The 229429-nt window shown below is 53.3% G+C and carries 224 protein-coding genes, 8 pseudogenes and 1 riboswitch (2 of these 233 only partly in view); of the genes and pseudogenes, 108 read left to right on the top strand and 124 right to left on the bottom strand.

The annotated features are described in order from the left end of the window. Positions 1–837: the 5' portion of a H(+)/Cl(-) exchange transporter ClcA gene (clcA, locus tag B3041_RS03135; RefSeq protein ID WP_065647495.1), read on the bottom strand. Its footprint begins 564 nt before the window's first position; 837 of the gene's 1401 nt are visible here — the first part of the coding sequence; it begins with the start codon at positions 835–837; the stop codon falls past the left edge of the window. Between the two features lie 266 nt (positions 838–1103). On the opposite strand from clcA, the gene glsB reads away from it, so the two are divergent. Next, entirely contained in the window at positions 1104–2027 is a 924-nt protein-coding gene (gene glsB, locus B3041_RS03130; protein WP_292969160.1) for a glutaminase B, read from the top strand. A gap of 3 nt (positions 2028–2030) precedes the next feature. Here glsB and B3041_RS03125 read toward each other — a convergent pair whose 3' ends face one another. After that, positions 2031–2972 (bottom strand): D-2-hydroxyacid dehydrogenase, encoded by a 942-nt coding sequence (locus tag B3041_RS03125; protein ID WP_065647497.1) that lies wholly within the window; start codon positions 2970–2972, stop codon positions 2031–2033. Between the two features lie 186 nt (positions 2973–3158). Between B3041_RS03125 and B3041_RS03120 the strand changes: the two genes are divergently transcribed. Together B3041_RS03120 and B3041_RS03115 are read left to right on the top strand one after the other, a co-directional pair. Further along, positions 3159–3557 carry a DUF2946 domain-containing protein gene (locus B3041_RS03120; RefSeq protein ID WP_065647498.1) on the top strand — a complete coding sequence of 133 codons (399 nt, stop codon included), beginning with the start codon at positions 3159–3161 and terminating at the stop codon, positions 3555–3557. A 74-nt stretch (positions 3558–3631) separates the two neighbouring features. Then, complete coding sequence (locus tag B3041_RS03115; RefSeq protein WP_065647499.1) at positions 3632–5362, top strand: DUF2534 family protein; 1731 nt, start codon at positions 3632–3634, stop codon at positions 5360–5362. Positions 5363–5401: 39 nt separating this feature from the next. On the opposite strand, the gene ahr is transcribed toward B3041_RS03115, so the two are convergent. From ahr to B3041_RS03100, 3 genes are all read right to left on the bottom strand, one after another. Then, positions 5402–6418: an NADPH-dependent aldehyde reductase Ahr gene (ahr, locus tag B3041_RS03110; protein ID WP_292969155.1), complete on the bottom strand. Its 1017-nt coding sequence runs from the start codon at positions 6416–6418 to the stop codon at positions 5402–5404. A gap of 186 nt (positions 6419–6604) precedes the next feature. Next, positions 6605–6991 (bottom strand): cupin domain-containing protein, encoded by a 387-nt coding sequence (locus tag B3041_RS03105; RefSeq protein ID WP_065647501.1) that lies wholly within the window; start codon positions 6989–6991, stop codon positions 6605–6607. A gap of 76 nt (positions 6992–7067) precedes the next feature. Further along, entirely contained in the window at positions 7068–7931 is an 864-nt protein-coding gene (locus B3041_RS03100; RefSeq protein ID WP_349678552.1) for a LysR family transcriptional regulator, read from the bottom strand. Between B3041_RS03100 and B3041_RS03095 the strand changes: the two are divergent. Next, a pseudogene (locus B3041_RS03095) lies at positions 7858–8577 on the top strand (MFS transporter); the annotation flags it as partial. The gene B3041_RS03100 and the pseudogene B3041_RS03095 sit on opposite strands and share 74 nt — an antisense overlap. A gap of 22 nt (positions 8578–8599) precedes the next feature. On the opposite strand, the gene B3041_RS03090 reads toward B3041_RS03095, so the two are convergent. Beyond that, positions 8600–9511, bottom strand: a complete 912-nt coding sequence (locus tag B3041_RS03090) for a LysR family transcriptional regulator (RefSeq protein ID WP_292969153.1) — start codon at positions 9509–9511, stop codon at positions 8600–8602. 123 nt (positions 9512–9634) lie between these two features. Between B3041_RS03090 and B3041_RS03085 the strand changes: the two genes are divergently transcribed. After that, positions 9635–9898, top strand: coding sequence for a DUF2798 domain-containing protein (locus B3041_RS03085; protein ID WP_292969151.1), 264 nt, complete (start codon positions 9635–9637; stop codon positions 9896–9898). Positions 9899–9922: 24 nt separating this feature from the next. Here B3041_RS03085 and B3041_RS03080 read toward each other — a convergent pair whose 3' ends face one another. The 5 genes from B3041_RS03080 to B3041_RS03060 form a co-directional block, all read right to left on the bottom strand. Continuing rightward, positions 9923–10882: a sensor domain-containing diguanylate cyclase gene (locus B3041_RS03080; protein ID WP_065647504.1), complete on the bottom strand. Its 960-nt coding sequence runs from the start codon at positions 10880–10882 to the stop codon at positions 9923–9925. 212 nt (positions 10883–11094) lie between these two features. Next, positions 11095–11856, bottom strand: a complete 762-nt coding sequence (locus tag B3041_RS03075; protein ID WP_292969148.1) for a class I SAM-dependent methyltransferase — start codon at positions 11854–11856, stop codon at positions 11095–11097. Continuing rightward, entirely contained in the window at positions 11846–12337 is a 492-nt protein-coding gene (locus B3041_RS03070; protein WP_206099877.1) for a MarR family winged helix-turn-helix transcriptional regulator, read from the bottom strand. Before B3041_RS03070 ends, B3041_RS03075 begins: the two co-directional genes overlap by 11 nt. A gap of 189 nt (positions 12338–12526) precedes the next feature. Then, the gene (locus tag B3041_RS03065) at positions 12527–13213 is read right to left on the bottom strand and encodes a hypothetical protein (RefSeq protein ID WP_292969145.1); all 687 of its coding nucleotides are present in this window, start codon (positions 13211–13213) and stop codon (positions 12527–12529) included. A gap of 153 nt (positions 13214–13366) precedes the next feature. Continuing rightward, positions 13367–14137 (bottom strand): DeoR/GlpR family DNA-binding transcription regulator, encoded by a 771-nt coding sequence (locus B3041_RS03060; RefSeq protein ID WP_292969143.1) that lies wholly within the window; start codon positions 14135–14137, stop codon positions 13367–13369. A gap of 130 nt (positions 14138–14267) precedes the next feature. Here B3041_RS03060 and B3041_RS03055 point away from each other — a divergent pair, with 130 nt between their 5' ends. Together B3041_RS03055 and B3041_RS03050 are read left to right on the top strand one after the other, a co-directional pair. Continuing rightward, positions 14268–15431, top strand: a complete 1164-nt coding sequence (locus B3041_RS03055) for an MFS transporter (protein WP_292969141.1) — start codon at positions 14268–14270, stop codon at positions 15429–15431. Next, positions 15428–15811 (top strand): VOC family protein, encoded by a 384-nt coding sequence (locus tag B3041_RS03050; protein ID WP_292969139.1) that lies wholly within the window; start codon positions 15428–15430, stop codon positions 15809–15811. Before B3041_RS03055 ends, B3041_RS03050 begins: the two co-directional genes overlap by 4 nt. A 135-nt stretch (positions 15812–15946) precedes the next feature. Here the strand turns inward: B3041_RS03050 and B3041_RS03045 are convergent, their stop codons facing one another. Continuing rightward, on the bottom strand, positions 15947–16582 hold the full coding sequence (locus B3041_RS03045) for a DUF2268 domain-containing protein (RefSeq protein ID WP_414692354.1): 636 nt from the start codon (positions 16580–16582) through the stop codon (positions 15947–15949). Between the two features lie 153 nt (positions 16583–16735). On the opposite strand from B3041_RS03045, the pseudogene B3041_RS03040 reads away from it, so the two are divergent. Beyond that, positions 16736–16969, top strand: a pseudogene (locus tag B3041_RS03040) (isochorismatase family protein); the annotation flags it as partial. A 111-nt stretch (positions 16970–17080) separates the two neighbouring features. Here B3041_RS03040 and B3041_RS03035 read toward each other — a convergent pair. Further along, complete coding sequence (locus B3041_RS03035) at positions 17081–17476, bottom strand: VOC family protein (RefSeq protein ID WP_292969134.1); 396 nt, start codon at positions 17474–17476, stop codon at positions 17081–17083. Between the two features lie 229 nt (positions 17477–17705). On the opposite strand from B3041_RS03035, the gene B3041_RS03030 reads away from it, so the two are divergent. Then, positions 17706–18182 (top strand): hypothetical protein, encoded by a 477-nt coding sequence (locus tag B3041_RS03030; protein WP_292969131.1) that lies wholly within the window; start codon positions 17706–17708, stop codon positions 18180–18182. Positions 18183–18483: 301 nt separating this feature from the next. On the opposite strand, the gene B3041_RS03025 is transcribed toward B3041_RS03030, so the two are convergent. The 3 genes from B3041_RS03025 to B3041_RS03015 are packed head-to-tail and all read right to left on the bottom strand — an operon-like array spanning position 18484 to position 19899. After that, entirely contained in the window at positions 18484–19194 is a 711-nt protein-coding gene (locus B3041_RS03025; RefSeq protein WP_292969129.1) for an ArsR/SmtB family transcription factor, read from the bottom strand. Further along, positions 19191–19583 carry an amino acid-binding protein gene (locus tag B3041_RS03020; protein ID WP_292969127.1) on the bottom strand — a complete coding sequence of 131 codons (393 nt, stop codon included), beginning with the start codon at positions 19581–19583 and terminating at the stop codon, positions 19191–19193. The genes B3041_RS03025 and B3041_RS03020 overlap by 4 nt, the downstream gene beginning before the upstream one ends. Continuing rightward, entirely contained in the window at positions 19576–19899 is a 324-nt protein-coding gene (locus B3041_RS03015; protein ID WP_292969125.1) for an antibiotic biosynthesis monooxygenase family protein, read from the bottom strand. Before B3041_RS03015 ends, B3041_RS03020 begins: the two co-directional genes overlap by 8 nt. A 341-nt stretch (positions 19900–20240) precedes the next feature. On the opposite strand from B3041_RS03015, the gene B3041_RS03010 reads away from it, so the two are divergent. Both B3041_RS03010 and B3041_RS03005 read left to right on the top strand, forming a co-directional pair. After that, entirely contained in the window at positions 20241–21167 is a 927-nt protein-coding gene (locus tag B3041_RS03010) for a hypothetical protein (RefSeq protein WP_292969123.1), read from the top strand. A gap of 158 nt (positions 21168–21325) precedes the next feature. Then, a complete protein-coding gene (locus B3041_RS03005; protein WP_292969121.1) occupies positions 21326–21922 on the top strand; it encodes a glutathione S-transferase family protein in 597 nt (198 codons plus the stop codon). A gap of 407 nt (positions 21923–22329) precedes the next feature. On the opposite strand, the gene B3041_RS03000 is transcribed toward B3041_RS03005, so the two are convergent. Genes B3041_RS03000 through B3041_RS02990 form a run of 3 tightly spaced genes read right to left on the bottom strand, consistent with a single transcriptional unit; the run spans position 22330 to position 25749 of the window. Beyond that, a complete protein-coding gene (locus B3041_RS03000) occupies positions 22330–24360 on the bottom strand; it encodes an AAA family ATPase (protein WP_292969119.1) in 2031 nt (676 codons plus the stop codon). 1 nt (position 24361) lies between these two features. Next, positions 24362–24829 carry a serine/threonine protein kinase gene (locus tag B3041_RS02995; RefSeq protein WP_292969117.1) on the bottom strand — a complete coding sequence of 156 codons (468 nt, stop codon included), beginning with the start codon at positions 24827–24829 and terminating at the stop codon, positions 24362–24364. An 11-nt stretch (positions 24830–24840) separates the two neighbouring features. Beyond that, positions 24841–25749 carry a hypothetical protein gene (locus tag B3041_RS02990; RefSeq protein ID WP_292969114.1) on the bottom strand — a complete coding sequence of 303 codons (909 nt, stop codon included), beginning with the start codon at positions 25747–25749 and terminating at the stop codon, positions 24841–24843. A gap of 901 nt (positions 25750–26650) precedes the next feature. Between B3041_RS02990 and B3041_RS02985 the strand changes: the two genes are divergently transcribed. Next, positions 26651–27217, top strand: a complete 567-nt coding sequence (locus tag B3041_RS02985; RefSeq protein WP_292969111.1) for a TetR/AcrR family transcriptional regulator — start codon at positions 26651–26653, stop codon at positions 27215–27217. Positions 27218–27275: 58 nt separating this feature from the next. After that, the gene (locus tag B3041_RS02980; RefSeq protein WP_292969108.1) at positions 27276–27752 is read left to right on the top strand and encodes a nuclear transport factor 2 family protein; all 477 of its coding nucleotides are present in this window, start codon (positions 27276–27278) and stop codon (positions 27750–27752) included. An 87-nt stretch (positions 27753–27839) separates the two neighbouring features. On the opposite strand, the gene B3041_RS02975 is transcribed toward B3041_RS02980, so the two are convergent. Beyond that, a complete protein-coding gene (locus B3041_RS02975; RefSeq protein WP_292969105.1) occupies positions 27840–29159 on the bottom strand; it encodes a D-serine ammonia-lyase in 1320 nt (439 codons plus the stop codon). A 180-nt stretch (positions 29160–29339) separates the two neighbouring features. On the opposite strand from B3041_RS02975, the gene dsdC reads away from it, so the two are divergent. Beyond that, positions 29340–30293, top strand: a complete 954-nt coding sequence (gene dsdC, locus B3041_RS02970) for a DNA-binding transcriptional regulator DsdC (protein WP_414692353.1) — start codon at positions 29340–29342, stop codon at positions 30291–30293. A gap of 38 nt (positions 30294–30331) precedes the next feature. Beyond that, a complete protein-coding gene (locus B3041_RS02965) occupies positions 30332–30619 on the top strand; it encodes a S24 family peptidase (protein ID WP_292969101.1) in 288 nt (95 codons plus the stop codon). A gap of 360 nt (positions 30620–30979) precedes the next feature. On the opposite strand, the gene B3041_RS02960 is transcribed toward B3041_RS02965, so the two are convergent. Together B3041_RS02960 and B3041_RS02955 are read right to left on the bottom strand one after the other, a co-directional pair. Next, positions 30980–31372, bottom strand: coding sequence for a helix-turn-helix domain-containing protein (locus tag B3041_RS02960; protein ID WP_065647529.1), 393 nt, complete (start codon positions 31370–31372; stop codon positions 30980–30982). After that, positions 31372–31671, bottom strand: a complete 300-nt coding sequence (locus tag B3041_RS02955) for a type II toxin-antitoxin system HigB family toxin (protein ID WP_065647530.1) — start codon at positions 31669–31671, stop codon at positions 31372–31374. The genes B3041_RS02960 and B3041_RS02955 overlap by 1 nt, the downstream gene beginning before the upstream one ends. A 134-nt stretch (positions 31672–31805) precedes the next feature. Between B3041_RS02955 and B3041_RS02950 the strand changes: the two are divergent. The 3 genes and pseudogenes from B3041_RS02950 to B3041_RS02940 form a co-directional block, all read left to right on the top strand. After that, positions 31806–32026: pseudogene (locus B3041_RS02950) on the top strand (DNA polymerase V subunit UmuC); the annotation flags it as partial. A 73-nt stretch (positions 32027–32099) separates the two neighbouring features. Next, positions 32100–33086, top strand: coding sequence for a tyrosine-type recombinase/integrase (locus tag B3041_RS02945; RefSeq protein ID WP_065648044.1), 987 nt, complete (start codon positions 32100–32102; stop codon positions 33084–33086). Beyond that, a complete protein-coding gene (locus tag B3041_RS02940) occupies positions 33086–35191 on the top strand; it encodes a tyrosine-type recombinase/integrase (RefSeq protein ID WP_065647977.1) in 2106 nt (701 codons plus the stop codon). Before B3041_RS02945 ends, B3041_RS02940 begins: the two co-directional genes overlap by 1 nt. A 159-nt stretch (positions 35192–35350) precedes the next feature. Here the strand turns inward: B3041_RS02940 and copM are convergent, their stop codons facing one another. The 7 genes from copM to B3041_RS02905 all read right to left on the bottom strand — a co-directional run bounded on the left by copM (position 35351) and on the right by B3041_RS02905 (position 42126). Then, positions 35351–35701, bottom strand: coding sequence for a CopM family metallochaperone (copM, locus tag B3041_RS02935; protein ID WP_065647976.1), 351 nt, complete (start codon positions 35699–35701; stop codon positions 35351–35353). 128 nt (positions 35702–35829) lie between these two features. Continuing rightward, positions 35830–37239, bottom strand: a complete 1410-nt coding sequence (locus tag B3041_RS02930) for a heavy metal sensor histidine kinase (protein WP_065647975.1) — start codon at positions 37237–37239, stop codon at positions 35830–35832. Further along, complete coding sequence (locus B3041_RS02925) at positions 37236–37916, bottom strand: heavy metal response regulator transcription factor (protein ID WP_065647974.1); 681 nt, start codon at positions 37914–37916, stop codon at positions 37236–37238. Before B3041_RS02925 ends, B3041_RS02930 begins: the two co-directional genes overlap by 4 nt. Before the next feature lie 31 nt (positions 37917–37947). Then, positions 37948–38880 carry a copper homeostasis membrane protein CopD gene (gene copD / locus B3041_RS02920; RefSeq protein ID WP_065647973.1) on the bottom strand — a complete coding sequence of 311 codons (933 nt, stop codon included), beginning with the start codon at positions 38878–38880 and terminating at the stop codon, positions 37948–37950. Positions 38881–38884: 4 nt separating this feature from the next. Next, positions 38885–39265, bottom strand: coding sequence for a copper homeostasis periplasmic binding protein CopC (gene copC, locus B3041_RS02915; protein ID WP_065647972.1), 381 nt, complete (start codon positions 39263–39265; stop codon positions 38885–38887). Between the two features lie 31 nt (positions 39266–39296). Next, a complete protein-coding gene (locus B3041_RS02910; RefSeq protein ID WP_283341426.1) occupies positions 39297–40181 on the bottom strand; it encodes a copper resistance protein B in 885 nt (294 codons plus the stop codon). A 103-nt stretch (positions 40182–40284) separates the two neighbouring features. Continuing rightward, the gene (locus B3041_RS02905; RefSeq protein ID WP_065647970.1) at positions 40285–42126 is read right to left on the bottom strand and encodes a copper resistance system multicopper oxidase; all 1842 of its coding nucleotides are present in this window, start codon (positions 42124–42126) and stop codon (positions 40285–40287) included. 309 nt (positions 42127–42435) lie between these two features. On the opposite strand from B3041_RS02905, the gene B3041_RS02900 reads away from it, so the two are divergent. After that, on the top strand, positions 42436–42654 hold the full coding sequence (locus tag B3041_RS02900) for a hypothetical protein (RefSeq protein WP_139074164.1): 219 nt from the start codon (positions 42436–42438) through the stop codon (positions 42652–42654). Positions 42655–43513: 859 nt separating this feature from the next. Here the strand turns inward: B3041_RS02900 and B3041_RS02895 are convergent. The 3 genes and pseudogenes from B3041_RS02895 to B3041_RS02885 all read right to left on the bottom strand — a co-directional run bounded on the left by B3041_RS02895 (position 43514) and on the right by B3041_RS02885 (position 46332). Then, positions 43514–43936, bottom strand: a pseudogene (locus B3041_RS02895) (copper-binding protein). A gap of 268 nt (positions 43937–44204) precedes the next feature. Further along, on the bottom strand, positions 44205–45659 hold the full coding sequence (locus B3041_RS02890; RefSeq protein ID WP_065647968.1) for a Cu(+)/Ag(+) sensor histidine kinase: 1455 nt from the start codon (positions 45657–45659) through the stop codon (positions 44205–44207). After that, positions 45649–46332 carry a copper/silver response regulator transcription factor gene (locus B3041_RS02885; RefSeq protein WP_065647967.1) on the bottom strand — a complete coding sequence of 228 codons (684 nt, stop codon included), beginning with the start codon at positions 46330–46332 and terminating at the stop codon, positions 45649–45651. Before B3041_RS02885 ends, B3041_RS02890 begins: the two co-directional genes overlap by 11 nt. Positions 46333–46526: 194 nt before the next feature. Here B3041_RS02885 and B3041_RS02880 point away from each other — a divergent pair, with 194 nt between their 5' ends. The 4 genes from B3041_RS02880 to silA all read left to right on the top strand — a co-directional run bounded on the left by B3041_RS02880 (position 46527) and on the right by silA (position 52857). Next, entirely contained in the window at positions 46527–47912 is a 1386-nt protein-coding gene (locus B3041_RS02880) for an efflux transporter outer membrane subunit (RefSeq protein WP_065647966.1), read from the top strand. Between the two features lie 28 nt (positions 47913–47940). Then, entirely contained in the window at positions 47941–48294 is a 354-nt protein-coding gene (cusF, locus tag B3041_RS02875) for a cation efflux system protein CusF (protein ID WP_065647965.1), read from the top strand. A gap of 113 nt (positions 48295–48407) precedes the next feature. Further along, positions 48408–49700 carry an efflux RND transporter periplasmic adaptor subunit gene (locus tag B3041_RS02870; RefSeq protein ID WP_065647964.1) on the top strand — a complete coding sequence of 431 codons (1293 nt, stop codon included), beginning with the start codon at positions 48408–48410 and terminating at the stop codon, positions 49698–49700. Between the two features lie 10 nt (positions 49701–49710). After that, entirely contained in the window at positions 49711–52857 is a 3147-nt protein-coding gene (gene silA, locus B3041_RS02865) for a Cu(+)/Ag(+) efflux RND transporter permease subunit SilA (RefSeq protein WP_065647963.1), read from the top strand. Between the two features lie 173 nt (positions 52858–53030). Here the strand turns inward: silA and B3041_RS02860 are convergent, their stop codons facing one another. Then, complete coding sequence (locus B3041_RS02860) at positions 53031–55448, bottom strand: heavy metal translocating P-type ATPase (protein WP_370512314.1); 2418 nt, start codon at positions 55446–55448, stop codon at positions 53031–53033. A 319-nt stretch (positions 55449–55767) separates the two neighbouring features. Here B3041_RS02860 and cadR point away from each other — a divergent pair, with 319 nt between their 5' ends. The 4 genes from cadR to arsC (B3041_RS02840) all read left to right on the top strand — a co-directional run bounded on the left by cadR (position 55768) and on the right by arsC (B3041_RS02840) (position 58699). Continuing rightward, positions 55768–56226 (top strand): Cd(II)/Pb(II)-responsive transcriptional regulator, encoded by a 459-nt coding sequence (gene cadR / locus B3041_RS02855; RefSeq protein WP_065647961.1) that lies wholly within the window; start codon positions 55768–55770, stop codon positions 56224–56226. A 261-nt stretch (positions 56227–56487) separates the two neighbouring features. Further along, positions 56488–56841, top strand: a complete 354-nt coding sequence (locus tag B3041_RS02850) for a metalloregulator ArsR/SmtB family transcription factor (protein ID WP_006785991.1) — start codon at positions 56488–56490, stop codon at positions 56839–56841. 96 nt (positions 56842–56937) lie between these two features. Continuing rightward, positions 56938–58221 carry an arsenic transporter gene (locus B3041_RS02845; protein WP_065647960.1) on the top strand — a complete coding sequence of 428 codons (1284 nt, stop codon included), beginning with the start codon at positions 56938–56940 and terminating at the stop codon, positions 58219–58221. A gap of 49 nt (positions 58222–58270) precedes the next feature. Continuing rightward, entirely contained in the window at positions 58271–58699 is a 429-nt protein-coding gene (arsC, locus tag B3041_RS02840; protein WP_065647959.1) for a glutaredoxin-dependent arsenate reductase, read from the top strand. 57 nt (positions 58700–58756) lie between these two features. Here the strand turns inward: arsC (B3041_RS02840) and arsH are convergent, their stop codons facing one another. Together arsH and B3041_RS02830 are read right to left on the bottom strand one after the other, a co-directional pair. Then, positions 58757–59449 (bottom strand): arsenical resistance protein ArsH, encoded by a 693-nt coding sequence (gene arsH, locus B3041_RS02835; protein ID WP_162287177.1) that lies wholly within the window; start codon positions 59447–59449, stop codon positions 58757–58759. A gap of 26 nt (positions 59450–59475) precedes the next feature. Next, positions 59476–59811 (bottom strand): ArsR/SmtB family transcription factor, encoded by a 336-nt coding sequence (locus B3041_RS02830; RefSeq protein WP_075050709.1) that lies wholly within the window; start codon positions 59809–59811, stop codon positions 59476–59478. Between the two features lie 348 nt (positions 59812–60159). Between B3041_RS02830 and umuD the strand changes: the two genes are divergently transcribed. The 5 genes and pseudogenes from umuD to B3041_RS02805 all read left to right on the top strand — a co-directional run bounded on the left by umuD (position 60160) and on the right by B3041_RS02805 (position 64549). After that, complete coding sequence (gene umuD / locus B3041_RS02825; protein WP_075050708.1) at positions 60160–60609, top strand: translesion error-prone DNA polymerase V autoproteolytic subunit; 450 nt, start codon at positions 60160–60162, stop codon at positions 60607–60609. 8 nt (positions 60610–60617) lie between these two features. Beyond that, positions 60618–60845 (top strand): annotated as a pseudogene (locus B3041_RS02820) (DNA polymerase V subunit UmuC); the annotation flags it as partial. Between the two features lie 73 nt (positions 60846–60918). Then, complete coding sequence (locus B3041_RS02815) at positions 60919–61902, top strand: tyrosine-type recombinase/integrase (RefSeq protein WP_065647957.1); 984 nt, start codon at positions 60919–60921, stop codon at positions 61900–61902. A gap of 2 nt (positions 61903–61904) precedes the next feature. Continuing rightward, on the top strand, positions 61905–64022 hold the full coding sequence (locus B3041_RS02810; RefSeq protein WP_047714191.1) for a tyrosine-type recombinase/integrase: 2118 nt from the start codon (positions 61905–61907) through the stop codon (positions 64020–64022). Between the two features lie 125 nt (positions 64023–64147). Further along, positions 64148–64549 carry a VOC family protein gene (locus B3041_RS02805; protein WP_014606795.1) on the top strand — a complete coding sequence of 134 codons (402 nt, stop codon included), beginning with the start codon at positions 64148–64150 and terminating at the stop codon, positions 64547–64549. 166 nt (positions 64550–64715) lie between these two features. Here the strand turns inward: B3041_RS02805 and crcB are convergent, their stop codons facing one another. The 8 genes from crcB to B3041_RS02765 all read right to left on the bottom strand — a co-directional run bounded on the left by crcB (position 64716) and on the right by B3041_RS02765 (position 71583). Continuing rightward, on the bottom strand, positions 64716–65090 hold the full coding sequence (gene crcB / locus B3041_RS02800; protein ID WP_010260804.1) for a fluoride efflux transporter CrcB: 375 nt from the start codon (positions 65088–65090) through the stop codon (positions 64716–64718). A 2-nt stretch (positions 65091–65092) separates the two neighbouring features. Continuing rightward, positions 65093–65800 carry a 2,3-bisphosphoglycerate-dependent phosphoglycerate mutase gene (locus tag B3041_RS02795; protein ID WP_028722238.1) on the bottom strand — a complete coding sequence of 236 codons (708 nt, stop codon included), beginning with the start codon at positions 65798–65800 and terminating at the stop codon, positions 65093–65095. A 43-nt stretch (positions 65801–65843) separates the two neighbouring features. Further along, the gene (eno, locus tag B3041_RS02790) at positions 65844–67133 is read right to left on the bottom strand and encodes a phosphopyruvate hydratase (RefSeq protein WP_014606792.1); all 1290 of its coding nucleotides are present in this window, start codon (positions 67131–67133) and stop codon (positions 65844–65846) included. A gap of 15 nt (positions 67134–67148) precedes the next feature. Further along, complete coding sequence (locus tag B3041_RS02785; RefSeq protein ID WP_014606791.1) at positions 67149–67574, bottom strand: universal stress protein; 426 nt, start codon at positions 67572–67574, stop codon at positions 67149–67151. Continuing rightward, positions 67571–68479, bottom strand: a complete 909-nt coding sequence (locus B3041_RS02780) for a DHHA2 domain-containing protein (protein ID WP_014606790.1) — start codon at positions 68477–68479, stop codon at positions 67571–67573. Before B3041_RS02780 ends, B3041_RS02785 begins: the two co-directional genes overlap by 4 nt. A 78-nt stretch (positions 68480–68557) precedes the next feature. Further along, a riboswitch (Fluoride riboswitch) is annotated at positions 68558–68627 on the bottom strand. Between the two features lie 49 nt (positions 68628–68676). Next, positions 68677–69276, bottom strand: a complete 600-nt coding sequence (locus B3041_RS02775; RefSeq protein WP_014606789.1) for a uracil-DNA glycosylase family protein — start codon at positions 69274–69276, stop codon at positions 68677–68679. After that, positions 69273–70433 carry a TDT family transporter gene (locus B3041_RS02770; protein ID WP_014606788.1) on the bottom strand — a complete coding sequence of 387 codons (1161 nt, stop codon included), beginning with the start codon at positions 70431–70433 and terminating at the stop codon, positions 69273–69275. Before B3041_RS02770 ends, B3041_RS02775 begins: the two co-directional genes overlap by 4 nt. A 151-nt stretch (positions 70434–70584) precedes the next feature. Then, the gene (locus B3041_RS02765) at positions 70585–71583 is read right to left on the bottom strand and encodes a YncE family protein (RefSeq protein ID WP_014606787.1); all 999 of its coding nucleotides are present in this window, start codon (positions 71581–71583) and stop codon (positions 70585–70587) included. Positions 71584–71850: 267 nt separating this feature from the next. Between B3041_RS02765 and B3041_RS02760 the strand changes: the two genes are divergently transcribed. From B3041_RS02760 to B3041_RS02745, 4 genes are all read left to right on the top strand, one after another. Further along, on the top strand, positions 71851–72120 hold the full coding sequence (locus B3041_RS02760; protein WP_292968968.1) for a hypothetical protein: 270 nt from the start codon (positions 71851–71853) through the stop codon (positions 72118–72120). Then, complete coding sequence (locus tag B3041_RS02755) at positions 72121–72246, top strand: hypothetical protein (RefSeq protein WP_349678553.1); 126 nt, start codon at positions 72121–72123, stop codon at positions 72244–72246. 79 nt (positions 72247–72325) lie between these two features. Further along, the gene (locus tag B3041_RS02750) at positions 72326–72475 is read left to right on the top strand and encodes a DUF4113 domain-containing protein (protein WP_292969277.1); all 150 of its coding nucleotides are present in this window, start codon (positions 72326–72328) and stop codon (positions 72473–72475) included. A 169-nt stretch (positions 72476–72644) separates the two neighbouring features. Beyond that, positions 72645–73418, top strand: a complete 774-nt coding sequence (locus tag B3041_RS02745) for a hypothetical protein (RefSeq protein WP_292968966.1) — start codon at positions 72645–72647, stop codon at positions 73416–73418. Positions 73419–73427: 9 nt separating this feature from the next. Here B3041_RS02745 and B3041_RS02740 read toward each other — a convergent pair whose 3' ends face one another. Continuing rightward, positions 73428–74084: a helix-turn-helix transcriptional regulator gene (locus tag B3041_RS02740; RefSeq protein ID WP_292968964.1), complete on the bottom strand. Its 657-nt coding sequence runs from the start codon at positions 74082–74084 to the stop codon at positions 73428–73430. A 125-nt stretch (positions 74085–74209) separates the two neighbouring features. Here B3041_RS02740 and B3041_RS02735 point away from each other — a divergent pair, with 125 nt between their 5' ends. Beyond that, positions 74210–75634 carry an MFS transporter gene (locus tag B3041_RS02735; RefSeq protein WP_292968962.1) on the top strand — a complete coding sequence of 475 codons (1425 nt, stop codon included), beginning with the start codon at positions 74210–74212 and terminating at the stop codon, positions 75632–75634. Between the two features lie 106 nt (positions 75635–75740). Here B3041_RS02735 and B3041_RS02730 read toward each other — a convergent pair whose 3' ends face one another. After that, complete coding sequence (locus tag B3041_RS02730; protein WP_292968959.1) at positions 75741–76139, bottom strand: response regulator transcription factor; 399 nt, start codon at positions 76137–76139, stop codon at positions 75741–75743. A gap of 47 nt (positions 76140–76186) precedes the next feature. Here B3041_RS02730 and B3041_RS02725 point away from each other — a divergent pair, with 47 nt between their 5' ends. Both B3041_RS02725 and B3041_RS02720 read left to right on the top strand, forming a co-directional pair. Next, positions 76187–76498, top strand: a complete 312-nt coding sequence (locus tag B3041_RS02725) for a hypothetical protein (RefSeq protein ID WP_292968956.1) — start codon at positions 76187–76189, stop codon at positions 76496–76498. 297 nt (positions 76499–76795) lie between these two features. Continuing rightward, positions 76796–77323 carry a chorismate mutase gene (locus B3041_RS02720; RefSeq protein ID WP_065647551.1) on the top strand — a complete coding sequence of 176 codons (528 nt, stop codon included), beginning with the start codon at positions 76796–76798 and terminating at the stop codon, positions 77321–77323. A gap of 62 nt (positions 77324–77385) precedes the next feature. Here B3041_RS02720 and B3041_RS02715 read toward each other — a convergent pair whose 3' ends face one another. Further along, positions 77386–78342: an AraC family transcriptional regulator gene (locus tag B3041_RS02715; RefSeq protein ID WP_292968954.1), complete on the bottom strand. Its 957-nt coding sequence runs from the start codon at positions 78340–78342 to the stop codon at positions 77386–77388. A gap of 119 nt (positions 78343–78461) precedes the next feature. Between B3041_RS02715 and B3041_RS02710 the strand changes: the two genes are divergently transcribed. Further along, positions 78462–79196: an SDR family oxidoreductase gene (locus tag B3041_RS02710; RefSeq protein ID WP_065647553.1), complete on the top strand. Its 735-nt coding sequence runs from the start codon at positions 78462–78464 to the stop codon at positions 79194–79196. Positions 79197–79254: 58 nt separating this feature from the next. Here B3041_RS02710 and corA read toward each other — a convergent pair whose 3' ends face one another. The 3 genes from corA to B3041_RS02695 form a co-directional block, all read right to left on the bottom strand. Further along, a complete protein-coding gene (gene corA / locus B3041_RS02705; RefSeq protein ID WP_065647554.1) occupies positions 79255–80259 on the bottom strand; it encodes a magnesium/cobalt transporter CorA in 1005 nt (334 codons plus the stop codon). A 121-nt stretch (positions 80260–80380) separates the two neighbouring features. Then, a complete protein-coding gene (locus tag B3041_RS02700) occupies positions 80381–80701 on the bottom strand; it encodes an AzlD domain-containing protein (RefSeq protein WP_065647555.1) in 321 nt (106 codons plus the stop codon). Then, positions 80691–81365, bottom strand: a complete 675-nt coding sequence (locus B3041_RS02695) for an AzlC family ABC transporter permease (protein WP_065647556.1) — start codon at positions 81363–81365, stop codon at positions 80691–80693. The genes B3041_RS02700 and B3041_RS02695 overlap by 11 nt, the downstream gene beginning before the upstream one ends. Before the next feature lie 101 nt (positions 81366–81466). Between B3041_RS02695 and B3041_RS02690 the strand changes: the two genes are divergently transcribed. Then, a complete protein-coding gene (locus B3041_RS02690) occupies positions 81467–82015 on the top strand; it encodes a helix-turn-helix domain-containing protein (protein ID WP_292968951.1) in 549 nt (182 codons plus the stop codon). 84 nt (positions 82016–82099) lie between these two features. Here B3041_RS02690 and B3041_RS02685 read toward each other — a convergent pair whose 3' ends face one another. The 3 genes from B3041_RS02685 to B3041_RS02675 form a co-directional block, all read right to left on the bottom strand. Then, the gene (locus tag B3041_RS02685) at positions 82100–83410 is read right to left on the bottom strand and encodes an MFS transporter (protein WP_065647558.1); all 1311 of its coding nucleotides are present in this window, start codon (positions 83408–83410) and stop codon (positions 82100–82102) included. Between the two features lie 110 nt (positions 83411–83520). Beyond that, a complete protein-coding gene (locus B3041_RS02680; protein ID WP_292968949.1) occupies positions 83521–84120 on the bottom strand; it encodes a nucleotidyltransferase family protein in 600 nt (199 codons plus the stop codon). Positions 84121–84174: 54 nt separating this feature from the next. After that, positions 84175–85551, bottom strand: a complete 1377-nt coding sequence (locus B3041_RS02675) for an aldehyde dehydrogenase family protein (RefSeq protein WP_292968947.1) — start codon at positions 85549–85551, stop codon at positions 84175–84177. Between the two features lie 398 nt (positions 85552–85949). Here B3041_RS02675 and B3041_RS02670 point away from each other — a divergent pair, with 398 nt between their 5' ends. From B3041_RS02670 to B3041_RS02650, 5 genes are all read left to right on the top strand, one after another. Then, positions 85950–86879: a RepB family plasmid replication initiator protein gene (locus B3041_RS02670; protein WP_065647561.1), complete on the top strand. Its 930-nt coding sequence runs from the start codon at positions 85950–85952 to the stop codon at positions 86877–86879. Between the two features lie 1070 nt (positions 86880–87949). Beyond that, positions 87950–89149, top strand: a complete 1200-nt coding sequence (locus B3041_RS02665) for an AAA family ATPase (protein WP_065647562.1) — start codon at positions 87950–87952, stop codon at positions 89147–89149. Between the two features lie 7 nt (positions 89150–89156). Beyond that, positions 89157–90128, top strand: a complete 972-nt coding sequence (locus B3041_RS02660; protein ID WP_065647563.1) for a ParB family protein — start codon at positions 89157–89159, stop codon at positions 90126–90128. Positions 90129–90480: 352 nt separating this feature from the next. Beyond that, complete coding sequence (locus B3041_RS02655) at positions 90481–91587, top strand: ABC transporter substrate-binding protein (RefSeq protein ID WP_292968943.1); 1107 nt, start codon at positions 90481–90483, stop codon at positions 91585–91587. A gap of 242 nt (positions 91588–91829) precedes the next feature. Then, a complete protein-coding gene (locus B3041_RS02650) occupies positions 91830–92651 on the top strand; it encodes a Cof-type HAD-IIB family hydrolase (protein WP_292968941.1) in 822 nt (273 codons plus the stop codon). Positions 92652–92684: 33 nt separating this feature from the next. Here the strand turns inward: B3041_RS02650 and B3041_RS02645 are convergent, their stop codons facing one another. Further along, positions 92685–93086 carry a winged helix-turn-helix transcriptional regulator gene (locus tag B3041_RS02645; RefSeq protein WP_065647566.1) on the bottom strand — a complete coding sequence of 134 codons (402 nt, stop codon included), beginning with the start codon at positions 93084–93086 and terminating at the stop codon, positions 92685–92687. Between the two features lie 109 nt (positions 93087–93195). On the opposite strand from B3041_RS02645, the gene B3041_RS02640 reads away from it, so the two are divergent. Together B3041_RS02640 and B3041_RS02635 are read left to right on the top strand one after the other, a co-directional pair. Next, positions 93196–94245 (top strand): NAD(P)-dependent alcohol dehydrogenase, encoded by a 1050-nt coding sequence (locus tag B3041_RS02640; RefSeq protein ID WP_065647567.1) that lies wholly within the window; start codon positions 93196–93198, stop codon positions 94243–94245. A 344-nt stretch (positions 94246–94589) separates the two neighbouring features. Next, positions 94590–95645, top strand: coding sequence for a diguanylate cyclase (locus tag B3041_RS02635; protein WP_065647568.1), 1056 nt, complete (start codon positions 94590–94592; stop codon positions 95643–95645). Between the two features lie 20 nt (positions 95646–95665). Here the strand turns inward: B3041_RS02635 and B3041_RS02630 are convergent, their stop codons facing one another. From B3041_RS02630 to hpxD, 4 genes are all read right to left on the bottom strand, one after another. Beyond that, positions 95666–95932, bottom strand: coding sequence for a DksA/TraR family C4-type zinc finger protein (locus B3041_RS02630; protein ID WP_065647569.1), 267 nt, complete (start codon positions 95930–95932; stop codon positions 95666–95668). A gap of 516 nt (positions 95933–96448) precedes the next feature. Beyond that, on the bottom strand, positions 96449–96652 hold the full coding sequence (locus B3041_RS02625) for a general stress protein (protein ID WP_040113773.1): 204 nt from the start codon (positions 96650–96652) through the stop codon (positions 96449–96451). Between the two features lie 422 nt (positions 96653–97074). Beyond that, entirely contained in the window at positions 97075–98043 is a 969-nt protein-coding gene (locus B3041_RS02620) for a PDR/VanB family oxidoreductase (protein WP_065647571.1), read from the bottom strand. Between the two features lie 9 nt (positions 98044–98052). Next, positions 98053–99090 carry a molybdenum cofactor-independent xanthine hydroxylase subunit HpxD gene (hpxD, locus tag B3041_RS02615; RefSeq protein ID WP_065647572.1) on the bottom strand — a complete coding sequence of 346 codons (1038 nt, stop codon included), beginning with the start codon at positions 99088–99090 and terminating at the stop codon, positions 98053–98055. Between the two features lie 127 nt (positions 99091–99217). On the opposite strand from hpxD, the gene B3041_RS02610 reads away from it, so the two are divergent. Continuing rightward, positions 99218–100132: a LysR family transcriptional regulator gene (locus B3041_RS02610; protein WP_065647573.1), complete on the top strand. Its 915-nt coding sequence runs from the start codon at positions 99218–99220 to the stop codon at positions 100130–100132. Here B3041_RS02610 and map read toward each other — a convergent pair. Then, positions 100123–100911 (bottom strand): type I methionyl aminopeptidase, encoded by a 789-nt coding sequence (gene map / locus B3041_RS02605; protein WP_292968936.1) that lies wholly within the window; start codon positions 100909–100911, stop codon positions 100123–100125. The genes B3041_RS02610 and map overlap by 10 nt on opposite strands. After that, a complete protein-coding gene (locus B3041_RS02600; RefSeq protein WP_065647575.1) occupies positions 100908–101153 on the bottom strand; it encodes a ParD-like family protein in 246 nt (81 codons plus the stop codon). Before B3041_RS02600 ends, map begins: the two co-directional genes overlap by 4 nt. A gap of 336 nt (positions 101154–101489) precedes the next feature. On the opposite strand from B3041_RS02600, the gene B3041_RS02595 reads away from it, so the two are divergent. Then, the gene (locus B3041_RS02595; RefSeq protein ID WP_065647576.1) at positions 101490–101726 is read left to right on the top strand and encodes a hypothetical protein; all 237 of its coding nucleotides are present in this window, start codon (positions 101490–101492) and stop codon (positions 101724–101726) included. 30 nt (positions 101727–101756) lie between these two features. On the opposite strand, the gene B3041_RS02590 is transcribed toward B3041_RS02595, so the two are convergent. Together B3041_RS02590 and B3041_RS02585 are read right to left on the bottom strand one after the other, a co-directional pair. After that, positions 101757–101957: a hypothetical protein gene (locus B3041_RS02590; RefSeq protein ID WP_075050690.1), complete on the bottom strand. Its 201-nt coding sequence runs from the start codon at positions 101955–101957 to the stop codon at positions 101757–101759. A 93-nt stretch (positions 101958–102050) separates the two neighbouring features. Then, positions 102051–102539 carry a MarR family winged helix-turn-helix transcriptional regulator gene (locus tag B3041_RS02585; RefSeq protein ID WP_065647577.1) on the bottom strand — a complete coding sequence of 163 codons (489 nt, stop codon included), beginning with the start codon at positions 102537–102539 and terminating at the stop codon, positions 102051–102053. A gap of 164 nt (positions 102540–102703) precedes the next feature. On the opposite strand from B3041_RS02585, the gene B3041_RS02580 reads away from it, so the two are divergent. From B3041_RS02580 to B3041_RS02550, 7 genes are all read left to right on the top strand, one after another. Then, entirely contained in the window at positions 102704–103381 is a 678-nt protein-coding gene (locus B3041_RS02580; protein ID WP_292968932.1) for an SOS response-associated peptidase family protein, read from the top strand. Between the two features lie 78 nt (positions 103382–103459). Beyond that, positions 103460–103720: a hypothetical protein gene (locus B3041_RS02575; protein ID WP_075050691.1), complete on the top strand. Its 261-nt coding sequence runs from the start codon at positions 103460–103462 to the stop codon at positions 103718–103720. A gap of 121 nt (positions 103721–103841) precedes the next feature. Next, positions 103842–104690, top strand: a complete 849-nt coding sequence (gene hchA, locus B3041_RS02570; RefSeq protein WP_292968927.1) for a glyoxalase III HchA — start codon at positions 103842–103844, stop codon at positions 104688–104690. Between the two features lie 459 nt (positions 104691–105149). After that, positions 105150–107078, top strand: a complete 1929-nt coding sequence (locus B3041_RS02565; RefSeq protein ID WP_292968925.1) for a methyl-accepting chemotaxis protein — start codon at positions 105150–105152, stop codon at positions 107076–107078. Between the two features lie 309 nt (positions 107079–107387). Beyond that, on the top strand, positions 107388–108548 hold the full coding sequence (locus B3041_RS02560) for a diguanylate phosphodiesterase (RefSeq protein ID WP_065647581.1): 1161 nt from the start codon (positions 107388–107390) through the stop codon (positions 108546–108548). Positions 108549–108791: 243 nt separating this feature from the next. Next, a complete protein-coding gene (locus tag B3041_RS02555; RefSeq protein WP_292968922.1) occupies positions 108792–109055 on the top strand; it encodes a hypothetical protein in 264 nt (87 codons plus the stop codon). Between the two features lie 102 nt (positions 109056–109157). After that, positions 109158–109355, top strand: coding sequence for a hypothetical protein (locus B3041_RS02550; RefSeq protein ID WP_292968920.1), 198 nt, complete (start codon positions 109158–109160; stop codon positions 109353–109355). A gap of 17 nt (positions 109356–109372) precedes the next feature. Here the strand turns inward: B3041_RS02550 and ycgZ are convergent, their stop codons facing one another. From ycgZ to B3041_RS02525, 5 genes are all read right to left on the bottom strand, one after another. After that, positions 109373–109615, bottom strand: coding sequence for a regulatory protein YcgZ (gene ycgZ / locus B3041_RS02545; RefSeq protein ID WP_065647584.1), 243 nt, complete (start codon positions 109613–109615; stop codon positions 109373–109375). A gap of 228 nt (positions 109616–109843) precedes the next feature. Beyond that, positions 109844–110152, bottom strand: a complete 309-nt coding sequence (locus B3041_RS02540) for a hypothetical protein (protein ID WP_292968917.1) — start codon at positions 110150–110152, stop codon at positions 109844–109846. A gap of 642 nt (positions 110153–110794) precedes the next feature. Further along, on the bottom strand, positions 110795–111445 hold the full coding sequence (locus B3041_RS02535; RefSeq protein ID WP_292968915.1) for a hypothetical protein: 651 nt from the start codon (positions 111443–111445) through the stop codon (positions 110795–110797). Between the two features lie 235 nt (positions 111446–111680). Beyond that, positions 111681–111941 carry a hypothetical protein gene (locus B3041_RS02530; protein WP_065647587.1) on the bottom strand — a complete coding sequence of 87 codons (261 nt, stop codon included), beginning with the start codon at positions 111939–111941 and terminating at the stop codon, positions 111681–111683. 719 nt (positions 111942–112660) lie between these two features. Further along, the gene (locus B3041_RS02525) at positions 112661–113179 is read right to left on the bottom strand and encodes a GNAT family N-acetyltransferase (protein ID WP_084798728.1); all 519 of its coding nucleotides are present in this window, start codon (positions 113177–113179) and stop codon (positions 112661–112663) included. 154 nt (positions 113180–113333) lie between these two features. On the opposite strand from B3041_RS02525, the gene B3041_RS02520 reads away from it, so the two are divergent. Continuing rightward, positions 113334–114098 carry an SDR family NAD(P)-dependent oxidoreductase gene (locus tag B3041_RS02520; RefSeq protein WP_292968911.1) on the top strand — a complete coding sequence of 255 codons (765 nt, stop codon included), beginning with the start codon at positions 113334–113336 and terminating at the stop codon, positions 114096–114098. A gap of 56 nt (positions 114099–114154) precedes the next feature. On the opposite strand, the gene B3041_RS02515 is transcribed toward B3041_RS02520, so the two are convergent. The 5 genes from B3041_RS02515 to B3041_RS02495 form a co-directional block, all read right to left on the bottom strand. Further along, positions 114155–114385 carry a YgdI/YgdR family lipoprotein gene (locus tag B3041_RS02515; RefSeq protein WP_065647590.1) on the bottom strand — a complete coding sequence of 77 codons (231 nt, stop codon included), beginning with the start codon at positions 114383–114385 and terminating at the stop codon, positions 114155–114157. A gap of 22 nt (positions 114386–114407) precedes the next feature. Next, positions 114408–114635, bottom strand: a complete 228-nt coding sequence (locus tag B3041_RS02510) for a YgdI/YgdR family lipoprotein (protein WP_175540442.1) — start codon at positions 114633–114635, stop codon at positions 114408–114410. A 311-nt stretch (positions 114636–114946) separates the two neighbouring features. Beyond that, positions 114947–115198 (bottom strand): hypothetical protein, encoded by a 252-nt coding sequence (locus B3041_RS02505; protein WP_065647591.1) that lies wholly within the window; start codon positions 115196–115198, stop codon positions 114947–114949. 50 nt (positions 115199–115248) lie between these two features. Continuing rightward, positions 115249–115467 (bottom strand): hypothetical protein, encoded by a 219-nt coding sequence (locus B3041_RS02500; protein WP_240484869.1) that lies wholly within the window; start codon positions 115465–115467, stop codon positions 115249–115251. A gap of 111 nt (positions 115468–115578) precedes the next feature. Further along, entirely contained in the window at positions 115579–116196 is a 618-nt protein-coding gene (locus B3041_RS02495) for a TetR/AcrR family transcriptional regulator (RefSeq protein WP_065647592.1), read from the bottom strand. Positions 116197–116338: 142 nt separating this feature from the next. On the opposite strand from B3041_RS02495, the gene B3041_RS02490 reads away from it, so the two are divergent. The 3 genes from B3041_RS02490 (at position 116339) to B3041_RS02480 (ending at position 118165) form a co-directional block, all read left to right on the top strand. Further along, the gene (locus B3041_RS02490) at positions 116339–116998 is read left to right on the top strand and encodes an NAD(P)H-binding protein (protein WP_292968908.1); all 660 of its coding nucleotides are present in this window, start codon (positions 116339–116341) and stop codon (positions 116996–116998) included. Between the two features lie 24 nt (positions 116999–117022). Continuing rightward, positions 117023–117598 carry a pyridoxamine 5'-phosphate oxidase family protein gene (locus tag B3041_RS02485; RefSeq protein ID WP_292968906.1) on the top strand — a complete coding sequence of 192 codons (576 nt, stop codon included), beginning with the start codon at positions 117023–117025 and terminating at the stop codon, positions 117596–117598. A 102-nt stretch (positions 117599–117700) separates the two neighbouring features. Beyond that, a complete protein-coding gene (locus B3041_RS02480) occupies positions 117701–118165 on the top strand; it encodes an anti-virulence regulator CigR family protein (protein WP_292968904.1) in 465 nt (154 codons plus the stop codon). 29 nt (positions 118166–118194) lie between these two features. On the opposite strand, the gene B3041_RS02475 is transcribed toward B3041_RS02480, so the two are convergent. Continuing rightward, positions 118195–119142, bottom strand: a complete 948-nt coding sequence (locus B3041_RS02475; RefSeq protein ID WP_292968902.1) for a hydroxyacid dehydrogenase — start codon at positions 119140–119142, stop codon at positions 118195–118197. Then, entirely contained in the window at positions 119139–119831 is a 693-nt protein-coding gene (locus B3041_RS02470; RefSeq protein WP_292968900.1) for an RraA family protein, read from the bottom strand. The genes B3041_RS02475 and B3041_RS02470 overlap by 4 nt, the downstream gene beginning before the upstream one ends. A 164-nt stretch (positions 119832–119995) precedes the next feature. On the opposite strand from B3041_RS02470, the gene B3041_RS02465 reads away from it, so the two are divergent. Continuing rightward, a complete protein-coding gene (locus B3041_RS02465) occupies positions 119996–120727 on the top strand; it encodes an IclR family transcriptional regulator (RefSeq protein ID WP_065647597.1) in 732 nt (243 codons plus the stop codon). Between the two features lie 45 nt (positions 120728–120772). Here B3041_RS02465 and B3041_RS02460 read toward each other — a convergent pair whose 3' ends face one another. Then, a complete protein-coding gene (locus tag B3041_RS02460) occupies positions 120773–122107 on the bottom strand; it encodes an MFS transporter (protein ID WP_065647598.1) in 1335 nt (444 codons plus the stop codon). Between the two features lie 597 nt (positions 122108–122704). Here B3041_RS02460 and B3041_RS02455 point away from each other — a divergent pair. From B3041_RS02455 to B3041_RS02445, 3 genes are all read left to right on the top strand, one after another. Then, complete coding sequence (locus B3041_RS02455) at positions 122705–123688, top strand: DUF1852 domain-containing protein (protein WP_065647599.1); 984 nt, start codon at positions 122705–122707, stop codon at positions 123686–123688. A 23-nt stretch (positions 123689–123711) separates the two neighbouring features. Further along, the gene (locus B3041_RS02450; protein WP_065647600.1) at positions 123712–124743 is read left to right on the top strand and encodes a methionine synthase; all 1032 of its coding nucleotides are present in this window, start codon (positions 123712–123714) and stop codon (positions 124741–124743) included. A gap of 239 nt (positions 124744–124982) precedes the next feature. Continuing rightward, positions 124983–125603, top strand: coding sequence for a pyridoxamine 5'-phosphate oxidase family protein (locus B3041_RS02445; RefSeq protein ID WP_292968895.1), 621 nt, complete (start codon positions 124983–124985; stop codon positions 125601–125603). Positions 125604–125672: 69 nt separating this feature from the next. Here B3041_RS02445 and B3041_RS02440 read toward each other — a convergent pair whose 3' ends face one another. Next, a complete protein-coding gene (locus B3041_RS02440; RefSeq protein WP_065647602.1) occupies positions 125673–126137 on the bottom strand; it encodes a YlaC family protein in 465 nt (154 codons plus the stop codon). Positions 126138–126210: 73 nt separating this feature from the next. Further along, the gene (locus B3041_RS02435; protein WP_240484871.1) at positions 126211–127617 is read right to left on the bottom strand and encodes a PLP-dependent aminotransferase family protein; all 1407 of its coding nucleotides are present in this window, start codon (positions 127615–127617) and stop codon (positions 126211–126213) included. Between the two features lie 421 nt (positions 127618–128038). On the opposite strand from B3041_RS02435, the gene B3041_RS02430 reads away from it, so the two are divergent. Continuing rightward, positions 128039–129289, top strand: coding sequence for a sensor domain-containing diguanylate cyclase (locus tag B3041_RS02430; protein WP_292968893.1), 1251 nt, complete (start codon positions 128039–128041; stop codon positions 129287–129289). 582 nt (positions 129290–129871) lie between these two features. Next, entirely contained in the window at positions 129872–135742 is a 5871-nt protein-coding gene (locus tag B3041_RS02425) for an autotransporter outer membrane beta-barrel domain-containing protein (RefSeq protein ID WP_292968892.1), read from the top strand. A 56-nt stretch (positions 135743–135798) separates the two neighbouring features. On the opposite strand, the gene B3041_RS02420 is transcribed toward B3041_RS02425, so the two are convergent. Continuing rightward, entirely contained in the window at positions 135799–136419 is a 621-nt protein-coding gene (locus B3041_RS02420) for a LysE family translocator (protein WP_292969260.1), read from the bottom strand. A 579-nt stretch (positions 136420–136998) separates the two neighbouring features. On the opposite strand from B3041_RS02420, the gene B3041_RS02415 reads away from it, so the two are divergent. From B3041_RS02415 to B3041_RS02405, 3 genes are all read left to right on the top strand, one after another. Then, positions 136999–137265 (top strand): YdgH/BhsA/McbA-like domain containing protein, encoded by a 267-nt coding sequence (locus B3041_RS02415; RefSeq protein WP_065647606.1) that lies wholly within the window; start codon positions 136999–137001, stop codon positions 137263–137265. Between the two features lie 347 nt (positions 137266–137612). Further along, the gene (gene fhuE, locus B3041_RS02410) at positions 137613–139775 is read left to right on the top strand and encodes a ferric-rhodotorulic acid/ferric-coprogen receptor FhuE (RefSeq protein WP_292968890.1); all 2163 of its coding nucleotides are present in this window, start codon (positions 137613–137615) and stop codon (positions 139773–139775) included. 293 nt (positions 139776–140068) lie between these two features. Continuing rightward, positions 140069–140542 carry a hypothetical protein gene (locus tag B3041_RS02405; protein WP_292968888.1) on the top strand — a complete coding sequence of 158 codons (474 nt, stop codon included), beginning with the start codon at positions 140069–140071 and terminating at the stop codon, positions 140540–140542. Positions 140543–140784: 242 nt separating this feature from the next. On the opposite strand, the gene B3041_RS02400 is transcribed toward B3041_RS02405, so the two are convergent. Both B3041_RS02400 and B3041_RS02395 read right to left on the bottom strand, forming a co-directional pair. Beyond that, positions 140785–141048, bottom strand: coding sequence for a hypothetical protein (locus B3041_RS02400; RefSeq protein WP_292968887.1), 264 nt, complete (start codon positions 141046–141048; stop codon positions 140785–140787). A 106-nt stretch (positions 141049–141154) separates the two neighbouring features. Then, on the bottom strand, positions 141155–141628 hold the full coding sequence (locus tag B3041_RS02395) for a winged helix-turn-helix transcriptional regulator (RefSeq protein WP_292968885.1): 474 nt from the start codon (positions 141626–141628) through the stop codon (positions 141155–141157). Positions 141629–141745: 117 nt separating this feature from the next. On the opposite strand from B3041_RS02395, the gene B3041_RS02390 reads away from it, so the two are divergent. Next, positions 141746–142957 carry an MFS transporter gene (locus tag B3041_RS02390; protein ID WP_292968883.1) on the top strand — a complete coding sequence of 404 codons (1212 nt, stop codon included), beginning with the start codon at positions 141746–141748 and terminating at the stop codon, positions 142955–142957. Positions 142958–143440: 483 nt separating this feature from the next. Here B3041_RS02390 and B3041_RS02385 read toward each other — a convergent pair whose 3' ends face one another. Continuing rightward, positions 143441–143947: a GNAT family N-acetyltransferase gene (locus tag B3041_RS02385; protein WP_065647611.1), complete on the bottom strand. Its 507-nt coding sequence runs from the start codon at positions 143945–143947 to the stop codon at positions 143441–143443. 146 nt (positions 143948–144093) lie between these two features. On the opposite strand from B3041_RS02385, the gene B3041_RS02380 reads away from it, so the two are divergent. The 3 genes from B3041_RS02380 (at position 144094) to B3041_RS02370 (ending at position 146860) form a co-directional block, all read left to right on the top strand. Further along, positions 144094–144333 carry a hypothetical protein gene (locus B3041_RS02380; RefSeq protein WP_292968880.1) on the top strand — a complete coding sequence of 80 codons (240 nt, stop codon included), beginning with the start codon at positions 144094–144096 and terminating at the stop codon, positions 144331–144333. Between the two features lie 178 nt (positions 144334–144511). After that, a complete protein-coding gene (locus B3041_RS02375) occupies positions 144512–145090 on the top strand; it encodes a DUF4142 domain-containing protein (protein ID WP_065647612.1) in 579 nt (192 codons plus the stop codon). A gap of 537 nt (positions 145091–145627) precedes the next feature. Further along, entirely contained in the window at positions 145628–146860 is a 1233-nt protein-coding gene (locus tag B3041_RS02370; protein ID WP_065647670.1) for an MFS transporter, read from the top strand. A gap of 99 nt (positions 146861–146959) precedes the next feature. Here the strand turns inward: B3041_RS02370 and B3041_RS02365 are convergent. The 7 genes and pseudogenes from B3041_RS02365 to B3041_RS02335 form a co-directional block, all read right to left on the bottom strand. Then, positions 146960–147361, bottom strand: a pseudogene (locus tag B3041_RS02365) (glutathione S-transferase); the annotation flags it as partial. A gap of 13 nt (positions 147362–147374) precedes the next feature. Next, the gene (locus tag B3041_RS02360; RefSeq protein WP_292968876.1) at positions 147375–147980 is read right to left on the bottom strand and encodes a KpsF/GutQ family sugar-phosphate isomerase; all 606 of its coding nucleotides are present in this window, start codon (positions 147978–147980) and stop codon (positions 147375–147377) included. After that, entirely contained in the window at positions 147977–149617 is a 1641-nt protein-coding gene (locus B3041_RS02355; RefSeq protein WP_065647614.1) for an FGGY-family carbohydrate kinase, read from the bottom strand. The genes B3041_RS02360 and B3041_RS02355 overlap by 4 nt, the downstream gene beginning before the upstream one ends. 28 nt (positions 149618–149645) lie before the next feature. Further along, complete coding sequence (locus tag B3041_RS02350) at positions 149646–150599, bottom strand: ABC transporter permease (protein WP_292968873.1); 954 nt, start codon at positions 150597–150599, stop codon at positions 149646–149648. 1 nt (position 150600) lies between these two features. Then, on the bottom strand, positions 150601–151590 hold the full coding sequence (locus B3041_RS02345) for an ABC transporter permease (RefSeq protein ID WP_065647616.1): 990 nt from the start codon (positions 151588–151590) through the stop codon (positions 150601–150603). Then, positions 151583–153103 (bottom strand): sugar ABC transporter ATP-binding protein, encoded by a 1521-nt coding sequence (locus B3041_RS02340; protein WP_292968871.1) that lies wholly within the window; start codon positions 153101–153103, stop codon positions 151583–151585. Before B3041_RS02340 ends, B3041_RS02345 begins: the two co-directional genes overlap by 8 nt. A 249-nt stretch (positions 153104–153352) precedes the next feature. Further along, positions 153353–154339 carry an autoinducer 2 ABC transporter substrate-binding protein gene (locus B3041_RS02335; protein WP_292968870.1) on the bottom strand — a complete coding sequence of 329 codons (987 nt, stop codon included), beginning with the start codon at positions 154337–154339 and terminating at the stop codon, positions 153353–153355. Positions 154340–154933: 594 nt separating this feature from the next. On the opposite strand from B3041_RS02335, the gene B3041_RS02330 reads away from it, so the two are divergent. Both B3041_RS02330 and B3041_RS02325 read left to right on the top strand, forming a co-directional pair. Further along, positions 154934–155491, top strand: a complete 558-nt coding sequence (locus B3041_RS02330; protein ID WP_240484873.1) for a histidine phosphatase family protein — start codon at positions 154934–154936, stop codon at positions 155489–155491. Positions 155492–156061: 570 nt separating this feature from the next. After that, positions 156062–156499 (top strand): VOC family protein, encoded by a 438-nt coding sequence (locus tag B3041_RS02325; RefSeq protein WP_292968868.1) that lies wholly within the window; start codon positions 156062–156064, stop codon positions 156497–156499. A 105-nt stretch (positions 156500–156604) separates the two neighbouring features. Here the strand turns inward: B3041_RS02325 and B3041_RS02320 are convergent, their stop codons facing one another. Beyond that, complete coding sequence (locus B3041_RS02320) at positions 156605–156895, bottom strand: hypothetical protein (RefSeq protein ID WP_292968845.1); 291 nt, start codon at positions 156893–156895, stop codon at positions 156605–156607. Between the two features lie 233 nt (positions 156896–157128). Beyond that, positions 157129–157845 carry a helix-turn-helix transcriptional regulator gene (locus B3041_RS02315; protein ID WP_292968866.1) on the bottom strand — a complete coding sequence of 239 codons (717 nt, stop codon included), beginning with the start codon at positions 157843–157845 and terminating at the stop codon, positions 157129–157131. Between the two features lie 255 nt (positions 157846–158100). Here B3041_RS02315 and B3041_RS02310 point away from each other — a divergent pair, with 255 nt between their 5' ends. Beyond that, complete coding sequence (locus B3041_RS02310; RefSeq protein ID WP_292968865.1) at positions 158101–158265, top strand: VOC family protein; 165 nt, start codon at positions 158101–158103, stop codon at positions 158263–158265. Between the two features lie 83 nt (positions 158266–158348). Here the strand turns inward: B3041_RS02310 and B3041_RS02305 are convergent. Further along, a pseudogene (locus B3041_RS02305) lies at positions 158349–158948 on the bottom strand (tyrosine-type recombinase/integrase); the annotation flags it as partial. A 211-nt stretch (positions 158949–159159) separates the two neighbouring features. Here B3041_RS02305 and B3041_RS02300 point away from each other — a divergent pair. Next, on the top strand, positions 159160–159657 hold the full coding sequence (locus B3041_RS02300) for a GNAT family N-acetyltransferase (protein WP_065647625.1): 498 nt from the start codon (positions 159160–159162) through the stop codon (positions 159655–159657). 254 nt (positions 159658–159911) lie between these two features. On the opposite strand, the gene B3041_RS02295 is transcribed toward B3041_RS02300, so the two are convergent. From B3041_RS02295 to B3041_RS02285, 3 genes are read right to left on the bottom strand one after another with little or no spacing between them, the layout of a single operon-like run. Continuing rightward, positions 159912–160457, bottom strand: coding sequence for a CpmK protein (locus B3041_RS02295; RefSeq protein WP_292968863.1), 546 nt, complete (start codon positions 160455–160457; stop codon positions 159912–159914). Then, positions 160454–160996 carry a carbapenem self-resistance protein CarG family protein gene (locus B3041_RS02290; RefSeq protein WP_292968862.1) on the bottom strand — a complete coding sequence of 181 codons (543 nt, stop codon included), beginning with the start codon at positions 160994–160996 and terminating at the stop codon, positions 160454–160456. Before B3041_RS02290 ends, B3041_RS02295 begins: the two co-directional genes overlap by 4 nt. Before the next feature lie 2 nt (positions 160997–160998). Then, positions 160999–161832: an SUMF1/EgtB/PvdO family nonheme iron enzyme gene (locus B3041_RS02285; protein WP_292968861.1), complete on the bottom strand. Its 834-nt coding sequence runs from the start codon at positions 161830–161832 to the stop codon at positions 160999–161001. 432 nt (positions 161833–162264) lie between these two features. Between B3041_RS02285 and B3041_RS02280 the strand changes: the two genes are divergently transcribed. Both B3041_RS02280 and B3041_RS02275 read left to right on the top strand, forming a co-directional pair. Further along, positions 162265–162741 carry a GNAT family N-acetyltransferase gene (locus B3041_RS02280; protein WP_292969257.1) on the top strand — a complete coding sequence of 159 codons (477 nt, stop codon included), beginning with the start codon at positions 162265–162267 and terminating at the stop codon, positions 162739–162741. Between the two features lie 419 nt (positions 162742–163160). Beyond that, on the top strand, positions 163161–163706 hold the full coding sequence (locus B3041_RS02275; protein WP_292968860.1) for a cysteine hydrolase family protein: 546 nt from the start codon (positions 163161–163163) through the stop codon (positions 163704–163706). A 251-nt stretch (positions 163707–163957) separates the two neighbouring features. Here the strand turns inward: B3041_RS02275 and B3041_RS02270 are convergent, their stop codons facing one another. Further along, positions 163958–164845: an NAD(P)/FAD-dependent oxidoreductase gene (locus B3041_RS02270; RefSeq protein ID WP_065647532.1), complete on the bottom strand. Its 888-nt coding sequence runs from the start codon at positions 164843–164845 to the stop codon at positions 163958–163960. 136 nt (positions 164846–164981) lie between these two features. On the opposite strand from B3041_RS02270, the gene B3041_RS02265 reads away from it, so the two are divergent. Next, entirely contained in the window at positions 164982–165410 is a 429-nt protein-coding gene (locus B3041_RS02265) for an Rrf2 family transcriptional regulator (RefSeq protein WP_065647533.1), read from the top strand. 248 nt (positions 165411–165658) lie between these two features. On the opposite strand, the gene B3041_RS02260 is transcribed toward B3041_RS02265, so the two are convergent. The 9 genes from B3041_RS02260 to B3041_RS02220 all read right to left on the bottom strand — a co-directional run bounded on the left by B3041_RS02260 (position 165659) and on the right by B3041_RS02220 (position 174234). Then, entirely contained in the window at positions 165659–166465 is an 807-nt protein-coding gene (locus B3041_RS02260; RefSeq protein ID WP_292969254.1) for a cytochrome c oxidase assembly protein, read from the bottom strand. A gap of 12 nt (positions 166466–166477) precedes the next feature. Continuing rightward, the gene (locus B3041_RS02255; RefSeq protein WP_292968859.1) at positions 166478–166954 is read right to left on the bottom strand and encodes a DUF2243 domain-containing protein; all 477 of its coding nucleotides are present in this window, start codon (positions 166952–166954) and stop codon (positions 166478–166480) included. Between the two features lie 216 nt (positions 166955–167170). After that, entirely contained in the window at positions 167171–167356 is a 186-nt protein-coding gene (locus B3041_RS02250; protein ID WP_292968857.1) for a DUF1289 domain-containing protein, read from the bottom strand. A 123-nt stretch (positions 167357–167479) separates the two neighbouring features. Then, positions 167480–168241 (bottom strand): ABC transporter ATP-binding protein, encoded by a 762-nt coding sequence (locus B3041_RS02245; protein WP_292968856.1) that lies wholly within the window; start codon positions 168239–168241, stop codon positions 167480–167482. After that, positions 168238–169266 carry a FecCD family ABC transporter permease gene (locus B3041_RS02240; protein WP_292968855.1) on the bottom strand — a complete coding sequence of 343 codons (1029 nt, stop codon included), beginning with the start codon at positions 169264–169266 and terminating at the stop codon, positions 168238–168240. The genes B3041_RS02245 and B3041_RS02240 overlap by 4 nt, the downstream gene beginning before the upstream one ends. Next, positions 169263–170279 (bottom strand): ABC transporter substrate-binding protein, encoded by a 1017-nt coding sequence (locus B3041_RS02235; RefSeq protein ID WP_065647537.1) that lies wholly within the window; start codon positions 170277–170279, stop codon positions 169263–169265. The genes B3041_RS02240 and B3041_RS02235 overlap by 4 nt, the downstream gene beginning before the upstream one ends. Before the next feature lie 303 nt (positions 170280–170582). After that, positions 170583–171800 carry an MFS transporter gene (locus tag B3041_RS02230; protein WP_292968853.1) on the bottom strand — a complete coding sequence of 406 codons (1218 nt, stop codon included), beginning with the start codon at positions 171798–171800 and terminating at the stop codon, positions 170583–170585. 109 nt (positions 171801–171909) lie between these two features. Then, positions 171910–172737 carry a universal stress protein gene (locus B3041_RS02225; RefSeq protein ID WP_065647627.1) on the bottom strand — a complete coding sequence of 276 codons (828 nt, stop codon included), beginning with the start codon at positions 172735–172737 and terminating at the stop codon, positions 171910–171912. A gap of 18 nt (positions 172738–172755) precedes the next feature. Further along, entirely contained in the window at positions 172756–174234 is a 1479-nt protein-coding gene (locus tag B3041_RS02220; RefSeq protein WP_084798731.1) for a SulP family inorganic anion transporter, read from the bottom strand. A gap of 482 nt (positions 174235–174716) precedes the next feature. Between B3041_RS02220 and B3041_RS02215 the strand changes: the two genes are divergently transcribed. The 3 genes from B3041_RS02215 to arsC (B3041_RS02205) all read left to right on the top strand — a co-directional run bounded on the left by B3041_RS02215 (position 174717) and on the right by arsC (B3041_RS02205) (position 176920). Then, positions 174717–175070: a metalloregulator ArsR/SmtB family transcription factor gene (locus tag B3041_RS02215; RefSeq protein ID WP_292968851.1), complete on the top strand. Its 354-nt coding sequence runs from the start codon at positions 174717–174719 to the stop codon at positions 175068–175070. Positions 175071–175160: 90 nt separating this feature from the next. Then, positions 175161–176444: an arsenic transporter gene (locus B3041_RS02210; protein WP_065647629.1), complete on the top strand. Its 1284-nt coding sequence runs from the start codon at positions 175161–175163 to the stop codon at positions 176442–176444. Between the two features lie 47 nt (positions 176445–176491). Then, entirely contained in the window at positions 176492–176920 is a 429-nt protein-coding gene (arsC, locus tag B3041_RS02205; RefSeq protein ID WP_065647630.1) for a glutaredoxin-dependent arsenate reductase, read from the top strand. A 173-nt stretch (positions 176921–177093) separates the two neighbouring features. On the opposite strand, the gene B3041_RS02200 is transcribed toward arsC (B3041_RS02205), so the two are convergent. Then, the gene (locus B3041_RS02200) at positions 177094–177870 is read right to left on the bottom strand and encodes an alpha/beta fold hydrolase (RefSeq protein WP_292968849.1); all 777 of its coding nucleotides are present in this window, start codon (positions 177868–177870) and stop codon (positions 177094–177096) included. 356 nt (positions 177871–178226) lie between these two features. On the opposite strand from B3041_RS02200, the gene B3041_RS02195 reads away from it, so the two are divergent. Both B3041_RS02195 and B3041_RS02190 read left to right on the top strand, forming a co-directional pair. Continuing rightward, positions 178227–179003, top strand: coding sequence for an MBL fold metallo-hydrolase (locus tag B3041_RS02195; protein WP_292968847.1), 777 nt, complete (start codon positions 178227–178229; stop codon positions 179001–179003). Positions 179004–179101: 98 nt separating this feature from the next. Then, positions 179102–180061 (top strand): GlxA family transcriptional regulator, encoded by a 960-nt coding sequence (locus B3041_RS02190; RefSeq protein WP_292969251.1) that lies wholly within the window; start codon positions 179102–179104, stop codon positions 180059–180061. A gap of 112 nt (positions 180062–180173) precedes the next feature. On the opposite strand, the gene B3041_RS02185 is transcribed toward B3041_RS02190, so the two are convergent. Further along, a complete protein-coding gene (locus tag B3041_RS02185; protein ID WP_292968845.1) occupies positions 180174–180464 on the bottom strand; it encodes a hypothetical protein in 291 nt (96 codons plus the stop codon). A gap of 362 nt (positions 180465–180826) precedes the next feature. Here B3041_RS02185 and B3041_RS02180 point away from each other — a divergent pair, with 362 nt between their 5' ends. Continuing rightward, positions 180827–181174, top strand: a complete 348-nt coding sequence (locus B3041_RS02180; RefSeq protein ID WP_065647637.1) for a cupin domain-containing protein — start codon at positions 180827–180829, stop codon at positions 181172–181174. Between the two features lie 133 nt (positions 181175–181307). On the opposite strand, the gene B3041_RS02175 is transcribed toward B3041_RS02180, so the two are convergent. Continuing rightward, complete coding sequence (locus B3041_RS02175; protein ID WP_292968844.1) at positions 181308–181685, bottom strand: hypothetical protein; 378 nt, start codon at positions 181683–181685, stop codon at positions 181308–181310. A gap of 161 nt (positions 181686–181846) precedes the next feature. On the opposite strand from B3041_RS02175, the gene B3041_RS02170 reads away from it, so the two are divergent. The 4 genes from B3041_RS02170 (at position 181847) to B3041_RS02155 (ending at position 186078) form a co-directional block, all read left to right on the top strand. After that, positions 181847–182683, top strand: coding sequence for a pyridoxal-phosphate dependent enzyme (locus B3041_RS02170; RefSeq protein ID WP_292968843.1), 837 nt, complete (start codon positions 181847–181849; stop codon positions 182681–182683). A 238-nt stretch (positions 182684–182921) separates the two neighbouring features. Further along, entirely contained in the window at positions 182922–183842 is a 921-nt protein-coding gene (iolE, locus tag B3041_RS02165) for a myo-inosose-2 dehydratase (RefSeq protein WP_292969248.1), read from the top strand. After that, positions 183839–185014: a Gfo/Idh/MocA family protein gene (locus tag B3041_RS02160; protein ID WP_292968842.1), complete on the top strand. Its 1176-nt coding sequence runs from the start codon at positions 183839–183841 to the stop codon at positions 185012–185014. The genes iolE and B3041_RS02160 overlap by 4 nt, the downstream gene beginning before the upstream one ends. A gap of 23 nt (positions 185015–185037) precedes the next feature. Further along, a complete protein-coding gene (locus B3041_RS02155; protein WP_292968840.1) occupies positions 185038–186078 on the top strand; it encodes a Gfo/Idh/MocA family protein in 1041 nt (346 codons plus the stop codon). A gap of 314 nt (positions 186079–186392) precedes the next feature. Here B3041_RS02155 and B3041_RS02150 read toward each other — a convergent pair whose 3' ends face one another. Then, a complete protein-coding gene (locus B3041_RS02150) occupies positions 186393–186788 on the bottom strand; it encodes a prolyl endopeptidase (protein ID WP_065647310.1) in 396 nt (131 codons plus the stop codon). Between the two features lie 98 nt (positions 186789–186886). Between B3041_RS02150 and B3041_RS02145 the strand changes: the two genes are divergently transcribed. The 3 genes and pseudogenes from B3041_RS02145 to B3041_RS02135 all read left to right on the top strand — a co-directional run. Next, a complete protein-coding gene (locus B3041_RS02145; RefSeq protein WP_292968838.1) occupies positions 186887–187267 on the top strand; it encodes a VOC family protein in 381 nt (126 codons plus the stop codon). Positions 187268–187413: 146 nt separating this feature from the next. Beyond that, complete coding sequence (locus B3041_RS02140; RefSeq protein WP_065647312.1) at positions 187414–188271, top strand: manganese catalase family protein; 858 nt, start codon at positions 187414–187416, stop codon at positions 188269–188271. Positions 188272–188747: 476 nt separating this feature from the next. Next, a pseudogene (locus tag B3041_RS02135) lies at positions 188748–188840 on the top strand (DUF4142 domain-containing protein); the annotation flags it as partial. Between the two features lie 7 nt (positions 188841–188847). On the opposite strand, the gene B3041_RS02130 reads toward B3041_RS02135, so the two are convergent. Then, positions 188848–189255, bottom strand: coding sequence for a MarR family winged helix-turn-helix transcriptional regulator (locus B3041_RS02130; protein WP_292968835.1), 408 nt, complete (start codon positions 189253–189255; stop codon positions 188848–188850). Between the two features lie 82 nt (positions 189256–189337). Here B3041_RS02130 and B3041_RS02125 point away from each other — a divergent pair, with 82 nt between their 5' ends. Next, positions 189338–191107, top strand: coding sequence for a chloride channel protein (locus B3041_RS02125; RefSeq protein ID WP_292968833.1), 1770 nt, complete (start codon positions 189338–189340; stop codon positions 191105–191107). Between the two features lie 35 nt (positions 191108–191142). On the opposite strand, the gene B3041_RS02120 is transcribed toward B3041_RS02125, so the two are convergent. Continuing rightward, positions 191143–191619, bottom strand: coding sequence for a glutathione peroxidase (locus tag B3041_RS02120; RefSeq protein ID WP_292968831.1), 477 nt, complete (start codon positions 191617–191619; stop codon positions 191143–191145). 138 nt (positions 191620–191757) lie between these two features. Here B3041_RS02120 and B3041_RS02115 point away from each other — a divergent pair, with 138 nt between their 5' ends. Further along, on the top strand, positions 191758–192639 hold the full coding sequence (locus tag B3041_RS02115) for a LysR family transcriptional regulator (RefSeq protein WP_292968829.1): 882 nt from the start codon (positions 191758–191760) through the stop codon (positions 192637–192639). Between the two features lie 25 nt (positions 192640–192664). On the opposite strand, the gene B3041_RS02110 is transcribed toward B3041_RS02115, so the two are convergent. After that, positions 192665–193273 carry an NAD(P)-dependent oxidoreductase gene (locus tag B3041_RS02110; RefSeq protein ID WP_065647316.1) on the bottom strand — a complete coding sequence of 203 codons (609 nt, stop codon included), beginning with the start codon at positions 193271–193273 and terminating at the stop codon, positions 192665–192667. A gap of 267 nt (positions 193274–193540) precedes the next feature. Here B3041_RS02110 and B3041_RS02105 point away from each other — a divergent pair, with 267 nt between their 5' ends. Both B3041_RS02105 and B3041_RS02100 read left to right on the top strand, forming a co-directional pair. Continuing rightward, the gene (locus tag B3041_RS02105) at positions 193541–193819 is read left to right on the top strand and encodes a putative quinol monooxygenase (protein ID WP_292968826.1); all 279 of its coding nucleotides are present in this window, start codon (positions 193541–193543) and stop codon (positions 193817–193819) included. A 119-nt stretch (positions 193820–193938) separates the two neighbouring features. Continuing rightward, the gene (locus B3041_RS02100) at positions 193939–194145 is read left to right on the top strand and encodes a type II toxin-antitoxin system MqsA family antitoxin (RefSeq protein ID WP_065647318.1); all 207 of its coding nucleotides are present in this window, start codon (positions 193939–193941) and stop codon (positions 194143–194145) included. A gap of 34 nt (positions 194146–194179) precedes the next feature. On the opposite strand, the gene B3041_RS02095 is transcribed toward B3041_RS02100, so the two are convergent. The 6 genes from B3041_RS02095 to treZ form a co-directional block, all read right to left on the bottom strand. Further along, positions 194180–194509, bottom strand: a complete 330-nt coding sequence (locus B3041_RS02095; protein WP_065647319.1) for a hypothetical protein — start codon at positions 194507–194509, stop codon at positions 194180–194182. 54 nt (positions 194510–194563) lie between these two features. After that, positions 194564–194920 (bottom strand): hypothetical protein, encoded by a 357-nt coding sequence (locus B3041_RS02090; RefSeq protein ID WP_292968823.1) that lies wholly within the window; start codon positions 194918–194920, stop codon positions 194564–194566. A gap of 343 nt (positions 194921–195263) precedes the next feature. Further along, entirely contained in the window at positions 195264–196859 is a 1596-nt protein-coding gene (locus B3041_RS02085; protein WP_292968821.1) for a methyl-accepting chemotaxis protein, read from the bottom strand. Between the two features lie 174 nt (positions 196860–197033). Then, positions 197034–199109 (bottom strand): glycogen debranching protein GlgX, encoded by a 2076-nt coding sequence (gene glgX / locus B3041_RS02080; protein ID WP_065647322.1) that lies wholly within the window; start codon positions 199107–199109, stop codon positions 197034–197036. 60 nt (positions 199110–199169) lie between these two features. Further along, on the bottom strand, positions 199170–201665 hold the full coding sequence (treY, locus tag B3041_RS02075) for a malto-oligosyltrehalose synthase (RefSeq protein ID WP_292968818.1): 2496 nt from the start codon (positions 201663–201665) through the stop codon (positions 199170–199172). Continuing rightward, on the bottom strand, positions 201662–203446 hold the full coding sequence (treZ, locus tag B3041_RS02070; protein WP_292968816.1) for a malto-oligosyltrehalose trehalohydrolase: 1785 nt from the start codon (positions 203444–203446) through the stop codon (positions 201662–201664). The genes treY and treZ overlap by 4 nt, the downstream gene beginning before the upstream one ends. Before the next feature lie 325 nt (positions 203447–203771). Here treZ and B3041_RS02065 point away from each other — a divergent pair, with 325 nt between their 5' ends. Next, entirely contained in the window at positions 203772–203981 is a 210-nt protein-coding gene (locus tag B3041_RS02065) for a CsbD family protein (RefSeq protein WP_065647325.1), read from the top strand. Positions 203982–204095: 114 nt separating this feature from the next. Here the strand turns inward: B3041_RS02065 and B3041_RS02060 are convergent, their stop codons facing one another. The 3 genes from B3041_RS02060 to B3041_RS02050 all read right to left on the bottom strand — a co-directional run bounded on the left by B3041_RS02060 (position 204096) and on the right by B3041_RS02050 (position 208210). Then, positions 204096–205379: an MFS transporter gene (locus B3041_RS02060; RefSeq protein ID WP_292968811.1), complete on the bottom strand. Its 1284-nt coding sequence runs from the start codon at positions 205377–205379 to the stop codon at positions 204096–204098. A gap of 128 nt (positions 205380–205507) precedes the next feature. Continuing rightward, positions 205508–206941, bottom strand: coding sequence for a glycine betaine/L-proline transporter ProP (gene proP / locus B3041_RS02055; protein ID WP_292968809.1), 1434 nt, complete (start codon positions 206939–206941; stop codon positions 205508–205510). Between the two features lie 378 nt (positions 206942–207319). Further along, positions 207320–208210, bottom strand: coding sequence for an oxidoreductase (locus B3041_RS02050; RefSeq protein WP_292968807.1), 891 nt, complete (start codon positions 208208–208210; stop codon positions 207320–207322). Positions 208211–208448: 238 nt separating this feature from the next. Between B3041_RS02050 and B3041_RS02045 the strand changes: the two genes are divergently transcribed. Together B3041_RS02045 and B3041_RS02040 are read left to right on the top strand one after the other, a co-directional pair. Beyond that, on the top strand, positions 208449–209156 hold the full coding sequence (locus tag B3041_RS02045) for an OBAP family protein (RefSeq protein WP_065647328.1): 708 nt from the start codon (positions 208449–208451) through the stop codon (positions 209154–209156). A gap of 113 nt (positions 209157–209269) precedes the next feature. After that, positions 209270–209902: an alanyl-tRNA editing protein gene (locus B3041_RS02040; RefSeq protein ID WP_292968805.1), complete on the top strand. Its 633-nt coding sequence runs from the start codon at positions 209270–209272 to the stop codon at positions 209900–209902. 54 nt (positions 209903–209956) lie between these two features. Here B3041_RS02040 and B3041_RS02035 read toward each other — a convergent pair whose 3' ends face one another. Continuing rightward, positions 209957–211771 (bottom strand): glycoside hydrolase family 15 protein, encoded by a 1815-nt coding sequence (locus B3041_RS02035; protein WP_065647330.1) that lies wholly within the window; start codon positions 211769–211771, stop codon positions 209957–209959. 76 nt (positions 211772–211847) lie between these two features. Next, positions 211848–212741 carry an SDR family oxidoreductase gene (locus B3041_RS02030; RefSeq protein WP_065647331.1) on the bottom strand — a complete coding sequence of 298 codons (894 nt, stop codon included), beginning with the start codon at positions 212739–212741 and terminating at the stop codon, positions 211848–211850. 301 nt (positions 212742–213042) lie between these two features. Here B3041_RS02030 and fdhF point away from each other — a divergent pair, with 301 nt between their 5' ends. From fdhF to B3041_RS02000, 6 genes are all read left to right on the top strand, one after another. Next, positions 213043–216015, top strand: coding sequence for a formate dehydrogenase subunit alpha (gene fdhF / locus B3041_RS02025; protein ID WP_292969244.1), 2973 nt, complete (start codon positions 213043–213045; stop codon positions 216013–216015). Further along, positions 216015–216500 (top strand): DUF1641 domain-containing protein, encoded by a 486-nt coding sequence (locus tag B3041_RS02020; protein WP_065647332.1) that lies wholly within the window; start codon positions 216015–216017, stop codon positions 216498–216500. The genes fdhF and B3041_RS02020 overlap by 1 nt, the downstream gene beginning before the upstream one ends. Further along, on the top strand, positions 216493–217860 hold the full coding sequence (locus B3041_RS02015; RefSeq protein WP_292968803.1) for a cytochrome ubiquinol oxidase subunit I: 1368 nt from the start codon (positions 216493–216495) through the stop codon (positions 217858–217860). The genes B3041_RS02020 and B3041_RS02015 overlap by 8 nt, the downstream gene beginning before the upstream one ends. A gap of 7 nt (positions 217861–217867) precedes the next feature. Next, positions 217868–218815, top strand: coding sequence for a cytochrome d ubiquinol oxidase subunit II (locus tag B3041_RS02010; protein WP_292968802.1), 948 nt, complete (start codon positions 217868–217870; stop codon positions 218813–218815). Positions 218816–219061: 246 nt separating this feature from the next. After that, entirely contained in the window at positions 219062–219976 is a 915-nt protein-coding gene (locus tag B3041_RS02005; protein WP_065647335.1) for an alpha/beta fold hydrolase, read from the top strand. Positions 219977–220232: 256 nt separating this feature from the next. Beyond that, positions 220233–221348 carry a glycoside hydrolase family 5 protein gene (locus tag B3041_RS02000; RefSeq protein WP_292968799.1) on the top strand — a complete coding sequence of 372 codons (1116 nt, stop codon included), beginning with the start codon at positions 220233–220235 and terminating at the stop codon, positions 221346–221348. A 33-nt stretch (positions 221349–221381) separates the two neighbouring features. On the opposite strand, the gene B3041_RS01995 is transcribed toward B3041_RS02000, so the two are convergent. The 3 genes from B3041_RS01995 to B3041_RS01985 all read right to left on the bottom strand — a co-directional run bounded on the left by B3041_RS01995 (position 221382) and on the right by B3041_RS01985 (position 227398). After that, positions 221382–225110, bottom strand: coding sequence for an FAD-dependent oxidoreductase (locus B3041_RS01995; RefSeq protein WP_292968797.1), 3729 nt, complete (start codon positions 225108–225110; stop codon positions 221382–221384). A 516-nt stretch (positions 225111–225626) separates the two neighbouring features. Further along, positions 225627–226775: an amidohydrolase gene (locus tag B3041_RS01990; protein WP_292968796.1), complete on the bottom strand. Its 1149-nt coding sequence runs from the start codon at positions 226773–226775 to the stop codon at positions 225627–225629. A 221-nt stretch (positions 226776–226996) separates the two neighbouring features. Then, on the bottom strand, positions 226997–227398 hold the full coding sequence (locus B3041_RS01985; protein ID WP_065647338.1) for an H-NS family nucleoid-associated regulatory protein: 402 nt from the start codon (positions 227396–227398) through the stop codon (positions 226997–226999). A 619-nt stretch (positions 227399–228017) separates the two neighbouring features. Between B3041_RS01985 and fhuE (B3041_RS01980) the strand changes: the two genes are divergently transcribed. Further along, a protein-coding gene (fhuE, locus tag B3041_RS01980; protein WP_292968794.1) for a ferric-rhodotorulic acid/ferric-coprogen receptor FhuE crosses the window boundary here: on the top strand, positions 228018–229429 show its 5' portion. 763 nt of this gene lie beyond the right edge of the window; 1412 of the gene's 2175 nt are visible here — the first part of the coding sequence; it begins with the start codon at positions 228018–228020; its stop codon lies beyond the right edge, outside the window.

Raw genomic sequence — 229429 nt, 5'->3', positions numbered from 1 at the left:
AAATCGATCCTGCGCTGCGAAGATCAGGCGGTTAAACGCGACGCCGACAGCGCCAAACAGAACCCCCAGCAGCAGATAGAGCCACAGCGTGTCAGTGGGCGCATCTCTGAGCTGGCCGATATCAATAATCGCGCCATTGTCCTCGCAGAGCCGGTAGACAATGCTCGCCATAATGACGCCAACAAATACCGCTTTGATTGAAACCAGACTGTAGCGAAACTGCGGACGCATCTCTTCAATAATAAACAGAATTCCCGCCAGCGGTGCGTTGAAGGCCGCTGAAAGACCGGCTGCTGCGCCGGTTGCCAGCAGCGTATGCCGCGATTCAGCACTGCGCAGGCGAAAAAGATCGCTGCACATACCGCCAATATTTCCGCCCAGCTGCACCGTGGGCCCTTCACGGCCCAGCACCATTCCTGAACCCAGCGCACCCATGCCGCCAAAAAATTTTACCGGCAGTACCCGCCACCAGCGCACCGGGCGCAGCTCTTCCAGCGCCCCTTCAATTTCCGGAATGCCCGATCCGCCCGCCTCAGGCGCAAAGCGGCGTACCAGAAAATAGCCCACGCCACCCATAATAGCGGAGGCGGCAAAAGCATAGATCAGCCCGGTCAGTAAACCGGTATGCTGCGCAGAGAGCGTGCTGATACGCAGCTGCAGCATCAGATTGACCGCCCGGTTAAATGCCACCCCTGCGAATCCGGTCAGCGTGCCAACCAGAGCCGCCAGCAGCAGCAGTCTCACCGGCGTGGTGTCCCGGCGCAGCAGCGCTTGCAGTCGCATAAACCGGCCAGGACGACGCGTATTCTCTTCAGCGTCAGAAGGTGTAACAGACATCAGTTTCCCCTTGTCAGAAATCCATGTGCATCGCCTCTGCGCGCTGCACCGATTCAGCATAGCCAAAAGCGGACAGCCCGTAACCTGGTCATTCGCAACAGAATTTTACGCTGGGGTTAAATGACCTCCGGCCTGAGACAGTGCTGCTATCACGCACAACAGAATGTGTCACAGAATTGCGGCTGACGGATTGACGCGGCGCCTGCAAATCACCATCATCCTGGCCATCGCCATTGTGGCCGGGTTTATTACTATCGGAGCGGGATGTGTCAGAACTCAGTAACGCATTGCTTGAAGAGATTATCAGCGAGGTTCGGCCGCTGACGCGTCAGGGAAAGGTAGCGGATTATATTCCGGCACTGGCAGATGTGGAGCCTGACCAGCTGGGGATCGCCATCTGTACGCCTGGCGGTGAGTGCTATCAGGCGGGTGATGCCACTACGCGCTTTTCAGTGCAATCCATCTCTAAAGTGCTGTCGCTGACGGTGGCGCTGACGCTGTATGAAGACGCTGAAATCTGGCAGCGCGTGGGCAAAGAACCGTCCGGGCAGGCGTTCAACTCGCTGGTACAGCTGGAGCTGGAACAGGGCAAACCGCGTAACCCCTTTATTAACGCCGGTGCGCTGGTGATGTGCGACTTACTGGAGAGCCGCCTGACGGCCCCGCGCCAGCGCATGCTGGAATTTGTCCGGCGCCTGGCGCAGCAGGACGATATTCTGTATGACCGTGCCGTCGCCCGCTCTGAGTATGAGCACTCCGCCCGTAACGCCGCCATTGCCTGGCTGATGAAGTCGTTTGGCAATTTCAATAACGATGTCAGCAAGGTGATGGAGACCTATTTTCACTACTGTTCGCTGGCCATGAGCTGTAACGAACTGGCGCGGACGTTTCTCTATCTGGCCAATCAGGGACGCACGCAGGATAATCGCCGGGCGGTGATCTCGCCGCGCCAGGCGCGCCAGGTCAATGCGCTGATGATGACCAGCGGCATGTATGATGGCGCCGGCGAATTTGCCTGGCGGGTGGGAATGCCGGCCAAATCAGGCGTGGGCGGCGGTATTGTTGCGGTGATCCCGGGTGAGATGAGCATTGCCGTCTGGTCCCCGGCACTGGATCGCTCAGGCAATTCACTGGCAGGCACCGCGCTGCTGGAAAAGCTGAGCGACCGTCTGGGGCGTTCAGTCTTCTGATGCTTAACTCACCTGATTACGCGGTTTGCCCTGCGCAAACGCCTCCAGATTGCTTTCAAGGCCGCGCAGCAGGTTTGCAACGCCCTGTCGGGTTGCCCAGGCGATATGCGGCGTCAGCAGCAAGCCTGGCAGGCCGGGTTGCAGCAGCGGATGCGTAGCGGGTGGCGGCTCGCTGCTCAGCACATCCAGCGCCGCGCCGCCGAGGGTTCCCTGACGCAGCGCGGCCGCCAGATCGTCCTCCTCAATCAGTCCGCCCCGTGCGGTGTTGATCAGTAACGCGCCCGGTTTCATCGCGGCCAGCGTCTGCCGGTTGATCAACCGCTGCGTCTGCGGCGTGAGCGGACAATGCAGCGTGAGCACGTCACTGCGCGCCAGCACCTCATCAAAAGCGGTATAGCCTGCACGGACGGCTGTCGCACCGGGCCGTTCGGCATAGAGCACCGTCATGCCCAGCGCCTGCGCCATCTCACCGGCAGCGCTGCCAATATCGCCTTTACCCACCACACCCAGTACGGCGCCCTGAATATCCAGTAATGGCTCGCGATGTATACAGAAATGTGGTGAAGCGGGCCACGCTTCGCGGCTGCTCATGGCGTAGTCCACCAGATGCCGCCGCAGCGCGAACAGCGCAGCGATCACGCCCTCCGCCACGCTGCGGGTGGAGTAACCTGGTACGTTGCTGACGACAATGCCCTGTGTCCGGCAGGCGTCAAGATCGATACAGTCATAACCGGTAGCCGTAACGCAGATGTAGCGCAGCGCGGGCAGCTGCCGCAGCGTTTCGGCGCGCAGCGGAACTTTGTTCGTCATCGCAATTGTGGCCCCCTGCAGGGCTGACACAATATCCGCAGGCGCGGTTTGCCCGCGCCAGATCCAGTCACTGCACCAGGCAGGCTGTGCCGGGCGTTCGGGCAGCGTATCACCATCCAGCATCACTATTTTCATTTGCGCTCCGCTTTGTTGTTTCTGCACTGTTCTCATCAGGTTGCGTTAAGGTTAACAAAAACAGCGCCCGGGGTGAGCTTTTTCAAAAAATGCGAATTTTTTCTCTGCAGGGTGGCGTTTGTTTAACGCGGCAGCGGCAATCGCGTTACAATTCCGCCTCTTCTCTGACGTGACCTGCTATCTGTTATGACGGTTTTACCTGCACTTCATCAGCGCCTTACTGCCTGCCTCGCCATTCTGGCGGTGCTGCTGCTGTTTGTTGCGCCGGTGGTGTCGAAAAGCCTGATTGAGCAGCAGCGCGTCTCGCAGCCTGCCCCGGCCATGATGGAGATGGATCATCATCAGATGATGGAGCACGCCATGCCGGGCATGATGCATCATGACGCGGACGACGGCGAGCTTGCCTGCGGCTACTGCGATCTGCTGGTGCATGTGCCGCTGATGATCTGGGTATTTATTCCCTTTATCTGGCTGATGTTGCTTCACTCCCGTGCGCCGCCGCTCCCGTGGCTTGCCGCGCCAGTAGTGCGCACGCTGGCGGCCATTCCCCGTCCGCGCGGACCGCCTTGCCTGCTTCTTAACTGAATCTGCTTTAACGTGGTGCGGACGCAGCCTGCTGCCCGTCGCCCCGGTTATTTATCTTCAGAAGGAAGACGCTTTTGTCTGCTATTAATTCTGCAGCACCGCGCGGCGCGGTGCTTAATCTGCTTCGCCGTCTGCATTTTTATATCGGCCTGTTCGTTGCGCCGTTTATCTTTATTGCGGCGCTGAGCGGCACGCTTTATGTGCTGACGCCCCAGCTGGAACAGCTGGTCTATCACGATGCGCTGACCGTAAAGCCCGAAGGTGAACCACAGCCGCTGTCGGCTCAGATTGGCGCAGCACGCGCCAGGGCTGGCGCGCAGGCGCCTGTTTATGCGGTGCGACCGGCACCGGGTGCAGAGGATACCACCCGCGTGCAGTTCAGCGATCCGACGCTGGGCGCCTCCACCTCGCGCGCGCTGTTTATCGATCCCTATACCCTGCAGATAAAGGGAGATATGCCGGTTTATGGCACCAGCGGCATACTGCCACTGCGCACCACGCTCGATCTGCTGCACAGCAGCCTGCTGCTGGGCGATGCAGGACGCAACTACAGCGAACTGGCGGCAAGCTGGCTCTGGGTAGCCGCGCTGGGCGGCGTGGTGCTGTGGCTGGCGACCCGGCCAAAGCGCCGGCTCAAACCGGCACGCAGCGGTTTCGCTTTCAGCCGCCACTGGCACGCCACTCTGGGATTGGTGTTGCTGCTCGGCCTGCTGTTCTTCTCTGCGACCGGCCTCACCTGGTCACAGTGGGCAGGTGCGAACATAGATAAAATGCGCAGCGAGCTGAACTGGCTGACGCCCCAGGTCAGAACGGTCCTCGATCCGGATGCGCCAGCGGCACCCGCCGATCCCCACGCCGATCATCACAGTATGTCAGTGACCGATATGGCCGCGATGCGCAAGCCTGGTATGACGGCGATGAAACCGGTGCCTGCCAATATGCCCGATGCTGACTGGGACCAGGTGCTGAAGGCCGCGCGTGAGAACGGAATTGATGCAGCGAAAGTGGAGCTGCGCCAGCCGAAAAACAGCGGCAGCGCCTGGACCGTCACGGAAATTGATCGCCACTGGCCAACGCAGGTGGATGCGGTATCGGTAGATCCGCACAGTTTTGCGATTGTGGACCGCGCAGAGTTTGCCCGCTTTCCGCTGGTGGCAAAACTGACCCGCTGGGGTGTGGATGCCCATATGGGCGTACTGTTCGGCCTGCCTAATCAGCTGCTGCTGGCTCTCTTTGGGCTCGGCCTCTGCACCATGATAGTGCTGGGCTACCGTATGTGGTGGCTGCGCCGCCCCGCTTCTGCTGCCGCCAGTCCGCTTGAAACGCTGACGGCAAGCTGGCTGGCGCTGCCGCTGACGGCGCGTCTGCTGTGCCTGCTGCTGGCGCTGGCGCTGGGGTATGCGCTGCCGGTAATGGGTGTCAGTCTGCTGCTGTTTTTAGCCATCGACTATCTGCGCTGGCGCAGGCAGCAGCGCACGCCAATGACTGAAGCGGAGATCCTCGCAGCTCAGCAGTCGCCGCTGGGTATTATCCGCGCCCGCTTTACGGTCAAACGCAAAGAGATGCGCTATTTTCTGCGCGGCCTGTTCATCCTGGCGCTGATTGTCGGTACGGTAATGAGTAATGCGATTATCGGTGGCGTGATCGACCAGTATGGTATTCCGTTCAGCCACTGGTCGCTGACCATGTATCTGACCCAGGGCTTTATGATTACGCTCTACACGCTGGTATTTACCGGGCTGATGTCAATTCCGCTCTGGTATTTCTTCCTCGGCGAGCAGGACGATTCAGCAAACAAAGGGTAAAAAAAAGAGGTGGCTGAGACACCTCTTTTCACCTCTGCATCAGAAGTCAGCTTTCAGCACAACGCGGTAATTTGCTTTGCCGGCACGCACATGTTCCAGCGCATCATTGATTTTTGACATCGGGAACTCTTCTACGTGCGGCGCGATATCGGCACGCGCGGCAAGACGCATCAGCGTACGCAGCTGGCCCGGTGAGCCGGTAGAGGAGCCGGTTACGGCGCGATCGCCCATGATCAGGGTAAATGCCGGTACCGGGAACGGTTTCATCACCGCACCCACGGTATGGAACTTACCGTGCGGGGCCAGCGCCTGGAAATAGGGCTGCCAGTCGAGATCGACCGCAACCGTACTGATAATCAAATCAAACTGGCCAGCCAGCGCCTTCAGCGCTTTTGGATCGCGGCTGTTGACCACGCGGTCAGCGCCCATCGCCTTAACAGATTCAGTTTTGCTGGCGTTGGAACTGAACGCGGTCACCTCTGCACCCATAGCACGCAGCAGTTTGATGGCCATATGACCCAGACCGCCAATACCGATCACGCCAACGCGGCTGTTAACGTTGATATTGTGCATCAGCAGCGGCTTGAATACGGTAATACCACCGCAGAGCAGCGGGCCGGCTGACGTGATATCAATTGATTCCGGTAGCGGGATCACCCACTGCCAGTCTGCACGCAGATGGCTGGCAAAGCCGCCCTTATTCATAATGGTAGGGACAGAGCCTTTTTCGCAGTTTACCTGCTCGCCGTTGATACAGGCGTCGCAGTGCTGACAGCTTTTCGCCGTCCAGCCGATGCCCACGCGCTGACCCACTTTCAGCCCTTTGTTTCGCGCTGCATCGCCCAGCTCGCTGATGCGGCCAATCACCTCATGTCCGGCAATAACCGGGAACGAGGAGATGCCCCACTCGTTATCAATCATGGAGAGATCGGAGTGGCAGACGCCACAGTAGTCAACTTCAACCATCACCTCTTCCGCGTTCAGCGGACCTGCTTCATATTCGTGCGGCACCAGCGCTTCGCCCGCTTTCATAGCGGCATAGCTTTTGATTTTCATTACAGTCCTCTGTTTTTTGGTTGCGACCCGGGAAGTTTAGCAGAGGCGCCGTGATGATTGAGGCGAGCAATCAGGCAACCAGGCAGATCGAAAACGCTGCGGGGCGCAAAAAGCATTAAGGGTTAAAGCGAACCGGGTGTGCAGCAGGAGTTTTACGCCTCTGTCCGCTTTCCACCCGGCTCAGGCTTAAAATTCCGGCTCTTCACCCGGCAGAGGTTCAGAGAGCGACTGCCCCTCCGCCCCGGCATAAAAAATGATCAGCTCAGTCGCCTGCTCAGCGGTATAGCCGCGATGCGCACTGTTAACTGTCTCATTCAGCGCTTCACCCGCATTAACATGCTGGCGCTGGCCGCTCTCTTTATCTTCAATAATCAGCTGGCCGGAGAGCACGTAAGCCGTGTTAGGCATGGGATGCGTATGCCACGGCAGTTCACTGTGGGCCGGCAGCGACATGCGCATCACTGTAATCTGTGGCTTGCCCGACGGATAACCGTCGTAAGCCTGACCGTTCCAGGCTGCGCCGCTCTGTGACACCAGTTCGTGGCTGATTTCGCTGTTTTTTGGGGTCGTCATCTTTTCTCCTCTTATTCTGTACTGTACCGGAGTGTAGAACATTGCTGCGCTTACAGACGTGTGCGCTGCACTTTGCTCAGTGTTCAAGCTGTTCCCGGCATGCGCTGAAGAGTTCGATAAGATGATCGGCCACCGCGCGTACGCGGCCTGACGTTGCCAGATCGGCGTGCATCACCAGCCACAGGGGCTGATCGGCACTGCTGTCACGCTGCAGGCAGTGTAAACCGCTGGCTCTGGCCATAAAATGCGGTAACACGCCCACGCCCAGCCCGGCCGCAACGGCTGCGACCTGTGCGGCAAGCGTATTGGCCTCCAGCCGGCAGGGCCTGCCGCGCAGTATCCGCTTCAGCCAGCGAGCGGCCGGCAGATGCTGATGCGATTCAGACCAGCCGATGCAGGGTGCGTCATTGAGCGTAAAAGGCGCTGAAGCCTGCAGTAAAGCCGGTGCCGTATACAAACCGAACCCCAGGGTGCCCAGCCGCCTGATAGTCAGGTTGCCCGCCTCAGGGCGAACCAGACGGATCGCCAGATCGGCCTCTCTGCGGTGCAGATTGACCGACTGTACTCCGCTCAGTACCTCCAGCCGGAGCGCCGGGTGCGTCTGCAGCAGAGACGGAAGTGAAGGCAGTATAAAATGGGTCGCCAGATTGTCCGACGTTGCCAGCCGTACCAGCCCGGCAACCGAACCCTGCAGCTGCGCTTTTTCCGTCACTGCCCGTCCTGCGTCTTCCAGCGCCTCCGCCCGTTCCAGCAGCGCTTCACCATCATCCGTCAGCCGGTATCCGCTCTGATGCCGGCTAAACAGCGGCAGCCCCAGCGACTGCTCCAGCCGATCCAGCTTTCTGGAGACAGTAGCGATGCCTGTGTCCAGCGTACTCGGCGTGCCGCTTGCCAGCTTTATGGCTGCTACTGCCAGCTGGCGCAGTGCGTTTAATGCCATTGCGCTGCTCGCACTGGCCGCCGCCGTGGTTCTCTGGCGCACGCTTCCGGTTCTGACGCCGCCTGTTCCATTGAAACTGAATGCCTATCTGGCGATTTTTCGTCATCGGACGCTGCTGACGCTGTTTGGCGCCACGGCCGCTGTCATTACCGCACACTTTGCCGCGTTTACCTATATCGACCCGCTGCTGACGTTAAAACAGGGCATTGCCCCTGCTGCGGTTTCCGCCCTGCTGCTGGTTGCCGGCATCGCTGGCGTAGCAGGCAATATCATTGCCGGAAAACTGATTGACCGCTATCTCAGGGGCCTTATTCTTTCAGCGCTGCTGCTGAGCGCGACGGCGCTGGGCGCGCTGAGTATTGCCGCTTTACCACACGGCCTGACCGCGCTGCTGCTGGCACTCTGGAGCGCCGGGATCGCCGTGATATTCGTCGGGCTGCAGACCTGGCTGCTGCGCAGTGCCGGTCCTGCTGCACAGCCTGCTTCCGCGCTCTATGTTGCGATATTCAACGCGGCAATCGGCAGCGGTGCGCTGGCCGGTGGTCATCTGGCAGACGTTATCGGCCTGCAGGAAATGGTGTTACTGGCAGCCACCATGATGATTATCAGCAGCCTGTTTATACTGCGGCTGCGAAGTCCGCGTTAACCCCCTGCCCGGCATGCGCAGGTCACCGCTTTTCTTCACTGGAGACCGCCGCCGCAATGTAATCAATAAACGCCCTGACTTTGGCGCTCAGGGCTGAACGTTCGCTGACGCAGGCATAGAGGGTCATCGGCAGCGACCGGATCGTCTGCTTATCATCAGCAAACAGCGGTATCAGCTGGCCGCTGGCGATCAGCGGCCGGGCAATAAAGCTTGCCAGTCGTGCAATTCCGCCGCCGCTGACGGCAATCCGGGCAATAATATCAATATCATCACTGATAAACCGCGGGTTAAGCCGGGCGGTGATGATCTCTCCGCCGGCGCTAAAGCTCCAGGGAAGAAAGCGGCCGTCCGTGGGATAGCGGAATACCAGACAGGCGTGCTGGCTCAGCTCCTCTATCCGTTGCGGAATGCCTGCGCGGGAGAGGTAAGCGGGTGCCGCACAGAAAATAAACGGCAGGGAGGCAATTTTGCGTGCCACCAGCTGATCGTTCAGCTGCGCCTCAATGCGCAGGCTGACGTCAATGTTTTCCAGCCGGTGATCGACATTGCGATCGGTGCTGATCAGTTCGATATCGATACCAGGGAACCTTTCATTGAAAGCCGGCATAAGAGGGGCAACCACGTAGCGGCCAAACGCAGCGGTGGTGGCGATGCGCAGCGGACCCTGCGGTTCAGTTTCCACTACAGCAGCCTGCGCAGCAAGGTCGATATCATACGGAATATGACGAACTTTTGCGTAATAGCGCTTGCCGCTTTCCGTCAGGACCATACTGCGGGTTGTCCGCGAAAGCAGGCGCACACCAAGGTGCGTTTCGAGCCGGGCCAGGCTCTGACTGACGGCTGCAGCACTCATTCCTCTGTTGCGGGCAGCGGCGGCAATGGTGCCGTTTTCCACTACGCGAACAAAATTGTCGATTAACCCCAGCATATCCATTAACGGCCCGCTCTTTTCGTAACTTTTGCTTAGCAATGATTAAAGCACAGCTGCTCTGTTTTTGTCCGGCACGGGCCCGTAAGGTAGCCGCTGTTTCTTAACTTATCGCTCAGGAGAGATTTTATGATTAAAGCTATTGCGTCGGCTGGCGTGCGCTTACGACTGCCCCATCGCGTGACTCCCTATATATTTTCTCTGTATATGGCAACGATTATGGCATTCCTCATGAGCCTGGTGATTACGCTGGCAGAGTCAGGTGCAGGCCCGCACTATATGACAAATGTGATGAATGCTTACCGGGTGGCAATGCCTGCTGCATTCATTTGTATTCTGCTTGTGCGTCCGGTGGTTATCCGGCTGGTGGCGTTAACCGTTCACGGCCATTAAGATCCTGCACAGCCGGCCGCGTGCTTATCGCGGCTTTTTCCGGCGCTTTTCGGCATACATGACGCTGTCGCTCTCGCTGATCATTTCCTCGAGCGAGGCATATCTGCCTGCCTCACTGCCGATCATGCCAAAGGAGTAATTGATGTTATAAGGTTTAGCCGCCTGCTGATTCCACACCGCTAACGTGTCGCGCAGCCGGCACAGGTAAGCTTTGGCATCGCTTTGATGAGCCAGCAATACAGCGAACTCATCCCCGCCAAGACGACCAGCAATGTCATCCGGACCGAGCTGCTGATAGAGCAGTGCCGCGAAGGTTTTCAGGACCTTATCGCCTTCCGCATGCCCCCATATATCGTTGATAGGTTTGAATTTGTCGAGGTCAAAATAGAGGATGGCAAAATCGTGATTCTGCTGCTGTAATAGCTGAAACCGCTTTTCTCCCATTGCATAAAATCCCCGACGGTTAGGAATATCCGTCAGGCTATCCACCATTGCAATGTGCGTGACCTGGAATTCATCTTCGACAATCGCCGCCACATCTTTCATCGCAGCAATGTCATCACCGGTAAAGCTGCGCGGCTCACTGTTAACCAGACACAGCGTACCGGCAACGGCGCCGTCGGGCAGCCGCACCGGGTAGCCGGCATAAAAACGGATAAAGGGCGTGCCGGTAACCAGCGGGTTGTCACAAAACCGCGCATCTTCGCGCGCGTCTGTGATAATCAGCGGTTCATCCAGCATAATGGCATGCGCACATAATGAGATATCGCGCTTCATCTCACGGCCGTTGATCCCCTGACAGGCCAGCGTCCATTGACGATCGCGATCGATAAGATTGATCAGCGCGATCGGTACCTGAAACAGCCGGCGGGAAATGCGGGTCAGCCGTTCAAAGCGCTCATCGTCCTGCGTATCCAGCAGGCCAAGCTTGTGGAGCGACTTCAGCCGCGCGGCTTCATTTTCCGGCATTCCCGGCAGTTTCATATCAACCTCTTATCGTTTCGCGTTATCGTCCAGTACCCCCTGGTCTGCCGTGGATCCGACATTAACCGGTACGGCGTCTGCACTCACCGTACCCGGGCACCCTCAGGGTTAAGCTTACAGCGGCTACCGCAACGGCATAGCCTGCTTACGCTTATCTGCAATCAGACACCCTATTCTGACAGAAGAGGGAAAGAGATGCCCGGCGATCAATTTTAGTTTTGTATTCTGCCGAGACGCATGGCGATCGGCCAGACTATTTTTCTGCGCCTGTCAGGGCTACCCCATAGTGAAGTCAGCTCATTTTCAAACTGCGTAATAAGGTGCGCCTCACCTTTTTGTCTGGCCTGCCGTACAGCAGACCAGGTGGATATGTATCCCAGCAACGCCTGCAATTCCCACTCTGCTTCGATACTGAAAGGTGCAGCATTCAGCTCTTCAAACGGAAAAGGCAGATCGCGGTAACCTGCATCAACCAGCTGCCGCTCAGGAGGCCAGAAGCGGCCAATCTCTTCATAGTAGAATTGCCTGAACCGCTCTCCGGCCTGGCCTTCTATGTTCAGCACGCCGTAACTTATCAGAGCAATGACTGCCTGCGGCCTGGCCACACGGCGAACTTCACGATAAAAATCGTCTAACCGGAACCAGTGGGCGGCCTGCGCAACCGTAATCAGACTATAACCGCTGAAGTCTGCCGGCAGGCTTTCAGCGGCAGAGTGAAGGTAAGTAATGCCGGGTGTGTGAGAAGCGTTGCACAACTGATCTTCGCTGGGATCAACGCCGGTCACCGAGCTGAAATATGCAGAAAGAAGCTGAGTTAGCTGCCCGGTACCGCAACCTACGTCCAGTGCTTTCTGGTTATCCGGCGCCAGTTCTGCAAGATAGCCTGCTAACTCAGGGGGATATTCCGGGCGATATTGTGCATAATTCCGCCCACCTTCTGAAAACCAGTTTGTGCCGGCAGTGTCATCGCGCATCGCCTTTTTCCTCACATTGTTGTAACTCAGCCGTCGCTTCGCGTATCCGTGCTTCAGCGCTACGGTCGCTAAGCGCACTTATCGTTTTTTTAAGCGTCTCCATGAGCGGTGTTCCTGTTTCCGCTTCAAGTTTTGAGACTGCTAAAAAAATAGCCTGCCAGTGACATTCAAGCCTGCTCAGTACGGTATGCCCGTGCGCCGTCAGCTGCAGCGCATTTTTTCTGCCGTCAGTCAGGGGCTTCCGTTCAATAATGCCATCCTGCTCCATCAGGGCCACTGTCTGGCTGACTGCGCCCTGGGTCAGAAACGTGATGGACTTTATATCGCTGACCGTCGTTGCCCCTGCAGCAATAGCCCGTATAACGGGTGTGTAGCGGGAGCGATAGTTAACGGGCAGCGCCGGATACGTTTTTTCAGAGCCGTTATCAATAAGCTCAGAGAGATGCCTCAGCATTTCGCCCAGACCATGGATATAAACCACATTCACCTCCTGAAATGCATTAGCACTAATGCATTTTTATCGCATCTGCCGGCCCCGCTCAATCCGGCACAAAGCATGGAGATAGCGGAATCGTGAATACTTGCTGACTTGTGGTGCAGTGTTGAAAGCGTTTACGCTTGCTCCTGCAGTACAGCAAACAATGTAGCGTTTAAGGTAACGTCGTTTCGCTTAAACGGGTTTTAAGGGATAGCACTCTGTCCAGTTGTAGTTGGTTTTTACCAGCGTCAGTTCCCCGGCCACATTCCCGAACGTGACGGCCTGATGCCTAAAGAAAAACGCACGCACATAATCCGGTAAGAAAGCCGCTCCATAGCGCAGAAGCGTGCTGTGCCAGAAGGGAGCCGGCAGCGCTCTGCCCGCATGCCGCATCAGTAGTTCATTTTTCCACTGAGAGCCCAGCACGTTTGCACAGAACTGCTCGCGCAGCGCCAGCGCAGGAGGTGCCGGGATCCCCGCCAGCAAAAGCTGATCGGGTAACGCAACCAGCCGGAGATGGGTAATCACTATTTTTTCCGCTGCAAATTCGCGCCAGATAGCCATCAATTGATCCACTTTCGCGGGTAATGGCTCATCTGCGTGATAGAGCGGCAGAGTCAGAGGTAAAAACGTAAAATGCAAACCACAGGCGGGCAGCGTGTCGGCAAGTCTGTCACCTTTGGTCAGTTGAGATAGTTGTTCAATAAGCCGCGAAATACCTGAGGTCACGGAGGGCCGTATGCCAGTTGCAAGAGCGAGTCTGGTCGGATCGTAGTAGTTTTCTTCTCTGATTTTTCCGATGCCTGCATTTTCCGCCCACTGTGCAGCAGTGTTATCGTTTACCGCGTGATACCTGTTTTGCAGACTTAATCCGTTCATGGCAACCCTTCAGGCACTGGTGTAAACATCGGCTTCAAATCATCTCTTTATCAAAGATGCAAACTCCTATCCCGGACCTGATGAATGACTTACCTCGGGGACGAATAAATACCCTTTGTCTCTTTACTGACACGAAGCGTAACCCGATTAAAATTACACAGATAAAATCGTTATGTGTTCAGACAGCAGGTTTATAGAGGTCTCTTCAGCACGTTTTCCCTCAATAACCAGAATGTCTATCTCCTCACAGCGGGCAACTGAAAATCTTGCCACGCCAGGAATCTTTTCTGATGTCAGTCCAACAATAACCTGATCGCTCTGTGCTATGGCTGCTTTTTTAAATTCACAATCGTCGAAGTCAAAGCCAGTCAGCCCGGCCTCTGTGCTCATTGCACATCCGCCTATAAAGGCCTGGTTGAACATGATATTTTTCAATTGCGTTATTGCCGTATTTCCTACACAACCGCCACTCCCATGCTGAATACGACCGCCCAGCATAATTACCTCTGCATTGGAGTGCTTCAAAAGCGCTGCTGCGACATCAGGTGCATTAGTTACCACTGTTATGGCTAATTCAGCAGATAAAAACTTAGTTATCGCCAGATTAGTACTGCCTGCATCGATAAAAATACAGCTTTCATTCTTAATCAGGCTTGCACATTTCTGCGCGATGATGTCCTTTTCTGACAGGTGTTGCTCTTTTCGTAAAGACAGGTTTCCTGCATCGGGAAGCAGCAGCACTGCACCACCATAGACTTTTCTGCAGATGCCTTCTCTGCTTAATTCATGAAGGTCTCTCCGGATGGTATGTTCTGACACACCGGTTTCCCGGGCAAGTTCAGTACAGACCACTCTTCCTTCATGGCGCAACTTTTGTCGGATAAAGTCTTGTCGCTGATCGGGTAAAGCTGCATAATCGAGCAATTAAAACCTCTTAAATTTAAAAAAGAGCTACAACGAGCATAATCATGCAGGAGCAATACGTTGTCAATTTATCTCCTGTCGGTATTACGCTGCACACATACCACAATCAGCTGTTATCACGAGGAGCGTAATGAACTTAAAGTCATACCGGATCTCTTCCAGCCGGGCAACCCGGTTAGCTTTTTTCATTGCCGGTTTTGTTACGGCGACCTGGGCTGTTCTTGTGCCATATGCACGTACCAATACGGGTGTAAATGAAGCGACACTTGGTTCGCTGCTGCTATGCCTTGGTTTAGGCGCTTTAATTGCAATGCCGGTAACAGGCTCACTGACCAGCCGCTTCGGCTGTCGCCGCGTTATTATGTCGGCTATTACATTAGTCGTTGTCAGCACACCTTTACTGGCTGTGATTAGTGACCCTTTACTTCTGGCATTAGCCCTGCTGGTTTTTGGGACAGGCATTGGAGTGACAGACTGTGCCATGAATATTCAGGCGATTCTTGTTGAAAAAGAAGCGTCTGCTCCGCTGATGTCCGGTTTTCATGGCATGTATAGTTTTGGCGGTATTGCTGGTGCAGGTCTGATGACCCTGCTTTTGGCTGCAGGTCTTGATGTTGTTACATCCACCCTTTTCATTACGCTCACTGTTATCGCTTTAGCTTTACTGAGTTATCCGGGGTTACTGACTTATGCCAATCCTAAAGAGGGGCCGGCCTTTGCCTTACCCCGCGGTATTGTTCTGATGTTGGGAATTATCTGTTTATCGGTGTTCCTGACCGAAGGTACTGTTCTTGACTGGAGTGCAATTTATCTGACGCAGGTAAGAAATATGCCTGAATCGTTAGGAGGACTTGGATATACCTGCTTTGCTGTTGCCATGACAGCAGCCAGGCTGACGGGAGATCGGGTTGTAAAATATTTCGGTCAATTAATAGTCGTCGTGGGTGGCGCACTGGCTGCGGCTATTGGCCTGGCATTAATGACTTTCATACCATCCTGGCATCTGTCGCTGTTTGGCTACATTTTGATCGGGTGCGGGTGCGCAAATATTGTACCGGTGATGTTTTCGGCTGTGGGTCAGCAGAACGTGATGCCTCAATCCGTAGCTGTTCCGGCAATGACGACTATGGGTTATCTGGGCGTATTAAGTGGCCCCGCTATTATCGGGTTTGTCGCTCATTTTAGTTCTCTTGCACTGGCTTTCTCGTTAATTACAGCCTTAATGCTCTTTGTCGGCGCGATATCATTCACACTTAATCTTAGCGGGAAATACTCTTCAGGAGCGAACAAATGAAAATTTCACATGTAGCTTTATGGACAGCCCATATTGAAGCGCAAAAAATGTTCTGGCGCGATTATTTTGGCGGAACGCCTAATGAATTATATATCAGTAAAAACAGGCCTGGTTTTGTATCTTATTTTATCAGCTTATACGAAGGGCCTGCTATTGAGTTAATGAGTCTGGATGGTCTGGCAAAAGGGCGGCACGGCGCAGAGCTTACCGGCTGGGCTCATATTGCTATCAATGTCGGCTCCCGTCATCGGGTTGATGAGATGGTGATCAAAGCATCAGGTGATGGAATTTTAGTCAGTCCGGCTCGCCTCACAGGCGATGGTTATTACGAGGCTGTCATTAAGGACCCTGACGGCAACCTTATCGAGATCACGGGTTGAATCAATTAGCCGGCTTTTTGTGTGTGATAAACGCTCTCTTTACCCCTGCAGTGTTGTAACAGCAATTAGCAAAAAAGAGCATTCAGTTTTCGCCTGTGAAACAGGGTAGTCCTGCAAACAGAGACATTGGTTTTTTTAAAGAAATGTCCTGAACTCCTCAGCGCTGATATACGGCAGCATTGACGCTTTCAGTTGCGGGGATGCTGCAAGATACCTGGAAATCAGCCTGAAACCTGCGGTATAGCCCAGCCACTTTGGCAACCCGCTGGTTCCGTAAAACCAGGCATTATGATCGTAATCAGTGCGATGCCAGCTATCGTGCAGTTGCAGAGCATAAGAACGGACAATATCTGATTCGAGGCGTTCCCAGGGTTCAGGTTGGCCGCCCAAAAGTTCGAGAGAAAAATGCCCGGCAAGTCCCTCAGAAACGACAGCCTCCCCTAACGTTGAGCCGTATCCGGGCCCTGCCCATCTTGCAGCATGGTGCAGTTCATGAGCAAACATTCGCTCAAGCGACTGCGCGTCATTTTGACAGAATGCCGGACTCTCAGGATCGACCGTTAAATAGACAACGCCCGGTTCAGGACAAAAACCCGTGTGCCCTTTTTCAGGGATAACAAACTTTCCGGCTTTAACCACCACATCCAGCGGAGGAACCGGCATCAGCTCCCGGGCTTTTTCATAAGTATCGGTCAGAGTGGCCTGAAGCCATTCACGGTGAGCGGTAAGTTTTTGCTGAGCATTCAGAATATGGAGAGTTATGTCAGGCATATCAGCATTATCCAAAAGCAATCGTCGATCTCTGCATAGTAGCAAACCTATCGCGAGTGTGATGGTGCACGGTTGCAGATCACTCTGCTTATGATGTAAAGCTGCCTCTTACACGTTAACGGTTGATCAGAGAGTGGCAGAGGGTTTCGTGTAAAACTGGTTATCGCCGGGATGAAAACAGAGTTTTTTGTGGACACGACCTGTCGTGCAGCATCAGAACGGGGACTCAGAACAGTGCTGATTGCGGATGCGCACACCCCAATGGATAACAGCGGCTTGTCAGCCGAAGACATTATCAGCCATCACAATGTTACGCTGGCTGGCCCGTTTGTAACGCTATCCGCAGCCGCCCGCAGAGCGGCTGAACGCAGTACTCTTCACTTATAAAGCAGCCTGATTTACCGGCTAACGTCCGCAAAGAGCGAAAAGCGGACGTCAAATATATGGGTAGGGATGTTATGCCGCATTAGACATAACATCCCGGCCACGAACTGTGGCTCACAGCTTGCCCCAGCGCATGTTTTGGATAACAACCCTGTATCCATCCATATCCTCGAAGGTAACGCCATCACGATCCCAGTAGGGATTGAATGATTCAACTCTGGCGAAGCCAGCATCATCCATATTTTTACAGGTGGTTCGCCAACTGTCTTTCTCAGGAATGTACAGAACCAGGAGATCTTCATTTGAGGGTGAAGGTAGCACCGGATGATCATGGCACTGGGTAAACTCAAGGTGCCAGGACAAGCCATCCAGTCCTAACATATATCCGCTGAATCCGGCGTGGTCTGTAAAATCACCGATTTTTTCTAACCCAAGCCCGTTACAGTACATTTCACAGCTTTTGCTGAGTGCGCTGACAGGCCTGGCTATTCTCATGTGCTGCAATACCATAAACACCTCCCTTTTTTATCCAGATTTACCATAACATCTCGATCACGAATCACATCACCTTCCACATCATGTTATGTTTAAATCCCCTACAGAACATGAGGATAGAAATGTGATCGTAAGAACATGGCACGGATGCGTACCGCTCAAGCATGCAGAAGGCTTTGCAAACCATCTGCAAAAAACCGGCGTTGAACATTCAGAGAGGACGCCAGGAAATGCAGGATAAGTTGTGAGATCAATCCTTACTTCGCTGAGTTTCCTAGCTATCTCGGCTGTGCAGGCATCGCCTGAAGTATGGTCTTATATAGAGCAGTTACCCGATGGCGACAGCTGCTATTATACCGTCAGCCAGGAGAACGGCAGGGCCTTTCTGGCTATGGGTAATGCGGCTCCCGAATCACTGATACAGGTTTGTGAGAGCAACGGCAGTAAGGAACGAGCTGAGAAGGACTTGCTGAAACACAGACAAAACAACATCGTGCCCGAACAGAATTCACTACAAGTAGATACCTACAAGTCATGTGAAGCAGGTGCAATGGGTCGGGCAACGCGCCAGTATTATAAATATGCCCAGGTTCACCTTTCTATTGTCTACAGATATACCGGTAATAGGGAAGCCATCACCCGGCTTGCCAGATCGTATGATTATGGCCGTCTCAGTGCGGCCTCTCCGCGCGATTGTGTAAGCTACATCACTGGGCGCTAATGCTGGCATCCTGCCAGCTGCAGCTGCGCGGCCAGCCTGAAATCTGCTGGCACACTCTGCGGCCGGTGCGCCGGTGCGGTCGCAGAACTGTCGGCAAATAACCCGGTGTCACGTAATTCCCTCCCCTACCTGGACGTTCAGGTTTTTATGTCCATTAGCGAGAGGTGGTGGACTATCATGCTGAAGGCGAGGTACTTGACCGGCAGCTATGAGCGAGGAACGGACCGTTTACGTAAAATGGAAGAGTCAGATGAAGGCATCTTGAGTCACCTCATCAAGTTAACCGGTATATGACTCAAGTTCAGGTTATCTTCAGCTTAAACAGCCGATATAATGCAACCCGGCCTGGATCGGTTACGTTCACTTCACGGTACCCCTGTGTACGCGTTACCCATTCTTTTTGCAGGAAAAGTGTAAACAGGGCTGAGCCAGCGTCACCGCCGAGATGGAAACGTCTTTCACTCCAGTCCAGACAGCCGCAACAGGGCTTGCGTCGTGTGCGAGAGTTAAGCAAAACGCCCATTTTCTCAAAATGTATTTTGCCGGCTGATGTCAGTTCCGAGCCATCTGCTTCAAGCCATTTTTCCTGCAGCATAAATTCATAAATATTGACAGCAAGCTCGCCTGCCAGATGGTCATAGCAGGTGCGCGCATAACGCAGATAGACCGGCGTACTGGAAACGGGAGCTTTGGAAGTACCCATGGAAACTCCCATCAGGTTTTCCAGCAGTCCGGCGATATGATGGCCCGCAAGGCTGTAATAGCGATGACGCCCCTGCGTCAGGCAAATGACCAGACCGTTGCTGAGAAGTCTGTTCAGATGTCCGCTGGTCGTAGAGGCTGCTATGCCAGCCACTACGCTAAGTTCTGTAGCTGTCCATGCGCGCCCGTCCATCAGGGCGCACAGAATGCTTACCCTTGACGGATCAGACAGCGCAGAAGCCACCATTGCCATTGATGTTTCAAGAACATCATCTGGCTCAATGTCGCGCTTTGTTTTAACGAGGTTCATTCAGAAGGTATTGCCCATCTTCGGGTTACTTCGGCTGCCCGGGCATCATCATCCGTAATGAGAATGAGCCGGTTACTGTGATCGCTGTACTGTACCAGAATATTGATGCCGTTCCGGGCAATTGTGTCAGCTATTTCTCCCAGCTCTCCGGGCCGTTCCTGAGGTAATTTTCTTACCAAGGGACGGCACACGTTGCACACGTCAAAACCGGCTTCAGTCAACACCTTGCGTGCTTTATAGCCGTCTTCAACCAGGAAGTGTGCGTGCCCGCCTTCAGTTCCTGCAAATACGCCACCGCCTTCAAGCCTCACTCCGTTTTCACCCAGTACACTACCCAGTGAACCAAGTGAGCCCGGGCTGTTTTTTAGAATAACGTGAATGTCATACATGCTGATTTGTTCCCTTATCAGAAGAGTAATCACGGAATACGCTGGCTACCCGTATTCTGTAGAATGAAAAAATCGACTGCTTACCTTCTTTCTGGGCGGCCTGATGCATTACATTCCGCTTCCATCCGGCTACAGACTCCTCATCCTCCCACCACGACAAAGAAAGAATCTTTCCGGGCGTAGTCAGGCTTTGGAAACGCTCAATTGAAATAAAGCCGGGCGTGTCGGATAAGAGAGGCTTCAGGTCCGAAGCGAGCTGAAGGTATCTTTCCTGAGCCTCTGGCAGGGCATCTGCCTCAAAAAGTACTGCAATCATGGTCCGCTCCGTTGTTAATTTACGGACAGTTTAATGATGATGAGGGCACGCTGCTTCGGTCGGCACCGAAGTATGCCTGTGCGTTAGCGAAGCCATCGACATGGATAAGCGATGAACAGCAAATTCATAAGTTGAAAGGCGGGACAACATAGAAGTATGGGTTCCTGGCCAATGTCCGCTGTGAGCGAGGAGCGGACGTTGGCACTTTTGCATCCATAAGAATATTTTTATAAACAGTCGCCATTTATTCATGTTCTCGACTACCTGCGCGCCACTTTGGCGCGCAGGGCTTGGAATGTAAATTACAAAAAATACCTAAAACGTGAAGCTAAAGGGCAGACATGACAGCATATTCAAACGCTGATGCGGCAAGAGACTTGCGCTCGGCCTTAGGCAAGGCACCCGTTGGCGCTGTGAACGGAGAATGGTTCTTTATAACCGAACAGGCTGGCGTCTCCTCACTAACTGGAGGCTACATGTATGCAGATGGGAGTCACATTGCAGAGGGGAACCACGCCCTTCAAACGGTCCGGGAGGTTGTCGAGAAAATTGAAGCATCACATTTACAGCCTTTTAATAAGGTCATCGTTCGCTGGACAGGATCCAAAATACCGTTAATACGCGGGCGCGTTACAGTTGATACACTGTTCGATAAGACAATCGTGCCGCGCGGTCCTCAAGACCCAGTTTATGAGGCCGCCGCTATAGCAAGAAGAGCCTTTTGGGAAAGGCATGGCAGTGTCTCAGATGACTTTATAGCTGAACGAGATGACGCAAACGTACACAACCAGACGAACTGGTTCGGGCCCCATCGTCGAGTACTCAACATTAAGAGCAAAACGACATTTACGCTGGCCACCGATGGCCTCTCGACGCCTTGGGCCGGCATTGCTGACCCGGAAAATGGCGTAGGCTGCGAACTTTTCATGGAATTAGACGCTTCAACTACCATCAGCCATCCGATGGATGACTGGGCATCTCTCTTAATTAGTTTGGGCGATCTCATTGCAGATGGGTATCAGGTTACTGACAATGTTGAAAAATATGGCGCAATCCTGTTTTGTACGCTTACAGACGAATATCACCCATTGACCCGAATCATTCTCAGTCTTGATGACCGCAGGATTGATAATTTACCTTTTGGCTCAGTTCCGCTGATCCGTGTCACGCCGATAGCAGAAACCGAGATTGAACACCTGGACCAATCTGATGAATGGGCATCACGCGCAGCAAAACATGCACTCGCGGAACGGCAGAGAGAAACGTAGAAATTAGGCGTTATTCACGCTCCTTGCGAGGCCGAGTGTGTTCAGTCACCTTCTTAACATAATGAAGTTTAAGGGCCGCTGTGAGCGAAGAGCGGAAATTTTGACATGAGCTGCCCACTTACCTTATAAAATTTTTTCCACAGCAAAAGGATATTCAATTGAAGATCTATACCTACCCCAAAAGCCGATCATTAAGAGTACTCTGGGCTCTTGAAGAAATGGGAGTGAATTACGAGTCCATCAGAGTCGATCTTTTGAACCCTACTTCTGAGGTGAGATCACCCCATCCATTGGGAAAAGTGCCTTTTTTGACCGATGGTGACGTGTCAATCAGTGAAACCTTAGCGATCTGTATTTACCTGTGTGAACAACATAAAAACATCTCTATTTATCCCGCAACCGATGAAGAAAAATCCTCTGTAAATTCGTGGTTAAGCTTCACGCTATCCGATCTGGAAGCCCCCGTATGGAGTCTGCTCAAACATATTGTCTTCACTCCCGAAAATCAGCGTTCCCCGGATTTAATGAATTATTTCAGTAAGGAAGCAGATAAAGTCATCTCTCAGATTCGCTTTAAGCCGACTCAAACATGGATTGCGAGCAACAACTTTACACTGGCCGATATTTTTCTTTCTCATACGTTGTTATGGGCAAAACTGTGCGGATTGGAAATCACCGAAGAGATTGATAGCTACATATTAAGATCAACGAGTCGCCCCGCTTTCTTAAAGGCTCAGGAAGTAAATAATCGCTAATCAGGTTTTGTCATCTTTTAAAGGTGCATTGATGTCCGTTTCTGGCATAAAGCGGACTGACGTAGTTCTAAGGTCCGCTATGAGCGAGAAGCGGACATTTTGTACAGAAATCATTCTACGCATGTTCAACCAAAACCGCGCAGCCGCTATAAGAGGGCTTTTAACTATCCCGCATCAGAAGCCCTTCAGCAACGCCACACGCCGACATCACTGCGCAAAAAGCAATACTAAAAAACCTCACAGCGAGGCGCTCAGACACGAATAAATAATAATTAGCACCCCATCACGCCTGCCCACTTCAGAGATGGGTTTTAATGCAGTGGCATTATGTGCTCTAACCAGCCTCAGAGCTGGCAGAGCATAATAGATCAGTCATTTCGGATTACATGCAAAGAAATGTAGCTTATTTATGCATCCAGTTTACGAATCAGCTTGCCGTCATTTTTATCGAAAGATACTATCTTGTAGTCATGACCTTTCAATGCATCAACAAGCACACTCTCTTCCTCTGATGTCGCAAAAATTATTTGTCCACCACTTGAAGCCGATCTCGCCGCATCTCTTAATAACTCTGCGAAACTCACCTTATTTGCTTCTTGCTGGCGTGGCTCATCAAATATAACCACCCCAGGATGATTTGTAGAATATGCTCTACTAACAGAGAACAAGCTTAACAAATACCCCCAGATAATTCTTATTCCGTCGCTAGCCGAAGTGTCAAAGCCAATGTCATAGCCCTCTCTAGTAGGGAGGTATGTATCTTCTGAGATGCTAATAAGACTTGCAGCAAAGCTGGTGAAATTATACTTATTAAGTCTATTTACCATTCCGGATTTTAATAGATTCAATTTTTCAACATCTTTAGCTGAGAGTATGCTCTGCGGTAGTGCTTTTCTTTTAGAAATAAGCTTGACGTATTTTGCATGCAAAGCATTTAATTCAAGTTTTATTTCAGCCAGTGCCGCATAGGCATTAGTTATATTATCAATTGAATTTTCTAAATTTATTTTCCTTCTCAAAATATCTTCTTGCAAGGCAAGTGATGAGTCATCTCTTTTCTTTAGTCTATTTATATCGACTTTTATGGCGGCGATTGTCTCTTGTGTTTTTATCTGCTCTGATGTTTTAAATTTAAGTTGGTTTTTGCTATCTTCCAAAACAAATTCAAAAGCTTTAATCTGCTCTTTAATGAAATTTAAACTACTTTCATAAGTCATGAGATTATCTTGCGGTGAAAGATCTAGCAAGTTATCACTGTAAGGTGCCCCGCAAGTCGGGCACTCATTACTGTTCAAATGAGTATTATCAAAAACAGTTGAGGAAGCTATTTTTTTAAGATCTTCGTATTTCCTTTTATCATCCAAAAGATTATTTAGCCTGCCTGTTGTAGAGGTGATTTGATGCGCTATGTAGCTCTTATGATCGCTTATTTTTTGCAAATCGAGCTCTAATGAATTAATTTCATCCAGTTTAGAACTAATAATACCGACAACCTCTTTCTGAAGTTCTTCATCATCCACAGGACGAACATACTCACTATTAAGAGTTTTTAGCTGGGCTTCGAGTTTAACCCGATAATCAATCGCTGCAATAATGGAATCTTTTTCCTTTAAAATCAGATCCATTTTATAAGTATCGAACTTTACTTCGGGTTGCTCAGGGATTCCTGAAACAATTGCAGAAACTTTAGCTGCAACAATCTCCGCATTATGCCTTATAAACTTCCATTGAAAGCCTATAGTATCTATTTCATTTTTGATGGTGCTTCGCTCTAATACATTATCATTGACATCTAAAGAAAGTAAGAACTCTAAAGCCCTTTTCTTTGATTCCTTTATGCCAAATTGAGTTGGTATTGTAGCAAGGATAGATGACCAACCTTTTTTCTGCTCAACGAACCATGCAGGAAAAAGAACCGACGGATATAAGGGGGTATCTTTACCATTATGGTTCGGAACTTGTGGAAGTTCCCAACCAAGGAATTTAGAAAACCAAAAGTAAAAGCCCCTTTCTCTTTTAGTATCGCCTTCAAGATGTAAAAAATATGAGCCATTATTTTGATCGCCCCCAGAACTAACCTCATCAATAGTTATAAGATTGTCATTTTCAAAACCTGCTATATTTCTCTTTAGTTTCGCAACAGTTTTTTTATTATTTCTTATTGTTAATTCAACATATGATTTAACCACACTGACTTCTTTACCATCCTTATTAGTCAGTGCTCTAGTTAAGGATGGGGGGAAGGGTATTTTAGCACCACCTAAGCCTAAAGCCTTTTCCATTCCAAGTGCATAAGCAATGGCATTCATGCACGTTGATTTACCATGTGAGTTTTCAACGCGTAAAAGAAATAGGCCGGTTGAGAAAGGGATATCAATGCCATATAGTCCATCGATAGTATTAACTGTTATTTTAAGAGAAATTATTTCAAAAGACATATCATCCCGCCTGAAATATTTTGGTTATATTAGCCTCTGTCAAACCTTTTTTATGTTTTCTTAAGGAAATACATTCCTTTTTAAAGACGTCTAATGCAAGCAAATTGACCGCACAAATATCGCCTTTGTCTGTCAACTTCATCTTGTCATTTTCGCGAGTGAGAAAACCATCGGCCAGTAAAAGCTCAATGGCCCTATCCAAAGTCGGATCCATTCTGACTTCAGGCTTAGCACTATCTTTATTCAAAACCCAAAAAGCAAAATCAGTGGTGTTTTTTTCTGACTTTAACAACCAATTGACAACATGAAGTTTTTTCAATGTGCATGAACCAGTTCTTGCAGCAACAAGTAAGAATATTATTAAAACAAGGCTAGATCGCCACATAGGTCTCATTTCACATGGGAGATGTTCCGGCCTCCGCGTAAATGTGAAAGGTCGTCCGATGATATCTTCTATTTTAATATTCATTTTTCACCATGTTAAAAATCTAACGGACACCTAATTAACCAATCCGATATTACACCCCAATTTATTTTTTCTAAATCTGATTCTTTGAGCGTGGGTATTTCCTTTTCGATATTTTCTTTGAGAACTTCCATTTGTTTCATCATCTTATCGCCAGGTTGCGCACTTGAAGATGTAAGCATAGAAAGTCCAACCAAGTTCGTTTCTCTTTGTTGAATGCATTTGTATACAACTTCGTAAATATCAACCCAATTATGCTTTAATTCATCGATAAGGTTCTGATAATCAAGATATTTTTGTATTAGGAAACGTCTGTAAGTTTCCTGTACTGATTCTGAAAGGTCAATTTTTGGAAGTTTCAAATTTAACTTATTCAAAAAATCAACATGCTCATTAATAAATGATACTGCATGATCAATAGTAGAGTTACTAAGATCTAAATTTAACTGATAGTTCGTTCTTCGAAGAAGTGCCCTCTCAGTTATATAGTCACTATCTGTTTGCACCAAAATCTGGAAGTCATCTGCAACATACGGTAATTTCAGTCCTCTTACTTTTAAGGATTTCTGAGTACAATATTGCGTAAGTTTTGCAGATTTACTATAAGGTGTAGCCAAAATCCATCTACTAACTTTAGTTTCCCCAAACAACAATTCAAGATCAGCTTTATACTTAGTTGTGAACTTTAAAATGTCAGTACTTATTTTTCTACGCTGTGCTTTAACTAATTTTTCAACATCGCTTGATTGCTCGGGCAAGTAGCATTGGAAAACATGGCCTGATAGAGTGTAACATTCAATGCCGAAATCACCATTTTGCGAATCAGGCAAATCGCAGCAATTAGCTGGCTTATAGTGTAAACGGATAATGCTCTTAAAATATTGCTCCCATACTTTCGGGTCGCTGTTCGGGTCAGTAAACATTCCTAGTCCATAGAGATTACTTTTTCAGATTATAACCCCTTGTTCTATAGCGAGTAAACCAAAGCGCTCACATTTACAGCATTGAATATAACTATGTTAACCACGCCAATAACTGTATATGCATACAGTTGTAATTACTAGCTATTTCTACGGTTTTTTTGATAGACATTACTAACCGCATGTTTTTCTTTACCTTAACCCAGAGCTCTACCCTTCATCATCTTTTATCATTAGACACAAGCCTTAGAACTCATTAAATTTCATATAGAAATTATTTAAAATGTATATATTTTTTATTGCAGATAATATTCTATTAAAAATTAGATAGGATGTATTTAAAGCTCGCATCAGATTGATTTAAACCACACTATCCCCTTTGATTTTGTTTGCCTCAGATGGTCGAGTTATCAAAACAGAATTCGTCATGTTCAACGTTTATGCTAAAAACTTTTCATAGCATACGTGCGTCAATCCATCTCTAAGTACCGTCACGACCTCGGGGTCATCTCATCCAGACCTGCTTCCAGTAAACTAATATAGCACGATGTAAGCAATATCCGCTTTTGGCACAAAGCGGACGATCGGCGTGGAAGGCATGCGTAAAGTAAAAGCGAACGTTAACGGATCTCCCCGCTCACAGTTGAGTAAGAAACTGATCTATCCGGGCGCGACTGGTCAGGTTTATCCGGCTTTCAGGGCTTAACCTGGTATAAACAGCGAGGTGAACTTCATAGCTGCCTGAACCGGTGCGTTTTTCATATAAAGCTGTCTATTCCAGCAGGGTTTTGACGATGAATAATATTGTCTGAAGACGTTAACAAAAAAATGCCGCAATGAATCTGACTCGTTTGTGCGTCAAAAAAACGTTGACGAGGTAGAACGATCGTTCTACCTTAGAGCCATGAACAAAACAACAGGCAATACCCGGGCAAAAATCCTCACGAGTGCTGAGCAGCTTATTTATCAGAACGGTATTCATGCTATGGGCATGGACCTTCTGGTGAAGACCTCAGGCGTCGCCAGAAAAAGTATTTATCGCCACTTCACCAGTAAAGAAGAGGTGGCATCAGCCGCGCTGAGCGCACGCGATGAGCAATGGATGGCGTGGTTCAGAACCGCTTCTGATCAAGGCAAAACGCCGCAGGATCGCATTCTGAATATGTTTACCGTGCTGAAAAGCTGGTTTGAGTCAGACGGTTTCCGCGGCTGCGCGTTTATTAACACCGCCGGTGAGACAGGCAATCCTGACGACGCAGTGCGCCAGATAGCGAAAATCCACAAACAGAAATTACTGGATTACGTACTTGAGCTCAGCAAACAGACGAATGTTGTGCATCCCGACGCGCTGGCGAGGCAGTTGCTGATTCTGATAGAGGGCGCCATTACCGCATCCTATGTCATGGGAAGCGGGAGCGCTGCCGACGACGCACGCGACGTGGCAAAAATTTTACTGGATCAGGTTTCTTAAAACTTTTTTCTCAGCACCCTGTTTTTACTCATCAACCGGAATTTACAGGAGTTTTACTATGTCTGATGCACACCTGCGCCCGCCGCTTCCCCCTTTTACCCGCGAAACGGCAACGGAAAAAGTGCGCCTGGCCGAAGATGGCTGGAACACCCGCGATGCCGCCAAAGTCGCACTGGCTTACTCAACGGACACGCAATGGCGCAACCGCACCGAATTTGCCCATAATCGTGAAGAAGCCGAAGCGTTTCTGGCCCGTAAATGGAAAAAAGAGCTTGAGTACCGTCTTATTAAGGAACTCTGGGCGTTTGATGGCAACCGCATTGCCGTTCGCTACGCGTATGAATGGCGCGATGATTCCGGTAACTGGTTCCGCTCTTACGGCAATGAAAACTGGGAGTTTGAGGGCGATGGCCTGATGAAGCGTCGTTTTGCCTGTATCAACGATATGCCTATCAAAGAGAGCGAACGCAAATTTTTATGGCCGCTGGGACGGCGTCCGGACGATCATCCGGGGCTGACTGCGCTGGGGTTGTAACGGCGGCCGGGCAGCTCGCGTGGCTGCCCTGCCCGTCAATCGTCACCGTCCCCTGCCAGGAGAGGATCCTGCTGCTGCATGCGTTTATCAGCGCCTGGCTTTAGCGAGGTAGTGCTGCATTTCAGCGGCGGGGACCATGCCGCCGCCGGTTGCCCAGACAAGATGCGTGGCCTGCTGCAGCTGCTGCGGGGTGATCCCCCGCTGCGCCAGATAATCCGGGCTTGCCGCGACGCGCTGGGGTCCGGACATGCCCGCCAGCGCGGAGGGTTCAAGCTGAATGCCTTCCGTTTCATCCAGCATGACAAGCAGGTCATACAGAGTCCGATCGCTGATCGTATAGCAGCCGTCGATCAGCTGCTCCATCGCCCGCCCTACGAAGCCGGAAGCGCGCCCTACCGCCAGCCCATCCGCAGCGGTTTGATTATCAATGCCGATATCCTGTACCGCAATGCGATCGTGCAGACCGGTACTCATTCCCAGCAGCATACAGGGTGAATGCGTAGGTTCCGCAAAGAAGCAGTGGACGTTATCGCCAAAAGCCAGCTTCAGGCCAAAAGCGACGCCTCCCGGTCCGCCCCCCACGCCGCAGGGCAGATACACGAAAAGCGGATGGGACGCATCGACAGTAATGCCTTTTTCTTCCAGCTGTGCTGGCAGGCGCAGCCCGGCCACGGCATAGCCCAGAAACAGCGTGCGTGAATTTTCATCATCAATGAAAAAGCAGGCGGGATCGCACTCAGCCGCTTTGCGGCCCTGCTCTACGGCAACGCCGTAATCCTGCTCATATTCAATCACGTCTGCCCCGTGCCCGCGCAGCATCTCTTTCTTCCACTGACGCGCATCCGCCGACATATGTACGGTAACGTGAAACCCGAGCCGGGCGCTCATTATGCCGATCGAAAGGCCCAGGTTGCCCGTTGAACCTGCGGCTATTTTATGCTGGCTGAAAAACTGACGATGCGCCGGCGAAAGCAGCAGGCTGTAGTCATCGTCTGGCGTGATGAGGCCCGCCTCCAGCGCCAGCTTCTCCGCACGGGCAAGAACTTCATAAATGCCGCCGCGCGCTTTGATTGACCCTGAAATGGGCAGATGGCTATCTTTTTTCAGCCAGAGTCTGCCCGGCAGCGGCGCACTCTGTTCCAGCCGCGCCTGCATCGCGGGTACAGGCACCATATCTGACTCAATAATCCCGCCGCTCCCGGCCGTTTCCGGAAAGGCAGCGGCGAGCAGCGGAGCGAAGCGACGCAGACGAGCTTCGGCATCTTCAGCATCTTTGCGCGTCAGTCCCGTGTGCAGAAGTCCCCTGTCTGCCGTCGTTACCTTGTCGTTAAACCAGAGGGTTTCACGTAGCGCGATCAGATCGCTTACCACCGGCACAGACCGGAGTTTTTCAGTTAAATCAGTCATGGTCACTCTCAATCAGCATTGCGCATAAAAAGGAAATAGAGTGCTATTTAAATGCACCCGTTTGCAGGGTGACAAACGATAGTTCTTCAACTTAACATGAGCTCAGCTAACCCAAAATATAATCGCGCATTACGTGCTTTATCTGTTATGCGCACACCAGCTTAACAAATTAGTCACTCTATCAACCTGTTAACTGACAAGGGTAAAAAATTGTCCTCTGCAATGCGTGAAATAAAGGGTGGCCAGCTGGGACGTCTTTTCACCTTTGAAGCGGCTGCCCGCCACGGCTCGTTTGCCGAAGCAGCGGCTGCACTGTCGCTGACGCCCAGTGCAGTCAGCCACCGTATCAGCCAGCTGGAAAAAGAACTCGGCATCGCCCTGTTCATCCGTTTACACCGCAGGGTACTGCTGACCGAAGAAGGTGAGCGCATTTTCAATGCAATGAGTACGTCACTCGACTATCTCAACCGGGAAATTCAGGGCATCAGGAATCAGGGTTCCAGCGGAAGGCTTACGGTATACAGTCGCCCGTCGTTTGCGCACGCCTGGCTTGCACCGGCGGTGGCGTCCTTTCTGGAACACCATCCTGCTATCGATCTTGTGATTAATACCGGAAACGAACCGGTTGATCTGCATAAGATGGGAGCTGACCTGGCCATCTGTTTTGATGCTGACGTGCCGGACAGGTTTCATCTCGATCCGCTGATGGATGAACATATTATTCCGGTATGCAGCCCGCGCTACGCTGAACAATTCAGGCTGGCAGACTGCCCGGAGAATCTGCGGGCCTGTCGCCTGCTGCACGATCGTCAGGCGTGGGGGGTGGATTCCGGAGCAAATGAATGGCTGTTGTGGGCAACGCACTTTAACGTGGATATCACGGCAGCACGCCGTGCCGAATTTGATCAGGCAGAGCTTGCGGTTGCGGCAGCGATAAACCATGCCGGCATCGCGATGGGACGTAAGACGCTGCTGAAACAGCGTATCGCCTCTGGCGAACTGATAACCCCTTTCCCCCGGCTGGCGCTGCTGTGCAGAGAACGGTATTACATCGCTACCCGCGCCGACAGACGCTGGCCAAAGACCGAAACCTTTATCCGCTGGCTGCAGGAAACCTTGGCGAAAGAGAGATAACTGCGCTCATAGCATTGTCACGCTGGTCAACCTACCTGATGCGCAGTGATACAGCCTGCCCGGAGGCGGGTATTATCAAAGGCTCAGTTCTGGCAGTTGATCGGGCACTGACGCCGCGGCACGGTCAGATTATTGTGGCGGAATATGAGGGTGAACTGGTGCTGCGCAGATTGCTGCTGAAACCCGTTCCGGCACTGCAGTCGCTGGAGATGTCCGGGGCTGTCGTTCTGCTCGATGAGAACCAGTTGCTGCCGGTGTGGGGCGTGGTGGCTTATGCGCTCAATGATATCGCGGGCCAGGGTTTCACCGGACCTGCAGGAGAATAGCGATGTTTGCGCTTGCTGATGCCAACAATTTTTACGCCTCCTGTGAAACCATTTTCAGGCCAGGTACGATAATCCGCACTAAGTAAGCTGCTTAAGCGCTCTGGCCTCTCGTGGTGCTCTCAGACCTGCTGCCATACTGCCATTCTCTATTACAGCTCATGACGAGCATGTCCTGCGCTGACTGCTGCTGATCCCGTCTCCAGCGCTGCAGTAGCAGTCTGGCAACGGCGAGCTTGTACTCTGATGGCAGATTTCGACCTTTCTTTCTGTGGCATAGTGACCTGTGCCTTACCGATTTGTCCAGGCTGGGTTGCAACCATATGCTGCAGGAATAAAAAGCCCGCATGCGGCGGGCTTTGGTTACTGCGTTTGTATCCGTTTGGGCTCCGCTGCGCCTACCAGCGATGCCAGCGGTATATTAAACATTTCATGCAGGTTACGGATCATCGGAAGCGTCAGCGCACGCTTATTGTTCAGTACTTCATAAACCCGGTTTGGGCGTCCAATCGCAGGCACCAGGTCTTTCGCCGTCAGCCCCATCTGCTCCATGCGGAACTTAATCGCCTCTACTGGATCGGGTGCTTCTATCGGATAGTGTTCCTGCTCGTACTTTTCAATAAGCAGGATCATTACTTCCAGAAAATCTCCGGCTGCGCTTCCTGGCTCCGGCTCATTGTCAAACAGCGGGGATACAGCGGCCAGAGCTGCCTCGTAATCTGCTTCGTTATGAATCGGTTTGATTTTGTAAGTCATCACATATCCACCGTATCTGCGTCTATTTTATCGTATTCAGCGTGCGTTCCAACAAACTTGATGTAGACCGCCTGAAACCTGTAAGCCACTGCAACAATCAGTCGATAATCATTGCCTTTGATATTAAATACCACCCGATTGGTACTCAGAAAATCTGCGGACCTGTATTTGTCCTTGATGTCCTGTGGCGTTTTCCACTGTGCCTGTTTGACTTCATCTACCCATGCTTTCAGGGGCTGCTCCGCCTGATTATGCGTCTCCCGGAATTGTTTGAGAGAGGCGATTGATATAATCCGCACTGGCTTTCCCTGTGGTCCCAAATTGGGACCAGCATAACAATCCCAAAATGGGACGTCAACGGTTAAGACATATTTCTCTTTTTAGATGTACTGTATGCATAAACAGTAATCACTAAGAGAGTTTTTCTCTATTCGTGCTGGCAGACCCTAACAACTTTACACATCCTGCGAAACCGTATTCCGGCCCGATTTGCGTGGGAAACCTATCGCTGTGGTCTCAAACAATAATGGCTGCGTGATTGCCCGTTCAGCTGAAGCAAAGCGCATGGGTATAAAAATGGCGGCTCCCTGGTTTAAGCATGAACGCTATTTTCGCGATAACGGCGTACACGTTTTTAGTTCTAACTATGAACTCTAGTAAGTTAATTGGAATGCAACATCGACTGGCTAATCTTTGAGCAGCAATGCTGCTATCAGAGGTAAACACCATGATGATTCCACCAAATGAGGACGTTCTGGTACTGGCGGAGCGCTGGCTAAAACTGCTGTCCGACCTGGGCCGGGCTCAGGCCACACTCTCCGCCTACCGCAGTGCCCTCAGCCATTATTTTGCGTTCTGCAGCCATAACAGCATTGAACCTGAAAAGGCCCGGTTTGAAGACCTGGCCGTCTACATCCGCCCTCAGTTACCCGGCATGCCTTTTCCCGCGGCCAGCGCCACGCTCCAGCTGCGCCTTTCTGCGATCCGTCTCTGGTATGACTTTCTGGTTTATCAGGATATATGCAGTCTCAATCCATTACCCCGTGCGGGTTTGCCGGGGAGTGCTTATACGGGACGTGGTCTGGTTCCCCGTATCACACGTCTGCCCGTTATTCCTGATGATGAGCAATGGCTGAGATTTCTTAAACATGTTTCAACTGCCTCCCTGCGTGATCGGCTGATGCTCGCGCTTGCCTATTTTGGTGCACTCCGCCGTGCAGAGGTGACAGCCCTGGCGCTTGAGGATATCGACCCTGCTCATCGTCTGATTCGTGTCCGCGCCGAAACGACGAAAAACAGGCGGGAAAGGATAGTCTGCTACAGTCCCGCCGTAACACAGGTGCTGGCAAATCATTTCCGGCAGTTACGGCTCGCGGGTTACCGTGGAGGTGCATTGTTTCGCTCGTCTTCTGATCGTAACCACGGTGCCCCCCTGTCTTTCTGGAACTGGAGTAAAACTGTCCGGAAATGGGCTCTTGATGCAGGCCTTCCACAAATCACCACACATACCTTCCGCCATCTTCGCCTGACGCACCTGGCACGCTCTGGATGGAAACTCCATGAACTAGCCACATACGCAGGACACCGCGATCCGCGTACTACCCAGATTTACATCCATCTTTCAGGTTCTGATTTAGCTGGCCGGATGGCCGCTGCAGTAGCTGAAATTGATCGAAAAGTTGTCGGCCTTATTTTTCAGACGGAGATTCGCTGATGAAAGAAGAAGTAATCATTTGTACTTACAGCCCCTTTGAACGTACAAATTATCAGCTGAATGATGTGCTCACTGATGAAGAACGGGCAGCGCTAAGTACAGGCTATCGCAGATCAGACGCTCTCAACCAGCCGGGTTCTTTGTCATTGTTACTGATGCCTTTGCAGGATATTGCCACTCGCAGTGGAACCAGTGACAGGCTGATTAGAATCATAATTCTTTCAGTTCTGGCAGAAACACACCGGACAGGGAAACCCTGCTGGCAGTGGCCGCAGGAAAAATGGATTTCTCTGTTACAGCAGAATGAATCAGGCAGGCCGCTGCTTGCCGCTTTTGCCTTTCATCTTGGCCCATTTTCTTCTCCGTTCAGTTTGCCGCATCAGGGCGCGCCATCGCTGTATGCCCGAGCCATTTTTGGACAGAACATTTTTAGTCAGGAGCTCAGCCGTCTGACTGAAGTTCTGGTTTCTCTTGGGTATAAAAGTCAGAACCAGAAAAATGCTCTGTCAGCCATACTCGGCGTACTGATGCTGATGAATAACAATCCTCAACTTGAAAGCTTTACGATCGATCTGCTGTGGCGGGCGCAGAATTATCACGACCGGGGAATAGCAAAAACAGCTGGCAGGGTTTCACACGCACTTGCCGCAATGGGCATCATAAAAAATTCTGTGCGTATGCGGAATTATAAAGAATGGCATGAAAAATCCACGCAAGGTATCGCGGCAGACTGGGTCAGGTGGTGCCGGAAATGGAGGGATACGTCAGTGCTTCGCCCCCGATCACGGGAGAACCAGTACAGTTTTATTCTCCGCTGTGGGCTGTGGCTTGCCCGGCAATATCCGGATATTCACGAACCGGCCGACTGGACAATGGAAACCTGTGCCAGCTTTATTGCGGCAGTTGGACGAATGAAGGTGGGCGAGCTGTCACTGGGCACCGGAGGAGGTGCCCGGCAATCTGCCCGGATAGGTGAGCCCTTGCTGCCGAATTCCCGTAGCGGATTTGTGTATGCGGTTCGCCGTTTCATGATCGATTATGAAAACTGGGGCTGGGGGCGACTGAAATTCAGTCCGGCACGACATCTCTCTACGCCTGGCACTCCACTGTTCCGTCAGAGTGTAAATCCCCGCGTCATTGATGATCCGGTCTGGCTGAAGCTGATCTGGGCAAGCCTCAATCTGCGCCATGAAGATCTCCTGAGTGACATTCACTATCCTCTGTCCATGCTGCAGGCGATGGCCGTTATCTGGACACATGCCGGGCTGCGCCAGAACGAGTTAATGCGTCTTACTGCTGGCTGCATCACTCTGCAGGCGGATGATATCAGGCAGGAGGATGGTAACATCATTTTGGCAGGAACGCTTTGCTACCTCAGCGTACCGGCAGGAAAAACGTCTAAAGCCTTTGTAAAACCTATCTCTGCCGTCGTGAAAAAGTACGTTGATATCTGGCTCAGCGAACGTCCACAGGAACAGGCAGCTCTTACGGATGAGCGTACCGGTGAAAAAGTCCGCTTCCTGTTTCAGTTTCGGGGCAAACCTGTCGGCAGGGATGTCATAAACCGGACTGTCATCCCGGTTCTCTGTGCCAGAGCGGGTGTGCCTGTGGAAGACAGCCGGGGCCCAATTACCAGCCATCGGGGGCGCGCTTCAGCAGTTACAGCCCTGGCCAGTGTTCCGCAGGGCATGTCTTTGTATGAGCTGATGCAGTGGTCAGGTCATTCTACGCCTCAGTCCACCATGCATTATATTCGTATACGTCCTACCCAGCTGGCTGTGTCTTTTGTGAAGGCGGACCGGGTGGCGCATATGATGAGCGTGCTAATCGATCATGATCTGGAAGCTGTCAGCCTGACCGGACCGGCAACCTATTACGATTTAGGGGATTCTTTCTGTACGAACCCATTCTGGAGCAGTTGCCCTCACCGTATGGCCTGTATCGGGTGCGATTTTAACCTTCCTAAAGAAAGCGCCAGAGGCCTGTTGCTGGAAAGTAAGGCTTCAGTGAAGCGTTATCTGGAGGAAGTTCCGCTGACAGCTGACGAGCAAGAAATTGTCGTTAACGATATGGAAAAACTGGATTATGCATTGAAAAAACAGTAAAGCACCCTGTTTCGCCCCGGAGAACCATTTCGCCTGAAAAATGAATGCTGGACCCGGGGCGAAGGTTCAGACAGGTTATATTACTTTCTCATGAAAGATTCCCAGAGGTCCTCCGCCAGAAACCTGCTTTACGTTAACAGACCCCAAAGCGGAAGAGGATTATTTTTTCAGCCACGTTTCCATATGCTCAATTTCACCTTTTTGCGCTTTGATAATGTCCTCTGCCATCTTCTTCATTTCCGGATCTTTCCCGTATTTCAGTTCCGTTTCGGCCATGGCAATAGCCCCTTTGTGGTGCTCAATCATGCCCGAGGCAAACGCTCTGTCAGCGTCCTGCTCCTTCATGGCATTCATCATGCCGCTGTGCATCTTTTGCATACCAGACATGTACTCTTTTGAAGCCGGAGACATATTCATATCCTGGGACATCTTTGAGTCCGGCTGCTGAGCTATAACGGCAGCCGGCAGAACAAAAATCAGTGAAGCAAAAACAAAATGCGTTTTTTTCATAACGTCACTCCTTCATGTATTGGATTCAGACTTCAGATTTTCCCGATATCCTTTAATGTGCCGGGAAACCTATTACTGATACTAAGGCAGTACAAGACCATGAAAATTGCCGACCTGCTGGTAAAACGTTAAGACACCTCCCGGGGAGCCGGTATCATGGCCGTGAACGTAATTACATTATTGTTCATGGAAACCTGCAGATCGCCCTCATGAGCCAGTAAAACAGAACGGGTGATGGACAACCCCAGCCCGGCACCGTCCGTATTATGCTGACGGGAAGCGTCGCCCCGGTAAAAGCGGTCAAAAAGCCGGTTCAGACTATCCCGGTTGATATTTTCTGTGGGGTTAGAGACATGTATAAAAACCCTGCCGGCGTGGTGTTCAGCCAGCACATTAATGGCTGATCCGGGTAATGAATATTTTATGGCGTTAGTTATCAGATTACTCATTGCACGACGCAGCATCAGGCGATCGCCTCTGACAACTGCCTCCCCCTGCAGAGAAAGCGTTTTGCCGCTGTCACCGGCAAGCGGTTCAAAAAAATCGAGGAGCTCTTCCAGCTCTGCGTTTAACGAAACGTCCTGTTTCTCCAGAGGCATCAGCCCGTTTTCAGATTTAGCCAGGAAAAGCATATCACTGCTCATTCTGGCGAGCCGGCTCAGCTCTTCCAGATTTGAAAAAAGCACCTCACGGTAACTTTCGGCATCACGTTCACGTGACAGCGCAACCTGAGTCTGCATCATTAGATTACTGACAGGGGTACGCAGTTCATGCGCGATATCCGAAGAGAACTCAGACAGACGACTAAATGAATCTTCCAGCCGTTCAAGCATGCTGTTAAATTCAGCTACTGTTACCTTCAGTTCGGCTGGCAGATTATGGCCAGGGAGACGTTTGCTCAGGCTGTTAATCGTAATCGCCGAGGCAAGCCGGTTTATTTCATTCAGAGGCCTGAGTCCCATCCGGGTGACGAGCCATCCCAGAAAAACGGAGATAAATATCAGAGCGACATTAAACCAGACCAGCCATCTTTTAAGCTGACCGATAAACTCATCATGAAGGCTGGTATCATAGGCTGCCGTAATCAGTACATCGTTTAGTTTACCTGCGCTCTTCGCATTAATTTTTCTGACCATAACGTTATAACGCCTGCTGTCTTCCTCCACCGTCTGCATAATACCCGGACGGGTAGCTTCGCCGCTAAACCGCTCATAAGGCACCAAAAAACCGGGAGATGAATAGTCGGCCAGCATCTGGTTATCAGTTGTTTTAACGGAAAGATAAAGTCCGCTGTGACCAACCATGGCATCCGAAAGCTTTCGTGCAAGCGATGCGCTGTCGAGCTTTCCGGCGTGCACCTCACCCTCAAGAAGCTCTGTGGCAAGCTCAAGCTTTCCGGTCAGCAATGTGGCATCCTGATGACGAAAATAACTGCTGAGGGCGGCTACAAGCAGCACACTCGAAAGAAGCCAGACGGACATCATCACGCCGGCAAAAATTATGCTCAGTCGTGATGTCAGAGACCAGTTACGCTTCACTCTTCCCGTATCTCCAGCACATATCCGATACCCCGTACCGTGTGAATAAGCTTTGGTGTAAAGTCATCATCCACCTTACTGCGAAGTCGTCTGACGGCCACATCAATCACATTGGTATCGCTTTCAAAATTGATATTCCAGACCAGAGATGAAAGCAGGCTCCTTGGCAGCACCTCTCCGGTCCGCTGTAACAGCAGCTCAAGCAGCACAAATTCTTTAGCAGACAAATGTATCTTTTTGCCGGAACGGCTCACACTCCGGCGGGTGACATCCATAACCAAATCAGCAATGCGGTGCGTACCGGACGTTTGCGTACGGTTGCGTCTGAGCAGGGTGCGGATACGCGCCAGTAGCTCGGCAAAATCAAAGGGTTTGAGCAGATAGTCATCCGCGCCAAGATCGAGACCTTTAATCTTTTCACTGACGTTATCCCGGGCAGTCAGAAACAGCACGGGCTCTTCGTGCCGGGCCATACGCATCTGCTGAAGAATATCCCAGCCGTCCATTGAGGGCAGCATTACATCCAGAATAATGAGATCATAATGCTGTCGCAGGATATGCTCCAGTCCCTGACGCCCGTCGTTTACAAGGGTTACATCATATCCCGCTTCCAGAAGCCCCTGTCTCAGGTAGGTACCGGTTTTCAGTTCATCCTCAACGATCAGCATAGTGGTCATGGGCAGCTTTCCTGCAGGCTACGGTTAGTCGTTATTCCATACCGGTACCCGGCGACAGCGTGCCCAGCCAGGCGACGGTTGCCAGTATCAGTACCGAAACAGTAAATTCCGTGATAATGCTTTTACGCATCAGGTAAATACCCATCTTATATTGGCCCTGACGCAGGGCCGTTTCCAGTCGCGGTGTAAGCCGGAAGCGATTGGCGGCGGCCAGCAGCAGCATCAGAAAAAACAGAGCAGTTTTTATCAGCAGCAGCAGACCATAGTCACTGCCCGGCAGGGTACTCAGAGGCTTTTCAACCATAAATACGAAGTTAACCACGGCGGTGATGACAATGCTCAGCACAATGATCGTGCCGGCCCGGGCAAAACCCGACAGCGCTGCGGCCAGCTGGCTGGCATAGACAGCCTTTTCAGCCTTTTTGATGCATAAGAGCAGAGTAAAAGCCGCCAGTGCACCGATCCAGGCCCCGGCCGCAGTCAGATGAATAATATCGCTCAGAAGATGAAGATAGTAGCTGATGCCGTCATTCATTGCTGCATGTCCGCCCCATGCCAGTGTAGCAAGTGCTATACCGCCGGACAGGGTAAGCACATAACGTGACAGCCCTACATGCCTGAGCCGGAGGCCAAGTCCGATAAACGCCATGACCAGCGCAGCGAAGCGGATAACCCAGCTCATGCCCACAGCAGTTTCCCCGACAACCATCTCCATAATATGCAGAGTCAGTTCGCCGGGATCACTGACGCCACTCATGGCCTGAGCGACAAGCAGCATATTTGCAAGGGACAAAACCATGCCAGCAGAGATAAGCGTAAAAAAGAACGACCAGACACTGAATAACGATACCGATTTCTTCAATACTCCCTTTACCCCATAAATTTCGAATAAAGGCAGGCCAAAAAGAAGCATAAGATCAAGGTAAAGAAAAAAACGGATGATAATAAAAGTCTGATCGTTCATGGTATTACTTCACGCTAAAACTGTAGTTGCCGGTGCGGGGATGAGTATCAGAAGATACCGCCCGCCACTCCACTTTATAGGTTCCTGCAGGCAGAGTTTTTGCCGGTGTGATAACCATCGTTTTCGGATCGCTGCCCGCTGAGACTTTCGCCGCAACGGGCATTGGCGCATGAGAAGACATGCCCGGCATGGCGGTCATTACAAGACGTGCGCCGGAAAATTTCGTTACCAGATTTTCGGTGAAATGCAGTTCCAGTTTAGACGGTGCCGTTATCTGAGACTTATCAGCAGGGACAGCAGACGCAAGTTCCGGATGCGCCTGTGCAGCGAAAGTCGCGACAGAAGCAACTAAAGCAAAGAAATATTTGGCAGATGAATGTTTCATAATAATACCTGTTTTGTTTGAATTAACTGCATCAGAACCACATGCGAGCCCCGAGGAGGAAGCGCACTTCATTATCTTTTTCACCTTCACGGGCAGCCATATCAGCAGTATTGCCATAGAACTGGCTCCACGAAATTCCCACGTAAGGTGCAAATTCTCTTTTCACTTCATAGCGAAGGCGAAGAGCAAGTTCGGTACTGGAAAGGCCTTTACCGGTTTCCCGTGCTTCATCATCTTTCCCGTAAATATTTGCCTCAAAGGAAGGCTGCAGGATCAGGCGATTGGTCAGCAACACATCGTATTCGGCTTCCAGCCTGAGCGCAGTCCGTCCCTGCTCGCCGGCAAACGCAGTCAGCTCGCTTTCAAAGTTGTACAACGCCATGCCCTGAAAACCAGCAGCCAGCCAGGTTTGCGGTTTTCCGGGCCTGAAATCCTGCCGGGCACCGGCAACCACGTCCCACCAGGGTGTCAGAGCATGTCCCCATAAAGCCTGAACTTCTGCGGATTCGGCTTTACCTCGGGTGGTTTCACCTTCGCTACGTAACCAGAGTCGATTGATATCCCCGCCAGCCCAGCCGCTTACATCCCAGCTGAAGCCACCCGGATTGTTGTTTTTTTGCCATTCCAGCTGATCGGCAAGCACAAAGTAATTTATGCTGTTGTCATGAACCTTATGCCCATGTACGTCCGGGAATGCTGCCTTACGGTCCGCCTCCGTAACCGGCGTAATGAGTGTACGGCTTTCTGCTGGCGCCGCGGGCTGCATGGATTCCATACCCTCCATACCGGATGCCCCATGCATCATTCCTTCCATTGACGCATGATCCATTCCCTGCATAGCAGAATGGTCCATGCCTGACATATCATGCTGTTGTATATTGTCAGATGATCCCGTAGGTGCTGCAAACGCGGGCATCACTATCGCTCCGGCAAACGCAGTGCAGGCCAGCAATCCTGCAGCGGAACGTGAAAAATACTTTGTCATATCATTCCATCCTGAAACTGACATTATCGCTACCTCACTCTGTAACCCGGACTTCACGAAACATGCCGGTTTCCATATGGAAAAGAAGATGACAGTGATAAGCCCACCGCCCGAGTGCATCGGCAGTCACCCGATAGCTTCGGCGGGTGCCCGGAGGCATATCGATAGTGTGTTTGCGTACCAGGAAATTACCGTCCTCATCCTCCAGATCGCTCCACATACCATGCAGGTGAATGGGGTGCGTCATCATCGTGTCGTTAACCAGCACCACACGCACGCGTTCTCCATATCGCAGCGTAACCGGTTCTGAATCGGAGAATTTAATACCGTTGAATGACCAGGCGAATTTTTCCATATGTCCGGTGAGATGTAGCTCGATGGTACGCGACGGCTCACGCCCGTCCGGATCTTCGAATGTGCTTTTCAGATCGGCATACGTAAGGACTTTTCTGCCGTTATTACGTAAACCAATGCCCGGGTCACTTAATTTAGGCGCCGGCATCATGGCCTGCATATCAACCAGTGGATTGTCTGTTTCAGATGCAGGATGTTTCTGCATGTCCCCCATGCCACTCATACTGCCGTGATCCATCCCGGCCATGGCGCTATGGTCCATTTCCGGCATACTTTCTGCTGCTCCGGATACAGCTGAGCCATCCATAGCCTGCATAGCATTACCATCCATGCCTGTCATGGTGTCGTTATTCATGCTCTGCATCTGGCTGTGATCCATATCGCCCATGCTGCCGTGATCCATCCCGCCCATCCCCATATCGTCCATAGTTAGCCAGGGGCGTGGATCCGGATCTGGTACCGGAGCATAAAGCCCTTTACGGACAGCCAGCGTGCCGCGAGCGTAGCCGCTTCTGTCCATAGACTGCGCGAAAATAGTGTAGGCATCTTCAGCCGGCTCCACGATTACATCGTAAGTTTCGGCCACAGCGATGCGAAACTCGTCAACAGCAACAGGCTTGACATACTGACCATCAGCCGCCACGACCGTCATTTTCAGCCCTGGAATGCGCACATCAAAGTAGGTCATGGCGGAACCGTTAATGAAACGCAGGCGTACCTTCTCGCCTTTACGGAACAGCCCTGTCCAGTTTTTTCCAGGCCCCTGTCCGTTCATGAGATAGGTATATGTGGCACCACTGACGTCTGCCAGATCCGTCGGATTCATCTTCATTTCTGCCCACATTTTCCGATCGGACAAGGTACTGCCGAGACCTTTTTCCCTGGCGTCACGGAAAAAGTCAGAAACGGTAGGTTTCGCAAAGTTGTAATAATCGGACTGCTTTTTCAGTTTAGCGAGAATGTCTGATGCTTTTTCATCAGACCAGTCGGTAAGCATGACTATGTGTTCGCTGTCCCAGACAAACGGTTCTGGTTCAGCAGCATCAATAATAATCGGGCCATAAACACCGTCCTGCTCCTGCAGGCCGGAATGGCTGTGATACCAGTATGTACCGTTCTGCTTTAGCTTAAAGGAGTAAACATAGGTATCGTCCGGCTCAATACCATGAAAACTCAGTCCCGGTACGCCATCCATATTCGCTGGCAGAAGAATGCCATGCCAGTGAATTGATGTCGGTTCAGAAAGGCGATTTTTAACTCTTAATGTAACGGTATCGCCTTCTTTCCAGCGCAACAGAGGGCCTGGCAGGCCGGCATTAATGGTTTTTGCATACCGGGTTTTACCGGTGATATTAAGCGGCGTCTCGCCAATAAACAGATCAAAGTCTGTGCCGGTAAGTGTGCGGGACTGCATCAGGCTTACCGCCGAGAATGCATCGAATGTTCGCAGGCCCAGTCCGCCCACAATGCCAGTGGCAGTGATCCCTTTAATGAAATTACGTCGTGAACTTTTAAGCTGCATGACTGAACTCCGGCAATTTCCTGTTATCCCGGGAGAATGGCTCTCTCCGCATCGGAAGCACAAGCCGTGCTTACCGTTCAGGATGAAAAATTTTTTGTTACCGGAAAGCTACCACAGCTACAGACTTTGTGTGATTACAATTGTGTAATGTTGGAACGCACTGTTTATAAATTACATTTCTGTCATTTTTCGCCGTAACTTTTTTTCTTCTGTACGATGAACATCACTAAGGCCACAGGTAAACCCGGCTGGTAATTGTTTATTCTTCTTTTACATTCAACGTTAAGGACTGCCACCATGAAAAAAGTAATGCTTATCCCTCTTATGATCCTGATTTCCGCTTCGTCCGCATGGGCACAGCAGCATCCTGAAACAGCACCAGATAACACTGATAACCGTGTTTCTGTCTCTTTGATGAATGAGCATGAACGTGCCATTCTTGCGCATGAGAGCATGGATAATGCAAACTCAGCTGCGCATCAGAGCATTATCGATATGCACCGTAAAATGATGCTGGAAGAGAAATAACGGATAGTATGTAGACAGAAAATTCGCCCGGAGTTTTCTATTCTTCTTTGCCACTGCATCCGGGATGTGTTGTGTATTACCCTCATCATTAATGTATTTCCGGTAAATCTTCTTTCAGGCTGATTTCAGCCGGCCCGCTGACTGTGGCGGGCTACATTTTTATATTTTAAACATTCTTTTTACCGCAGACCCCGGTTTACTCAACGAGCAGTAAGGTGTAACTGTATTTACCTTTTTTACCCGGTTCAAGTGTTGTCTGCCAGCTAACCGCCCTGAACCTGCACTGCAATCTGCGATTTATCTTCAGGTTATGCCTGAACGGCCTCATGCTGAAACGATTGAAAGCATCGAAATGAAAATACAGCCGCTTACAGAATGTCATCAGAACCAATAAATTTTGAAGGTCATTTTTTTACGTTTAATGTCGTATACGCCGCTGTCATGCATAATGAAAAACTCTAAACCGTTCAGGAAAGCGCATTATTGCTTCGCCCGTAAGTATTTAAAAAATTGACAAAGAAATTGATTAACGTGCTTTGGCAGCACTCGAAAAAACAAGCAGAATTAAGCAAGCCATTTATTTAGAAATAACACATTGCGTCATGTAAAAATACTAACATGGTTGAAATGGCTTCGACAGAATTCCTCAGCATTAGTTCGAATCGATAAAGTCTTCAATTGCATCAGGAAAATAAAAAATAAAATTAAATATCATAAAAAGATGCTGTTCGTTTATAAGTGTTGCAAAAAAGCCCCGAACAGGGGCTGATTTGAATAAATGGTTCGTATCTGTAAGGTACGAATTTCTGCATCTGAATAAAATATTAAGGACTGATATAGCAACCCGCTTCCGTCAGTTTTACTTCATGCCGCGATGTATTGCAGCCATTGACTGGTGTGCTTCTGACTGGCCGTTACTCATATTTTCGTGGACAACGGCGGCCCTTTCATGTTCATCCATTTCTGCAAAAGATGGCGCGGTACTTGATTTCATGCCGGCCATCTCATCAGACATCTTCTGATGGTTCTTCGCCATTTTCTGATGGGCATCAGAAGCACCATTTTTCATGGAATTATGAACAATAAGGGCCTGTTCTTGCTGATCCATACTCTTCATTTGTGATACTTCCCCCCTGACAGATTCAGGAACGAATGAAGACGGTTATTGGTGCGCTGCCGCCTGGGCATTATTAACATGCTCATGAATGTTAATGTTTCCATCCGCCCAGGCTGAAGGAATTAAGCTAAGACCGACAAAGGAAGCGAAGATTAAAATTTTCATAATAAGGTCCCCATTGACAATGAAATAAATAACGGACTGTCAATGATGTCATCAACTAAAGAACTCACAAGCCAGACTGATTTCATCTTAAAAAAGATAATATACGTAACTCAGTGCCTGTATTCCGCTGATATTGATCCATAAAGACTGTTCTGCCTGCTTATTGAGGACGATTCTACCTGCTTAATTCTGTTGAAGGCATGACAACTTAATGACATCTCTGTAATATATTTATTATTCATCGAAAAAACTGGAGAAATTCGGGACACTATGCAGCCATTCTGGGTAATAGCAATATGAATCGTGTCGAAACCGTATCTGATTCGACCCACAGTTTCCCGTGATGAGCGTTTACGATTGACTTTACAATCGCCAGACCAATCCCACTGCCTTCTCCCTTTCTTTGCCGCGATGGATCGACGCGATAAAACCGATCAAACAAACGTGGCAGGTGTTCTGCAGGTATCGGTTTCCCTGGATTTTCAACTATAAGCTGAACACTATTCTCATTCCCCGCAATGGTTACAGTCACTGTCTTCCCTAACTGCGTATAACGCAGAGCGTTAGACAGAAGATTATTTAATGCCCTTCGGTACATAAGTGGGTCTCCTTTAATAAGGCAGCACGACCCGTTTAACTGCAGAGAAACATTGAGTTCTTCTGCCCAGGCTTCGAAAAAATCAAACACCTTGACCACTTCTGTGCGGAGATCAAACATTATCCGTTCGGGGATCAACTGATTATTATCAGCCTGTGCCAGAAAAAGCATGTCGCTGACCATTTTTGTCATTCTGTTATACTCTTCCAGGCTGGAATACAACACATCTTCCAGCTCTTTCTGCGTTCTGTGCTGACTTAGCGCGATTTCAGTCTGTGTAACCAGATTGGTTATGGGCGTTCTGATTTCATGGGCGATATCAGCAGAGAAATTTGCCTGTCGCGTAAATACATCCTCAATCTTTTCAATCATATGGTTAAACGATATCACCAGTTGCTCCAGCTCGATGGGAACTTTGGACGGTTCCAGTCTCACATCCAGGTTCTCCGAGGTAATATTTTTAATGGCCTTGCTGACGTTGCGGAGAGGAAGATGTCCCTGGCGAACCGCTATGCGGATAATGCAAATAATCAACAGGCTGATTACGAAGGCAATGGCAATTAAATTCTTTTTTAGTGCTTCCAGGTAATGAAGATGAAAATCAATCGAGAGCCCAATTATCATCTGATACGTCTGTGGTTTTCCGTTAAGCGTTGCTTTGCCTGAAGATGCAACGATTCTGTAAGTCTGCATTTTCATGTCAGAGCCGTTGCGCATAAGTAAAGCTGGCTCTTTCACTGTCCAGAGGAATATTTCCCTGGCCCGACTATGCGCGGTAAAGTTTGATGCATTGACCGCAGAGCGTAACGTCGCCCCTTGTGGTGAGCTGAACAACACGTCGCCCCCATCAGTCAAAATAAGAACAGCGACGTTGCGGTAATCTGAGATGGATTCTTTGATTTTACTTATTTTTTTTTGGTCCGGAGCTACAGGTGTCTGCAGTATTCTGTTCATCGTGAGACTGATTTGTTTCAGATCCCGGACATCCTGCTCTGCAAAGTGTTTTTCAACGGAATGCAGCATAAACCAGGTAAAAGCAAAAAACGCAATTATGGTGGACAGGCTGATAAAGAAGGTCAGTCTCAGTGCGAGAGAGTAAGGGCGCCCTGAGAAATTAAAACGCATCCGGAACCTCCAGGATATATCCCACGCCGCGGACCGTCTGGATCAGCTTAGGCTCATAATCGTTGTCTACCTTTGCCCTGAGGCGTTTTACTGCCACATCTATAGCATTAGTATCGCTGTCAAAGTTCATATCCCAGACCTGCGATGCAATCAGCGAACGGGGCAGCACCTCTCCCTGATGACGAATGAAGAATTCCAGCAGGGAGAACTCCTTACTCGTCAGCAAAATACGTTTCCCTGCGCGGCTAACCTTCCTTGAAACGAGGTCTACCATCAGATCAGCCACCTTAAACTGGCTTTCCGTGATGACTGTGTTACCCCGTCGTAAAAGTGTCCTGACCCGGGCAAGAAGCTCAGCAAACGCAAATGGTTTGATCAGGTAATCGTCCGCGCCCAGCTCAAGTCCTTTAACCCGGTGCTCAATGGTGCCGAGAGCCGTAAGCAGCAAAACAGGCATACCTTTACCTGCGGCACGAAGCATACGAATAATATCCCAGCCGTTTACATCCGGGAGCATGATATCCAGAATCAGTAAATCATATTCGGCTGTTATGGCGAGATGATATCCGGTCAGACCATTATCAGCGAGATCAACTAAAAATCCCGCCTCAGTAAGCCCTTTACTGAGGTACTCTCCAGTTTTTACTTCATCTTCAACGATCAGTATTTTCATCTTGCTCCCCTAGCTGACTACTCATGCCATTCATTCTATTTAGCCTAAGCATGTAATCAACGACTTACGTTAAAAATGACAGCATTGTCATTATTCAGTCACCTGGCAAACAGAGAGCATTCTGTAAAATCCCCCTATCAATACTCTGGACTTCATTTGAACCATTTACCAGGCCTGCCTGGAAGAGAAGCGTTATGTTCAAATTAAAACTATTAAGCATCAGCATGATTTTTATACTGACAGGCTGCGTTTCACTGGCACCTGAGTATCAGCGGCCGGCAGCGCCAGTACCACAGCAGTTTTCTCTGTCACGCAACAGCCTGACGCCAGCGGTAAATGGCTATCAGGATACGGGCTGGCGTAATTTTTTTGTCGATCCCCATGTTACCCTGCTGATCGGTGAAGCCCTGACAAACAACCGTGATTTGAGAATGGCCGCCCTGAAGGTTGAAGAGGCCCGGGCCCAGTTCAACGTCACGGATGCAGATCGTAATCCCCAGTTGAATGCCTCATCCGGGATCACCTACCGCGGTAGTCTGAAAGGTGACAAGCCGACCGCACAGGAGTACGACGCGGGTCTGGAGCTCAGCTATGAGCTCGATTTTTTCGGCAAGCTTAAGAACATGAGTGAAGCTGACCGCCAGAACTATTTTGCCAGCGAAGAAGCCCGTCGTGCCGTACACATCCTGCTGGTATCGAACGTTTCACAGAGCTATTTCAGCCAGCAACTGGCGTCCGAACAACTCCGTATTGCGCGAGAAACGCTGAAAAATTATCAACAGTCTTATGCTTTCGTTGAACAACAGCTGGTGACCGGGAGTGCGAACGTTCTGGCGCTTGAACAGGCCAGGGGACAAATCGAAAGTACCCGCGCTGAGATAGCCAAACGAGAAGGCGATCTGGCGCAGGCAAACAATGCCCTGCAACTGCTGCTGGGAACCTACCACGCACTTCCGTCAGAAAAAACGATGAAAGGTGGTGAGATCGCACCAGTAAAACTGCCACCAAACCTGTCGTCACAAATTTTGCTGCAGCGCCCGGATATCATGGAAGCGGAATACCAGCTCAAAGCGGCTGATGCCAATATTGGCGCAGCGCGAGCGGCCTTTTTCCCATCCATTAGCCTGACCAGTAGTCTTTCCGCAAGCAGTACAGAGCTGTCCAGCCTCTTTACGTCAGGAAGCGGAATGTGGAATTTTATTCCCAAAATTGAAATTCCTGTTTTTAATGCCGGCAGGAACAAAGCCAATCTGAAACTGGCTGAAATTCGCCAGCAACAGTCGATGGTTAACTACGAACAAAAAATTCAGTCCGCCTTTAAGGATGTATCCGATACGCTTGCGCTGCGGGACAGCCTTAGCCAGCAACTTGAGGCACAGCAGCGTTATCTCAATTCACTGCAGATAACCCTCCAGCGTGCCAGAGGATTATATTCAAGTGGTGCTGTCAGCTACATTGAAGTGCTGGATGCAGAACGCTCCCTGTTCACGACACAGCAAACCATTCTCGATCTTACATATTCCCATCAGGTTAACGAAATCAATCTGTTCACCGCACTGGGTGGCGGTTGGGTAGAGTAAATTTAATTCATTAATCAGGAAATAAAAAATGCGTAATTCACTTAAAGCCGTTTTATTGGGCACCTTCTCTGTCATGATTTCTGCCGGTCTTCATGCTGAAACACATCACCATGGTGATATGAATGCTGCCAGTGATGCTTCGACACAGCAAATTATTTATGGCAACGGTGTCGTTAAAGTCATTGATATAAAAAGTAAAAAAATTACCATTTCGCACGGAGCTATCCCTGCGGTGGGCTGGCCTGCAATGACCATGCGCTTCACCTTTGTGAATGTAGACGACACCATTAATGCCCTGAAAACCGGTAACCACGTTGATTTCTCGTTTATTCAGCAGGGCAATATCGCCTTACTCAAAAGCATTAACGTTACCCAATCCTGACTGACAGCCCGGAGCGAATATATCCAGTGGGCCTGAACACTTATAAAGATATTTCTGTGAATTAATGATCAGGCGCATATGCCAGGTGTTTTGATTTTTCAGCGAGAAATTGTATGGCTTCTTTAAAGATAAAATATGCTGCAATAATTATCAGCAGCCTGATAGCAGGGGGGCTGATATCGGTTACTGCCTTGCAGTATGTAAACCCGGAACAAAAAACAGTACAAACGGAACTAAAGACACCGGAGCGAAAGATACTTTTCTGGTATGACCCGATGAAACCGGATACGAAATTTGATAAACCCGGAAAATCACCCTTTATGGACATGGACCTGGTGCCAAAATATGCAGATGAAAGCGGCGAGAAAATCAGCGATGGGATCCGTATTCATCCAACGCTGGTTCAGAACCTGGGATTAAAAACGCAAAAAGTCACACGCGGAATGCTGAATTATTCTCAGACAATACCGGCCAATGTTATTTACAACGAGTATCAGTTTGTCATTGTGCAGGCGCGCTCTGACGGTTTCGTCGAAAAAGTGTATCCCCTGACGATTGGCGATCATGTGAAGGAAGGTACACCGCTTATCGATATTACCATTCCGGAATGGGTGGAAGCACAAAGTGAGTTTCTACTGTTATCTGGCACCGGAGGGACACCAACGCAAATTAAAGGTGTGCTTGAACGACTTCGTCTGGCCGGAATGCCGGAAAAGGATATCCAGAAACTGCGGTCAACCCGGAGTATTCAGACCCGGTTTACCATTAAGGCACCGATAGATGGTGTCATTACGGCGTTTGACCTGCGCACTGGTATGAATATCTCAAAAGATAAAGTGGTGGCACAGATTCAGGGGATGGATCCGGTCTGGATCAGTGCGGCAGTACCCGAATCCATCGCCTATCTCCTGAAAGACACCTCTCAATTTGAAATTTCAGTACCGGCCTATCCGGATAAATTGTTCCATGTAGAAAAATGGAACATTCTTCCCAGCGTCGATCAAACCACCCGGACCCTGCAGGTACGTCTGCAGGTATCAAACAAGGACGAACGTCTTAAACCGGGCATGAATGCCTATCTGAAACTGAATACCCGGAGCCAGGAAATGTTGCTGATCCCGTCGCAGGCCGTTATTGACACCGGTAAAGAACAGCGCGTGATCACTGTCGATGCAGAAGGTCGGTTTGTGCCAAAAAGGGTCCACGTTCTCCACGAATCTCAGCAACAGTCCGGTATCGGCACCGGCCTCAATGAAGGCGATATGGTGGTAGTCAGCGGCATGTTCCTGATTGACTCCGAAGCCAACATTACGGGCGCACTGGAACGTATGCGTCATCCGGAAACAACGGACGGCACAATGTCGCCAATGTCCGCTCCGTCTGCAAATACACATTCCGGTCATTGAGGAGACGATGATGATTGAATGGATTATACGGCGATCGGTTGCCAACCGTTTCCTCGTTATGATGGCCGCTCTGTTTCTTAGTGTCTGGGGCACCTGGACTATCATCAACACCCCTGTGGATGCGCTACCCGATCTGTCCGATGTACAGGTAATTATCAAGACCAGCTATCCTGGTCAGGCTCCGCAGATTGTTGAAAACCAGGTTACATATCCGCTCACGACCACCATGCTGTCGGTACCCGGTGCCAAGACCGTGCGCGGTTTTTCCCAGTTCGGCGATTCCTACGTGTATGTCATTTTTGAGGACGGGACCGATCTGTACTGGGCCCGCTCGCGTGTGCTCGAATACCTTAATCAGGTTCAGGGAAAACTGCCTTCCGGTGTAAGCTCGGAAATCGGGCCTGATGCCACAGGTGTGGGCTGGATATTTGAATATGCTCTGGTTGATCACAGCGGAAAACACGACCTTTCCGAACTGCGCTCTCTGCAGGACTGGTTCCTGAAATTTGAACTGAAAACTATCCCTAACGTCGCGGAAGTTGCATCAGTAGGCGGCGTGGTCAAGCAGTACCAAATCCAGGTTAACCCGGAGAAACTGGCCCAGTACGGCATCAGCCTGCCAGAAGTAAAACAGGCCCTTGAGTCATCTAATCAGGAAGCCGGTGGCTCATCCGTTGAAATCGCCGAAGCGGAGTACATGGTCCGGGCCAGCGGTTACCTCCAGTCCATAGACGATTTCAATAACATCGTCCTGAAAACCGGAGAAAACGGTGTACCGATTTATCTGCGGGACGTGGCCCGCGTGCAGACCGGGCCTGAAATGCGGCGTGGTATAGCAGAACTTAACGGTCAGGGAGAAGTCGCCGGCGGCGTCGTGATCCTGCGGTCGGGTAAAAATGCGCGCGACGTTATCACGGCAGTGAAAGATAAACTGGAGACCCTGAAGGCAAGTTTGCCTGAAGGCGTTGAGATTGTGACTACCTACGATCGCAGCCAGTTAATTGACCGGGCCATTGACAACCTCAGCTACAAACTCCTGGAAGAGTTTATCGTGGTGGCCATCGTCTGCGCCCTGTTCCTGTGGCATGTTCGTTCGGCCCTGGTGGCGATTATTTCTCTGCCTCTTGGTCTGTGTATCGCCTTTATTGTCATGCATTTCCAGGGGCTGAACGCCAATATAATGTCGCTGGGAGGGATCGCCATTGCCGTAGGGGCGATGGTGGATGCCGCCATCGTGATGATTGAAAATGCGCATAAATGGCTGGAAGAGTGGGATCATCAGCATCCGGGTGAGCAGATTGATAACGCAACCCGCTGGAAGGTTATCACCGATGCCTCCGTTGAAGTGGGACCCGCGCTGTTTATCAGTCTGTTGATCATTACCCTGTCCTTTATTCCTATTTTTACCCTGGAAGGACAGGAAGGTCGTCTGTTTGGTCCGCTGGCCTTTACGAAAACCTACTCCATGGCGGGCGCGGCCGCGCTGGCCATCATCGTCATTCCGATTCTGATGGGATTCTGGATCCGCGGGAAAATTCCTGCCGAGACCAGCAATCCCCTGAACCGGCTGCTGATCAAAGCGTATCATCCTTTGTTGCTGCGGGTACTTCACTGGCCAAAAATAACCCTGCTGGTTGCGACCTTATCCATCTTCACGGTTATCTGGCCCCTGAGTCAGGTAGGCGGCGAGTTTCTGCCGAAGATAAATGAGGGCGACCTGTTGTATATGCCCTCAACATTGCCGGGCGTGTCGCCGGCAGCGGCCGCTGCGCTCTTACAGACCACGGATAAGCTCATTAAAACCGTACCTGAAGTAGCTTCTGTTTTTGGCAAGACCGGGAAGGCCGAGACCGCGACGGATTCCGCGCCGCTCGAAATGATGGAAACCACGATCCAGCTTAAACCAGAGGATCAGTGGCGGCCCGGCATGACGATTGACAAGATTATTGACGAACTCGATAAAACGGTCCGTTTACCCGGTCTGGCTAACCTCTGGGTGCCCCCCATCCGTAACCGTATTGATATGCTCTCAACCGGGATAAAAAGTCCGATAGGTATCAAGGTGTCAGGTACTGTTCTGTCCGATATCGATGCAACGGCGCAGAGCATTGAGGCGGTAGCCAAAACCGTGCCGGGCGTGATATCGGCTCTGGCCGAGCGACTGGAGGGCGGGCGCTACATTGACATCGATATTAACCGTGAAAAAGCCTCCCGCTACGGGATGACGGTGGGTGATGTCCAGCTGTTTGTCTCCTCAGCCATCGGCGGCGCGACGGTGGGGGAAACGGTTGAGGGCGTGGCCCGGTATCCGATTAATATCCGTTACCCGCAGGATTACCGGAGCAGTCCACAAGCTCTGAGGGAAATGCCCATCCTGACACCCATGAAACAGCAGATCACGCTGGGTGACGTTGCCGATATTAACGTTGTATCCGGACCTACCATGCTGAAAACGGAAAACGCGCGACCGGCCAGCTGGATTTATGTTGATGCCCGCGGCAGGGACATGGTGTCGGTGGTCAACGATATCAGGACGGCTATCAGCGAAAAAGTGAAACTGAGACCGGGGACCAGCGTGTCATTCTCCGGTCAGTTTGAATTACTGGAGCATGCCAACAAGAAACTGAAACTGATGGTTCCGATGACGGTGGTGATCATTTTCATCCTGTTGTATCTGGCATTCCGTCGTGTGGATGAGGCCTTGCTGATCCTGATGAGTCTGCCGTTCGCGCTGGTCGGGGGAATATGGTTCCTCTACTGGCAGGGCTTCCACATGTCTGTGGCGACCGGAACCGGGTTTATCGCCCTGGCCGGGGTGGCGGCAGAATTTGGTGTGGTCATGCTGATGTATCTGCGTCATGCCATTGAAGCACACCCGGAATTGTCCCACCGGGAGACGTTCACACCTGAAGGCCTTGATGAAGCTCTTTATCATGGAGCAGTATTACGTGTCCGGCCAAAAGCCATGACTGTAGCGGTGATCATTGCGGGCCTGCTACCCATTCTGTGGGGAACCGGAGCAGGCTCAGAAGTCATGAGTCGGATTGCGGCCCCCATGATTGGAGGGATGATAACAGCTCCGCTTCTTTCACTGTTCATTATTCCTGCTGCCTACAAATTAATCTGGCTGCGCAGGCATAAAACAGACGTATCATGACATTCTAAGGCCCTCTGTCGGAGAGAGCCTTTATATCAGGATGGGTATCGAAACTGCACTACGTCTATTATGAAAAGTGCTGTGTCAGTGATGCTGTCACTCAGTTTTCCAGAGCCGGCATTGGCAACAAAACGCAGAAGATATAAGCCAACGGCTTCTCCTGACACTGCCCATCATAATCTGATAGGCAGCAACCGCTGCTTATTACGTAACAGGCGCAGACCATTTGCCACGACAAGCAGGCTTGCACCCACATCCGCGAATACCGCCATCCACATGGTGCCCATACCTGCAATGGTCAGGGCCAGAAACACTGCCTTGATCCCAATAGCCATAACGATATTCTGAACCAGAACGTTATACGTCTGGCGGGAGAGTCGGACAAAAGCCGGGATTTTACGCAAATCGTCATCCATGAGGGCCACATCGGCAGTCTCGATGGCGGTATCCGTGCCCATTGCGCCCATGGCAAAGCCGATATCGGCGCGGGCCAGCGCCGGTGCATCATTGATGCCGTCGCCTACCATGCCGGTCGTGCCCTGCGCCGTAAACGTTTCTACAGCACGCAGTTTATCTTCCGGCAGCTGATCCCCCCGCGCCTCATCGATACCAACCTGACCGGCAATGGCCTGCGCAGTGTGCGCATTGTCTCCGGTCAGCATGAGCGTTTTGACACCCAGACTATGCAACTGACTTATCGCCTCGCGGCTGCTTTCCTTCACCGTATCAGCCACCGCAAACAGCCCAAGCACCTGATGAGTGTCACAGAGCATGATGACCGTTTTACCCCCGGTCTCCAGTTCCGTTAGTGCAGCCCTGACCGCTTCCGGGCAGCGCACCGTTTCTTCAGCCAGCCTCAGATTGCCCAGACTGTAGGTTTGACCGTTGATGACGCCACGCACGCCGCGGCCTGGCAGAGCCTCAAAGTTTTCCACTTCATAACGCTGAATGCTATCTGATGCCGCCGATACAGCCTGCGAAACCGGATGATCGGAGTAACCTGCCAGGCTCACAGCCAGCCTGCGCCCCTCGTCTTCTGCCACCCCGGTATAGATAATCGCATCCGTCTGTACCGGCTTACCGTGCGTCAGGGTGCCGGTCTTGTCGAGCGCCAGCCACTTCAGCTTTCGACCCTCTTCAAGATAAACGCCGCCCTTGATCAATATCCCCCGGCGGGCTGCTGCCGTCAGGCCGCTGACAAGGGTCACTGGCGTGGAAATGACCAGCGCACAGGGGCAGGCGATAACCAGCATCACCAGCGCCTTGTATATCCACGCCTGCCAGCTTTCACCTGCAATCAGCGGCGGGAGAACGGCAACTGCGACGGCAATAGCAAACACCACAGGGGTATAAATTTGCGCAAAGCGATCAACAAAGCGCTGCGTAGGGGCTTTTGCCCCCTGCGCTTCCTCCACGGCATGAATGATACGCGCAAGCGTGGTATTTCCGGCAGCCGCCGTTACCCGGTACTCAAAGCCACCGGATCCGTTGACCGTCCCGGCGAAGACCGGGTCGCCTTCCCCTTTATCCACCGGCAGGCTTTCGCCGGTAATAGGTGCCTGATTAATGGCGGTCCTTCCCCGAACCACCGTGCCGTCGAGGGCGATACGCTCGCCCGGTTTTACCCTGACCACGCTGTTAAGGGATACAGACACGGCCTCAGTTTCTTTCCAGGAGCCGTCCGGCTGCTGAATTGTGGCCGTTTCAGGCGTCAGTTTCATCAGAGAGCCGATGGCATTGCGGGCGCGATCAAGAGACTTTGCTTCAATCAGTTCCGCAATCGTGAACAGGACCATTACCATGGCGGCTTCAGGCCACTGTCCGAGCGCCAGCGCCCCGGTGACGGCAATACTCATCAGGGCGTTGATGTTCAGGTTGCCGTTGCGAAGAGCAATCCAGCCTTTTTTGTACGTGGACAGGCCACAGGCCGCAACGGCAGCAAGAGCAAGAGCCGCTTCCAGCCATTCCGGCATGCCCGCCCAATGCATGGCTTCGGCGGCGCTTGCCGCCACACCGGCAAGCGCGAGCGGCCACCAGGGTTTTTTCTTTTCCTCAGTGACCACGTGCCGGCCATTACTGTCAGGAAGTTCAGGTTCAAAGCCCAGCGAACGAATGGCGGCCAGAACTGGCTCCAGCGCATCCGGTGCGTGAACCACCGTCAGTACGCGCTGCATAAGATTGAAATCCAGTTCCTTGACGGCTGACATGCCATCCAGCTTTTTACGAATCATGCCCTCTTCAACAGGGCAGTCCATCTGCATGATCCTGATACTGGTACGCACCCCGTCAGCGGTCAACTGCTGCGTCTGCAGCTCACCGAATGTGACAGGGGCAGGTGCGCAGCAGGAACCGCCGGTACTTTCCGCCTCACGGCCTGTACAACAGTTGCCTTCAGGCTGCATTGCTTTATCAATCGGTTCCGGGTCAAAACCCAGCGAGCGCACCGCCTGCAGAACCGGTTCCAGCGCCTGCGGCGTATGGGTCACGGTAAGCACCCTCTGTATAAGATTGAATTCGAGATTGCTGACGGAAGATAATTTTGCCAGTTTTTTTCGGAGGAGCGCCTCCTCCGTCGGGCAGTCCATCTGCATGATGCGCAGACGCGTCTGAACGTCATCGTTGCGGGGATGCTCTGCAACCAGTTCGGACACCTGGCTCAGGCCGTCCGTTGAGCAGCAGCTCCCGGTGCTGCAACAAGCCGGTGTGGTCTCAGTCGTTTTTGGTGGCATCTTCTCGGAAGCCTCAGTCGGGGCAGTTGCGGTATTTTTAACAGACGCCTCCTCTACGGTTGCGGCTGATCCACATTTTTTATTACTGCAGCAGTCACTCATTTTTTTATCCCGTTCATAACGTATACTGGCATTAAAGACCCTGATGTAACTACAGGGTCAAGCTCAGAAGAGGTGTGATATGAAAATTGGTGAACTGGCCCGCCAGGCGGGATGTCCTGTAGAGACGGTACGTTATTATGAGCGAGAGGGGCTTTTGCAGGCCGCATTGCGGGACCAGACTAATAACTACCGCCATTACGACAGCGCACATCTCGAAAGGCTTATGTTTATCCGGCGCTGCCGGGCGCTCGATATGACCCATGAAGAAATCCGGGTGTTGCTGCAGGCGCGCAGCCAGCCTGACGCAGACTGCGGTACGGTTAATGCCCTGATAAATGAACATCTGAACCACGTTCAGGCCCGTATTCGTGAACTGAATATGCTGGAAAAACAACTTTTTGAGCTCCAAAGCCACTGCAATGCCAACCGGGCAACACGGGACTGCGGAATTCTGCGCGAACTGGAGCAGACAGAAGAGTCTGAGGATATCGTGCCGGTTATCACTGCAGGTCATCTGGCCGGAAGCCACTCTTACTGATGCTGCTTTCTGCTGTAAGTAGAACTGTTCACTAAAGAAACAGGCTTTTTTGTGATGTGACTTCGTCTTGCCCGTCTATTAAGGCAGCTGAAAGTGTGCTGCCGTTAAAATCTGTGTGACATCGTTTAACCGCTATTCCCTCATTAAGCTGTACAGAAAAGCCTGTAATCACGTCACAACATATATGAATTTATCAATATAAAATTGACCTTTCGTCTGCAGAAGACGAGACTTGTTGCTGTCCGCCACGAAGGAGAAATTATGCCGTCACTTTTGCCCCTGCAACTTTTTAAGAATCTTTCTGACGAAACCCGGCTCAGCCTAGTGCTGTTGTTGCGCGAAAAAGGGGAGCTCTGCGTCTGCGAGCTTGTATCTATCCTGAAAGAAACACAGCCAAAAATATCGCGGCACCTGGCCCTGCTCAGAGAGAGTGGACTGCTTATCGACAGGCGCGACGGCAAGTGGATCCATTACCGGTTATCGCCACACATGCCTGCGTGGGCAGCAGCGGTCATTGAGCAGGCATATCTGTGTCAGCGGGATGAAATTCTTCATCTCAGTCAGCAGGCTGAGCGTGATAACGCAACCACCAACGGCAAAGCTGTCTGCATGTAAAAATTTTATCTAAACACATTCGATTAAACGAATATATTTACAGGGTACACTTAGCAGCCCGCTTTAACGGGCAGGTATAATTAAGAAGGAGAGAGTATGTTTCTGGCGGGTGCGATTTTTATCCTGACCCTGATACTGGTGATCTGGCAGCCGAAAGGGCTCAGCATTGGCTGGAGTGCCGTTATCGGCGCCGCACTGGCGCTGCTGACCGGCGTGGTAAACATCGGGGACATTCCTGTGGTCTGGCAGATTGTCTGGAACGCCACGGCCACGTTTATTGCGGTCATCATTATCAGCCTGCTGCTTGATGAGTCCGGCTTTTTTGAGTGGGCCGCGCTGCACGTTTCACGCTGGGGCGGCGGCAGGGGCCGGTTGCTGTTCACGTATATCGTTCTGCTGGGTGCGGCGGTAGCCGCCCTGTTCGCCAATGACGGGGCAGCGCTTATTCTGACGCCGATCGTTATCGCCATGCTGCTGGCGCTGGGCTTCAGCCCGGGCGCCACGCTGGCGTTTGTGATGGCGGCAGGCTTCATCGCTGATACCTCCAGCCTGCCGCTCATCGTGTCGAACCTGGTGAACATTGTCACGGCAGACTTCTTTAAACTGGGTTTCAGCGAGTATGCCTCGGTGATGGTGCCGGTGAATATCGCGTCCGTGGCCGCCACGCTGGTGATGCTGCACCTGTTTTTCCGCAGGGACATCCCGGCCACTTACGACCTGGCGAAGCTGAAGGCGCCGCGTGAGGCCATTCGCGATGCGCGTACCTTTAAAACCGGCTGGATTGTTCTCATCCTGCTGCTGATCGGCTTCTTTGCCCTCGAACCACTCGGCGTACCGGTCAGCCTTGTGGCCGCGGTGGCGGCGTTTATTCTCTGGCTGGTAGCCCGGAAAGGCAATGTGATTGATACCGGAAAGGTACTGAAAGGTGCGCCCTGGCAGATCGTTATCTTCTCGCTGGGCATGTACCTGGTGGTATACGGACTACGCAATGCCGGGCTGACTGATTACCTTTCTGCCGCCCTAAACCGGTTTGCAGAGCATGGCGTCTGGGGCGCAACGCTCGGCACCGGCTTTCTGACGGCGGCGCTTTCATCAGTCATGAACAACATGCCTACCGTGCTGGTTGGCGCGCTCTCCATTGACGGCAGCACCGCGCAGGGCGTGGTGAAGGAGGCGATGATTTACGCCAACATCATCGGCTGCGACCTCGGTCCGAAAATCACCCCCATCGGCAGCCTTGCTACCCTGCTGTGGCTGCACGTCCTGGCACAGAAAAACATTACCGTCAGCTGGGGCTACTACTTCCGTGTGGGCATCGTGATGACCCTGCCGGTGCTGTTTGTGACGCTGGCCGCACTGGCCCTGCGCCTGTCTGTTTAACCTAAACCCCGGCGCTGCGCCTGTGCAGCGCCTTTACGGAGTACCGCTTATGACTGACATTACCATTTACCACAATCCGGCCTGCGGGACGTCCCGCAATACCCTGGCACTTATCCGCAACAGCGGCACCGAGCCCACGGTGATTCTGTATCTGGAAACTCCGCCGGCGCGTGATGAGCTGAAAAAGCTTATTGCGGATATGGAGATCAGCGTGCGCGCCCTGCTGCGTAAAAATACCGAACCTTACGAGCAGCTCGGCCTGGCAGAGGACCGGTTCAGCGATAACGAACTGCTCGATGCCATGCTGGCTCATCCGATCCTCATTAATCGACCGGTTGTGGTTACGCCGCTCGGAACGAAGCTGTGTCGCCCCTCAGAAATGGTTCTGGACATACTGCCGGACCCGCAGAAGGGAGCGTTTACCAAAGAGGACGGCGAAGCCGTCATTGATGAGCACGGAAACCGCGTCAGCCACTGATGTTTCACCAGGCTGCGGGCATAGCAAATTTGAAAAAGCCGGCAGATGCCGGCTTTTTTATATGCTGCGCTGGTTTACACGCTCAGAGAGCTGCGCGGCACTCTCTTTCCTTTCGCTGTAGCGGTCGGTGAGATAACCACTGCGACCGCGCGTCAGCAGAGTGAACTTCATCAGTTCCTCCATGACGTCCACTATGCGGTCATAATACGGAGAAGGCTTCATGCGGCCGGCCTCATCAAACTCGGCCCAAGCTTTTGCCACGGATGACTGGTTCGGGATAGTGATCATCCGCATCCAGCGCCCGAGAATACGCATCTGATTTACGGCGTTGAACGACTGTGAGCCGCCGCTGACCTGCATTACCGCAAGGGTTTTCCCCTGCGAGGGCCGGACCGCCCCGGACGTCAGCGGAATCCAGTCAATCTGCGTCTTCATGATGCCGGTCATGGCACCGTGACGCTCAGGGGAGCACCAGACCATCCCTTCTGACCAGAGTACCAGCTCGCGCAGCTCTGCGACCTTCGGATGCGTCTCAGGTGCATCATCCGGCAGCGGCAGGCCAGACGGATTGAATATCTTCACCTCCGCGCCCATGGCCGTCAGCAGCCGGGCGGCCTCTTCCGTGGTGAGTCGGCTGTAAGAGCGCTCCCGCAGCGAGCCGTAGAGCATCAGTATGCGGGGCGGATGCGCCACCTCTTCGACTTTTAATTTTTCTTCCGTCAGCGGTGCATCCAGGTGCGTCGGATCGATATTGTTCAGGGCATCATTGAAGTTATTCACAATAGAGTCTCTTTATGAGTAATCGTAGCCGACAGGCTGCAGCAGCAGCCAGCGGCGCAGCACTCTTCCGTCAGAAAGGCCATCAGCTGCTCAAGCTGCGCATAGCAGGGCCTGCAGAACAGGGTACGGCTCTGCCGTTCCTGGCTTATGAGGCCAGCTGACATCAGCGCAGAAAGGTGATGACTTAGCGTGGAGGCCGGAATAGCCAGTCTTTTCTGGATGTCACCCACAGGCAGTCCTTCAGGCCCGACTTTCACCAGTTCACGGTAAATTCCCAGTCGCGTCACGTGTCCCAGTTCCCTGAGAGCAGCCGCAGCATTTTGTATGTCCACATCATCACCAAATCTACATTTCCAGAATAATGGAAATATAATTTAAAGCGGACGGAATGGTCAAGCCTCTTCCCGCCATAAAAGTGCTGCGCTCAAAAAGAAAGCCTTTTATACCCTGTTGATCCGGCTGCAGTGGCAGAGCATATAAAAAGGCCATGGCTCAGCATTTCGGTAAAATTCCAGCACTCTGACAACAGCTTTAGCCATAACCGTTTCGCTTCCTCTTGCCAGAAATTCCAGGCTCAATAATACTGTTCATATAACCAGTATAATTTAAAGGAGGATTTTTATGCGCTTTACATTTTTTTCCCTAATCCGTACACAGCAGCACGTCCGGGACGCCGCGTTATGAAAGCGGTCAGTTACGCTCAGGGCCTGACGCTGTTATGGCCGCCGATTTTTACCCCAACGGTAAAGGTGCCGCTGTACGCAGATCCCTGCTCAGCTGGCTTTCCCTCCCCTGCTCAGGATTATGTAGAGAAAGAGCTGGACCTGAATGAGCTTTGTATTCGCAGACGGGCGTCCACATTCTTCGTACGGGCCAGTGGCAACAGCATGCAGGAGCTGGGGCTTTATGACGGTGATGTTATGGTGGTCGATCGCGCGGAGCCACCCACGCACGGCGACATCGTCATTGCCGAGGTTGGCGGTGAGTTCACAGTTAAGCGCCTGCAGCTGCTCCCGAGGGTGGCACTGCTGCCCATGAACCCTGCTTACGCCGCCATCTATCCGGAAGAGCTGCAGCTGCTCGGCGTTGTCACCTGGTTCTTTAACAGTACCCGGGCCCGTCGGAGATAATTATGCCCATGTTCGGACTGGCTGACGTCAACTCTTTCTATGCCAGCTGTGAGACGCTTTTCCGCCCGGACCTGCGTGGCAGGCCGGTAGTCGTGCTCAGTAACAACGATGGCTGCGTTATTGCGCGCTCTGCTGGCGCAAAAGCTCTGGGTATAAAAATGGGTGCACCGTGGTTCCAGATAAAAACGCAGGACTATCCGGAAAAGATACACGTGTTCAGCTCAAACTATGCGCTGTAGTAAGTTAAGTGGAATGCAACATTGATCGTATAGACTTTGAACAGCAACGCTGACCTCAGAGGTAAACGCAATGACGACTCCACTAAACAACAGTGCCATTTTACTGGCGGAACGCTGGCTGAAGCTGCTGTCCGACCTGGGGCGGGCACCCGCCACCCTGACCGCCTACCGCGCAGCCCTCTGTCATTATTTTGCGTTCTGCAGCCGGAACAGGATTGAACCTGAAAAGGTCAGGTTTGATGACATGGCTGCCTACATCCGTCCTCAGTTACCCGGTATGCCTTTCCCGGCCGCAAGCGCCACGCTCCAGCTGCGCCTGTCGGCTGTCCGTCTCTGGTACGACTTCCTGATGTATCTTGACCTGTGTAAGGTAAATCCGCTGCCCCGTTCCGGCACGCCGGGCATGCTGTGTTCCGCACGGGGGCTGGTTCCCCGTATCGTAAAGCTGCCGCGTATTCCTGACGATGCACAGTGGCAGCTTTTTCAGGCTCATGCCGCGGATTCTCCGCTTCGTGACCGGCTGATGCTGGCGTTAACCTACTGCGGTGCGCTGCGACGATCGGAAGTCACCGCGCTGAGTACTGATGACCTTGACTTTGCCCACCGCCTCATCCGCGTCCGGGCTGAAACCACCAAGAACCGTCATGAACGGATCGTCTGTTACAGTCCCGCCCTGACGCCGGTGCTGGCGGCTCATCTTTTACAGATGAAGCGGTCGGGGATGGTAAAAAGAGCCCTGTTCCGCTCTGAGTCCGATCGTAATCAGGGGGCACCGCTCTCTTACTGGAGCTGGAGCAAAACGGTACGGAAATGGGCGCTTGAGTCAGGGCTGCCCGACATTTCAACCCATACTTTCCGTCACCTGCGGTTGACGCATCTGGCCCGTGCGGGCTGGAAACTGCACGAACTTGCCACCTACGCAGGTCACCGTGATCCGCGCACCACTCAGATTTATATTCACCTTTCCGGCAGGGATCTTGCCGCCCGGATGGCAGGCGCGATTGAAACGGCAGATATCAGGATGGCGAACCTCATTTTCGGCTTGGAGGAATAAGAATGTTACCCTCGCAACTACCTGAGAATGTGTGGGCTCCCTTCGACCTCTCCGCTTACAGGCTTGATGCTTTACTGACTGAGCCTGAAAAGGCCGCACTGGCCACCTCTCACAGCCGGGGCAGGCTGCTGCGGATGAAACCTGCTCCTGAGTTTATCAGGCCGCTGAAAGACATCGCAGCAGAAAGCGGATGCAGCCGCGAGGTTGCTGACCTGATAATACTGGACCTCCTGCGTGAGATGCACCTTTCGGGTATACCGTACTGGCGATGGCCGCAGGAACGCTGGCAGACATTCAGCCGGACGGACGGAAAAGGACGGCCGCTGATGGCCGCCTTTGCATGGCATTTCGCCGGACGGTATGATCCCCTCAGCCTGCCAGACATCAGAAAACCTGCCCTGTATACCTGTGCCATTTTTGGTCAGGCTATTTACTTCCGGGAGCTTCACCGCCTGACTGAAACCCTGAAATCGCTGGGCTATGCTGCGGGTAGTCAGGTCACGCATCTGTCGGGCATACTGGCCACGCTGATGGTCATGAACAGAGATCCCCGTCTTGAAACCTTTACGCCTGAACTGCTGTGGGAAGCCCAGAACAACACAGATAGCGGGACATCCCGGTACATTGGCCGGATTTCACACGGCCTTGCTGCGCTGGGCATCTTCAGCGCCCCGATGAGGATGCGTAATTATACCCGATGGTATGAAAAACCCGTAGACGGGATCGATCCGGCCTGGGTCAGGTGGTGCCGGCGCTGGCGGGAAACGTCTGTGCTGAGGCCTCGCACCCGTGAAGGCCAGTACAGCTTTATACTGCGCTGCGGCCTCTGGCTGGCAAAGGCGCATCCGGAGGTGCGTGAACCGTCAGACTGGAGCATGGAAATCTGCGCCAGCTTTATCGCTGCGGTCGGCCGAATGAACGTGGATGAGCTACAGTTGGGCACGGAAAGGGGCACCCGAAAATCGGTGCGATCCGGTGAGCCTATGATGCCGCATTCAAGGGCGCATTTTATCTACTCACTGCGCCGTTTTATGGTCGACTACGAAAACTGGGGCTGGGGTCGCCTGCGCTTCAGCCCTGCCCGTCATCTTTCCACACCGGATACCACCCTGTTTCGGCGCGACGTCAATCCCCGTGTTATCGACGATCCGGTCTGGCTCAAGCTCATCTGGGCCAGCCTCAATCTGCGTCAGGAAGACCTGCTTACTGAAATACATTATCCGCTGGCCATGCTGCAGGCGATGGCCGTCATCTGGACCCATGCGGGGCTGAGGAAAAATGAGCTGCTCCGCCTGACTACCGGTTGCATCGCGCCGCAGGCAGATGAAATAACGAAAGATGACGGCAGCGTCATCCCGGCCGGAACCCTTTGTTACCTTCATGTCCCCGCCGGAAAAACATCAAAAGCCTTTGTTAAACCCGTGGCGACAGTGGTAAAAAAATATGTCGACATCTGGCTGGCCGAACGCCCGGCAGAACAGGCCATGCTGGCTGATGAGCGGACCGGTGAGAAGGTCCGGCTGCTGTTTCAGTACCGGGGGAAGCCTGCCGGCAGCGCTATCCTCAACCGCACGGTGATACCGATGCTCTGCGCAAGAGCGGGCGTTCCTTCTGAAGACAGCGGCGGAGTGATAACCAGCCATCGGGGACGCGCCTCAGCCGTGACCGCACTGGCCAGCGTACCGCAGGGCATGTCACTGTATGAACTGATGCAGTGGGCTGGTCACTCAACGCCCCAGTCCACCATGCATTATCTCCGTATCCGCCCGACACAGCTGGCCGCCTCGTTTGTAAAAGCAGACAGAGTCGCGCACATGATCAGCGTACTGATTGATCGCGACCCTGACGCCGCCAGCCTGACCGGACCTGCAACGTATTATGATTTAGGTGATTCATACTGCACAAATCCGTTCTGGAGCAGCTGCCCGCACCGGATGGCCTGCATCGGCTGCGATTTTAACCTGCTGAAGGACAGCGCGCGCGGGCTTATTCTGGAGAGTAAAGCATCCATCCGGCGTTACCTCGAAGAGGTCCCGCTCACTCCCGATGAGAAAGCCGTACTGGAGCAGGATGCTGAAAAGGTTGAGCAGGCTCTTACAAAATTGGGCCCAAAATCCTGAGTGCTCAAATGCTTTCAATGTCCGGTCTGAGGGTGTCAGTTCAGAGTCAGTACAGACGACCGAACGTCGTATTTGATATGAATCTGATTATAGCGGGCGTTATGACGTAACTGATGGAACAGCAGATGAGAAAACAGAAGCGGTGTATGGGGTATGTGGCTGTCGTGGTCGATGACTACGATCGTGCAATTGAGTATTACACCGATAAGCTGGGCTTTACCCTGATTGAGGACACGCCGCAGCCGGGTAAGCGCTGGGTCGTGGTGACGCCGGACCCTGACAGCGACTGTGCTATTCTTCTTGCCCGCGCGTCGAACGACCGGCAGGAAGGCTTTATCGGCAACCAGTGCGGCGGACGGGTTTTTCTGTTCCTGCAGACCGATGACTTCTGGCGCGACTACAATGCTATGAAGGCAAAAGGCGTCCACTTCTGTCAGGAGCCGCGCGAGGAAGAATACGGAATGGTTGTCGTGTTTGAGGACATCTATGGCAATCGCTGGGACCTTTACCAGAACAGGCAGACCTGAAACTCTGTCACGACAGTGTCCCGGATTTAGGGGAAGCCTTACAGGCGTAAACCCTGTCGGATCAGGCCCGCAGAGAGCGCTTCTGAACAATATACTGAACTGTCTGACCTCAGTGCAGCGGTCGCTGCACTGAGGTCTCCCCTGGATAGAGGCCGTACGGTCCGGGTTAACCACACAGCGTCATGATATAAAATCCGGCCGCCGTCATGGCCAGCGAACCCAGCACGTGTATCAGCACCGAGGCGGCTGCCCAGGCATAGCTGCCTGACTGCAGCAGGGCAAAAACCTCAGCTGAGAATGTGGAGAAGGTCGTCATTCCGCCACACAGCCCGGTGGTAATGAGCAGCCGCCAGGCCGGATCGAGGCCGGGATGGCGCAGAAAATACGCCAGCGCCGCCCCGATGATAAATCCACCCAGCAGGTTGACCAGCAGCGTCCCCGGCGGCAGGTCCGGAAAAAGCGCGTTCAGGCGCGCGCCCAGCTGCCAGCGGATAACACACCCTAAAGCACCGCCGGTGATGACGGCAAAAAGCTGATTCACGTTCACTCCTTTTTTTTAATATTCAGAACATAACGGCACACGACCTGTGCGGCCGTATCCATTTCATATACAACCGGCACGCCGGTCGGGATGTGCAGCTGTGCCACGCTGTCGTGGGGCATGCCGTTCAGAAAGGCGGTCAGGGCGCGCAGCGTGTTGCCGTGCGCCACAATCAGAACGGTACTTCCGCAGCGCAGCTGTGGCACCACAACGTGGTGCCAGTATGGCATGACGCGACGCAGCGTCATTTCCAGGCTTTCCGTTGCAGGCAGGTCGGCCAGCGCAACGCGGCGGTAGCGCAGATCCCGACGCAGCTGCGCCGGAGCCTCCGCGTCTGCGGGCGGAATGCCGCTGAAGCTTTTGCGCCATAGCCGGACGGTCTCTTCCCCCATCATCCGGGCAGCGTCGTCCTTGTTCAGCCCCTGCAGCGCACCGTAGTGGCGCTCGTTCAGTCGCCAGCTCTTTTCCACGGGCGTCCAGCTTCGGTCAAGACGGTCCAGCACCCGCCAGACCGTGTGAACGCAGCGTGTCATCACCGAGGTGAAGACACGGTCGGGCATAAGGCCCGCTGCCCGCAGCGCGTCACCGGCCCGGTCGGCCTCCTGCCGCCCCCTGACCGTCAGCGGCACGTCCGTCCAGCCGGTAAAACGGTTTTCCCGGTTCCACTGGCTTTCGCCGTGCCGCAGGAGGATCAGCGTTGCAGGGGCCACAGGCATTCCTTCTTTGCCGGACGGGGACCGTCCGGCGGATGTGTTACGTGCGGCGCACAAACGCATGAAGCCCCGCGTAGTGCGCGTCCTCACCCAGCGCCTGCTCAATGCGCATCAGCTGGTTGTACTTTTCCACGCGTTCGCCGCGGCACGGCGCGCCGGTTTTCAGGTGTCCCGCGCGCAGGGCCACCGTCAGATCGGCAAGGAACGTGTCCGTGGTTTCCCCGCTGCGGTGAGACATGAACGCACCCCAGCCGTGCCGCTGGCAGAGAGCCACGGCGTCCAGCGTTTCGCTGAGCGAGCCTATCTGATTGAGCTTGATCAGCGCGGCGCTGGCGAGGTTTTCGTCAATGCCGCGCTGGATGTACTTCACGTTGGTTACAAACAGGTCGTCACCAACCAGCTCGGCCCTGCCCGCAAGCTGCTGGTGCAGATGCTTCCAGCCCGCCCAGTCGTCCTCGGCCAGGCCGTCTTCCAGCAGGATGACCGGAAACTGGTCCATCAGCTCGCCGTAGTATGCCGTCATTTCCGCCGCGCTCAGCGCGCTGCCCTCGGTGCGCAGATGATACTGACCGTCAGCGAAAAACTCACTTGAGGCAGGGTCCATGCAGATGCTGATGTCCTCTCCGGGCCTGTATCCCGCCTTCTCAATCGCCTGTACGATAAACGCCAGCGGGTCACGGTTCGACGACACGGCGGGCGCAAAACCGCCTTCGTCGCCCACTGCCGCTGAGAGTTTTTTGTCCAGCAGGATCTGGCGCAGCGCCTGGTAGACCTCGCTGCCCTGACGCACGGCCTCGCGCAGCGTGGGTGCCCCGTGTGGCGCTATCATGAACTCCTGGAAGTCCGCGCCCTGACCGCGGGCGTGCACGCCGCCGTTGATGATGTTCATGCACGGCACGGGCAGCAGATTCGCCTGCAGGCCCCCCAGGTAGCGCCACAGCGGCTCGTGCGAGGCCTGTGCCGCCAGCCGGGCCACCGCCAGCGATACGCCCAGAATGGCATTGGCACCCAGGCGACTCTTGTTCTCCGTGCCGTCCAGCATCAGCATGATGTTGTCCAGCTGCCGCTGCTCGCGCACGTCCAGGCCGCGCACGGCTTCGCAGATTTCCGTATTAACCGCCCTGACGGCATCCAGCACGCCTTTGCCGCCAAAACGTTGTGCGTCACCGTCGCGGCGCTCTGCGGCCTCGCGCGACCCGGTGCTGGCCCCGGAAGGCACCGAGGCGCGTGCCATCATCCCGTCCGGGGTCCGGGCCTCAACTTCAACGGTGGGGTTGCCGCGAGAGTCAAGAATTTCCCGGGCGGTCACGTTATCCAGTGTAAAGTGCATAGCGTTTCTCCCGGTTTAGTCATTCAGGTGAGTAATAAGCACATCCACCGTGAGGTGGTTGATGTATTCCGCCGAGCGGGACGTCAGCATTCCCATAAAGCGGTTGCGGTGCCCGGCAAGCACGAGGTCCACGCCCAGCTCATTGATGCACTTCTCCACGTCCTCAAAGCGGCGCATGGTCACCAGCTCCCGCGTGTCTACCGCCTCAGGCACGGAGGCCGCCAGCTCGCTCATAAACGCTTTGGCTTTCAGCACCTCTTCCGACACGACGTCGTCCATCAGGCTGTCGGACACGTAGTTCATTTCCCGGTAGTCGTCGCTGATGTGGGCCAGGGTGATTTTCATGCCGAGCGGCTGCGCCAGCGCGACCGCCCGTTTCAGCAGGAGGGTGCCGTCGTCTTTGTCGTTCACAAGTATCAGTGCGTGGGTGTAGCAGGTCATAATGAACTCCCGTTCTGGTTAAGGCGGGACTCAAGCCACGGCAGAAGCTGTTTTTTGCGGCTGAGCATGCCCGGTACGGAGCAGGAGGCCGCGTTAACGCTCTCCCGCCCGGCGAAGTAAAGCGTTGAAAACCCGGCGCGAATGTCGGTCAACATCAGCACCGTCAGCCCGGCACCCGACTGGTCCGCCAGATACGCCAGGGCAGCGAGCAGGTCGTCCATCACGGGGGCAACCTGTGTCGGTGAGCTGACCTCAATCTGGGCAATGCGCACGTCGGTGCCGGCAATGACGAAGGCCTTGAGGTCCCTGCCCAGCAGCTGCTGGGCGCTGAGGCCGCTGACGTCCGTTTTGGCGGTGAGGAGGTCACGGGCGAAGGCTCTGCGGTTTACGCCGGACAGCACGCCCAGTTCGGTCGCCGAACGGATATCGTCTTCGGTGGTGGTCGGCGAGCGAAGATTCACGGTGTCACTCAGGAGTGCGCCCAGCAGAAGCACGGCGAGCGTCGGGGGCAGCGTGCGGCGCGCTTCAGCGTCCATCAGCAGCCAGAGCAGCGTGGCGCTGCTGCCAACCGGGCGGATATGCACCTCCGGCGGCAGTTGCGTTATCAGCCCGCCCAGCCGGTGGTGGTCAGTGATGCCCACGACGTTGCTCCGGAGCAGGTCGTCAGGCCCCTGCGCCGGCTCGGTGAAATCGACCAGCCACACCCGTTCATCCTGCAGCGGAATAGCGAGCAGCGGCGGCAGCGTAAGACCGGCGGTGTCAAAGATAAAGCGGGTTTCCCGGTTAGCCTCGCCGAGACGCCATGCGCGGGCGTCCATGCCGCGCCCGGTCAGCCAGTGAGCGGTGACGACCGCCGTGCAGATGGCGTCGCTGTCAGGATTGATGTGGCCAAAAACGTGTATCAAGGGTCTCTCCCCGTAAAGGGAAGTACGCAGGCCGGGAGGAAAGTAAGGACGGCCTGACGCACCTCCTGAAAATCAAGAGTCACATCAGGCGTCATCAGCTCCGGAACGGAGCGGTTGGGAAAGGTGGAACGCCATCACCCTGTACTCTGAGTATAGAGCCAGACGGAAAGCCTGTCAGTATTATTCTGCTGGCACCCTCAGCCCGCCAGCGCAGCGCGTGCTTCGCGGAGCACCCGGCGGATGTTTTCCGGCACCGCCGGGCTTGTGCAAAGTGAAAGCGGACTGGGGTGAGGCATCTTCAGCACCGTGACGCCGGGGCACTGATGACTGACCGTCCCGCGGGCCTGAGCCGCTACGGCACCGGCCAGCACCACCACGCGCAGCGCGGGCAGATACGCCAGCACGTCCTCAAGCCAGGCGCAGCCGCTGCGGATGTCCGCCGCTGAGGGCCGTTTCTGCGGCCCGTCGCTGACCCAGGGCACCGTATTCCACAGCACGCTGTCCCGGCGCGCAATACCGGCTTCCGCCAGAAACCGCCCCAGGTTCTGCTGGGCCGGCCCCGGGTTATCCCGCGACACAAACCGGGGTGACGGGCTGCTGCGCGCCGGCGACTGCAGCAGGACGAGCAGTCCGGCCCCGGTCCCGCCGTCGGCCGGATCAAACCACGGCAGCTCCACGCCGTGCTGACGCAGCCCGCTGACCCAGCGATTCAGCGCGGCCACGTGCGGCGCGGTGACTGCCGCGAGGCGTTCCTCGCGTAAAAACGGGTCCAGCAGCGACGTGCAGGTTTCACTCACGGCTTCCGGTCCAGGCCTGCCAGACAGGGGGAAACAAACAGTTTCCCGCTCCATGCCCCGCGCACCGTCTTCACCGCGACCAGCAGCCACATGGCGGCCAGCATGACGACAAGAAGCGCACCGAAGCCTTTAAAGAACGCCAGGTCAACGAGGGTGGACAGCTTCAGCGTGGCGACCGTGTACACGCCCAGCGGGAAGGTAAAGCCCCACCATCCCAGATTGAACGGAATGCCTTCACGGAAGTATCGCACGGTTATCAGCGTGGCCAGCAGCATCCACCACAGGCCGCAGCCCCAGAAGAGAATGCCGGCAACGAACCCCACGCCCTGCGCGATATGACCGATTTCCGGCATGCCCGCCGCGGCAAACACCCCGGGCGCATCTCCGCCGATGACCAGCATCCCCAGCGAGCCGGTACCAATCGGCCCCAGTGCCAGCCAGCTTGAGGCCGCCATGCTTTCGTGTGGTAGCTTGTGCAGCGCCATACGCAGCAGCAGGATGGCGAGGATGCTCAGCGCCACCGGCACCGAGTACGCCCACAGCACGTAGCTGGTAATAATGATGCCGAGCTGCGCGTGGGGGTCGGCAATGTGCGGTGCCAGCAGGCCGCCACTGACTGCCGCAACCTCGGCGGCCACGACCGGCAGTAACCAGACGGCGGTCATCTGGTCAATGCTGTGCTGCTGCCGGGTAAACATCATGTAGGGAATACACACGCCACACAGCAGCGACATCGCCACGTCCAGCCACCACAGGGCGTGCGCTACGGGAATGACGTCAGCCCCCCACCGGGGGAGGCCAAACGCCAGCAGCCCGTTGATGATGGTGGCCATGCCCATCGGGATGGTGCCGAAGAACATGGACACCGTTGAATGGCCAAAGATGCGCTTTGCCTCACCGAAGTACATCACCCAGCGGGCCAGATACATCACGGCAAAGACGCTGAACAGGAAGATGTTAAACATCCAGAGTCCCTCGGCGACGAGGCGTAATCCCGGAACCGGCCAGGGGAACTGCGCCAGAGACAGAGACAGGATACCGGTCCCCATGGTCGCGGCGAACCAGTTAGGCGTGAACTGACGTATGGCCTCTTTCGGGCTGCTCAGCGCGCTCAGCGGGCGCGCTCCGTTATGCAGGGTAAATATTTTATCGTTCATGCCGTAATCTCCTGAGTAGACAGAAAGAGTATAGGCACGTCGGGTTAAATCTTTAAAACAGGTTATTCAGTTAAAATAAACCAGTAAAAGTGGTTAGACTCTCCCACTCCGGGAAGGACCGTCACACCGCCGGAGTGAGGGAAGGACTGAATCAGGCCTGCGGCGGGCTTTTAATCGTGGCCGTGACGCGGTTCTGTTTCAGGTCAACGACCGCAATGCTGAGGTCTTTATTCAGCACCCACGCGCGGGCACCGTCTTTGCTGAAAACGATGGCCTGACGGGGCGCATCCAGTCCGGTAACGGTGGAGACCACCTTACCGGCGGCGGTATCAATAACGGAGAGGCTGTTGTCGCCCAGGTTGCCGCTGTAAACATAGCGGTTATCCGGCGTCAGGGCGGCACCGTAAGGATCCTGCCCCACGGGAATGGTTGCCGTAATGGCGAGCTTCTGCGTGTCAACCACGGCGATGGTGTTGCTGCCGCTGTTAGCCGCGTACAGTGTGCGGCCGTCGGCGCTGACTGAAATGGCGCGCAGCTTGCTGAAGCCTGTTATCTCGCCGCGAATCTCGCCCGTTACGGCGTCAACCAGGGTAATTTTATCGCCCTTAAAGTTAGTGACGTAGACGGTTTTGCCGTCCGGGCTGATTTTTATGCCCTGACGGGGCTGGGCAAAACCCGTCACGACCGCAACGGGCCGGTTGTGCGTCAGGTCATACACCGAGAGCGTGCTGGCGGCCTCGTTATTCACATACAGGCGCTGACCGTCACGGCTGATAGCTGTGCCGAATGCCCCGGGCCCCAGCGGCAGCGAGGTCTCCACATCAAGCGTCCCGGTGCTGATTTTTCTGACCACGCCGAGGCTGCTGTCTGAAAGATATACGGCCTTCCCGTCGGGGGAGAAAAGCGCATTGCGGGGCGTGACGTATCCCTTCAGCACCTTTCTGACTTTCCCGGCAGCCAGGTCGTAGACCACCACCTCAGAGCGCTCACTGTAGGACGCCACCGCCGTTTTCTCATCGGGACTGACAGCAAGGGAATTGTTGTGGATATCGCCGTCAAACGTCCAGCGTTCCTCTGCGGCACCGGCGAGGGTGCTGATAAGAAGAAACGCCACCGCGGTCAGTCCCGGGATCCTGTATTTTTTTATCATCATTTTTCCTGCATTGGGGTGGGTAAGGGATAAGACTCATTGCCCGATTGAGGGCTTCAGAGTAAGCGTGGCAGATTAAATCCTGGCGGGCAAATCGATTTTCCGACTATGTCTTACCACCCTCAACCTTCCCCCCTGTCAGTAAGCATACTGAGGTAGTTCAAGGCTGAATAATTCCTGTTCAGAAAATAAACTTCAGAGGAATGGTAACTGATTTTTTTTGTTTAAATTGCATTCCACATAAATGGCGATATGTCGGCGCGGATGATGGCAATACTTGACGAGATGGCTGCCGGGCAGGAGGTGTACTCTATCGATGAAAGCTTTCTCGATGTCACCGGCATCAGCAGTTATATGCCGCTGGAACGCTTCGGTCAGCAGATGCGCGAGCGCGTTCGCCGGGAAACCGGCCTGACCATTGGTGTAGGTTTTGGCCCGACCAAAACGCTGGCCAGGCTTGCGAATCAGGCGGCAAAGCAGTGGACGAAAACACACGGCGTGGTCGATCTCTCGGAGACCCGGCGCCAGCAAAAATAGCTGCAGCTGACGCCCATTGGCGATATCTGGGGTATTGGCTGGCGCATCGCCCAGCGTCTGGAAGAGATGGGGCTCCCGCTGCCGGCATCTCACCGTCTCTGTGACGACCGGGCGCTATGGCGATGAACCCAGATACTCGGCTACGGCACCCGTCAGCTGGCAATATCCGACGGCGGACACGCGTGACATTGTAGCCTTTGCGCTGATGACGGCGCTGGACGCCATCAACCGTTCAGGGAAGGGGAAAATCGGTTTTGCCAGTCAGACCACAGGAAACCAGGCGTGGCAGATGAAACGTAACATGCTGTCGCCTCGTTACACTACGCGCCTGGCTGATATCCCTGTCATCAAATAATGAGCTTTAGCCTTTCGGACATAATCTGCTGGCGTTATTTAGCGCCGGCATAGTCCTGACTGCCCGTCTTATCGCTTACTATTTACCATCCTGCTTAATTTTTGCTTAAGCATACTCCGTTAATCTGGTCGCTCTGTCAGCCCATGCCGGGCTTTTCCGGAGCACTTTCATGCAAAATAATAACACACAGCCTCTCGCTTTAAGCAAAGTACCCACAGTCACCGCAACGTTCTGGTTAGTGAAAATTCTTGCCACAACGCTTGGTGAAACCGGGGGTGATGCAGTCACAATGTCGATGAATCTCGGCTATTTCACCGGCACCCTGATTTTTGCCCTGATTTTTCTTGTTGCCGTTGTTGTTCAGATAAGACACAGCAGCTTCAATAAGTGGATCTACTGGATCACTGTGGTGGCAACCACCACAATGGGAACCACGCTGGCCGATTTTGCCGATCGCTCACTCGGGATAGGCTATCCGGGCGGAACGCTGCTGCTGAGCACGCTGTTAATACTCACGCTGTTTCTCTGGCGCGTGACCTGCGGTACCGTTGCGGTAAGCTCAGTCAATACCAGCGTGACGGAGATTTTTTACTGGGTGACAATTATGTTTTCGCAAACCCTGGGTACGGCACTCGGTGACTGGACGGCAGACACGGAAGGACTGGGTTATGAGGGCAGCATGATGTTGTTTGCCGGCGCACTCGCTGTTGTCTGGGCTGGCAGCCGCTTTACGACCTTCTCACGCACCGCACTTTTCTGGACCGCCTTTATTCTTACCCGGCCGCTGGGTGCAGTTGTCGGGGATTTCCTCGATAAGCCGCTAGCGGCGGGCGGGATGGCGCTGAGTCGCTATAGTGCGTCCCTGACCCTGACGCTACTTATCGTGACGCTGCTCTGGCTATTACCACAGCGACCAGCCATCCACTCAGCCCCGGCGCATTAACCGCGTACTTTATTCAGGCGCGAGGTTTGTCAGCGGCGTGATGCGGTATGCACAGCGTCGCGCCTGCTGCAGAATATGTTCAACGCGCTCTACTTTCGCCTCCAGTACCTCACTGAACAGCATCAGTTCAGCGCGGCAGAACCCCTGGCAGGCAGCGGCAGCGGCACAGATGGGACAGTGGTTCTCAATCAGCAGGAGCGTGCCGTCGGCCTGCTCCTCATACTCCGCCATATAGCCCTCCAGCGACCGCAGGGCTGCCAGGCGCGCAACCCGCTCCCGCAAGCTGGCAGCATCCTGTAGCTCACGCAGGTAGGCGGCGCGGCTGCTCTGTTCGCGCAAATCTATCAGGCGATCAATCGCCTGTTCACCAAAAGCGTGCCGCACCGTATCCAGCAGCTGCACTGTCAGCGTTGCATGCGCATCCGGAAAGCGACCGTGTCCCGCCTGCGTCAGCATCCAGAACTGTCCCGGACGCCCTACTCCTTTGCTCCGCGAGAAAGACTCTACCAGTCCTGATGACGCAAGTTTGCTGAGTTGCTGACGAGCCGCTTCAGCCGTCATGCCCAGCAGGTCTCCCGCCTCAGCAGACTGCAGCGGCCCGCGCGTTTTCAGCAGGTAAAGCAAACGTTCTGGTGTTGCCTGTGCGCTTTCACCCGAATTTAACAAGCGATTGCTTGACAAAATATTTTACCCTCTTTAATAATCCAAGCGTTTTCTTGTTTTATTAATGTAACGGATCCCGCTGCGCTCAGCAACGGGGCAAATGACGCAACGCATGCCGGGAGGCTTATATGTCGTCAGGACAGGAAGGAAGCTGGAGTGAGTTACTGGGAGGCAAAAATCTGTTTTTTGCCGTTGCGCTTTCAGGCGGCGTCGCACTGCACGCCATTAATATCTACATTGCCACCACGGTGCTTCCCTCCGTTATCAGGGAAATTGGCGGACTGCATCTCTACGCATGGAACACGACGTTATTTGTCGTCGCCTCAATACTGGGTTCTGCGCTGACCGCACGCCTGCTGGCCGTAACCGGCGCGCGGCAGGCTTATCTGGTGGCGGCACTGCTGTTTATAGCGGGCAGTCTGGTCTGTGCGCTGGCACCCGACATGCCGGTAATGCTGGCAGGCCGTGCACTACAGGGGCTGGGCGGTGGTTTTCTGTTCGCACTCTGCTATGCCATGATCTATGCCGTTTTTGAGGAGAAGCTCTGGCCACGGGCGATGGCGCTGATCTCCGGCATGTGGGGCGTGGCGACGCTTTTGGGTCCGGCGGCGGGCGGAATATTTGCCGAAATGGATGCGTGGCGCATGGCATTTGGCATACTGATACCGGTTACGCTGAGTTATATGCTGCTGGTCTGGCTGATTTTCCCGGCGCGTAAACGGGCAGAGGCCTCTCACACCGGTAAGCTCCCCTGGGTACAGTTAATATTCCTGGTCGCAGCCGTTTTGGCCGTGAGCGCAGGGAGTATGTCCTCTGCCATCACGGTGAATATAGCCGGAATAAGCGCAGCGGCCTTACTGATACTGCTGCTGATCCGCCAGGAATTTATCAGTGAAACCCGCCTGTTACCGCGTAATGCGCTGCGTCTGAATTCGCCTCTGCTGGCGCTCTACATCACAATGGCTCTGCTCATTATCGGCATGACCAGTGAAACCTTTGTGCCCTATTTTCTTCAAATCCTGCATGGCCAGACGCCGCTGATTTCCGGTTATCTGGCGGCGCTGATGGCGGCAGGCTGGACGGTATCAGAAATATGGAGTTCCGGCTGGCAGATGCGAGGCATTAAGCGCGCAATTGCCGCAGGGCCCGCGCTGGTTCTGGCTGGCATGGTGCTGCTGGCGTTTGTAACTCCACGCTCAGCCAGTAGCGACGGGCAGATACTCGTGCTGATCGGGACGGGGCTGGCTCTGATTGGGTTTGGCATCGGACTGGGCTGGCCACATTTGCTGACGCGCATCCTGCAGGTGGCTCCCGCAGACGATCAGGACGCTGCCGCAACGTCTATCACCACGGTTCAGCTGTTTGCTACCGCACTGGGCTCCGCCATAGCAGGTATGCTTGCCAACGCCGGTGGCCTGTCCGCGCCGGGGGGGATCGCTGGCGCCTCCTCTGCGGCCTGGCTGCTTTTTGCCGTCATGGCAGGTGCCCCGATGCTCTCTCTGCTGAGCGCTAAAAAGGTCATCGCCGGATTTAAGCAGCAGAAAGTCAGCTAAAACCGGAACGCCTCTGTTGAGCTGTCAGAGGCGCTCTGGCTTGCGCAAAGCGTTGTGTGGGGATCCAGAGAACTCACCGGCTGGCCGGACGACGTAACAGACAGGATCAGTTCTGCTGTAGTGCGCGCTGTTCGCTCTCGTTCATCGCGCGGTGCAGGGTATCAAGCAGCGGTTCAATATCCAGCGGCTTGGTAAAAACGTCAAATACACCCTCCTGAAACGTACTGCGGCAGACATCAAGGGTGCCATATCCGGTCATAAGAATGACCGGCAGCAGAGGATGACGGGCGCGCTGTGATGTCAGCCACTCCAGCCCACTGATGCCGGATAGCCGGACATCCACCAGCAAACAGCCGCGCAGCGGCAGCGGTTCTGCAGTGGCCGCGGCATCAAACGCAGCCAGCTCGCCGAAATCGGCCACCTCATAATCCACAGTTTTCAGCAGAAATCCCAGCGACTCCCTTACTGACAAATCATCATCCACTAACCACACTTTCGCGCTCATTCCATTACTCCGCTGCCGGAAAAATTAACGTTATCTCTGCGCCATATGTGGCGCTGTTTACCCGTTGCCGCCGGGCGCTCGTGCGCAAAACCAGGGTTGCTATCAGCGCTTGCCCGGCCCGGAACTGTCCGGAAGAAAGCAACAAAATGACGTACAGGCTTCAGTCGGGCTGTCAGCAGGAAAGCCCTGTTGTTATCGTTCAGTCCTGTCCGCGCACGCTGTGCGATGCTGATGTCCGCTCTGCTCCGAACAAACATCTGGTACTGATTTATGAGCAATCGCCACCCCTGCATGCGCGTATTTTCAGAAAAGTTCGCTGCCTGCCGCAGCTGATCCCGCTGTTCAGCTCGATGCCATAAGCGTGATATCCGGCCTGCTGCACAGGATACGTCTGTCAGGCCTGCTACTCTCCTGCAAACCATCGGCATAGTGTGAACAGAATCAACAATAGTCAGCAAAAATAATCGCTTATCTTTCACAGGCAATGCATCTGCGGCATAGTGCTTTGTTAAGACACTGAATTATTCAGCGTTTACCGGGTGTGATCTTTCCACAATCGTTTTCAGAACACTATCAGCAGTAGTCTGGATAGCGCAGCCTGCAGTACCACTCTAAACTCATGCCGCAGGCGGAATAACGTATAAAGAGGTGTAACGATGCTCCATAAGAAATTGCATTTTGCCCTGCTTTTTGCCGGGATCTGTTTTTCCGGCAGCATAATGGCATCTGCCACTGACGTAGCAGAAAACGTTAATCAGCGACTCAGCTGGATGAAAGATGTTGCCGGTTATAAAGCTGTCAGGCATTTGCCCATAGAGGATTTACAGCAGGAGGCGAATGTGCTGGCGAAGTCCGTAGCGGAAGCGGAAAAGCTGGGGCTGGATGGCCATTCTGTCAGACCCTTTATTCAGGCGCAGATGGATGCGGCGAAAGCGATTCAGTACCGTTATCGCGCAGACTGGCTGACAGCGCCTGAAGCCGGATGGCAGCCTCAGCCACTTGATGTCATCAGGACACGGCTGAGCCAGCTCAACACAACGATTCTGAAGGATATTAATGAAAATCTGCAGCATAAAAAGTTGCCCGATCGTGACACCTTTATACAGACGGTAAAGCAGCCTAATCTCAGTGAGAAAGAGGTGCTGCGCCTGTGGCAGACGCTGAACGAAATAAAACGCCAGTAAGCCGCTGCCCGTGACGGGTCAGCATTATGGGCAAGGTGTTGAAAGCCTTCAATGCTGTCAGATCAGAAAAGCTCACCGGACCCTGCTGACTGCAGCCGGAATGCCTGTTTCATTATGCGCGCCTCTTCTGCCGGGCTACGGCCAAACAGGCGCTTAAATTCACGGCTGAACTGTGAATCACTCTCGTAGCCTGTGCGTGCCGCCGCTCCGGCAGCCGTCATGTTCTGCTGGATCAGCATCAGTCGGGCGCGATGTAAGCGCAGGGATTTAAGATATTGAATAGGTGAAGTGTGCGTAACGGTTTTGAAATGCAGGTGAAAGCGCGGCACGCTCATCCCCGCCTCCCGGGCAAGTTGCGTGACGTTTATGGGCTGCTGCCAGTTGTCATGAAGTTGCTGCAGGGCGCGGGCAATGCGGCCAAAATGGCCCTGATAAGCCAGCGCCGCGCGTACAGCAGCACCCTGCTGCCCCATCAGGATACGAAAGCAGATCTCTTCCACACGGCCCGGCCCCAGTATCCGGGCTTCGAGTGGATCCCGTAATACCTGAAGCAGCGCCAGCGTGCTCTGTAACAGTGCGCTATCCAGCGGCGTAGAGATAATCGCGGCGGCTGCCTTTTCTTCACCCGCGGGCTTTTCCGGCACCTGCGCAATGAGTTTCGCCAGGACATTCACGTCAAAACGAATGGCCAGGCCCAGTAGCGGTTCAGCTGACGTTGCTTCCGTTTCCGCTGAGAAAGGCAAAGGCACCGATAACACCAGATAGTGTTGCGCATCATAGCGATAGACGTTATCCGCCAGAAAGGCACGCTTGGCTCCCTGACAAATAATGATGATGCCCGGTTCATAGAGCACCGGTGTGCGGGCCCACTGCTGATTAGCGCGCATAAATAACACGCTATCCAGCAGAGAGGTTGTATATCCCTCCTGTCGCGCCAGCTGGTTCAGCAAGGTGCAAATTTGCTGCTGCACGTCATTCATCACACGTTCTCCCGGATAGTTAAGACTCAGCATTGTCATGAGACGCAGCGCCCGCCCCTCACGCGAGAGGATTGGGCAAAGATGCGCCGTGAATAGGTCTGTTGACGGTTGCGGTATTTTCCAACAATAGCAGGGCGACTTCACATGAGGAAAAAAAGATGACTGATGCAAAAGCGAAAGTAATTATCCTGACCGGTGCGAGCAGCGGGATTGGGGAGGCCATCGCCCGCTACCTGGCCAGACAGGGTCACAGGCTGATCCTGGGGGCTCGTCGGGCCACACGGCTGGCATCGCTGTGTGATGAGCTGCAGCAGCAGGGTGCCCGGATAGATTACCTGACCACAGATGTGACACAGCGTGCGGACACTCAGGCATTAGCGCGTCTGGCCCTGGAAAAATATGGGCGGATCGATGTCATGATCAACAATGCAGGCGTAATGCCACTCTCTCCCATGCGTTCCCTGAAAGTTGAGGAGTGGGACCAGATGCTGGATGTCAATGTACGCGGCGTGCTGTATGGCATTGCTGCGGTTCTGCCGGCTATGGAACAGCAGCAGGCAGGGCATATTATCAATATCGCCTCTATTGGTGCACTTACGGTATCGCCTACCGCGGCGGTTTACTGCGCCACGAAATTTGCGGTGCGCGCGGTGTCTGAAGGGCTGCGGCAGGAGTCACCCGCCCTGCGCGTCACCGTTATTAATCCGGGCGTCGTGGAGTCTGAGCTGGCTGACAGCATCACTGATGAAGTGGCACAGGAAGCGATGCGCAGCTTTCGGGCTATTGCCCTTAAACCGGAATCGATAGCGCAGGCGGTCGGTTGGGCGATCGACCAGCCTGGCGAAGTTGACGTCAGTGAAATCACGCTGCGCCCTACTGCCAGCCCGTTTTAAGCCATAAAAATCCTGGCGATTTCAGGCTGAAATTTCAGGTATCCGCGCGCGGGCGCCGTTACAGCCAGCCCGCGCGTTTCAGTCGCCACCACATAATGCAGCAGATAAGCAGCGTTGATCCCAGCGCAACCGGATAACCAAAATGACTGTGCAGCTCCGGCATATCGGAGAAGTTCATGCCATACATACTGAACACTATGGTCGGCACAATCAAAATAGCGCCCCAGCCAGCCAGCTTTTTATTCACTTCACTCTGCTGTACAGAAACCAGCGCCAGATTGACCTGCATAGCACTGGCCAGCGTTTCGCGCATATCTTCTGCATCAATCATGACATGATGCGCATGATCCTGCACATCGCGCAGGTAGGCTCGCAGGTTCTTTGGAATAATATCTTCATGAAAGCGAACCAGCTGCGGGCAGATTTCAGTGACCGGCATCGCGGCATTGCGCAGCGCCAGCAGCTGACGTCGCAGATGATAAACCTGCTCCAGCGCGTGGTTATCAAAGCGCGTGGAGAACATGTTATCTTCGAGATTACCGATGCGCTCGCTGAGCGTTTGCGTAATTTTACTGTAGTTGTCCACGATAAAATCGAGAATACAGTAGAGCGCATAGCCTGGCCCCTGGCACAGCATGGCATGATTCTTTTCCGCTTTTTCCCGGATAGCAGCATATCCTTCGCGCGAACCATGGCGTACAGTGATGAGAAAATTTTTGCCCAGGAAGAAATGCGTCTCGCCAAACGTGATGTGCTGCTGCGCCTGCATATACGCTGTCTTAACCACAATGAATACGGATTCGCCATACTGTTCAATCTTGGGACGCTGATGCGCCAGCAGAGCATCCTCAATCGCCAGCTCGTGCAGTCCGAACTCTTCCTGCAGTTTTTGCATGAATGCAGGTTCGGGCTGATACAGCCCAAGCCAGACGAACGATTTATCTTCTTTCAGGATATCGCTGATCTCTGCAACATTGACATGCTCTTCCCGCTCGCCATGACGGTACACCACGCAGTTGACGATCTCATCGGCGTGATTGCTGTTTTGTTCCTGATTTTCCATCTTTGCCTCAATCCTGCTCTGGCTTACTCTGCCGCTCTGTGACAAGGGTTCGGGAGCGACGCTTTATAGTGTTAAGGTAGCAAAAGTCGTGAAGAGCGGATATTGCCAGCCAGAGAAATCGTTACGATACGCCCAGATAGCGCAGTAATCCTGTCATTACTGCAGCACCGACTATGACCAGAATCAGCGGCGTACGTCGCCACGCCAGAAAAACGGCAAACAGTACGCCTGCTACCCGGGCGATACCGGCAAAATGTGTTCCTTCAAACAGGGCAGTTGTGACCGCCACCGCCAGCAGCAGCACCGTGGCAGCATCTGACAGCATATTGCGCGTTTTTTCTGACATCGGCAGCCGGCTGCCCAGGCGGTATCCGGCAAAACGAATAGCGTACGTTCCGACCGCCAGCAGTACGATACCCGCAATGACCAGACTATTGTCCATCTTTACGCTCCCGCCAGCTCAGCAGCCCAAGCAGTGAAAACAGCACCGGCATTCCTGCCGGCACAAAAGGCGTGACCGCCACCGAGAGCGCTGTCCCCGCCAGCGCCGGAATGCGTGTTCGCCGCTTGCGCAGCGCCGGAAAAATCAGCGCAATCAAAATTGCCGGGAAAACGGCATCCAGTCCGATTGCGGAAACATCAGGAATAAAGCGGCCAATCAAGGCGCCGCCGATAACGGTGAGCGGCCAGACTGCAAAAATACCCAGCCCGCACAGCCAGTAGGCCACCCGGCGCTGCTGTAACGCTGGTTGAGAGATACCAAATACCACACTTTCATCGTTCATGATGTGGCAGCCAAGCAGGCTGCGGCCTCCCTGACCCACCAGATCTTTTACCGCAATACCAAACGGCAGATGACGCGCATTGACCAGCAGCCCTGCCGCTGCGGCAGTGAGCGGGCTTCCTCCACCGGCCACAATGCCGATAAACAGAAACTCTGATGCCCCCGCCAGCACCAGGGTTGAGAGCGCTATCGGCACCCACAGCGGGAAGCCCTGCGCAGCCGCCAGTGAGCCATAGGAAAGGCCGACAATACCGTCAGCCAGACAGACCAGAACAATCGCTTTTATTACGCCGCGATCAAGCACGTTAATCCCTGCACGCATCACATATTGATCTCATATCGAACAATAAAGACAGTATAATGAACGCGCAGGAGATGTTTTACAAGATGAACAAACGTTCGATAAAACGAACAGGAGCCGCTGTGACACCACCGATTGATATTATTGCCGCCGGGCTGATCCGCGAGCGGCAGCGTGCCGGACTTTCACTGACCGAAGTGGCTCGCCGCGCAGGGGTGGCAAAATCTACGCTCTCTCAGCTGGAGGCGGGCAACGGCAATCCCAGCATTGAAACCCTCTGGGCGCTCTGTGTGGCGTTAAATATTCCCTTTGCTCGCCTGCTGGAGCCAGAGGTGCAACGCCTGCAGGTTATTCGTAAGGGTGAAGGGATGATTGTCTCTGCTGAACTGGCTGATTACCAGGCGGCCCTGCTGGCCAGCTGCCCGCCTGGCGGGCGACGCGATCTCTATCTGGTGACCAGTCAGCCAGGCGCGCCACGCGCTTCAAAGCCGCATCCGCCGGGTTCGGTTGAACACATTATTATTGCCCGCGGACGTGCCCGCGTAGGGCCCAGCGATGCGCCGGTAGAGCTGAATCCTGGCGATTACATCTGCTATCCCGCTGATGAACCCCACGTGTTTGAAGCTCTGGAAGCTGACACCATGGCGGTGCAACTTTCCGAGCAGAACTGATTCTCACCTGAGCCTGACTAACTGTGTGAGCAACGTTCACTGTAATCAGTAAAGCGCGCCCGCAACAGGCGCGCTTAAAGGCGATTACCGGTTAACCAGTTTTGCCGGCAGAGCCAGCACCAGCAGACAGCTTAGCAATAAACAGGCAGCAAACAGCCACAACGCCCCGTCGCTGCTGCCGGTCATATCCAGCGCAATCCCCATAACGGAATTACTGACCAGGCCCGCGATATTGGCAATGGAGCAGGCGAGCGCAAAACCAGCGGCGGCGGCAGTACCGGTCAGGAAAGTCGCAGGCAGGCTGAAAAAAACCGGCACGGCACCAATGATCATCGCCTGTGCAATAGAAAAGAGCAGCACCGTCACAGCCACATTGCTGCTCCAGAACGGGCTGCAGGCCATTGCGGCTGCACCGATGATAAAAGGGACAATGATATGCCAGCGGCGTTCACGCAGCCGATCTGAGCTGGCACCAATCAGCAGCATGCCAGCCAGCGCGGCCAGACTTGGTATCGCCGTGAGATACCCAATCGTGGTGAGATCGGTTGAGCCTGCTTTTTTCAGCAGCGTGGGTAACCAGAAGCCCATGGCGTAAGCGCTGAGCAGTATGGAAAAATCAATCCCGCCCAGCATCACCACCCGCAGATTAAGCAGGCCATCCCGTAACCGGTGTTTCGCTTCAGCCGCTTCGCCCGCATCATTGCGGAGCTCATCAGCAATGACCTGTTTTTCATGCGTGCTCAGCCAGGATGCCTGCACCGGGCCATCCGGCAGCATGCGCAGCGTCATCAGCCCCAGTAAGATGCTCGGCAGGCCCTCCAGCAGAAACAGCCACTGCCAGCCATGCAGCCCGTGCAGTGTGTCGAAGTGCGTCATGATCCAGCCAGAAAGCGGCCCGCCAATGATGCTGGAAAGTGGCAGTCCCAGCATAAACAGCGCAATAATGCGGCCACGCCGCCATGAGGGAAACCAGCGGGTCAGATAAAACAGCACGCCCGGCAGAAACCCTGCTTCTGCCACCCCCAGTAAAAAGCGGATCGTATAGAACTGGCCCGGCGTTTTCACCAGCAGGGTTAACGCGGAGAGCACTCCCCAGCTGATCATGATCCGCGCGATCCAGATCCGGGCGCCGGTGCGTTGCAGGAACAGGTTGCTCGGCACTTCAAACAGAATGTAACCCACAAAAAACAGCCCCGCCCCCAGGCCAAACGCTGTTTCGCTTAGCGTTAAGTCGCTTGCCATCTGCAGTTTGGCAAAGCCAATATTGATGCGATCAAGATAAGCTGCCAGATAACACAGGCAGAGAAAGGGGATCAGTTTTAACGTTATTTTTCGATAGATAGCGGCACTCTCCCGCCGCGACTGAATTACTGAAGGATCGGATACTGCGCTCATCACTCTCTCCGCATATCATGACTCTGAACAGGAACTGTCAACCGGGTTTATGTTACCCGATCGCATAAATATGACCGCGCGAGAGTAGCGGTAATTATCACCCTGCGCCACTATTTCCTGTGGGGAGCGAACGGAGTACCGGTAACGGGGAGATCGGCATCGCGGACAACGCCAGCGTGCGCCGGCAAACGTAACAGGCGGGCGGGATCAAGCAGCGAGCGGGCGCCGCTGTCCCCTTTTAACTGACCCAGTGCCGGGCCATATTCTGCTGCAAAGCCGACCGGATGGCCGGGTTTGTCCTGCCAGCAAAGACGGACCTGGAAGGCGCCTTCAGAGAGCGTGCTGGCGATACGCTGATGATCGTCTGCAGTGACCCAGCCCATATCGCCAGGCTGGATCAGCCAGCCAGACCAGTGCGGAGTGGCGTGAACGGCAGCAGCAATAGTCTCACCGCTGCCTGCACTGCTGACACACAGCACCGGTATCGCCTGCGCCGCAGCCAGCGCCTGTATTGCGGTATATTCAGGTCGTGTTACCAGCAGAAGCGGCAGGCCGCTGCGCTGCGCTGCACGCAGCGTCATACTGAGCAGAGGATGAAGTGCACCGGTGTTGTCAGGACAGATGGCAAGCAGCTTGTTGCCCTTTCCTCCCGCCTGCTGAAAACGAGTTCCCCGCCCTGCTGCAAGGATAATAATGCCCGGACTCTTCATATTAGTGGCTGCCTGAAAATCGTGAGGCGCACAGTATTGCGCGCCTCAGGGCAGTTAGCGACGGTTTTTCCATACTGTCTGGATATTGCAGAACTCATGCACGCCAAAACTGGAAAGCTCACGGCCATAACCACTCTTTTTTACGCCGCCAATTGCGACGCGCGGATCGGATGCGCCGTTACCGTTGATAAACACTGCTCCCGTTTCCAGGCGTTCTGCCAGCCAGTCGGTCACTGTTTCATTGCGGCTCCAGACCGTGGCACTCAGGCCAAAATCGCTGTTGTTAGCCAGGGCAAGCGCGTGTTCAGCATTACGTGCCGTGGTGATTGCCGCTACCGGGCCAAAAATTTCCTGCTGAAATGCTGTCATCTCCGGCGTGACGTCAGCCAGAATGGTAGGGGCATAGTAATTCCCTTCACCATCAATTTTATGGCCACCCTGTACCAGGCGGGCGCCCTCTTTAAGCGTTTGCTGTACCTGTGCATCCAGCTCATCGCGCAGATCGTAACGTGCCATCGGACCGATAAAGGTCTGCTCATCAAGCGGGTCGCCTATCTTCAGCGCGGCTACAGCCTGGCTGAAGCGTGCTTCAAACTCAGCCGCGATACTCTCTTCGATAATAAAGCGCTTCGCTGCCATGCAGACCTGTCCGGTATTCTGATAACGGCCGATAACGGCTGAAGCGACGGCAGCGTCAAGATCGGCGTCGGCCAGTACAATGAAGGGATCGGCCCCTCCCAGCTCCAGCACTGTTTTCTTAAGTACTGCGCCGGCCTGTGCTGCGATAGCGGCACCTGCGCGTACGCTCCCGGTGACTGCAACGGCTGCAACGCGCGGATCGTTTATCGCCGCAGAAACGCCTTCATTGTCCGTATTGATAACGGTGAAAGCACCCTGCGGCAGCTCTGTTGCCTCAAACAGTTCAGCCATCAGATAAGCTGACCCCATTACGCTCGGTGCATGTTTTAACAGATAAGTATTGCCGGCAAGAAGCATGCTGACAGCGCCACGAAGAACCTGCCAGTAAGGAAAATTCCACGGCATAACAGCCAGTATGACGCCCAGGGGTCTGAATGACTGCCACGCCTGCTCACCTTCTACCGGAGCCGGTTTGTCGGCAATCATGGCCGGACCATTTTCAGCATACCAGTCACATAAGCTGGCACATTTCAGCACTTCTGCCCGTGCCTGAGCGAGCGGTTTTCCCATCTCCTGTGTGGCCATGGTTGCCAGCTCATCCTGACGCTGACGCAGCTGTTCACCCAACTGGCGCAGTACCTTTACACGCTGTTCAATCGGTGTATTACGCCACAGCTCAGCAGCCTTAGCACTCTGTGCAAGGGAGTGATCAAGTTCCCCGGGGGTCTGAAGCGGATACGTTGCGAGAATGGCACCCGTTGCAGGATTGCGTGAAATCACATGGTCAGTCATCAGAATTCCTCAGTACATTGCTGTTGATTATGTGTATCACGATACGCCCGATTACTATTGATATAAAATGAATAATATTGAGCAAGTTATTCTTATATTGAAAGCAACTGCACAGAGACGATGTATCGCCGGATCCTGAGTTATCCACTTATACATAAACCAGATCCTAATAAGAGATCATAAAGAGATCAAAGATAGATCCTAAGAGATCCCCGATCGCCGCAGGCCGCGCCACACAAGGCTTCAAAGGGTGATGCTGTTCACTATAATCAGTAAAGCATTCACTGTAATCAGTGCTATATTCACTATACTCTGTGGAATGTTCACTATAATCAGTGCTAATGTTCACTGTAGTCAGAAAACGATCCCTTTCATCCACAAAATGAAGATCTCATGCCATGGCAGACAACGAGAGTAAAAACAAGGCGTTACTGGAACCTTTTCTGTCGGTGACAAAAAACAGCGGTGAAGTTATCCAGCTTCATCCTAACAAGAATAATACGGTTCAGCCTGTGGCACTGATGCGTCTGGGATTGTTTGTTCCTACTCTTAAATCCACTGCTCGTGGCAAATCAGGGGCTATGGCGTCTACTGATGCGACAAAAGAGCTGAAAAACCTGTCACTGGTGAAAGCCGAAGGATATGAAAAGATCACTATAACCGGCGCGAGGCTGGATATGGATAACGATTTTAAAACCTGGGCAGGTATTATTCAGTCTTTCTCACGCTATCCGACGAAAGGCGACACGGTTACGCTGCCTTTTATCGATTTTGTTAAGATGTGTGGTATTCCGTCAGCTAACTCCTCTGCAGCTTTGCGCAGGCGCCTGGATGCCTCTTTACGGCGTATTGCAACCAATACGCTCTCCTTTGAAGGCAACGGCAAGGCTTATCACACGCACCTTGTGCAATCTGCCTATTACGATCGGGAAAAGGATCTGGTTCGTATTCAGGCCGATCCGAAGCTGTTTGAGTTATATAACTTTGATCACAAAGTTCTGCTTCAGCTGCGGGCCATTTCGCGTCTGAAACGTAAAGAGTCTGCGCAGGCGCTTTATACCTATCTGGAAAGCCTTCCTGTCAATCCGGCGCCTATTTCGCTGGCACGACTGCGTATGCGTCTTAATCTGGGTTCAAAGACCACCACGCAGAACCATGTGGTGCGTCGTGCCATGGAGCAGCTGAAAGAGATAGGCTATCTTGATTACTCTGAGGTTAAGCGCGGACGTTCAGTGTTTTTCATCATCCACAGCAGGACGCCCAAGCTGGATGGCATCGGAAATCTGGAGAGCATCGATGTGCTGGACGAGATAGATTTTGATGAATAGTGGTGGCATTCACTGTAATCAGTAAAACGTCTTCCCGCTGCTGCGCTGCGCCTGCCGTGCAGCGCTAATCAGTGTCTCAATTCTGCATTGTCCTCGCCTGTTCACTGTAGTCAGTAACGTTCACTATAAGCAGTAGATTTATGTTGATCTGGCTAAACAGCCGGTTACGTTTTGCGTTTGCTGCGGGCTATATTGATAGTAAGTACTAACATACATCATTGGGCAGCCTCTTTCGATCGCGGCTGCTGATTACAGTGAATGTCTAACCATACCCCCTGCCCTGCCCGCACCAGTGAAAAGAGTGCAATGCTGCTGTTCACTGTAATCAGTACGAGAGCAAGAACGGCTACGGTATCCAAACATAACAGGGCATAAAGCCCGGTATACCGCTGTCACGCAGGTCGCCCGGGGCGGATTCTGGCCAGTCTCCTGATTACAGTGAATGCTGATAGCAGAAGGATAGTGTGCCGTTACTGATTACAGTGAATAGTCACTCTTTTATGGCAAAACTGACCGCCCGGCTACTGACTACAGTGAATGTGCTGACGGTATGCGGTTAAGGTGTCTCTGGTTTTACCGGAAGCGGCATCGCGTTCTCCCGATTACAGTGAACGTTTTTGCCTGAAGGATTAACTCATCGGGATCGGCTGACTACAGTGAATGCTGAAGAAAAGGCTCTTCTCTTCCTGCAGTCAGCTGCTGATTAGAGTGAACATGCCGGATTATTCAGGCTCACTACGCTGACGCAGAACGCTCTCCTCTCCTGCATACGGTATGCGAGGCAAACCGTTATCGGCTCTTTTACTGATTACAGTGAACACCAGCATCGCCATTTACTGATTACAGTGAATGTTCAGGCGTGTGCTTCCCGCCCGGACTGGCCGCAGCCCTGCTTTTACTGATTACAGTGAACGCTATTGTCTGTACGGATAGCAGTTACTGATCACAGTGAACGCTGCGAGCAACTCACTCTGTACCTATAATTGAGCAATCTGGTTTACAGGATAAGTAATTGCCTTATGTGCAGGATTTAAGTATAAAGTCATAAATCCTACATGTGTGGAGCAGGTATGGCTAATGATGAGAAGCAGATTCTGAAGGTTGCTCAACGTTCAGAACGAATGCTGATGAGTCTCACCGAACAGATTCAGGCGCAAAAAGAAGAACTCAAAGAAAACACGTTTTATCAGGTCTATGCGAAAGCCGCACTGGCCAAACTGCCCAAACTGACGCGCGCCAGCGTTGATTATGCGGTCAATGAGATGGAAGAAAACGGCTACGTGTTTGATAAACGCGCTGCCGGCAGTTCCACCAAATATGCAATGTCGATTGAAAATATTGTCGATATCTACCATCACCGGGGCGTGCCTAAATATCGCGATCGTCACGCTGAAGCGTATACCCTCTTCGTAGGCAATCTGAAAGGCGGCGTCTCTAAAACGGTTTCAACCGTCTCCCTGGCGCATGCATTGCGGGCCCATCCGCACCTGCTGTTTGAAGATTTACGCATTCTGGTCATCGATCTCGATCCGCAATCCTCTGCCACCATGTTTTTGAATCATGAACGTTCTGTTGGACTGGTTGAGGCTACCGCCGCGCAGGCGATGCTACAGAATGTCAGCGGAGAAGAGCTGAAAAGCGATTTCATCGTGCCTTCTATCATTCCGGGCGTAGATGTGCTGCCGGCCTCCATTGATGATGCGTTTATTGCTTCACGCTGGGAGGAGCTCTGTCACGAGCATTTGCCTGGTCAGAACGTGCACGCCGTGCTGTATCAAAACGTTGTAGCGAAGCTGAAAAAAGATTATGACTTTATTTTTATCGACAGTGGTCCGCATCTGGATGCCTTCCTCAAAAATGCGATTGCTGCCTCTGATTTGCTGATGACGCCCGTTCCCCCGGCACAGGTCGATTTTCATTCAACGCTCAAATATCTCACCCGACTGCCTGAGCTGGTCGGGATTATTGAAGCCTCAGGGGCTGAGTGCCGGCTGCAGGGCAATATTGGTTTTATGTCAAAGCTCTCCAATAAAGCCGATCATAAGATGTGCCACAGCCTGGCTAAAGAGATTTTCGGCGGTGATATGCTGGATGCCGCCCTGCCGCGGCTTGATGGGTTTGAGCGCTGTGGTGAGTCGTTTGATACGGTTATTTCAGCGAATCCTTCTACCTATGTAGGCAGCAGTGAGGCCCTGAAAAACGCCCGTTCAGCTGCGGAGGATTTTGCCAAAGCCGTATTTGACCGTATTGAATTTATTCGTTTGAACTGAGGTTAAGATGAGCGCAAAACGCATTACTATTGGCCGTACTTTCAGCCAGTCACCTCTGCAAAATGAAGATAAGGCTGCAGAACATACGCAAACGTTTGTGCTGAATACCGGCAAGCGTGCGTTGTTCTCACTTCAGCACGTTTCTGCCCGCGATGTGGAAACAAAGACATTTGTTGTGCAGGAGACGAATGGGCGTGACCAGTCGGGCCTGACGCCAGAATCTCTGCGTGACATTATTCGTACAATTAAACTGCAGCAGTTTTTTCCCGCTATTGGGGTAAAGCGCGGTGACCGTATCGAGGTGCTTGATGGATCGCGCCGTCGTGCAGCCGCGCTTTTATGCAAAACGGGCCTGAGCATACTGGTGACTGATGAAGATATCTCTGCCGAAGAGGCGCGTCGTCTGGCTCAGGATATTCAGACCGCGCGTGAGCACAATCTGCGCGAAGTCGGCCTGCGTCTGCTTGCGTTAAAGCAGAGTGGTCTGTCGCAAAAAGAGATTGCTGAACAACAGGGGCTGTCACAAGCGAAAGTGACGCGCGCTTTACAGGCAGCGAGCGTGCCAGCTGAACTGATTATGCTGTTTCCTAACCATGCTGAACTCGCCTATCCGGACTATAAGCTGCTGCTTCAGGCGTATGAAAAGCTGCAGGAGAAACAACAGAGCATAACAACGCTGGTTGAGACGATCAGTGCAGATATTGATGATGTTGCCTCTGAAGAGGGACTGGCTGAGGATGAAATCAAAAATGCGATTCTACGTCTGGTGCGCAATGGCAGTAATGCCCTGCTTGAGGCGCCTGGAAAAGAGAAAATCGTCACGACGCCGCTCTGGAACTTTGCCGATAAAGATCGGTATGCCCGGAAAAAATCCAAAGGGCGAACCTTCAGTTATGAATTCAGTCGCCAGCCTAAAGAGCTTCAGGATGAACTGGACAAGGTGATCAGCAGCACGCTTGCTAAATACCTGGAGCAGTAACCATGCCGCCTGCGGGCGGCTTTTAACGTTCGCCACTGCAATTTCATGTCTAAGTCATTGTCCCGTCTGGAGTTCTGCTAATAATTTCAGCCTGAAATCGCCACTGTTTCAGGTTATACGATAGTAAACTCTGCCAGCGCGCATTGCGGATTTACAGATTTGTGAACCCCTCTCAACAATCAACGTCCTGATTCATTCTTCTGGTCTCCCCTTTATGCGCAAGAAGGCAAACAGAGATACCGGAAGATGACGCATTCCGTTACAACCGCAGCCATACGTAACCTGCCTGAGCCTTCAGAGTTATGATAAATTAGATGATAATAATTACTATTCAGTAAAGAAGGGAGTTCAAATGAAAGTTCTGTGCGGCATGGTGTTGACTCTGGGTGTAGCAGTATCAGCGTCAGCCACCACCTATCCATTGACCATCACCGATCTGGATGGACAGCAACATACGTTTTCTAAAGAGCCCCGGCATATTATTTTACAGGATGGGCGTGATGTACTGACGCTTGCCCTGCTCGATCGTGACAATCCTTTTGAACGCGTTGTGGCCTGGAATAACCTGCCCAAAAAGCAGGACACGCAAACCTGGCAAATGCTGAAGACACGCTGGCCGCAGGCGGAAAAAATTGTTGATATGGGATTCAACGATCAGGGAAAGGTTAATCTTGAAAGCGTGCTGGCGCAGCACCCTGATGTCATGATTGCACAGTTACGTGCAAAACCGGCGTTGATTCAGTCTGGCGTGATCAGGACGCTCGAAAACCTGCATATACCGGTTGTGTTTGTTGACTATGAACTCCATCCGGCACAGAATACGGCCAAAAGCGTCTCACTGATTGGAGAGATCCTCAATCGTGAAGATGAAGCCCGTGACTATACAACCTTCTATCAGCAAAAAATGTCGGCCATTACAAACACTGTAAAAAGCGTTGAAACAAAACCGACCGTGTTTATTGAGCCCATTGCCGGTAACAGTGACAACTGCTGTTTTACGCACAGTCATAATGGCTGGGGCGGCCTGATTGAAGCAGTAGGGGGCAAAAACATTGGCTCTGCACTTTTACCGGGTAATTCAGGATTTGTCTCGCTGGAAAAAATCATCGCGATGAAGCCAGACGTCTATATCATGACTGGCTCAAAGCGCCCGAACAGTAATGTCCTGCCGTTTGGCTACGACGTTAAGCCTCAGGACGTTACCGCGACCTTCCAGACCCTGACGCACCGTACCGGCGTGGCACAGATTGAACCGGTTAAGCAGGACCGTGTTTATGGCATCTATCACCATTTCTACAATCACCCCTGGAATATCATCGGCATGGAAATTCTGGCGAAGGATCTCTATCCGCAACAGTTTGCAGCGCTTAATCCGGTAGCCGATTACCATCAGCTGGTTAAGACCTTTACGCATCTGCCTGATGATGCAATTACGCTAAGCTATCCTGATAATCACTGATTCAGTCCGGCGGCCTTAACGCGCCGCCGGCATCCTTTTCTGCCTGTCTCGCACTGCTGCATCACTCGTCTCATTCACTGTAATCAGTAAAGGGTGAAGGTACTCCGCTTTCACCAGCGAGAAATCTCTGAAAGCAGTGAGCATCCTCACTATTACCATTCTCATTAATCCATGTCGCGAGTAAGCTTATACTTTATGACAGGCCGGACGCGCTGACGACAGATTCAATACGGGAGAGAATAATGGCAGTTAAGATGATTGCAGTAGATATGGATGGCACCTTCCTTGATGACAACAAGCACTATAATCAGCAGCGTTTTGCCCGCCAGTATGCACTGCTTAAAGAGAAAGGGATCCGCTTTGTTGTGGCCAGCGGCAATCAGTATTATCAGCTGCAGCACTATTTTCCTGACATCAAGGATGAGATCGCTTTCGTCGCGGAAAACGGAGCCTGGGTTTCAGACTGCAATGAAGAGCTGTTTTGCGGAGAGCTGGCGCCTGAGCGGGTAGAGCAGATCCTCACTATTCTGGCAAAAGAGCCTGATATCAGCGTCGTGGTCTGCGGTCGTAACAGCGCCTATGTGCATACTTCGATGCCTGAACATATCGTCAATAAGCTCAGCAATCATTATCGCCGGCTGGAAAAGCGCGACGATCTGAGCAGCATCGATGACACCATATTTAAATTTTCACTGAATCTGGAGCATGAAGGTGTTGAGGCGCTGATGACGCGTTTGCATCACGAGCTGAGTGCAATTGAGAACATCATGCATCCGGTCTCCAGCGGATTTGGCTTTATTGATCTGATCATTCCGGGCTGTCATAAAGCGCATGGCATTGCAATGCTGCAGCAAAAGTGGGGCATTGATGATTGTGAAGTGCTGGCGATAGGCGACAGTGCAAACGATATAGAGATGTTGCGGCAGGCCTGCTACAGCTTTGCCATGGATAACGCCGCCCCGTCGGTTTCGGCAGTCGCACGTTATCGTACGCAGAATAATAATGAAGAGGGCGCACTTAACGTCATTGCGCGCCTGCTGGCCCGGGAAACGCCGTTTAACTAACTCTGTCAGACAGAGTCGCCGGCAGCGACTCTGTTACTCCTCTGACTCTGCGTTAAGCTGTGCTGCGTGCAGATTGGCTTCCATACTGTCCAGCGCGGCCTGGTTCTCAAGCCCCCACGCGTACATCTCCTCTACCGGTCGGGCAAAGGTCATTCCCAGCGGGGTAAGCCGGTAGTCGACTTTAGCTGGCGTAACCGCGTACTCCCGTCGTTCAACCAGCCCGCGCTGTTCCAGTGCCTTTAGCGTCTGAAACAGCATTTTTTTCGATATGCCCTGCAGACTGCGCTGTAATTCGCCGGTTCTGGCACAGTGATCCGGCCAGTGATAAAGCGCATGCAGCACCATTGTGCTCCATTTGACAGAGAACAGTTCCAGCAGTCTGCGCGGGGGTGAATCCGCATAAAAAACCAGTTTACCCTCTTCCCAGGCTGGCATTACCTGACTCCTTATAAGGTCACCGTTTGGTGCCTACTATTAATTTTTTTTCGCATTCACTATAGTCTGCCGCCTCTTAACTTATTAAGCCATCTTTGCCGGAGGCACAATGAAAATCAATGCACTGGTTGCGCATAATGCAACCGCTCCCCTGACATCTGACAATGTTGCTCTGCGTCCGTTACAACACCAGGATGTGAAAATCGAGGTGCTTTATTGCGGCGTTTGCCATTCTGATTTGCATATGGCGCGCAATGAATGGGGCGTCAGCCAGTATCCGCTGGTACCGGGCCATGAGATCGTTGGCCGGGTAATAGAGACCGGCAATGACGTCAGCAAATTCAGGCCCGGCGATCTGGTTGGCGTTGGCGTAATGGTCGATTCCTGCCGGACCTGTCATTTCTGCCAGCAGCATGAAGAGCAATACTGCGAAGCAGGTTTTACTGCGACCTATAACGGAACCGACAAATATACCGGCGGTACCACATGGGGAGGGTATGCTGAAAACGTAATTGTCGATCAACACTTCGTGGTCGCTGTTCCGCAAAACCTGTCACCAGCAGGCGTTGCACCGCTCCTTTGCGCTGGTGTTACGGTCTGGTCGCCATTGCGCCACTTTAACGTCAAAGCAGGAGACCGCGTGGGCGTGGTCGGGCTGGGCGGACTTGGACACATGGCGGTTAAGCTGGCCTGTGCAATGGGAGCAGATGTCACCCTGTTTACTACCTCTGCAGCCAAGCGCGACGACGCACTGCGTCTGGGGGCCAGTCGGGTAGTGGTATCACGGGATGCGGAGGAGATGGCGGCCTGTCAGACTTCACTGGATATCATTATCAATTGCGTGGCAGCGCCACACGATCTTAATCCTTATCTCGCTACGCTGAAAACCAATGGACGCATGGTGCTGGTAGGCATTCCGGATCGGCCTCATATCTCACCTGATATAACGCCAATGGTTTTCCGCAGGCTGAGCATCACTGGCTCTTCGATAGGTAGCGTACAGGAAACGCAGGAAATGCTCGATTTTTGTGGTCAGCATAATATTGTGGCGGATATTGAGATCATTACAGGATGCGACATAGAACAGGCATTTGCCCGTATGCTGCGCGGCGATGTGCATTATCGTTTCGTCATTGATATGCAGGCGACTCAGTGGTAAGTCTATGATTAACGGCGATTTCAGCCTGAAATCGCCAACAGGTACTGTTCAGATAGCGTGGTAAGCGCGCCATCTGAAAAAAAAGAGCTTTCTTAAGCCAGGCTGTACTGGCGGCCTGAACACTGCAATGTTTATCGCACGTATACAGGTTCGCCTTATTTATGCCTCTGATAATTATCACTATTTTTTTGATGAAAGAGTGATACTACAATGCGCAGCAAGGTACAGGCTTAATTACATAAGCGCAGTAACTTCAATCGACAAAGTCGCAGCGTCAAAATAATTGGCCGCCTGCGCTTATTTCCCGATAAACTGCGGTTCCTGTTGATCAGACTTTTCTTAGAATGAACTATTATACCCCTGATGATGATCATCTGAAAAAACGGTCGAGACGTTTTGTCCGGCGCATGTTTTTTATGCGGCAGCTCGGCACTGTGCTCTGTTTTTTCCCTGTTCTTTCTGTGCTGCTCGATATGCAGCGTGAGCTGTTTTACAGCGGTTTGCTGTTCATTAATGCGTTTGCCTGGCCATGGCTCGCCTGCCAGCGTGCATTGCGCGCTGAAGACCCGACCAGCGCTGAACGTAGTAATCTCACGCTAGACGCCGCTTTTGGCGGGATCTGGGTGGCGCTGATGTCGCTCAGTCCGGTGCCTTCCGTCATTATCATGGCAGTGCTGGCTTCCGATCGCTATGCGGCGGGCGGCAGCACGTTGCTGATATCAGCCGTTAAAGCATTTATCGTTTCTTTTTTACCGGTATGGATACTTGATGGCGCACGGGCAGAGAGTGCATTTACCATGCAAACAGTGTGGCTGACGCTGCCGCTGGCCAGCTGCTATATGCTGGCGCTGAGTATTGCGTCCTATAATCTCACCTGGCAACTGCGTAAGCGTAATCGTGAACTGGAGCGCGTGGCCCTGATGGATCCGGGCCTGCAGATCCCTAACCGACGGCTGTTTGAGCGACGTCTGGAGAGTGAGTTTTTAAGTACGCGGCGTGGTGACAGTAACGGCTATCTGCTGCTGCTGGATCTGGATCATTTCAAGGCCGTTAATGACACATGGGGACATGAAGCAGGCGATTTTCTGCTGGCTGAGATCTCGGCTCTGCTGCGTAATTATGTTGGTATTCAGGATATTCCTGCGCGCCTGGGTGGTGATGAACTTAGCGTTATCGTTCACCATGCCAGTGATGACACCGTAGTGGCTCTGGCGATGCGACTCCGTGAAAAAATCGCGCAGGTGGTTTTACCGGCCGCTCCCGATTATCACTGCACGGTGAGCATCGGTATCGCTCCGGCAAGCAGCGCTGATTCTCTGCGCGACTGGCTACGCCATGCGGATGAAGCGCTTTATCAGGTCAAGCGGGCAGGGCGTAACAACGTCCTGCTCTGGAGCTGAGTCACAACATCCTCAGCCAGCTAACGTAGCTGGCTATCTTTACTGCCCCGGCGATTATACCCGCTACTGCTGGCCTCTTTCTTATCCAGTTCAGACTGACACTGGATACAGTAGCGTACGCCGGGCAGTGCCGCGCGACGCGCTTCGGGTATGGGTTCTCCACACTCATCGCAGAAGCGGGCACTTTCACCCTGCTTCAGATGACTTCGTGCCCGGGCAATAGCATCATCTACCGTTGCATCAATCTGTTTCTGGACTGCGCCATCTTCGGACCAGCCACCAGCCATAAAGTCCCCCTTATCATCGCTGAACATTAACTATAGTCAGCAGCAATGCGCACGTCACACTTTGCGTGCGGTTGCACTCATACCTCATTGCTGCTTCCTCAAACGAAATACCTGCCATTCGCGCAGGTAACGATAAGATGCATCAAAAATGCAATTTTTCTTTATTAAATATAGAGTTATGTCGTTTCTTATTTTAAATACGTTGAAGTATGAATTTATATCTTTAATAAAAGTGTACAAAGTGGTGTGCGTTGTACAAATATATTCAGTCATGTTGCTGGCTAATAAAAAAGCCATTTACAAATCAGCCAGGAAATATAGGGTGTTTGTTTTGTTAATAAAGCGAAGCGGTAAAGAAATTCCATCGATCAACTTTTAATCGAAAATTTTTCTCCGGATGAAAAATAACTCTCCTGACAGGTCGATTCTTTCGCTTAAGCGAAGCGTAAACGATGTCAGGAGAGTGTCATTTATAGGATTAAATGAAGTGCAGGGGGTATCAGATGCTGTATAAGTTTACTTACGACGACTAATTTTTCCTCCTTTTCTGCCCGCTTCAATAGCCCGTTCAGGATCGTTTCTGAAGTTGCCGCCGCTGACCTGACCGCCCTTACGGCCTGCCTCAGCAGCACGTTCTTTGTTAGCAGCAAAGTTACCTGCACCACCGCGGCGTGGTTTGGTTTTTTCAGCTTCTTCCGGGTTATTGCTGGAATCCTGCATTTTTTCCTCTCTGTTCATGCTGACTTGTGGCAAAAATAAATGTAGCGCTGTTTTTACCATATTCAAGCCAGAATTTATCCTGACTTTTAATTTACGACGGGTCGTTTGTTTAAGTAAGAATCGATTTTAAACGATCCTGTTATCTTAATCTTACGCAGGAGAATAGTTAGCATTTTACTCCGATAAAGGAAAGCGTTCTTTGCGTCCTGAAAAGGTTTGATGAAAAGTTGTGACAATTAGCCATGCACAGCATGACATCACGCAATAAAAGAGTGCAGGCATTCTATTACGCTTCGTTTATTTTTTTCAGTCCTGGTATGAATGGTCAGAACAGAAATAAGGTCTGAAAATGTCGGGTTATCGCAGGTGCTTTTACCCGGGCAGGGGAGGCCTGGCTGCTGGCCGGGTCAGCAGCAGGCTACTCAGAGATCGATAATCAGGCTGGCGGTATGACTGCGGGAGCAGCAGAGGGCGACACACTGGGCGGGCGACGCTTTTTCGTTGTCAGACTGAACCGTGTCGCGATGGTCTGGCTGACCTTCAATAACGGGTGTCAGGCAGGCGCCGCACATGCCCATTTCACACGACAGTGCAACCTCCACGCCCTGCTCAGTCAGCACGGCTGCAATTGACCGATCTGGCGGAACCAGCCAGCTTCTGCCCGAGCGCGCCAGCGTTATCGTGAACGCCGCGCCCCGCCCGGTAACCTGCTGTGGTGCAGCAGCCTTAAATGCCTCTGTATGAATCGCTCCGGAGGGCCAGCCACAGGCTTCAGCCTGAAGCCGCAGATGTGACATGAAAGGCAGCGGACCACACAGATAGATATGTGCGTCGGGCTGATAATGTGCGACACCGGCAGGCAGATGATTGCGTGCGCTGACTCCCTCACTGCTGTACCAGAAATGACAAACGCCATGCGCAAATTTCTGGCTCAGTGTTGCTGCAAGCGCCTCATCGCCCCGCTGTCTGAGATAATAGTGCAGTTCAAAAGCGATGCCTGTTGCTTCCAGCGCCTGCGCCATCGCTGAGAGGGGGGTGATGCCGATGCCTGCGGCCAGCAAGATGACTTTCTTTGCTGCAACCAGCGGGAAAAGATTACGTGGTGCAGAAATAGCAAGCTGCATACCCGGGCGGAGCGTTTCATGTACATAGCGCGAACCTCCCCGTGAATCCGCGTCAAGTGCCACACAAATTTCATAGCAGTCGCGTCTGTTTTCCGGTCCGGTCAGTGAATATTGCCGGATTATTCCCGACGGCAGGTGCACATCGATGTGCGCCCCTGCCTGCCATGCGGGCAACAATTGCCCATCTGCCGTCATTAGCCTGACGCCAAGATTGCGGCGGCCCTGACGCCAGATGCCGTCCGTGATCACAGTAATCAGTTCGTTCATCGCAGACCCTCAGACCAGAAAAAATTCACCAAATCCCATGCGCTTCAGACCACGCCGGTACGCGACCGAGCTGCGATCGGCCGGAATATGCGCCTCGAGCGTAAGATCCAGCGGCAGGCGTTCAGGGCGCTGGGTCTCCACCATCAGCCGATCCTCTTCAAACACGCGCAGGTTAAAAGCGTGCACCTCTTCCGGAGGAATGTGCAGATCAAAGTTGCGTGCTATAGGCGCAAACATGCGCGTCTGACGGGCTGAAACCGGAGAAGCCGCATTCATGATCACCAGGCGGGCATCGTCCGGGAAAAAAATCGTTAATGTGGCCGTAAAGGGCAGATGCATCTCAAAGCGCCGCAGCCATTCAAAGCCAGCGGGCGCCTGGCAGGGGCTGTCGGCAGCGAAATTGCTCACGGAGCTCCAGTAATCGACGCTAAAGCCGTAGTCGGTTTCAACCGGATTATAAGCGGGCACCAGCTGGTTGGCCGGATCGGCAAATGTATCCGTATGTACCCAAGCAAAGTGCGCGACGTCCAGAAAGCCTTCTACCTGCCGGCCAGCAAATCCTGCGACGTCGAACCCGGGACAGTTGATTTGCTGGAATCCGCTCTCATCCCAGTGCGGCATCGTCGGCAGTGCTGCAGGCTGTTCACTGTCAGGCGCAAGACAAACCCAGATCAAGCCAAAACGTTCTGCAACGGCATACGAGGTAAGGTGCAGTTTGGCAGGTACCGGCTGGTCCGGACTCGACGGAATGCGGTTACACCGGCCATTTTCCCCAAAGCGCAGGCCGTGATAAGGACAGATAATGCCCTCTTCGTCGTGAAAACCCAGCGTCAGCGGTACGCCACGATGTGGACAGATATCACGGGCGGCTACAACGTTTCCTTTGATCCGGTACAGCACCAGCTGTTCATCCAGCAGCGTCGCTTTTACCGGGGCGCTGCTGATATCACCACTGCGCGCAACAGGATGCCAGTGGCGCGCCAGGCGCAGCCAGTCTTCAGGATCAAAAGTGCAGTGGGCAGGCGGTGTCGGGCCGGGCATAGTCATCTCCTGATAATCAGTTCACAGACCGTGATAAACGTACTCTTTCTCAGGACATTGTTATTACGCTTCTGTGTTACGATCCATCGCTAAGATTACAGTCTGCTGTTGCAAAAAAGTGTACAGGTACACGATGAGCCCATTTTCCCGTTTTGCACTCTATTTTACTGAGGTCGTCCGCAGCGGCAGTCTGCGTAAGGCGGCAGAAAAGCTGCACGTGTCGGCGTCTGCGATCAACAGGCAAATTTTACAGGCAGAAGCCTCCTTTAATACGCCGCTGTTTGAGCGTCTGCCGGAAGGGCTGCGCATGACCACTGCCGGCGAATTGCTCTACAGCGATCTCACTCGCTGGCAGCGTGAATTTCGCGTTACGCGCCAGCGGTTCGATGACATTCAGGGGCTAAAACGCGGCACTGTTACCCTGGGAATGGTGCAGTCTCTGACCCGGGGCCGGATAGCCGAACGGATAGCGGTCATGGCGCAGACGCATCTCTGGCTGAATCTGACGCTTACCGTCGATAACAGCCATCGTATCAGCCAGCTGATCAGACAATCTGAAATCGATTTTGGTCTTATCCTCGACCCGGCTGGCCAGAGCGGCCTCGATGTGCTGGCTTTTGCTGAACTGGAAATGGGCGTGGTCATGAATAACCAGCATCCGCTCAGAACCCGTGATGCTATTTCACTCAGTGAACTGAGTCATGAGCGACATATTCTGCCGGGTGACTCACTGGTTGTTCATGAGCGGGTCGCTGCGCTCTACCACCGGCAGGGATTCCGACCTGACAATGTGATTGGCTGTAATGATATTCGTCTTATCCATACGCTGGTGGCGCAGAACAGCGGGATCTGCGTGCTGAGCCTGCTGGATGTAATGACTGAGGTTGAAAAAGGGGAGTTGAGCTTTGTGCCGCTCCGGCACAACGTCATGCGCCCTCTGACGCTGGCATTATGCACTGCACCGTCGCGGCAGCTTTCGCGCGCGGCACAGATGCTGATTCAGCAGATGACGGAGGTGATTGAGTCGATGAACCTTCTTCAGCGCTGAACCGGAGAGTCGCTGCCGGTGCCATCCGGCCACGGCGTGAGGAGATCAAAGCCGTTATCTGTGACGGCAACGGTATGTTCCCACTGCGCAGAGAGTGAGCGATCTCTTGTTACCACCGTCCAGCCGTCATTCAATACGCTGGTCGCTGCTTTGCCGGCATTGATCATCGGTTCAATAGTAAAGATCATGCCCGGTTCCAGCATCAGGCCTTTACCGGGCGTACCATAATGAAGCACCTGTGGTTCATCATGATAGATCCGTCCGATGCCATGACCGCAGTATTCGCGTACGACAGAGAACCCTGCGCCTTCAGCTACCCGCTGGATGGCTGCGCCGATATCGCCCAGCCGGGCACCGGGTTTCACCACGCTGATACCCGCCATCATTGCATCGTAAGTGATATCCACCAGTCGCCTGGCGCGAACTGAAGGCTGGCCGACAAAGTACATGCGACTGGTATCGCCATACCAGCCCTCTTTGATAACCGCGACATCAATATTAATGATATCGCCCTCTTTAAGTCGTTTCGGACCCGGGATACCGTGGCAGACTACGTGATTGACTGACGTGCAGAGCGTACGGGTATAGCCATGATAGCCAATATTTGCCGGCGTGATTTTCAGGACATCAACGATGTAATCGTGACAGAGACGATCCAGCTCGTCGGTGCTGATACCTGGCTTTACATAAGGTCCAATCATGGCCAGCACGGCAGCAGCAGCATTACCCGCGGCGCGCGCCTGTTCAATTTCCGCGGCATTATGGAACGTAATATTCATGATGCCTTCTCCTGAGTCAGAAATGCAGGATGATTTAAGAGTGCTGCCAGGTCACTCCCTCCGTCGCGTTCAACGCGCATCAGCAGCCGGACCAGCGCCTGATGGTCTTTGTCGGGATAAAGCTCTGCCAGCATGCCCATCTTCATCCAGTGCTCCGCCTGAGCATTAACTGAGCGGCTCAATGCTCCGCTGGCGATACGCAGATTTTCATGCATCAGATCGGAGATTTTCACAATGCCCATGACTGTGCCTTATATGTTGTGTATATGGTTCATATACTACCTGTAATGAAGGGAGATACAAGGTTGCCTGCGATAAAGGCAGTAATGGTGCAGAGTTAAACGCAAACCGGGTCCGATGATCGCTTACGCTTTATCCTGAAACGAACCCGTTTAACATGCAGTAAAATATTTCACGTATCAGGTTAACTGGCTATTAATCAGCAGGTTAAATGGAATATGCAGGCCTGGCCCGACGTTGCTTGCGGATTGTTTCTGAATGGACATAAATTTTGTAGTATCTTTTTAGCGGTATTAAAAGCTTTTTTTCCAGATGTACACTGACCCGGCGACCGCAGAATGAACAAAGCAGATGATGATGAATGGGTGGATAGAGTAATAGGCGAGGCGGTAATGGCGCTGTTTGAAGAGGCGTTACCTGTTTCTTATGATGCTCTGCTCAGCAGACTGCAGGAGATGCTGGCAACGGAAAAGAGTGAAGCAAAAATTCGTTCGCTCTACTTTGCCATCCGGGAAATCCAGGGGGCAGACTGCCCGATAATCGATGCGGCCTCTCATGATCAGACGTTACACTGAGTGTCGGGGCACATAGCACATTGTAATGGCTTATTGCTCTCTGGCTGTCAGAGCGCGTACAGCGCTTGTATAGGTCTCTTTCATCCCATCAAGCGCCTCACTTTCCTGCTGCCGCAAATGCACAAGAATGTTGTCAATACTTAAAGGCTGTCCGGATTTGCGTAAAAACGACACGGTACGCCCGATGGCGGCATGAATGGCACTGTTGTTATCCAAAACGCTGAGTTTCACGCGGTATCCCTCTGCATATTAATCGGTATTTATGGCTGCCATTATACGACCTGCACACGTTTTGGCCTGAGCAGACGGGGTCGGGTCAGGCGTTCAGGGCAGTGCCTGATGCAGTTTTTCCCGCAGGGCTGCAACCCTTACGGTAAGATCATGCAGTTCTTCATAAGGGGTATCCATCACCGAAATCATATCGGCGGGCACCCCGGCGGCTTTGCTTTTAAGCTGCTGCCCTTCATCAGTCAGGAAAATAAGTACCCGGCGTTCATCGCCGCCTGAATCGCGTTTACGCACAATAAGACCGGCTGCTTCAAGTCTTTTCAATAACTGGCTGAGCGTGCCGGAATCGAGCCGCACGCGTGCACCTACCTCCGAGACGGTCACCTCATCTTTTTCCCACAGCGCCAGTAATACCAGATACTGGGGATAAGTAAGTCCAAGCGGTTTAAGCCGGGACTGATACAGCTTGGTCATGGCGAGTGATGCAGAGTAGAGCGCAAAACAGAGGAACTGGTCGACGGTTACCGGTGCGTCAGACAGCGGACGCTCGTTGTTACCGCTTTGATCATTTATATCAGTACACATTCACGATCCATTTAACTGATGCTGGCCGACAGGGAAAACGCATGCTGCGCCCGGACAGCGACAAGTATTGAACCAAATTAAATTGATGTCAATGTAACTCGGCGCAATCGCAGTAGCTGTCGCGGGTGTGACAAACTGGCCTATGCTTACAGCCGGAGGTCAATATGTGTGGACGATTCGCGCAGTACAGCAGCAGAGATGACTATTTTATGGCGCTCGGTATTGCGCCGGACGAGATCCAGTACGATCCATTGCCCATCGGGCGCTACAATGTCGCGCCAGGTACCCGCGTATTACTGCTCAGCGAGCGCGAAGAGGCGCTGCGGCTGGATCCCGTCTACTGGGGATATGGGCCGGAATGGTGGCATAAGCAGCCTCTGATTAATGCCCGCAGCGAAACCGCTGCCAGCGGGCGGATGTTTAAACCTCTCTGGGAACAGGGGCGGGCGATAGTACCGGCTGATGGCTGGTTCGAGTGGAAAAGAGAGAAAGGGAAAAAGCAGCCGTTTTTCATCTATCACCAGCGCAAAACGCCGCTATTTTTTGCTGCCATCGGCAAAGCACCGTTTAATCACGCTCAGGGGCACGAAGGTTTTGTCATAGTGACGGCTTCCAGCAATAAAGGCATGGTCGATATTCACGATCGCCGCCCGCTGGTCCTGACTGCAGAAGGCGTTCATGAATGGCTGAGCAACAGCACATCCGCACGTCGTGCCCAGGAGATCGCGCATGAAGCCGCTGAACCCGAAGACGCCTTTTGCTGGCATGCGGTGACCACGCGGGTAGGCAGCGTACGTCAGCAGGATGCTGAGTTAATTGAAGAGATCGAGCCGGAAAAGTAGCGACTGATACATTTTAGCTATCGAAATGAAAACCGGTGTCCGGTTGCAGCCAGCGGTAAGTCATTCAATAATCGAAGCATGACAACTTATCGCGTAAGAGTCGGGTACCACAACCCGTCAGCCCTGACTTTCAGGCAACTTGATGAACTGCTGGAGCCGCAGCGTTTCTGGCGTACTGCTACTCACACCAGTCGCTTTCGATACTATATGGAGTATGAGTATGAATCCGACGTATGCGACCTGTGCGCAGTCTGCGCGCTGGCCTATTCTCAGGCCTGCCGGGTGCGGCGGTGCCCGCTGGTATTAGTTGAGGAAGTGCCTGCCGCTGTGACGCAATAAGTTATGCGTGCGGGTGTGCTCTGCATCATAACAGGCGCAGCGGCATTCAGAATTGGCTCAGTGAGCCAGGCCGGTTTTTCACCTACGCTTTTCTCTGTATTTACTTACAGAGGAAGCATAAATGACGAACGAACTCAGCCGGAAACCCGTTGCCGATCGTGCCGAGGCAGACGCATTTTTCCCCTCAGACTACTCGCGCAATCAATTTACCAGCCCGGTATCCGATCTGGACGGCGCTGACTATCCGGTGCCCGGTGACGGAAGCAAAAAAATTCTGGTCCTGTGTACTGATGAACGTTATCTGTCTTTGGCTAACGATACGCTGTTTTCAACCGGCAATCATCCGGTTGAAACGTTACTGCCAATGTATCACCTGCACCAGGCGGGCTTTGGCCTCGACATTGCGACGCTCTCCGGTCAGATGGCAAAGTTTGAACACTGGGCCATGCCGGAGCAGGATGAAGCGGTAATACAATTTTATCAGCGCTACCAGCCAGCCTTTCGCTCCCCGCTCAGGTTAGCCGATGTGTTAGCGACCCTCTCGCCCCATAGCGACTACGCGGCTGTTTTTATACCGGGCGGACACGGTGCGCTGATTGGTTTACCGGAGAGTCAAGAGGTGGCGTCGTTATTACGCTGGACGCTGGAAAATGACCGTTATCTGATCTCACTCTGTCACGGCCCGGCGGCATTTCTTTCATTAACAGAGTCCGATAATCCGCTGACGGGCTATGAAATCTGTGCTTTCCCTGATGCGATTGACAAGCAGACGCCGGAAATAGGCTATATGCCAGGTCATCTTGCCTGGTACTTTGGTGAAAAGCTGCGCGCTATGGGTATTCATATTATCAATGAAGACATCAAGGGTACGGTACATCGCGATCGCAATGTCATAACCGGCGACAGCCCTTATGCCGCGAATGCATTAGGCAAACTCGCTGCAGAAACGTTGCTAAAGGCATACGGTTAACACACTTGTAATTTCCAGTCCTGACGGCTCTGTTTGTCAGGGCTGGTATTTTAATGAGACGCCATTTTAATTGAGGGCAGAGTGCGCCACTTTCCCTGCCGAAGAAGAAATCGCTGATTATCGGCGCAGGTAGCTAAAACTTTAACGCTTTATTCTGAGATAAGTTTTTTCGATAGATAACGGGGTTTTGGCTTTTTATGGAACCCGAGCTTATTTTATAACATTATGTTTTTTATAGTTTTTAACTTATTTGACTTTGGGTGTTACGCAAGAATATATCGTCAATATATCCTCTGTAAAATAACCGTTAGCAATCTATAATTTTTGAATTCACGCCTTGCGGTAATAGCTTGCAGCCCCGGATGCAACGTTTATAACGCATGGGTGATTAAATTGAAGCGTTTAATAAAAAATATTTCATTCGGAATTTATCTCTTTAGGCTCACCCAGGAATAGTGCATGAAAAAGATACTAAACACGATCAATCTGCCAGCGAAGTTTATTTTGCTGGGGTTGTTTGCGCTCGGATTATTTATATTTCCTACCTGCCTGTTTATTCAAAGCGGGAATCAGGCGATCGATGCTAAAAAAATTGAGCTTACGGGCATACCGGTTGAAAAAAAGATGCTATCACTGGTTAACCTGGTCCAGCGTCATCGGGCAGAAAGTGCTATCGCTATTGCCAGCAACGATTCAGTTCGTGCTTCGCGTGTGGCGCTGGCAGAGGAGATCGATTCGCTCTATAGCAGTGTTGTCACTGAACTCGGCCAAAACGCGGAGGCTGCACAGCCGCTGGCGCGTTTGAATAAAGCCGACGGGGAGTGGAAAAAACTGCAGACAGAGATTGGTGATAAACACCTTTCACTGGAAGAGAGCCTCAGCCGTCATGCCAGTCTGATCCAGACATTGTTAATAGCAAACCAGGACATCCTGGATTTTTACGGCTTATCACTGGACAGTGACTTAAATACCTATCAACTGATTATCAGCATTTTCAACCGGTTGCCGTTATTAACAGAAACCCTTGGGCAGATCAGGGCAAGTGGCACATCCCTGATTGCGTCAGGCACGGGTACATCAGAGGTCGCGCTCAGTCAGATGGATTTCCGGCTGCAAAATGGCAATGTAGCGCTGGAGCAATTTAGCAATAATATGGATAAAGTTTTTGCTATTGAACCAGCATTAAAACAGCTGTTTGCCAGCGCGGATACAACCGCCGTGCAGCAGGCACAGGATGCACTGGCGCTGGCCAATGCCATTTTTGTATCCAAAACCAAAACCGTCACGCCGGCAGAGTATGTCCGGGTATTCACTGAGGCGATCAATAACTTTTCCACGCTGGGAAAACAGAGCGCCGATCAGCTGTCGATCATGCTGAATCAGCAAATTGATGCACGCCGTAATGCGCAATACAGCCTGCTGGGGGTACTTTTCGCGGTGGCGTTACTGGCTGTCTGGGTCGCCGTTATGATATCCCGCTCGGTGACGCGTCCGGTGGAGGAGGCGGTTAACGCTGCCCGCCATGTTGCAGCCGGCGACCTGACCTGTCCGATTCATGTCACTGGCAGCAATGAGATGGGGCAACTGCTGCAATCATTGCAGCATATGCAACAGCATCTTGCCGGTCTGGTATCAGATATCAAGGAGAGTGCGCTGACTATAGCGTCATCGTCTGAAGAGATCGCAAACGGTAATGGAAATCTTTCTGCCCGCACTGAAGAGCAGGCCGCATCCCTGGCAGAAACCGCTGCCAGTATGGAACAGATGGCATCCATTATCAGCCAGAACGCTGAAAATACTCACCACGCTACAACTATGGCTGAAGCAGCAACGCAGGCTTCATCACTCAGCGGACAGGCGATGTCCTCGGTAATGGAAACCATGGGACGTATCCGGGGCAGCTCGGCAAAAATTGAAGAGATAACCAGCGTCATTGACAGCATTGCTTTTCAGACAAATATTCTGGCGCTGAATGCCGCAGTAGAAGCAGCCAGAGCGGGTGAATCGGGCAAGGGATTTGCCGTCGTCGCATCTGAAGTGCGCTCGCTGGCACAACGTTCTGCTTCTGCTGCGAAAGAGATTAAAGAACTGATTGCGCAATCTGTTGGTCACGCTGAAGAGGGGATAGTGATGGCCAGAGATGCAGGTGACAAGGTGAAACAGAGCGTAGAGGCCATCGGTCAGACAGCGCAGCTCATCCGGGATATCTCTGCCTCTTCTCATGAGCAGAGCAGCGGGATTTCGCAAATTAATATTGCAGTAAACCAGATGGATCAGGTTACACAGCAAAACGCAGCGCTGGTTGAGGAGTCAGCTTCTTCGGCTGGCGACCTTGCAGAACGAGCCTCACGTTTACGTCAGCTGGTGGCTGTTTTCCATACGGTCTGATCTTTTCAAGGATGCGGGCGCGTCCCGCATCTGTTTACAGAGAAAAAAACGCAAACAAACGTCGTGAACCAACACCATTTGCCAAAAAAATTTCCGGCAGCAGACTACAATTCCACCCCGTTTCGCTTATTTACTATGCTTCTCTATGATTCTGAAAAGAGGCAATTTTGTGCATTTTCTGCTGGTTTTTTCTGGAATCATGGATTTAATATTTACAGTAATTCAGCCAGATAATTTCAGACAGCATTATACGTAGCTGCCGCCGGCTGATAAAGTAGACAGGTACACTCACGTAAACTGGAGTATTTAATGCTAACCACAATCATTTACCGTAGTCACATCTCCGCTGATGTGCCTGTCAAAATTTTGCCGGGTATGGTTGAGAAGGCGAGTCTCCTGAATGCGTCGCACCAGATTACCGGTATTCTGCTCTTTAACGGTACGCATTTCTTTCAGATCCTTGAGGGACCTGAAGAGGGTGTTATGACGATCTACAATCGCATCTGTGCTGACCGCCGTCATCACAATGTGGTTGAACTTATGCGTGACTACTCACCTTATCGCCGTTTCGGTAATTCCGGAATGGAACTGTTTGACCTGCGCGAACATGACCAGTCAACCGTACTTCAGGCGGTACTGGATCGCGGTACGTCACGCTTCCAGCTGACCTATGACGACCGGGGCCTGCAGTTCCTGCGCACCTTTGTGGAATCGCGGGAAAAAGAGAACTATTTTGAAGTGCTGCCAGCCGATCTGTGGGACTTTATCCCCGATATGACAGGGTCGCTTCAGGAAGAGCACGGCATCCATTTCCGCCCGGTGGTCGATCCACTTGGCCGTGAAATCACCGCGCTGGAGGCCATCTCCGACAGTCAGGAGAGTGCAGGTGAAGATGAAGATAAATACAGTGCAAATCTGAACGCTGTACGTATGGCGCTGATGAAAGCGGGTAAAGCCTGTCCGGATGGCATGACGCTCTATTTAAGTATTCTGCCGATGACACTGGTTGCGGTGCCAAACGCGGTCGATACCATTACGGATGCGATTAAAAGCGCCGGGCTGGTGCCAGAGCAGATTATTTTGGGCGTCAGTGAAACAGAAGTTATCCCGGGCCTGAACGACTTTACTGAAGCGGTCAAGCAGCTCAAGCAGGCGGGCATCAGCCTGTCGATTGATAATTTCGGTGATGGCTCTGCCGGACTTTCACTGCTGACACATGTACAGCCCGATCGCGTGCGTATTGCATCCGGGATTATTCGTGATGTACACCGTAGCGGTCCTAAGCAGGCCGTCGTGCAGGCTATTATCAAATGTTGTTCAGCCCTTGAAATTAATGTCATTGCATCTGGCATTGAACAGCCTGAAGAGTGGATGTGGCTTGAGGCTGCAGGCGTCATCGATTTCCAGGGGGCGCTCTTTACGCCACAGGGTACAGCCGTGTCGTGGCCGGAATATCGCGAAGCGATGTAGCGCCATTCTCTGCATCTGCATCACTCTGACCGACCGGCGCATCATCAATGCAGCCGGTCATTTTTTTTAGCCAGGCTTCTTTCGGTCAGACTTTCATCTCCGCCAGTAAGGGCGTTTTCTGGCATCATGAATACGGTAAATCAGTGAAATTTATACGAAACGCTCAGGCTCATTGCGGTACAGGGTTACACACGAAAATTCTGTGTTAAACTTTGCGACCCCGAACCTGCAGGCGGACACATCATGAAAAAAGAATTTGAAGAAAAACTGACTGAAATTTTAATCGGTGAGGCCGTGACTGATTTACTTGATGCCAATGCGGCTATTTCATGGACTGCTTTACTTGATCGCCTGCGTGTTGGCCTGGATAAAGAGACCGATGAGGATCGCATCCGTGCCGCATTGCGCGCTATCGATGAAGTCAGACGTGAAATGCAGGTAAGGGCATCTGAAAAAGCGATTATCACTGAATCTGACAGACGACCTGCGCGTGGCAAAATGCATTAAAATTGACCACAATCAAAGATTTCCCACAGTCTGACGCTAAATTGTTCCCCGGGAACAATTTCTGTTAAACTGTATGCTTATCCACCTACGGACGGAGGTCATGTGAAAAATGACGCAACCGCCGAAGATATCTACGCCGTTATCGGAACGGTCGTAGCGCGCCTTCTTAAGCCGGATGAGCATCTGACTCTGCATGATATTACTACTGCGCTGCATCAGATGGGTGAGACAGCGACAGGGCAGGATGTTCGTGAGGCCTGCCGCAAAGCGGTAATCATGCTTGCCCGCCAGATGCACTAACTCATATTTACGCAATATTAACGATCAAACAACAATCCAATCAGTGCCTGATAATGCTGCTCTTCTTCAGCGCTGGTTGCTGCTTCAAGACGACCAAGCAGCTTTGTACATAGCGCTTTGCGATTGAGGTTTTTACCTGAGGTCAGAATTTCAACAACCAGTTGTCCCAGCGTTTCCTGCTGGCTCAGAGTGGATGCTTTACTAAAATAGTTAGCGATATCACTAGCGGATGATGGGTGCTGTACCATATTCTGACGCATAGTTAGCCTCTTTGAGATAAGTAAGTTGTGCTGACAAGGGTAAAGTTATACAACTAACTTTTACTTGTACAGCTTTTTCTGCCCTTCTTTTGTCAGTTTTACCGCGATATTTGTTTTTTGTATTACAAATCAATGATTTGCATTGATTCCTGCCAGAACAAAAATCTCACTCTATCTTTGTACAGGTTCAGCGTATGGGTCTGTATAAGGTTGTTCCGATAAAATGTGTTAATTGTCGTCATCGTCGCCCGTCGTGAAAGGCGTCGGTTTAGCTGGCAAGGTTGTTTGCTCATGACGCTTTGCCTGAAGCTGCCATTGTGTATGCGTTTTGTGTAGTCGTTCAGGCTGTACAAAATTTTTCAGCCAGCTTCTGGCATCTGCAATTTGTGCCAGACGCTCATCATTCTCTTCTGTCTCTGCCATACGACCCAGCTCAGCGATCAGAGCCTGAACGCTGATATCCCCATCGCCCAGTGCCAGATTCAACGTCGCTTCGCCAATAATGACATGACCTATTACCTTTTCATGAAACAACACTTCATCTCTCCTCATCATGGTTTGTAATGGTTTTAAAGTGTAATGAGCAGCAATATTTCTACAATACGTTATAAATAATCAGCTAAGCTCAGGGGCGAAACATATTTAATGACTATGAAATGCAGGTTTGTAACGCACTGATAGCGTGCAACATCATTCTGATGCCGCAGTGTAAACTGACTGAAGGCAGAATAATCTTAAAAAAAATTAATGTTATTTATTTTCTTCTTGTTCAACTTTTGCAGCGGCTCACGCGTTGCACGCCATTTCCGGAATAGATTGATCGGTCATCATTACACGCTGGTCAGCGTGATAAAAAACCAAACACGGTTAACACAAGCTCGCTTTTAAGACTATGCGCCTTTTTTGATCGGGCCTGAGCATTGTATTAACTCTCTGAATACTGACCGTTATTGCCGCTTTTCCGTAAGGTAATAATCTGAGCCAGAATTACATCAGCTGAAAATTTCACTTTTGCGGCCCGTATCGGGCAGTGCCGGGATAGGCTTTGCTGCACGGCCACGCTGAAAGTACCTGTATATCGCTGCTGCGATTTTATACCCATGTTAAGCCTGGCACGCTTACGACATACCCGCTCTGCGTTAGCAGGCAAAATTTTACGCGGCTCACAGAGAAGGGGAGCTACTGTTCGGGGTTTTCGGGAGCGAGGGAAACCGTGCTGATGATAATTCTGCGCTGTAAATGGCTGTCAGGCTGGCTGCCCCAGCAAAATGTTACCCAGTGTTCGCAAAATTCCTGCCAGTCAGAGACGGGTACCAGCAGCCTGTCGTGGCGGGTGCCATCCCATACATAGACATAATGATCCCGATCGCGCAATGCCCAGGCAATCATGCTTTCCCACATAACCTTTGCCGCATTAGTCTGGGCACTGTCAGTAATAATAATTGAACGTGTATGCAGGAAATAACAAAAAAAACGGCGTGCCAGTCCATGCACGGCCTGTTCATGTTGAGGCTGACGCGTGCGCCAGACCATAATCTGAATGCAGGCGCGCAGAGGAGAAGTATAATCCCTGGTTTCTTCCAGCCTTACCGCATAGACCGTTTCCGGTCTCTTTTCCTGGGTAACCAGCCGGTATTGTTTATCTTCCGGACAGACATACAGAGCATAACCAAACGGCACAATAAAGCCTGGCAGTGTGAATGCACGGGGATCGTCTGCCAGAAAAGCGCTGGTATCATCCCGATTTGGCGCTTCACGACTCAGAATCTGGTTAAAGTGCGTATCAGGCAGGGTAATGGGCATAAGGTTATCCGCTGTATTTCGTTCCAAAAGACCTCCCTGAAAACCGGAGTGGGTGTGATGATAAATTAGCGAAGAATGATAAGCTGGCACAGCAGGAAAGCGTGTAACCGGAAATGATGCTGTATGCGCCTGCCTATATGCAGGGTAGCAGAGCGGAGGTGTCGTCCCTGACAGTTTCTCCGGCCGGTAAACACTTGCGCGTAACCGATAAGGTTATCTTTATCGTCGTCTTCCAGCCGGAGCCGGACTACGTCCATAGGCGTCAGTTCTTTTCGTCGTTCAGGCTTGTCAGTGTCTGCAAATAGGGCACGTACGGTACAGCGTGCTCAGGTTTATCAAAACTTCTCAGCCAGCTTCTGGCCTCTGAGATCTCAATAAGACGGGCATCGCTGCCACCCGCATTCGCCATTAATTCGAGCTCATTAATCAGTGAACGAACGCTGATCTTTTTTTCGCTCAACGCAAGGCTGAGTGCCGCTTCGCCGATAATGACATGACCTATCTCGTCGTGTTGAATAGACAAACAAACCTCCTTTACGATTGCGTGATAACCTCAACACTTACTGTAGGCGTAACGGCAGAATTTGCCGGATATATTTTGAAATTTTCCAAATCAGGTAGCAGAATTTTTTGATCGAATGCTTTTTAGCCAATGAAAATTCTGCAGACTATTACCACCAGGCTGACTCTCACATGCTGCAAAAAAAAACCCGCGCAGGGCGGGCTAACAAAATGTTGAATAGGATTTCTCTCGCTGAAAACGCATCCTGTGTGTTGTTTGCCAGAATAAGCTGGCTCATAAATTATAGATGACAAGTCAGCGGAAAACGGGTTTCAGCGCGAAACCCGATGAAAAACTGCCATGCTCATCGGACCAGCATAAAATAGTGTGGTAAACCAATTGCGCCGCGTTTAAGCGATTTACAGAAATGTATTACCTGGTCAGAGGCGGGGGAGGCGTGCGCCTTAACAGGCAAAAAAAAATGCCTCCGCGAGGAGGCAAGGTAGGAGTTACTCAGCTCAGTGCGTAGTTGGATTTCTCACTGAACATGTTAATGATAGAGAAATTTGTCATTTTTTTCCGGCTCGCTTAGTAAAAAAATTTACATGCCAGGTATATAGTTAGCTTGCTAATTATTTAAGGTGTTGAATTATGACTGTTTTTTGAGGTATGAAATCGTTTCCTAAGAATTGGCTTATATTTACATTTCCTGTTTACATCACTTTTTTTAATCATATTTTTCAGGTGATCTTCATTGTTGCAGATGCCTTATCAACCTGGCTCAGAACAATGAACTGTTGATTGTCATAACTAAATTGCGCTACCGGCTGCAGGCCAAGGCGTATGTGCGCTTTAAGAGAGGCGATATTGTCATGCCTGACAAAAAGCACGGGCTTACGCGAACCATAGTGACGACATGCGCGCGCGAAAAGCGCTTCTGAGAGGCCTTTTCCGCGAGACTGCGTAGCGATACAGATCGGACCGTAAATCCAGCAATGTCTGCCTGCAGGCCAGGCGCTAAGCATGGCAGTGATAATGTCAGGCGTATTTGCTGCATTGTCCTGAGTAAACAATACGCCCTGCAGTCGTGATTTTTGCCTTACCAGCAGCGCCCAGGTTGCACTATTACTGAGCAGCTCGCATACCCTTTCCTGACTAAATATTCCCTGTAATAACGCGATGTTTTGCTGTAAGAGCTGGCTGATTTCTGCACTATCGTTTTTCTGTGCCAGGTGAAATGTACTCTGCTGATTGTTCAAATGTCGCTCCATCTCACTGTTGGCATTGTTATAAGTTTTGTCTGTTTTTCGTGCTTTCTCCGTTGAGAGTCATCCTAAAACGTAGGTTTTGCTTGATGACTGACGAGAGCTTGCCAGGCTTAGGAAGGTCATTTCCATCAGATAAGGAGAAATCATGTCACGGTTTGCAGATAAAGTTGTCGTTATCACTGGTGCAGGATCAGGTATTGGCGCTGCGTCAGCACAACGTTTTGCTGCTGAGGGCGCGTCAGTTGTACTGGTGGGAAGAACAGAAGAGAAGCTGCAAAAAGTCAAAGAGGCTTTACCTGCTGGCAAACATCTTGTTGTTCCATGCGATGTCTCAGATGCAGAGCAGGTCAGGCAGCTGAGTGAAAAGGTTAGCCAGCACTACGGGCGTGCGGATGTACTGGTAAACAATGCGGGCAGTATTGTTCAGGGTAAGATCCACGAAGTTTCGCCTGAAGACTGGAAGACGCTCATGGGCACCGATCTGGATGGCGTCTACTACTGTACGCACTACTTTATGCCAGCCCTGCTGAAAACTAAAGGCAACGTCGTTAACATCTCTTCCGTTTCCGGACTTGGCGGAGACTGGGGTATGAGTGTATATAACGCGGCTAAAGGCGCCGTAACCAACTTTACGCGCGCGCTGGCAATGGATTACGGTTCAGACGGCGTAAGAGTCAATGCTATCTGTCCCGGTTTTACATTTACCGATTTAACTGAAAATGCAAAACAGGATGAAGCGTTACTGGCGCGCTTTTACGATCGTATTCCACTGCGTCGTGCGGGAGAAGCTGATGACATTGCGAGCGCGATTGCCTTTATTGCCAGCGATGATGCCCGCTATATAACGGGCGCTAACCTGCCGGTTGATGGCGGTTTAACGGCATCAAACGGTCAGCCAAAACAAGCCTGATAGCAATAAAAAAAGCCCGCGGCAGTTGCGCGGGCTTATCGGTGATATTACGCGAATTATGAGCGTGGGATCTCGGAAACTTCTTTCACATCAGCTTTGTTAATTTGTTGTTTAACGCCGTTAGCATCAACATAGCCCAGCAGTCCTGACTCTGCTTCTTTCGGTTTGCCGTCGCTGACAATTGTACGACCATCATTGGTATGAATAGCGTAGCTGGTACGGGTACAGCCGGTAAGGGCGGACAGGGCAATAACCGCTGCTACAGGAAGTAAAATAACTTTCTTCATTGTGCTCTCCTTGATAGATGGATCAGTTATTCAGTTCGCTCATGTTCGTGATCTGATCACGATTGATCTGCTCAGTTTTGCCGGTTTGCGCGTTCTCATACGATACCAGTCCGGTATCGCTGTCTACCTGTGGTTTGCCACTGGTAATAATGGTGCGGCCATCAGTCGTTTTAATCGCCTGGTTAGACGAGCAGCCGGTTACGGCTAAAAGTGAAGTCAGGACTGCAGCAGCAACAACCATTTTTTTCATCATATTTCCCTATTTCTGGACACGTTATAAGAGGAGCATAGTCCATAATTTCCGGGAGTGGTCTGACCTTGATGATTTTTTTGTGCAATTAATGCGGCGAAAAGCAGAAGCCTGTGTTCTGCCAAAGCGCGCGGTTTGGCATCAGGCCGTTAATGCCTGAGAAACAGATAAACGCAGACATATCGAAAGAAAACGATCGAAATACGTGAAAACATCTTTAGCGAAAGCGATATCACGCCATACAGATGTATCAGTGTGAGTACAAAAAAGAAGATTCGGTAAGTGATGATCGGCGAGGGCAATGACTAACGTCAGGCTGCCTGAATCCGCCCTAACAGCAAACTAAAAAGATTATCGTAATGCATTTTTTCTGCTGGATCGGTACAGTGATCAAGCCGCGAAAGCAAAGAAATACACAAGGCCTTACGGTTGAGCGTTTTATCAGAACATAAAATCTCTTTAACCATTTCACCGAGTAATTTGAATTCTGCAGATTGCTGTATTCTGGTCTGCTCTTCTGCGCTGATTTTATCCGCTGCAGGAAAATATGGATTCTGGCACATAACTCTCTCTTCTTAATTAAACAGGCTTAATCAACCTTCACCGGGCACTATTAGTTCATTTTCTTTGCCAGCAACCGAATAACCTTTTCACACGCCTGCTGTACTTCAGGGCTGTCACTCCGCAAACCGGTACGGTATAACGCACCAATAATCTCCTGCAAAGAAAGCGCTTCGCCTGGTTTTAATATTTGCGTAATGACGTCACCCAGTAACGCGTGCATCGCTTCTGCATCTTCTGAATCATCTTGCCGCACATAACCCTCATCCATTTTTAAATTGCTTAACGTTTTTAATATGTCAGAGACGCCTGTAACGTAAAGTCGCGACAACAGTAAAATAACTCAATTAGGAAATGCGTATTTCCTAATAGCGCAGCAGCATTAATCCAGCAGGCGCAGCGCCATCTTAATAGTTTCTTCGCCATTAGTCACATCCTGAATTTTACCCACTACACGCATACCAAATGCAATACAGAGTAGCAAGCCGGCAGTGGTATCGGCATCCAGGTGGCTGGCTATTGAGCCATCATCCTGACCCTGCTGAATCAGCGATATAAGAAAAGCCCGGTTGCGCAGCACGGCCTGGCGCACCAGATGAGATAACTCTTCATCAAGCGTCTGCAGTTCAACGGTGCTGCCTACAACCAGACAGCCGCGCCGTCCCTCAATTTCGCTGGCGGAATCGAGATAGAACTGAAGCAGCTCAGCAACCCGCTCGCGGCCAGTAGCGAATGCGCTCAGACGTTCGCGCAAATCGGTATTTCGAATTGCAATATAGCGCTCAAACACGCGCAAAAAAAGCGAGCGCTTGTCCTGAAAAGCTTTGTAGATGCTACCTGCAGTAAGCTGCATGGCTTCACCAAGGTCGGCAATAGAGGCGGCGTGGAACCCTTTCTGGCGAAAAACGATCATGGCATTATCAAGCGCAACATCGATATCAAAATTGCGCGGTCTGCCGCGTTCACGGGGAGCAGCGGCAGAAGATTTTACTGTTGGCATTCACAGCCCTTCTGAAGCGATTGTTTCCAAAGTATCCCGTTTGCGCCTGAACCGGTCAACGCCGGAGATTTACGCTAGAGTTAAGTGGTTAAATTACATCGTATTGTGATAAATATTTCAGCCTTTGCAACAGGGGAACAGCATGAAAGACGTCTTTATTGTGGGTGGTGCAGGAAATATCGGACGTCAATTGGGTCAGCAGCTGAGCCAGGACGGTGTGACGGCACGTGCATTGTGCCGCACCGCTGAACAGGAAGCCAGCTTGCAGCAACAGGGTATTCAGACTGTCAGGGGAGATCTGGTTGCCCTGGATGAACAGCAACTTACCGGGCTGATGCAGGGATGCGGGCTGGTGGTTTTCACGGCGGGCGCCGGAGGGAAAGGCGGAGAGGAGATGACGAAGGCCGTTGATGGTGAGGGGCTGATTAAGTCCGTTGCCGCCGCGCAGCGCGCCGGGATAAAACGCTTTATTCTGGTCTCTGCTTTTCCCGAAGCCGGACGCGGCAGGCAGCTGTCTGACACTTTTGAAAACTATATGCGCGTAAAAAAACAGGCCGACGTGATCCTTGCCGCAAGCGCGCTTGACTGGGTGATTGTGCGCCCCGGCACGTTAACCGATGAGCCGGCAACCGGCAGAATCAGTGCAGGGCCGGCAATCGCCTATGGCACTATCGGACGTGCAGATGTTGCCGCCACGCTGGCGGCGCTGGTCCATCAGCCGGCCGTGTCCCGCGTCATCATTGAGCTGACGGCGGGAGAGAGACCCGTTACAGAAGCGATAGACGCGCTTATTACACCTTAACCCATTCAGCAGTAAGGAGAGGCTATGGCACTTTCACTGGATGCGCATCTGCAGGCAATCTGGCAGAAGTTAACGCATGCGGTGAGCACGCGCTCACCTTTTACCCTGATGCAGCTGGCGAGCGTAACAGGAAACGCGCAGCCTAAACTCAGAACAATCGTGCTGCGCGATTTCAGTCCTGCGCCAGCCTCATTACTGTTTACCACTGACGCACGCAGCGCAAAAGTGCAGGAGATGAGGGCTAATCCGCATGTCTCGCTGCTGGGCTGGGATGCAGAGAACAGCCTCCAGCTGCGACTGGAAGGTGAAGCGTGTCGCGTTGATGAGCGCGAGTTGCGCCATGCTATCTGGCAAACGCTGCGGCCCTCTGCGCAGCAGCTTTTTCACTCACCTTATTCACCCGGCACGATCCTTGACGCTCCGGAGGCGGCATGTGCCGGACACGCTTCTGCCTCGTTAACTGATCCTCCGGAAAATTTTGCGCTGATACGCATCATAGTAAAGCGTATAGAGCTGCTTGATGTCAGTGCCGATCCGCATCAACGCTGTGAATTCTTACTGCAGGCGCACGGATGGGCGGGGCGGTGGCTGGCACATTAGTTTCTCTCTCAGCCGCGCAAACCACAGGATCAGGTTCCGGCAGAAAAAAGATCCGGATTTACTATAATTATGTTCAACATTTTTAACCTGAGAGCAGAGGCGATGAGCAAATCTTTCACTCCAGCGGCTACGCTGGCAGCTCTATTTGCATTAAGTCTGATAGCCGGACCAGCAGCAGCGGATCCGGGGAAGGGCCATGGTCAGGGACCACACGGAGCAGGTGAAAAACATGCCGGTAAAGGAAATCCGCATGCTGACAAGCACTCCCATCAGGGCCAAAGCAGCGCGGAACAGGCGGGATCAGCGCTGAGCTATGCAACGGCACGCGCGCTGGCAGAGCGCTATGGCGCCACAGGCTATCGGGCTCTGCCGCCAGGCATTGCTAAAAATGTTGCACGGGGTAAGCCACTGCCGCCCGGGATCGCAAAGAAAACGTTACCGGCTGCGCTGGTAAAAGAGCTGCCTTACTATCCTGGCTATGAATGGCGGGCCGTGGGGGATAACCTGGTCCTGATTGCACTAAGTACCGCCGTAGTCACGGCGGTACTTAACGGTGTCTTTGACTAGATAACCCGGCTGATCGGGCTAAAAAGCTGTCAGGCCAGAGTTCGCTGTTTTGTTTCACTCAGTACGCTGACAATATTTGCAGCAGAGACTGTGCCCATCTTGATGTAAGAGGCGTCGCTGACACCGCCAATATGCGGTGAAAGAATAACGTTCGGCAGCGACTGCCAGCAGTGAGGCACGGTCAGCGGCTCTGCGGAAAAGCTGTCGAGTGCGGCGGCACGCAGTCTGCCGTCAGCGAGCGCTGCGGCAAGCGCTGGCTCATCGACCAGGCCGCCGCGGGCAGTGTTAATAAAAATGGCGTCGCGTCTGAAATGGCGTAGCGCGGCGTCATTGATCATTGCGCGGTTATCCTCAGTCAGCGGGCAGTGCAGGGATACTACGTCAGCCTGTTGATAAAGCGCTTCCAGTGTGTTTACCTGCTCGCATCCTTCAGGTACGAAAGTAGCGTAAGGATCGTAAGCCAGCACGCGCATGCCAAACGCGTAGCCAGCTCTTGCGACCCGGCGACCGATTTCGCCCAGCCCGACCAGCCCCAGCGTACGGCCTTCCAGTTCAAGAGATTTATGCACCGATTTGTCCCAGTGCCCGGCGCGCATACGCGCATCGAGCGGCACAACAGATTTTGCGCAGGCCAGCAGCAGCGCCCACGTATGTTCTGCGACCGCTGCAGCGTTGGCGCCTGGCGCTGAGCAGACGCGTATGTTCCTTTTCGCCGCTGCTTTTTGATCGATGACATCAATCCCGCTGCCGTGTTTGGAGATCACCCGTAAGGCCGGGGCGGCGTCCATGATCGCTGCGGTAATTTTTCCATACCGTACCAGGATAGCGACCGGGTTATGCTGGTGGCAGAGATCGATAAGTTGCGTCTCCGTGGGCTGTTTGCCGGCAAAAATAACGTCATAGCCGGTCAGAAGCTGCAGGGCCTCCTCCGCCAGATCGCAGCCGGTTACCAGAATAACGCTGCGTGCTTCGCTCATAGCGTCTCCTCCGCAGCAAGCATGCCAGCCTGGCGCAGCGCCTGCTCCAGCCACGGCGCACGCGTGTCGCCCGCTGCGATAGCCGCAATACGCTGGGTTTCGGCCGCCAGCTTCTTTTTCGCCAGCGCAATGACCGTTTTTACCTCCTCTCGCGGGATCACCACTACGCCGTCAACATCACCCACAATCAGGTCACCGGCCTGCACCTGCGCTCCTGCTACAGAGATGGGGTGATTAACACGCCCCGGGATCAGTTTTGTGGGTCCGCTGGGATTCAGACCAGCAGCGAAAACCGGGTAGGACTGGCTGGCGAGCGCGTCCGCATCACGTACCGCTCCATCAATAACGATACCGGCAATGCCTGAGGCTTTCGCCTGCGTGGCCATAATTTCTCCCAGCAGTGCGCAACTGATATCACCCTTGCCATCCACAATGATGACATCACCAGGCCGGGCAATAGCGAGCGCAGCATGGATAGCCAGATTGTCACCCGGTCTGACCTCAACGGTAATCGCCGGACCCGCTACTTTCATGTGCGCCGCAAGAGGTTTAATTCTGCCATGCAACGTGCCACGGCGGCCGGCAACATCAGCAAGAATAGCCGCCTGATACTCTGCGGCCTGGCGCGTATCTTCATCAGATACGCGGGTGATATTGCGATTGATCATCGGAAGTGTCGGAGAAGTCATACTGCCTCGCTGTTTTACCAGGTGAAATTGATATGTACAATATAAAACTACTATAGCGAGCTTGTCGGAAGATTAGCCAGCGCCGGACGGCAGTTTGTGACGTAAATACGAGGTGACTCACAAATATTCAGGTACACTCGCAGTCGTCATAAAAGGAGAAAACAATGGGTAATGAAGGCGTTATTGCAGTTGAAAAGGCGCTGGCGCTGCTTGACTGTTTCCGTCCGGGCGATAACAGCCTGACGCTGACGGCGCTGGCGCAGGCATCGGGCTACCACAAAACCACGGTATACCGCCTGATGAATTCGCTGGAACGCATGCACTACGCCGTGCGACATGACGACGGGACCTATGGACTTGGACCGCGCCTGCTGTATCTCGGAAAGCTTTATGAGCAGTCATTTCATCTTGCAAGCGTCGTGCAGCCGGAATTGCATCAGCTGGCACAGGAGACTGGCGAGAGCGCCAGCTGGTATGTCATTGAGGGCGGGCAGCGGCTCTGTCTGTTTCGTGCGGAAGCAACAGAGGGTTTGCGCCACAGCCGGCTGCCGGGAACAACCTATCCGCTGGATCACTCTGCTATTGGTCAGGTTTTACGCTACTGGGGACTGAATGAGCCCCTGTTTAGTGAAGAGCCACTGCTGCCTCTCTATACCTCCGGAGCCCGCGACCCGCACACGGCAGCCTATGCTCTGCCGGTATTTGGCGTGAGCGACAAGCTGGTCGCCGCGCTGGCGCTGACCGGTCCCTCCTCGCGGCTCACAGAAGCGCGCCGAAAAGAAGGCGTAGCCAGTGCAATGTACCATGCTGCCGCGCGGCTCTCGGTGCGGCTGGGGGCTTCGCCGCAGTTTTGCACTGCCCGTTATGGCGAGGGGATAGCAGCCGCTGGCGAATAACAGGAAGCCGGCCTGCAGCACCGGCTCCCTCAGCGTGGCCCGCTGTTAGTGTGTTGTCGCGCGCGCTTTATTTTCTGTGTGGCGCGCCATCTTTCTGCCCATGATCACAACAGCGATGCCTCCTGCCAGACAGAGTACAGCAAGCGGCAGAAGCGCCAGCGTATGGCTGCCGGTTTTCTGATTAATAATGCCGTACACGTTTACCATCAGGCCACCGCCAATCAGATTAGCAATAGCGCCAATGGCTGCCAGCCCGGCCGCTGCTGAAGAGCTACTCATCCACCCGGACGCCAGCGCCCAGAACGGACCTTTCATTGAGTAAGCGCCTACCAGAATCAGACTCAGAATAATAATCGTCGCCGGCAGCGAGAGGTTAATAAAGGCAGCGGCAATACCGCCTGCAATCATGAATAGCGTCAGCGCAGTGTGCCAGCGCCGTTCGCCGGTGCGATCGGAGTTACGGCCCCAGACAATCATCAACACGGAAGCCAGGCCATAAGGAATGGCATTAAGCAGGCCGGTAGTGAGGTTATCCAGCTGGAAAGACTTGAGTAGCTGCGGTGACCAGACGCTGAGCGTCGTACCGGCTGCTGACGCACCGGAGTAGATCAGGGCAAAAAGCCAGATCTGACGATGTTTCAGCAGCTGCCAGGTAGAAATGTGACCAATATTTTTACGTTCACTGCGCTCTTTCTCCAGCGTCTCTTCCAGCCACTGCTTCTGCTCATGGTTCAGCCAGCGCGCCTCATGCGGGCGATTACTCAGGACAAAGTAAGCCGCGATGCCCAGCAATACAGCGGGCAGCCCTTCGATAATAAACAGTAAGTGCCAGCCGCGCAGGCCGAACCAGCCATCCAGCGTCAGGATCAGTCCCGACAGCGGAGAGCCGATAAAATTGGCCAGCGGGATCGCCACCATGAACGAGGCGATGATGCGTGCACGGTAGCGGGAAGGGATCCACCAGGTCAGATACAGTACTACGCCGGGAAAAAAGCCCGCTTCTGCTGCACCCAGTAAAAAACGCAGCACGTAGAGCGAGGTTGAGGTCTCAACCAGCGCCATACACATACTTACGATCCCCCAGCTGATCATAATGCGCGGGATCCAGAGCCGTGCTCCCACTTTCTGCATGGCGAGATTGCTCGGAACCTCAAACAGAAAATAGGCCACAAAATAGAGGCTGCTGGCAAAGCCAAACGCCGCTTTTGTCAGACCTAAATCCTCGTTCATCTGCAAAGCCGCCATGCCGATGTTTCCGCGGTCAATAATGGAAACCAGATAACTGACGACGAGGAAGGGCAGAATCCGCCAGATCACCCGGCGCATCGTTTCACGCTCCAGCGCGGTCACAGGCGCCTGGTTAAGTAGAGATTGAGTCATTGTGTCCTCGCAGAGTTCAGATTAGATAACATCGCTGTTGTTTCACTCTATAAAACCCGGTTGTACAAAATAAACTATCAGACTCTCCGCGTGCGTCTTGTGCAGGATAGTGGGATTGCGGTTCAGCTCACAGATTAACCGTGGCCCGGATGCGGATTTGTGATCGATAACGCTGCAGAAAGTTCATCTCTGGCATTGGCAGGCTCCTGCGCCTGCGTTGTATCACCCTTTTGCTCTTACCCTTCGCACTGATGCCACAAATATTTTCAGCTAAGTGAAAAAGTCGATGTTGAGATTTATTCATCCTGACAGCGTTGAGTGAATATAAATTATTTAAAAAAAACAGCATGTTGAAAACAGAGCGATTCGCAACTTTCATCACGCTGAACCCCGGCGGCACTGACTGACGCGTTCAGGCGTTGCAACATGAAAAAGCTTCAGGTTCGGTGAAATTTAATCACTTTTTTTCAGCAGGGGAGTAAGGCATAAAAGAGTCAGCCCATTGAGGAAATGGTTATATCAAATCAGCATTCAGCGTCGGTTTTACAGGCAGACAGAGAAGCAGGTTTACATCAGAAATTGAGGTGAGAAATTACGATGAACAAAGAATTTACCTTTTCAATTAAAAGCCTTCGTTTTGACGAAAACTATAATCCTTCTGCAAACACGCGTATCACCACTAACTTTGCTAACCTGGCAAGGGGTGAAATGCGTCAGGAAAACCTGCGCAACGCACTGAAGATGATTGATAACCGCTTTAACTCACTTGCGCACTGGGACAATCCGAAAGCTGACCGCTATGCCGTTGAGCTTGATATCATCTCCGTTGAGCTGAATATCGATCCGGCTGGAAATGAAAAGCCGTTCCCGGTCATCGAAGTCCTGAAAACAGGCATCGTGGATAAAAAAACCGGTCAGCGCATTGAAGGCGTCGTCGGGAACAATTTCTCCTCCTGGGTACGCGATTACGATTTCAGCGTGGTGTTGTCTGAGCATAATAAAAACCAGTCCGGTTTCAGCACCCCGGCAAACTTTGGTGACCTGCACGGCAATATCTTCAAAGGGTTTGTCAGCTCAGATATCTATAAAGCCAGCTTCAGCAAGCGTCCGATCATTTGCCTGAGTGTCTCAAGTAAAAATACCTATTATCGTACCGGTAACCATCATCCGGTTCTGGGGATTGAATATCGGCAGGACGCGGATTCGCTGACCGATCACTACTTTGCCAAAATGGGCCTGCAGGCGCGCTACTTTATGCCGCAGGGCAGCGTTGCGCCGCTGGCTTTCTATTTTGCCGGCGATCTGCTGCGCGATTACAGCGATCTGGAGCTCATCAGCACCATCAGCACGATGGAAACGTTTCAGAAAATCTATCGTCCGGAGATCTACAACGCGAACTCAGCGGCCGGACAGGAGTATCAGCCGAGCCTGTCACACAAGGATTATTCACTGACACGCATCGTATATGACCGTGAAGAGCGCACGCATCTGGCGGTTGAGCAGGGTAAATTTACCGAACAGCATTTTATCAAGCCTTACCAGACTCGTCTGGAGCAATGGTCTGCTGAGTTTGCGCACTGATTAATGGAAAAAGGTTATCTATAGTGAAAAAGTTATTACCGACATCGACGTCTGGCAGTTTACCTAAACCTTCCTGGCTGGCGCAGCCGGAAACATTATGGTCCCCGTGGAAACCGGCGGGTGACGATCTGGCCGATGCCAAGCGCGATGCGCTGCGTCTCTGCCTCGATGACCAGCTGCGGGCCGGTATTGATATCGTCAGCGATGGTGAGCAGACGCGTCAGCATTTTGTGACGACGTTTATTGAGCATCTTAACGGCGTGGATTTTGAAAAGCGCGAAACGGTGCGGATCCGGAATCGCTACGATGCAAGCGTTCCTTCGGTGGTAGGTGAAGTTTCACGTACTAAACCGGTATTTGTTGATGATGCAAAATTTCTGCGTCAGCAAACCACCCAGCCGATCAAATGGGCGCTGCCCGGTCCAATGACCATGATCGACACGCTGTATGACGGGCACTATAAGAGTCGCGAAAAACTCGCCTGGGAGTTTGCTAAAATTCTCAATCAGGAAGCGAAAGAACTGGAAGCCGCTGGCGTGGATATTATTCAGTTTGATGAGCCTGCGTTCAACGTCTTCTTTGACGAGGTCAATGACTGGGGCATTGCCGCGCTGGAGCGTGCCATTGAGGGATTACAGTGCGAAACCGCTGTGCATATCTGCTATGGCTATGGCATCAAAGCCAATACTGACTGGAAGAAAACGCTGGGTTCTGAGTGGCGCCAGTATGAAGAAATCTTTCCGCGTCTGCAGAAATCGAACATCGACATCGTATCGCTGGAGTGTCAGAACTCCCGCGTGCCGATGGAGCTGATTGAACTGATCCGCGGTAAAAAAGTGATGGTCGGTGCCATTGATGTGGCGACCAACACGGTTGAAACGCCGGAGCAGGTAGCGGAAACGCTGCGTAAAGCGCTGCAGTTTGTCGATGCGGATAAGCTCTATCCCTGCACCAACTGCGGTATGACGCCGCTGTCGCGTCAGGTTGCCCGCGGCAAGCTGGATGCGCTGAGCGCCGGTGCTGACATTGTGCGCCGTGAACTGCTGGGCCAGTAATACGTTTAAGGATGTATCAGGGCTGACGTCTGACGTCGGCCCTTTTTTTATCATTTTTAAAAGCGCTGTACGCTTTTGCGGCTATCCCGGCCAGGTGGCTCATCAGACAAATAAATAGATTTATACGCAGGCGCTGAAAATAACTGTGCTGCAGCGCAGCAATATGTCATGCGCACATTGCTTCCGGCGCAAAACATCCCTTACTTTAGCCGCAGGTTTGTAAAATACAGGAACCCGGCATGGCAGATGACAGCAGTACGATCACCGATTTAAGCGCGCTTGAAGCGTGCTACGGCCCCGTGGCTAAACCTTCGCTGACCAAAGTTACCGATCATATTCACGCCGCCTATCGTCCTTTTATCGCTGCGTCACCGTTTGTCGCGCTGGCCACCTGCGGGCCGGACGGACTGGACGTTTCACCCAGAGGCGATCCGGCAGGATTTGTACACATTGAGGATGAGCGCACGCTCTGGCTGCCCGACAGGCGCGGCAACAACCGTATTGATAGCCTGCGCAATATTCTGCATGACAATCGGGTGGCACTGCTTTTCCTGATCCCGGGCATCGGAGAGACCCTGCGCGTGAACGGGACCGCCGTTATCAGCATCGACCCCGCCTTGCTTAACCGTTTTGCGGTGAATAATCAGCTACCGAAAACGGTTCTGACCATCACCGTTGAGAGCGTTTTCTTTCAGTGCAGCCGGGCAATTATCCGTTCCAGGCTCTGGGATCCGGCAACGCACATTACGCGGGAGGCGCTGCCGAGCACCGGTTCCATACTGCACAGCATTTCGCAGGATATAGATGCGAACGCCTACGATGCGGCGTTACCTGGTCGCCTGAAAGAGACGCTCTATTAACCCGGCCTGAGGCCGCAACAGCAACGTGCACTGTACAGCCTGTCAGCAGGCTGTTTTCAGTTCCGCAGACTACCGGGTTCTCAGACGGTAGATATCAGCGAAGTAGAGATGACCTTTACGGGCATACTGCGCCTGCAGGGTGGCTTTTTCGCTTTCAGTCAGGACATCTCCATTGAGCAGGTCATGAATAAACGCCTCCCTGACATAGACTTCCATGTACCAGTCGCCGGTATAGCAGTTCTTCCACGCGCCCTTGTCGATATCTTTCACCCGATAAGACGGATTCACGTGAAAAAAGAAAAAGAAGTTACAGACTGCGAAAATGGCACAGCAGACGACATATTCGATCATGCCGAAGGAGTCAGAATAGAGTAACAGTGCCATGGTCAGCACAAACAGAAAACACATCAGGCCATACAGCCCCGGATACTGACGGATAAACGACACGTCGAAATAGGGACGATCGTTGCGTTTTTCCGCACGGTTGATGCTGTCCAGCTCCTGCTGCAGAAGCGCATTAAGTTGATTGCTCATGTTTTAGACCTTATCTGCCCATGATGATGGAGTTAAAATTTTACTGTGTGTTTTTAGCGGCCGCGGCGCGCGGCTAAATCGCCATACCGGAAAAGTGAATCGGATCTGCCAGCATCGCCGCCAGAATTTTCAGGCTTTCTTCGCACTGCTGACGTGACTGTGAACCGCCGAGGCAGATACGCAGCGCATCGGCAGGCACATTACCGGTGCAAAATGCTGCGCCGGAGACGGCGCTGATCCCTTTTTCACGCAGTTTTGCCGCAATGTCAGAGGCGTTAGCGTTGACCAGCCCCGGCAGCGGCAGCCACAGGTGATAACCTGCGCTGTCAGCCTGAAACGGGTATCCGCTCAGGCAGGTGGCCGCAATCTGCTGGCGGACACCCGCTTCCTGCCTGATAGCCATCAGCATGCGTTCTGCGGTCCCGTCATTGATCCACTGCCGCGCCAGCGCATTGGTGAGCGGGCTGGACATCACCGTCAGCGCCCGCAGCACGCCGGAAAGCAGCTGCGTCATCTGTCTGTCCGGGCCTTTCACAAACGCGATACGCAACCCGGGGCCAAAGCACTTCGACAGGCCGGTAAGATACCAGGTCAGTTCCGGTATCAGCTCCGCAAAAGCAGGTACCGGCGCATCACTGAGCGCAGCGTAAGCGTCATCTTCAATGACCGTAATGTTATACCGCTGGCAGCACTCAGCCAGTGCCCGCCGGCGCGCCTCCGGAACCGTTATCGTGGTCGGGTTTTGCAGCGTCGGATTGATATAGAGTGCGCCGATCTCCCCGCTGCGACAGAGCGCTTCAAACGCCAGCGGATCGGGCCCCTGCGCGTCACAGAGTACCGGCTGCAGCCGCACGCCCAGATGGCTGGCAATCGCCTTCATGCCAGGATAAATCAGGCTGCTGACACAGACCGCGCCCTTTTTGCGCTTCAGCAATGTCATGATGCCCATCAGGGCGCTGTGAATGCCCGGACAAACCAGCACGTCGGCTTCGCTCTCTACGTGAAGTTTGCGCCCGATCCAGCGCATCGCTGCCGCTTTATCCTCTGCCGTGCCGCCAAAATCCTGATAGCGCAGCAGACTCAGCATGTCGGTCTGGTTAAACAGGTTGATGGCCCCTGCGCGCAGCGCTTCCTCAACGGCTGCACCGGCAGGCTCTGCCGGCGCATTCATGGTCATTTCGTAAGTGCTGGCAGGCAGAGCTGAAGAGGCTGACGCCCGCGCACGAATAAAACTGCCGAGTCCCGGGCGTGAGTCAATTAATCCTCTGCGCCGCGCTTCCGCATAACCGCGCGTTACCGTGGTGTAATTCAGGCCCAGCGTTTCCGCCAGTTCACGCAGCGGCGGCAGACGATAGCGTGAAGGCAACTCGCCTGTACTGATGCCCTCTGCAATGAAATCTGCGATGCGCAGATAGGCCGGACGTTGTGTAGACTGCTGTAGCAGGGTTGCCCAGCGTGTGAAAAGCGGCGTAATCATCATAAATCCTGCTCAGGACATTACGCAGACAGATATATCACAGTCATAATCAAGGTGTAACTTGATTGCATTATTGATTGCATCAGTTTTTTCTCTAAGTCTGTTTTAGCGCGTCATGACTCCCCGCGTCTGCGCCTGCCGGCGTACAGTAAAGCGAGATTATCAAGGCCCGTAAGCCGGGATCATTCTGTAGCGATTAAAGATTGCAGGCGGGTCAGCCGATAACGCTTCTGTGCTGCGTCAGTTTTTGTATCGGGTCAAAGGAACAACGACGTTTTGCCGAATCGGGCAGGCGTAAAATTATTCTCTGACTGTTATCGTTCTTTTAGGCGCGTGCAGGATAGCAAGCAGGGCGAGCGGGATATCTGCCACAATCAGTTATATGTTTCTTTCGTATCGTCAGAATAAATCAGGTCCAGCTATCATGAGCACAACGATCAAACCTATTTTATCCGCCGTTTGGTCCACCAACACCCTGGGGATCTGTATTGCCAGTCAGGAAAGCCCCGCCGGCCTGATGCCCGCATTGAAAGGCGTTACGCTACGCGAATGGCTCAGCATCGCCCAGGCTGATGAAGATGCAAACATTGCGCTGCTGCTCACTGCGGCGCTGGATCGCGTGTTGCCTTTTCATATTGAAGTGCCCATTAATTGTCTGGATGGCACCCTGCGCCACGTTATTGTGTCAGGGCTGCCGGGCGATCGGTCAGAGGGTTCACACCTGCAGTACAGTGGCTTCGTGCTGGATGTCACCGGACAGCGTAAGGCGCTGGAAGATGCGCTGCGCACGGCGGCTGAGTATCGTCTGCTGATTGAAAACAGCACGGATCTCATTGCTCACTGCGATGCCGAAGGGCGTTATGTCTCTATTTCGCCCTCATACAGCGAAATGATCGGCTGGTCAGCTGAAGAGATGCTGGGTCAGCAGGTCACCGACTTTTTGCATCCTGACGATCGCGCGCCCGCCGCTGCGGTGCTGCACACTATTTTCACCGGCGGTGAACAGCCGGACGTAGTGGAAGTGCACAAGATGCATCGCAACGGCCACTACATTACGCTTGGCACAAAAGCCTGCGGCGTAACCGATCCCTCAACAGGCAAGAATATCGGTGCTGTGCTGGTGTCGCGGGATATCACCCGCGACAAAGAGAAAATGCTGCAGCTGGAGCAGCAGGCGATGCGCGACGCGCTGACCGGTCTGCCTAACCGGGCCTGGTTTTTTAAGCAGGTCGACGGCATGCTTGCACAGCATCAGGACCCGCGCTATGTGACGGTGCTGTTTCTCGATTTAAACGGATTTAAAGCCGTTAATGATTCAATGGGCCATGCGGCAGGCGACAGTCTGCTGCAGCAGATAGGTGAACGGCTGCAAAGCTGTATGGCACCGGATGAGTCAGTCGCACGGCTTGGCGGCGATGAGTTTGTGGTGGCAGCCCGATGCCCCGATCGCAAAGCCGCTTCTGCCATTGCAGAGCGTCTGATTACCAGTCTGAATCTACCTTTCAGCATCGGCAACAGCGCAGTAAGCATCGGAGCCGCAATCGGCGTAAGCCAGGCGCGACCTGCTACTTCATCCGCTAAGCTACTGCTTCAGCAGGCCGACACCGCCATGTACCAGGCTAAAGCACGGCGCGATGTCTCATACCAGTTTTTCTGCTTGCCCTCGCATCTGTAACCGGCCCCGGCCTGGCTGTCAGGCGCGGCGTTCTGTTAATCCCTGATGTGATACCTGACGCGGGTTGTGCGCATGACACAGCACAGCACAGTTTTCACGCGTTTATGCATTTAGTTAATCGGTGTGGCTGTGATTTTTCTGAGTGGTCGCTTAAAAAGCGGTGTTAAAAAACGGTACATTAATTTCTTCAATTTTATTTAATAACTAATAAGTTATTATTTTTTTCAGCTCCAGTGAAATACATAAATACGTAAGGCTTTTATCTTAATTTCTGATTTATGCGCTAACGAAGCGTAAGCCAGGCTGGACAATGCATTAGTAACGTGATGTTATTGTCTGCGCATCGATTACTTTTCCTGCCATTTTCAAAATAAATACGCTCTGCCGATGCCTGAAAGCCATGTTGTGTTTTCAGGCTTTGCTTTTTTCTCAGTTGAGGAAAATATCGTGTTTAAATTAAATCCTGTACTTCTGGCCCTTATTGCAGCACAAGGTATGATGTTTCCGGTTTTAAATGCATCGGCGGAGATCTTAAAACCCTATACGCCTGAAAATAATGATTATAAAGCGGGTGCATTTTATTTGCGTGATGGTTCAGTACAGACGCTGACCGGGCTGCCGCAGTTTACGCCGGGCGAGAGTGGCGTAACCCGCACAACGCTGGGTGAGCTACAGCGTGCGGGCCGGATCGTTACTGATACGCTAACGGGGCAACCCCGTATTAACGTCGGGCAGCAAAATCTGAATATCGTTATTCCCGATCCCGCGAACAACAGCTATAAATCCTTCCACGTTTATGACAGCCTGGCCTTTACAGATTTACCGGGGATTAATACAGAGACACAGGTAGAGGACTTTTATGCTGTAAACGATCGGCAATATATTGATGCCCGCGTCGCCTCAGTTACACGCGGCACGCTTAATATAAATATCGGGCGACCTGACAGAAATGCAGGTTCGGCCACAAATCGCTGGTCAATGGCGGCCAGACAAAGCCAGCTTTTTACCGCGGCGCAGCGCGGTCATCTCAACTGGAACAGTAATAACCGTATTATTTTCACCGCCGTTGAGGCACCTCCCGCTAATAATCAACTGACGCTCAGCAGAGATAGCGTGGTGAATTATACCGGGACGTTTACCGTCAATACGCGGGATGGCGGGGTCACAACGTTCACGGTAACGTCGCTTGCAGAATTGCGTAATTATAATGACTGGCTGATTAATCAGCTCCTGAACGACAATATTACGCAGGAAGCGTATGGCCACGCGTTTAATAAAGCGTTTTCGCTTAATGAAGGTCGCGTGCTTTATCGCACCGGTGCCGCCGACAGCCGTGATGAAGTCAGGCTGCCGGTGGGCGAACGGGCGGTGTTAAGTGCGAACGGTCCTGATGCCAGCGTGAAAATTTCTGCACAGCGTACGCTTGAGGTTATCAACGCCAGCACGGCGATGCAGGCCAGCAATGGCGCTACGGCCATTATTGATGGCAAGCTCGCGGTTACCGGCTCGGGGAGTACAGCGAGCCGGGCGCTGGCGCTGCTTTCAGGCAGTACCGGAATAAATAACGGCACGCTGAACGCGGGCTTCCTGAATAACGCCAGCGGCACAGGCGTGGACAGCAGGACGCTGGGCGATATCGGTAAAGCCGTTGCGGTAAAAAGTGGCAGTCGCTTCATGAATAATGGCGTGATTAATCTTGCTCCCGGCAATGGATCTGAAAGCCGGGAAAGCAGCGCAATCTGGATCGCTCAGGGCAGTGCGGTTAATCGCGGCAGCATCAATGTCGGCGTCACGGACGTGGTTAATAACAGCTCAGCGGCAGGGGTCACGTTAAGCGCTGCAGGGCACTTTGTTAATGCGGAAAAAGGCACGATCGCCATCGGACGGTCGCCGCAAAATCGCAAAACGGACAGGACGCAGGAGGTTGCGGTTAATCTGAGCGGCGGCGTCAGCGGTATTCAGCAAAGTGGTAACAGCAGTGTGATCAATAATGGCCGTATTGTCATCGGCTCCCGCGTGCAGAACGCCGCAGGTATGCGCGTGGAAAATGCACCTTATGCGCTGACGCTGAATAACGGCGTTATCGATATCAACGGACGGGCACAGCCTCAGCCGCTGGAAAACATCGGCATGCTGGTGCTCAATGCCGGGCAGTACGGGCGGGTGGGCAACGCAGGAACAATCAATGTTAACGGTGATAACAGCACCGGCCTGCGCATTCTCGCCACGAAGAACCATAGCGCCAGCGCCTGGTCCGCCGGCACTATCAATGTAAAGGGTGATGCGGACTTGCCTGGCGGCACGCATAATACGGCCGTCCGGGTAACCGGCGAGCAGGGCGGTCAGGCGCGCGCCATGCTGCGTGGACGGATCAATTTACAGGGTGATGCGGCTATCGGCGTGCGTGCAGATGGCAACGCCCGGGTGGATATCGCCGCCAGCGCAGTGCCGCGCGCCGGCGAAGGCCGGAATCAGATCAGTTTTCTTATCCAGGGCCCGGACGCCCGGATCCGGCTGCCCGCCAGCGGCCGCTACGCCACTTCCAGCCCCAACGGGACGCTGTTCCGCCTGGCGGACGGCGCGGACTTTAACGCCAGCGGTACCACTCTCTCGCTGAATGCACCGGGCGCCACCGGCATCGTGGGCAGCGGCCGGGGCAGCGATATCGTAACGCGTAACGCCGTGTTCAATGCGGGAGCGTATGCCAGCGCCGTGCGGATTGAAGGCGGCGCGCAGGGCACCCTCAACGCTGAAACCCGGCTGCGTCTGACCGGCAAAGGTGCCAGCGCTGCGACAGTTGACGGGTATAAATATGATCTGAGCGGTCGCATTATCAGCGCCGGTTTCCTGCCGGATAGCCGCACGCTGCTGACCAGTCATGCGGCTATCCGCGGGCTGGCGGATGGGCAGTCCGGGCTGGTGGCATTAAACCAGGCGCAGCTGATCAATACCGGTCATATCACCTCAGGGGGAGAAGGTTCAGTGGGGATCCTCGCCCGCTTTGGCGCAAAGGTTGTCAATCGGGGGGATATCAGCGTGCTGCGCGGCGCTACCGGCTTATACGCTGGCGGTTTCGCCACGCCGGAGGAGAGCACCGCGACCACAGAAATAACCACCCGCGGCGCATTAAATGTCTATGGCGGATCGGGCAACCGGCAGACAACCCTGGGCGCGGTCGCCAGCGGTGAGCAGGCCGTTCTGAACCAGAACGGCCTCATTAATCTGTATGGCGCCAATGTGGTCGGTGCCCGCGCTGAAAAGAACGCCATCATCAACAGCGGCGCGACAAGCCGCGTGGTGTTTCATCATGACAACCAGATCGGCTATCAGGCCACCGATGTGGACAGCATTATTTTCAGCAGTGGTGGCAGCACTGACGTCAGCACAGCCGGCTCGACGCTTTATCAGGTCAGCAATGGTGGCGATGTGTATGCACGTGAACCTGGCACGATCACGCTGAGCGGAGCCAATACGACCGGTGTGTCGGTCTCGGGCAGTACGTCATACGCCTACCGCACCGACAGGTATAACGTCAATGGCAGGGGCGCTGCGGCGCTGCGCGTCTATGAGCGGGGTGAAGGGATCGTCACCAGTCCCATCGCACTCAACGGCAATAACACCAGTGGCGTAATAACCGCCGGTGACCAGGCAACCGCCTATGCTGCTTCTGATATTACCGGTCGCGGTCGTCAGATCACCGCCTTCGACGCAGGCTACTATTCGGCGATATTCAATCAGTATCAGGGCGTGGTGAATTTAACCGGGCCTGAGAGTACGGGGGCGCGCGTGCACGACAACGCGTCGTTTCTTAACTTTGGCAGCGTGCGTATCGCTTCAGGCACCGGCATTGATGCCAGCAGCGGGTATGGTTACTACTATCCGCGCGAGAGCAGCCGCCTGCAGGTAGATGACGGAATTGCCGCGCTGCGGGTCGGAAACAGTGGCGGTCTGGCGGTTCAGGGCGATGGCCAGGGCTACAGCACAATCACGGCCAGCGGGCGTGCCGATGGCGTGCTGCTGGATAACGGGGCGCAGTGGTTTCAGGCCAGTGATATTACGCTGGGCGCCTATGGCCGTGGCAGCGTTATCAATAACCGTGCCGGGTTAACGGCTATCTCGCTGCAAAATGTGCGGCTGGAGACCGGGCGTGGAACCGGTATCCGGTCAGCGGTCTCTTTTGACGGTGAAGGCTACGCGCAGATTATCGTGGGCGAAGGCGGGACCGGCTATCTGTTTGCGAATGAAGATGGTTCAGCGACGCATAACGATCTGTTTATTGGCCAGGGCTATTCCATCACGGTTCCCGGTAAAGGCACCGCCATACGGGCGAATACGACAGGGGACGTTGTCACTGCGGGGTCCATTGCTATTGAGTCTGCTAACGGGGGATCCGCCGTGGTAACCCGTACCGCCAGACGGGTCATCAATCAGGGTAATATCACGTCGCAAAGTCTCGTTGCGCCTATCATTGATTTGCGCGGCGGTGCGTCTGTCTTTATCAACGAAGGCACCGTAACCGCACCCAATCCACACACCGTGGTGGTGGCCGGGGGGGCGTCCCGGGATGTGGTTGCGCTGCTGGGCGGCAGAGTCACCGGCGATGTGCATACCGGTAACGGTGAAGATACGCTGATCGTTACCGGCGGCACGCTGAAGGGCAGCCTGACCATGGGCAATGGTGCAAACAACCGCGCCACCGTTCAAAACATCAGCCTGCAAGACACCCGGCACATTACTACGGCCGGTGGTGCAGGCAGCACGCTCAATCTGCACGACCTGACGGCGCGCGGCGGTTCCTTTGCCAGCGACGATCCGAAAAAAGGAACCAATATCGGCGCCGGCTGGAGCACGCTGAATTTTTCCGGCACCCGCTGGACGCTCACGGATAACCTTCGCCTGGCGCACAGCACCATCAATATTGACGCGGACTCGACCCTGCAGGCGGGAAATGGTATTCAGCCGCTGCTGCAGGGCGGCAGCGCTACCTCGCTGCAGGTGAATAACGCCGGTACGCTGGACCTGACAAACGGCAGCAGCCAGGCCGGTAACTCGCTGACGATCAACGGCGACCTGACTTCAGTAAACGGCACGCTGCGGCTTAACTCTGCGGCCACCCGCAGCGATATCTTACGCGTTAACGGTAACGTCAGCGGCACGACGCTGATTGATGATGAACTGCGCGGCGCGCCGCTGATGGATCGCAACCGTGACGGAATTATCGGGGCGACAGAGGGTGTTTCGCTGGCGCAGGTGTCAGGCAGAGCCGCTCCGCAGAGCTTTGCACTGAAACAGGGGTATGTGGCTTCAGGCCCGTGGCAATATCGCTTATATAGTTTTGCGCCAGGCAGCAGCGCCGCCAGCCAGCGTCAGCTCAGCGGCAGCGGCGATGATTTCAGCGATTACCGTCTGGCTAACGCATTTGTCTGCGCAGACGGCGTGCTCTGCCAGCCGCAGTCAGGCAATGGCAAAACCGGCCTGCGCAGGGCGGTGACGCCGCAGATCCCGTCCTATATCTCTGCTCCCGTTGGCCTGGCCTGGTACACGCTGGCGATCACTGACGATCTGCATAAGCGGCTGGGCGAACTGCGCCAGCAGCACGATCCCGATGCAGCGGACGGAGAGATGTTTGTTCGCTATCTGGGAGCAAACATGCATTATCAGAGTAGCCGGGGCCTGAGCAATTACGGCTATGATGCTGACCTTGATTACAGTGCGGTACAGCTCGGCGGCAACCTCATCCGTCTGGATGGCGCAGACGATAGCCTGCGCGGGGGTATCGCCTGGACGCGTGGCAACACGCGTATTCGTCCGCATGCGGCAGATGGCTACAGCTCAACTGCATTCGACAGCGACAGCGTGGCGCTGTATGGCACGTGGCAGCATAACAGCGGCCTCTATGTTGACAGCTCGCTGTCATGGAACCGCTATCGTGGTGAAACAGACATCATGCGGCAAAAAGCGGTGGCTTCGCCAGAAGGCAGCGGCTGGGCTGCGTCACTGGAGTCAGGCTACGCCATAGAGATGACGCAGGGATGGCGTATCGAACCCCAGGCGCAGCTGACCTGGCAGCGTCTGGATATGGACAGCCTGACCGATCGGGATCAGACGCGTGTCTCCTGGGATCGTTACCAGCAGACCGTTGGCCGGCTCGGCGCGCGCCTGGACCGTACGTGGCAGGATGAGAGCCTGCGGCAGTACACGCCTTATCTGCGCGTCAATTACTATCACGGCTGGGGCGGAACGGCAAAGACCCGGGCAGGTACGGCTGACGGCACGGACAGCCAGCGTTTTGACAGCGGTAAGTTCGGGCAGATGTGGAATGTCGGCCTTGGCGGCACCGCGACGCTAACCCGGGATGTCTCCCTCTATGCTGAAACCGATTATCGCAAAGAGATTGACGGTAACGGTGCGCGCGGCTGGCACTACAATGCCGGTGTGCGCTGGTCGTTTTAAGCGGGGATATTAGCCGGCCTGAGCAGGATTTCAGGCCGGCTGCGGCAAGAGTGTGCTCAGCGACGGCTCAGGGCCAGACGGGCTGCAAAGGCCAGAAAAATGGCGCCGGTGGTACGATCCATCCAGCGAATAACCTGCTCTTTTCGCAGTATTGTCGCCAGCGGGCGCGTGGCGCTTATCAGTATCATCGACCAGCACGTCCCGATCGCTATATGGATACTGACCAGAATAAACGTCCAGAGTATCGGTGAGTGGCCCTGCGGAATAAACTGCGGCAAAAAAGAGACATAGAAAATGCCAATCTTAGGGTTGAGTGCGTTTCCGAGTACGCCTTTCAAAAACCAGTTTGCGCTATTTTTAGCGGTATGGTCAGCCAGTGTCAGCTGCTTTCTCGGGCGCAGCAGCATGTTAATGCCCAGCCAGCTCAGGTAAAGAGCGCCACAATATTTCAGCATGTCATAAGCCAGTTCTGACACTGCGATGAGTGCGCCCAGACCGAACGCAACGGCGGCTCCCCAGACCAGACAGCCGGTGCTGATACCCAGCGCCGCGTGAACCGCCTGTTTTCTTCCCTCAACCGTTGCCGTTCTCAGGACCAGCGCGGTATCCAGGCCCGGCGTCAGAGTCAGTAACAGCGCGGCAACGCTGAATGCCAGCAGCGCATCCATCATGATCATCATTTATCTCCTTAAGGCAACAGGTTTTCTCTGCTCCCGGGCTGCTAAGCAGCAGGTGTGTGCAGCATCATCTTCCCGGCCAGCGGGCGATCTGCAGCATATAGCGTTCGCGATGAACGCTCAATTACCGCCAGAGCGCAAAACGCACTGCTGCATACCCGACCCGGGGAAATAATCATCGCCCTGGTAATGGCCCGTCATACAGAAATAAATATCCGACGCCGCGATCTGCTGTGATAAAAAAGTTAAAACGGTGTCAGTGATAATAAAATAAAAGAGGCGAAGGTTTGCAGCCAGTAAATATATTAACGCCCGGCTATTCCTGCCGCGGGCTATAAGGGCGGCGGTGCCGGGGCGGATCACATGCTGCCGGAAACGGCCAGGCAGGCTATTGTATTCAGGAAGAAAGTGACAGCTACGGCATCGCCAATGTATTACCCGACAGGGCAGAAGGCTGCAGGTTAAAGCGGGCTGCCCGCATAATTAAAAAATCTCCTGAAATAACGTTGCTTTATTTCTATTCTGAACTATCTGTTTATAGGGACATCCGGTTAATTTTTATTCCACGAGGACTAATGTATGAAACGTAAAATAATGGTCGCTGCTGCTCTGTTTCTGGGAACACTTGCCTCTGGCTCCGTTTTAGCCGCGCAGGAGATCACTAAAGAACAGGCCAGCCAATATCAGGAAGTGGGCAAGATAAGCTCAATGAAAGAGCAGACTGCACCTTCAGATGCCAAAGCTGACCTGTCTAAAAAGGCAGATGAAATGGGCGGTAAATACTACGTGATTACCTCTGCAAAAGAAGGTTCAAAGATGTCAGCTACCGCTACCGTGTACAAGTAAAAGCGGGCCTGTTATATACCAGCGGCAGGCTATGGATGGCCTGCCTGACTTGCTCCGCCAGACCTCCCTGTTATCATCGCTGATACCTGCTGCCTGCCTCACCTTTTCCTGAATTGACACAATTTAACTCCCTGTCATTGCCAGGTTTCCGTTTCTATCCATATGATTCTTCTGTTTTTTACAAAAAGTTACATTTTCGCTGGAATCTTTTAGAGAATTGCTAAAGCAAATGATTATCATTGCCATTCGCATAATGAATCTGGCTTCAGCCTGCCTGTGTTGCACGGATAACGATGATAACCAGCACAGAACGGCTTAACCTTATACCCACGCGTAATGGAAAATTTATGGCTTTTTATAGCAGGGAATCAGGGCTTAACAACCTCTTCAGCATCTCATTACTGGCACTGACCGTACATACTCTTCTTACTCCTGCCCGGGCAGCTGAGGAGGATGCACAGGAGATGATTGTCAGCACTAATCCGGCCGATAACAGTGCGCTCAGTAACCAGAACTATGCGGTGCAGACCACCCGCGCAGGCACGAAATTAATGCTGACACCGCGCGATGTACCGCAGTCTCTTAGCGTCGTGACACAGCAGCGCATGCAGGATCAGGATTTGCAGTCGGTTAATGATGTATTAACCAACGTTACCGGCATATCCACTAATCTTATCGACAGTGAACGCTCTGAGTACTATTCACGCGGCTTCAAAGTCAGCAACTTTACGTTTGATGGTATTCCGGCGTTAGTCAATGACGCATGGAATTACGGTGATGCAGCATCTGACTCCGCCATTTATGACCGCATTGAGATCGTGCGCGGTGCAACCGGCCTGATGACCGGCGCTGGCAGCCCGGCTGCTTCAATCAACATGGTGCGCAAACATGCCGACAGCAAAATCGCTACCGGGACGCTAAGTGCCAGCTATGGCAGCTGGCATAAGCAGCGTTATGTGGCGGATCTCTCTTCTCCGCTGAACGGGGATGGCAGCCTGCGTGGCCGCGTTGTGAGCGGCTACACTGACCAGCAGAGCTGGCTGGATCGCTATCAGAAGACTAAAAAGTTTATTTACGGTGTCATAGATGCCGATCTTTCCGAAAGCACCACCGTGTCGCTGGGGTATGACTACGAAGATAACAACACCGGCAATCCGACCTGGGGTGGTTTGCCGATGTTTTACAGCAACAATGCCACCACGCATTACGATCGCAGCCTGAATTCAGCAGCCAGCTGGGCACGCTACAATACCCACTCCCGTAAAGTCTTTGCAGATATTGAGCATCACTTTGATAACGGCTGGAATATGCATATCAACGGCACGCATGCCGAAAACAGGTTCAGCGATAAGCTGCTCTATGTGATGGGGAATCCCGATCGTGAGAGCGGTGAGGGGACGACCGGCTACGGCAGCATGGATCGCGGCAAGCGTAAACTGGACTCTGTTGATGGCTTTGCCAGCGGCCCCTTTGAGCTGGCTGGTCGTCAGCATCTGTTAATGGCGGGTGCCAGTTACAGTCGGCAGCACAATGCCACTTACAGTCAGGATGGTTTCAGCGATGCAGAAGCACGTGAGATCACTGCTGCAGATATGGGTATTTTTGATAACCACTGGCGCGGTAATGTAGCGGAGCCGGCGTGGCAGGGCTGGTATCGCAACGCCAATGACACGGTCCGGCAGAAATCCGTTTACAGCGCAGCACGTCTGTCGCTGGCCGATCCGCTGTCACTGATTGTTGGCGCGCGCTATACCCAGTGGAGCACCACCGGCAGCAGCGGAGAAATGACCAAGAATAACACCACGCCTTATGCAGGGCTGGTGTATGACATCAATGAAACCTGGTCCGCTTATGGCAGTTACACCGCTATTTTCCTGCCGCAGACCTATCGCGATACCCGTGGCGGTTACCTGTCACCCGTAACCGGGAAAAGCTATGAAACCGGGCTGAAATCTGCCTGGAACGATGGCCTGCTCACTGCCACCGTGGCGATATTCCGTATCGAAGAGGATGATGTCGGTCAGGCGCTTGATGGGGTCTACCTGAGTGGCAGCGAGCAGGCTTATGTCGCCGCTAAAGGTGCTGTGAGTAAAGGCGCAGAGTTTGAACTGAATGGCGCACTGACTGACAATATGCAACTGACGTTTGGTGCCACCCGCTACGTTGCGCGTGACAAACGTGGCCGCTTTAACAGCTACCAGCCGCAGACTTCCTTTAAGCTTTTTACCCGTTATCAGCTGGCTGCCATTCCTGATCTGACCATTGGCGGCGGCGTTAACTGGCAGAATCGGGTATTTAAGGATGTGACCAACGCCAGCGGTGAGAGCGTACGGGTGTATCAGGGCAGCTATCCGCTGGCTTCGCTGTTTGCCCGCTATCAGGTGAATAAGCAGGTTGCCGTGCAGGCCAACCTCGATAATCTTTTTGATCGCCACTATTACAGCTATATGAACAGTTACGTATATGGTGAGCCACGAAATGTGAACGTCAGTGTCTCCTGGCAATTCTGACTGCGCAACACTCAATATCCGCATTCAGGCATGCAACACACTGACATGCCTGAATGCTTCCGTTATTACCCGCACGCTTGTCTCCTTTCTGCACGCTCAGGCCGCTCATCTATACTGACTATTCCAGCCGGACCTGCACCGGCATTCTGCCGGCAATCTAAAGTCCGGCACGCAGGTAAAAAGCGTTTTGATAATGTGGCCGTGTAAATGTGTTTATTACATAGCGCGTTCCTGCCTTATATCCCGGCAGAACGCAAGAAAAAATAAATTTCTCACTATCCGGAAGATCACGAATGAAAATAACGCATTTTGTTTATTCTGCCCTGATTGGCGTTGTCGCCAGCTGCCGTTCAATGACGCCGATGGCAGCGCTTGCTGTGGCACGCCTTGCGAAGCGCGATACCTCTGGCACGCTGCTGCTGCTGGACCGGCCGCTATTTAAATATGGCGCGTTAGCGATGGGGATAGGGGAACTGTTTGGTGACAAAATGCAGTCAGCGCCGGACCGCACTGTATTTCCGGGTCTGTCTGCGCGCGTGGCCAGTGCCGGGATTGCCGGGGCCGCGCTGGCGCCCAGGGGAGAGGAAAAAACCGGGGCCGCGATAGCTATTTCTGCCGCTGTGCCACTGGCTTATGCCACGCTCGCAGCACGCAAAAAAGCCATAGCAGATATCGGGCAGACCAGAAGTGGCCTGATTGAAGATACGCTCGTTGTTGCTCTCGGAGCCGCAGTGGTCTTTTTCGCCACGCGTTCTGACCGTCATTAATGACAGGATGATCCTGGCGGGTCACTATAAAGCGGGTCAGCTCGGGTTTCTGACTGAGGCCAGGATAAGACGTTGATGATGGGGTGGGGGCAGGTTATGTGCCTTTTATCCGTTCCTGCAGGTTTTGCCTGAATAAACAACCGGGTGTCATTCCTGACAGCTTCTCCGGCCGGTACGCGTCGGACGCGCCCGTTATGAGGCTGGCTTATCTTCGTCGTTTTCCGGCCGGAGCCGGGCAACGGTTAGTGGTGTTTTCCGTCGTCGTCCGGGTCTGCTCTCATCGTTAAGTGCAGCCCAGCCTGTTCACGCATATCAGTTTGAGAAAAACCATTAAGCCAGTGTTTGGCTTTTCTGATTTTCTCCGCTCTGACCGCGTTAGCGGCGTTACCAGCCATCAAATCCAGCTCCTCTGTTAAAGTTTGCTGGTTAATGTCCTGTCCCGCCAGTGCAAGGTTGAGTGCTGCCTCTCCGATGACAGGTTTCTCCTGATCGTCGTGTTCAAACACTGAATACACCTTCTGATACGCGTCAATGACAACCTCACCGTTAACTGTAGTTCCGGCATAAATAAAATGCCCGCCCCGGCAACGCATACGGTTTTAAGAACAGGGGTTAACAGTCGTGCTCAGCTTTTTTAGCGGTAATAACGCTGTTACGGTAACAATCAGCGGGCCCAAGGACGCGACCATTTGAGGCACGAACTTCCAGTGTCAACAGCGGCTCGCCGTTAACGTTATCCAGCAACACCGAATGCATTTCACCTTGTTTATACAGGTAACGCTCACCCCATTGCCGCATGGCAACCACAACGGGAAAGACAGATCGACCCATGTCGGTCAGAATATATTCTTTATAGGCACTGCCATCGGAAGCAGGGCTGATCTCAAGTACACCTATCTCAATTAAGTGTTTTAAACGTGTTGCCAGTATGTTTTTTGCCAGCCCCAGGTTTTTCCGGAACTCACTGAATCTGCGCACATCGTCAAACGCTTCACGAAGGATCATGAAGCACCAGCGCTCACCAATCGACTCCACGGCCCGGGCAACAGGACACTCACTGGTCTGAAGCGATTTCTGTTTTGCCATTGCGTCGTCCTTATGTCGTTTTACGCCTGTCAGCATATCCAGCCTGAAAAGAAGTTGCAAAAAGAAACCTATACAGGTAGTTATAAAAGTGGTTTCAAATTAAAACCTGAGGGCAATATGGCTGAGATACCAGGCGGGGCAGCAGACGGCAAAAAAGGCATACCAGCAGAAGACAACCACACGCTTTCCTCCCGGGCAGTCCTGCTGTTTTCGTTGACGAGCGCACTTGCTGTCGGAAATGTCTATATGGTGCAGCCCCTGCTGGAAGCGATCGCTAAAAGCCTGCATGTGGCCCCGGGCTCCCTGGGAAGCGTTGTCGCCATCACGCAAACGGGATATGCGCTGGGCCTGCTGTTACTGGTGCCGCTGGGAGACAGGTGCGATCGGAAAAAACTGGTGATCATTCAGCTACTGCTTTCTGCGGTGGCTTTAACCGTGGCGGCGCTGGCAACCCGTTTTATTATGCTGCTCTGCGGGTTGCTGCTGGTGGGGGTGATGGCCGTTGTCGCACAGGTTATTGTAGCGTGGGCGGCTACCGCCGCCGCGCCGTCACAGCGCGGCCGTGTGGTTGGCAGCATCACCAGCGGTATTGTACTGGGCATACTGCTTGCCCGGGTTGCTTCCGGCATGATTGCGGATATTGCAGGCTGGCGGGCAGTCTATTTCACGGCCGCAGGCTTGTTGCTGATGCTGACTGTTACGCTGGCGGTGCTGATACCAGCCCCGGGTTTACCGCGGTTGCGTGCCTCATATCTTTCGCTTGTGCAGTCCATGTTTGCGCTTTTCATCACCGACTCCCGACTGCGTCAACGTGGAATCATGACTTTCCTGATTTTCACCGCTTTTAGCCTGATGTGGACCTCCATGGTATTACCCCTCGCCGCCCTGTCCGCCTCGCTTACCCAAACCGGTCTGTTTGGTCTGGCTGGCGTGGCCGGTGCACTGGCAGCTTCAAGGGCCGGAATTTGGGCTGACAGGGGGAAGGGTGCCCACATAAGCGCTATTGCGCTGCTGCTGCTGACTCTGTGCTGGCTGCCGCTGGCAGGTCTTGAGAGATCCTGGTGGCTTTTACTCGCGGGCATTATGATGCTGGATTTTGCGGTTCAGGCGGTTCATGTGATCAATCAAAGCGCTATTCTTGCCGCCCGGCCTGAAACGGCAAGCCGGCTGGTTGGCGCCAACATGTGTTTTTACTCACTGGGTAGTGCGCTGGGTGCCATCACAGCAACGCATCTGTATGCGATATGGGGGTGGTATGTAGTCTGCTGCGCAGGCGCACTGATAAGCGTTTGTGCATTACTTTACGGGATAAAGGTATATCAGCAATGAAAGCACATCATCTGCTCTTCGCCAGCATGATCACAATCATCCGGAGCCGCAACTTTTTTGTAAACGTAATAGTTCACTTCGGCAAATTCACCGCGCTCCGCTTGCGTTATTGACTCATTGATCTGCGCTGCGTTCGCCGGGTTGCTAAACAGACCGATCGTTTCTATAAGCGACCCGACCTCTTCCGCATCGATTAGAAAAACATCAGGTACCGGTGTTATTTACCTTAAACGTCCGGTGGGTTTTAAAGCGCACAATATATACACAGATATGCGCTAAGAGCGAACAGTTATACCCTTATCCATTCATTTGAGTGAAGTAAACCATCCGGACAAAGCATCAATAAAGGGAATTTTTGAATATATTAAGTCCCAGGAGGCTGCAAAGTCTTCTGTGGCGTGTTCGTCAAAATATACATTCTGATAGCGTTGCCAGCGTCCGCTTCTGACTTAAAGCAGACCTTGTATCAGAACTGCATTACGGTTAACCGGCGTGAAGTTCGTAAACAACGCAGATCTCATTGTAATGCTGTTCTTTTGCTTTGTAAGTCATGCCTAATCGCTGCATTACTCTATGAGAGGGGATGTTGTCAGGGTCGGCGACAGCCACCAGGTACGTTGCGCCCGCCTGCGTTACCGCGAAATCTATAATCGCTTTAGCGGCCTCCGTCGCATAGCCTTTACCATTCTGTTCAGGAACAAGCCGCCAGCCAATCTCTAAGGGGGCATCCTCAACGTTTGCCAGGTGCTGGAGGCAGGCTGCACCAATAAACACGCCGGAACGCTTATGTTTGATCGCCCACCATGAAAACCCGTATTTATCCCAGCGGGCCTGCACACGCCTGATACTTTCCATGGTCTCTTCCGGGGTTTTAACTACACCTTTGTTGATATAACGCATCACGCTGGCATCATTATCCATCGCCCTGAGCCCCTGATAGTGAGAGTCATTAAAAGGTTCGAGCTGTAAGCGCGCAGTTGCTATTTCCATTTAACACTCCTTTTTATGCGGCGATGTTAACCTTGTGCCCCGCTTTCAAAAAAATAACCTATTACGCAGTAAACAGCATCACCTTCCGGCATAAGCCGGCGTTATTTTCAATGCTGGTTAATGAAATCTTTAAGGGGCCCGGTTAATTGACTGTTATCCTGATCGCCTGTTTCAACCTTATCTCAGATGCCTCAGTTAGCGTTTTTGCCGGGCAGGTTATCCGGCATCCGGCAACGTCAAAATTGCTGGCGCTTGTTCAGGAAGAAACTCCCCCGAAATTCAGTGAAGGTTTAGGAATGTACAACCTGCTTATTGCATTGATCACTCTCAGAAAGAATCGCTTCGTTTTTTTGAAAGCGCGCAGATTTTTCGCGACTCGCTTTTAACGATCTCATTCTGACCTGTCATATGCAGATCTTCCGGGATATAGCACGGCAGGCAAGTCCGGCTCATGCCTCTCTTTTTCCCTGTCTATACTGACTAATGCACTTCTGATTTCCCTGCAAGGCTGTCCGGGGTTAATAGCCTGACGTCAGCCATCGTATAAATATTCCGGAGAACAATATGCATAAGAATAAAACCCTGAAACGCGTGCTGGCTCTGTCGGCAGTAGTAGCAATGTTTAGCACGGCTGGCGTGTATGCTCAGACGCCAGCCAGCGCAGCACAGAATGGCGCTGCCAGCCAGAGTATGTCGGGCGGCAAACTGAGTAACGGCGATGAAAAAGCGCTGAAGGATATGGCGCAGGCCAATATCAATGAAGTCGCCGCCGGCAAAATCGCGCTGAACAAAGCGGAAAGTAGCGACGTAAAAGCGTATGCGCAGAAAATGGTAGACGATCATAGCGCTGCTCTCACCAAAGTTCAGACAGTCGCCGAACAAAAAGGCGTAACGCTGCCAACTGAGCCAGACGCTAAGCACAAAACTATGGCCGCTAAACTGGAAAAACAGAGCGGCGCTGAATTTGACAAGATGTATATGACAAACGCCGGCACTCAGGATCACAAGATGGTGCTGTCGACCCTGCAGAGTGACGCAAAAAAGATTAAGGACCCTGACGTCAAAGCGCTGGCTGACGCGCATACGCCGGTTGTCGAGGAACATCTGAAGTCTGCTCAGGAGATGTCACAAGCCGGTAAATAACTACCTTGCAGGCTCCTGAGATGTAAATATAAAGCGTTGCAGTAAAAACGTTGTGAGTGTCAGCATTAAAGAACAGGCGCGGTTTTTACACCTAAAGAAGCCGCACAACGCCCTCCTGGACGCTGTCGCAAGCTGACACTCACTTTACGGGTTGTTCGCCAGAATAGATCCGCAGCTGATGTTCGCACAGCTACAGCGTCATCATGCCAGATTCCGCTCTCACACAAAGCGGACAGATGCAGACGTCGTAAGTCTTTATCAATCACGCGTATATTTAGCTCTACAGGGTGCAGCAAGATGCAGCCGGGCACTGATGCATCCTGTTTCTGACAATGGATCCTGTATCCTGTATAAAAATCGGGAGAACATCATGCCTGACATGGTCGCCAGATCTGCCAGGTCACTCACTGCTGTTATCCGGTGCGGGTTTATCAGCTAATCGATGCCACCCGGGACAGGCACGGATTCTGCAGCATTAACGGTCCCGGCATCAGACCTTTAAAACCGACTTACTTTCATCTGCAAAGAGACATGAATATGGCTTCGCATTCTACAGAACCCGAACATTCTCCGGCGATCCCTTCCTCAGAAACCGCCGGCTCCGCTCAGGGGTTCCTTGCCAGCATCGTAGGGGCTACAGCGCTTGCGCACGGCTGTAATGACATGATTCAGGCCGTATTGCCCTCAATCTATCCCATGCTTAAGGCAAGCTTTACGCTCACGTACGCGCAGATTGGCCTGATATCTTTTGTATACCAGATAACGGCGTCTCTGCTTCAGCCCTGGGTAGGCCTTTACACCGATAAACACCCCAGACCCTTTCTGCTCCCTGCGGGCATGGGCGTCACCCTCATGGGGATCGGGTTGCTCGCGGTTGCCGGGAATTTCATGATGATTTTACTTGCCGCGGCGATGATTGGCGTTGGCTCGTCCGTTTTCCATCCGGAAGCCTCACGCATCGCCCGGATGGCGTCGGGAGGACGCTTTGGTACCGCGCAGTCCGCTTTTCAGGTCGGCGGGAATGCGGGATCGGCGTTTGGTCCTCTGCTGGCCGCACTACTGATTATTCCTCATGGCCAGCTTTCTGTGGCCTGGCTAATGCTGTGTGCGCTGGTCGCCATTGTCATTCTGACCCGGCTTAGCCAGTGGTCCGCCCGCCACGGTCAGGCGCACATGAAGCGCCACAGCAGCGCCGCGCTGCAGACATTTTCCCGGGCAAAAGTTTTTCAGGCGCTGGCTGTGGTCAGCGTTCTGATGTTCGCTAAATTTACCTATATCGCCTCACTGAGTAACTATTTTACGTTTTACCTCGTGCACCGCTTCAGCATGCCGCTGGAGCACGCGCAGTTCTGCCTGTTTGCATTTCTTGCAGCCGTGGCGGTCGGCACTTTTGCCGGCGGACCGATCGGCGATCGCATTGGTCGTAAGGCGGTGGTGTGGATTTCATTTTTAGGCGTTATCCCTTTTTCGCTGTTACTGCCCCATGTAGGTCTGGTATGGACCATTGTGTTCACCATTTTTATCGGCCTGATCCTCTCATCGGCATTCTCTGCGCTGGTGGTTTACGCTCAGGAAATCGTTCCCGGTCGTGCAGGAATGGTAGCCGGGATCATGTTTGGCACGATGTTTGGTATCAGCGGGCTCGCCGCTGCGGGTCTTGGAAAAATGGCGGATGTCTATGGCATTGAGTGGGTTTACAGCTTGTGTGCTTTCCTGCCTTTGCTGGGCTTCGCTACGCTGTTCATGCCGGATACAAAGCGCAGCCGGTGATACTCTAAAAGTGATACCGTTTCTGACACAGAGCGGACTGATGCCGGGTGGCAAGGTCCGTTATGAGCCAGAGGCGGGTGGTCTATTCCGGTTTTACGCTACGGCTGACTGAATAGCCTCAGCGTCCCGTTTGTCTTCAGGCGTGCGCACCACCCGCCAGAAGACGGGCGCAGTGAATGCCTGCGCAATATTAAGCTTTGACCACTCAGCCCATCGATCAACGTCGGTTTTAGCTAACAGCTCAGCAGGCCAGAAGCTTTCACTCCCATAGCGATGAGCGAGATAACGCAATATCGCGCCTGTTTCCCACAGAGGGGGATTCGCGTCATCCTGCAATACCGGTACAGTACGATTGGGATTAAGGGCGTAAAACGCCTCAGAGTCTGTGCCGCCATACTTATGCCCTGCATCGTGACGTTTATACGGCAGACCCATTTCGCCTATGCACCACATCAGCGCCTGCACATTCGATGATGTTTTCCTTCCCCATACTGTCAGCATCGGGCTCTCCTGTTTAATCCTGTTCGCGCAGCGTTTTACCGACGTTGCCGCCCGGATGAACGTTCAGCAGCCGCTTCTGATCGAAGCCGTTACGCAGCATAATGTTGCCGCACAGCGCATCAAACACCGCCAGCACCAGCACAATAGAGGTAGTGGCTAACATATTAAGCGGGTCGATTTCACGCTGAATATGCGTTTTCACCACCAGCGTGGCGGCGCGGGCAATGGCTGAGTCCGGATTCTCAGTCACGCTAATAATCGTCACGCCTTTGGTTTTAAGCGTCGGCAACAGGCGCGTCAGCTCTTCAGAGTTGCCGCCCCGTGATATCAGGATCATCAGGTCGTTGCTGCGCATGAAGCCCAGATCGCCATGGGCCGCATCGGTAGCGCTGAGATACACCGCCGGCTGCTCGACGCATGCCAGCATGTGGGCGATTTTTCGGGCGGCAATGCCCGAGGTACCAACGCCCGTCACGGCAATTTTTCCCTGGCAGCCGGTGACCAGCATCAGCAGCTGCTGCCAGGTCGCGGCATTGAGATGACGCTGCAGCGCCAGTAACTCCTGGCTGTAGGTCTGCCAGCCCTGACACGCCAGGGCAAATTCTTCATCCGCAGTCATTGCGATTCCCCCTGCATCAGATGCCGGTATTTCATACTGTCGTGATACATCTCATGGAAGACGCGGTACTTACGATCGTAATACTCTTTGATTTTGTTTGTCTGTGGCGTGATGGTCTTACCGATACGGCTCATGGCGGCCATCGCTTCTGGCAACGAGTCATAAGCGCCCGCCGCGACGGTGCCCATCATAGCGCTGCCAAGCAGCATCGCTTCACTCTCTTCCGGCAACAGCATCGCGCAGCCCGTTGCGTTGGAGTGCTCCTGCACAAAGATTGGGTTTTTGATGCCGCCGCCACACGCCATCATCGTATCAATGCAGTAACCATTCTGGTTCATGGTTTCAATAATGTGGCGAGTGCCGAGCGCCAGCGCCTGTATGGTGGCGAGATAATGCAGCGCCATGTCTTCCGGCGTGCGTGACAATTTCAGGCCCGTCAGCGTGCCAGTCAGTGTCGGGTTGGCGCGCGGTGAGCGATTGCCGTGAAAATAGGGCAGCATATGAATATCTTTAGTCAGAAACGCAATATTCTCAGATTCGCCCGCCATGTTGCGCAGAATGCCGTTGAGGACCTCATAAATGTTTTTACCGCTGTCTTTGCCCTGTTTAAGCAGATCCTGATAGCAGGGGTGCGACTGAATCACATGGTCAATCAGCGCGCCGGTAGTGGATTGTCCGCCTTCATTCAACCAGTAATCTGGCAGGATCGCCGAATAATAGGGCCCCCAGATGCCGCCGATATAGCGCGCGCTACGCGACATCGCCATATGCGCCGTAGATGTGCCGCCAATGAGTGCGATGCGGTTGTCAAAATCCGCTGATTCGCCGGATGCACCGCTGGCGCCAAGAATGCCAAGACTGCCTGCGTGAGCATCAATAATCGAGACGCTGACCGCGGTACCCGCTATCAGTCCCATTTCTGCGGCAGCGCGCTGTGTCAGCCCATGCCCCAGCGGCTCACCCATAGCTTTTACTTCGCTGCCGATTTTTGATGCGTTGTTTTCCAGCAAATCTTCCAGACCGATCTGACGAAAATAACCTGGATCCCAGCGGTCTTCATGACCGATATAGGTCCATTTGCAGACGGTGGAACATAACGAGCGCGTAGGGTCCTGCGTGGCGCGCCAGGTAAGAAAATCTGGCAGGTCGAACAGATGCCCGACGTTGTTCCAGGTGGTCGGCATGTGCTGTTTCAGCCAGAGCAGTTTGGGCGTCTGCATCTCCGGCGAGATAATTCCACCAACGAACTCCAGCACGCGATGGCCGGTGGCATTGATGCGTTCTGCCTGAGTGATGGCGCGATGATCCATCCACACTATGATGTTTTGCTCACTGCGTCCGGACGGACTGACAGTCAGGGGTTTGCCCTCTTTATCCAGCACCACCAGCGAACAGGTCGCGTCAAAACCGATGCCTTTCACCTGAATCGGATTGATATCGGCCTGGCTGATTACGTCTCTCACCGCGTTACAGACGGACTGCCAGATCTCGTCGGAAGACTGCTCAACAAAATCAGCTTTCGGGCGGTATAACGTGATTTCACGGCTGGCCTGACCGAGCATACGGCCAGTCATATCGAAAACACCCGCGCGGGCGCTGCCGGTTCCTACGTCTACGCCAATAAAATAACTCGCCATGTTCTTTCCTTTCTGAGAAAGCTTTCGCTTATGATTTTCTGTTTTGCAGTGCGATAAACAGGATCAGGACGCAACCCCACAGCGCCATAGTCAGGTAACTGCTGACGCCCATCAGATTCAGGCCGCTCTCCAGCATTTGCAGGACGATGAGCGCCAGTACCAGCCCGATAACCCGGCCAAAACCGCCGTCGGGATTAATTCCGCCGAGCACAGAGGCCAGAATGGTCACCAGTAAATAGGCGTCGCCGTAGCCCGCTTTCGCCGAGTTAAATTTGGACATCATCAGCAGTGCTGCACCCCATCCGAGCAGCGCAGAAAGCACGTACACTGCGATGGTGACTTTGTGCGTGTTAACACCGCTAAAGCGCGTAGCCTGTTCGTTGGAGCCCATCAGATACAGGCTGCGACCCAGCGTGGTATGTTCCAGCAGCACCCACAGCAGCAGCGCTACCAGCAGGAATAACAGCAGGGCAACCGGAATACCCATCAGGCTGCCATTACTGAGATACTGGATGGCCGCCGGAAAACCGGAAAGCACTGCGCCGTTGGTCAGCAGAATATTCAGCCCGGCGATCAGCGTCATGGTACCGAGCGTCGCCAGAATCGGCGAAACGCCGATATACGCGATCAGCACACCATTGAGCACGCCAATGGCTACCGCTACGGCCAGTCCGGCGAGCAGCGCCAGCGCGAAATATTGCGGCTGGTCAGGGTGCGCCACCAGAATGGCCGCCATCACCAGCGAGCAGGCATTGGCACCGGCGATGATCGAAAGGTTGATACCGCCGGTAAGCATGGTGATCCCCATCCCCAGCGCCAGCATGCCCAGAATCGGTAACTGTGAAGCGATCGACTGGAAATTGCCGACGCTGTAGAAGCTGCCGCCCAGCGTGAACGAGAACAGCACGGCAACGGCGACGATAATCAGCAACTGCAGACGGATGATGCGGTCGCCGGGGAAGAGCCGGTTTAAGGTTGTCATGTCACATTCCCTTTGCCAGTTTGCGTTTTTCATTCCACGCGGTGCTGCTGATGCTGACCAGAATGATCACGCCGCTGAATACCTGATGCCAGTAAGATGAAATGCTGAGTAAGGTCAAACCATTCTGCAGGAAGGCCAGCAGCATTACGCCCAGAATGGTGCCGGTCAGCGAGCCACGCCCGCCGGTCATGCTGGTCCCGCCTAAAACTACAGCGGCCAGGACCGTCAGCTCATAACCGAGCAGGGAGTTGGGCGCGACCGACTGAGTGATCTGCGCCTGCACCACGGCAGCAATGCCCGCCAGCAAACCCATAAAGCCGTAGACGTAGAAATGCAGCCGCAAAATATTCAGACCAAGACGCGAAGCAGCATCACGATTGCTGCCCATAGCGTAAATCTGACGACCCACGCGGGTCCGGTTCATCAGTACACCGGTAGCGATGATCACCCCCAGCAGGCTGAGAAGCGGCAGGGTGAGGCCATAGTCGTAACCGTCGGCGGCGGTAAAGGAGAACCAGTTAATGCCGTTCATAAACCAGTCGGGGAAACCGTACAGCCAGGTGCCGTTAGTGAGATACACCAGCAAACCGTAGAACAGGTTCAGCGTGGCGATGGTGATAATGATGGCCGGCACGCGCAGCCAGTAAACCAGAAAACCGTTGACCAGCCCAAGTAGCAAACCGGTACCCATCGACATAGCAAATGCCAGTGGGAAGCTGCCACCGTGATGGATGATGTAACTCGCCATCACATATTGGCCGATGGAGGTTACGGCCGGGAAGGAGATGTCGATACCTCCGGCGATCAGCACCACAAACAGACCGCAGGCCAGGATGCCGAGAATGGCGTAGCTGGTGGCGACGTCCGTCAGGTTACCCAGCGTCATAAACTCGCTGGTGCGGACGCTCAGACCAATCACCAACAGCAGAACCAGCAATCCCAGCCAGAATTCGTGCTGTGAAAACAGTTTCGAGAGCGATTTATTACCCATTGATCACCTCCGCAATCTGCGCTTCGCTGCTCTGATGCGGCGCAAATTCCGCTACCAGTTCACCTTTGCGCATCACCAGCACGCGATGGCTGTTGTAATACGCTTCCGGGATCTCATCGCAAATCATCAGCACCGCCATGCCGGACTCTGCCAGATCGCGTGCGATGCGGTAAATTCCCTCTTTGTTGGCAATATCCACGCCGACAGTCGGCGAATCGAGGATCAGAATATGTGGCCGCGTCGCTACCCATTTGGCGATGGCGATACGCTGTGCATTACCGCCGGAAAGCGTTTTCACGGGCAAGCTGCTGTCCGAAACTTTAATGTTCAGGTCACGAATCAGCTCTTTCACCACCTGGGCGGCTTTGTGGTGATCCATCAATCCTGCGCGGGTGTGCAGTTTGTCAAAAATGGATACCAGCGTGTTGTCGTAAATGGATTGCTCCATGATTAGCCCCTGCGTCAGACGGTCTTCTGACACATAGGCAATACCGTGCCGGATAGCGTCACGGTTAGAGTGGAATTTCACTGCATTACCGTTGATACGGATCTCGCCGCTGTCCGGTTGACTCATGCCAAACAGGCTGAGGCAGAGTTCCGTACGCCCGGAACCGAGCAGGCCAATAATCGATGTGATCTCGCCCTGGCGCAGCGACAGCGAAATATCATGATACTGGCTTTTGCGGCTCAGATGGCGGACCTCCAGCAGCGGCGTCACCCCGGCGGGTGCCCGGTGCGGCAGGTGGCTGTAGGTAAAGCGCTGCCCGGTCATCAGGAACGCCAGCTCGTTGCTGTCGAGTTCGCTCGCCGGCCAGGTGCCGACCAGTTTGCCGTCGCGCATCACGCTGATACGGTCGGCCACTTCCATTACTTCATCCAGACGGTGGCTGACAAACACCACGCAGATACCGGCGGCTTTCAGCTCACTTACTACCCGCAGCAGGCCATTGACCTCAGTGCGGGTCAGTGATGCCGTGGGTTCATCCATGATCACCAGCGTGGCATCAGCGGCGATTGCGCGGCATATTGCCACTAACTGACGGTCGGCGATTGAAAGCTTTTCTACTTTACGATCCGGATCCAGAGAAACGCCGACCCGTTGCATCGCCGCCACAGCCTTTTTGCGCATTGACTCACGATGTACCCAAAAATCACCGCCCGGAAGATAACGATTAATGGCAATATTTTCGGCTACCGACAGATTTGGGAAGAGAGACAGATCCTGATAAATAACCTGAATACCGTACCAGGAAGAGAGCTGCGGCGTCAGGGTATGAAATAGTTTTCCGTCCAGCGTAATCGCCGCGCCTTTTTCCGGCTGATAGACGCCGGAAATAACTTTAATTATGGTGCTTTTGCCACAGCCATTCTGACCGGCCAGACAATGCACTTCGCCTTTATTGAGCGTCAGGCTGACATTATCCAGTGCTAATACGCCGGGAAACTTTTTACTGATTTTCTCAAGGCTGATAAAGGTTTCAGCAGGGGCTGGGGGCGTGTTGAGCGTATCCATCACAGATCCTTAAGCATACCGGTTATATTCGGGCTGGGGCTTTGGCTGCACTTACTCCTGCGGATCACTGACGGATGTGATCGCAGGAATTCATGCACACCCAATCCGGGTTATTTAGGATATAGGTTTTCAATCTCTCAGTAGAAATTCAGATACAGCACAGCATAAAACGCCGTATCTGTTTCTATTTGCCTGGTGTGGCGCGGGAGATAATATATCTCCGGAAAATAAAATAATTAAAATGACCCATCAGAAGCCAAGTGATTTCGCATTCTCTGGTGTGACTTCAAGAATTTTATTAAAGCGGATCACTTTTTTATCCATATCTACATCGGCTTTGCCCAATTTTTCAATACTCAGCTCTTTAGTCACTTCTTTACCCTGAAGCAGCTGATCGGCAACTGTCACCAGGGCGTAACCGGCATCTTTCGGATCCCACAGCAGAACTTTCTTAATATCACCGCGCATCAGGTAAGGAGCCGCCTGGCTTGGCATAGCGATACCGACAACTGCAATTTTGTTTTTTGCACGTTTCTGCTGAACAGCCTGACCGGCACCGATAGGGCCGAGCGAGCCGAAACCGATAATCCCCTTCAGGTCAGGGTAGGTTTTCATTAAATCCAGCGTGGTGGAGTATGACTTATCAATATTTTCGGCCACCGGCAGACGTGAAGTCACTTCATGCATGTCCGGATACTTCTCTTTCTGATACTTAATCGCAGCATCCGCCCACGCATTGTGCAATGGCACGGTCAGAGAGCCGACATAAATGGCGTAACCCCCTTTGCCACCCATATCTTTTGCCAGCTCATCCATGTTGGCCTGAGCATATTTCTGGCTGTCGATGGTTTCGACATCCCACTGGCCAATTTGCTGATCGGGCGATTCATGCGTTAATACCACGATGCCCTGATCGCGGGCTTTTTTCAGCACCGGTTCCAGCACTTTAGCGTCATTGGGTACCACAATGATTGCGTTAACTTTTTTAGCGATCAAATCTTCAATAACCTTGACCTGCTGGGCCGGATCCGGGGTAGACGCACCGACCTGGTATGCGTTGACATCCAGTTTCTGCGCGGCTTCTTTTACGCCGACCTCCATACGGGTAAACCAGGGAATGCCCGTAACTTTGGCAACGACGGCGATATCGTAAGGTTTGGCGGCAAATGAAGGTGTTGTAAATAACATGCATGCTGAAACCACACATGCACTGACTAATGCGAGGTTAAATTTCATTTCGGTACCTTTCTTATGAGGTTCTGATAAAGGGGACAGGCGACAGCTTTCACATCCACGTTCTGAGATTAACGTAAGGGGATATCGCTTTTCGCTCGCCCTTGAGCGAAATGTGAGCAATGCCCACAATTGTTAAATTATATGGTTTTTTATGTAAAAAATAAGTTATAAAAATGCGTTTTGAGCCAGGTTACTATTTTACGGGGCTAAGATCTTATCTTTCATTAACATTTATTACGTATTTTATTAACAATAAATTAACTTAACCGACCGTCGGCGGTGTTTTTATCTTCAGTCTGGTAGCGGCCATGCTTTTTATTTGAGCAGAGTGTGAACAGGGTCACGAAGGCAGCGGGCAGGCCCCGGTTTCGCCTTGCGGCAAACCGGGAAGCGACGTAAACCGTCCGGTTGTGGCGCTAAGCGGACATCATGACGGTGTGACGTGTGTATTAAGGTATTTACTTTTTCATACAGTGATTCTCACCTGACATATCATCTCATCGATCAGTGTCAATTCTGGACAAAGTAGTGGTGCGTCATATGTTTATCGCGTTAGTCTGACCGCCTGGAAGGACCACAAGCAAGAAGCGTTGTATGGAAATTATTTTAATGCGTCATGGAAAGCCCGCTTTTACAGGCTCTGCGAAAGTAACGAGCCGTGAAATGTCCAACTGGATTGCAGATTATGATCGTTCTGATACAGGAGAAGATATACCGCCTGAGTCCAGTAAATCATTGGCGTTCAGCGCATCGCAAATCCTGAGTAGCCCTCTTCCCAGAGCACTTTCTTCCCTGAAAGCATTAGACCTTGAACCGGATGTCATTGATGAGGTTTTCAGGGAAGCAGATCTGCCGGTATTTCCTATGCCCGGTTTCAGGCTATCCCCGACCGTATGGGCTGTTTTTTTCCGCGTCATGTGGTTATGCGGCATATCCCGTGACGTAGAGCGCGTGGGAATAGCAAAGAAACGTGCTATTCAGGCTGCGGGTATCCTTGCAGCGTTTGCAAAAAGATCTGACGGCCCCGTGCTGCTTATGGGACATGGAGTAATGAATCGGCTAATTGCAAGGGAACTGAGGTCGTTGGGTTTCAAAGAATATCGTTATCAGGGTAGTGGTTACTGGAACGCAAGTAGCTACAGGCTTCAGTAAGTAAATATGGAAAGGGCATATCTGGCCTATTCAGACATTGGAAATGAGTCGTTTCGTTTCCGGCACACAACAAACAGATACAACCGCTACGGTTCGTTTTGATCGAAAATTACACTATCAGTCGTTGTGCTGCTTGTCTGGGGACATGTATGCTTTCTGCCCCTTCTGAATGTGAAGGAACACATATGCTCTCTACGTCAGAATCACCTTCCTGATGCCTTAGCACGCGCCATACCTGCATATGCACGCTCAGAATCCGCAACCACAGAGATAACCTGCATCGTCATTTTTACGGCCGGACCGGTGAGAGCTGCTCTACCCAACGCCGGGCCGTGACCGCGTAGTTCTGATATAGAAATCAGCTCAACGGTTTTTCTGTTCTCCGGAGCACGTCGTCCAGGGTGTCTAAGCATACAGGAATAGAATCTTTTCTGACTGCAACAGCAGTACCCGGGTCCGGACAGTAGTATGTTCAATTAAGCCATTCAGATATGTTTGCTCACAGCGAACATTCAGGTTTTCTATAATTGATATTGGTTTACGATGCAGTCGTGCACAGCAGGTAATTGTATGATAAAAAAAGCAGATCACGTCGGATTTTCAGTCAGAAGCATTGAAGAGTCATTATTTTTCTGGACTGATATTCTTGGCGGAGAGTTATTACGCGAAGGGAAAATGTCTGGGCCTATCATTGATGAAGTGACAGGCGCAAGGGGCGCTGATGTGCGAATGGCGTTGCTTGAACTGGCTGGCATCAAAATTGAATTACTGCAATACGATAACATCAAACAGCCAGAAGAACCTTCAGTACCTTATATACCTGGCTATGCTCACCTTGCATTTATAGTTGAGGATATTGATACGCTCTTGAGTAAAGCATCTGAGTATGGCTGGAAGACACCAGGTAAACCGCAGACAATCTTATCAGGCCCCATGCAGGGAACCAGAGTAATCTATTTACAAAGCCCCGATGGACAGACGCTAGAGTTGATGGAGCAGGGTCAATAAAGTCCACATCGTGTCACCGCGTACTGGTATGACGCACATGCAGGCGGTTACCGGGTCAGGCATCATTCTGCAGCGCGATGGCCGGAGCTGCTGAACAGGGCTGGGCTATTCAAGGTTAATCACGCGCAGGCCTGACCAGCACCGCTCTCCGGCACCGGTTATCAGCACGACGGGCGCCTCACTGAAGCTGCTCAGCAGGGTGCATACCCGGCTCATTAAATCCGTAATCTTTTCAGAACCCACGTAGACGAACTCGTCCGTCGGCAGGGCATACGTGAACCCCCGCCTGCAGACGACGCTTCGTGAAAAACCGTTCTCAAGCATGGCAAACATCAGCTCAATGTGCGCTTTTTCGGTCTGCTCCTTTAGCTCAATCCGGACTGTATAACTGGCCATAGCGATACCTGACAGATGTATAATTTAAGATAACTTAAATTATAGGTGTTCCTGAACAAATAACGGGCAATTGAGATATGTCCTAAGCAAATGCGCTTACTGTTCTGAGCCCCGTCCTGATCAACTCCGGGAGAACTCAGCCCGCTGCGTACCTTAACGTCCGCAAAGAGCAAAAAGCGGACAAATTAATAGATATTGACAAGCTTGAATATTCTGGAACACTGGCATTCAGTTTAGCTATGCCCAGGGGTTATTTTATCCAGGCTTGCACTGCGCCACATGCGGAGTAAGCGATGTCGGGAATGAGGGTATCCTTCCCGCATAAGTTGAAGAGATGTGAATCGCGTTACGTCGAAATGGCGGAAGGCATTACGTTTTTCACACCATGCCGCAAGCACAATATCTCCTGAGAAATAACCTAAAGCGAAAGGCCATATCGTTCTTTCACTCACATTACCTGACCTGTCTGTATAACCTGTCCGGATTTTCTGTCTCCGCCTGATGGCGCTTCGAAGAGAGTTCAGATTTTCAGGATTGTGATAAGCAACCTGAGTCTTTCCGACTAATAGCGTCGAGTCATCAAACAGCGTCTTTAGCTGTGGAGGCAGACCTTGCCGGATCTTACCCGTCACCTCAGAAGCTGCTTTTGCTATACCCGCATCACCATATACAGCTACCCATCGCAAACCGAGCGCCAGCGCGTCAAGCTGCTCAGGGGTAAACATCACAGGCGGCAAATGATGGCTCCGGGAAAGCAGAAATCCCGTGCCGGCTTCACCTTGAATGTCTGCCCCCTGAGCACGCAGTGCGTGAACATCACGGTAAAGCGTGCGAAGGCTGATGGAAAGCTCTCGAGCAAGCCAGTGTCCGCTTACCGGATAGCGATGCTGATACAAAATCTGCAGAAGATTGAGTAGGCGCTCTGCACGCTTCGGTCCCGATGCTGACATGTTCTGTCAATGCTCCATGCAATAGTGAAGTCTCATTCTTTTTGACGCGAGAGACTCATGATACTTAACCTGATCATTCTTTATGTTGATGACCCGATTGTCAGCAGCAGATTTTATCAAAATCTATTCAATACAGAACCAGACGTGATGCTTCCGACGTGAGCGGCTTTTTCCTTCAATAACGGCCTGAATCTTGGGCTATGGTCAACAACGGCTAGTGACTTTGTATCCTGCGGTAAGGGTAACCGGACTGAGTTGAGTTTTATGGTTAAAGACATTCAGACGGTTGATGCGCTTTATCAGCAGTGGTCAGACAGCGGTGTGCAGATAGAACAGCGACCCAAACAGGCTGTTTTTGGCAGGACGTTCGTTGCGCTTGATCCTGACGGGCACCGTATCCGGGTATGTATACCGGATTAATAAGTAAAGACGCTTACCTGCCCATGTTTAAACCTGAAGCATCCGGTTTTGGCACAGGGCTGCTGTTGCAGCCCTGACAAATTGACTTCAATCGACTCTGATATTTCTAAGGCATCATCTACTCCGATGCCCAGGTAACGTACTGTGCTTTCGAGTTTTTTATGACCCAAAAGTAACTGAATAACAAGAAGATTTTTCGTTTTTTTATAGATCAGATATGGCTTGGTTCTGCGCATGGAATGCGTACTGTAGAGCGTTTCATCGAGACCCAGCTTCTCAATCCATCCATGAAAAATACGGTTATATTGTCTGGTTGAAATGTGTCTTGAGGAACCAATGCGGGACTGAAAAAGATAGTCGCTACTACGTAAATGAGCCATTTTGATCCATGCGGATACAGTCTCTCTGGTTCCCTTCGTCAGTTTAAACTGAACAGGGCTGCCCGTTTTTTGCTGCAGCACAGTCGCTCTGCCCGACACAGTGTGTCCATAGGCGACATCAGAAACTTTCAACTTAACCAGATCGCAGCCCCGAAGTTTACTGTCCAGAGCCATGTTAAACAGAGCCAAATCGCGGACTTTTCCTTCCAGTTCAAGACGGATACGAATCCCCCAGATATGAGGGATCTGAAGAGGTCGTTTCTGGCCAATAAGGCGGCTTTTGTTCCAGGGGGATACTGTCATGTTCAATCTCCATTGAGTTAGGAGATGTGATTATGGTTGTCTCATTTGAGCGAGGAGCGGAAGTTAGACCTGCAGAAAGCGTCGTAGAAAAGTTCTGACTGCCTCACCGCAGGCGTTCTCGGCTAGGCGTTTCAGAATTATAAGCCGTTGAAAATATCATTATTAAAGTATATTTATCCTGATTGACTAAACTACAAACATGGGGATTTTAATGACAATAAAAATACGAAGCGTTGAAGCGGAGGATGCGGAGCATTTTCAGAAAATAGCTTCTCAGGATAGGATACAGGAAAACACTCTCGGTATGCCATTACCATCCCTGAAGCACTGGAATGACCATCTCGCTCGCAATGGAAAAGACGGAATTTATCATTTTGCCGCCTTACTGGATGGCTCTGTTGCTGGAATCTTAACTATAGAAAACCCTCAACACCCGAGATTAAGGCATAAAACAATTTTTGGCATTTTTACAGATCAAACCCTCTCTGGCAGAGGCATTGGCTCTGCGTTAATAGCCTTTTGCGTCAAATATTCATTCGACTGGCTTGCTGCCAGAAAAATTGAGCTGGAAGTCTTTTCAGATAACGAAGCTGCGATTGCATTATACAAAAAGTTTGGTTTCGAAGAGGAAGGCCTCAAAAAAGAGTCCGCACTAAGAAAAGGAAAATATGAGGACGTACTGCTTATGGGACTGCGTGCTCCTTATTAGCATATGAGCACTAAGGCACACTTTGTTATGCCTCAAAGATTAACATCCGCTTCTGGCACAAAGCAGACGAGCGTCTGGCAGATGTCCGCGATGAGCGGACATCTGCCCAGAAAATATCTCTGCAGGAGAAGCGGTCAGAAAAATTCTGAACTGACTCTGAATATTCTCTGGCGGCATGTTAGTTTCATTATTATTTGGAAAAATGGGGGAAGTAAACCTTTAAGTATTACAACGGATCTATCAGACAACATCTTTTAATACAGTAAATCAAGCTGTTCAGGTTCACTTATAAGATGGGGCTTTCCCTGTTTGTTCGTATCAAAGAGGGCCTGATAGCGCACTGAGTTAATCCCCATGACCAGATTATCGAGGTCGGTATTGGCAACACGCACCGAGTGATTCTTCGCCCAGGCGGGCAGGGCATGGATATAATAGGTGAAGGTCACATAAGTAGCGCCTGTCTTATCTGTTGAGATAGCCTTTAAGGTTTTGACGCGTAGAGTACCGTAGCAGAAATCATGATGCTTTATGAACGAAGACTGGCCGTATGGGGTCAACTCCCAGATTTTTCTTCCTGCTTTCACATGAGAAGTAATCAGGCCGGCATCAACAAGCGCCTCCATTTTTGCATTAATCCACCGGTCGGTACCTGTTCTGATTGAAACCGGCCACTGCTTTTCACCCAGGCAAAGAGATTGCTGATTAAGTGACTGCTGTATGAGCTCGAGGTACTGGCTTTTCCGCTCTGCATAGCAGCTCAGTGGCAGGAAAAAAAACAAAATCCCTGTGATAAGCTTCAACGAAATTTCTCCATATCCAGAATCTGAAAAGCTTCATCCACTTCATCAAAAGTTTGTTCACTGAGATAAGTCCCTGCCTGGCCCCAGTAAAAAACAGACGTCCCGGGATCGTCGTTATTCTCTTCGAGCCAGAACCGTGAAAACCTGACTCGCGTTTTATCAGTAAGGTCTCCGCCACCGGCGCTGCCGGCATATTTGATTGCCCTGATAAGGTAAACATGTCCTTTATAGCGGTGAAGTTCTGTGCCGGTTATCTTAACGGTCGATGCTGACAGTTTTAAATCTGTCCAGGTAAAGCCATCGCCATCCGGGACCGGTACGATAAGCCAGTTTTTCCCCTGCCTGATAAAGATGTTGAGGGTGTCACTGGGATGGGACGTATTATTGTCATAAGTGGCGGAAAAGACGGTGTCAGGTATGCCGTCCTCATTCAAATCAATGCTGTTCAGCCCCTTTTTCAGGTAAATGCGGCTGTCTGCATGCGCAGAAGCCGGAAGGCTTATCAGAATGGCTATCAACATTATAAAAGGAACTTTCACGTTCAAAATTTCCGCACCAGTCTGAAGCCGGTGTCCGGCAGGGCATAGCCAGCGCTGTGCGTGTCGCAGCCAGCCAGGCTGCCCGTATGCAACAGGAAGCTGCCGCCGCAAAAATAATACATTTTCACGCCGGAAAAAGTGTTGAAAGCATCAACCCATTCCGAAACGTTACCGCTCATGTCATACAGGCCGAGCGCATTAGGTCGCAGGCTTTTCACACGGGCAGTACCGAAATGAGGTTCGTTAAAATCAGGAAACCAGGCGACAGTTTTTGCATTGTCGCTGCCAGCGAATCTGAAACCATAAGAAATATTTTCCAGCCCGGCCTTACCTCCACGAGCGGCAACCTGCCATTCTTCAGTAGTGGGTAAGCGGTAACCATCAGCACGGGCATCCTTTATAAATTCGTAAAAAGAGCTGTTGCGCGCCGGGACGCCCTTCTTATTAACGTAAACCGGTTTCAGCCCCGCCTTTTCACTCAGGGCATTAGCAAAAACCACCGCATCTGACCATTCAATACTGGTAACCGGATGTGCACCGTTGTCGGTACCCGCTGGCAGGCAGTCTTCGTAAGCGGCTCCGTTACATCCGACGCCGAATGCATAACCATGCTTAAGAGCCCATTCGTATACATCAGAATAAAGCCGGAAAGTAACTTCAGTACGCATGATCCTGAAGGCATTAAGTGTGATGTTTGCATGAGCTGCATAGTCATGGTGGCCAAAAACGGTACCGACATAATATTTGCCGGCAGGAACCACGGCTTCATCAGGAAACTGTGCTGCAGTGGCATAGGAGGAAAAGACAGACAGCAGGAAGAAGATTTTATTTTTCAATGAGCCATCCTGGCTGATTGTTATGGCGATTCACATGACTGATTTCCAGCGTTGTCAGACTTTAGCAACAATATGGGTTTAAAGTTAGAAATATTAAGCAGGTAAGTTCTGAAATTCCTTACAACAATACCTGACTTTAGACCACTTGTACTGACTGACAGGTAAAGGCAGTACGCTGCAATTAAACATTATCTTAACTCACGGTTTGAAATTACCATTAACGGGGCATCGCAGGAGAACTGCCAATGTCCGCTTCTGGCACAGTGCGGACTGTAGGTGCTTAATGCCCACTATGAGCGAAAAGCGGACGGAAAGGCATATCTGTTCAGGCGATTATGCTGCAAGCTATCTACTCAGCATCATTATTTGAAGGATACTCCTTTGACATCGTCTTCTTCTGGGCTTACGAATATTATTGAAAAGGATACAGGAATGATAACAGTAGAGAAATCAGATCCACTTTCTCCAGAATCTCGTCACTTAATAGAAAAACTGTCAGCAGAACTTGCCTCTGTTACCGGCGATAGTGGCAAAAGCAACTTCACAATAGACTCAATAAATGAGGACAGAGCTTTGTGGGCACTGGCAAGGGACAGCAGGGGAAAAGCGATAGGATGCGGAGCTATCCGACCATTGACTGAAAATATAGCTGAACTTAAAAGGATGTTTTCGGACCGTAGCTATCCCGGTATTGGTAACGCCTTGCTTACTTTCCTGGAAGCAACCGCGAAGAGCATGGGATATAACGAACTCTGGCTTGAAACGCGCCATATTAATCGTAAGGCTGTAAATTTTTATGAGAAAAGCGGATACATACGCATAGAGAATTACGGACCTTACATAGGTCGGGAAGAGGCGGTATGTTTTGCGAAGTCCTTGCAAGGCTGCCATAAAATTTGCTTAACCTAAGCTCGGCATGCTCCTTGCAGCTTTAAGATCGCGTATCAAAGTCCGCATCTGGCACAAAGCGCACTAACGGCAAGCTAATGTCCGCAAAGAGCGAAAAGCGGAAGCTAAATTATTGTTGGAAAATACCAACAGTGAACGGCATCAATCAGGAAACATATCCATTGAAATTTTTAACTCCCGGTGCTAAAAGATGAAGAGCCGTTTTTAAGATTTGTAGTATTTACTGATTCTCAACTCAAAAGAGAACACCGGAAAATGATCAAGTCTGTTCAGTCAGCTACAACCGTTACCACCACCGAAACCTTCGGCGGCGTGTACGCATCTGTGACTGGCTCCTGATAAAACAGATTCTGACTCCCCGCCAAACCGGACGGGGAAGAAAATCTCTCCGTTCATGACTTACTGAATGGAGATGCATCATGATTTCATCCGAAAATGCACTTTTAGTTATCGATATGCAGCAGGGGCTTTTTCATGGCCCGGCCTCACCGCATTTCGCAGACACGATTTTGTCAAACATCTGCCTGCTTTTAGAAAAAGCCAGGCAGGCACATGTGCCTGTCTTTTTTGCCCGCCACACCGGGCCTGACAATTCCCCCTTCTCTGAGCAAAGTCCCTTAACACAACTGATACCCGAAATGAGTGTGAATGATGAGCACGATGTGGTTTTTATCAAAAAGTATCCCAGCTGTTTCCGGGATACGAGCCTGCAGCTTCAGCTCGGCAGGCGGGGAATAAAGCAACTCGTCGTCGCCGGGATGAAAACAGAATTCTGTGTGGACACAACCTGCCGTGCAGCGCCGGAGCTGGGATTCAGGACTGTGCTTATTTCAGATGCGCACACGACAATGGATAACAGCTATCTGTCAGCTAATGAAATCATCAGCCATCACAATGCCACTCTGGCAGGCCCGTTTGTGACGCTCGCGACAGCAGCGGACTGGAGCTTTTGCTCTGAGAAATGAGATAAGACGGAGAGCCGCCCGGCGGGCGGCTGAAGTGAACAAAGTCCGCTTTTGGCACAGAGCGGACATTAGAATCAGTATCCTGATGGCGCCTCCGGCTCTCTGCCGTTGCCTGATCGTTGAGCCTCACTCCGCTAACCTGCAAAGTCGTTATCAACGTTGAATATTCCCTGACGTGGAGTCACCCGGCTGGAAAGGAAAAAATTGTGATTTCTCCTCCTTTCCCGCTCAAGAAATAACCGCCCTCGCTTTTAGCGAAATATCAGAGACTGATGAGCGGCGGCGCCTGTGCGTGCGCCGTCGCCGACGGCAATGGCCACGTTGCCTGCGGCAACCGCCGCATCCCCGCAGGCAAATACGCCGGAAACGTTCGTTTCGCGCATAACATCCACCTTAATAAACTCTCCGGTCGGCCCTGCTTCCATCTCACATCCGAGCTGAACGGCTAAAGGAGAACTCAGGCGTGTCCGGGGCTGAATAAACAGCCCGGCAAGCCTGATGATTCGCCCGCTGGCGAGGGTGATATCAGCCTGATCTTCCCCGATGGATAAAACCGGCTCGGCTTCTACCGTTACGCCACGTCGGGCTAACTGGGCGAGCTGCGCGGTATCCGGTGTGTAGGCCTCATTGAGGAACAGTGTGGTTGGCCCCCAATCCGGCAGTATCAGCGCCTGATGGATAGCCAGCGGCGATGACGCCAGTACGCCGATCATTCCGCCGTTCAGTTCATAGCCGTGGCAATAGGGACAGTGAAAAATCTTCTTTCCCCACAGCGCGGTCAGTCCAGGGAACGCCGGCAGCTCGTCCTTTACCCCCGTCGCCAGGATCAGGCGGCGCGCCGCAAACGACAGCCCGGATCCGACAGCGATGGCATAGCCCTCTGGCTCCGCTTTTGCATGGATGGCGGTGTCCGTCACCCATTCGACCGTGGGATAGGCCATCAGCTGCTCGCGCGCCTTGCTGGCTATCGTGCCGGGATGCTCTCCGTCCTGCCCCAGAAAGCCGTGAGAACTCTCAGCAAAGCGATTGCGGCGTTGCCCTGCATCGATGATCAAAACCTGCCGGCGCGCCCGTGCGAGCTGCAGGCCTGCGGAAACTCCGGCGTAGCTGCCGCCGACGATAATCGTGTCATAAACCATCTTGCTCTCCTGAAATCGGTAACGGCCAGGTATTTTTCGAAACAACATAAGTTACTTGATAATGGAGTGTCAATACTCTCGTAACTTATGCTGTTTCAAGTTATGCTCGTCGCCAGTTCTTCAGGAAGCGATCGACATGAGAAATGACACCCGTCTCTCCCGTATGCTGCATGTATTGATCCACATGTCCCGGCATGACCGGCCCGCCACGTCGGATACCATCGCGGAGATGCTCAATACCAACCCAGTTGTAGTGCGGCGCACCATGGCACTGCTGAAAGAAAAGGGCTATGTGCGTTCGGAAAAAGGCCATCGGGGTGGCTGGACGTTAGCGAAACCGCTGGCGGGTATCACCTTGCTGGATATTCATAAGGCGCTGGGCTCCTCTTCACTGTTCGCGATCGGCTTGTCGACCGATCATCCGGAGTGCCTGGTCGAGCAGGCGGTGAACGCCGCATTAACCGAAGCGTTCGACGCGGCGCAGGCGTTGCTGTTGAAACGACTCGAAAGCGTGACCCTGGCAGAGTTAGCCAGCGATTTTGAACGCCGCTATCTGATGTGTTGAGTGTGTCTGTGGGAGCGGGCTGAGGGCCTGTCGATGTCTGCTCCTGACCCGAACCGCTCAGAATTCCTGTTTCCCCGTGCGCTTGCCGTTTTAACTGAACCTCATGAATCAGAACCGATGTCCCTGAACAGCATCTGGCTGTAAGGACAGGCTGGATCGCCAACGGCGAAAAAACGCCCGCCGGGCAGGGCCACATGGCTCCCGGCGACTGAAAATAACGGACTGAAACGCCGTTACGCAGGCTGTGGCTATCTGGTCTGAGGACTTTTATCCACCAACGCATCCGGCAGCGTGCTGCGCTGCCGGAACCACGCCGCGAAAAAACCGATAATAATGCAGAATTCGGCGATATCGCCGCCGTAATACATCCACTGCGCGGCCGCTTGTATCTCCGCAAGGCTGGCTGCGGTGCCGTGCGGGTAGCCGTAGCCGTACATCAGTTTACCGAGAATGGCATGAGCGGCTGTGGCCAGGAAGATGACCAAAAGTCGTACCGATCTCGGCGGGCGATGGGGCGCAGGATCAGGCCCGGCGACCGACCAGGTAAACAGGTAGCCAGAGAGGACAAAATGCAGATGAAGAAGAACAAACAGCAGGGGATTCGCCATACTCAGGGCGTAAAAGGGGGTGAGATAAAGCAGATACATACCGCCAATATCTAAAAAGGCAGCGGTAACCGGATGGATTAACAATCGCACCGGCCGGATACGCAGAATAGTCATGATGCCGCGCGCCCGTTGCGCGGAGACGCTGCGCAGCAAAAGCGAGCCTGGTGCGCCGAATACCAGGCCAAGCGGTCCAAACATCCCCAGACAGAGATGCTGCAGCATGTGACCCCGTAAATCGTGATGCGCCCAGTCAGCCAGGTGCGGTAACACGGAGGCCGCGAGCACAAGGGTACCGGCCGTAAAGCTGGCCAGGCGCCAGAGGCTCCATCGGGTGGTACGGCGCAGCCGCACCGCAGCCAGCAGATAAAAGCAGAGCAGGATGAAAGGCAGGATGCCCAGCAGCAGCCACAATGCGGCTGAAGGGTGTCCTCCTGAATGATGTATCATCGAATCCACTGGCTACCTTCCCGTCTCAAGACGCGCGGCCGCCCGCGCGTGGCGATAGAGGAAAATGCCTGCCGCAATGAACAGCAGACCAAAAGCGTTCCAGACAAGGTCGTACAGCCACAGGTTATCGACATAGCGGATCTGATGCAGCCTGAGCAGCTTATGGTCGACAATGCCGTCAAACAGCTGAAAAGCGCCCAGACCCAGAATGAAGCCCGCCCATGCCGCAGTGAGATCAAGTCGTTTTCGGCTGCGTAGATCGATAAACATAAAAAAGCCGAGCACAAAAAAGATCAGCTCGCCCGAATGCAGCAGACCGTCCGAAAACAGGCTGAACGCTGGCGTGCCCCAGTCAAAAAAGTGATGCCAGGCAAGGATTTGATGAAAAATGATTTCATCAACAGCCGCCATTAGTCCGATACCGAGAGGGACTGCAGCCTTTAATGAACGCTTCAAGTCTGGTTTGAGACATGGTTTTGCATGTGTCACCGCTTTCTCCTGAAATAACAATATAAAAGCCAGTTGAAAGCTTAGCTGAAATAACATTTTCAAATTCAGGCATTCAGGCGGGTCAATACCAGCATGACGGCTTAACCGAAGCGTCCCGAGCCTGAAATTTTGTGTATTTTTATCAAAGGCTTACTGGCGAGCTGAGCAATTCCATAGCGCAATGACCACATTTCTTTAAACGAAGGAAAATGATCGCTACTCTTCCGCCTTTGCGGAAAGGATTTCTAGTCGCGAAGGCAACTCCCGTTCGATTTTTTTACGATGGAAAGGAGAAAGCTTGCGCCATTCACGCGCTTCCTGCAGCGTACGACCACAGCCCTCACACCAGCCTTTTGTTTTACTGAAGATACAGATATCAGTACAGGGGGACTTTACGGACATAACTACTCCTTAGACAGGGATCAGATGAGAACAGGCTGAAATTGCAGACCAGTCGCCGCCTGGTCTCTCAGGATATCGACGGCGCTATCAGCCCGTTAATAACGGTTTTTCAGCCTTCTTGCCTCAGGCGTACTGAATGTTCATGATTCCCTGTTCGGTTCGGTTGATGGAGGCATCGACCTGCCAGGTCGACCGAATGAGCGCCGGCGTAAGCACGGCAGCCGGAGCACCCGTGGCCACGATCTGTCCCTCATGCAATACCACCAAATGCTGACAATATTTTGCCGCGAGATTGAGATCGTGCAGTGCCACAAACACGGTAACGGGCAATGCGGAGATAAGTCGCATTAGTTCCAGCTGAAACTGTATATCCAGATGATTGATCGGTTCGTCCAGCAGCAGGATATCCGGCTGTTGTGTGAGGGCACGGGCTATCTGACAACGCTGACGTTCTCCGCCTGACAGGCGATGCCAGGATCGGTGCGCCAGGGCATTAAGCTTCATCAGCGAAAGCGATTGCTGCACAGCCTCCTCATCAGCCTGACGCCATGGCGCGAATGCGCTGCGATGCGGTGTACGGCCGAGACGCACAATATCAATAACGCTCATCTCCGCCTCAGACTCCGCATGCTGCGGCACAAAAGCAATCTTGCGGGAAAGCTGACGTCGGCTCAGATTACTTGTCAGCGTACCGCCAATTTTTACGCCCGCGTAAGCGCAGGCCTGTACGCCAGCCATAGCGCGAATCAGCGTGGACTTACCGGAGCCGTTCGGGCCAAGCAGCCCCACTGTTTGCGATCGTTTCGCACTAAAACTGATATCAGATAAAATGCTACGAGCCTGAAGTGTCACGCTCAGTTTCTCAACCACGACATGCATCATCATTTCTCCCGGTTTCGGTACAGAATCAGGGCAAAAACAGGGGCGCCGACCAGAGCCGTAACCACGCCAATGGGTAAGACCTGATGGCTAATCATGGTGCGTGATACCAGGTCTGCAAGGATCATGAAATGACATCCGGCAAGAAAGGCGACTGGTATCGTGATAAGGTGCCGGTGCCCGGCCATCATGCGCGTTATATGCGGGATGACCAGCCCGACAAAGCCTACAGCGCCAATAGCGCTGACGATAACTGCGGTAATCAAAGCGGTAGTCAGCAGCAAAATAATGCGTACCAGCAATACCCGTGTGCCAAGCGTTGCAGAGACGTCGGTACCCACATTGAATGTATCCAGTGATCGGGCATAGCAGATCACTATCAGTAAGCCTGTCGCCACTACGACAAGGCACAGCAGTGCATCAGCCCAGCGTACACCGCTCAGGCTACCCAGCAACCAGAACATTACGCCGCGCGATTGTTCGGCGTTTGCCGCCGTACTGACAATGTAGGATGTCAGCGCATTAAACAGTTGTGTACCGGCGATACCGGCCAGGATGATGCGTGACGCGTTCTCGCGCATGCCGCCCGACAACACTACGATCAGCGAAAAAGCAATACAGGCCCCGGTGAATGCCCCGGCTCCTGTGGTGAGTGCGCCGCTGCCAATACCAAGCAGCATGACACTGACGGCACCGGTTGAGGCTCCGGCAGAGATGCCCAGTAAATAAGGATCAGCAAGCGGATTACGCAATAACGACTGCAAAACCAGGCCACATAACGCCAGGCCACCACCACTGCTGGCTGCCATCAGCGCCCGGCTCATACGGTACTGCCAGATAATTCCGGCTTCGACAGAGGGCAGATCGAAGTGGGTTAAACCAAGGCCATTAGTTATTGCACGAGCAGTAGTGGCAAAACTCACTGGTATATCGCCGGTCGCAGCAGCCAGCACCATCATTACAGGCAGACTCAGTATGCCAGTAAAAATTATCAGGCCGTTTCGCCAGTAAAAAAAAGGATGATTTGTCATCTGGAGTGATCGAAAGCATGGATCTGTTGCCCAATCAGCTCCACCGCTTCTACATTACGTAATGACGGATTGAGCGACATAGCCGGAACCACTGCAATATGGCCTTGTTTCACCGCAGGCATTTCGCGCGTGACAGGGTCAGTTTCCAGAAATCTTTTTTTTGTCATCACGTCATCTGCGGGGTAAAGACGCCTGTCCATGCTCGCGATGACGATAACATCTGGCTGAGCCTTAACAATGTATTCCCACGTCACCGCAGGCCACTCTTCGTCTGAATCGATGGTGTTAGACAGACCAAGGGTTTTACTGATCCAGCCTGGTGCGCCTTTGTTACCGGCTACCCACGGGTCGCCTTTCAGACGAGTGCTTGAAAACCAGTACACGACTTTAAGCGGTGTTGATGGCTTTACACGACTCTGATTCTGCACGGCAGCGATGCGCTCAGACAGCGTCTGCTTCAGCGCTTCGCCACGTTCAGGTACATCAAAAATGCGCGCCAATGCGGTAATTTCATCAAAAATAATATCAATAGAGTAAGGTTCAGAACGTGCGCCATCACTGTTCGAGGTAGCGGTGACTGTTTTTGCTGTGCAGTCAGCTGGCGATATCCAGGTTTTGATACCCAGCTGTTCAAATTGCTGGCGTGTGGCGACTTCGCCCTGCGGCCCAACGTGCCAGCTGTACTGGGCAAGTACAATCTCGGGGCGCTGAGCCGCTACTGCTTCGAATCCAGGCGCATTCTCAGCCAGCCGTTTCAGTTTTTCACCCTGCTGTTTCAGATCATCGGGGAGTGCGCCAAACCAGACGGATGTGCCTGCTATTTTCTGTTCCAGTCCCAGCGCCAACATCAGTTCTGTTTCATGCTGACCAATGGTCACAACACGTGAGGGTACCTGACTGAACGTCTCTTTAAACCCACAGTTTTCAACTGTGAGCGGGTAGTTAGTGGCGCCCAGGCTGATCAGAGGGAATAGCAATATTGCAGACATAATTAGAGGGGAAATCAGTTTCATCATTATGCTCAAAGTTATGTTATAACGTAACAATATGCACAGTGAAAAATTTTCTGTCAATGCGTAAAGAACGATTCAGCAAATGACGCAGTCAATCAACTCCATCAGAATCAGCATCATTGCGCACAAAACATTCTGCACTAATCAATCGCCGATATGTCGTCTTAAAAGCACCAGCTGGTATCGGAAAAAATCACGTTAACAACGGACCAACTCTGGCAAAGGGCCGTGCTGCATCCCAGTAAAATGTCCGCTTCTGGCACAAAGCGGACAGTGTTTCCTGCCTCACGTATCGTGTTCCGATCAGCCAGAAATATCAGTTTCATTTTCCGGTACGCCAGCTCTGACACGGGTTGCCACCAGACTGGCCGCGAGTATAAAGACGAGGCATAACAGCGCCTGCACCCGAAGGGCAATATGGTTATCAATCAGAACGCCCATGATGACCGGAGAGGCACCACTGGCAAGCACGGTACCCGCCTCAACAGCCGAGCGCACCTTTGCCAGCTGCGCAGGGCCAAAGAGCTGTACCCATAGCGCGGTCGCCAGTGTGGACGCAATGGCTGACGATATGCCGGTCATGATGAGGTAAAACGGCGTGACCCACACGCTGTTACTGAGCCACAGCGCCAGCATGCCAGCGGCCTGCGGCAGCAGAAACCACGGCAACAGACGGCGTGGCGTCAGCCGGTCTATCAGCGGACCAAATGATAACAGGGAAACCGCCTGCGTTATCGCGTAGGCAATAAACCATCCTGCAACCCACGACAGTGCCCATCCTTTCTCCTCTGCCAGACGCGCCTGATGGAAAAAGAAGCCTGTGGTGATGAAAGGTGACGCCAGCACTGCGGGCAGAGCAAAAAGCAGATTCCGGTTCTTCCATACTGACGCTTCGCGAACCTTCTCTGCGCCCCGCTTTCTGAACGTCCGCAGCGGCTTTTCGGCAGCGCGCGGAAGGCAGCTGACAGCCAGCGCAACGCCGGCCACCAGGACCGCAGCGTTTATCAGCCAGGCAGTGCGCCATCCCGTCAGAGCGTTAATCTGCACGGCAGCTAACGGAAAAAGCGCCTGTGCGAGCGACAGGCCCAGCGCGATGGCGCCCAGTGCCTTGCCAGCATCAAGCGGAAACTGGCGCGCAGTCGCCGTCAGGGCGGTATGCACCATCAGCCCCTGCCCGCCGAGGCGAAGCAGGTAAAAGCCTGCACAAAGCATCCATGCCGCCTGCGCACCGGAGACGAGCAGGCACGCCGTCACCAGCAGCAGGGTAACGGCCAGGGTGAAGCGACGGGTGGTAGTGTAATCAATCATCCGGCCTGCCCATGTCAGGGTGACGGCACTCATCACGGTGCCCGCGGCATAAAGGCCGCCCAGTCCGCCGTCGCTGAGCCCGAATGCCTGACGCAGGTCCTGCCCGTAAAGCGATACGAAGTAAGTCTGTCCAAAACTCGACATGGCCATCAGTATCGCGCCAAAGGCGAGATGACTGCCGTGCTGATACATAAAGCGAAACAGCTGACGCATGGTATTCCCTGAGCACGGCTGACAAAGGCGCCGCACAAATGAACTGCTCCGGGACTTGTGTTCCGGAGGCTCGTTACGAAAAGGGTCTGCGATTGCAGGCCCGTAACGTTTACCGCAGCATCAGCAGCGGATAACGACTTTCAGCCAGCATCGCCGTGGTGTGACTGCCGATAAAGAAGCGGCGCAGCCGGGAGTGTCCCCAGGCTCCCATCACGATCAGGTCCGTTCCGTTCTCCTGCGCGTAACGGCACAGCCCGCGCGAGACGGATTCATCCTGTATCAGCCGTGACTCTGCATCAATGCCGGCTGCCTGCAGGATGTGCTGCGCATCATGGAGTGAAGCATCGTCGCCGTTCACCATCACAACATGGCAGGCCAGGCCGCGAAGCAGCGGGCTCACGGTCAGCCGGGTCAGGTTTCGGCGGCTGGCCTCGCTGCCATCCCAGGCAAAAAGTACCCGGGATGGCGCAATAAACATTTCCGGCACAACCAGCACGGGCGCTTTCTGCAGGCGGATGACGCTTTCCAGCTGGCTGCCCACCGTATGTTCTGCGCCCCGTCGTCCGAGCACCATCAGCCTGACGTCATCCAGGCCGGCAAGGATTTCGTCCAGTGCGCCGTGCATCTGCAGCTGGCGTACCTCCGGGCGTCCCGCCCGGGCCAGCCGTTCAGCACAGCCGGCCAGAATAGTTTTCCCCTGCGCCATAAGCAGGCGGCTGCGCTCACCCTCCACGCGCACAAGCGCTTCGGTCAGCAGCTCTTTGCTGTCGATGCCAATGCTGCCGCTCAGGTCAGAGACGGCCGGATGACCGTCTTTTTCCAGCACGTGCAGCAGGGCCAGCGGCGCGGAAAGGCCGGCGGCGGCCCACGCCGCGTAGTCACAGACTGGCCCGGTTGACGGCGAACCATCCACGCAGGCCACAACGGTATTGTTCATAGCTGTAACTCCTGTCAGTTAGTGACCGCCCATCAGTTTTTCCGCTTCTTCCGGCTTGTCATGCACGCCGAAGCGGTCAACGAGGGTACGGGTGGCGTCGTTCATGCCCGGTATTTCTACCTCAGCGCCTTCGCGGCGGAACTTAATTACCGCCCTGTCCAGTGCGCTAACGGCGGTGATGTCCCAGAAGTGAGCGTGCGTGACGTCAATGACCACACGCTCTGCCGCTTCCCTGAAGTCAAAGTGGCTCATAAAGCGATCGGCGGAGGCAAAAAAGACCTGGCCGGTCACGGTATAGATCCGTGTCTCACCCTCCCGTGACGATCTGACCGTCATAAAGCGCGCTACCTTAGTGGCAAAGTTCAGCGAAGCAATCAGCACTCCGGTCAGCACGCCGAAGGCCAGGTTGTCGGTGGCCACCACCACGACCACGGTTGCCAGCATGACCACGCTGGTCGAGAGCGGATGGCGGCGCAGGTCGGTGATGGATCGCCAGGAGAAGGTGCCGATGGAGACCATGATCATCACCGCGACCAGCGCCGCCATCGGGATCTGCGACACCTGATCGCGGAGGAAAATAATCAGACAGAGCAGCACCAGCCCGGCCGTCAGAGTGGAGAGGCGCCCGCGCCCGCCGGATTTTACGTTAATCACCGACTGACCAATCATGGCGCAGCCCGCCATGCCGCCGATAAACGCCGTGCAGACGTTGGCGATGCCCTGCGCCTTGCACTCGCGGTTTTTATCGCTCGGGGTATCGGTCATGTCATCCACGATAGTGGCGGTCATCATTGACTCCAGCAGTCCCACCACGGCGAGACCGGCAGAGTAAGGCAGGATAATCAGCAGCGTATCCAGGTTCAGCGGAATGTCCGGAATGAGGAACACCGGCAGGCTGTCGGGCAGTTTGCCCATGTCGCCCACGGTACGCACATCCAGGTGAAGCCACATGGAGATGGCCGTCAGCACCACGATGCAGACCAGCGGGGAGGGAATGGTTTTATTGAGGTATGGAAAAAGATAGATGATGGCCAGGCCGGCGGCGGTAAGCGCATAAACGTGCCAGGTCACGTTGGTCAGCTCCGGCAGCTGCGCCATGAATATCAGAATAGCCAGCGCATTGACGAAGCCCGTCACGACCGAGCGCGACACGTAGCGCATCAGACTGCCAAGCCTCAGGTAGCCGGCAGCCAGCTGCAGCAGGCCGGTTAGCACTGATGCCGCCAGCAGATACTGCAGGCCGTGATCTTTCACCAGCGTTATCATCAGCAGCGCCATGGCGCCGGTAGCCGATGAAATCATGGCGGGACGTCCGCCAAAGATGGCCATAACCACAGGAATACAGAAGGCCGAGTAGAGGCCGACCTGCGGGTCAACCCCGGCAATGATGGAAAACGCGATCGCTTCAGGAATGAGCGCGAGCGCGACGACAATACCGGCGAGCACGTCACCACGGACGTTGCCCAGCCAGTCCTTACGCGTCGAGGACAGCAGCATAGTAATTTCTCAGATTTTAGATACAGTCAGCCCGTGAGGGCAAAAAATTCAGGGACGAAAAAGCACATCCGCAAACGGGATGTTTTTGAGTGCGCGACTGAAACTACTCAGTGCGACAGGGAAGGGTGACGACTCAGGGTGGCGTAAGACGCATGATTTTTGAGTTCTCCTTTACGGCAAAAGGATGCCTTCAGGACTGCAATAAGCCAGCGAAACCCGGGGCGGGGCGCTGACGGCGAAGTCTGTCCCTCTCAGGACAGGCACTAAACTATAAACAAAAACGGTGAGAGGTCAACGTTTCAGCAAGCGGAACAGGGCTGCGAACAGCGGTACCAGCGCGTATATTAACCCTGTCTGCGCATGTCACCGCAGAAACATACATGGAATCAGCCTGGTATTTATATGTGAATTTATGCATATGTATTGACGGCATTTGCGCGTAAAGTCACACTGGCTTTTTACGCCAGCTACCCGGAGTTATCATGCCTCAGCTTTTTCCTCTTCAGCTTTTTAAGGGGCTGTCTGACGAAACGCGTTTAAAGCTTGTCCTGCTTCTGCGTGAAAAAGGTGAACTCTGTGTATGCGAGCTGACGCTGATACTGAAAGAGAGCCAGCCCAAAGTATCCCGGCATCTTGCGCTACTCAGAGACAGCGGCCTGCTTATCGACAGGCGTGACGGCAAATGGATCCATTACCGGCTGTCCCCTCACATGCCCGCCTGGGCTGCAGCCGTGATTGAACAGGCTTATCTGTGTCAGCAGGATGACATCCAGCATCTCAGCTGGCAGGCTGAGCGGGACAACGCTACGACCAATGGCAAACCTGTCTGCATTTAAAAATTTACCTATACATATATGCTTTTCCATATTTAACGTTTCTGGTTGCGCTGTGCTTATTCTGAGAGGTGCAGTAGTGAAGGAGGGACTATGTTTCTGGCAGGTGCAATTTTTGTTCTGACGCTGGTGCTGGTTATCTGGCAGCCGAAAGGACTCAGTATTGGCTGGGGTGCTGTTATCGGGGCTGCGCTGGCGCTGCTGACGGGCGTGGTGCATATCGGGGATATTCCGGCGGTCTGGCAGATTGTCTGGAACGCCACGGCCACGTTTATTGCGGTTATCATCATCAGCCTGCTGCTGGAGGCATCCGGCTTTTTTGAGTGGGCGGCACTGCACGTTTCCCGCTGGGGAGGCGGCAGAGGCCGGCTGCTGTTCACCTATATCGTTCTGCTGGGCGCGGCGGTGGCGGCGCTGTTCGCCAATGACGGCGCGGCGCTTATCCTCACGCCGATTGTCATCGCCATGCTGCTGGCGCTGGGCTTCAGCCCGGCTGCCACGCTGGCATTTGTGATGGCGGCTGGGTTTATCGCGGACACGTCCAGCCTGCCGCTCATCGTATCGAACCTGGTCAACATCGTAACGGCGGATTTCTTTACGCTGGGCTTTAGCGAATATGCGTCCGTTATGGTGCCGGTGAATATGGCTTCCGTAGTGGCTACGCTGGTAATGCTGCACCTGTTTTTCCGCAAAGATATTCCGGCAGGTTATGACCTGACAAAGCTAAAAATGCCCCGTGACGCTATCCGTGACAGGCGGACCTTCAAAACCGGCTGGCTGGTGCTGATTCTGCTGCTGGCCGGTTTTTTTGCACTGGAGCCGCTTGGCGTACCGGTCAGCCTGGTTGCGGCAGCGGCGGCCTTCATTCTCTGGCTGGTTGCACGCAAAGGACACGTTATCGATACCCGAAAGGTGCTGAAAGGTGCACCCTGGCAAATCGTTATCTTCTCGCTGGGCATGTATCTGGTGGTATATGGTCTGCGTAATGCCGGCCTGACGGATGACCTCTCAGCCATTCTGAACCGCTTTGCAGAGCACGGCGTCTGGGGGGCAACGCTGGGTACGGGCTTTCTGACGGCCTTTCTGTCATCGGTCATGAACAACATGCCCACCGTGCTGGTCGGGGCGCTCTCTATTGACGGCAGTACTGCTCAGGGCACGGTAAAAGAGGCGATGATTTACGCGAACATCATTGGCTGCGACCTCGGCCCGAAAATTACCCCGATTGGCAGCCTGGCAACCCTGCTGTGGCTGCACGTTCTGGCGCAAAAAAATATCACTGTTAGCTGGGGCTATTACTTTCGTGTTGGCATCGTAATGACCCTGCCGGTGCTTTTTGTGACGCTGGCCGCGCTGGCCCTGCGCCTGTCTGTTTAAACGTGATCCGGGCTGCGTGCATGCAGCGCCTGTATGGAGTATGACTGATGACTGACATTACTATTTACCACAACCCGGCCTGCGGCACGTCCCGTAACACCCTGGCGCTTATCCGCAATAGTGGCGTGGAGCCAGCAGTGATTTTATATCTGGAGACGCCGCCGACACGCGCTGAGCTGCAGACGCTGATTGCAGATATGGGAATCAGCGTGCGCGCACTGCTGCGCAAAAATACGGAACCGTTTGAGCAGCTGGGGCTGGCAGAGGATCGGTTCAGCGATGACGAACTGCTGGATGCTATGCTGGCTCACCCCATTCTCATTAACCGTCCGGTGGTGGTAACGCCGCTCGGTACAGCGCTCTGTCGTCCGTCTGAAGCTGTTCTGGATATTCTGCCTGATCCACAGAAAGGGGCATTGATGAAAGAAGATGGTGAACAGATTATCGATGAGCACGGAAACCGTATCGGCCACTGACACCCTGACATTCCGCCAACAGAGCGGGAGAGGCAAAAACAGCTGGCCTTGAACCACGGAGGCAGATTTTCCCTGAGAAGGCCGGCCGCTCTTAGCGGCGAACGTCACCACTTTTAAATAGAAAGGCCACCTTGTCGGGTGGCCTGTCTGGTGAACCTTTACGTTATAAAGGGTTAGTCAGCAAAGCACTTCCTCGCATGCTCTTCCACGAGCGCCGTAACGGTTTCCGGCGCTTCCAGCGGCGGGAAGTGGTTCACACCGTTCAGGATTTTCAGCTCCGCGCCGCCGCCCAGCACCTGCTGCAGCGCCGTTGCAAACGGAAGCGGGTTTGGCGCGTCATTTTCGCCCTGCAGAATAAGTGCTGGCGCGGTAATTGCACCATACTGATCGGCCATTTCGTGATTCAGAAACGCCGCGGCATTGGCCTGCATCGCGTGGGCCGGCCATTTTGCCGCCTCTGCGCCGACGTTTTCGGTCACGCCAAACGGCTGATAAAACGCCACGGCGCCGGAGGGCGTTGATACCGCCTCACAGACCATCCCGACCGTCATGCCCGCATCACGCATCTGCTTACCGTCCACGTAGCAGGCGGTATATACCAGTCCGGCAACCTGCTGCGGATACTTCACCGCAAACGTGGAAATGATGTTGCAGCCGATGGAGTGAGACACGAGCACGACCGGGCCGCTGATGCCGGCGGCATCAATCACGGCTTTTAAGTCCTCAGCGTGGCGGGGGATGCTGTAAGCCTCAGGCTGCAGCGGTTTGGCCGAGCGCCCGTAGCCGCGGCTGTCATACGCGACCGTATAGAATGTTTCAGACAGCGCATCCGTCTGCGCCTGCCAGATATCACTGATGCCAAAGTACCCGGCAACGAAAACAACCGGCATGCCGCGGCCTTTTGCGTCAAAGTAGATTTCGATGCCGTCGTCAGTAGTTGCGTAAGACATTCTTCATTCCTCGTGTGTTAACAGTCACAAAAGTATAAAGAGCGTGCGGTGCGCTCTGTGAGAAGCAGAAATGTCAAAATGCGATGGTTTCGGGTCAAATTGACGTCGCACGAAAAGATATGTGGAACACAGCACAAGGTCTTACGGCATCTGCCGGCACCGGCTGGCTGTAAACGCTGCAGTCAGTACAAAAGAAAGCATAAGAAGGGAAACGCAGGATCAGCCGGAGAGTTATCTTTGGCCCTATTCCATCGAATATTGACCTCAGCGCAACTCACGCCCGGTACGGCGCCTTTTTTATACTGTCCGCTCAATGTACAGACCGCACGGCTGCGGTTTCTCTGACGGAGGAAAGAATGCAACTCACTCAAATACGTAACGCCACGCTGAAGCTCGACTATGCCGGCGTTCGCTTCCTTATCGATCCGATGCTGTCTGACAAAGACGCCTGGCCCGGCTTTCCCGGTACCGCGCGTTCGCACCTGCGCAACCCCATGGTCGCGCTGCCGCTGGCCGTGGACGTTTTGCTGGACGTGGACGTGATTATCGTGACGCACACGCATCAGGATCACTGGGACGAGGCGGCGCAGCAGCTGATCCCGAAGGACCAGGTGATTTACACGCAGAATGAGAGCGACGCGACGCTGCTGCGCTCGCAGGGATTCACGGCGGTCAGTGTGCTGGCGGACACCAACGTCATTGCGGGCATCAACATCGCAAAAACTGACGGCCAGCATGGCAGCGACGAGGCGTATGCCATTCCCGAGGTTGCCGAACGCCTGGGCGACGCGTGTGGCCTGGTGTTTTCGCTGGCAGGTGAAAAGACGCTGTACGTGGCCGGTGACACCATCTGGGTCCCGTCGTACGCAGAGAGCCTGGAAAAACACGCGCCTGACGTGGTGGTGCTGAACATGGGCCTGGCGACGGTAGACGGAATAGGTGCCATCATCATGGGTAAGCAAGACGCGCTGCGCACGCTGGAGGTGCTGCCGTCGGCCACGGTGGTGGCGTCGCACATGGAGGCCGTCAACCACTGCCTGCTGAGCCGGGACGAGCTGCGCGCCTTTGCCGCGGAAAACGGCATTCAGGATCGGGTGCGGGTGCCGGAAGATGGCGAGACGCTGAACTTCTGACGCAAAAGCACGCCCGGGCGGCAGGCTCCGGCCTGCCGCCTGCCAGGCCGAAAAAAGCAGGTAATTATCGCGGTTTACATCAGTAAGGGTAGAGAATGATGTCCACGCTGCACGTTGTTGTTATCGCCACGCCGGGCTTCAGCCCGTTTCACTTTTCCGTGCCGTCCATGGTCTTCGACAAGGCGATGCCCGAGCCGGGTCTGTTCAGCGTGGATATCTGTGCAGAGCAGCCCGGCGTCGTGGCGTCCGATATCGGTATCTCAATGAATGTGGAACACGGGCTGGAGCGGCTCGATGCAGCGGACATCATCGTTGTGCCGTTCTGGGAGCATCCCGAAAAGCGCCCTGATGCGGCGCTGCTGGAGGCGCTGCGCAGCGCCTGGCAGCGCGGGGCCGAAGTTGTGGGGCTGTGCCTCGGGGCGTACGTGCTTGCCTACGCCGGACTGCTTGATAATCGCCGGGCGTCCACGCACTGGGAGTTTGAGCGGGATTTTGCCGCACGCTTTCCGCAGGTGCGCCTTGACAGCAACGCGCTCTATACCAGCGACGAGCGGCTGGTTACGTCGGCCGGGACGGCGGCGGGCATCGACTGCTGCCTGAACATTGTGCGCGAACACTGCGGAAGTGCGCTGGCCAACCGCGTCGCCCGGCGGATGGTGATCCCTCCGTACCGGGAGGGCGGGCAGGCGCAGTTTATTGAGCATGCGGTGCCAGAGACGACGCGCGACGAGCAGATAAACGACCTTATCGACTACCTGCGCCGCAATCTGGACAAGCGGCACGATCTTGACTCCATTGCGGGGTTCTCCGGCATGAGCCGGCGCACGCTGACGCGGCACTTCATCAAGGCCACTGGCATGACGGTGGGGGACTGGCTCAGCGCCCAGCGCCTGCAGCGCAGCCAGGAGCTGCTGGAGACCACCGATCACAGCATCGAAACCGTGGCGTCGCTGGCGGGCTACCGGTCGCCGGTCTCGTTCCGGCAGAGCTTCAGGACCCGCTTTAACGTCAGCCCCAGCGAGTGGCGGCGGACCTTCCGCGGCCCCGGCCTGATATAAGTCCGGTCCGGCAGCCGGGACCGCCGCGTACCGGTATGATGCACATGCAGGCGGTTACCGGGTCAGGCATCATTCTGCAGCGCGATGGCCGGAGCTGCTGAACAGGGCTGGGCTATTCAAGGTTAATCACGCGCAGGCCTGACCAGCACCGCTCTCCGGCACCGGTTATCAGCACGACGGGCGCCTCACTGAAGCTGCTCAGCAGGGTGCATACCCGGCTCATTAAATCCGTAATCTTTTCAGAACCCACGTAGACGAACTCGTCCGTCGGCAGGGCATACGTGAACCCCCGCCTGCAGACGACGCTTCGTGAAAAACCGTTCTCAAGCATGGCAAACATCAGCTCAATGTGCGCTTTTTCGGTCTGCTCCTTTAGCTCAATCCGGACTGTATAACTGGCCATAGCGATACCTGACAGATGTATAATTTAAGATAACTTAAATTATAGGTGTTTCTGAACAAATAACGGGCAATTGAGATATGTCCTAAGCAAATGCGCTTACTGTTCTGAGCCCCGTCCTGATCAACTCCGGGAAAACTGAGCCCGCTGCGTACCTTAACGTCCGCAAAGAGCGAAAAGCGGACATTATGGCCAGATAAAATTCTGCTATCCCAATATATTGATAACTACCAGATATGTTGAACGATGCAGTTCACGTCTTTAGGTAAATAATCAAATCATAGCCTGTTGCGAATCGACAGCATTTCCCGGTATAACTTTCTTAAGGTCTTTATAGATGGGCGCATGTAAACAGGAGACGGATGATGATTTCAAAGGAAAATGCAGAGCATTATTTCTGGGGCGAAGATTGCGATGGTTGGTATCTGGTAAACCGTCAGGACATGCTGATTATTCATGAGAAAATGCCTGCCGGCACTTATGAAAAGCGACACTTTCACTCCGTTTCCAGACAGTTTTTCTTTGTTCTCAATGGCGTTCTTTCGATGGAGTTAGAAGGTAAATTGCATAATATCAAAGCCCTTCAGGGGCTGGAAATTCCACCGGGAACAAAGCATCAAGCCAGAAACGACACAGGGTCTTCCGTAGAATTTATTGTAATTTCACATCCGACGACGCGAGGAGATCGTTCTGACCTCCCTTCATCCTGCTGACGACTTATGAACAACGGCTACGGTTTGTCTTAACGCAAGGCCAACGTACTGTGTATTAACCTACCTGAGTACTTACAACACATGTTTCTGGCACAAAGCCGCTCTATTCAGGGCCATTGAAGCTGACCTCAGGTTAGCCGGTAATAGGGGTTTCGCCTGTAGTTTTCCCGGACAGTCTCCTGTAGTTTTTAATGGTCGCGCTGGAAAGGCTGGCTGCTGTATCCACGATGACAAAGCTGAAAGTATTTTCAGTTATCCTGGTGACTTCTGCAGGCAGTGACTTAAGTGCGGTGTCTGCAATATGCAGAAGTGGAATACCAGCGCTCGCTGCTTTCATTTCAGCAAAATAGCAGTGTGCAAGGTTACAGGGAACAGCGATCAGACTCACTTTTGCCCTGACGAGTTCTGAAATACCCTGTTGCAGGGTTGCGATCATCGCATCATCATCAGTTTTCTTGCCCGGCCAGAAAGGCGCTGGCAACGAGATAATATGCATTTTAGGGAAATCCATATCATATTTCGCTCCGTACCCGACGTGGCAGTCTGTAACCAGCACAACCATTCAGATGTGTATCTACTGCGTTCTGCTGATAAACCTTATGATGTCATCCTGGACAGGCTTCGGACAGAACAGTAACTATGCTGTGAGATACATTCATAGGATTTAGATTAATGGAAATAGGTATCCGTACCCCTCTCATACATTCTCTCCCTTTAAGCCAGCACAGCGGATGTCGTGTCTGGCTGAAGATGGAGTCTTCCCAGCCCACCGGCTCTTTTAAGCTCCGCAGCGCGGGACATGCCTGTTGCTATTATGCCAGTAAGGGCGCTACAGCATTTGTCAGTTCATCCGGTGGAAATGCCGGAATTGCGGTGGCACACAGCGGTCGCAGACTGGGGCTGCCGGTAACTGTGGTTGTGCCGGAAACCACGTCAGCCAGAGCAAGACAGCTTATTGAGCAGGAAGGTGCCTGCCTCATTGTGCACGGGAAAGTATGGAGTGAGGCTAACGATTACGCCCTGTCACTGGCGACAGAGGACATCATCTATGTCCATCCCTTTGATAACCCGCTTTTGTGGGAAGGCATCAGCATAATCGTGGATGAAGTCATCAGTGAGGGTGTAAAACCTGATGCCGTTATTCTGTCCGTCGGCGGCGGAAGCATGCTGTCCGGCATAGCGCTGGGACTGGAAAAACATCAGCTTGGCCACATTCCGGTTTATGCCGTTGAAACACACGGTACGGCCTCGCTTAATGCCTCGCTGAATGCCAATAAGCTGATGCGTCTTGATAAGGTCAGCGGCATAGCCACAACGCTGGCCGCAAGCCAGGTGTGCGAAAATGCTTTTAACGTGGCCAGCCGACTGGATGTAAGAAGTATGCTGGTTTCTGATGCGGAAGCGCTGCATGCCTGCCGGCGCTTTCTCGATGATCATCGCGTACTCACTGAGCCGGCATGCGGAGTATCATTGTCACTCCTGTATGACAACAAAATCAGGTTCACATAGAGCGCATATAGCACCAAATCTTCGGGCTGGCGGTTACAGTTAATTTCAATGAGGGAGCCGTTATTGTGAATCTTATCGAATAACAGGTGACTGCTCTGGGTAATCTTATAGCGGTCACACTTTGATTATTTAGCATCAGCCCTTCATATAAATGATGGTTTTACCTCATTGAACCGATAACGGTTACGCTGATGCTCTCCTTATAGTGCTCTCACATTGACCTGTAAGGAGGGATATCCTGATGAATTCACGTATTCAGTTAGGTGTCAGCCCGTTAAGCTGGACCAATGATGTTTTGCCCGATCTGGGCGACACTATTTCCCTTGAAATCTGCCTCAAACAGGCCGCGTCTGCTGGCTATCAGGGTATTGAACTGGGCAGGAAATTCCCCCGGACGCACGCTGCATTGGCCCCGTTACTGCATGAGGCCGGTCTTCAGCTCGCTTCAGGCTGGCACAGCGGTTTTCTTGCCGATCGCAGCGTTGCTGAGGAAATCGCGGCCGTACATTCACATGCAGAGCTACTGAAAGCGTCGGGTGCCAACGTCATGGTTTATGGCGAATGCGGCAGAATGCCAGGCGCTCATCCGCTGGACAAACCCCTGTCTTTTTCTCCGGCCTTACGCTGTCTGAATGTTGATGATTATGCCCGCAAGGTCAGCGAGTTTGCCGACATTCTGCTTAGCCGGTACGGCCTGAAACTGGCTTATCATCATCACCTGATGATGCTGGTTGAACAGCATCATGAACTGGATGAATTTCTGACAAAAACCTCCGAGAGCGTCGGTCTGGTTCTGGATTCGGGGCACGCTATCGCCGCTGGGGTCGATCTGAAACAGATAACAACGCGGTTTGGCCACCGCGTAGTGCATATACATCTGAAGGATATCCGTGCGGATATTCTTCATCGGGTGCAGAAGGAAGATCTCAGCTTCAATGATGCGGTACGTGCCGGACTCTTCACTGTGCCGGGTGAAGGCTGCATTGATTATTCTTCGCTAATTGATTTTGTTACGCATTCAGACTATCGGGGCTGGCTGATTGTCGAAGCCGAACAGGATCCGCAAAAAGAAGAGCCGTTTGCTGCCGTCTCCCGGGCATTTCGCTGGATACAAAACACCTTTCTACTGTCCCTGCCAGCAGAGGAAATCGCACAATGAAAGAAAAACTCAATATTGGTTTAATCGGATCGGGTTTCATGGGGCAGGCGCATGCTGATGCTTACCGCCGTGCGGCAATGATCTATCCCGATCTGCCAAAACGTCCTCATCTGTATGCACTGGCCGATCAAAATCAGGCGCTGGCTGACGCAAATGCCACGCGCTTCGGTGCAGAAAAAGCATATGGAGACTGGCGGGATTTGATCAACGATCCACAGGTAGATGTAGTGGATATTACCTCGCCTAATTATCTGCACTATGAGATGGCGCTGGCCGCGATCGCGGCCGGCAAGCACGTGTATTGTGAAAAGCCGCTGGCCGTCAGCACCGAAGAGGCGCTGCAGATGACGCTGGCAGCAGAAAAGGCGGGCGTCAAAACGATGGTAGCATTTAACAACATTAAAACCCCGGCAGCCCTGCTCGCAAAACAGCTTATTGAGAATGGCGATATCGGTATACCGATCCGCTTTCGTGGCACCTTTGATCAGGGCTTTTATAACGATCCGCAACTCCCCTGGTCCTGGCGCTGCTCTAAAAAGCTGGGTGGCAGCGGCTCACTGGGCGATCTGGGCGCCCACACCCTTTCGGTCGCGCAGTTTTTGATGGGGGATATCAGCGAGGTGACAGCCAGCGCACAAACTTATTTACGTCAGCGCCCGGTTCCCCGGACGGATGCCGGTTATGCCAGCCGCATTGATGAGCAGGCAGAATGGCGCGAGGTTGAGAATGATGACCAGGTTCAGTGCCTGGTGAGCTTTGAAAGCGGTGCCAGTGGCGTTGTTGAGTCTTCACGCCTGTCCGCCGGCCGCATTTTTGGTGTGTTCTGGGAAGTTTCCGGAACCGAGGGCACTATTTATATGGATGGTGAACGTTTCAATGAGCTGCAGGTGTATCGCTTCAGTGATGACAAAAACGATCGCGGCTTCAAAACCTTGTATGCAGGCAGTCAGATCCCGGCTTATTCAGGCTTCTTCGGCTTTGATTTTGGTGGCGGCGGGCTCGGTTATTTTGATGTGAAAGTCATTGAAGTCCACGACCTGGTACAGGGAATTTGCAGTAAAGACGATTGCTATCCGAACTTTGCCTTTGGCCTGCAAAATCAGCAGATCCTGACCGCTATCGAGCAGTCCATTGCATCCCGTCAGTGGGTTGCTGTGGCAGATAATCGCTAAATCAGCGCTGAAAAGGAGTCACTATGTTCCCCTCTTTTTTACCCGTTCCGCGAATACCTTCTGAAACGTCTGTACCCGTACTGCGCTGGGGCATTATTGGCCCCGGCTGGATTGCTGAACATTTTGCCCGCGCACTGAAAGAACATACCGGGCAGCATCTGGTTGCAGTATCAGGAAGAAACAGAGTAAAAGCCCAGGCATTTGCTGAACGCTGGGCAATACCATCAGTTTTCAGCAATCCCGATGAAATGCTGGCAGTGGACGATCTGGATGCGATCTACATCGCCACACCGCATAACCATCACTTTCCGGATGGCATGAAAGTGCTCAGTGCAGGCAAACATGTACTGATTGAGAAGCCTCTGGCTCTGAATGCCAGAGAGGGAGCGGCCCTGCAGGCACTGGCCCGGGAAAAAAGCCTGCTCTGCATGGAAGGAATGTGGTGTGACTTTACGCCAAAATATGATGTTCTGCGTCAGCTATTAGCAGATGGCGTATTAGGCGACGTTCATACTCTGACCGCCGATCATGGTGAGTTTTTTACGCAGGATCACCGCATTTTTAACGCCGATCTGGCCGGCGGACCAATGCTGGATCTGGGTAGTTATCTGGTTTCGCTGAGCGTAATGGTGGCAGGCGCGCCGGTTCGCGTTCAATCCAGTGGACAGCCGGCACAAGGCAATGTTAACGGACAGGCTTCGATGCTGTTTGAACATGCCAGCGGCATGCATTCCGTTCTGAACACAACCTTGTTCAGCAATACTCCAGGCGGTGCAGTGATTGCCGGGCGCGATGCTACCCTGGTTCTGGCGGGACAATTTTACGCGCCCGGTGGTTTTGTACTCACCTCAAGCCAGGGCAATCATTCACTGTTCTGGGAAGAACCTGCCAACCGCTACACGCAGCTGTATCATGAGATCCAGCATTTTTCCTGGTGTGTGGGGCAGGGATTAAACGACTCCCCGATTCGGCCTTTATCCACATCACTCATGACCCTTACAGCGATGGATAAGGTGAGAGGACAGCTGGGGATCGTTTTCAATGAAGAACGCGGAAGCGTGTGACAACAGGGGTTGAGGATCAGCAGCACCCGCAGCTTATCCTCACAGGAGTGGTCCTGATTTTTTCCGGAGTATCCTGCCATCGGGCATAGCATTCTGCTTGCCCGGAATTTTGCCGCAGCGCCTGCGACCGCCTGAGCTTACAGGATTAAGCCGGTAAATCAGCAATGTCTTCCTTATTCAGATACTGATGGCAACAGCCAGCTTACCTCAACAGGCTTACTTATCGTCCGCGCAGCGAGAAAAGCCGATGGTAAAATGGTGACGACAGGGTTTTTCTGCCACATCAAATATAACCTTCCGGCCACGACTTTCTCTCAGCCTTTGCCCCAGTGCATATTCTGGATAACAACTCTGTATCGATCTCTATCTTCAAAGGTAACGCCATTGCGATCCCAGTAAGGATTAAATGATTTAACTCTGATGAAGCCAGCCTCATCCATATTTATACAGGTGGTTTGCCAGCTATCTTGCCCGGGAATGTACAGAATCAGGAGATCTTCATGTGAGGGTGAAGGCAGCACCGGATGATCATGGCACTGGGTAAACTCAAGGTGCCAGGATAACCCCTTCAGTCCTAACATGTACCCGCTGAATCCATCGTGGTTTGTGAAATCACCGATTTTTTCTAACCCAAGACCGTTACAGTACATTTCACAGCTTTTGCTGAGTGCGGTGACAGGTCTGGCTATCCTCATATGCTGCAATACCATAAATACCTTCTTTTATGTTGGCTTACCCTGGCATTCTGGCAACGAATTCTGTGAAAGCCATCGGGTGTATGCTGCTATAGTCAAAAAAGGATCAAGAAATGACTGAATCAAACAAACCTTACTGGAACCGAATGGTTCCCGAGCTGACCGTAACAGATCTGTCCGCGTCCCTGAAATTTTATATCGAAGTGGTTGGCTTTAGCATCATCATCAGACGCATGGAGCCAGATTTTGCCTATATCACTCTTGGCGAGGCGCAGCTAATGCTTGAGCAATATCATCCGGACGGATGGAATACGGCAGAACTCGTCAGACCGCTGGGACGCGGTGTAAATTTCCAGATAGAAGTGGATGACGTTGACCAGATATTCGCTCGTGTAAATACCCACAGCGTAACGTTATATCGGGGTCTCACCGATAACCACTACAGTACTGGCGAAACAACACGGGACAGCAGGCGTGCCAGACGCAAGTTTTGATGCGGGTTTATAACCCGCATACGCGGTAAACGAGTTTTGCAATCACTCTTACAAACGGAAATGTGTCTTGTTACGCTTTATTTATCTGATTTCTCCAGCCAGGCTTTTTTGCTGCCTAACGTTTCTAAACCGACCAGGAGAAAGCCATGTTCCATCATTCATCCAAAATGCAGTTCCCTGTACGCGTAGAAAAGCCAAATCCGGAATTTGCCATGCTGCTTCAGCAGGCGATAGGGGGCGTGGAGGGGGAGATACGTGTAGCAATGCAATATTTTTTCCAGGCCATGGGTGCCCGGGGCGATGCACGCATCAGAGATCTTCTGATTTCCACTGCAACAGAAGAGCTGAGCCATATTGAAATGCTGGGATATGCTGTTGCTCTGAACCTCGAAGGCGCGCCGCTTTCGTATCAGGAAGAAACAGCAAAAGATCCGGTAATGAACGCTATTCTGGGCGGTATGAATCCCCGCCATGTTCTCTCTTCCGGACTGGCCGCGATGCCGGTAAATGCCAACGGGATGCCTTTTGATATGAGTCACATCTACGCTTCCGGTAATGTGGCTGCCGACATGCTGGCGAATGTCACCGCTGAAGCAACCGGGCGTGTACTTGCAACCCGGCTGTACAATCTTACCGAAGATAAAGGCATGAAAGATTTCCTTGCGTTCCTGATTGCGCGCGACACGATGCATCAGCAACAGTGGCTGGCCGTGATTGAAGAAATGGGGGGACTGAACGCTTCACTTCCCATTCCAAACAGCTTCCCGCGAGGCAATGAAGCAGAAGAGCACGCTTATTATTGTCTGAATACCTCTCTGGACAAGCCTCTTCCCAAAGGTCGCTGGAGTGAAGGCCCGGCTTATGATGGGTACGGTCAGTTCACGGCTAAAGAGCAGCCGGATATTCTGGGAGATGAGCCAGTGCTGGGTAAAGCGCGTCCGGGCTCAGGTGCACAGCAGGAACAAATTGACGGGACGGTTCCGCCTGCAACCGGAGCTGTGTAGAGCTATTTTCATTCCTCATGACTTTATGCTGTAAAAAGGGTTTCAGGGCTGCATAGCAGCCCTGCTTTGTTATAGCCATCTTCAGGTTACCGCTATTTTAGTGCTGAGGTATGGTTTGCCGCGAGAAAGATAACTGTTTTACAGCCCATTATTTATCAGAGAGTCGTAAACAATTTCCTGCTTTATTTAAGAGCGTAGCCGCGTGTACTCGTCTTTATATCAGCTTCAGGCACACAGTCGGGTATATTCAGTTCAGTGTCTTCTGATCTTTCAGGTAAGAACATGGCGAAATGTCGATCGGATTCACTGCGTTCGCAATCACATATGACATCATCCTCACCCGCACCTTCATCAATTTTAGAAAGAATCGTTTCAGCTTTCTTTGAGAGGTCGTGAATTTTTACGGCTCGGCCGGAACGGCCTCATCCTTTCTGGCAGTGGCAGTAGGCTAATTCCTGACTGACTTATCGCTAACGGATCACAGGATGGTGCTGTCAATCCTGCAAAGTGATGCCAAAAAGATTGAGGGGCCAGAGGTAAATACACTGGCTGAGGCGCACACGCCCCTCTGCATTACTAACAGAACTGATTTATCATCGACAGCAGCATCGGTTTTAAATTACTCAACTCCTCCAGATGCGCCAGCGAGAGTGACTCCAGCAGCTGCTCTGCCTCCGGCGTCAGGCGCAAAAACATTTTACGTTGATCGGCCTGATCCGGCTCGCGCAGCACCAGTCCTGCTTCTTCGAGGCGACTTAGCAGGCCGGACGCACTGTGCGGCTTCAACATCAGACGATCTGCCACATATCCCACGGTGGCGTTGCCCGGCAAGCTACCCCGAATTGTCAGCAGAGCCTGATGTTGTTGCGGCGTCAATCCTGCGTTACGTGCCTGAGTTTCGCTGAATGCCATGAACGAACGCAGAGTAGCGCGAAAATCAGCCAGCAGCGCGTAATCGGCATCTTTCATTTTAGAGTGTGACATGCTGAAACCCTTTCTGTATTGAATTTATATCGCATTGCGATGTAAATTGCGCGTTTTTGAAAATGTAATGAGGAGTAATAAGATGCGGGATACGTTGTCTGGTTCCCCACATCGGCGCACGCTTTCTGACTACAGCGTCACCAGGCGCGTGATTATACTCGCGCTAATGGCCATTCTGATAGGAACCGGCGGCGCGTTTGGTGCCATTGTGCTGCTGCACCTGATCGCCCTGATGAGCAATCTGTTCTGGTATCACCAGTTTTCGTTCAGCGAGAACGTCATGCCGGGCAGCGCCGGAACGCTTCATATTCTTGCGGCGCCAGTACTGGGCAGCCTGATTATCGGGATTATGGCGCGTTTTGGCTCAGAAAAAATCCGTGGTCACGGCATTCCGGAAGCCATTGAAGCCATTCTGTACAGTGAAAGCCGGATGTCGCCCAGGGTAGCCGTGCTCAAGCCGCTCTCTTCGGCCATATCGATTGGCAGCGGCGGTCCGTTTGGTGCGGAAGGGCCTATCATTATGACCGGCGGCGCAATCGGTTCTTTATTCGCTCAGTTATTTCACCTCAGTGCAGCTGAGCGTAAAACGTTGCTGGTAGCAGGGGCAGCGGCGGGCATGACCGCCATCTTTAACGCGCCCGCTGCGGCAGTATTGCTGGCGCTGGAGGTGTTGCTGTTTGAGTGGAAGCCGCGCAGTTTTATACCGGTGGTTACTGCAGTACTGGTCTCCTGGTGCTGGCGCGATGCGCTGACTGGCACCGGCGCTATTTTTCCTTTTGCGTGGTCATCGCCACTGCAACCCCTGCAACTTATCGTGGCGGCGGGCACTGGCATACTCACGGGAACAATCGCGGTGGCGCTGTCGAAGAGCCTGTACCGTCTTGAAGAGTGGTTTCATCGGCTGCCCGTTCACTGGATGTGGTGGCCCGCGCTGGGCGCAGTGGCTGTTGGTGCCGGCGGCATAATTCAGCCACGGGTATTAGGTGCAGGATACGGCAGTATTCAAAATCTGCTGGATGGTTCCCTGGCGCTCAACATTATGGTTTCACTGCTGCTGGTAAAGAGTATTGTCTGGCTGATATCTCTGGCTTCGGGCACCTCTGGCGGCGTGGTAGCGCCGCTGCTGATCATGGGTGGCGCGACGGGTGCCCTGGTGGCTCATCTGCTGCCTGGCTACGGCGGAATGCTGGCAATGGCAGGCATGGCCGGGATCCTGAGCGGCGCAATGCGTGCACCGCTGACGGGCACGCTGTTTGCGGCTGAAGTCACAGGGCATTTTGATCTGCTGCCGGTAGCATTAGCGGCCGCCGTGGCTTCTTATGCGGTGAGCGTTTTGATGATGCCACGCTCTATCTTCACCGAACGTCTGGCGCGCCGGGGACACCATATTGTGCAGGAGTATGGTACCGACCTGCTGGAAACAACCAGAGCGCGACAAATTATGACCGACACGCCCGTCACTTTACCTGCTTCAATGCCGCTGAGTCAGGCCATCGCGATGATGAGCGATCTGCATGCCCATCATCATTATCCGGTGGTTAATGCGCAGGGCAGGTTTATCGCCGTGGTATCGCGCAAAGAGATGCTGCACTGGCAGCAGCAAGACAGCGACACCACGCTGCAGATGCTAATGGGCGAAAAGCCGCAAATCAGCGCCCGTCCTGACACCTTATGCAGTCAGATTGCCGACCATTTTTTCAATGAGGAAACGGGAATGGTCGTGGTCACAGTCGCGGAGACCGGACAGGTAACAGGCGTGATCACCCGCCATGATATTTTCCGTGTACGTTATCTGGCAAAGAAGACAGAAAATCACAAAATGAAATACCTGCGGTTACGCAAATCAGACTAATGAGTGTGACGGGCTGAATAAGCAGCCGCGTTGTTTTACAAAGCCGCAAGGATGGCCGCCTCCATCTTCGCCGGTGGGGTGATGGGGGCAAAACGTCTGAGTGGCTGGCCGTCACGGCCGATAAGAAATTTGGTAAAATTCCATTTGATTCGTCCGCCCGGCATGCCGGGCAATTCCGTTTTCAGATACTGAAACAGCGGATGGGCTGCGGCTCCGTTAACATCAATTTTTTCAAACATCGGGAAGCTTACCCCGTAATTGATATGGCAGGTCTGCGCGATGTCATCGGCACTGCCGGGCTCCTGCTTACCAAACTGGTTACAGGGAAACCCCAGTATCACCAGCCCCTGCGCCGCATATTGTCGCCAGAGTGCTTCAAGACCGGCATACTGGCGCGTAAATCCGCAGTGGCTGGCGGTATTCACTACCAGAACCAGCTTGCCCGCGTAGTCAGCCATTGAAACCGGCTGCCCCTGCAGGCGGGTGGCCGAAAATTGATAAAAAACGGTCATGCTGGTTCCCTCAGATCTGAACATATTCTGCGATGATATCATCAACATCCTGCGTGGATCATAGCTGGTTAATGATAATCAGACGGTACACTCTGAAAACAGGCATACTTCAGGCGCAGTGTTGCATGAGGTGAGTGAATGGACAGAATCACAGCGCTTATTGTATTTGCTGAGACGGCAAAGCGCGGGAGCATTACGGCAGCAGCAGAGCATCTGGGCCTGTCACGGGCCATGGCATCACGCTACATTACGCTCATGGAGGAGTGGACAGGTTCGCGCCTGATGCACCGGACAACGCGTAAACTCAGCCTGACCCTCGCCGGCGAGCAGGCGCTGCTGCTGTGTCAGGAAATCAGGACGCTGGCAGACGCACTGACAGCGATGGGCCCGGGTATCAGTGCCGTTCCGGGAGGCAAACTGAAAGTTACCGCTGACGCCCTGTTAGCCGAGTGTTGCCTGACGGGCATGCTGATCGATTTTCTGCAGATTTACCCGGAAATACAGGTTGATTTACAGATTGTGGGCAGGACACTCGATCTGGCAGAGGAGGGTATCGATCTCGCTATCCGTATCGCCGGCACGCTTGCCCCAACGCTTTACGCCCGACACCTTGGGTATTGCTCTTCGGTACTGTGCGCCAGTAAAACCTATCTGGATAAGCATGGCACGCCCGGCAGCCTGCGCGAGTTGCAGGATCATAACTGTCTGACCTACACCTATTTTGGTCATGCATGGCGGTTTCATCATGAAAATGAGGTGATCGATTTGCCCGTAACAGGCAGTATCAGCACCAATGAAGCAGCGATATTGCTGAAAGCGGTAAAAATGGGAGGCGGAGTGGCTGTGCTCCCGCTGTTTGCGGTGCAGGAAGAGATTGCAGCGGGCAGGCTACTCAGACTGCTGCCGGAATATGAACCCGATCGGCTGACAGTCAGTGCCGTTTATCTGACGCAGAAAAAGATGCCGCAGGCGCAGCGCGTACTGATTGACTATCTGGTAAAGCACCTCAGGCTGCCCTGAGGTGCGTTTGTTTTTTGAGCGGCTATTAATAACCCACGGTAAAACGCTGATTAACGTGCGCCGGTGTTTCAATCTCATCAGCCATCGCAACAGCATAATCTTCAAACGAAATGCTGCTGCCCTGCTCATTGGTCAGCAGCGTATCTTTACCCAGACGAAATCTGCCGGTGCGTTCGCCAGCCGTGAACAGCGCTGAAGGTGAAAGAAAAGTCCAGGTAAGATCGTGCTGTGTACGGAGCTTCTCCAGAAAGCGTACGCCTGCCTCTGCTTCCGTTTTGTAGATCTCCGGAAAGGTCGGGGTATCGATCAGTTTCACGCCCGGTGCAACTTCCAGGCTGCCTGCGCCGCCAACTACGTAATAACGTTTTACACCTGACGCTTTTACCGCGTTAATCAGTTTATCGGGATCGCTGGCGGAGAAGTGCACCGAGCTGATCGCGACATCGTGTCCGGCAAGGACACCAGCCAGGGTATCCGGATCATCGATATCACCAGTGGCCGGGATAACGCCTTTTGCCGGGGCAATCTTGTCTGCGTTGCGCGCGATAGCCGTTACGGTGTGGCCGCGTGCGATCAGTTCATTAAGGATGCGTGAACCCGCCTGTCCGGATGCGCCAATCAATGCAATGTTCATTTTGCTGCTCCTGAGTTGTATCGGGCCTCTGAGGCCGTGTGCTGACACCACACACTCTATCCGTGCGCAGCACAGGGATAAACAGCCTCCCGGGCGACAAACTGTTGCATAAACTGAACGAATCATATGCAGACCAGGGTATCTGCTGGTCTGCAGGTTGCTGTTCTTTTTTATTAAAAAAAGCGGCAAAACAGCGGCTTTGCACGCTGGATGCCTGTAAGGTCTTCTGACCGACACAGTCAAAACGTAATGAAAAGAGGCGGGGTAATGATGATTAAGCTCACCGGACGTCTGGTATGCAAAAATGCGGAAGAGATAGCGCAGGTTCGCCAGTACCTGCCTGAACATCAGGAACTGACGCGACAGGAAACCGGGTGCGTCTCTTTTGAGGTCACAGAAACGGCCGACCCGCACATCTGGAATGTTGAAGAGCGGTTTACAAGTCAGGCTGCATTTGATGCTCATCAGATCAGAACCCGTGCGTCACGCTGGGGCAGGGAGACGCAGGCAATTACACGGGAGTATGAAATTTCTGAAATTACGTAATTTTATGGCTCTGTCACACAGTGTTGATGCTAATGCCGCATAATCTGGTCAGCGGTTGCCAGCCGGGTTCATCTCTGTCGGCTATGCTTATCTCACCGGTTTAAAAAGGGAGTCATGACATGAAATGTCCGGCATGTGGATCTGAAGCTTTTGTTTACGACACGCGAGACGTACCGCTTAATACGGGTAATCCGGATGATATCGTACCTGATGTAAAAGGCAGCCATTGTATAGCCTGTGCACAGGTGATTATGGATAAGGCCGAGGCTGATTCTTATCTGGAAAAAGTCAATGCGCTGGAAGCTGCATCCGCTCATACCGACTGATTTGGAGAGCCCGCATTCTGCGGGCGCTTTTGCGCTATATCCACACCAGCTTAAATTCCTCAATATCACCAAGCGCAGCGCGAAAGGCCGCTTTCAGGCTTTCAGGCTGTGCCGGATGAGTCCAGAACGATGTTACGTGATACCGATCATTCTGGTCTCTTATGCGCTCTACCTGCACCGTTGCGATAACCTTATGCCGCATAAACCCTTCAACATTTGACGTTCTGGCTTCCATTAGCGCAATGCGTCGTGTTCTTACATCATAAATAACATGGCAGGGCGTGCCGGCTGCGTTAAACGAGGCAACCCGTTTAAAACAGCGCGCTATCGTATCGGGACTGTAGGAGAAGGGGATCAGGGTCATAAGTCGCTCCTTATTACCCGCGCCTGACGGGCTAATTCAGCATAAGCTATCTGCCTATAAGCCTACCAGCGTGATCCGTTTCTTTGTCGCAAGTGCCTTATAAAGTGCCGTTGCCAGACAACACGGCTCAACAAAGCCGACGCCTGATAGCGCGTCGTCCGGCTCAGCCCAAAACGACTTGATGCGAAGCACGGTGTTAATTCCGCCTACGCGCTCAAGCTCCAGCGCTGCCAGGGTACGGTAGCGCGTCTCGTGTTCTGCCTGCTCGCTGTCCATCTTAATCACGCTGGCACCAGGGGCCATACTGTTATAAATAACGTGGCAGCGTATGCCGTTCAGGTTAACGGTATCAATGACTTCATGATGAACCGGCAGGGCTTCTGTAGTACAGGGTACGGGCACAATAAACATAACAGCTCCCTCTGACGTGGAATTTTATTATGCAGCCAGCATAGGCTATCTCTTCGATGCGTAAAGGTACTGTTTTTGAAGGTAAAACAAGAGCGGGGGCGTGATGATTACAGCTGTTATCGCTACCTCTGGTTTTTACTGGTACTAATGGACAATAAAGCCTGGTGACTTTACCCGGGATAAGCGCGGATTTGACTTAAAAAGAACCCGCACGAGGCGGGTTAACTATTCCAGTATTTACCATCTTCATACGCGCATGCATCCTGTGTACAGTGCGCGCTGAACAGATTACTGCTTAAGTCTTAAGCTAACTTTAAGATTATTCTTTGTCCGAAACGATCCATTACGAGAATGCAAATGCCGGGGTGACGGGCGAAACCGGCGTGATTTCGGGCGCGGCGGCAAGAACAAACTTCGCCGCCAGCTGGCTGAGCATCTCCGCCTGATCCTGCAGCGACTGCGAGGCGGCAGAAGCCTGCTCTACCAGCGCCGCGTTCTGCTGCGTCACGTCATCCATCTGATTGACAGCCTGCTGAACCTGCATGATGCCCTGACTCTGCTCAACGGCGGCGGCGGCAATCTCGCTCATCAGGGTACTGACCTGATGAATGGTCTCGTTCATTACCTGCATATTCTGGCTGACGTGGCTGGCCTGTGTGGCGCCGGCCTCAGTCAGACGATGCGCGTCATCAATCAGCACTTTAATTTCCCGTGCCGCAGAGGTTGAGCGCTGCGACAGGTTACGTACTTCGCCTGCCACAACAGCAAAGCCTTTACCATGTTCGCCGGCGCGTGCAGCTTCGACAGCTGCGTTCAGCGCCAGAATATTTGTCTGAAAAGCAATTCCTTCAATCAGCGAGACGATATCGGTGACTTTACGCGAGCTGCTGCGGATATCATCCATGGTGGTCAGCATGGTGCTGAGTGACTGGCTGCTTTGCTCTGACAGCGTACTGGCATGTTCTGCCAGGCTGCTGGCCTGACGGGTATTGTCGGCCGTCTGACGTACGGTTTCCCCCAGCTCGGTCATGCTGGCTGCGGTCTGCTCCAGCGAGGCTGCCTGCTCTTCTGAACGCGCCGAGAGATCCTGATTACCGGCGCTGATTTCTGCCGCGGCTCCGCTGACTGAACGTGAGGCGTACTGCACGGCTGCCAGCGAGGTTGCCACGTTACCTATCAGGGTGTTGAACGCCTGGGCCATATTCCCCACTTCATCGCGGCGCGTGGCGTCAGCGCTCAGCGTCAGGTCGAGCGTGTCACTGGCGCGCAGCATAATCCGGCCCGCGTTGCTCAGGCTGCGACGAATGCGCAGGACTGTCAGGGTAGCGAAAATACCAAAGACAATGACCGTTGCAATCACGCCGGCGAGGGTGGCCCACAGGACATGATGGAACGTTGTGCGGTTGGCGGCGCGCAGCGCGTTGCTGATACTGATGTTCAGTTCCAGCTGCTGCTGATAGCCGCTGATAAGCTGCCGGATAGCGGCACCAATCCCCTGTTCGCCCTCAATCAACGCCAGGCTGACCGCATTCTGATGCTGACGTGACGCGCTGAGAAAGGCGGGCAGACTCTCGTTTACACGCTGCAGGCTGGCATAAGCGACTTCGGTGAGACGCTTATCCTCTTCGCCCGATATGTCATGCGCCAGATAATCATCGGTTTGCGTTTTCAGCAGCCCGAGCTGTTTATGAATGCTGCTTTCCACTGCCGGCTGTGCGCGCTCATCAGGCTGAGACTGATGTTTATACAGCAGCAGTGCCAGCTGGTTGCTCTGATCCACCAGCTCACTGAGATTTTTTATCGAAGGGATGGCATTGTCCTGCACGAATTCAAAGCGATCCTGAAAGCCGGAGAGCAGCGAGATGGCCAGAGTAGCCTGTAATATAATCGCGCCGAACAGCATAGAGAAGGTAAGCAACAGGCGTTGCGAGATGGTCATATTATTATCCTTGATAGCATACACCCCGGCGGAAAGGCCTACAAAGTACAGGGTCGATGAAGGTTCATCGGCAGCAGGATAAAATAGTTAAGCGTTTTTTCGTGACGGTGTGAACAGGGATCACAACAGGCAGGTAAAAGCGCGGAGCTGACGATCAGCTCCGCGGAAAGTGCATTACGGACGACGGAACAGTGCCAGACTACGGCCTTCCAGTTCGAAATCCTGCTCCTGAGTGATGACCAGCCCTTCGTTGGCGGTCTCAGAAGTGGTCAGCTCCAGTACCCAGCCGCCTTCACCAAACTGCGGAATGCGGAACGGTACGTTACCTTCAAACGGGTTAAACAGCATCAGCACGTCATGCCAGATACCGTCTTCCGGCTGCAAATCAGGACGGCCGATGTAGACGCCCAGCGTGGAGCCTTCCTCCCACTGTTCCGACTGCTGAAAACCACCGCCGGCGTTAAACCATTTAATGTCCATACCGTCTCGCCAGCTTTCACGGCGCAGCAGCGGCTGCTTAGCACGCAGGGCAATAACGCGTCTGGTAAATTCACGCAGCGCATCAGCCGACGGCGGCAGGTTTTCCCAGTGCAGCCAGGAGATATCGCTATCCTGGCAGTAGCCATTATTATTGCCCATCTGACTGCGGCCAAACTCATCGCCCGCCAGCAGCATCGGCGTACCGTGAGAGAACAGCAGCGTGGCGAGGAAGTTGCGTTTCTGACGCTCGCGCACCGCGATAATTCCCTCATCTTCGGTTACGCCTTCAGCACCGTAGTTATAAGAGCGGTTATCGTTATGACCGTCGTTATTATCCTCGCCGTTGTCGTCATTGTGTTTCTCGTTGTAGGAAACCAGGTCATTCAGCGTAAAGCCGTCATGGGCGGTGATGAAGTTGACGCTGGCCCACGGGCGACGACCGCGCTGATCGTAAAGATCGCCGGAGCCGAGCAGGCGTGCGGCGAAATCGGTAGAGACGTTGTCGCCTTTCCAGTATTCACGCACCGTATCGCGATATTTATCGTTCCACTCTGCCCAGCCCGGCGGGAAGCCGCCAACCTGATAGCCACCGGGACCGATATCCCACGGCTCACCGATCAGCTTGAGTTTAGACAGCACCGGGTCCTGCGTCACCGCATCAAAGAAACCGCCGCGCTGATCGAAGCCCTCCGGCTCGCGGCCCAGGATGGTGCCGAGATCGAAACGGAAACCGTCAATATGCATCGACTCCGCCCAGTAACGCAGCGAGTCAGTCACCAGCTGCAGTACCCGCGGATGCGAGGTATTTACCGTGTTTCCGGTACCGGTGTCATTAATATAGTAACGATGCTGGTCCGGCAGGGTGCGATAGTAAGAGAAGTTATCGATACCCTTAAAGGAGAGCGTCGGGCCAAGCTCGTTACCTTCAGCGGTATGGTTGTAGACCACATCAAGGATCACTTCGATGCCGGCATCATGGAAGCTGCGCACCATATCGCGAAAGCCCTGAATGCCGCGCGGACCAAAATAACGGGTAGCGGGTGCAAAAAACGCCAGCGAATTGTAGCCCCAGAAGTTTTTCAGGCCTCTGTCCAGCAGATGCTGATCGTCCGGGAACCAGTGTACCGGCAGCAGTTCTACTGACGTGATACCCAGGCTTTTGATGTAATCCACCGTGGCTTTATTACCCATGCCATCGTAGGTGCCGCGCATGTTTTCCGGGATTAGCGGGTTGAGCTGTGTGAAGCCCTTAACGTGGGTTTCATAGATCAGCGTCTGAGACCAGGGAATGGAAGGCCGGTTCTGATCCTGCCAGTCAAACTCATTCGGGTTTACCACCCGGCATTTAGGCGTAAACGGACCGCTGTCGCGGCTGTCAAACGTCAGATCTTTATCTTCATGCAACAGTTCGTAAGCAAAATGCGCTTCGTTCCAGTCGATATCGCCCTGCAGTTCCCGCGCATACGGATCGATCAGCAGTTTATTCGGGTTAAAGCGATGACCGTTTTCCGGATCATAAGGTCCGTGCACGCGATAGCCATACAGCGCACCCGGCTGCAGGCCTGGCACATAGCCGTGCCATACTTCATGCGTATATTCCGGCAGATCAAAGCGGGCAATCTCATGCTGACCGCTCGGATCATACAGGCAGAGTTCAACCCGCTCAGCGTGTGCGGAGAACAGGGCGAAGTTAACGCCTTCCCCATCAAAGTTAGCGCCGAGCTGATACCCTGTACCAGCCGTAATCTCAACAGGCTTACCGTTTGACATTTAATCCTCTCCATTCAGTGAACAGATATGCAGGCATAACTTCAGTTCCATCAGTCAGGGTTAGCTGCTGAGCAGGACCAGCGGTGCGCTGTAGTTCAGGTTTTCCAGCGCGATGCTGTCGGTGATAGCGTAGGTTTCTCCATTCAGAACGTTTAGCCACTTGCGGTGCGCCAGCGTTTCACTCAGCGCAACCGAGACGTCTGCCCACTGGGCATCAGCAAAGATCAGGCGCGGAGCAATTACAATCAGTGCACCTGTTTCAGACTGACGGGAATAGGCCACCACTTTTTCTGCATGTTCGCCGCTGGCCTGCAGCGCTTCATAGTCGCCAAAACGAAAGAGCGCAGCGTGGTCGCGGCGCAGATGAAGCAGGCGCATAACCATCTGCTGTTTCAGGCTGCCGCTCAGCCAGCCCTGCTGACTGGTAAAGTCAGGGAAGGCGTCAGCATCAAGCTGGCTGACCAGCGTTTCAAAATCGGGTTCGCGGCGGTTATCCGGATCGACCAGGCTGAAATCCAGCGCTTCGCAGCCCTGATAGATATCAGGCACGCCGGGTGCCGTGAGTTTGATCACCGTCTGGGTAAAGCTGTTCACCAGACCGGCGCGGATAAACGGCTGCAGCGCCTGGGCAAAATCCGTGAGAAATGCAGCGTTTTCTGCAGCGAACAGATGACGCACGTAATCCAGTACGGCGTTTTCATAGGCTTCATTACTGTCTGCCCAGTCGGTGCGCAGCTTCGCTTCGCGCAGCGCCTTTTCCACAAACGGAATAAAACGTTCGCACAGCGCGTCAAGACCAGCGCGATCGTCCGGCTGCAGCGTCGCAGGCCAGACACCGGCCAGCGCCTGATAGAGCATCCACTCAACGGCAGGCTCCGGGGCCAGACCCTCTGCCAGCTGCTGTACGTAGTCCTGATTGAGCTGCTGCCAGCGCGTTACGTTCTCTGCCCACTCATCAGGCGCTTCGCTCAGGGTATAGAGACGCGCGCGCGCATCCTCGCCACGCTTGGTATCGTGCGTCGAGGTGCTTGAGATAGCATCAGGCTGGTGCTGCAGACGGGTCTGCATCTCCTGATGAAAATGCGCCAGTGAAAAGGCATGCGGCAGCGGTTCTGCGCCCACTTCATTAATTGCAAGCGCCACGTGATTACGGAAAAACAGCGTATCTTCAACCGATTTCGCCATCAGCGGTCCGGTGAGCTGCTGGAAGCGGGCGCGGAACTCTGCCGCCAGCGCTTCACCCTCTTCGCTGACCGCACCCAGCAGCAGCGCCTGCAGGAAACTCAGGGTAGCAGGGGACGCGCTATGCTTTACGCCCTCAAGCACGCTCAGCAGACGCTCTTCGCCCGCCAGCGGCATACCTGCTGCCTGACCATAAGTGCGGTAGACCGGGAAGGCGATAAGCAGCTCGCGCAGCGCCACGTGCAGCTCCGCTTCACCAAAATTGCGGTGCTCCAGCCCGGCGGCATCGGTTGCCAGCGAGAGCAGCCGGCTGAATTCGCCCGCAAAGTTACGGTCCACCATCAGCTCGCGCGCCGCGCGCAGGCCGGCTTCAACATCATTGCGCTCGCGCGTGGCTGACTCATAGGCCAGACGAAGGGTGTCGATGTGCGTATCATCAATCAGGACGTGTGACAGCGCTGCAATGAACTCATAACCGGTTGTACCGGAGATGGGCCACTCTTCCGGCAGCTGTTCGCCGTCGGCAAGGATCTTTTCTACGGTGATGTAGCATTCGTCGCCGGCAGCCGTGCGGAGCTGCTGCAGATAACCCAGTGGATCGGCGAGGCCATCCACGTGATCGACACGCAGACCGCTGACCGCGCCGCTGCGCACCAGCGACAGGATAAGCCGGTGTGAATCTTCAAAGACCACCGGGTCTTCAACGCGCACGCCTGCCAGACCGGTGATCTCGAAAAAGCGGCGGTAGGAGAGTGCGCTGCGCGCTTCACGCCAGTTCATGAGCTGCCACGGCTGCTCCTCGTGCAGCTGAGCAATGGCGGCGGGATCCGTCAGCGCCAGCAGTTCTGCTTCACGCCCCTGCCAGCTCGCAGGCGTCAGGGGATAGTAGCTGTCGAAATACGCCAGCGCCGGTTTACCGCTCTGCGGATCGGCTTTAATCGTGATATCACCTTTTTCCAGCACCCGGTCAAAATCATCACCGAGGAACGGCAGCGTCAGCTTGCGCGACCAGTCAATATCAAAATAGCGCGCGTACTGGCTCTCCTGTCCATGTTCAATCACATCGCGCCACCAGGCATTCTCCAGCGAAGCCGCCATATGGTTAGGCACAATGTCGAGGATCAGCTCCATGCCGGCGCTCTGCAGCGCAGCACTCAGTCGATCAAAGCCTGCTCTGCCGCCGATAGCCGGATCAATTTCGTTGGCGTCGGTCACGTCGTAGCCGTGCGTTGATTCTTTCGTCGCGGTAAAAATAGGGGAAGCATACAGATGGCTGATACCCAGCTTCTGCAGGTAAGGCACCAGTTCCGTTGCACGATCAAACGTCATGCCGTTGCGAAACTGAATGCGATAAGTGGAGGTCGGGATAGTCATGCTGCTGCTCCTGGTGCCAGACGGACAATGATGGCGTTTTGTGCGAGTTCGTGGTGCTCCTGCGGCCAGGCAAACAGGGTGTCGCCTGGCATATCAGGAAGTGCCTGAGCGGTGTTGCCCAGATTAAAGGCCATAGAGAGCGTGCCCTGCGGGAAACGCCACTGCACGGCAACGTAGCCGTCACCGGTCGCCAGCACCTGACCGCTATGACCGCCTGCCGTCGCCAAAAGTGGCACCAGATGCTGCTGACGCAGGGAGAGCAGCGTGCGCGTCAGCGTCAGCCAGGCTTTCCCCGCGCTGCTGGTGGTTTTCGTCCAGTCCAGCTTTGAACGCTGGAATGTCTCCTCCGCGTTGGGATCCGGCACGTCGTCGTCATGTCCGGCATGGCCGGTAAACTCACGTGCGCGTCCTTCACGCACCGCTTTCGCGAGATCGCCGTGAAAGTCGGTAAAAAACAGGAATGGATTGGTTTCGCCATACTCTTCGCCCATGAACAGCAGCGGGATATGCGGTGACAGCAGCAGAGCCGAATAGAGCACTTTGGTGCGCGCCTCTCCGGCCAGAGAGATCAGGCGATCGCCCTGTGCACGGTTGCCCACCTGATCGTGGTTCTGGATAAAATCAACAAACGCCACAGGGGGCTGACCGGCGCTTGGTACGCCGCGCGTCTCTCCGCTCTGGGCCGAAACCTCGCCCTGATAGGCAAATCCTTCGGTCAGAATACGCGCCACCTTTTTCTCCGGCGCATCGGCAAAATCCTGGTAGTAGGCGTGAGTTTCACCGGTTGCCAGCACATGAATAGCGTTGTGAAAATCGTCGTTCCATTCCCCGCTGAAGAGCGGAGTATTGCCCTGTTCATCGCGCGGATGCAGGAAAATCACGTTACGCGAGTCTTCTGTAGTGAGGTGTGCCGGACGATCCGGGATTTCACGGCGGATGCGCTCTGCAATATCAATCAGCACATGTTTATCTGAACTGTCTTCAATCTGATCGATGGCGTCAAAACGCAGACCGTCAAGGTGATACTCTTTCAGCCAGTAGAGCGGTGCCTCTGAAATGTAGCGGCGAGCCGCATCCACATCGTAGGCGATCCCGGCACCCCAGGGGGTCTGGCGCTCTTCATGGAAAAACTGCGGAGCCAGCAGCGGCAGATAGTTGCCTTCAGGACCAAAGTGATTCAGCACAATGTCCAGCACCACAGAGAGATTAAGGGCATGGGCCGCATCAACAAACGCTTTGAAGTCATCCGGGCTACCGTAAGCAGTATGTGGCGCATAGAGCAGGACGCCGTCATACCCCCAGCCGCGATTACCGCCAAACTGCGACACCGGCAGCACCTCAATCATGGTGATCCCCAGCTCAGCCAGCAGCGGCAGTTTTTCAATGGCTGCACGGAAGGTTCCTTCGGGCGTGAAGGTGCCGATATGCAGCTCATATACCACCGTTTCGTGCCACGGGCGGCCCCGCCACTCAGTCTGCTGCCAGCAGTAGCTTTGCGGATCAATCACCAGTGACGGGCCGTTAACCTCTGCTTTTTGCGCCCGCGCAGCCGGGTCAGGTACCACGCTGCCATCGGCCAGCACGTAGTGATATTCTGCGCCTGGCTTGACTCCCGTCTGCGACAGAGAGTACCAGCCATCTTTTTCCGCCTGCATAGGATAATCAGTGCCGTTCAGGCGCAGGACTACCTGCTGCTGACCGGGCGCCCAGAGACGAAAACGCACGGTGCCGTCAGCAAGGATTTCAGCACCCCAGGATTTTTCCAACGTTGTGGATTCCATTCTATTGCCTCGTTAAGCCCCGCGCGGGGCAATGGACGACATCAAGCGATTTGCATTCCCGAAATCATTTACTCTATGAAATAAAAGACTAATCACCCCGGTAATGAAGAAAGGTCTCAGGTAAAGTGCTGAGTACCCTGAAAATCATAGCCTATATTTAGAAATATAAGGCCGGGCACGCTTTAAAGTCGCTGCAGAAGTAAATTTTCCTATTTGTGCGGCAGAACATTTATTTTTTGCCGTCATAGGCTACGGTTATGGTTACGCATGTAAGCGATGCGCAAATAAAGCCAGACGGCTTTCACCGTCAAACAGGAGAGCACTTATGAACGAAGATCGCATCAGTGGAAACTGGAAGCAGTTCAAAGGAAAAGTGAAAGAGAAATGGGGTCAGCTGACTGACGACGATATGGACGTTGCCGATGGCAAACGCGATCAGCTGCTGGGCCGCATTCAGGAACGTTATGGCTACGGTAAAGACCAGGCAGAAAAAGAGCTGAAAGACTGGGAAGATAGCAACAAATATCACTGGTAAGTTTCAGCTTCCCGGCACGCCCGTGCCGGGATATTTTGTTTCAGCCCTGCCTGATTTCCTGTCTGCCAACGCATCTCCTTCGATATTTTTCACGCTGGTACTGATTTGCCCTTCTTATAATGAGCGCCTGTGATCGTTTTTATTTAAACTCAGCAGCGCGATAAAACTAATCAGCGCGGTCATCATCACATACCACGCCGGAATATCCGGGTTGCCGGTCTGTTTAATCAGACCCGAAATAATTAAGCCGGCGCAGCCGGAAAATAAGGCGTTGGATAAGGCATAGGCAAAACCCAGGCCGGTATAACGCACCCGCGTGGGAAACATCTCTGCCAGCATGGCAGGTCCCGGTCCGGCCAGCATCCCCACCAGCGCACCCGCCACAAAGACGCTCAGCGCTTTGGTCAGCAATCCGGAGGCCGGATTTTGCAGCACGCTAAGCAGAGGAAGGGCGAAGATCAGCAGCATAAAGGTGGCAATGAGCATAATGGTGCGCCTGCCAATGCGATCGCTCAGCCAGCCGGCGGGCAGAATCGTGGCGGCAAAACCGAGGTTTGAGATCACGGCAATAAGCAGCGCCTGATTAAAACCGGTATGCAGCGTGGTTTGCAGATAGGTTGGCATTATCACCAGATAGGTGTAGCCAGCAGCTGACCAGACCATCAGGCGGCTGATGGCAAGCGTAATGGCGCGCAGCGTGGCAATAAAAGAAGCGCGTTCCGGCTCTGCCTGCTGACGGACAGCGCTGAACTGCGGTGATTCATCGAGTCCGGTCCGCAGCCACAGCGCTACAGCGCCCAGCGGCAGCGCCAGCAGAAACGGCAGCCGCCAGCCCCAGTCAAACATCGCATCTTCGCCAATGAGCAGCGGGAGTAACGCGACGGTGGCGGCACCTGCAAGCAGGCCACACGCCACCGTCAGCGACTGCCAGGCACCATACAGCCCCCGTTTGCCCGGCGGTGCGGCTTCCGTCATCAGTGACACCGCGCCGCCATACTCTCCGCCAGCAAACAGGCCCTGCAAAATACGCAGCAATGTCAGCAGTAATGGCGCGGCGATGCCGATAGCAGCATAGTCCGGCACCAGCCCGATAGCGGTTGTTACCAGCGTCATCATGACCAGTACACCAATAAGCACCGGCTTACGCCCGTGACGATCGCCAAGCCGGCCAAAAATAATCGCCCCAAGCGGGCGAAAAAAGAACGCTACGGCAAAGGCGGCCCAGGTCAGGATCACGCTGGTGTCTGCGTTCTCATCCGGCAGCTGAAAAAAGTGTCTGGCAATAATTGAAGCCATAAAGCCATAAACGGCAAACTCATACCATTCAATAAAATTGCCAACCGAACCGGCGATTAAGATACGTCGATGTGCGGACGCCATGTGTGCAGCTGCAGGCATAGCATTTCCTTATAAAAGATAAAATGGAGGAAGCAACAGAGCGGCATTAAGGCATACATCTCAAAGCGATGTCTGTGAGGCACACGGAAGAGCGGACAAAAAAAGGCCACCCGAAGGTGGCCAGCGTATCAGGCAGGTTTTTGCTGCTTTTTATGTTTGCGCTGCCGGCGCAGCTTATCAATCAGGCGATGCGCTTCCGCTCTGGTTGCAACCGCAGGCGAGGATCCTTTCAGCGGCTTACGCGCCGTTTCGCTCAGCGTCAGTACCGTCAGCAGGCCGATAACCCCGGCGCCCATCATGTAGTAGGCCGGCATCATTTTGTTGTGCGTGGTATCCACCAGCCAGGCGGTAATCAGCGGTGTGGTACCCCCAAACAGTGACACGGAGAGATTGAAACCGATCGCCAGCGCGCTGTAACGGATATCGGTCACAAACAGCGCCGGCAGGGTAGCAGGCATGGTACCGCTAAAGCAGGTGTGCAGCAGACCCAGAATCGCCAGGCCGGCAAATACCCAGTACATATTACCGGTGCCCAGCAGCATATAGGCAGGGATGGCCAGCACAATCAGGCCCAGCGCGCCAAAGCCAATAACAGGTTTGCGGCCGAGACGATCGGTAAAGTAACCCCACATCAGCGTCAGTGGCATCATGATAAACATCACAACCATGACCAGCAGCAGGCCGGAGAGTTCGCTCAGACCAAGGATACCGGTGAGGTAACTTGGCATATACGCCGTCAGCATATAGTTGGAAACGTTGAACAGCAGCACCAGCCCGATACATTTCAGTAATGGTTTGCTCTGGGTGCGCAGCATCTGCCACAGCGTCAGCGGCGGCTTGTTATGCTCCATCTCTTCGCGCTGATCTATATGATCTTTAAATGCCGGCGTCTCTTCCAGTTTCAGGCGAATGTAGAGACCAAACAGGCCGAGCGGTGCAGCCAAAAAGAACGGAATACGCCAGCCCCACGACATCATCTCGTCATGCGGCAGATACGCAATCATTCCGGTCACCAGGCTGGCCCCCAGCAGATAGCCCGCCAGCGTACCGAACTCCAGAAAGCTGCCCATAAAACCGCGCCGCTTGTCGGTTGAGTACTCGGCAATAAAAGTCGCCGCACCGCCATATTCACCGCCGGTTGAGAACCCCTGAACCAGACGGGCCACCAGCAGCAGGATCGGCGCCGCGATGCCGATACTGGCATAGCTCGGGATCAGGCCAATGCAGAACGTGCCAATGGACATCATCACCATGGTAAAGGCGAGAACTTTCTGCCGGCCGAAGCGATCGCCCAGCGGCCCGAACACCATACCGCCAATCGGACGTACCAGAAACGCAGCGGCAAAGGTACCAAATGACGCGATGAGCTGTGCGGTGTTACTGGCATCAGGAAAGAAGACCTGGCCAATAATCACGGCCAGATAGCTGTATACCCCAAAATCGAACCACTCCATGGTATTACCGAGAGCGGCAGCGCCGACGGCGCGTTTTAACAGTTTGTTATCGATGACGGTAATATCATCAACAGTGAGATCGGGTTTATTTACTGTTTCAGTGCTCATAGGCTTCCTTTGACAATGAAATAAAAGCGATCTTATAGCTTTCGCAGCCGGTTATTGCAGGGTGGAAAAGAAAGCTATAAGAGGCCGAAAGGCGGACACCTTAGGAGATAATTTTTCTTTACGCAACTTTGTGATGTATATCACTGGCAATAAGCGTAGCGCTGAAGTAAAGAACTGTCAAAAAGCGCGACGGCGGCATAACAGGTTATCGCGTTAATTGAGATTACAGAGAGATAAGACGCGATATTATGCTGGTCACAGAGGCTGTCTGGGCAGAAATATCGTAAACCAGAGATATTACTCTGTGATATACCGGTGAACAAAAAAACATCGTTGATTGACAGCTGCGTCAACTGCTGTCAGCTAATGTCAGGATAATTATCCTGGCCCTTCGCTTGCTGCCGCCAGCAGTGGCACAATAATGTCACTCAATGGCGTAGGCACACCTTTGCTGCGTCCATACCGCTGTATTACGCCGTTGCGGCACTCCCATTCCAGCGGGCGTCCGGCTTGCCGATCGGCAAGAATAGAGGTGCTGAGATCGGCAGGCGCACTCTGCAAACCCGCCAGAATATCATTCGTGACACTGTCACTTAGCGTTGCTCCGCAGGCGCGCGCCACGGCCAATGCTTCATTGAGATAAGCCAGCGCCAGTTCAGCAATGTCAGGGCGGCTAAACATGCCTGCCCGGCGACTTGTCAGCACCATCAGACCCGCTACCGCATTCTGTAACAGCTTGCGCCACGCCACTGAGTGAAAATCAGCGCTGAGGTCGGTACTGCAGCGCGTACCCGACAGAGCAGCCGCGATGCTGGCTGCAGCTGGCGTATCGGGCAGCGTCAGGCGTGGCCGGGCACGCAGCCATACAGAAGCGTCCGCTTCGCGCTGCGCCGGAAACCAGACCACCGAAGGCATAACCTGAGCACCGTTTACCAGTGGCTGCAGCTGTGCCTGCTGCTCAATCCCATTTTGCAGCGCGCACACCACGGTATTCTCATCACATAACCTCTGCAGCCAGCCCGCGCTCTGCGTTACCTGGGTGGTTTTTACCGCAACAAACAGCAGCGCAACGGGTCGGCTGATGGTGGCAGGATCGATCAGTACCGGGCCGGGCACCCGGATTTCGCCTTCGTCATGCCGCAGCGTCAGGTGTGCGTGCGGCGTACGGCCACAGAGCAGCGGCAGACGCCCGGCTTCATACAGGGCAGCAGCGATGGTGGTGCCGATAGCGCCAGGGCCGAGCAGTGCAACAGAGGGATAATCTGACATAAATGAAACTCCGGTTTACGCTGATATTCTGCTGATGGCAGAAGCAGAGGAGTGATAAGTATTGTTCACGCCCGTGCAGTTAACCGCATAAAACGCGGTAAAACGGATCTCTTATTACAGCTCTGTTACGGCTTCTGTTTTTATCGGGCAATTCAGTGACGTAAATGTTCCCGCCGCTGCGCTGGCATCCTGATTCATATTAACTATGGTTATCACTCAAAGAATAAAAGGATGATCTATGCGTAATCTTATTTTGAGTGGATTCACCGTATTATTGCTGTCAGGATGCGGCGCAAATAATAGTGCGTCACCGGTCAACGCGCCCGGTGCGCCCGTAGCGGGTAAAACAGCCCTGCTAGAGAGCGGTGCGGCGGCACTGCAATCCCGTCCACCGATTGATGCGATTAATACCTATCTGGATGGATTCCACTACTACTGTGGCGATAAACAGGGGCAGATGGAAGCGCATCACTATGTCACTATTCTGAACGATGATGTGATGCAGGCGGTAATTTTTGACGGCAACAAAAAAGACGCCAAGCTGATGGGCGTTGAATATATCATCAGCGAGCGGCTGTTTAAGCAGCTTCCGGCGGGTGAGAAGAAATACTGGCACAGCCACCGTTATGAAGTGAAATCAGGCTCTCTGATTGCACCGGGCATTCCGGATGCCGCTGAACATGCGCTGATGGGTAAAATTGTAAATACCTACGGGAAAACCTGGCATACCTGGCATACTGACCGCGACAAAACGCTGCCGCTGGGTGAACCGGCGCTGATGATGGGATTCACCGCCGACGGACAGATGAACCCGGCGCTGCTGCACGATCGCGATCGGCGCTTTGGCGTGGACACACAGAAAATTCGCGCGGCGCGCGCCGATCTTGACGCGCATCCGGTGGCCGCAGGCGCAGATAACTGCCAGCGTGTACATCAGGCGCACTGATCGCCGTTAAGCACATCCGCAGCGTTCGCGCTGCGGATTTTTTTCGCCTGTTGCACCCAAACCAGGTTAAAAAGAGAGATCGCTTTTCTCTGCTGTAAGGAACCAGACGCATTATGACGCTCAAACGTTATTTCACCAGCGACCAGCTGACGCTTACCACCCGGGTATTGTGCTGTGAACCTCAGGATGATGGCCGGTTTCGTATCCTCCTCACTGAAACGCTGTTTCACCCGCAGGGCGGCGGCCAGCCCTCCGATCGCGGCACCCTTGCCGGTGCAGCCATGCTGCAGGCACTGCAGGAGGGCGATGATATTGCACACTATACCGATCGGGCAGTTGAGCCGGGCGAGGCGGAGCTGGTGGTGGATGGCGAACTGCGGGCGCTACACTCACGTTATCACTCAGCGGGGCATGTGATTGCTTATGCCGGAGAGGTGTTTGGCTGGCGCGGCTATAAAGCAAACCACCGGCCGGGCGAAGGGCGCATTGTGTTTACCGCGCTGGAGCAGGCTGAACCGGTCACAGCGGAGGCGCTGACGCAGCACGCAGCGGCGCTGGTGGCGGGTAACTATCCCCGCCTGCTGGGCGAAGAGGAGGGTAAACGAATGGTGAGCTGGGGCGAACTGACCCCTTATGCCTGCGGCGGCACCCACGTACTGCATACCGGAGATATTGGTGACATTGTGATTGGCAAAGTGAAAGAGAAAAAGAGTGAACTCACGGTACAGTATAGCCTGAGTCACTAAGCAGCATGAGGGGGCGGCTCCGTTTCCCCCCATGCCTGCAGCGCCGGCCGTGTTTCAGCCATGATCCGTCAGCGACTGCGCCGCGCAGATCAGCGCCAGATGACTAAGCCCCTGCGGCATGTTGCCGCGCCACTCATCCGTGCGGACATCAAACATCTCATTAAAGGTTTCGACGTTACCACGCTGGCAGAGTTTGCCGAGGATCTCTTCCATCGCCTGCTCTGCCTGCGGGACGTCACCCACCGCGGCCAGCGCCTCTACCAGCCAGAAAGAGCAGGCAATGAAGGTGCTCTCTTCCTGTTCCACGCCGGAGTAGCGATACACCATTGCGCTGTTATGTCCGAGATCCTGACGGATCGCGCGATAGGTGGCGCGCATGCGGTCCGGGTTAACCTGGTTGCCATAACGGTGCATCAGCGCCAGCGCCGCATCCAGTTTATCTTCGCTGTCGGGATAGAACAGATAAGCCTGTCTGGCTTCGCTCCAGCAGTGCGCCTCCACCCACTCACTGATGCGATCGCGCTCGCGCTGCCAGCGCTCGAGCCAGGTCGGCTCAATATGTTTCGCTTTCGCCAGCGCTACGGCACGATCCAGCGCCAGCCAGCAGGCCATCTTGGAATGGGTATAATGATGCTCATCGGGCAGCTCCCAGATCCCGCAATCTTTCTGACGCCATGAATCAGCGCAGTGGTTTGCCAGCTCACCCAGCATGCGCGAGGTCGAGAGATCAAGCACGTGACCAGCCTGTATAAACAGATCGGCGGTGGCAAGCATGTCGCCATACATACTGAGCTGGAGCTGATCGCGCGCGTTATTGCCGATGCGCACCGGCTGTGAATGGTGGTAACCGCGCAGCGGCGGATAAGATTCAGCCGGGACTTCATCCCCTTCGAGGGTATAGCAGGCGCGCAGCGCGGTACCGTGACGAATAATCGTTTTTGATAGCCATGAGAACGCCGCCTTACAATCTTCCAGCGCACCCAGAAAAACAAAGGATTTGATGATCAGGCAGGCGTCGCGCACCCATGCGTAGCGATAGTCATAATTTTTTTCGCCGCCGATACCTTCCGGCAGGGACGTTGTGGCTGCCGCCGCCAGGGCACCGGTGGGAGAGTACCAGAGGAATTTCAGCGACAGCGCCGAACGCCGTACGTGCTGTTCATAGCGTCCCTGATAACTCAGGCTGCGCGTCCAGTCGCACCATGCAGTGTGGCTGGTTTCTATACGGGTATCGATAGCGCTTAAATCCGGCACCGCCAGCGGCTCGCGCTCGGTGACCAGCAAGGCAACCAGCGCATGGCTGCCGGGCGAGGTTTTGAGCGTGGCGGTGATACGTTCATCGCCCCGTTCCGTCACTTGCCACGCGTCGCTGGTGCGCAGCATCGCCATCAGATCAGCAATATGATAAACGTCGCCCTGGTCAGTGCAGTCACGCCACGGCGAGCAGGTTTCAGCCAGCGTACCAAAGCGTAACGTCAGCGTCAGCTCAACGTGGCCCTCAACGCCTTCGACGCGCCGCGCCAGCTCACTCCACGGCAGACGACCGGCCAGCGTACTGTTTAATGATTCAGTCAGCAGGACTGAGCCCTCTGCGGTAATAAACGTCGTTTCCAGCACGTTGCTGTCAGCACGATAAGCGCGCTCGGTGCGGAAAGGAGCTGTGGGCACAATCTGGAAAAAGCCACCAATCTCCGGATCGAGCAGGCGGTCAAATAGCGGAGCGGAGTCAAGATTAGGTGCACACCACCAGTCGATAGCGCCATCCGGTGCGATAAGCGCAACGGAACGGCCTTCACCAATGGCCGCGTAATCGCCGAGGCGCGCAAACCCTTTTTCGCGCATCGGCGACTGCAAAATCTGGTTATTCATCATGCTTCCCTGTCAGCTGAAACGACAGCGTGGCTGCCACAGGGGCAGCCACGCTGGTATCGGGCAGAATGTGCAATTACAGCGTGCCGGTACCGCCGTCTGAGCACCATACCTGGCCTGAGGTAAAGCCATTAAGATTTTCAGCAAATGTCACATACAGCGGGGCGATTTCCACCGGCTGGCCTGGACGGCCCATCGGTGCGCCGGAACCAAACTGCTGCAGTTTCTCTTCAGGCTGACCGCCACACGCCTGAAGCGGAGTCCAGTAAGGACCGGGCGCGACAGCGTTAACGCGGATTTTCTGTTCCGCCAGCTGTTTGGCCAGCGCTTTAGTAAAGGCAGCAATGGAGGCCTTGGTCTGCGCATAATCAAGCAGAATTGCGCTTGGTTCATACGCCTGAACAGAAGACGTATTTATAATAGACGCACCCTGTGGCAGATATTCCAGCGCGGCTTTAGTGATCCAGAACATCGCATAAACGTTGGTCTTAAAGGTTGCATCAAAATCTTCCGTAGAGAGCGTACGGATTGACTCATTAAATTGCTGACGTCCGGCGTTATTAACCAGAATATCCAGACCGTCCAGTTTTTCAGCGGCTTCTTTTACCAGCTGCTGACAAAATGATTCTGAACGGATATCGCCCGGAATAGCGATAGCTTTACGTCCTTCAGCTTCAATCAGCTTTACCACTTCCTGCGCATCTGACTCTTCAGCCGGCAGATAGTTAATGGCAACGTCTGCGCCTTCACGAGCGTAAGCGATAGCCACGGCGCGGCCGATGCCTGAATCGCCGCCAGTGATCAGCGCCTTACGTCCGGTCAGACGGCCTGAGCCGCGATAGCTTTTTTCACCGTGATCGGGAAGCGGATCCATCTTGCTGGCTAAGCCTGGAAAATCCTGCGACGGCGTGTTGAACGGTGGCTGCGGATATTCATTGGTGATTAGCGTTTTGTTAGTGAACGAATTCATAACGGGCTCCTTGTACAGTGAACGTGTAGAAATAAGCCTGGCAGAGATGTGATATTTGTCACGTAAAAAACCGCGAATGAATTTTATTTGTGCAATAACTACGCAGCGGAGAAAGTTATTTTTCCTTACAATTTCACTAACGTAATGATTATTTATTGCCTCTTAGTCCACTTTTATAAAATAAGCGAGTCGGTAACATTGCAGAGCAGAAATTTAGCTCTAAGCTCATTGAATAACTTTAATAAATATCCGGGCTTTTGCCGGGATTAACATAATGAGCACTGTCGTCAACGAGGCGAAAATGAGCGAAGCACACTGTACCATTATTTATAACGGGGAACGGCTGAGTGGCGCAGCGGATCAACCGCTGATCGATTTTCTGCAACAGCAGGGAAAAAAACTGCCGCATGTCTGCTATCATCCGGCGCTGCCGCCGCTGCAAAGCTGTGACGTCTGCTGGGTCAGAGCTGATGGAGAACAGGTACGTGGCTGTACCTTACGTACGTATGAAGGCTTACAGGTGGTGAGTGAAGGTGCAGAACTGGCTGCCGCACAGCAGGAAGGCATGGATCGGATCCTGAATCGTCATGAACTCTACTGTACCGTTTGTGAGCACAATACCGGCGACTGTACGCTGCATAATGCGGTAGCCGATATGCACATGCCCATTCAGTTCTATCCCTATGAACGCAAGCCCTATAACAAAGATCACAGCAATCCGTTTTATACCTACGATCCCGATCAGTGCATTCTCTGTGGCCGCTGCGTGGAAGCGTGTCAGAACGTAGAGGTAAATGAGACCCTTTCCATCGACTACAGTGCAGAGCACCCGCGCGTATTGTGGGATGGCGGGACGGAGATTGCCGGCTCAAGCTGCGTCAGCTGCGGTCACTGCGTCACTGTTTGCCCCTGCAATGCGCTGCTGGAGAAAACCATGCAGCCCGATGCCGGTCCGTTTACCCGCATGGATGAGGATCTGAAGCGACCATTTATTGATGCCATCAAAAAAATGGAGAAAAGCATCGGCATGGAGCCGATAACCGGCATTTCCCTGATCGATGACGCTTTACGCAAAACTGAAATCAAAAAAACCAAAACGGTCTGCACTTACTGCGGCGTTGGCTGCAGCTTTGAAGTCTGGACGCGCGATCGCCATATCCTGAAAGTCCAGCCGGTCGCTGAGGCGCCGGTAAATGGCATCTCTACCTGCGTGAAAGGCAAGTTTGGCTGGGACTTTGTTAACAGTCCGAACCGCCTGACCACACCACTTATTCGCGAAAATGGAGCATTCCGGCCTGCCACCTGGGAAGAGGCACTGAACCGGGTAGCTGAAGGGCTGCGCGCCGTTGCGCATCAGCATGGCGGCGCAGCGATTGGTTTCATTGGCTCCAGTAAAGCCAGCAATGAAGAAGCCTATCTGACCCAAAAGATTGCGCGCCTGATTTTTGGCACCAACAATGTCGATAACTCTTCACGTTACTGTCAGAACCCGGCTACTCAGGGGCTATTCCGTACCGTGGGTTATGGCGGCGATGCCGGTACGCTGCGCGATCTCCAGCAGACCGATCTCATCATTACCGTGGGCAGTAATCTGGCAGAAAATCATCCGGTATTCGCCTCACATATCAAGCAGAGCCATAAACATCGCGGACAGAAGCTGCTGGTAGTAGATCCGCGTAAACATGAGATGGCGGAACGCGCCGACTGTTATCTGCGTATCCGGCCCGGTACCGATATGGTATGGGCGTCAGCGATGGCGAAATATATGTTCGATCATCACTATGCAGACGATGCATTTCTGGCTGAACGGGTAAATGATGTTGACGCTTACCGCGCCTCGCTCGCGCCGTTTACGCTCGACATGGCGAGTGAAATAACCGGTCTGAGCGTGGATGCGCTGACAGAGGCAGCAGAGATGATCGGTCAGGCTAACAGCGCCTGTATTCTCTGGGCAATGGGTATCACGCAGCACAGCCACGGTGCGGATGCCAGCACGGCGCTCTCTAATCTGCTGCTGGTCACCGGTAACTACGGCCGGCCTGGCACCGGCGGCTATCCGATGCGCGGACATAATAATGTGCAGGGCGCCAGCGACTTTGGCTGTCTGAGCAATGTTTACCCCGGCTACGAAAGCGTAACGGACGATGCGGTGCGGGAGAAGTGGGCGCAGGCATGGCAGGTTGCGCCGGAGGCGCTCTCTGATGAAGAAGGGCTGGATAACTTCCTGATGATTGAGCATGCTCACGATAAGCGGCTGCGCGCTATGTACATTATCGGCGAAGATACCGCATTTTCAGATGCGAATTCCACGAAAGTGGATGAAGCATTCAGCCAGCTCGATTTTATGGTAGTACAGGATATTTTCATGAGCAAAACCGCGCGCTATGCCGATGTGGTCTTGCCCGGCTGCCCGAGTCTGGAGAAAGAGGGCACTTTCGTTAATACCGAGCGCCGTATCCAGCACTTCTCGCCGGCGTTTGCTCCGCTGGGTGAGAGCCGGCCCGACTGGCAAATTCTGACTGACCTTGCGGCACGTCTTGGTCATCGCTGGGACTATCCAAATCCGGGCGCCATTATGGCTGAGGCAGCAGGCATTGCGGATCTGTTTGCCGGTGTCAGCTATGAACAGCTGGTGGGCTGGCAGTCGCAGCTCTGGCCGGTTAAAGCAGATGGCAGCAGTACACCGCTGCTCTACACCGACGCGTTTGCGTTTCCGGATGGTAAAGCGCGTCTCTATGCACTTGAATGGCAGCCACCGGCAGAGCAGCCAGACACAGAGTACGATCTGCTGCTAAACAATGGCCGCATGCTGGAGCATTTTCAGTCGACAAATCAGACAGGACAGGGTGGACGCATCATGTCGCTGTCGCCCAACTGGTTTGTGGAGATTTCGCCACAGCTGGCGAAAGAAAGGCAGCTACAGGAGGGAGACTGGGTTGAAATCCGCTCACGGCGCGGCGTGCTGGAGGTGCCGGTGGTCGTTACCGATCGGGCAGCAGGCAATGTGCTGTTTATTCCGATTCACTACGGCAAACCTGGCGTCAACGGTCTGACCGGCAACCATCATGACCCGGATGTCAATACGCCGGCCTATAAAGAGATTGCGGTCAGCCTGCGTAAGCTGGCGCGTCAGCCCCAGCCGCACCCATTGCCGCTGCACAACTTCCGTCACGGACAGCGCACGCCGCTTGATCACCTGCCGATTGAGGTGAAATGGCAGCAGCCGGAATACCGTTTACCCCCTGAACATGTTTCGCACCCGGAGAAAAGCTAATGGCCGAACCGCTGGACTACCAGCCTGAACCTGCGCGCACAGAACCCACCGCGCAGGAGTCGCTCAACACGCTGCTGGAAAATCTTCATCAGCACGGTTTTCTGCGTCTCGCTAATGATGTGGTTAAAGCGAACAATGATATTGGCAAGATCCTCGCCGGGGGACTGAATCGTCCTGGTACTCAGAACGCGATCCAGAACATGTCGCTGCTGTTTATGATGCTGAGTACTATCCCGCCCGAGCGGTTTAATCATGTGCTGCTGGCGGTGCGTGACGCGCTGGTGGCGATGAAACCGGCGACGGAGTCTGTTCAGCAGGAGAAAGCGGCGCCCGGCATCAGAGGGGTGATGAAACTGCTGAATGATGAAAAGCTGTGGCAGGGGGTGCGCCCGCTGCTGTCGGCACTGGAGGCCTTTTCGCGCGAGATGCAGAAAGAAGAGGAGACCCCGATTACCCGCTACAGCGGTAAGCCGACCCGTGAGTAGCCAGGAGTGGGTGCTGCTGATTGCCCGCGGTCAGTTTGCGCTGACCATGGGCATGCACATTACGCTGGCGGCGCTGACGCTGGGCCTGGCACCCTTCCTGGTCTGGTTTGAAGCGCGCTGGCTGTGGGGAAAACGTCCTGAGGCGCGGCAGGCGCTGCAGTTCTGGATAAAAATATTTGCCCTGACCGTGGCTATCGGCACGGTCTCTGGCGTGGTGATGGAGTTCCAGTTAGGTACGCACTGGTCCGGACTGGCGTCGCGGGCGGGCGGCGTGCTCGGCCCGCTGATGCTTTATGAAGTGCTGATTGCGTTTTTTCTTGAATCAGCCCTGACCGGCGTCATGCTGTTTGGCTTTGATCGGGTTAAGCCCGGCGTTCATTTTACCGTGACCTGCTTTGTCGCACTTGGCGCAGTGCTGAGCGCGTTCTGGATCCTTGCGGCTAACTCCTGGATGCAGACGCCCGCTGACTTTCATCTGGCCGATGATGGTCGTCTGCTCCCCGACAGCGCGTGGACCCTGCTCGCTGCTCCCTCTTTTGGCTGGCGTTTTGCCCATATGCTGCTTGCCTCCATAATAAGCGTCAGCTTTCTGCTCGGCGGCGTAGCCGCGTGGCGCTTACGTCGCCGGCCTGATGAAGCAGCGAGTCGTCTGATGCTGCGCAGCGCGCTGACGATAACGCTGCTGGCGCTACCGGCACAGATTGTGGTGGGGGACTTACACGGTGAGAATACGCGCACCTGGCAGCCGGCAAAGCTGGCGGCGATGGAGGGAAGCTGGCACGCGCCGCCGCCAGGTGAGGGAGAGCCGCTGCGGCTGTTTGCCATCCCGGATCAGCATGCGCAGCGCAACCACGCTGAACTGGCGATCCCGGCAATCGGCTCGCTCTATCTGCGCCACAATCTCACCGGGCACATTAAAAGCCTGAGTGATTTTCCGGCAGAAGCGCAGCCGCCAGTGCTACCGGTATTTTTTGCGTTTCGCCTGATGGTGGGGTGTGGACTGCTGATGCTGGTGGTCAGTCTGACGGCAAACCTGCAGCGCTGGCGCGGCCGCTTATACCATTCACCGCGCCTGTTGCGTCTGCTGACGCTGATGTCGCCTGCCGGGTTTATGGCGCTGCTGGCCGGATGGGTGGTCACTGAAATGGGACGTCAACCCTGGACGGTCTATGGTGTGATACGCACTGCTGATAGTCTTTCACCGCTGTCGCTCAGCAGTACGCTGGCGATTTTTATCGCGATCGTGCTGGTCTATACGCTGGGTTTTGCGCTTGGTCTGATCTATTTAGTGCGCCAGATTAACGCCCCGCTGTCTGATGACCCAGAGGTGCTGGCCGAGCGCGTTGAAACGCCGGCCTGAGGAGATAATGATGCTTGCCGACCTTTCTGCAGCCGTGCTGATCTTTTCGCTGCTGATGTATCTGGCGCTGGATGGCACCGATCTTGGCGTGGGCATGCTGTTTTACGCGTTTGATACGCCACAGCAGCGGCAGTGGATGGCGCACAGTTTGTTGCCGCTCTGGGATGCCAATGAAACCTGGCTGGTCCTGATGGCAGGTGGCATGCTGGCCCTCTTTCCTGCGCTCTATGGCCTGCTGCTGCAGACGCTGATGGTGCCGGTTTTTCTGCTGCTACTGGCACTGTTTCTGCGTGCGCTGGCACTGGCGTATCGCGCGCAGGTCAGCGCTGCCTGGCGCGTCTGGCTCGATCGTCTGATGATAATCAGTTCGCTGTCGGCGGCCTTTCTGCCCGGCTGGATAAGCGGGCTAATCCTGGTTTCGCGTCCCCCCGCCGGAATTGTCATCGATCTTTCACTGGCACCGCTGCTGTGTGGTGCTGGCGTGGTGGCGGTAGATTTGCTGCTGGGCTGCTGCTGGATTTGCTGGCGTCTGGGTGAGACGGCAGGAGAACGCGCCCGGTCATTTGCCGTGCTGGCATGGACCTGCGCGGTAATCTGTCTGACAGGAGTCATATTGCTGGAGCCGACGCTGTGGCAGCTGAGCTGGCAGCGCGAACCAGGCCGGCTGATCCTGATGGCTATCCCGCTGCTGATTGTGCTTCAGGCCATATTACTCTGGCGCGAAGCGATGGTAGCACTGCTGATGATAACGTTGCTGCTTGTCGGCGCAGTGGTCACTGCTCTGGCGTTCGGGCTCTATCCCTGGCTACTGCCGTTTCAGCTGCAGATACAGGAAGAAGCGTCATCGCCGGTAACGCAGGGCATGGTGCTGACCGGTATGCTGATTTTCCTGCCGCTGACGCTGCTCTACCACAGCTGGTCCTTTTGGGTATTCAAACGCCGGCCACACCACTGATGTATATGGCTGATCTGCCGGCACAGGTATAAGCCTGATTTCCAGCAGCGTGCCGGTGTGCAATGCACTGGCACAGCTGGCTAAGCCTCAGTAAAAGCAATTGTGCATGACAGAAGAGTCTGCTAATTTTGGAAACGTTCATTTCCTTATTTTAATGCCTGATACAGAAGCCATCTGCCGCACCAGATAAATGCGGCAAGGCACCCTGTGCAGGCAGCGGCATAATGTCAAATAACCGGAGCAGTTATGGCCTCTGTTTCAGCACAACCGGCAGCACACTGGTCACAGCCCGTGACAACACTTACCGGCTTCTCCCACAGCTATGTAAACGTCAGCGGAGTACGTCTTCACGTGGTGAGCGGCGGTAATCCGGAAGGAGAGCCGCTGCTGTTACTGGCTGGCTTTCCGCAGAGCTGGTTTGCCTGGCGTCACGTTATGGCAGCGCTTGCCGATCGTTACTGGATTATTGCCCCCGATCTGCCGGGGCAGGGAGAGTCAGACAAGCCGTTAACCGGCTATGACACGCTGTCACTGGCCAGAACAGTGCAGGGTTTGCTGCAACAGCTGAATATTGGCGCCCACTATCTGGCCGCTCACGATGTCGGGGCATGGGTAGCCTGGCCCTATGCCATACTGGCCGCGGATACGCTGAAAAAGGTGGCGCTGCTGGATGCCGGTATCCCGGGGGTAACCCTGCCTGATATGCTGCCTGCAACACCTGATAAAGCCTGGAAAACCTGGCATTTCGCCTTTCATATGTTGCCGGATCTGCCTGAAGCATTAATCAGCGGGCGTGAATCGCTCTATCTGGAGTGGTTTCTGAAAAGCAAAACGGCCAGTCCGATGGTGTTCAGCGATGAGGATATGCACGAATATACCCGTCTGCTGCAGCAGCGTGGTGCGCTGCGCGCGGCGCTGGCAACTTACCGGGAGGTCAGTGTTTCCGCTGCACAAAATCGGCAGCTGCTGCACGACAAGGGGCCGCTTACTCTGCCGCTGCTGGCGATCAGCGCCGATCAGGGATCAATTGCCGATATGGCCGCTCCGCTGCGAAACGTCGCGGTTAATGTCTATGGAAAAACGCTGCGGCACTGCGGTCATTTTATTCCGGATGAGCAGCCCCTGATGCTGGCACGGGTGCTGCGTGACTTCTTTGAATAGCGAACAGTGCAGGTTTAACTGCACGGCAGAGGCGTCTGAGCGGAGGCGGGCTGAACACGTTGCACCAGCCAGGCGTGAAAGGATTGTGAGTATCTGGCAGGCGAAACATTCACAAAAAATAACACCAGCCAGCGCGGTTTTATCGCTATAAATGCAGCCAAAAAAGAAGGTGTTTTTTGTGCGTGCATGTATAGCAATTATCACTCTGTTTTCGATACTCATCCTGTCCGGCCGGAACGCCACGGCGGCAGACGCGATGGCGTTCTGGTCAGCACCCCGGCAGGGGGCTAACAGCTTTAACCGGCTGCCACCGGACAGCGCGTATTTTACGGCCCTGCGCGGCTATGGTGCCAGCTGGGTACGGCTCTCCTGGGATAAATGGCCCACGCAGCAGCGCGACTTTTTACTGGGTAACGCAGACGACTATCGCGGGCTGGATGACGGCGATCTGCAGACGCTCATCCGCACACTTGACCGCGCCTGGGCGGCAGGCCTGCACGTGGTTATTACGCCTCTCTCTCTGCCCGGCATGCGCTGGGCGCAGAATAATGGGAGCGAATTTGACGATCGGCTCTGGCAGGATACAGTCTGGTGGGAAGCCAGCGTGCGCTACTGGCACGATCTGGCTGCCGCTCTGCGCGATCATCCGGCTATTGCGGCCTATAACCTGATCAATGAACCCGCGCCGGAAAAAAATGGCGGGCTGGCGGAACACGCCAGCAGCGAGGCTATGGCGCGCTGGTACCAGCAGCAGCGCGGCGGAAGCCGCGATCTGCCAGCGTTCTATACCAGGGTAATTGCCGCTATCCGTGAAGTGGATGCTGTCACACCCATTATGGTCGACAGCGGCTGGTATGCGGCCGCTGATGCGTTTGATTACTGGCCTGGGGCGCTGAGCGATAAACGCATACTTTATAGTGTGCACATGTATGAACCCTATGCTGCGACCAGCGCGCCTAACGCCCGGCGTAAACAACCCTGGCCCTATCCGGGCTATGTGCCGTTTGGCGGCGGAATGCAGCAGTGGGATGCAGCGCGCATCGCGGACTATCTGGCCCGGCCCTTTAACTGGGCCGCGCGTAATGGGATCGGTAAGCAGCAGCTGGTGATCGGCGAATTTGGCTGCGTGCGCACGCTGGCCGGGTGTACACAGTACCTGGAGGATGTTCTGACGGTGCTGGACAGCTATCACGCACACTGGGCGTTCTATAGCTTTCGTGAAGATAGCTGGGACGGCATGGATTATGAACTGGGACGTCAGAAGGTCCCGTGGCGCTACTGGCAGGCGGCAGAAAAAAACCTGCCCGATCCCCTGCCGCGCAGCGCCACTAAAGAGTTTGAGCCCATCCGCAAGCGGCTGGCCCGTCAGTAAAGCACGCCAGGCTTTCAGGCCTGGCGTACCGCATCAGGCGATGGTTTTACGATTACTGAGCAGATCTTTTACGCTCTCCGCCACCCGCTTACCCGCCAGAAAAGCATGATCGGAGTTGTAATACTCCCATTCACTGTAACGACCGGCCAGATGAATACTCTGCGTAGCCAGCCAGCTGCGGATCAGCGCAACATTGGCACTGCGCGCATGGTCATAAACTACATAGGCGTACGGCATATTTACGATGCTGCTGGTAAGGATCTCATCATCCTGATTAATAATGCCCACCCGGATACAGTCATCGATGCAGCGCTGGATCAGCGCCTCACCCTCACAGGGCAATGGCTGGTCGTCACGCCAGGTAATTTCACAGGTCAGGCCAAATCCGCCCGGCGGGTTACAGTGCGGGCTGGCGTTACCCTGCAGAAAAATACGGTGGAACAGCGTGTCACCCGGATAGTAGATCCAGTGCTTTTCACTGATGGCCGGCCGTCCGATGCCGAGGTTAACGCAGCAGACTGAGGTATGGCGCAGCTGAGAGGCCGCCTGCTGTACCGCCTGCGGCGCGCGTGCGCCCATCAGGCGCACCAGTTCCGGCAGGGGCAGCGTGCTGATAAGCTGGTCATACTGCAGATGCCGGCCATCGCTGAGCGTGACGCTGCGCGATTGTGGCTGAATCTCTGCTACCGCCGTGCCGGTTTCCAGCGTACAGGTAAGATGGGGCAGAAAGCCGTTCATCAGCGCCTGAAAACCGCCGCGCAGCGGATAGCCGAAGCGTGCGTTAGGCCCAACCGGTTTATCCAGCGGCGCGAGTGCACCGCTAACAATCTGCGCCAGATCGGGCAACGGTACGCGACCGCCCAGCCATGAGGTCTCCATACTGGCCAGCGGCGTTTTCCACAGTTTACGGTTATAGGGAACGGCAAAATGACGGGCGATGCCTTTGCCCCAGACGCGATAGATAAAGTGTTCAAAATCTTCGTTGTTATGCTGTTCAGTAATGCAGCTCTCATCGGCTATCACGCCGTCGGCGCAGCAGTCGCGCGATGCGTCCACGGCAGGCAGCACGGCGGTCTCGTTTTCAGCTGCGCCGTAGCGCGCTTCAATTGCGCCCAGCACACACTCACCGATCACCTCCGCAGGCAGACCGTGCAGCGCTGACTGGAACGGATAACGCGTATAGACATCGTGGCTGTAGACCCAGGCTTCACGCATCTGCCAGTGCTGGTTTTCCCCCAGCAGCAGGTCATACAGTTCCAGCACGTAGGGATCGTTAGAGAACATGATGTGGCCGGCATAGTCGAAGGTAAAACCTTTATCTTCTATTGACCGGCACCAGCCACCCGATGATTCGTTTTTCTCAAGTACGACGGCACCTTTGCCATAATGATAACCGGCACTGAGACCGGTAGGGCCTGCGCCGAGGATGAGGCATTCAACCGGATGCAGCGTGGCCGGCTGCGTGCGTTCAGCGTGTACAGCGGGCTGAGCCGCTGGCTGCGCTGGCCGGCGTTTGATGGCGCTAAGGTGCTGCTGCATCTGCGCCACTGTATTATCCCACGACGTTGCAGCCACTATGGCAGCCATTGCTTCATCCTGCATATGACGCCGTTCAGTGGTCAGACGCAGGGCGTGTTCACAGCCCTGAATAAACGCTTCCGGTGAATCTGCGATGGTCACAATGTCCGCATAGTGACGGGCTACATCAGCGATTGCCGTGCTGACTATCGGCAGCTGCGCCGCCATGTACTCCAGTACCTTCGTCGGGCTGATATAGCGCGTTGACGCGTTCAGCGCGAACGGCATCAGACAGACATCCCAGCCGGCCAGAAACTGCGGCAGAGCGGCATAAGGCTGCTGGCCGAACCAGTGCAGATTTTTACGCTGCGGCAGCATCGCAGGATCGATCTTTACCACCGGCCCCACCATGATGATCTGCCAGTCGGGGTGTGCGTCAGCCAGGGCGGTGACCAGCGGCAGATCCATGCGCTCGTCAATGACGCCGTAATAACCGAGACGCGGTTTAGGCAGAAACTGCTGTAGCGGATGGCCGTTGCTGCGATCGAGCGCCTGCGCAAAATGCCCGGCATCCACGCTGCTGGGAAAACAGTGAACGCGCGGATGACGATCTTTTTTTGCTTCATACAGACTGCGTCCGCCGGTGAAAACCAGGTCGGCGCGGCTCAGAAGGGCTGATTCGCGCTGCTGCAGCTGACGCGGCGCCTGATCGAAAGCGGACAGCTCATCCATGCAGTCATAAATGATCCCGCGGCTGTTAAACGCGCTAAGCAGCGGCAGCGCCATGGGCGTGTAGAACCACACCAGCGGTTCTGCGTCAGGCTCCAGCAGATTGCTGAGCAGCGGCTGCAGTAACGCAATCTGGTCGTCATGAAAACCGGGGGCGTGTATCGGCGTATGTGGCTCGACCACGGTGACATTAGCCGCAGGCTGCGAGGTGCGTAATCCGGCTTCACCTGCCTGATAAACCGGCTCTTCGATAAAAATAATCCGGTGGTGCTGTGCAAGGCGTGAGAGCACATGCTGCGGCCGCTGAAACACAAATCCCCAGCGCAGATGACTAAATACCACCAGTACAGATTGATTCATGACGAACTCCTTTGGCCCAGCGGCCGGTGTGAGAAACCCCTGAAAACGCGCGAGTGCGCGTTGTGATTGCCGCAGCGCGGCAGCGTAAGTGTGGTTAAGTAAGCGGACTTTCTGCGGATCGACATCCCACAGGCCGCTATGCGGCCAGTGCATGAGGTTTTCCCAGAGAGGCCGATCAATAATGGGATAGAGACAGATACCGCGAATGTCACAGCCCGCCAGCTGCGCCTGTGCGATCTGGCCGGTGATATGGGTCAGCCACGCCGCGCGGCCGCTCCCGACATGGCTGGTTTCCGCCAGCAACAGGGGGCGCTGATAGCGCGCCGTGAGGCGGGCAAGCATGTCGGATAACGGACTACGCCGCGCATCATCCAGATGCCACTCCAGCCGCTGGCCGGTGTGCGCCAGCCACTGATTACCGTGGTAATAGTTGGCTCCGATCAGATCCAGATAGCGCGGTGACCCGCCCAGCTCCGGTTCACGCAGCCCTGCCAGCATGTCCCACGCCTGATACTGCGCGTCCGTCAGGGCGGTGGCGTGCTGCTGCGCGTGGGCGCTGTCATCATCCGCCACCACGTGAATGATGGGATCGCAGTGCAGAAAGCGCGCGCGCGGGTCGACGGCAAGGATGGCGTCGCAGCCCGCCAGGGCAGCCCGCACCAGCTGACGCTTGATGGCATCGGGGTCGCTATGGGCGCTGTCACCAAACAATCCCACTGAAATGCCCCAGGCGAAAAAAGAGAGCTCGTTAATCGGTGAGTAAACCGGGGGATCGTCACGGTAAAACCCGGTCAGCCAGGTCGCAACCTGATGGCAGAATTGCGCAAACCGCGGCACAAATTCAGGCGAAAACAGGGTGAGATCGGCAGGCCAGCCATAGTGGCTCAGCGTCCAGTTCACCTGAATGCCCTGTTCTTCTGCCGCCTGCATGCAGCGGGTAAGCCGGGCAAACGTGCGCTGAGGATCGGCTTCAGCCAGCCGCCAGCCGACGCTTTCACGCACTGAACGGATATCAAATGCAGCAAGCGCGGCATAATCAGTTGCAATATGCACGTCGTGCGCATTAATTGCATTCATATCAAGTGTAATCCCGGCGGGATTAATATGGTCGGCACCCTCAAACCCGGCCTGCCAGAAGCTGGAAAATGGCAACATTGAATTCTCCTGGAAAAACAGGACAAAACAGCAGCCCTGTAAAGTAAATTACAGGGCCAGCTTTAATTAAAATTTATCAGGGCTGTGACTGGATAAATAAAAAGGCTGCCGGCGGGTTACATCACAAAGTCAGGGCAGCGGTAAAACTTTTTAAAAGTTGTTTGAAGAAATTATAGTCAGGCACCGGGTTTCAGCAACTCTGTGAAGTTGCTGGAAAAAAAGCAAAGCGGCAGCGAATGCTTTGCTTTATTAGCCGCAAAAAACCTTTTTTTCGGAGAATAAGTTTATTTATCAACGGGTACAGATAACAGCTGATGTGGCAACGTGTCAGCAGTGGATGATTAATTCGCAGAGGGTTTTTATTCCCGCTTACCGTTTTTTAATCCGGGAAATAGCTGCTGCTGTTTTCAACACGTTGAATGACTTAATAATTACACCTGCCATTTTTTACCGGTGGTATTTTTTTACTTAATGTTTCCGGCAACGACTGTGCATCAGAAAAAATTGCATGACGTATTAAACCGGACGCTGAGCAAAAGCCGTATCGGCCAGCGCGGCAAGGTAGCGTGCTGCAGGTAACAGCACATCATCATTGATGCGAAACGCAGGGTGATGCAGAGGCCAGGCTTCACCGGTACCAATCATAATAAATGTGCCAGGTATATGTTGCTGATAATAAGAGAAATCTTCGCCAATCGGTGTGGCGGGAATTTCACGCGCGTCCAGCCCGTTGAGCGTGGCCTGATGCAGGGCAAACGCAGTCCAGTGCTCATCATTTATCACGGCGGGCGGCCCCGCCTGCCAGCTGATCGTTATTTCGGCCGCAAAAGCAGCGCTGATACCGTTAACCAGTTCACGGAAGCGCTGTTCAATACGCTCGCGTGTGCCAGCAGAAAAGGTACGGACGGTGCCCTCCAGCCACGCGCTTTCCGGGATAACATTCCACGCGCTGCCGCTGTGGAGCTGCGTAATTGAGAGCACAGCATTCTCTGCTGAAGGGGTATTACGGCTGATCAGCGTCTGGGCTGCAGAGACAATCTGCGCGGCAATCACAACAGGATCGTTACCCTGATGCGGATGTGCGGCATGGCTGCCGGTGCCGCTGATATGCAGGACAAAGCGGTCAACGGCGGCAGTCAGCGCGCCTGTCCGGCTGCCGGCGACGCCTGCCGGCAAAGTGGGATCGTTATGGATCCCAAAAATGGCAAAAGCATCCTGCAGGGCACCGCTGGCAAGCACTGCAGGTGCGCCTTTACCGGTCTCTTCTGCAGCCTGAAAAATAAAGCGTACCCGGCCTGCCAGCTGCGCCTCGCGTGATTTCAGCAAAATCGCTGCGCCGAGTATTGCCGCGCTGTGAAAATCGTGACCGCAGGCGTGCATAATTCCGGGATGCTCTGAACTGAATTCTACTCCGGACTGCTCTTCTACAGGCAATGCATCGATGTCGCCCCGCAGTACTACCAGCGGACCGCTTTCGGGACCCACTTCGGCGACCAGTCCGGTTGTCAGCGCTAACGGCAGAATGCGGATATTCTGCGCCTCAAGCTGCTGACGAATTCGCGCGGTGGTGGCAAATTCCTGGTTTGATAGTTCAGGGAAGCGGTGCAGCTCCTGACGGAAAGCAATCAGCTGTTCATTTAACGGGGTTAACTCTGACGACGACATAGCCTGTTCCTTGCTCACGATTACGCTGCGCGGCGTGCAGCACACATTATCCGGAGAAGGTAACAGCAGAGAGAGGTGTAGCTATATCTCAATACCCGCAATGGTATTGTGATAAGTGAATAACTGCAGTGACTTAACAGCTCAGAACTATTAGAAACAGAGGAGAGAGTGGCGAAACCAGCCCCGGGGAAATGAGGCTGGAAAATATTACTGTCAGCCGATCAGATTAAAAAATCGTCCAGTGATGCGCCTGCATCGACAGCACTTTTAATCGGAGAAGGCGTACGGCCCTGACCCGTCCACTGCTTTTCATTACCGTCTTCATCGGTATATTTATACTTGGCCGGACGCGGCGCGCGTTTAGCCTTGGGTTTAGTTTCCGACTGGTTTAATTTCGCAAGTTCACTAATGTCAATGCCGTCATTCATCAGCATCTCTTTGTATAACGCCAGCTTTTCTTCTTTTTCACGCTGAGCAGCATTATCTGCTTCAGCTTCTTCACGGCGCTCTGCAACTACCACAGCGAGCTTTTCCAGCATCTCATTTAATACCGCTACTTCAATATCACGCGTCTGAGCACGCAGTGTACGAAGATTATTCAATGCCTTTAGTGCATCGCTCATGAATATAACCCTTATTACTGATATGAAAATTTTAAAGCGCGCATTCTACGATAATTTTTTTGGAATTAAAATATGCATTGAGGCGCGAAATCCGCTGTTCCGCGTAATTATCAGGCTCATTGAGTTATCACCCGCTTAGAAAATTCATCTTCTGCAAATTGAATATTTAACAGACATTAAAGTCTATAAAGCGCTCACGCCACGCAACGGGCAGATTAATCCTCACGCGATGACATCGGGCGTGTGCAAAGCGGTGATGAGCCACCTGCTTTTCCCGGGGCCAGCCAGCGCGTTTCTGTCGCGTTTTGTAATACGTTACACCGATAACCGCGCAGGTTGTCGAGATAACCCACCTATAAACAACCTTACTTGCTGAAAATCCATCCTTTTTACTGGAAAGGAAGCGGGCAGAAGCCGTAACAATTTCTTGCAATAGTAATCTTAATGAGTATATTTCTCATTTGCTTTCTTAACTGCGCCTGCCGCCGCCGCAGAGATACCTGGGTGAAAACTCGCTGCTGCCCGGCCTATGTTGCGCACCATTCCCGTCAGGAGGCCTGTCTGATATGACCGGCAGGGTGCTCTGACAGATAAACGAAAATGAGAACTAAGGATTGCTATGTCTTTTGAACCGATGCGCGTGCGGGCCGCGGCTGCTAAGGCACAACCTGTGCTGAAATTGTCATTACTTGCGATGCTGGTTGCAGCCGGTGTCGCACAGGCGGCGGAACAGACCCTGATGGTGGAAACCAGCGCGTCTGACGTGGAAAATCAGAATGCCCGGGATTACAGCGTACCGGTAACGCGCGCAGGCACAAAAATGGCGCTGACGGCGCGCGACATCCCTCAGTCGGTATCGCTCATCAGTAAACAACGCATGGCCGATCAGCAGCTGCAGTCGCTGAATGATGTCCTGTCCGACACGACCGGTATCCGGGGTGTTTCTGCGGATATGGATCGTACCAGTTACTACTCACGCGGCTTTCTCATTGATAACTACATGGTAGACGGGATCCCGACCGCGTTCGCATCACGCTGGAACCTGGGCGATGCGCAGACCGATATGGCGCTTTATGAGCGGGTTGAGGTGGTGCGCGGCGCGACCGGTTTACTCACCGGGCCTGGCAATCCTTCTGCGTCAATCAATATGGTCCGTAAGCACGCTGACAGTAAAACGCCCACCGGAGCGCTGGAAGCGAGCTACGGCAGCTGGAATAAACAGCGCTATGTCGCCGATCTCTCTGCACCATTAACGCCAGAAGGTAACGTACGCGGTCGCGTGGTGGCAGGCTATGAAGATAAAAACAGTTTCATCGAACGCTACGGTTTTGAGAAAAAATTCATTTATGGCGTGATAGACGCCGATCTGACTGACAGCACCACGCTTTCGGCAGGCTACGAATTTACGCAGGTCGATACCGATTCGCCGATGTGGGGTGGGGCACCACGCTGGTATACCGATGGCAGTCAGACGCATCTGCGTCGCGGCTACAATACCGCGCCGGAGTGGGCTTACAATGATAAAGAGAACCGCAAGGTTTTCGTTAACCTGCAGCAGAATTTTGATAACGGCTGGAATATCACGCTCAACGGCACGCATAACGAAATGCTGCTTGATAGCAAGCAGATCTATCTTGACGGGTATTTCAATAAAGTGACCGGGGCGGGCAGTTCCGCTTACGCCAATTACCCGGTAGTCGGGGGAACCGGTTATAACACCGGTAAGCGCAAAGTGGATGCCGTAGATGCCTTTGCCAGTGGTCCGTATGAGCTGCTGGGACGCCAGCATCAGCTGATGCTGGGGGTTAACTACAGTCGTCAGGATAATAAATATTACAGCGCCTGGACCAATATATCCGCTGCTGAACTGGGTAATTTCAACAACTTCAACGGCAACTATCCGGAGCCTGACTGGTTACCGCGCGAACCGGCTACCGACAGCCAGCTGGTGCGGCAGAAATCGGTCTATATGGCCACGCGCCTGACGCTCGCCGATCCGCTGCATCTGATCCTCGGGGCGCGTTATACCAA

It is taken from the genome of Pantoea sp. UBA4549, assembly GCF_002387285.1.
Taxonomy (GTDB): Bacteria; Pseudomonadota; Gammaproteobacteria; order Enterobacterales; family Enterobacteriaceae; genus Pantoea; species Pantoea borealis.
This window is presented reverse-complemented; position numbering and strand designations above follow the sequence as displayed.

Bases quoted from the DNA above. Each gene is read 5' to 3' on its own strand.
- B3041_RS03125 (WP_065647497.1), bottom strand. From the start codon at position 2,972: ATGAAAATAGTGATGCTGGATGGTGATACGCTGCCCGAACGCCCGGCA.
- B3041_RS03120 (WP_065647498.1), top strand. From the start codon at position 3,159: ATGACGGTTTTACCTGCACTTCATCAGCGCCTTACTGCCTGCCTCGCC.
- ahr (WP_292969155.1), bottom strand. From the start codon at position 6,418: ATGAAAATCAAAAGCTATGCCGCTATGAAAGCGGGCGAAGCGCTGGTG.
- B3041_RS03105 (WP_065647501.1), bottom strand. From the start codon at position 6,991: ATGACGACCCCAAAAAACAGCGAAATCAGCCACGAACTGGTGTCACAG.
- B3041_RS03100 (WP_349678552.1), bottom strand. From the start codon at position 7,931: ATGGCATTAAACGCACTGCGCCAGCTGGCAGTAGCAGCCATAAAGCTG.
- B3041_RS03090 (WP_292969153.1), bottom strand. From the start codon at position 9,511: ATGGATATGCTGGGGTTAATCGACAATTTTGTTCGCGTAGTGGAAAAC.
- B3041_RS03085 (WP_292969151.1), top strand. From the start codon at position 9,635: ATGATTAAAGCTATTGCGTCGGCTGGCGTGCGCTTACGACTGCCCCAT.
- B3041_RS03080 (WP_065647504.1), bottom strand. From the start codon at position 10,882: ATGAAACTGCCGGGAATGCCGGAAAATGAAGCCGCGCGGCTGAAGTCG.
- B3041_RS03075 (WP_292969148.1), bottom strand. From the start codon at position 11,856: ATGCGCGATGACACTGCCGGCACAAACTGGTTTTCAGAAGGTGGGCGG.
- B3041_RS03065 (WP_292969145.1), bottom strand. From the start codon at position 13,213: ATGAACGGATTAAGTCTGCAAAACAGGTATCACGCGGTAAACGATAAC.
- B3041_RS03055 (WP_292969141.1), top strand. From the start codon at position 14,268: ATGAACTTAAAGTCATACCGGATCTCTTCCAGCCGGGCAACCCGGTTA.
- B3041_RS03050 (WP_292969139.1), top strand. From the start codon at position 15,428: ATGAAAATTTCACATGTAGCTTTATGGACAGCCCATATTGAAGCGCAA.
- B3041_RS03045 (WP_414692354.1), bottom strand. From the start codon at position 16,582: ATGCCTGACATAACTCTCCATATTCTGAATGCTCAGCAAAAACTTACC.
- B3041_RS03035 (WP_292969134.1), bottom strand. From the start codon at position 17,476: ATGGTATTGCAGCACATGAGAATAGCCAGGCCTGTCAGCGCACTCAGC.
- B3041_RS03025 (WP_292969129.1), bottom strand. From the start codon at position 19,194: ATGAACCTCGTTAAAACAAAGCGCGACATTGAGCCAGATGATGTTCTT.
- B3041_RS03020 (WP_292969127.1), bottom strand. From the start codon at position 19,583: ATGTATGACATTCACGTTATTCTAAAAAACAGCCCGGGCTCACTTGGT.
- B3041_RS03015 (WP_292969125.1), bottom strand. From the start codon at position 19,899: ATGATTGCAGTACTTTTTGAGGCAGATGCCCTGCCAGAGGCTCAGGAA.
- B3041_RS03010 (WP_292969123.1), top strand. From the start codon at position 20,241: ATGACAGCATATTCAAACGCTGATGCGGCAAGAGACTTGCGCTCGGCC.
- B3041_RS03000 (WP_292969119.1), bottom strand. From the start codon at position 24,360: ATGTCTTTTGAAATAATTTCTCTTAAAATAACAGTTAATACTATCGAT.
- B3041_RS02995 (WP_292969117.1), bottom strand. From the start codon at position 24,829: ATGAATATTAAAATAGAAGATATCATCGGACGACCTTTCACATTTACG.
- B3041_RS02990 (WP_292969114.1), bottom strand. From the start codon at position 25,749: ATGTTTACTGACCCGAACAGCGACCCGAAAGTATGGGAGCAATATTTT.
- B3041_RS02985 (WP_292969111.1), top strand. From the start codon at position 26,651: ATGAACAAAACAACAGGCAATACCCGGGCAAAAATCCTCACGAGTGCT.
- B3041_RS02980 (WP_292969108.1), top strand. From the start codon at position 27,276: ATGTCTGATGCACACCTGCGCCCGCCGCTTCCCCCTTTTACCCGCGAA.
- B3041_RS02975 (WP_292969105.1), bottom strand. From the start codon at position 29,159: ATGACTGATTTAACTGAAAAACTCCGGTCTGTGCCGGTGGTAAGCGAT.
- B3041_RS02965 (WP_292969101.1), top strand. From the start codon at position 30,332: ATGCGCAGTGATACAGCCTGCCCGGAGGCGGGTATTATCAAAGGCTCA.
- B3041_RS02960 (WP_065647529.1), bottom strand. From the start codon at position 31,372: ATGACTTACAAAATCAAACCGATTCATAACGAAGCAGATTACGAGGCA.
- B3041_RS02945 (WP_065648044.1), top strand. From the start codon at position 32,100: ATGATGATTCCACCAAATGAGGACGTTCTGGTACTGGCGGAGCGCTGG.
- B3041_RS02940 (WP_065647977.1), top strand. From the start codon at position 33,086: ATGAAAGAAGAAGTAATCATTTGTACTTACAGCCCCTTTGAACGTACA.
- copM (WP_065647976.1), bottom strand. From the start codon at position 35,701: ATGAAAAAAACGCATTTTGTTTTTGCTTCACTGATTTTTGTTCTGCCG.
- B3041_RS02925 (WP_065647974.1), bottom strand. From the start codon at position 37,916: ATGACCACTATGCTGATCGTTGAGGATGAACTGAAAACCGGTACCTAC.
- copD (WP_065647973.1), bottom strand. From the start codon at position 38,880: ATGAACGATCAGACTTTTATTATCATCCGTTTTTTTCTTTACCTTGAT.
- copC (WP_065647972.1), bottom strand. From the start codon at position 39,265: ATGAAACATTCATCTGCCAAATATTTCTTTGCTTTAGTTGCTTCTGTC.
- B3041_RS02910 (WP_283341426.1), bottom strand. From the start codon at position 40,181: ATGCCCGCGTTTGCAGCACCTACGGGATCATCTGACAATATACAACAG.
- B3041_RS02905 (WP_065647970.1), bottom strand. From the start codon at position 42,126: ATGCAGCTTAAAAGTTCACGACGTAATTTCATTAAAGGGATCACTGCC.
- B3041_RS02900 (WP_139074164.1), top strand. From the start codon at position 42,436: ATGCTTATCCCTCTTATGATCCTGATTTCCGCTTCGTCCGCATGGGCA.
- B3041_RS02890 (WP_065647968.1), bottom strand. From the start codon at position 45,659: ATGCGTTTTAATTTCTCAGGGCGCCCTTACTCTCTCGCACTGAGACTG.
- B3041_RS02885 (WP_065647967.1), bottom strand. From the start codon at position 46,332: ATGAAAATACTGATCGTTGAAGATGAAGTAAAAACTGGAGAGTACCTC.
- B3041_RS02880 (WP_065647966.1), top strand. From the start codon at position 46,527: ATGTTCAAATTAAAACTATTAAGCATCAGCATGATTTTTATACTGACA.
- cusF (WP_065647965.1), top strand. From the start codon at position 47,941: ATGCGTAATTCACTTAAAGCCGTTTTATTGGGCACCTTCTCTGTCATG.
- B3041_RS02870 (WP_065647964.1), top strand. From the start codon at position 48,408: ATGGCTTCTTTAAAGATAAAATATGCTGCAATAATTATCAGCAGCCTG.
- silA (WP_065647963.1), top strand. From the start codon at position 49,711: ATGATTGAATGGATTATACGGCGATCGGTTGCCAACCGTTTCCTCGTT.
- B3041_RS02860 (WP_370512314.1), bottom strand. From the start codon at position 55,448: ATGCAGATGGACTGCCCGACGGAGGAGGCGCTCCTCCGAAAAAAACTG.
- cadR (WP_065647961.1), top strand. From the start codon at position 55,768: ATGAAAATTGGTGAACTGGCCCGCCAGGCGGGATGTCCTGTAGAGACG.
- B3041_RS02850 (WP_006785991.1), top strand. From the start codon at position 56,488: ATGCCGTCACTTTTGCCCCTGCAACTTTTTAAGAATCTTTCTGACGAA.
- B3041_RS02845 (WP_065647960.1), top strand. From the start codon at position 56,938: ATGTTTCTGGCGGGTGCGATTTTTATCCTGACCCTGATACTGGTGATC.
- arsC (WP_065647959.1), top strand. From the start codon at position 58,271: ATGACTGACATTACCATTTACCACAATCCGGCCTGCGGGACGTCCCGC.
- umuD (WP_075050708.1), top strand. From the start codon at position 60,160: ATGAAAGCGGTCAGTTACGCTCAGGGCCTGACGCTGTTATGGCCGCCG.
- B3041_RS02815 (WP_065647957.1), top strand. From the start codon at position 60,919: ATGACGACTCCACTAAACAACAGTGCCATTTTACTGGCGGAACGCTGG.
- B3041_RS02810 (WP_047714191.1), top strand. From the start codon at position 61,905: ATGTTACCCTCGCAACTACCTGAGAATGTGTGGGCTCCCTTCGACCTC.
- B3041_RS02805 (WP_014606795.1), top strand. From the start codon at position 64,148: ATGAGAAAACAGAAGCGGTGTATGGGGTATGTGGCTGTCGTGGTCGAT.
- eno (WP_014606792.1), bottom strand. From the start codon at position 67,133: ATGCACTTTACACTGGATAACGTGACCGCCCGGGAAATTCTTGACTCT.
- B3041_RS02785 (WP_014606791.1), bottom strand. From the start codon at position 67,574: ATGACCTGCTACACCCACGCACTGATACTTGTGAACGACAAAGACGAC.
- B3041_RS02770 (WP_014606788.1), bottom strand. From the start codon at position 70,433: ATGAACGATAAAATATTTACCCTGCATAACGGAGCGCGCCCGCTGAGC.
- B3041_RS02765 (WP_014606787.1), bottom strand. From the start codon at position 71,583: ATGATAAAAAAATACAGGATCCCGGGACTGACCGCGGTGGCGTTTCTT.
- B3041_RS02760 (WP_292968968.1), top strand. From the start codon at position 71,851: ATGGCAATACTTGACGAGATGGCTGCCGGGCAGGAGGTGTACTCTATC.
- B3041_RS02750 (WP_292969277.1), top strand. From the start codon at position 72,326: ATGACGGCGCTGGACGCCATCAACCGTTCAGGGAAGGGGAAAATCGGT.
- B3041_RS02745 (WP_292968966.1), top strand. From the start codon at position 72,645: ATGCAAAATAATAACACACAGCCTCTCGCTTTAAGCAAAGTACCCACA.
- B3041_RS02735 (WP_292968962.1), top strand. From the start codon at position 74,210: ATGTCGTCAGGACAGGAAGGAAGCTGGAGTGAGTTACTGGGAGGCAAA.
- B3041_RS02730 (WP_292968959.1), bottom strand. From the start codon at position 76,139: ATGAGCGCGAAAGTGTGGTTAGTGGATGATGATTTGTCAGTAAGGGAG.
- B3041_RS02720 (WP_065647551.1), top strand. From the start codon at position 76,796: ATGCTCCATAAGAAATTGCATTTTGCCCTGCTTTTTGCCGGGATCTGT.
- B3041_RS02715 (WP_292968954.1), bottom strand. From the start codon at position 78,342: ATGACAATGCTGAGTCTTAACTATCCGGGAGAACGTGTGATGAATGAC.
- B3041_RS02710 (WP_065647553.1), top strand. From the start codon at position 78,462: ATGACTGATGCAAAAGCGAAAGTAATTATCCTGACCGGTGCGAGCAGC.
- corA (WP_065647554.1), bottom strand. From the start codon at position 80,259: ATGGAAAATCAGGAACAAAACAGCAATCACGCCGATGAGATCGTCAAC.
- B3041_RS02700 (WP_065647555.1), bottom strand. From the start codon at position 80,701: ATGGACAATAGTCTGGTCATTGCGGGTATCGTACTGCTGGCGGTCGGA.
- B3041_RS02695 (WP_065647556.1), bottom strand. From the start codon at position 81,365: ATGCGTGCAGGGATTAACGTGCTTGATCGCGGCGTAATAAAAGCGATT.
- B3041_RS02685 (WP_065647558.1), bottom strand. From the start codon at position 83,410: ATGAGCGCAGTATCCGATCCTTCAGTAATTCAGTCGCGGCGGGAGAGT.
- B3041_RS02680 (WP_292968949.1), bottom strand. From the start codon at position 84,120: ATGAAGAGTCCGGGCATTATTATCCTTGCAGCAGGGCGGGGAACTCGT.
- B3041_RS02675 (WP_292968947.1), bottom strand. From the start codon at position 85,551: ATGACTGACCATGTGATTTCACGCAATCCTGCAACGGGTGCCATTCTC.
- B3041_RS02670 (WP_065647561.1), top strand. From the start codon at position 85,950: ATGGCAGACAACGAGAGTAAAAACAAGGCGTTACTGGAACCTTTTCTG.
- B3041_RS02665 (WP_065647562.1), top strand. From the start codon at position 87,950: ATGGCTAATGATGAGAAGCAGATTCTGAAGGTTGCTCAACGTTCAGAA.
- B3041_RS02660 (WP_065647563.1), top strand. From the start codon at position 89,157: ATGAGCGCAAAACGCATTACTATTGGCCGTACTTTCAGCCAGTCACCT.
- B3041_RS02655 (WP_292968943.1), top strand. From the start codon at position 90,481: ATGAAAGTTCTGTGCGGCATGGTGTTGACTCTGGGTGTAGCAGTATCA.
- B3041_RS02650 (WP_292968941.1), top strand. From the start codon at position 91,830: ATGGCAGTTAAGATGATTGCAGTAGATATGGATGGCACCTTCCTTGAT.
- B3041_RS02645 (WP_065647566.1), bottom strand. From the start codon at position 93,086: ATGCCAGCCTGGGAAGAGGGTAAACTGGTTTTTTATGCGGATTCACCC.
- B3041_RS02640 (WP_065647567.1), top strand. From the start codon at position 93,196: ATGAAAATCAATGCACTGGTTGCGCATAATGCAACCGCTCCCCTGACA.
- B3041_RS02635 (WP_065647568.1), top strand. From the start codon at position 94,590: ATGAACTATTATACCCCTGATGATGATCATCTGAAAAAACGGTCGAGA.
- B3041_RS02630 (WP_065647569.1), bottom strand. From the start codon at position 95,932: ATGGCTGGTGGCTGGTCCGAAGATGGCGCAGTCCAGAAACAGATTGAT.
- B3041_RS02625 (WP_040113773.1), bottom strand. From the start codon at position 96,652: ATGCAGGATTCCAGCAATAACCCGGAAGAAGCTGAAAAAACCAAACCA.
- B3041_RS02620 (WP_065647571.1), bottom strand. From the start codon at position 98,043: ATGAACGAACTGATTACTGTGATCACGGACGGCATCTGGCGTCAGGGC.
- hpxD (WP_065647572.1), bottom strand. From the start codon at position 99,090: ATGACTATGCCCGGCCCGACACCGCCTGCCCACTGCACTTTTGATCCT.
- B3041_RS02610 (WP_065647573.1), top strand. From the start codon at position 99,218: ATGAGCCCATTTTCCCGTTTTGCACTCTATTTTACTGAGGTCGTCCGC.
- map (WP_292968936.1), bottom strand. From the start codon at position 100,911: ATGAATATTACGTTCCATAATGCCGCGGAAATTGAACAGGCGCGCGCC.
- B3041_RS02600 (WP_065647575.1), bottom strand. From the start codon at position 101,153: ATGGGCATTGTGAAAATCTCCGATCTGATGCATGAAAATCTGCGTATC.
- B3041_RS02595 (WP_065647576.1), top strand. From the start codon at position 101,490: ATGAACAAAGCAGATGATGATGAATGGGTGGATAGAGTAATAGGCGAG.
- B3041_RS02585 (WP_065647577.1), bottom strand. From the start codon at position 102,539: ATGTGTACTGATATAAATGATCAAAGCGGTAACAACGAGCGTCCGCTG.
- B3041_RS02580 (WP_292968932.1), top strand. From the start codon at position 102,704: ATGTGTGGACGATTCGCGCAGTACAGCAGCAGAGATGACTATTTTATG.
- B3041_RS02575 (WP_075050691.1), top strand. From the start codon at position 103,460: ATGACAACTTATCGCGTAAGAGTCGGGTACCACAACCCGTCAGCCCTG.
- hchA (WP_292968927.1), top strand. From the start codon at position 103,842: ATGACGAACGAACTCAGCCGGAAACCCGTTGCCGATCGTGCCGAGGCA.
- B3041_RS02565 (WP_292968925.1), top strand. From the start codon at position 105,150: ATGAAAAAGATACTAAACACGATCAATCTGCCAGCGAAGTTTATTTTG.
- B3041_RS02560 (WP_065647581.1), top strand. From the start codon at position 107,388: ATGCTAACCACAATCATTTACCGTAGTCACATCTCCGCTGATGTGCCT.
- B3041_RS02555 (WP_292968922.1), top strand. From the start codon at position 108,792: ATGAAAAAAGAATTTGAAGAAAAACTGACTGAAATTTTAATCGGTGAG.
- ycgZ (WP_065647584.1), bottom strand. From the start codon at position 109,615: ATGCGTCAGAATATGGTACAGCACCCATCATCCGCTAGTGATATCGCT.
- B3041_RS02520 (WP_292968911.1), top strand. From the start codon at position 113,334: ATGTCACGGTTTGCAGATAAAGTTGTCGTTATCACTGGTGCAGGATCA.
- B3041_RS02515 (WP_065647590.1), bottom strand. From the start codon at position 114,385: ATGAAGAAAGTTATTTTACTTCCTGTAGCAGCGGTTATTGCCCTGTCC.
- B3041_RS02510 (WP_175540442.1), bottom strand. From the start codon at position 114,635: ATGAAAAAAATGGTTGTTGCTGCTGCAGTCCTGACTTCACTTTTAGCC.
- B3041_RS02505 (WP_065647591.1), bottom strand. From the start codon at position 115,198: ATGTGCCAGAATCCATATTTTCCTGCAGCGGATAAAATCAGCGCAGAA.
- B3041_RS02500 (WP_240484869.1), bottom strand. From the start codon at position 115,467: ATGGATGAGGGTTATGTGCGGCAAGATGATTCAGAAGATGCAGAAGCG.
- B3041_RS02495 (WP_065647592.1), bottom strand. From the start codon at position 116,196: ATGCCAACAGTAAAATCTTCTGCCGCTGCTCCCCGTGAACGCGGCAGA.
- B3041_RS02490 (WP_292968908.1), top strand. From the start codon at position 116,339: ATGAAAGACGTCTTTATTGTGGGTGGTGCAGGAAATATCGGACGTCAA.
- B3041_RS02485 (WP_292968906.1), top strand. From the start codon at position 117,023: ATGGCACTTTCACTGGATGCGCATCTGCAGGCAATCTGGCAGAAGTTA.
- B3041_RS02480 (WP_292968904.1), top strand. From the start codon at position 117,701: ATGAGCAAATCTTTCACTCCAGCGGCTACGCTGGCAGCTCTATTTGCA.
- B3041_RS02475 (WP_292968902.1), bottom strand. From the start codon at position 119,142: ATGAGCGAAGCACGCAGCGTTATTCTGGTAACCGGCTGCGATCTGGCG.
- B3041_RS02470 (WP_292968900.1), bottom strand. From the start codon at position 119,831: ATGACTTCTCCGACACTTCCGATGATCAATCGCAATATCACCCGCGTA.
- B3041_RS02465 (WP_065647597.1), top strand. From the start codon at position 119,996: ATGGGTAATGAAGGCGTTATTGCAGTTGAAAAGGCGCTGGCGCTGCTT.
- B3041_RS02460 (WP_065647598.1), bottom strand. From the start codon at position 122,107: ATGACTCAATCTCTACTTAACCAGGCGCCTGTGACCGCGCTGGAGCGT.
- B3041_RS02455 (WP_065647599.1), top strand. From the start codon at position 122,705: ATGAACAAAGAATTTACCTTTTCAATTAAAAGCCTTCGTTTTGACGAA.
- B3041_RS02445 (WP_292968895.1), top strand. From the start codon at position 124,983: ATGGCAGATGACAGCAGTACGATCACCGATTTAAGCGCGCTTGAAGCG.
- B3041_RS02440 (WP_065647602.1), bottom strand. From the start codon at position 126,137: ATGAGCAATCAACTTAATGCGCTTCTGCAGCAGGAGCTGGACAGCATC.
- B3041_RS02435 (WP_240484871.1), bottom strand. From the start codon at position 127,617: ATGATGATTACGCCGCTTTTCACACGCTGGGCAACCCTGCTACAGCAG.
- B3041_RS02430 (WP_292968893.1), top strand. From the start codon at position 128,039: ATGAGCACAACGATCAAACCTATTTTATCCGCCGTTTGGTCCACCAAC.
- B3041_RS02420 (WP_292969260.1), bottom strand. From the start codon at position 136,419: ATGATCATGATGGATGCGCTGCTGGCATTCAGCGTTGCCGCGCTGTTA.
- B3041_RS02415 (WP_065647606.1), top strand. From the start codon at position 136,999: ATGAAACGTAAAATAATGGTCGCTGCTGCTCTGTTTCTGGGAACACTT.
- fhuE (WP_292968890.1), top strand. From the start codon at position 137,613: ATGGCTTTTTATAGCAGGGAATCAGGGCTTAACAACCTCTTCAGCATC.
- B3041_RS02405 (WP_292968888.1), top strand. From the start codon at position 140,069: ATGAAAATAACGCATTTTGTTTATTCTGCCCTGATTGGCGTTGTCGCC.
- B3041_RS02395 (WP_292968885.1), bottom strand. From the start codon at position 141,628: ATGGCAAAACAGAAATCGCTTCAGACCAGTGAGTGTCCTGTTGCCCGG.
- B3041_RS02390 (WP_292968883.1), top strand. From the start codon at position 141,746: ATGGCTGAGATACCAGGCGGGGCAGCAGACGGCAAAAAAGGCATACCA.
- B3041_RS02385 (WP_065647611.1), bottom strand. From the start codon at position 143,947: ATGGAAATAGCAACTGCGCGCTTACAGCTCGAACCTTTTAATGACTCT.
- B3041_RS02375 (WP_065647612.1), top strand. From the start codon at position 144,512: ATGCATAAGAATAAAACCCTGAAACGCGTGCTGGCTCTGTCGGCAGTA.
- B3041_RS02370 (WP_065647670.1), top strand. From the start codon at position 145,628: ATGGCTTCGCATTCTACAGAACCCGAACATTCTCCGGCGATCCCTTCC.
- B3041_RS02360 (WP_292968876.1), bottom strand. From the start codon at position 147,980: ATGACTGCGGATGAAGAATTTGCCCTGGCGTGTCAGGGCTGGCAGACC.
- B3041_RS02355 (WP_065647614.1), bottom strand. From the start codon at position 149,617: ATGGCGAGTTATTTTATTGGCGTAGACGTAGGAACCGGCAGCGCCCGC.
- B3041_RS02350 (WP_292968873.1), bottom strand. From the start codon at position 150,599: ATGACAACCTTAAACCGGCTCTTCCCCGGCGACCGCATCATCCGTCTG.
- B3041_RS02345 (WP_065647616.1), bottom strand. From the start codon at position 151,590: ATGGGTAATAAATCGCTCTCGAAACTGTTTTCACAGCACGAATTCTGG.
- B3041_RS02340 (WP_292968871.1), bottom strand. From the start codon at position 153,103: ATGGATACGCTCAACACGCCCCCAGCCCCTGCTGAAACCTTTATCAGC.
- B3041_RS02335 (WP_292968870.1), bottom strand. From the start codon at position 154,339: ATGAAATTTAACCTCGCATTAGTCAGTGCATGTGTGGTTTCAGCATGC.
- B3041_RS02330 (WP_240484873.1), top strand. From the start codon at position 154,934: ATGGAAATTATTTTAATGCGTCATGGAAAGCCCGCTTTTACAGGCTCT.
- B3041_RS02325 (WP_292968868.1), top strand. From the start codon at position 156,062: ATGATAAAAAAAGCAGATCACGTCGGATTTTCAGTCAGAAGCATTGAA.
- B3041_RS02320 (WP_292968845.1), bottom strand. From the start codon at position 156,895: ATGGCCAGTTATACAGTCCGGATTGAGCTAAAGGAGCAGACCGAAAAA.
- B3041_RS02315 (WP_292968866.1), bottom strand. From the start codon at position 157,845: ATGTCAGCATCGGGACCGAAGCGTGCAGAGCGCCTACTCAATCTTCTG.
- B3041_RS02300 (WP_065647625.1), top strand. From the start codon at position 159,160: ATGACAATAAAAATACGAAGCGTTGAAGCGGAGGATGCGGAGCATTTT.
- B3041_RS02280 (WP_292969257.1), top strand. From the start codon at position 162,265: ATGATAACAGTAGAGAAATCAGATCCACTTTCTCCAGAATCTCGTCAC.
- B3041_RS02275 (WP_292968860.1), top strand. From the start codon at position 163,161: ATGATTTCATCCGAAAATGCACTTTTAGTTATCGATATGCAGCAGGGG.
- B3041_RS02270 (WP_065647532.1), bottom strand. From the start codon at position 164,845: ATGGTTTATGACACGATTATCGTCGGCGGCAGCTACGCCGGAGTTTCC.
- B3041_RS02265 (WP_065647533.1), top strand. From the start codon at position 164,982: ATGAGAAATGACACCCGTCTCTCCCGTATGCTGCATGTATTGATCCAC.
- B3041_RS02260 (WP_292969254.1), bottom strand. From the start codon at position 166,465: ATGATACATCATTCAGGAGGACACCCTTCAGCCGCATTGTGGCTGCTG.
- B3041_RS02250 (WP_292968857.1), bottom strand. From the start codon at position 167,356: ATGTCCGTAAAGTCCCCCTGTACTGATATCTGTATCTTCAGTAAAACA.
- B3041_RS02245 (WP_292968856.1), bottom strand. From the start codon at position 168,241: ATGATGATGCATGTCGTGGTTGAGAAACTGAGCGTGACACTTCAGGCT.
- B3041_RS02240 (WP_292968855.1), bottom strand. From the start codon at position 169,266: ATGACAAATCATCCTTTTTTTTACTGGCGAAACGGCCTGATAATTTTT.
- B3041_RS02235 (WP_065647537.1), bottom strand. From the start codon at position 170,279: ATGAAACTGATTTCCCCTCTAATTATGTCTGCAATATTGCTATTCCCT.
- B3041_RS02230 (WP_292968853.1), bottom strand. From the start codon at position 171,800: ATGCGTCAGCTGTTTCGCTTTATGTATCAGCACGGCAGTCATCTCGCC.
- B3041_RS02225 (WP_065647627.1), bottom strand. From the start codon at position 172,737: ATGAACAATACCGTTGTGGCCTGCGTGGATGGTTCGCCGTCAACCGGG.
- B3041_RS02220 (WP_084798731.1), bottom strand. From the start codon at position 174,234: ATGCTGCTGTCCTCGACGCGTAAGGACTGGCTGGGCAACGTCCGTGGT.
- B3041_RS02215 (WP_292968851.1), top strand. From the start codon at position 174,717: ATGCCTCAGCTTTTTCCTCTTCAGCTTTTTAAGGGGCTGTCTGACGAA.
- B3041_RS02210 (WP_065647629.1), top strand. From the start codon at position 175,161: ATGTTTCTGGCAGGTGCAATTTTTGTTCTGACGCTGGTGCTGGTTATC.
- arsC (WP_065647630.1), top strand. From the start codon at position 176,492: ATGACTGACATTACTATTTACCACAACCCGGCCTGCGGCACGTCCCGT.
- B3041_RS02200 (WP_292968849.1), bottom strand. From the start codon at position 177,870: ATGTCTTACGCAACTACTGACGACGGCATCGAAATCTACTTTGACGCA.
- B3041_RS02195 (WP_292968847.1), top strand. From the start codon at position 178,227: ATGCAACTCACTCAAATACGTAACGCCACGCTGAAGCTCGACTATGCC.
- B3041_RS02190 (WP_292969251.1), top strand. From the start codon at position 179,102: ATGTCCACGCTGCACGTTGTTGTTATCGCCACGCCGGGCTTCAGCCCG.
- B3041_RS02185 (WP_292968845.1), bottom strand. From the start codon at position 180,464: ATGGCCAGTTATACAGTCCGGATTGAGCTAAAGGAGCAGACCGAAAAA.
- B3041_RS02180 (WP_065647637.1), top strand. From the start codon at position 180,827: ATGATTTCAAAGGAAAATGCAGAGCATTATTTCTGGGGCGAAGATTGC.
- B3041_RS02175 (WP_292968844.1), bottom strand. From the start codon at position 181,685: ATGGATTTCCCTAAAATGCATATTATCTCGTTGCCAGCGCCTTTCTGG.
- B3041_RS02170 (WP_292968843.1), top strand. From the start codon at position 181,847: ATGGAAATAGGTATCCGTACCCCTCTCATACATTCTCTCCCTTTAAGC.
- B3041_RS02160 (WP_292968842.1), top strand. From the start codon at position 183,839: ATGAAAGAAAAACTCAATATTGGTTTAATCGGATCGGGTTTCATGGGG.
- B3041_RS02155 (WP_292968840.1), top strand. From the start codon at position 185,038: ATGTTCCCCTCTTTTTTACCCGTTCCGCGAATACCTTCTGAAACGTCT.
- B3041_RS02150 (WP_065647310.1), bottom strand. From the start codon at position 186,788: ATGGTATTGCAGCATATGAGGATAGCCAGACCTGTCACCGCACTCAGC.
- B3041_RS02145 (WP_292968838.1), top strand. From the start codon at position 186,887: ATGACTGAATCAAACAAACCTTACTGGAACCGAATGGTTCCCGAGCTG.
- B3041_RS02140 (WP_065647312.1), top strand. From the start codon at position 187,414: ATGTTCCATCATTCATCCAAAATGCAGTTCCCTGTACGCGTAGAAAAG.
- B3041_RS02130 (WP_292968835.1), bottom strand. From the start codon at position 189,255: ATGTCACACTCTAAAATGAAAGATGCCGATTACGCGCTGCTGGCTGAT.
- B3041_RS02125 (WP_292968833.1), top strand. From the start codon at position 189,338: ATGCGGGATACGTTGTCTGGTTCCCCACATCGGCGCACGCTTTCTGAC.
- B3041_RS02120 (WP_292968831.1), bottom strand. From the start codon at position 191,619: ATGACCGTTTTTTATCAATTTTCGGCCACCCGCCTGCAGGGGCAGCCG.
- B3041_RS02115 (WP_292968829.1), top strand. From the start codon at position 191,758: ATGGACAGAATCACAGCGCTTATTGTATTTGCTGAGACGGCAAAGCGC.
- B3041_RS02110 (WP_065647316.1), bottom strand. From the start codon at position 193,273: ATGAACATTGCATTGATTGGCGCATCCGGACAGGCGGGTTCACGCATC.
- B3041_RS02105 (WP_292968826.1), top strand. From the start codon at position 193,541: ATGATGATTAAGCTCACCGGACGTCTGGTATGCAAAAATGCGGAAGAG.
- B3041_RS02100 (WP_065647318.1), top strand. From the start codon at position 193,939: ATGAAATGTCCGGCATGTGGATCTGAAGCTTTTGTTTACGACACGCGA.
- B3041_RS02095 (WP_065647319.1), bottom strand. From the start codon at position 194,509: ATGACCCTGATCCCCTTCTCCTACAGTCCCGATACGATAGCGCGCTGT.
- B3041_RS02090 (WP_292968823.1), bottom strand. From the start codon at position 194,920: ATGTTTATTGTGCCCGTACCCTGTACTACAGAAGCCCTGCCGGTTCAT.
- B3041_RS02085 (WP_292968821.1), bottom strand. From the start codon at position 196,859: ATGACCATCTCGCAACGCCTGTTGCTTACCTTCTCTATGCTGTTCGGC.
- glgX (WP_065647322.1), bottom strand. From the start codon at position 199,109: ATGTCAAACGGTAAGCCTGTTGAGATTACGGCTGGTACAGGGTATCAG.
- treY (WP_292968818.1), bottom strand. From the start codon at position 201,665: ATGACTATCCCGACCTCCACTTATCGCATTCAGTTTCGCAACGGCATG.
- treZ (WP_292968816.1), bottom strand. From the start codon at position 203,446: ATGGAATCCACAACGTTGGAAAAATCCTGGGGTGCTGAAATCCTTGCT.
- B3041_RS02065 (WP_065647325.1), top strand. From the start codon at position 203,772: ATGAACGAAGATCGCATCAGTGGAAACTGGAAGCAGTTCAAAGGAAAA.
- B3041_RS02060 (WP_292968811.1), bottom strand. From the start codon at position 205,379: ATGCCTGCAGCTGCACACATGGCGTCCGCACATCGACGTATCTTAATC.
- proP (WP_292968809.1), bottom strand. From the start codon at position 206,941: ATGAGCACTGAAACAGTAAATAAACCCGATCTCACTGTTGATGATATT.
- B3041_RS02050 (WP_292968807.1), bottom strand. From the start codon at position 208,210: ATGTCAGATTATCCCTCTGTTGCACTGCTCGGCCCTGGCGCTATCGGC.
- B3041_RS02045 (WP_065647328.1), top strand. From the start codon at position 208,449: ATGCGTAATCTTATTTTGAGTGGATTCACCGTATTATTGCTGTCAGGA.
- B3041_RS02040 (WP_292968805.1), top strand. From the start codon at position 209,270: ATGACGCTCAAACGTTATTTCACCAGCGACCAGCTGACGCTTACCACC.
- B3041_RS02035 (WP_065647330.1), bottom strand. From the start codon at position 211,771: ATGAATAACCAGATTTTGCAGTCGCCGATGCGCGAAAAAGGGTTTGCG.
- B3041_RS02030 (WP_065647331.1), bottom strand. From the start codon at position 212,741: ATGAATTCGTTCACTAACAAAACGCTAATCACCAATGAATATCCGCAG.
- fdhF (WP_292969244.1), top strand. From the start codon at position 213,043: ATGAGCGAAGCACACTGTACCATTATTTATAACGGGGAACGGCTGAGT.
- B3041_RS02020 (WP_065647332.1), top strand. From the start codon at position 216,015: ATGGCCGAACCGCTGGACTACCAGCCTGAACCTGCGCGCACAGAACCC.
- B3041_RS02010 (WP_292968802.1), top strand. From the start codon at position 217,868: ATGATGCTTGCCGACCTTTCTGCAGCCGTGCTGATCTTTTCGCTGCTG.
- B3041_RS02005 (WP_065647335.1), top strand. From the start codon at position 219,062: ATGGCCTCTGTTTCAGCACAACCGGCAGCACACTGGTCACAGCCCGTG.
- B3041_RS02000 (WP_292968799.1), top strand. From the start codon at position 220,233: ATGGCGTTCTGGTCAGCACCCCGGCAGGGGGCTAACAGCTTTAACCGG.
- B3041_RS01995 (WP_292968797.1), bottom strand. From the start codon at position 225,110: ATGTTGCCATTTTCCAGCTTCTGGCAGGCCGGGTTTGAGGGTGCCGAC.
- B3041_RS01990 (WP_292968796.1), bottom strand. From the start codon at position 226,775: ATGTCGTCGTCAGAGTTAACCCCGTTAAATGAACAGCTGATTGCTTTC.
- B3041_RS01985 (WP_065647338.1), bottom strand. From the start codon at position 227,398: ATGAGCGATGCACTAAAGGCATTGAATAATCTTCGTACACTGCGTGCT.